Source organism: Achromobacter pestifer (assembly GCF_013267355.1).
Lineage (GTDB): Bacteria > Pseudomonadota > Gammaproteobacteria > Burkholderiales > Burkholderiaceae_B > Achromobacter > Achromobacter pestifer_A.
The window spans coordinates 282,673-513,358 of sequence record NZ_CP053985.1 but is presented as its reverse complement, the minus strand read 5'-3'; the positions used below and the strand labels follow the sequence as shown (position 1 = coordinate 513,358).

Annotated in this window: 189 protein-coding genes, 1 tRNA gene, 3 rRNA genes and 2 pseudogenes (2 of these 195 running past the window's edge); 135 read left to right on the top strand and 60 right to left on the bottom strand. The window is 65.3% G+C overall.

The features are described from left to right. Positions 1-946, top strand: the final stretch of a protein-coding gene (locus FOC84_RS02740; RefSeq protein ID WP_173143080.1) for a potassium transporter Kup. It extends 983 nt beyond the left edge of the window; the window shows 946 of its 1,929 coding nt (coding positions 984-1,929); the start codon falls outside the window, past its left edge; it ends in the stop codon at positions 944-946. A 418-nt stretch (positions 947-1,364) separates the two neighbouring features. On the opposite strand, the gene argG is transcribed toward FOC84_RS02740, so the two are convergent. After that, positions 1,365-2,705: an argininosuccinate synthase gene (gene argG, locus FOC84_RS02735; protein WP_173143079.1), complete on the bottom strand. Its 1,341-nt coding sequence runs from the start codon at positions 2,703-2,705 to the stop codon at positions 1,365-1,367. An 82-nt stretch (positions 2,706-2,787) separates the two neighbouring features. Next, positions 2,788-3,714 carry a LysR family transcriptional regulator gene (locus FOC84_RS02730; RefSeq protein ID WP_173143078.1) on the bottom strand — a complete coding sequence of 309 codons (927 nt, stop codon included), beginning with the start codon at positions 3,712-3,714 and terminating at the stop codon, positions 2,788-2,790. Positions 3,715-3,811: 97 nt separating this feature from the next. Between FOC84_RS02730 and FOC84_RS02725 the strand changes: the two genes are divergently transcribed. The 7 genes from FOC84_RS02725 (at position 3,812) to FOC84_RS02695 (ending at position 9,456) form a co-directional block, all read left to right on the top strand. Further along, positions 3,812-4,678, top strand: a complete 867-nt coding sequence (locus FOC84_RS02725) for an amidohydrolase family protein (RefSeq protein WP_173143077.1) — start codon at positions 3,812-3,814, stop codon at positions 4,676-4,678. Positions 4,679-4,748: 70 nt separating this feature from the next. Continuing rightward, entirely contained in the window at positions 4,749-5,702 is a 954-nt protein-coding gene (locus FOC84_RS02720; protein WP_173143076.1) for a Bug family tripartite tricarboxylate transporter substrate binding protein, read from the top strand. Between the two features lie 2 nt (positions 5,703-5,704). Further along, positions 5,705-6,235 carry a carboxymuconolactone decarboxylase family protein gene (locus FOC84_RS02715; protein ID WP_173143075.1) on the top strand — a complete coding sequence of 177 codons (531 nt, stop codon included), beginning with the start codon at positions 5,705-5,707 and terminating at the stop codon, positions 6,233-6,235. A gap of 13 nt (positions 6,236-6,248) precedes the next feature. Then, on the top strand, positions 6,249-6,812 hold the full coding sequence (locus FOC84_RS02710; protein WP_173143074.1) for a DUF4286 family protein: 564 nt from the start codon (positions 6,249-6,251) through the stop codon (positions 6,810-6,812). Between the two features lie 323 nt (positions 6,813-7,135). Next, a complete protein-coding gene (locus FOC84_RS02705) occupies positions 7,136-7,912 on the top strand; it encodes a basic amino acid ABC transporter substrate-binding protein (RefSeq protein WP_173143073.1) in 777 nt (258 codons plus the stop codon). A 72-nt stretch (positions 7,913-7,984) separates the two neighbouring features. Then, positions 7,985-8,737: an amino acid ABC transporter permease gene (locus tag FOC84_RS02700; protein ID WP_173143072.1), complete on the top strand. Its 753-nt coding sequence runs from the start codon at positions 7,985-7,987 to the stop codon at positions 8,735-8,737. Beyond that, positions 8,734-9,456, top strand: a complete 723-nt coding sequence (locus FOC84_RS02695) for an amino acid ABC transporter ATP-binding protein (protein ID WP_173143071.1) — start codon at positions 8,734-8,736, stop codon at positions 9,454-9,456. The genes FOC84_RS02700 and FOC84_RS02695 overlap by 4 nt, the downstream gene beginning before the upstream one ends. A 133-nt stretch (positions 9,457-9,589) precedes the next feature. Here FOC84_RS02695 and argF read toward each other — a convergent pair whose 3' ends face one another. Continuing rightward, positions 9,590-10,531: an ornithine carbamoyltransferase gene (gene argF / locus FOC84_RS02690; RefSeq protein WP_173149928.1), complete on the bottom strand. Its 942-nt coding sequence runs from the start codon at positions 10,529-10,531 to the stop codon at positions 9,590-9,592. Positions 10,532-10,589: 58 nt separating this feature from the next. After that, the gene (locus FOC84_RS02685; RefSeq protein ID WP_173143070.1) at positions 10,590-11,771 is read right to left on the bottom strand and encodes an aspartate aminotransferase family protein; all 1,182 of its coding nucleotides are present in this window, start codon (positions 11,769-11,771) and stop codon (positions 10,590-10,592) included. A gap of 211 nt (positions 11,772-11,982) precedes the next feature. Here FOC84_RS02685 and FOC84_RS02680 point away from each other — a divergent pair, with 211 nt between their 5' ends. Continuing rightward, positions 11,983-12,273, top strand: coding sequence for a DUF3579 domain-containing protein (locus FOC84_RS02680; RefSeq protein WP_013392635.1), 291 nt, complete (start codon positions 11,983-11,985; stop codon positions 12,271-12,273). A gap of 78 nt (positions 12,274-12,351) precedes the next feature. On the opposite strand, the gene FOC84_RS02675 is transcribed toward FOC84_RS02680, so the two are convergent. After that, positions 12,352-13,071 (bottom strand): GntR family transcriptional regulator, encoded by a 720-nt coding sequence (locus tag FOC84_RS02675; protein WP_173143069.1) that lies wholly within the window; start codon positions 13,069-13,071, stop codon positions 12,352-12,354. A gap of 249 nt (positions 13,072-13,320) precedes the next feature. Between FOC84_RS02675 and FOC84_RS02670 the strand changes: the two genes are divergently transcribed. The 8 genes from FOC84_RS02670 to FOC84_RS02635 all read left to right on the top strand — a co-directional run bounded on the left by FOC84_RS02670 (position 13,321) and on the right by FOC84_RS02635 (position 22,423). Next, entirely contained in the window at positions 13,321-14,076 is a 756-nt protein-coding gene (locus tag FOC84_RS02670; RefSeq protein WP_173143068.1) for an aspartate/glutamate racemase family protein, read from the top strand. Between the two features lie 74 nt (positions 14,077-14,150). Continuing rightward, the gene (locus FOC84_RS02665) at positions 14,151-15,728 is read left to right on the top strand and encodes an ABC transporter substrate-binding protein (RefSeq protein ID WP_173143067.1); all 1,578 of its coding nucleotides are present in this window, start codon (positions 14,151-14,153) and stop codon (positions 15,726-15,728) included. A 62-nt stretch (positions 15,729-15,790) separates the two neighbouring features. Continuing rightward, positions 15,791-16,783, top strand: a complete 993-nt coding sequence (locus FOC84_RS02660; RefSeq protein WP_173143066.1) for an ABC transporter permease — start codon at positions 15,791-15,793, stop codon at positions 16,781-16,783. Next, complete coding sequence (locus tag FOC84_RS02655; protein WP_173143065.1) at positions 16,773-17,714, top strand: ABC transporter permease; 942 nt, start codon at positions 16,773-16,775, stop codon at positions 17,712-17,714. The genes FOC84_RS02660 and FOC84_RS02655 overlap by 11 nt, the downstream gene beginning before the upstream one ends. Positions 17,715-17,738: 24 nt before the next feature. Beyond that, positions 17,739-18,932 carry an amidohydrolase family protein gene (locus FOC84_RS02650; protein WP_173143064.1) on the top strand — a complete coding sequence of 398 codons (1,194 nt, stop codon included), beginning with the start codon at positions 17,739-17,741 and terminating at the stop codon, positions 18,930-18,932. Then, positions 18,932-20,419 carry an amidohydrolase family protein gene (locus tag FOC84_RS02645; RefSeq protein WP_173143063.1) on the top strand — a complete coding sequence of 496 codons (1,488 nt, stop codon included), beginning with the start codon at positions 18,932-18,934 and terminating at the stop codon, positions 20,417-20,419. The genes FOC84_RS02650 and FOC84_RS02645 overlap by 1 nt, the downstream gene beginning before the upstream one ends. Continuing rightward, positions 20,416-21,450, top strand: coding sequence for an ABC transporter ATP-binding protein (locus tag FOC84_RS02640; RefSeq protein WP_173143062.1), 1,035 nt, complete (start codon positions 20,416-20,418; stop codon positions 21,448-21,450). The genes FOC84_RS02645 and FOC84_RS02640 overlap by 4 nt, the downstream gene beginning before the upstream one ends. Next, positions 21,440-22,423 (top strand): ABC transporter ATP-binding protein, encoded by a 984-nt coding sequence (locus FOC84_RS02635; protein WP_173143061.1) that lies wholly within the window; start codon positions 21,440-21,442, stop codon positions 22,421-22,423. The genes FOC84_RS02640 and FOC84_RS02635 overlap by 11 nt, the downstream gene beginning before the upstream one ends. A gap of 896 nt (positions 22,424-23,319) precedes the next feature. Here the strand turns inward: FOC84_RS02635 and FOC84_RS02630 are convergent. The 3 genes from FOC84_RS02630 to FOC84_RS02620 all read right to left on the bottom strand — a co-directional run bounded on the left by FOC84_RS02630 (position 23,320) and on the right by FOC84_RS02620 (position 26,212). After that, positions 23,320-24,597 (bottom strand): TRAP transporter large permease, encoded by a 1,278-nt coding sequence (locus FOC84_RS02630; RefSeq protein WP_173143060.1) that lies wholly within the window; start codon positions 24,595-24,597, stop codon positions 23,320-23,322. 36 nt (positions 24,598-24,633) lie between these two features. Next, entirely contained in the window at positions 24,634-25,134 is a 501-nt protein-coding gene (locus tag FOC84_RS02625) for a TRAP transporter small permease (RefSeq protein ID WP_173143059.1), read from the bottom strand. A gap of 103 nt (positions 25,135-25,237) precedes the next feature. Next, entirely contained in the window at positions 25,238-26,212 is a 975-nt protein-coding gene (locus FOC84_RS02620) for a TRAP transporter substrate-binding protein (protein WP_173143058.1), read from the bottom strand. A 103-nt stretch (positions 26,213-26,315) separates the two neighbouring features. On the opposite strand from FOC84_RS02620, the gene FOC84_RS02615 reads away from it, so the two are divergent. The 9 genes from FOC84_RS02615 to FOC84_RS02575 all read left to right on the top strand — a co-directional run bounded on the left by FOC84_RS02615 (position 26,316) and on the right by FOC84_RS02575 (position 35,187). Next, positions 26,316-28,847 carry an ABC transporter permease gene (locus FOC84_RS02615; protein ID WP_173143057.1) on the top strand — a complete coding sequence of 844 codons (2,532 nt, stop codon included), beginning with the start codon at positions 26,316-26,318 and terminating at the stop codon, positions 28,845-28,847. Further along, positions 28,847-29,269: a group II truncated hemoglobin gene (locus FOC84_RS02610; protein ID WP_173143056.1), complete on the top strand. Its 423-nt coding sequence runs from the start codon at positions 28,847-28,849 to the stop codon at positions 29,267-29,269. The genes FOC84_RS02615 and FOC84_RS02610 overlap by 1 nt, the downstream gene beginning before the upstream one ends. Next, a complete protein-coding gene (locus FOC84_RS02605) occupies positions 29,259-29,996 on the top strand; it encodes a 3-deoxy-D-manno-octulosonic acid kinase (RefSeq protein ID WP_173143055.1) in 738 nt (245 codons plus the stop codon). Before FOC84_RS02610 ends, FOC84_RS02605 begins: the two co-directional genes overlap by 11 nt. A gap of 144 nt (positions 29,997-30,140) precedes the next feature. Further along, entirely contained in the window at positions 30,141-31,244 is a 1,104-nt protein-coding gene (locus FOC84_RS02600) for a polyamine ABC transporter substrate-binding protein (RefSeq protein WP_173143054.1), read from the top strand. Between the two features lie 6 nt (positions 31,245-31,250). Further along, positions 31,251-32,378, top strand: a complete 1,128-nt coding sequence (locus FOC84_RS02595) for an ABC transporter ATP-binding protein (RefSeq protein ID WP_173143053.1) — start codon at positions 31,251-31,253, stop codon at positions 32,376-32,378. Then, a complete protein-coding gene (locus FOC84_RS02590) occupies positions 32,375-33,295 on the top strand; it encodes an ABC transporter permease subunit (RefSeq protein ID WP_173143052.1) in 921 nt (306 codons plus the stop codon). Before FOC84_RS02595 ends, FOC84_RS02590 begins: the two co-directional genes overlap by 4 nt. Further along, positions 33,292-34,101, top strand: a complete 810-nt coding sequence (locus tag FOC84_RS02585) for an ABC transporter permease subunit (protein ID WP_042792726.1) — start codon at positions 33,292-33,294, stop codon at positions 34,099-34,101. The genes FOC84_RS02590 and FOC84_RS02585 overlap by 4 nt, the downstream gene beginning before the upstream one ends. After that, positions 34,098-34,454, top strand: a complete 357-nt coding sequence (locus FOC84_RS02580; RefSeq protein ID WP_173143051.1) for a Spx/MgsR family RNA polymerase-binding regulatory protein — start codon at positions 34,098-34,100, stop codon at positions 34,452-34,454. The genes FOC84_RS02585 and FOC84_RS02580 overlap by 4 nt, the downstream gene beginning before the upstream one ends. 46 nt (positions 34,455-34,500) lie before the next feature. Then, positions 34,501-35,187 (top strand): DNA-3-methyladenine glycosylase, encoded by a 687-nt coding sequence (locus tag FOC84_RS02575; protein WP_254241898.1) that lies wholly within the window; start codon positions 34,501-34,503, stop codon positions 35,185-35,187. A gap of 40 nt (positions 35,188-35,227) precedes the next feature. On the opposite strand, the gene FOC84_RS02570 is transcribed toward FOC84_RS02575, so the two are convergent. After that, positions 35,228-35,926: a PhoP regulatory network YrbL family protein gene (locus FOC84_RS02570; protein ID WP_173143050.1), complete on the bottom strand. Its 699-nt coding sequence runs from the start codon at positions 35,924-35,926 to the stop codon at positions 35,228-35,230. 140 nt (positions 35,927-36,066) lie between these two features. On the opposite strand from FOC84_RS02570, the gene rmuC reads away from it, so the two are divergent. The 5 genes from rmuC (at position 36,067) to phoU (ending at position 42,407) form a co-directional block, all read left to right on the top strand. Beyond that, positions 36,067-37,437, top strand: a complete 1,371-nt coding sequence (gene rmuC, locus FOC84_RS02565) for a DNA recombination protein RmuC (RefSeq protein WP_173143049.1) — start codon at positions 36,067-36,069, stop codon at positions 37,435-37,437. Between the two features lie 106 nt (positions 37,438-37,543). Beyond that, positions 37,544-39,073 (top strand): amidase, encoded by a 1,530-nt coding sequence (locus tag FOC84_RS02560; RefSeq protein ID WP_173143048.1) that lies wholly within the window; start codon positions 37,544-37,546, stop codon positions 39,071-39,073. A 64-nt stretch (positions 39,074-39,137) separates the two neighbouring features. Next, positions 39,138-40,799, top strand: coding sequence for an isovaleryl-CoA dehydrogenase (locus FOC84_RS02555; protein ID WP_173143047.1), 1,662 nt, complete (start codon positions 39,138-39,140; stop codon positions 40,797-40,799). A gap of 37 nt (positions 40,800-40,836) precedes the next feature. Further along, positions 40,837-41,517 carry a ribose-5-phosphate isomerase RpiA gene (rpiA, locus tag FOC84_RS02550; protein WP_173143046.1) on the top strand — a complete coding sequence of 227 codons (681 nt, stop codon included), beginning with the start codon at positions 40,837-40,839 and terminating at the stop codon, positions 41,515-41,517. Between the two features lie 173 nt (positions 41,518-41,690). Next, complete coding sequence (gene phoU / locus FOC84_RS02545) at positions 41,691-42,407, top strand: phosphate signaling complex protein PhoU (RefSeq protein ID WP_173143045.1); 717 nt, start codon at positions 41,691-41,693, stop codon at positions 42,405-42,407. 41 nt (positions 42,408-42,448) lie between these two features. Here the strand turns inward: phoU and FOC84_RS02540 are convergent, their stop codons facing one another. From FOC84_RS02540 to argA, 3 genes are all read right to left on the bottom strand, one after another. After that, positions 42,449-44,401 (bottom strand): phosphocholine-specific phospholipase C, encoded by a 1,953-nt coding sequence (locus FOC84_RS02540; protein WP_173143044.1) that lies wholly within the window; start codon positions 44,399-44,401, stop codon positions 42,449-42,451. A gap of 140 nt (positions 44,402-44,541) precedes the next feature. Continuing rightward, positions 44,542-44,814, bottom strand: a complete 273-nt coding sequence (locus FOC84_RS02535) for an oxidative damage protection protein (RefSeq protein WP_013392664.1) — start codon at positions 44,812-44,814, stop codon at positions 44,542-44,544. 96 nt (positions 44,815-44,910) lie between these two features. Next, the gene (gene argA / locus FOC84_RS02530; RefSeq protein WP_173143043.1) at positions 44,911-46,269 is read right to left on the bottom strand and encodes an amino-acid N-acetyltransferase; all 1,359 of its coding nucleotides are present in this window, start codon (positions 46,267-46,269) and stop codon (positions 44,911-44,913) included. A 217-nt stretch (positions 46,270-46,486) separates the two neighbouring features. Here argA and hrpA point away from each other — a divergent pair, with 217 nt between their 5' ends. Beyond that, positions 46,487-50,413 carry an ATP-dependent RNA helicase HrpA gene (gene hrpA, locus FOC84_RS02525; RefSeq protein ID WP_173143042.1) on the top strand — a complete coding sequence of 1,309 codons (3,927 nt, stop codon included), beginning with the start codon at positions 46,487-46,489 and terminating at the stop codon, positions 50,411-50,413. Positions 50,414-50,839: 426 nt separating this feature from the next. On the opposite strand, the gene lpxO is transcribed toward hrpA, so the two are convergent. Beyond that, complete coding sequence (gene lpxO, locus FOC84_RS02520; protein ID WP_054451172.1) at positions 50,840-51,739, bottom strand: lipid A hydroxylase LpxO; 900 nt, start codon at positions 51,737-51,739, stop codon at positions 50,840-50,842. A gap of 140 nt (positions 51,740-51,879) precedes the next feature. Here lpxO and dnaE point away from each other — a divergent pair, with 140 nt between their 5' ends. The 7 genes from dnaE to FOC84_RS02485 are packed head-to-tail and all read left to right on the top strand — an operon-like array spanning position 51,880 to position 61,044. Then, complete coding sequence (gene dnaE / locus FOC84_RS02515; protein ID WP_173143041.1) at positions 51,880-55,374, top strand: DNA polymerase III subunit alpha; 3,495 nt, start codon at positions 51,880-51,882, stop codon at positions 55,372-55,374. After that, a complete protein-coding gene (locus FOC84_RS02510; RefSeq protein ID WP_173143040.1) occupies positions 55,371-56,471 on the top strand; it encodes a glycosyltransferase family 4 protein in 1,101 nt (366 codons plus the stop codon). Before dnaE ends, FOC84_RS02510 begins: the two co-directional genes overlap by 4 nt. Further along, a complete protein-coding gene (locus FOC84_RS02505) occupies positions 56,468-57,316 on the top strand; it encodes a polysaccharide deacetylase family protein (protein WP_173143039.1) in 849 nt (282 codons plus the stop codon). Before FOC84_RS02510 ends, FOC84_RS02505 begins: the two co-directional genes overlap by 4 nt. Further along, positions 57,313-58,065 carry a glycosyltransferase family 2 protein gene (locus tag FOC84_RS02500; protein ID WP_173143038.1) on the top strand — a complete coding sequence of 251 codons (753 nt, stop codon included), beginning with the start codon at positions 57,313-57,315 and terminating at the stop codon, positions 58,063-58,065. Before FOC84_RS02505 ends, FOC84_RS02500 begins: the two co-directional genes overlap by 4 nt. After that, a complete protein-coding gene (locus FOC84_RS02495; RefSeq protein ID WP_173143037.1) occupies positions 58,062-59,171 on the top strand; it encodes a glycosyltransferase family 4 protein in 1,110 nt (369 codons plus the stop codon). Before FOC84_RS02500 ends, FOC84_RS02495 begins: the two co-directional genes overlap by 4 nt. Positions 59,172-59,195: 24 nt before the next feature. Next, on the top strand, positions 59,196-59,921 hold the full coding sequence (locus FOC84_RS02490; RefSeq protein WP_173143036.1) for a polysaccharide deacetylase family protein: 726 nt from the start codon (positions 59,196-59,198) through the stop codon (positions 59,919-59,921). Further along, positions 59,896-61,044 (top strand): glycosyltransferase family 4 protein, encoded by a 1,149-nt coding sequence (locus FOC84_RS02485; RefSeq protein ID WP_173143035.1) that lies wholly within the window; start codon positions 59,896-59,898, stop codon positions 61,042-61,044. Before FOC84_RS02490 ends, FOC84_RS02485 begins: the two co-directional genes overlap by 26 nt. A gap of 30 nt (positions 61,045-61,074) precedes the next feature. On the opposite strand, the gene FOC84_RS02480 is transcribed toward FOC84_RS02485, so the two are convergent. Genes FOC84_RS02480 through FOC84_RS02470 form a run of 3 tightly spaced genes read right to left on the bottom strand, consistent with a single transcriptional unit; the run spans position 61,075 to position 63,108 of the window. Next, positions 61,075-61,365: a YkgJ family cysteine cluster protein gene (locus FOC84_RS02480; RefSeq protein ID WP_173143034.1), complete on the bottom strand. Its 291-nt coding sequence runs from the start codon at positions 61,363-61,365 to the stop codon at positions 61,075-61,077. After that, entirely contained in the window at positions 61,356-62,120 is a 765-nt protein-coding gene (locus FOC84_RS02475; protein ID WP_173143033.1) for a YdcF family protein, read from the bottom strand. Before FOC84_RS02475 ends, FOC84_RS02480 begins: the two co-directional genes overlap by 10 nt. A gap of 16 nt (positions 62,121-62,136) precedes the next feature. Then, positions 62,137-63,108 carry a glycosyltransferase family 9 protein gene (locus FOC84_RS02470; protein ID WP_173143032.1) on the bottom strand — a complete coding sequence of 324 codons (972 nt, stop codon included), beginning with the start codon at positions 63,106-63,108 and terminating at the stop codon, positions 62,137-62,139. Between the two features lie 107 nt (positions 63,109-63,215). Here FOC84_RS02470 and msbA point away from each other — a divergent pair, with 107 nt between their 5' ends. The 4 genes from msbA to FOC84_RS02450 all read left to right on the top strand — a co-directional run bounded on the left by msbA (position 63,216) and on the right by FOC84_RS02450 (position 68,934). Beyond that, the gene (gene msbA, locus FOC84_RS02465; protein ID WP_173143031.1) at positions 63,216-64,991 is read left to right on the top strand and encodes a lipid A export permease/ATP-binding protein MsbA; all 1,776 of its coding nucleotides are present in this window, start codon (positions 63,216-63,218) and stop codon (positions 64,989-64,991) included. Positions 64,992-65,160: 169 nt separating this feature from the next. Next, positions 65,161-66,966: a monovalent cation:proton antiporter-2 (CPA2) family protein gene (locus FOC84_RS02460; protein WP_173143030.1), complete on the top strand. Its 1,806-nt coding sequence runs from the start codon at positions 65,161-65,163 to the stop codon at positions 66,964-66,966. 122 nt (positions 66,967-67,088) lie between these two features. Beyond that, positions 67,089-67,319, top strand: a complete 231-nt coding sequence (locus FOC84_RS02455; protein ID WP_173143029.1) for a hypothetical protein — start codon at positions 67,089-67,091, stop codon at positions 67,317-67,319. A gap of 142 nt (positions 67,320-67,461) precedes the next feature. Further along, entirely contained in the window at positions 67,462-68,934 is a 1,473-nt protein-coding gene (locus FOC84_RS02450) for a GGDEF domain-containing protein (RefSeq protein ID WP_173143028.1), read from the top strand. A 68-nt stretch (positions 68,935-69,002) separates the two neighbouring features. Here the strand turns inward: FOC84_RS02450 and FOC84_RS02445 are convergent, their stop codons facing one another. Next, positions 69,003-69,704: a DUF3053 domain-containing protein gene (locus FOC84_RS02445; RefSeq protein ID WP_173143027.1), complete on the bottom strand. Its 702-nt coding sequence runs from the start codon at positions 69,702-69,704 to the stop codon at positions 69,003-69,005. Positions 69,705-69,896: 192 nt separating this feature from the next. Continuing rightward, positions 69,897-70,790: a LysR family transcriptional regulator gene (locus tag FOC84_RS02440; protein WP_173143026.1), complete on the bottom strand. Its 894-nt coding sequence runs from the start codon at positions 70,788-70,790 to the stop codon at positions 69,897-69,899. Positions 70,791-71,009: 219 nt separating this feature from the next. Here FOC84_RS02440 and FOC84_RS02435 point away from each other — a divergent pair, with 219 nt between their 5' ends. Continuing rightward, on the top strand, positions 71,010-71,207 hold the full coding sequence (locus FOC84_RS02435) for a hypothetical protein (protein WP_254241897.1): 198 nt from the start codon (positions 71,010-71,012) through the stop codon (positions 71,205-71,207). Here the strand turns inward: FOC84_RS02435 and FOC84_RS02430 are convergent. Continuing rightward, the gene (locus FOC84_RS02430) at positions 71,182-71,709 is read right to left on the bottom strand and encodes a hypothetical protein (protein ID WP_173143025.1); all 528 of its coding nucleotides are present in this window, start codon (positions 71,707-71,709) and stop codon (positions 71,182-71,184) included. The two genes, FOC84_RS02435 and FOC84_RS02430, sit on opposite strands and share 26 nt — an antisense overlap. 43 nt (positions 71,710-71,752) lie before the next feature. Between FOC84_RS02430 and FOC84_RS02425 the strand changes: the two genes are divergently transcribed. Further along, positions 71,753-73,129, top strand: coding sequence for an HK97 family phage prohead protease (locus tag FOC84_RS02425; RefSeq protein WP_173143024.1), 1,377 nt, complete (start codon positions 71,753-71,755; stop codon positions 73,127-73,129). Continuing rightward, positions 73,126-74,232: pseudogene (locus tag FOC84_RS33335) on the top strand (phage portal protein); the annotation flags it as partial. The gene FOC84_RS02425 and the pseudogene FOC84_RS33335, both read left to right, overlap by 4 nt. A gap of 381 nt (positions 74,233-74,613) precedes the next feature. Here the strand turns inward: FOC84_RS33335 and rng are convergent. Next, a complete protein-coding gene (rng, locus tag FOC84_RS02415; protein WP_173149924.1) occupies positions 74,614-76,077 on the bottom strand; it encodes a ribonuclease G in 1,464 nt (487 codons plus the stop codon). Positions 76,078-76,922: 845 nt separating this feature from the next. Between rng and FOC84_RS02410 the strand changes: the two genes are divergently transcribed. The 3 genes from FOC84_RS02410 (at position 76,923) to rrf (ending at position 81,991) form a co-directional block, all read left to right on the top strand. Continuing rightward, a 16S ribosomal RNA gene (locus tag FOC84_RS02410) occupies positions 76,923-78,453 on the top strand. Positions 78,454-78,796: 343 nt separating this feature from the next. Then, positions 78,797-81,680: ribosomal RNA gene (locus FOC84_RS02405) — 23S ribosomal RNA — on the top strand. Positions 81,681-81,878: 198 nt separating this feature from the next. After that, a 5S ribosomal RNA gene (gene rrf / locus FOC84_RS02400) occupies positions 81,879-81,991 on the top strand. Together the 16S, 23S and 5S rRNA genes form the textbook arrangement of a ribosomal RNA operon. Positions 81,992-82,159: 168 nt before the next feature. Here the strand turns inward: rrf and FOC84_RS02395 are convergent. Together FOC84_RS02395 and FOC84_RS02390 are read right to left on the bottom strand one after the other, a co-directional pair. Beyond that, on the bottom strand, positions 82,160-83,569 hold the full coding sequence (locus FOC84_RS02395; protein ID WP_302053188.1) for a sigma-54-dependent transcriptional regulator: 1,410 nt from the start codon (positions 83,567-83,569) through the stop codon (positions 82,160-82,162). Beyond that, positions 83,553-85,526 carry a sensor histidine kinase gene (locus FOC84_RS02390; protein WP_254241895.1) on the bottom strand — a complete coding sequence of 658 codons (1,974 nt, stop codon included), beginning with the start codon at positions 85,524-85,526 and terminating at the stop codon, positions 83,553-83,555. Before FOC84_RS02390 ends, FOC84_RS02395 begins: the two co-directional genes overlap by 17 nt. Before the next feature lie 292 nt (positions 85,527-85,818). Here FOC84_RS02390 and FOC84_RS02385 point away from each other — a divergent pair, with 292 nt between their 5' ends. After that, positions 85,819-87,192, top strand: coding sequence for a dicarboxylate/amino acid:cation symporter (locus FOC84_RS02385; protein ID WP_173143023.1), 1,374 nt, complete (start codon positions 85,819-85,821; stop codon positions 87,190-87,192). Between the two features lie 130 nt (positions 87,193-87,322). On the opposite strand, the gene FOC84_RS02380 is transcribed toward FOC84_RS02385, so the two are convergent. The 7 genes from FOC84_RS02380 to FOC84_RS02350 all read right to left on the bottom strand — a co-directional run bounded on the left by FOC84_RS02380 (position 87,323) and on the right by FOC84_RS02350 (position 92,611). After that, a complete protein-coding gene (locus FOC84_RS02380; protein ID WP_173143022.1) occupies positions 87,323-87,937 on the bottom strand; it encodes a Maf family protein in 615 nt (204 codons plus the stop codon). Positions 87,938-87,971: 34 nt separating this feature from the next. Further along, positions 87,972-88,442 (bottom strand): 23S rRNA (pseudouridine(1915)-N(3))-methyltransferase RlmH, encoded by a 471-nt coding sequence (gene rlmH, locus FOC84_RS02375; protein WP_173143021.1) that lies wholly within the window; start codon positions 88,440-88,442, stop codon positions 87,972-87,974. 7 nt (positions 88,443-88,449) lie between these two features. Further along, positions 88,450-88,851 (bottom strand): ribosome silencing factor, encoded by a 402-nt coding sequence (gene rsfS, locus FOC84_RS02370; protein WP_173143020.1) that lies wholly within the window; start codon positions 88,849-88,851, stop codon positions 88,450-88,452. 75 nt (positions 88,852-88,926) lie between these two features. Then, a complete protein-coding gene (nadD, locus tag FOC84_RS02365) occupies positions 88,927-89,514 on the bottom strand; it encodes a nicotinate (nicotinamide) nucleotide adenylyltransferase (RefSeq protein WP_173143019.1) in 588 nt (195 codons plus the stop codon). Continuing rightward, on the bottom strand, positions 89,511-90,422 hold the full coding sequence (hemF, locus tag FOC84_RS02360; RefSeq protein ID WP_173143018.1) for an oxygen-dependent coproporphyrinogen oxidase: 912 nt from the start codon (positions 90,420-90,422) through the stop codon (positions 89,511-89,513). The genes nadD and hemF overlap by 4 nt, the downstream gene beginning before the upstream one ends. Positions 90,423-90,433: 11 nt before the next feature. Continuing rightward, entirely contained in the window at positions 90,434-91,741 is a 1,308-nt protein-coding gene (gene purD, locus FOC84_RS02355) for a phosphoribosylamine--glycine ligase (RefSeq protein ID WP_173143017.1), read from the bottom strand. A 138-nt stretch (positions 91,742-91,879) separates the two neighbouring features. Next, the gene (locus tag FOC84_RS02350; RefSeq protein ID WP_173143016.1) at positions 91,880-92,611 is read right to left on the bottom strand and encodes a YebC/PmpR family DNA-binding transcriptional regulator; all 732 of its coding nucleotides are present in this window, start codon (positions 92,609-92,611) and stop codon (positions 91,880-91,882) included. Between the two features lie 161 nt (positions 92,612-92,772). Here FOC84_RS02350 and FOC84_RS02345 point away from each other — a divergent pair, with 161 nt between their 5' ends. From FOC84_RS02345 to FOC84_RS02335, 3 genes are all read left to right on the top strand, one after another. Next, positions 92,773-94,299 carry a helicase HerA-like C-terminal domain-containing protein gene (locus FOC84_RS02345; RefSeq protein ID WP_173143015.1) on the top strand — a complete coding sequence of 509 codons (1,527 nt, stop codon included), beginning with the start codon at positions 92,773-92,775 and terminating at the stop codon, positions 94,297-94,299. Between the two features lie 155 nt (positions 94,300-94,454). After that, a complete protein-coding gene (locus FOC84_RS02340) occupies positions 94,455-95,522 on the top strand; it encodes a tartrate dehydrogenase (RefSeq protein WP_054458781.1) in 1,068 nt (355 codons plus the stop codon). Positions 95,523-95,553: 31 nt separating this feature from the next. Then, entirely contained in the window at positions 95,554-96,513 is a 960-nt protein-coding gene (locus tag FOC84_RS02335; RefSeq protein ID WP_173143014.1) for a hypothetical protein, read from the top strand. A gap of 55 nt (positions 96,514-96,568) precedes the next feature. Here FOC84_RS02335 and FOC84_RS02330 read toward each other — a convergent pair whose 3' ends face one another. The 5 genes from FOC84_RS02330 to FOC84_RS02310 all read right to left on the bottom strand — a co-directional run bounded on the left by FOC84_RS02330 (position 96,569) and on the right by FOC84_RS02310 (position 102,331). Continuing rightward, positions 96,569-98,167, bottom strand: coding sequence for a DHA2 family efflux MFS transporter permease subunit (locus FOC84_RS02330; protein WP_173143013.1), 1,599 nt, complete (start codon positions 98,165-98,167; stop codon positions 96,569-96,571). Beyond that, positions 98,164-99,357: an HlyD family secretion protein gene (locus FOC84_RS02325; protein ID WP_173143012.1), complete on the bottom strand. Its 1,194-nt coding sequence runs from the start codon at positions 99,355-99,357 to the stop codon at positions 98,164-98,166. Before FOC84_RS02325 ends, FOC84_RS02330 begins: the two co-directional genes overlap by 4 nt. A 22-nt stretch (positions 99,358-99,379) precedes the next feature. After that, positions 99,380-100,801: an efflux transporter outer membrane subunit gene (locus FOC84_RS02320; protein WP_173143011.1), complete on the bottom strand. Its 1,422-nt coding sequence runs from the start codon at positions 100,799-100,801 to the stop codon at positions 99,380-99,382. 96 nt (positions 100,802-100,897) lie between these two features. Next, positions 100,898-101,404 (bottom strand): MarR family winged helix-turn-helix transcriptional regulator, encoded by a 507-nt coding sequence (locus tag FOC84_RS02315; protein WP_173143010.1) that lies wholly within the window; start codon positions 101,402-101,404, stop codon positions 100,898-100,900. Between the two features lie 33 nt (positions 101,405-101,437). Beyond that, a complete protein-coding gene (locus tag FOC84_RS02310; RefSeq protein WP_173143009.1) occupies positions 101,438-102,331 on the bottom strand; it encodes a DMT family transporter in 894 nt (297 codons plus the stop codon). A 76-nt stretch (positions 102,332-102,407) separates the two neighbouring features. Here FOC84_RS02310 and FOC84_RS02305 point away from each other — a divergent pair, with 76 nt between their 5' ends. From FOC84_RS02305 to FOC84_RS02285, 5 genes are all read left to right on the top strand, one after another. Continuing rightward, positions 102,408-103,385, top strand: coding sequence for a DMT family transporter (locus FOC84_RS02305; RefSeq protein ID WP_173143008.1), 978 nt, complete (start codon positions 102,408-102,410; stop codon positions 103,383-103,385). Between the two features lie 71 nt (positions 103,386-103,456). Continuing rightward, a complete protein-coding gene (locus tag FOC84_RS02300; RefSeq protein WP_173143007.1) occupies positions 103,457-104,446 on the top strand; it encodes a quinone oxidoreductase family protein in 990 nt (329 codons plus the stop codon). A 186-nt stretch (positions 104,447-104,632) separates the two neighbouring features. Then, entirely contained in the window at positions 104,633-104,776 is a 144-nt protein-coding gene (locus tag FOC84_RS02295) for a hypothetical protein (RefSeq protein WP_173143006.1), read from the top strand. Between the two features lie 7 nt (positions 104,777-104,783). Continuing rightward, complete coding sequence (locus FOC84_RS02290; RefSeq protein WP_173143005.1) at positions 104,784-106,040, top strand: CaiB/BaiF CoA transferase family protein; 1,257 nt, start codon at positions 104,784-104,786, stop codon at positions 106,038-106,040. After that, on the top strand, positions 106,037-106,993 hold the full coding sequence (locus FOC84_RS02285) for a Bug family tripartite tricarboxylate transporter substrate binding protein (RefSeq protein WP_173143004.1): 957 nt from the start codon (positions 106,037-106,039) through the stop codon (positions 106,991-106,993). Before FOC84_RS02290 ends, FOC84_RS02285 begins: the two co-directional genes overlap by 4 nt. 31 nt (positions 106,994-107,024) lie before the next feature. Here the strand turns inward: FOC84_RS02285 and FOC84_RS02280 are convergent, their stop codons facing one another. Together FOC84_RS02280 and glnE are read right to left on the bottom strand one after the other, a co-directional pair. After that, on the bottom strand, positions 107,025-107,699 hold the full coding sequence (locus tag FOC84_RS02280) for an epoxyqueuosine reductase QueH (protein WP_088139515.1): 675 nt from the start codon (positions 107,697-107,699) through the stop codon (positions 107,025-107,027). An 85-nt stretch (positions 107,700-107,784) separates the two neighbouring features. Next, on the bottom strand, positions 107,785-110,565 hold the full coding sequence (glnE, locus tag FOC84_RS02275) for a bifunctional [glutamate--ammonia ligase]-adenylyl-L-tyrosine phosphorylase/[glutamate--ammonia-ligase] adenylyltransferase (protein WP_173143003.1): 2,781 nt from the start codon (positions 110,563-110,565) through the stop codon (positions 107,785-107,787). A 100-nt stretch (positions 110,566-110,665) separates the two neighbouring features. On the opposite strand from glnE, the gene FOC84_RS02270 reads away from it, so the two are divergent. After that, the gene (locus tag FOC84_RS02270) at positions 110,666-114,313 is read left to right on the top strand and encodes a YhdP family protein (protein WP_173149918.1); all 3,648 of its coding nucleotides are present in this window, start codon (positions 110,666-110,668) and stop codon (positions 114,311-114,313) included. Positions 114,314-114,425: 112 nt separating this feature from the next. Here FOC84_RS02270 and rho read toward each other — a convergent pair whose 3' ends face one another. Both rho and trxA read right to left on the bottom strand, forming a co-directional pair. Next, positions 114,426-115,685: a transcription termination factor Rho gene (gene rho / locus FOC84_RS02265; protein WP_088139520.1), complete on the bottom strand. Its 1,260-nt coding sequence runs from the start codon at positions 115,683-115,685 to the stop codon at positions 114,426-114,428. A 117-nt stretch (positions 115,686-115,802) separates the two neighbouring features. Next, positions 115,803-116,129 (bottom strand): thioredoxin TrxA, encoded by a 327-nt coding sequence (trxA, locus tag FOC84_RS02260; RefSeq protein ID WP_006218534.1) that lies wholly within the window; start codon positions 116,127-116,129, stop codon positions 115,803-115,805. A gap of 326 nt (positions 116,130-116,455) precedes the next feature. On the opposite strand from trxA, the gene FOC84_RS02255 reads away from it, so the two are divergent. The 5 genes from FOC84_RS02255 (at position 116,456) to FOC84_RS02235 (ending at position 123,328) form a co-directional block, all read left to right on the top strand. Further along, positions 116,456-118,417 (top strand): DNA topoisomerase IV subunit B, encoded by a 1,962-nt coding sequence (locus tag FOC84_RS02255; RefSeq protein ID WP_173143002.1) that lies wholly within the window; start codon positions 116,456-116,458, stop codon positions 118,415-118,417. Further along, positions 118,417-119,022: a YcxB family protein gene (locus FOC84_RS02250; protein ID WP_173143001.1), complete on the top strand. Its 606-nt coding sequence runs from the start codon at positions 118,417-118,419 to the stop codon at positions 119,020-119,022. Before FOC84_RS02255 ends, FOC84_RS02250 begins: the two co-directional genes overlap by 1 nt. A 35-nt stretch (positions 119,023-119,057) precedes the next feature. After that, positions 119,058-121,394, top strand: coding sequence for a DNA topoisomerase IV subunit A (gene parC, locus FOC84_RS02245; protein WP_173143000.1), 2,337 nt, complete (start codon positions 119,058-119,060; stop codon positions 121,392-121,394). Between the two features lie 114 nt (positions 121,395-121,508). After that, on the top strand, positions 121,509-122,132 hold the full coding sequence (locus FOC84_RS02240) for a TetR/AcrR family transcriptional regulator (protein ID WP_173142999.1): 624 nt from the start codon (positions 121,509-121,511) through the stop codon (positions 122,130-122,132). After that, entirely contained in the window at positions 122,129-123,328 is a 1,200-nt protein-coding gene (locus tag FOC84_RS02235; protein ID WP_173142998.1) for a DUF418 domain-containing protein, read from the top strand. The genes FOC84_RS02240 and FOC84_RS02235 overlap by 4 nt, the downstream gene beginning before the upstream one ends. On the opposite strand, the gene FOC84_RS02230 is transcribed toward FOC84_RS02235, so the two are convergent. From FOC84_RS02230 to FOC84_RS02215, 4 genes are all read right to left on the bottom strand, one after another. Next, positions 123,329-125,947: a TRAP transporter permease gene (locus FOC84_RS02230; RefSeq protein ID WP_173142997.1), complete on the bottom strand. Its 2,619-nt coding sequence runs from the start codon at positions 125,945-125,947 to the stop codon at positions 123,329-123,331. A gap of 143 nt (positions 125,948-126,090) precedes the next feature. Then, complete coding sequence (locus FOC84_RS02225) at positions 126,091-127,095, bottom strand: TAXI family TRAP transporter solute-binding subunit (RefSeq protein WP_173142996.1); 1,005 nt, start codon at positions 127,093-127,095, stop codon at positions 126,091-126,093. Positions 127,096-127,251: 156 nt separating this feature from the next. Then, positions 127,252-128,592, bottom strand: a complete 1,341-nt coding sequence (locus tag FOC84_RS02220) for an aspartate aminotransferase family protein (RefSeq protein WP_173142995.1) — start codon at positions 128,590-128,592, stop codon at positions 127,252-127,254. A 48-nt stretch (positions 128,593-128,640) separates the two neighbouring features. Then, entirely contained in the window at positions 128,641-129,573 is a 933-nt protein-coding gene (locus tag FOC84_RS02215) for a MurR/RpiR family transcriptional regulator (RefSeq protein ID WP_173142994.1), read from the bottom strand. Positions 129,574-129,830: 257 nt separating this feature from the next. On the opposite strand from FOC84_RS02215, the gene FOC84_RS02210 reads away from it, so the two are divergent. The 6 genes from FOC84_RS02210 (at position 129,831) to FOC84_RS02185 (ending at position 134,680) form a co-directional block, all read left to right on the top strand. Continuing rightward, positions 129,831-130,379: a MarR family winged helix-turn-helix transcriptional regulator gene (locus tag FOC84_RS02210; protein WP_173142993.1), complete on the top strand. Its 549-nt coding sequence runs from the start codon at positions 129,831-129,833 to the stop codon at positions 130,377-130,379. Continuing rightward, entirely contained in the window at positions 130,376-130,936 is a 561-nt protein-coding gene (gene ectA / locus FOC84_RS02205; RefSeq protein ID WP_088139538.1) for a diaminobutyrate acetyltransferase, read from the top strand. Before FOC84_RS02210 ends, ectA begins: the two co-directional genes overlap by 4 nt. A gap of 123 nt (positions 130,937-131,059) precedes the next feature. After that, positions 131,060-132,367: a diaminobutyrate--2-oxoglutarate transaminase gene (gene ectB / locus FOC84_RS02200; RefSeq protein ID WP_173142992.1), complete on the top strand. Its 1,308-nt coding sequence runs from the start codon at positions 131,060-131,062 to the stop codon at positions 132,365-132,367. After that, positions 132,364-132,768, top strand: a complete 405-nt coding sequence (locus FOC84_RS02195; RefSeq protein WP_006387829.1) for an ectoine synthase — start codon at positions 132,364-132,366, stop codon at positions 132,766-132,768. Before ectB ends, FOC84_RS02195 begins: the two co-directional genes overlap by 4 nt. A 17-nt stretch (positions 132,769-132,785) precedes the next feature. Next, entirely contained in the window at positions 132,786-133,712 is a 927-nt protein-coding gene (gene thpD, locus FOC84_RS02190; RefSeq protein WP_173142991.1) for an ectoine hydroxylase, read from the top strand. A 95-nt stretch (positions 133,713-133,807) separates the two neighbouring features. After that, positions 133,808-134,680: an MOSC domain-containing protein gene (locus tag FOC84_RS02185; RefSeq protein WP_173142990.1), complete on the top strand. Its 873-nt coding sequence runs from the start codon at positions 133,808-133,810 to the stop codon at positions 134,678-134,680. 25 nt (positions 134,681-134,705) lie between these two features. Here the strand turns inward: FOC84_RS02185 and FOC84_RS02180 are convergent, their stop codons facing one another. Further along, the gene (locus FOC84_RS02180) at positions 134,706-135,857 is read right to left on the bottom strand and encodes an acyl-CoA dehydrogenase family protein (protein ID WP_173142989.1); all 1,152 of its coding nucleotides are present in this window, start codon (positions 135,855-135,857) and stop codon (positions 134,706-134,708) included. A 197-nt stretch (positions 135,858-136,054) separates the two neighbouring features. Continuing rightward, the gene (sugE, locus tag FOC84_RS02175) at positions 136,055-136,372 is read right to left on the bottom strand and encodes a quaternary ammonium compound efflux SMR transporter SugE (protein WP_173142988.1); all 318 of its coding nucleotides are present in this window, start codon (positions 136,370-136,372) and stop codon (positions 136,055-136,057) included. Between the two features lie 208 nt (positions 136,373-136,580). On the opposite strand from sugE, the gene panD reads away from it, so the two are divergent. From panD to FOC84_RS02105, 14 genes are all read left to right on the top strand, one after another. Further along, positions 136,581-136,949: an aspartate 1-decarboxylase gene (panD, locus tag FOC84_RS02170; RefSeq protein WP_173142987.1), complete on the top strand. Its 369-nt coding sequence runs from the start codon at positions 136,581-136,583 to the stop codon at positions 136,947-136,949. A 61-nt stretch (positions 136,950-137,010) separates the two neighbouring features. Then, on the top strand, positions 137,011-138,063 hold the full coding sequence (locus FOC84_RS02165; RefSeq protein WP_173142986.1) for a CDP-6-deoxy-delta-3,4-glucoseen reductase: 1,053 nt from the start codon (positions 137,011-137,013) through the stop codon (positions 138,061-138,063). Between the two features lie 181 nt (positions 138,064-138,244). Next, on the top strand, positions 138,245-139,501 hold the full coding sequence (locus tag FOC84_RS02160) for a D-amino acid dehydrogenase (protein WP_088139551.1): 1,257 nt from the start codon (positions 138,245-138,247) through the stop codon (positions 139,499-139,501). A gap of 4 nt (positions 139,502-139,505) precedes the next feature. Next, on the top strand, positions 139,506-140,846 hold the full coding sequence (locus FOC84_RS02155) for an extracellular solute-binding protein (RefSeq protein ID WP_173142985.1): 1,341 nt from the start codon (positions 139,506-139,508) through the stop codon (positions 140,844-140,846). Positions 140,847-141,036: 190 nt separating this feature from the next. Beyond that, the gene (locus FOC84_RS02150) at positions 141,037-141,906 is read left to right on the top strand and encodes a TcpQ domain-containing protein (RefSeq protein ID WP_173142984.1); all 870 of its coding nucleotides are present in this window, start codon (positions 141,037-141,039) and stop codon (positions 141,904-141,906) included. Further along, entirely contained in the window at positions 141,903-143,489 is a 1,587-nt protein-coding gene (locus FOC84_RS02145) for a hypothetical protein (RefSeq protein WP_173142983.1), read from the top strand. Before FOC84_RS02150 ends, FOC84_RS02145 begins: the two co-directional genes overlap by 4 nt. Before the next feature lie 2 nt (positions 143,490-143,491). After that, complete coding sequence (locus tag FOC84_RS02140; RefSeq protein WP_254241894.1) at positions 143,492-144,814, top strand: hypothetical protein; 1,323 nt, start codon at positions 143,492-143,494, stop codon at positions 144,812-144,814. Beyond that, positions 144,801-145,298 (top strand): hypothetical protein, encoded by a 498-nt coding sequence (locus FOC84_RS02135; RefSeq protein ID WP_173142982.1) that lies wholly within the window; start codon positions 144,801-144,803, stop codon positions 145,296-145,298. Before FOC84_RS02140 ends, FOC84_RS02135 begins: the two co-directional genes overlap by 14 nt. Next, on the top strand, positions 145,295-147,046 hold the full coding sequence (locus tag FOC84_RS02130) for an ATPase, T2SS/T4P/T4SS family (protein WP_173142981.1): 1,752 nt from the start codon (positions 145,295-145,297) through the stop codon (positions 147,044-147,046). The genes FOC84_RS02135 and FOC84_RS02130 overlap by 4 nt, the downstream gene beginning before the upstream one ends. Beyond that, positions 147,039-148,175 (top strand): general secretion pathway protein, encoded by a 1,137-nt coding sequence (locus tag FOC84_RS02125; protein ID WP_173142980.1) that lies wholly within the window; start codon positions 147,039-147,041, stop codon positions 148,173-148,175. The genes FOC84_RS02130 and FOC84_RS02125 overlap by 8 nt, the downstream gene beginning before the upstream one ends. A 62-nt stretch (positions 148,176-148,237) precedes the next feature. After that, positions 148,238-148,858 carry a type 4 pilus major pilin gene (locus FOC84_RS02120; protein ID WP_173142979.1) on the top strand — a complete coding sequence of 207 codons (621 nt, stop codon included), beginning with the start codon at positions 148,238-148,240 and terminating at the stop codon, positions 148,856-148,858. 17 nt (positions 148,859-148,875) lie between these two features. Continuing rightward, complete coding sequence (locus FOC84_RS02115) at positions 148,876-149,925, top strand: prepilin (protein ID WP_173142978.1); 1,050 nt, start codon at positions 148,876-148,878, stop codon at positions 149,923-149,925. Between the two features lie 81 nt (positions 149,926-150,006). Further along, a complete protein-coding gene (alaS, locus tag FOC84_RS02110) occupies positions 150,007-152,631 on the top strand; it encodes an alanine--tRNA ligase (protein ID WP_173142977.1) in 2,625 nt (874 codons plus the stop codon). Next, on the top strand, positions 152,631-152,900 hold the full coding sequence (locus FOC84_RS02105) for a sulfurtransferase TusA family protein (RefSeq protein WP_173142976.1): 270 nt from the start codon (positions 152,631-152,633) through the stop codon (positions 152,898-152,900). The genes alaS and FOC84_RS02105 overlap by 1 nt, the downstream gene beginning before the upstream one ends. A gap of 76 nt (positions 152,901-152,976) precedes the next feature. Here FOC84_RS02105 and FOC84_RS02100 read toward each other — a convergent pair whose 3' ends face one another. After that, positions 152,977-153,558 carry a hypothetical protein gene (locus tag FOC84_RS02100; protein ID WP_173142975.1) on the bottom strand — a complete coding sequence of 194 codons (582 nt, stop codon included), beginning with the start codon at positions 153,556-153,558 and terminating at the stop codon, positions 152,977-152,979. 429 nt (positions 153,559-153,987) lie between these two features. Between FOC84_RS02100 and rpsP the strand changes: the two genes are divergently transcribed. The 3 genes from rpsP (at position 153,988) to trmD (ending at position 155,769) form a co-directional block, all read left to right on the top strand. Then, positions 153,988-154,248, top strand: coding sequence for a 30S ribosomal protein S16 (gene rpsP, locus FOC84_RS02095; RefSeq protein WP_173142974.1), 261 nt, complete (start codon positions 153,988-153,990; stop codon positions 154,246-154,248). Positions 154,249-154,327: 79 nt separating this feature from the next. Beyond that, the gene (gene rimM, locus FOC84_RS02090) at positions 154,328-154,945 is read left to right on the top strand and encodes a ribosome maturation factor RimM (protein ID WP_173142973.1); all 618 of its coding nucleotides are present in this window, start codon (positions 154,328-154,330) and stop codon (positions 154,943-154,945) included. Beyond that, complete coding sequence (gene trmD / locus FOC84_RS02085) at positions 154,945-155,769, top strand: tRNA (guanosine(37)-N1)-methyltransferase TrmD (protein ID WP_173142972.1); 825 nt, start codon at positions 154,945-154,947, stop codon at positions 155,767-155,769. Before rimM ends, trmD begins: the two co-directional genes overlap by 1 nt. 120 nt (positions 155,770-155,889) lie before the next feature. On the opposite strand, the gene FOC84_RS02080 is transcribed toward trmD, so the two are convergent. Then, entirely contained in the window at positions 155,890-158,784 is a 2,895-nt protein-coding gene (locus FOC84_RS02080; protein WP_173142971.1) for a valine--tRNA ligase, read from the bottom strand. A 340-nt stretch (positions 158,785-159,124) separates the two neighbouring features. Between FOC84_RS02080 and ndk the strand changes: the two genes are divergently transcribed. The 20 genes from ndk to FOC84_RS01980 all read left to right on the top strand — a co-directional run bounded on the left by ndk (position 159,125) and on the right by FOC84_RS01980 (position 181,146). Further along, positions 159,125-159,550: a nucleoside-diphosphate kinase gene (gene ndk, locus FOC84_RS02075; RefSeq protein WP_088139578.1), complete on the top strand. Its 426-nt coding sequence runs from the start codon at positions 159,125-159,127 to the stop codon at positions 159,548-159,550. A gap of 44 nt (positions 159,551-159,594) precedes the next feature. Next, on the top strand, positions 159,595-160,749 hold the full coding sequence (gene rlmN / locus FOC84_RS02070; RefSeq protein WP_088139580.1) for a 23S rRNA (adenine(2503)-C(2))-methyltransferase RlmN: 1,155 nt from the start codon (positions 159,595-159,597) through the stop codon (positions 160,747-160,749). Then, positions 160,746-161,240 carry a helix-turn-helix domain-containing protein gene (locus tag FOC84_RS02065; RefSeq protein WP_173142970.1) on the top strand — a complete coding sequence of 165 codons (495 nt, stop codon included), beginning with the start codon at positions 160,746-160,748 and terminating at the stop codon, positions 161,238-161,240. Before rlmN ends, FOC84_RS02065 begins: the two co-directional genes overlap by 4 nt. A 16-nt stretch (positions 161,241-161,256) precedes the next feature. Then, entirely contained in the window at positions 161,257-162,543 is a 1,287-nt protein-coding gene (ispG, locus tag FOC84_RS02060) for a flavodoxin-dependent (E)-4-hydroxy-3-methylbut-2-enyl-diphosphate synthase (protein WP_173142969.1), read from the top strand. Between the two features lie 54 nt (positions 162,544-162,597). Further along, positions 162,598-163,884, top strand: coding sequence for a histidine--tRNA ligase (gene hisS / locus FOC84_RS02055; RefSeq protein WP_173142968.1), 1,287 nt, complete (start codon positions 162,598-162,600; stop codon positions 163,882-163,884). Between the two features lie 3 nt (positions 163,885-163,887). After that, positions 163,888-164,526, top strand: a complete 639-nt coding sequence (locus FOC84_RS02050) for a YfgM family protein (protein WP_173142967.1) — start codon at positions 163,888-163,890, stop codon at positions 164,524-164,526. A gap of 5 nt (positions 164,527-164,531) precedes the next feature. Further along, positions 164,532-165,689, top strand: coding sequence for an outer membrane protein assembly factor BamB (gene bamB / locus FOC84_RS02045; RefSeq protein WP_173142966.1), 1,158 nt, complete (start codon positions 164,532-164,534; stop codon positions 165,687-165,689). Between the two features lie 25 nt (positions 165,690-165,714). Continuing rightward, positions 165,715-167,067: a ribosome biogenesis GTPase Der gene (gene der / locus FOC84_RS02040; RefSeq protein ID WP_173142965.1), complete on the top strand. Its 1,353-nt coding sequence runs from the start codon at positions 165,715-165,717 to the stop codon at positions 167,065-167,067. 3 nt (positions 167,068-167,070) lie between these two features. Then, positions 167,071-168,144, top strand: a complete 1,074-nt coding sequence (gene hisC / locus FOC84_RS02035; RefSeq protein ID WP_173142964.1) for a histidinol-phosphate transaminase — start codon at positions 167,071-167,073, stop codon at positions 168,142-168,144. 155 nt (positions 168,145-168,299) lie between these two features. Then, positions 168,300-168,536 carry an RNA chaperone Hfq gene (gene hfq / locus FOC84_RS02030; RefSeq protein WP_006218585.1) on the top strand — a complete coding sequence of 79 codons (237 nt, stop codon included), beginning with the start codon at positions 168,300-168,302 and terminating at the stop codon, positions 168,534-168,536. Between the two features lie 84 nt (positions 168,537-168,620). After that, positions 168,621-169,727: a GTPase HflX gene (gene hflX / locus FOC84_RS02025; RefSeq protein ID WP_173142963.1), complete on the top strand. Its 1,107-nt coding sequence runs from the start codon at positions 168,621-168,623 to the stop codon at positions 169,725-169,727. Continuing rightward, positions 169,693-170,991 (top strand): FtsH protease activity modulator HflK, encoded by a 1,299-nt coding sequence (gene hflK, locus FOC84_RS02020; RefSeq protein WP_173142962.1) that lies wholly within the window; start codon positions 169,693-169,695, stop codon positions 170,989-170,991. The genes hflX and hflK overlap by 35 nt, the downstream gene beginning before the upstream one ends. Before the next feature lie 18 nt (positions 170,992-171,009). Further along, complete coding sequence (gene hflC, locus FOC84_RS02015) at positions 171,010-171,912, top strand: protease modulator HflC (protein WP_173142961.1); 903 nt, start codon at positions 171,010-171,012, stop codon at positions 171,910-171,912. Between the two features lie 265 nt (positions 171,913-172,177). Then, positions 172,178-173,335, top strand: coding sequence for an ATP phosphoribosyltransferase regulatory subunit (locus tag FOC84_RS02010; RefSeq protein ID WP_173142960.1), 1,158 nt, complete (start codon positions 172,178-172,180; stop codon positions 173,333-173,335). 76 nt (positions 173,336-173,411) lie between these two features. Then, positions 173,412-174,707 (top strand): adenylosuccinate synthase, encoded by a 1,296-nt coding sequence (locus tag FOC84_RS02005; protein ID WP_173142959.1) that lies wholly within the window; start codon positions 173,412-173,414, stop codon positions 174,705-174,707. 84 nt (positions 174,708-174,791) lie between these two features. Then, positions 174,792-175,334, top strand: a complete 543-nt coding sequence (locus tag FOC84_RS02000; protein WP_173142958.1) for a phosphoribosyltransferase — start codon at positions 174,792-174,794, stop codon at positions 175,332-175,334. Between the two features lie 386 nt (positions 175,335-175,720). Beyond that, positions 175,721-175,933, top strand: coding sequence for a 30S ribosomal protein S21 (gene rpsU / locus FOC84_RS01995; RefSeq protein ID WP_006218592.1), 213 nt, complete (start codon positions 175,721-175,723; stop codon positions 175,931-175,933). A 19-nt stretch (positions 175,934-175,952) separates the two neighbouring features. Further along, on the top strand, positions 175,953-178,022 hold the full coding sequence (gene dnaG / locus FOC84_RS01990) for a DNA primase (RefSeq protein WP_173142957.1): 2,070 nt from the start codon (positions 175,953-175,955) through the stop codon (positions 178,020-178,022). Between the two features lie 768 nt (positions 178,023-178,790). Beyond that, positions 178,791-181,058, top strand: a complete 2,268-nt coding sequence (gene rpoD, locus FOC84_RS01985) for an RNA polymerase sigma factor RpoD (protein WP_173142956.1) — start codon at positions 178,791-178,793, stop codon at positions 181,056-181,058. A gap of 9 nt (positions 181,059-181,067) precedes the next feature. Then, positions 181,068-181,146, top strand: a tRNA-Ile gene (locus FOC84_RS01980). A 570-nt stretch (positions 181,147-181,716) separates the two neighbouring features. Here the strand turns inward: FOC84_RS01980 and FOC84_RS01975 are convergent. Together FOC84_RS01975 and FOC84_RS01970 are read right to left on the bottom strand one after the other, a co-directional pair. Then, the gene (locus FOC84_RS01975) at positions 181,717-182,796 is read right to left on the bottom strand and encodes an acyltransferase family protein (RefSeq protein WP_173142955.1); all 1,080 of its coding nucleotides are present in this window, start codon (positions 182,794-182,796) and stop codon (positions 181,717-181,719) included. Between the two features lie 304 nt (positions 182,797-183,100). Then, entirely contained in the window at positions 183,101-183,259 is a 159-nt protein-coding gene (locus tag FOC84_RS01970) for a DUF6726 family protein (RefSeq protein ID WP_173142954.1), read from the bottom strand. Positions 183,260-183,584: 325 nt separating this feature from the next. Between FOC84_RS01970 and FOC84_RS01965 the strand changes: the two genes are divergently transcribed. Continuing rightward, complete coding sequence (locus FOC84_RS01965; RefSeq protein ID WP_173142953.1) at positions 183,585-184,178, top strand: BPSL1445 family SYLF domain-containing lipoprotein; 594 nt, start codon at positions 183,585-183,587, stop codon at positions 184,176-184,178. Positions 184,179-184,193: 15 nt separating this feature from the next. Here FOC84_RS01965 and FOC84_RS01960 read toward each other — a convergent pair whose 3' ends face one another. Then, the gene (locus FOC84_RS01960) at positions 184,194-185,126 is read right to left on the bottom strand and encodes a LysR family transcriptional regulator (protein WP_173142952.1); all 933 of its coding nucleotides are present in this window, start codon (positions 185,124-185,126) and stop codon (positions 184,194-184,196) included. Positions 185,127-185,280: 154 nt separating this feature from the next. Between FOC84_RS01960 and FOC84_RS01955 the strand changes: the two genes are divergently transcribed. From FOC84_RS01955 to FOC84_RS33515, 20 genes and pseudogenes are all read left to right on the top strand, one after another. Beyond that, positions 185,281-185,682: a Zn-ribbon domain-containing OB-fold protein gene (locus FOC84_RS01955; RefSeq protein ID WP_173142951.1), complete on the top strand. Its 402-nt coding sequence runs from the start codon at positions 185,281-185,283 to the stop codon at positions 185,680-185,682. Then, positions 185,679-186,851, top strand: a complete 1,173-nt coding sequence (locus FOC84_RS01950; RefSeq protein WP_173142950.1) for an acetyl-CoA acetyltransferase — start codon at positions 185,679-185,681, stop codon at positions 186,849-186,851. Before FOC84_RS01955 ends, FOC84_RS01950 begins: the two co-directional genes overlap by 4 nt. Before the next feature lie 59 nt (positions 186,852-186,910). Continuing rightward, on the top strand, positions 186,911-187,600 hold the full coding sequence (locus FOC84_RS01945; RefSeq protein WP_173142949.1) for a 3-oxoacid CoA-transferase subunit A: 690 nt from the start codon (positions 186,911-186,913) through the stop codon (positions 187,598-187,600). Then, a complete protein-coding gene (locus FOC84_RS01940) occupies positions 187,587-188,255 on the top strand; it encodes a 3-oxoacid CoA-transferase subunit B (RefSeq protein ID WP_173142948.1) in 669 nt (222 codons plus the stop codon). The genes FOC84_RS01945 and FOC84_RS01940 overlap by 14 nt, the downstream gene beginning before the upstream one ends. Positions 188,256-188,287: 32 nt before the next feature. Next, on the top strand, positions 188,288-189,832 hold the full coding sequence (locus tag FOC84_RS01935) for an acyl-CoA carboxylase subunit beta (protein WP_173142947.1): 1,545 nt from the start codon (positions 188,288-188,290) through the stop codon (positions 189,830-189,832). A gap of 10 nt (positions 189,833-189,842) precedes the next feature. Then, positions 189,843-191,210, top strand: coding sequence for a biotin carboxylase N-terminal domain-containing protein (locus tag FOC84_RS01930; protein WP_173142946.1), 1,368 nt, complete (start codon positions 189,843-189,845; stop codon positions 191,208-191,210). Continuing rightward, entirely contained in the window at positions 191,207-191,419 is a 213-nt protein-coding gene (locus tag FOC84_RS01925) for an acetyl-CoA carboxylase biotin carboxyl carrier protein subunit (RefSeq protein WP_173142945.1), read from the top strand. The genes FOC84_RS01930 and FOC84_RS01925 overlap by 4 nt, the downstream gene beginning before the upstream one ends. Positions 191,420-191,460: 41 nt before the next feature. Next, on the top strand, positions 191,461-192,486 hold the full coding sequence (locus tag FOC84_RS01920) for a Bug family tripartite tricarboxylate transporter substrate binding protein (RefSeq protein WP_173142944.1): 1,026 nt from the start codon (positions 191,461-191,463) through the stop codon (positions 192,484-192,486). Between the two features lie 62 nt (positions 192,487-192,548). Then, positions 192,549-193,469, top strand: coding sequence for an SDR family oxidoreductase (locus FOC84_RS01915; RefSeq protein ID WP_173142943.1), 921 nt, complete (start codon positions 192,549-192,551; stop codon positions 193,467-193,469). Between the two features lie 51 nt (positions 193,470-193,520). Further along, entirely contained in the window at positions 193,521-194,369 is an 849-nt protein-coding gene (locus tag FOC84_RS01910; RefSeq protein WP_173142942.1) for a MaoC/PaaZ C-terminal domain-containing protein, read from the top strand. A gap of 367 nt (positions 194,370-194,736) precedes the next feature. Further along, on the top strand, positions 194,737-195,003 hold the full coding sequence (locus FOC84_RS01905; protein ID WP_088155995.1) for a hypothetical protein: 267 nt from the start codon (positions 194,737-194,739) through the stop codon (positions 195,001-195,003). After that, positions 195,000-196,418 carry a pilus assembly protein TadG-related protein gene (locus FOC84_RS01900; RefSeq protein WP_173142941.1) on the top strand — a complete coding sequence of 473 codons (1,419 nt, stop codon included), beginning with the start codon at positions 195,000-195,002 and terminating at the stop codon, positions 196,416-196,418. Before FOC84_RS01905 ends, FOC84_RS01900 begins: the two co-directional genes overlap by 4 nt. Further along, entirely contained in the window at positions 196,415-197,032 is a 618-nt protein-coding gene (locus tag FOC84_RS01895) for a pilus assembly protein (protein ID WP_173142940.1), read from the top strand. The genes FOC84_RS01900 and FOC84_RS01895 overlap by 4 nt, the downstream gene beginning before the upstream one ends. A 71-nt stretch (positions 197,033-197,103) precedes the next feature. Next, positions 197,104-197,823 (top strand): hypothetical protein, encoded by a 720-nt coding sequence (locus FOC84_RS01890; protein ID WP_254241892.1) that lies wholly within the window; start codon positions 197,104-197,106, stop codon positions 197,821-197,823. Continuing rightward, on the top strand, positions 197,820-198,677 hold the full coding sequence (gene cpaB / locus FOC84_RS01885) for a Flp pilus assembly protein CpaB (protein WP_173142938.1): 858 nt from the start codon (positions 197,820-197,822) through the stop codon (positions 198,675-198,677). The genes FOC84_RS01890 and cpaB overlap by 4 nt, the downstream gene beginning before the upstream one ends. Beyond that, positions 198,674-200,044: a type II and III secretion system protein family protein gene (locus tag FOC84_RS01880; RefSeq protein WP_173142937.1), complete on the top strand. Its 1,371-nt coding sequence runs from the start codon at positions 198,674-198,676 to the stop codon at positions 200,042-200,044. The genes cpaB and FOC84_RS01880 overlap by 4 nt, the downstream gene beginning before the upstream one ends. After that, on the top strand, positions 200,041-201,735 hold the full coding sequence (locus FOC84_RS01875) for an ATPase, T2SS/T4P/T4SS family (protein WP_173142936.1): 1,695 nt from the start codon (positions 200,041-200,043) through the stop codon (positions 201,733-201,735). Before FOC84_RS01880 ends, FOC84_RS01875 begins: the two co-directional genes overlap by 4 nt. Further along, a complete protein-coding gene (locus tag FOC84_RS01870) occupies positions 201,732-202,577 on the top strand; it encodes a type II secretion system F family protein (protein WP_173142935.1) in 846 nt (281 codons plus the stop codon). The genes FOC84_RS01875 and FOC84_RS01870 overlap by 4 nt, the downstream gene beginning before the upstream one ends. A gap of 14 nt (positions 202,578-202,591) precedes the next feature. Continuing rightward, the gene (locus FOC84_RS01865; RefSeq protein WP_173142934.1) at positions 202,592-203,464 is read left to right on the top strand and encodes a type II secretion system F family protein; all 873 of its coding nucleotides are present in this window, start codon (positions 202,592-202,594) and stop codon (positions 203,462-203,464) included. Further along, a pseudogene (locus FOC84_RS33515) lies at positions 203,461-203,697 on the top strand (DUF192 domain-containing protein); the annotation flags it as partial. The gene FOC84_RS01865 and the pseudogene FOC84_RS33515, both read left to right, overlap by 4 nt. Positions 203,698-203,703: 6 nt before the next feature. Here the strand turns inward: FOC84_RS33515 and FOC84_RS33325 are convergent. Together FOC84_RS33325 and FOC84_RS01855 are read right to left on the bottom strand one after the other, a co-directional pair. Next, a complete protein-coding gene (locus FOC84_RS33325) occupies positions 203,704-204,507 on the bottom strand; it encodes a BPSS1780 family membrane protein (RefSeq protein ID WP_254241888.1) in 804 nt (267 codons plus the stop codon). A 65-nt stretch (positions 204,508-204,572) separates the two neighbouring features. Then, on the bottom strand, positions 204,573-205,541 hold the full coding sequence (locus FOC84_RS01855) for a homoserine kinase (protein WP_173142932.1): 969 nt from the start codon (positions 205,539-205,541) through the stop codon (positions 204,573-204,575). Between the two features lie 221 nt (positions 205,542-205,762). On the opposite strand from FOC84_RS01855, the gene dusA reads away from it, so the two are divergent. Further along, entirely contained in the window at positions 205,763-206,743 is a 981-nt protein-coding gene (dusA, locus tag FOC84_RS01850) for a tRNA dihydrouridine(20/20a) synthase DusA (protein WP_254242065.1), read from the top strand. Positions 206,744-206,777: 34 nt separating this feature from the next. Here dusA and FOC84_RS01845 read toward each other — a convergent pair whose 3' ends face one another. After that, complete coding sequence (locus tag FOC84_RS01845) at positions 206,778-207,236, bottom strand: CBS domain-containing protein (protein ID WP_054458582.1); 459 nt, start codon at positions 207,234-207,236, stop codon at positions 206,778-206,780. Between the two features lie 38 nt (positions 207,237-207,274). Continuing rightward, a complete protein-coding gene (locus tag FOC84_RS01840) occupies positions 207,275-208,588 on the bottom strand; it encodes a YihY family inner membrane protein (RefSeq protein WP_173142930.1) in 1,314 nt (437 codons plus the stop codon). A gap of 17 nt (positions 208,589-208,605) precedes the next feature. On the opposite strand from FOC84_RS01840, the gene FOC84_RS01835 reads away from it, so the two are divergent. From FOC84_RS01835 to FOC84_RS01825, 3 genes are all read left to right on the top strand, one after another. Continuing rightward, entirely contained in the window at positions 208,606-208,977 is a 372-nt protein-coding gene (locus FOC84_RS01835) for a DUF2069 domain-containing protein (protein ID WP_173142929.1), read from the top strand. Continuing rightward, a complete protein-coding gene (locus FOC84_RS01830) occupies positions 208,974-210,461 on the top strand; it encodes a protein adenylyltransferase SelO (protein ID WP_173142928.1) in 1,488 nt (495 codons plus the stop codon). The genes FOC84_RS01835 and FOC84_RS01830 overlap by 4 nt, the downstream gene beginning before the upstream one ends. Before the next feature lie 214 nt (positions 210,462-210,675). After that, complete coding sequence (locus FOC84_RS01825; RefSeq protein WP_173142927.1) at positions 210,676-211,395, top strand: response regulator transcription factor; 720 nt, start codon at positions 210,676-210,678, stop codon at positions 211,393-211,395. A gap of 15 nt (positions 211,396-211,410) precedes the next feature. On the opposite strand, the gene FOC84_RS01820 is transcribed toward FOC84_RS01825, so the two are convergent. Further along, positions 211,411-212,856, bottom strand: coding sequence for a sensor histidine kinase (locus tag FOC84_RS01820; protein WP_254241886.1), 1,446 nt, complete (start codon positions 212,854-212,856; stop codon positions 211,411-211,413). A gap of 95 nt (positions 212,857-212,951) precedes the next feature. Further along, positions 212,952-214,925 (bottom strand): bifunctional diguanylate cyclase/phosphodiesterase, encoded by a 1,974-nt coding sequence (locus FOC84_RS01815; RefSeq protein WP_173142926.1) that lies wholly within the window; start codon positions 214,923-214,925, stop codon positions 212,952-212,954. Between the two features lie 509 nt (positions 214,926-215,434). On the opposite strand from FOC84_RS01815, the gene FOC84_RS01810 reads away from it, so the two are divergent. Genes FOC84_RS01810 through FOC84_RS01800 form a run of 3 tightly spaced genes read left to right on the top strand, consistent with a single transcriptional unit; the run spans position 215,435 to position 218,801 of the window. Continuing rightward, positions 215,435-216,817, top strand: coding sequence for a putative bifunctional diguanylate cyclase/phosphodiesterase (locus tag FOC84_RS01810; protein WP_254241885.1), 1,383 nt, complete (start codon positions 215,435-215,437; stop codon positions 216,815-216,817). Positions 216,818-216,853: 36 nt separating this feature from the next. Next, positions 216,854-217,924, top strand: a complete 1,071-nt coding sequence (aroC, locus tag FOC84_RS01805; protein WP_173142925.1) for a chorismate synthase — start codon at positions 216,854-216,856, stop codon at positions 217,922-217,924. A 37-nt stretch (positions 217,925-217,961) separates the two neighbouring features. Then, the gene (locus FOC84_RS01800) at positions 217,962-218,801 is read left to right on the top strand and encodes a M48 family metallopeptidase (RefSeq protein ID WP_173142924.1); all 840 of its coding nucleotides are present in this window, start codon (positions 217,962-217,964) and stop codon (positions 218,799-218,801) included. 102 nt (positions 218,802-218,903) lie between these two features. Here the strand turns inward: FOC84_RS01800 and FOC84_RS01795 are convergent, their stop codons facing one another. The 5 genes from FOC84_RS01795 to FOC84_RS01775 all read right to left on the bottom strand — a co-directional run. Then, on the bottom strand, positions 218,904-220,862 hold the full coding sequence (locus FOC84_RS01795; protein ID WP_173142923.1) for a bifunctional diguanylate cyclase/phosphodiesterase: 1,959 nt from the start codon (positions 220,860-220,862) through the stop codon (positions 218,904-218,906). A 17-nt stretch (positions 220,863-220,879) separates the two neighbouring features. Beyond that, positions 220,880-221,563, bottom strand: coding sequence for a transglutaminase-like cysteine peptidase (locus FOC84_RS01790; protein WP_173142922.1), 684 nt, complete (start codon positions 221,561-221,563; stop codon positions 220,880-220,882). 104 nt (positions 221,564-221,667) lie between these two features. Next, positions 221,668-225,513 (bottom strand): retention module-containing protein, encoded by a 3,846-nt coding sequence (locus FOC84_RS01785; RefSeq protein WP_173142921.1) that lies wholly within the window; start codon positions 225,511-225,513, stop codon positions 221,668-221,670. A 162-nt stretch (positions 225,514-225,675) separates the two neighbouring features. Beyond that, positions 225,676-228,915: a retention module-containing protein gene (locus FOC84_RS01780; protein WP_173142920.1), complete on the bottom strand. Its 3,240-nt coding sequence runs from the start codon at positions 228,913-228,915 to the stop codon at positions 225,676-225,678. A 161-nt stretch (positions 228,916-229,076) separates the two neighbouring features. Beyond that, a protein-coding gene (locus FOC84_RS01775; protein ID WP_173142919.1) for a retention module-containing protein crosses the window boundary here: on the bottom strand, positions 229,077-230,686 show its end. 15,223 nt of this gene lie beyond the right edge of the window; only the last 1,610 of its 16,833 coding nucleotides appear in the window; its start codon lies beyond the right edge, outside the window — the gene reads right to left on this strand; it ends in the stop codon at positions 229,077-229,079.

The window sequence follows — 230,686 nt, the reverse complement described above, 5'->3', positions numbered from 1 at the left end:
CACCCGCCAGGCGGTGCAACTGGGCTTCTGGCCGCGCATGCAGATCCTGCATACCTCGGCCGTCGAGAAGGGCCAGATCTATCTGCCGCAGGTCAACGCGCTGCTGCTGTGCGCGGTGCTGATCCTGGTGCTGCTGTTCCGCAATTCGGACAATTTGGCCGCTGCGTATGGCTTCGCGGTTACGGGCACGATGCTCACGACGTCGGTGCTGGCGTTCGCGGTGCTGCCGCGCGGCTCGACCGGGGTGAAGCGTGTCTTGTGGCTGGTGGCGCTGGGCTTGTTGCTGCTGTTCGATGTGCTGCTGTTCTCGGCCAATGTGTTCAAGATCCACGAGGGCGGCTGGTTGCCGCTGCTGGTGGCCATCGTGGTGTTCACGCTGATGATGACCTGGCGCCGCGGCCGCCGGCTGCTGTCCGAGATGCAGCAGCGGGACCGCCAGCCGCTCAAGGAATTCATGTCGCAGCTCGAAGAGTATCCGCCGTCGCGGGTGCCGGGCACCGCCATCTTCATGACGATGAACTCGGGCAATGTGCCGCCGGCGCTGCTGCATAACTTGAAGCACAACAAGGTGCTGCACGATCATGTGCTGTTCCTGACGATCCTGGTGGCGGATGTGCCCTATGTCTCGGAAGAGGAACGCTTCTCCGTGAACAAGCTGTCGGCGTCGAGCTGGCAGGCGACGATCAACTACGGCTTCAAGGAAGATCCGGACGTGCCGGAGGCGCTGCGGCTGGTGGCCGAGGCGTATCCGGAGATCGATCTGGAGCCGATGCGGACTTCCTACTTCCTGTCGCGGCAGACCGTGGTGGCGGCGAAGAAGCCGGCGTTGTTGCGCTGGCGGCGGGCGGTGTTTTCGTTCATGGCTCGGAACTCTACGCGGAGTACGAAGTTCTTCAAGATTCCGGCTAATCGGGTGGTGGAGATGGGGATGCAGGTGGAGCTTTAGGCTCTTGCTTGTCTGTTGGCGGTGTTCAAGTTCTGTTGACGCCTGTGGCGGCGGGGGCCTGCCACGCGCGGGGCAACGATTGCAGTCCGGAGCGTTCGCTCCGGACTTCCCCTTCGTCATCTTCGTCAAGGCCTGCGGCCTTTCCTTCAGATTCCCTCGGGCTTATCGACGCCCCGCGCGTGGCAGGCCCCCGCCGCCACAGGCTGCGTCGGCTGAATGTGTCCGGTCGCAGCGGAGGACGGCGTGCTTGGCGTTCTCACGACGGGTTCGGGTTTTGGCGATGGACCTTGCGGGGCTCGCCCCCGGCCGGCCGCGCGGGCGGCCTTTGGGGGCTTGCGCGGTGTCTTGCGATTGGTGTCTTTAAAGCAAAAAGCCCTTCGGCATGCCGAAGGGCTTTTTGGTTTTTGGCTTCGAAGAATTACTTCTTCTTGCCGTCGTCGCTCAGCTGGGGCAGCGAGCTGCCGGAGGAGGCGAGCAGGCCGGTCTTCACGTAGGTGAAGAGCTTGCTGCGAGTGTCGACGATGTCGAGGTTGCGCATGGTGAGTTGGCCGATGCGGTCCGCGGGGGTGAACGGGGCGTTTTCGACCTTTTCCATGGACAGGCGCTCGGGCGCGTAGGTCAGGTTGGGCGACTCGGTGTTCAGCAGCGAGTAGTCGTTGCCGCGGCGCAGTTCGACGGTGACCTCGCCGGTGATGGCGCGGGCGACCCAGCGTTGGGCGGCTTCGCGCAGCATGATGGCTTGCGGGTCGAACCAGCGGCCCTGGTACAGCAGGCGGCCCAGCTTGCGGCCGCTTTCGCGGTACTGCTCGATGGTGTCTTCGTTGTGGATGCCGGTGACCAGGCGCTCGTAGGCGATGAACAGCAGGGCCAGGCCCGGGGCTTCGTAGATGCCGCGGCTCTTGGCTTCGATGATGCGGTTTTCGATCTGGTCGCTCATGCCCAGGCCGTGGCGGCCGCCGATGCGGTTGGCTTCGAGCATCAGTTCGACGGGGTCGCTGTATTCCACGCCGTTCAGGGCGACCGGATGGCCTTCCTCGAAGCGGACGGTGACTTCCTCGGCCTTGACGGCGACGTCGTCGCGCCAGAACGCGACGCCCATGATGGGCTTGACGATGCGGATGCCGGAGTTCAGGTGCTCCAGGTCCTTGGCTTCGTGGGTGGCGCCCAGCAGGTTGGAGTCGGTGGAGTAGGCCTTTTCAGCCGACATCTTGTAGTCGAAGCCGGCTTGGCGCATGTATTCCGACATTTCGGAACGGCCGCCGAGTTCGTCGATGAAGCGCTGGTCCAGCCAGGGCTTGTAGATCTTCAGGTCCGGGTTGGTCAGCAGACCGTAGCGGTAGAAGCGCTCGATGTCGTTGCCCTTGAAGGTGCTGCCGTCGCCCCAGATGTTGACGTCGTCTTCCTTCATGGCGGCCACCAGCATCGTGCCGGTCACTGCGCGGCCGATGGGGGTGGTGTTGAAGTAGGTGATGCCGGCGGTCGAGATGTGGAACGCGCCGGATTGCAGGGCGGCGATGCCTTCGGCCACCATCTGCGCGCGGCAGTCGATCAGGCGGGCCTTTTCGGCGCCGTAGGCCATGGCCTTGCGCGGGATCTCGTCGTAGTCGGACTCGTCGGGCTGGCCCAGGTTCGCGGTGTAGGCGTAGGGGATGGCGCCGTTGTTGCGCATCCACAGGAGCGCTGCGCTGGTGTCGAGGCCGCCGGAGAAGGCGATGCCGACCTTCTGGCCGGTGGGAAGGTTCGGGAGGATAGTGGTCATTGTTTGAAGTGAGACGCCAACAGGACTTGGACAGCAGACTTTGACAGCTGCTAGCCGCCAAACAAGAAAAACGGACTCTATTTTAACTCTTTTGCCGCGAACGGGCCGCCGGGGCGAACAGGGCCGGCAGCTCCAGCCGGTGGATCAGGAGCGCGGTGGCGGCGGCCAGGCGGGTGGAGGGGCGGTGGCGGGCGCTGGCCAGCACCAGGTCGTTGGTGATGGTCGGGTCGACGATGTCGCACAGCGACAGTTCGTGTTCCGCGGCGGGGCCGCGCGCGGCCGAACGCGGCAGGATGGCGTAGGCGTCGCCCTGGGCGGCCAGTTCGACGATGGTCTGGACGGCGTCCACCTCGACGGCGATGGTCAGGCGCACGCCCTGGGCGCGGCACACGCTTTCGACCAGGGTGCGGATGGCGTTGGGCAGGCTGGGCAGCACCAGCGGGTAGTTGCCCAGTTCCGCCACGGCGATGCGCGGGGGCAGGGCGGGCCGGTGGCCGGGCGCGGCCACCAGCACCAGGTCTTCGCGGAACAGGGATTCGTAGGCCAGTTGGGGCGAAGGCGCGGGGTCGTAGAGCAGGGCGAGGTCGACGCGGCCGGCCAGCAGCCATTCGCGCACTTGGGCGCTGAGGCCTTCGGCCACGGCGATGGAGGCTTCGGGAAAGCTGCGGCGGAAGGCCTGGACCAGCGGCGGCGTCAGGACGCGGGCGATGCGGGGCGGCAGGCCCACCACGACCTTGCCGGTGGGCGTCTCGCGCAGGGTTTGCAGGTCTTCCTTGGCGCGTTCGGCCAAGGTCAGCAGGGCGCGGGCGTGTTCCAGGAAGCGCAGCCCAGCCTCGGTGGGCTCGGCGCCGCGCCCGTTGCGGTAGAGCAGGTGCTGGCCGAGCTCCAGTTCCAGCAGGCGCACCTGGCGGCTGAGCGTGGGCTGCGCCACGTCCAGCATTTCGGCGGCGCGCGAGAAGCTGCGCCTCTCGGCCACCCGCAGGAAGTATTCGATCTGCTTCAGGTCCATCGGATATTTAGAAAATCTATATCTGAAATCAAAGATATAGCATTGTTGGACGGCAGGCAATCCGGGACCATGGCGTTTTCACCGCAGGAACCCGCCCGTGCCCGATTGCCGTCCTCCACTTGCCGCGCCGTCCCGTCCACGCCACGCCTTGCCGCCGGGCGCCTGCGATGCGCATTGCCACGTGTTCGGGCCAGCGGACCTGTTTCCGTATGCCGAAGGCCGCTCGTACACGCCGCCGGACGCGCCCTACCAGGCCATGGCGGCGCTGCACCGCCGCCTGGGCGTGGAGCGCGCGGTGGTGGTGCAGGCCAACTGCCATGGATCCGACCACCGCGCCTTGCTGGATGCGTTGGCCCAAAGCGGCGGCCGCTATCGCGGCGTGGCGCTGCTGGGGGCGGACGCGACCGAGGCCGGCGTCAGGCAATTGCATGAGGGCGGCGTGCGCGCGGCCCGTTTCAACTTCGTGCCGCATCTGGGTGGCGCGCCCGATCCGGCGGTTTTCGACCATGTGGTGGCGTTGATCGCGCCGCTGGGCTGGCATCTGTGCCTGCACCTGGACGGCGCGATGTTGCCTGAACTGCTGCCGCGCCTGGCTGCGCTGCCGCTGCCCTTCGTGGTCGATCACATGGGGCGGCTGAGGGCGTGCGATGGGCTGGAGTCGCCTGCGATGCAGGCGCTGCTGGGCCTGGCGCAGGTGCCGCAAGCCTGGGTCAAGGTGTCGGGCATCGACCGCATCGCGTCCGGCAAGCGTCCATACGCCGAGGGCCTGCCCTTCGTGCGCGCGCTGGCCAAGGCTTTGCCCGACCGCTGCCTGTGGGGCACGGACTGGCCGCATCCGAACGTGGCGGGCGACATGCCGGACGACGGCGAACTGGTTGACCTGTTTTTTGATGCCTGTCCCGATGCCGCCCTGCGCCAGCGCATCCTGGTGGACAACCCGGCGCGGCTGTACGGATTCGAGTAGGCGCGGCAAGCGCGGCCGCCGTCGGGCGGCGTGCGAACGATAAGAAAATTCCATTCAATCAGGAGACATCATGTTCAAGAAAATTCTGTCCGCCGGCTTGCTGAGCCTGGCTACCGTGGGTGCTGCCCATGCCGACGGGCCGGTGCGCCTCATCATCGCCTTCCCGCCGGGCGGACCGGTGGATCTGGTCGGCCGGGTGCTGGCCGAACAGCTGGGCAAGGAGCTCAAGCAGCAGGTCATCGTGGAGAACAAGGCCGGCGCCAACGGCAATATTGCAGCGGCCTACGTGGCCAAGGCGCCCGCCGACGGTTCCGTGCTGTTCCTGACCAGCGTGGGCGCGGTCGCGATCAGCCCGGCGCTGTACAAGGACCTGCCGTATGACCCCGTGCGCGATTTCGCGCCGGTGTCCAAGGTAGTGAACAACGCCACGGTGTTCGTGGTGAATCCGTCCAACCCGGCGGTCGACGCGGCGGACTTCGTCAAGAAGTCGCAAGCCGCCTCGCAATCGGTGGCGATCGGTTCGTCGGGCATAGGCAGCATTCCCCACCTGACCCTGGAAATGTTCGCCGACTCCAGCAAGGCGAACGTGATGCACGTGCCTTACAAGGGCGCGGCTCCGGTCATCAATGACGTGATGGGCAATCAGGTGTCGGGCTTCTTCGGCGACGTACCGGGCTTGATCGGCCATATCCAGGGCGGCAAGTTGAAGCCTCTGGGTATCGCCGCGCCGATCCGCCATCCCTTGCTGCCCGAGGTCAAGACCCTGGCCGAGCAAGGTATTGCCGGCGTGGAGTCCAACAACTGGTATGGCATCGTGGCTCCGGCCGCCACGCCGCCGGCCACTATCGACAAACTCAACCAGGCCGTGCGCGCCGCGCTCAACACGGAGAGCGTGCGCGCCCGCCTGGAGAAGTTCGGCGCCCAGGCGGCGCCGGGCAGTCCGCAGGAGTTGGCTGCCCTGATCGCGTCCGACCGCGAGAAATGGACCGCGCTGATCCAGCGCAAGAACATCCGCCCGGAGTGAAGATGAACGCATGCAGAGTAGGGCTGGTGACACCGGGAGTCCGCCCGGAGCTGGCCGAGACCGAGGCGCGGATAGCGGCTGCGCGGGGGCGCATTTCGCCGCTGTACCAGGTGCTGCTGAACAGCCCCGCCGTGGTCCAGGGCTGGGAAGCCATGCTGACCGCGATCCGTTTGAACACGGCGGTGCCGCCGCGTTTGCGTGAGTTGATCATCCTGCGCGTGGCCACCCTGAACAACGCGCCCTACGAGTTCGAGGCGCATGTGCCGCACGCGCTGGCTGCAGGTATGCCGCAGGCGCTGGTGGACGCGTTGCGCGACGGTCCGGCGCCGTCGGCGCTGCAGGGCCTGGAACCCGGCGAGGCCGAAGTGCTGGCGCTGACGGACGCCATGACGCGCGACATCGAGGTGCCCGACGCCGTGTTCGCGCCGCTGCGTGCGCGCTACGACGACACGCAGCTGGTGGAATTGGCTGCGACCGTGGGCGCGTACAACATGGTGTCGCGCTTTCTGGTGGCCTTGCGCGTCGGACATTGAACAGGAGCCTGGAATGCAGGAAACCGTATTGCTGGTGTCGCTGGGCGAGCGCTTCGACGAGCCCCGCGCGCGCGAACTTGACCGTACCTTGACCCAAGGATTGGAAGGCTTGCGCGCCGCCGCGTATGCGGCCGTGGAAGAGGACGAAACCTACGTCTATCTGCGCGGGCCGGCCGCCGCCTTGCCGGAAGTCCAGGCCCGCCTGGCCGAAAGCTTCCCGGGTGCCCGCAGCCGCGTGCTGCATCTGACGCTGGACCTGGCCGGCGCCTCGGCGGGGCAGGATGCGGCGTGGCATTACATCGTCGAGACCGACGTGCTGCCCGAGGCCGAAGCCGACCTGAACGCTTGGTACGACCAGGAGCACCTGCCCGGCCTGGCCGCGGTGCCCGGCACCGTGCGCGCCATGCGCTATGAATGCCGCGACGAGTCGCCGCGTTATCTGGCCTGCTACGACCTGCACTCGCGCGAAACCTTCGGCAGTCCGCCCTGGCTGGCCGTGCGCGCCAGCGACTGGAGCAGCCGCGTGCGCCCGTCCTTCCGCAATACGCGCCGCACCATGTTCAAACGCATTCTGTAGGATGGGTACAGAGCCGCAGGGCAGACGCTAGAACTCGACTGCCATGCGGGCGTAGCCAGACTGTCGAAACGGTTGTCGAATAGGTGGAAATCTTGTTTGGTAAATCAAATTTTTTCTATAAAAATCAATAATTTATAAGTTGACGTCTAGAGACGAGCGCCGGAACATCCCGAGTTTCGCGCAGCCGGGAATTTTCCGGCAGTTCGTGCAAGTGCGAGTCCCGCAACGAAGCCGGGTCTGAACGCAGCGTAGCCCGTGGGCATTTGCTGGTCGGCCGTCTGGAGCTGGTTGCCGTTCGTCGCCGGCATCCCAGGGAGAAAACCATGTTGTTCAAGCAGTTTGTCATGCTCGCGAGCTGTGCTCTGGCACTGACGCTAAGCGCTACCAGCGTCAGTGCAGCCGATCAGACCTACGTCGTCGGTGCAGGCGGCACCTATCGTCCCTTTGAATTCGAAACGCCGACCAAGGAACTGGTCGGTTTCGACATCGACATCATCAAGGCCATCGCCAACGCTTCCGGCTTCAAGATCAAGCTGGTCAGCACGCCATGGGAGGGCATCTTCGCCACCCTGGGCCAGGGCGACCGCGACATCATCATCTCCGGCATCACCATCACTGAAAAGCGCGCCAAGATGGTCGACTTTTCGCTGCCTTATTTCCCGGCCGAGCAAGTCATCATCGCTGGCGCGGACAATAAGGTTGCCGCGCTGGCGGACCTGAAGACCTTGCAAGTCGGTGTGGTCAATTCAACCGCGGGCGACATCGTCATCTCCGAAGAAATCGGCAAGTCCAGTACGGCCATTCACCGTTTCGACAATACGCCGCTGATGCTGGAAGAGCTGTATCGAGGCGGTATCGATGCCGCGATCGGCGATGTCGGCGTGATCAAGTTCTACATCAAGAGCCATCCTGAGAAGCAATTCAAAGTGGTCAACGATGCCAAGTTCACGCGCCAGTACTTCGGTATCGCCGTCAAGAAGGGCAACAGCGAACTGCAAGGCAAGATCAATGCCGGTTTGAAGAAGATCGTTGCCGACGGCACCTACGCCAAGATCTACCAGGAATGGTTCGACCTCAACGTGCCAGCGCTGCCGCTGTAAGCCACGTAAGGACCTTTTTATGCCCACGTTCTCGTTGCGGACCGTGGGCGAATTTATATCCGGATTCCATTCATGAATTCTCTCTTTCAATGGGAAATCATCGGCGAGTATCTGCCCTTGTTTGTCGAGGGTACGTGGATGACCATCAAGGTCGCGCTCATCTGTGTGATTACGGGAACGTGCTGGGGCCTGGCTTTGGGCGTCGGCCGTCTGGCGCAAGCGCGCCACGGTTTCTGGAAGTACTTCCTGTGCTATATGGTGCAGTGGCCGGTGCGCATCTACGTCAGTTTCGTGCGTGGCACGCCGCTGTTCGTGCAGATTCTGCTGATTCACTTCGCGCTGATGCCGCTGCTGATCAATCCCAGCGACGGTTTGATCCTGAGCGGCGATATCGCGCGTGAAATTCGCTCGCAATACGGCGCGTTCACATCGGCGGTGCTGGCGATCACGCTCAATTCAGGCGCTTATGTATCGGAGATCTTTCGCGCCGGCATCCAGTCGATTGAGCGTGGTCAAAGCGAGGCCTCGCGCTCACTCGGCATGAGCTACATGAAGACGTTGCGCAAGGTGGTGCTGCCGCAGGCGTTCCGCCGCATGTTGCCGCCGCTGGGCAACAACGCCATTGCCATAGTCAAGGATTCCTCATTGGCGTCGGCCATCGGTCTGGCGGAACTGGCGTATGCGGCGCGTACGGTGTCCGGCGCCTATGCCCGCTACTGGGAGCCGTATCTGACGATCTCGCTGATCTACTGGGGTATTACGCTGCTGTTGTCGGCGCTCGTCCGGCATCTTGAAACCCGCTATGGCAAAGGGGATGCACGGTGATACACGTCAGAAAACTGCAAAAGCAGTTTGGCCAGGCGCATATCCTGCGCGGTATCGACTGCGATATCAAAGAGGGTGAAGTGGTCTGTATGATCGGCCCGTCCGGTTCCGGCAAGAGTACGTTTCTGCGGTGCCTCAACGGCCTGGAAGAAGCGAGCGATGGCGAGATTATCGTCGACGGCGTCAAGGTCAATGATCCCAAGGTCGATCTGAACGCGTTGCGTTCCACCATGGGCATGGTGTTTCAGCGCTTCAATCTTTTCCCGCACATGTCGGTGCTGGAAAACCTGATCATGGCACCGATGGAAGTGAAAAAACTGTCGCGCCGAGAAGCCGTTCTGGCGGCCGAAAGGCTGCTTCAGAAAGTCGGTTTGCTGGAAAAGATCGACGCTTTTCCAAATCAGTTGTCGGGGGGGCAGCAGCAACGTGTGGCAATTGCCCGCGCGCTCGCGATGGCGCCGAAAGTCATGTTGTTTGATGAACCGACCTCGGCGCTCGACCCCGAACTGGTCGGTGAGGTTCTGACGGTGATGAAGGCGTTGGCGCAAGAGGGCATGACCATGGTGGTGGTGACGCATGAAATGGGTTTTGCGCAGGAAGTGTCAGATCGAGTGTTGTTCATCGACCAGGGCGTGATCATGGAAGAGGGTCCGCCGCAGCAAGTGCTGGGTGCGCCGCGCCATGAACGTACGCGGGACTTCTTGCGCAAGGTTCTGTAGTTGCCCGGACGCCAATTGTTGCCGCTGTCCCGACGGTGGGGGAGTGCCCCGCTTCCCATCCACCGGGCTACCTCCAATACAAGAAAGGCCTGCGCATCGACAGACGCGCAGGCCTTTTTTGCATGCGGCAGCCTTACTTGATCTGGCCCAGCAGCAGGAACTCCATCAGCGCCTTCTGCACGTGCAGGCGGTTTTCGGCTTCGTCCCAGACCACGCTTTGCGGTCCGTCGATGACTTCGCCCGTGACTTCTTCGCCGCGGTGGGCGGGCAGGCAGTGCATGAACACGGCTTGGGGATCGGCGGCGGCCATCATTTCGGCGTCCACGCACCAGTCGGCGAAGGCGGCGCGGCGCTCTTCGTTTTCGGCTTCATAGCCCATGCTGGTCCACACGTCGGTGGTGACCAGGTGCGCGCCCTGGCAGGCTTCCATGGGGTCCTTGAACTGGCGCAGCACCGTGGCCGGCGGCGTGCCGATGCGCGAGGCCTCGAGCTCGTACCCGGCCGGCGTGGACACATGCAGCGTGAAGCCCAGCATTTCGGCGGCGTGCAGCCAGGTGTAGGCCATGTTGTTGGCGTCGCCCACCCAGGCCACCGTCTTGCCGGCGATGGGGCCGCGGTGTTCGATGTAGGTGAAGATGTCCGCCAGGATCTGGCAGGGGTGGAATTCGTTGGTCAGGCCGTTGATCACGGGCACGCGCGAATGCGAGGCGAAGCGCTCGATGCGGGTTTGCTCGAACGTGCGGATCATGACGATGTCGACCATGCGCGAAATGACGCGCGCGGTGTCTTCGATGGGCTCGGAGCGGCCCAGCTGCGAATCGTTGGAGGTCAGGTTGATGACCGAACCGCCCATCTGGTACATGCCGGCCTCGAACGACACGCGGGTGCGCGTGCTGGCCTTCTCGAACACCATCGCCAGCGTGCGGTCGTGCAGCGGCATGTGGGGTTCATAGCGTTTGAACTTGTCCTTGATCAGGCGCGCGCGGTCCAGCACGTAGGCGATCTCGGCGGACGAAAAGTCCTTGAACTGCAGGAAGTGCCGCAACGGGCCGTTTTGAGTCGTGGGAGGAGTCATGGTGATGTCGCAGGTCATGGGGCCCGGCCAGGCTCATGGCCCGGGCGGGACGTTGATTTTATGGTGTTTCAGCCAGGAATTCCTGGATGAGCGGAACCAGGATGGCGACGATGCGGTCGGCTTCGTCGCGGTTCAGGATCAGCGGCGGCAACATGCGGATCACGCGGTCGCGCGTGACGTTGATGAGCAGTCCGGCTTCCATGGCGCGCAGGGCCAGCACGCCGCAGGGGCGGGCCAGCTCGATGCCCAGCATCAGGCCGCGGCCGCGGATGTCGGTGACGCCCGGGGTGCCGGCCAGCGCATCGGCCAGGGCGCTTTTCAGGTGGTTGCCCACGTCGTGGGCGTTTTCCAGCAGTTTTTCGGATTCCAGGGCGTCCAGCACGGCCAGCCCGGCCGCGCAGACCAGCGGACCGCCGCCGAAGGTGGTGCCATGGCTGCCGGGCGTGAGCACGCCCGCGGCAGGTCCGGCAGCCAGCATGGCGCCGATGGGCACGCCGCCCGCCAGGCCCTTGGCCAGCGTCATGACGTCGGGGACGATATCGGCCCACTGGTGGGCGAACCACTTGCCGGTGCGGCCGATGCCGGACTGGACTTCGTCGATCATCAGCAGCCAGCCGCGCTCGGTGCACAGCCTGCGCACTTCCTGGAGATAGGCAATGTCGGAGGGACGGATGCCGCCTTCGCCTTGCAGGACCTCCAGCAGCACGGCGGCCACGCGCGGTTCGGCGTCGCCGGCGGCGCGCACCGCGTCCACGCTGTTGTACGGCACCTGAATGAAGCCCGAGGGCAGGGGCTCGAAGCCCTTGCGCGCCTTTTCGCTGCCCGTGGCCGCCAGCGTGGCCAGCGTGCGGCCATGCCAGGACGAATCCATGGTGATGATGTGGGCGTGCTTGTTGCCGCGCTGGTAGGCGTAATAGCGCGCCAGCTTGATCGCGGCCTCGTTGGCCTCGGAGCCGCTGTTGTTGAACGCGACTTCCTGCATGCCGGACAGCTGCGTCAGGCGCGTGGCCAGCGCGGTCTGCTGCGGCACTTCGTAGATGTTCGAGGTATGGATGAGGCGGGCGGCCTGCTCGCTGATGGCGGCCACCAGTTTCGGATGGGCGTGGCCCAGGCAGGACACCCCGATGCCTGCCAGCGCGTCCAGGTACTTGCGGCCCTCGGCGTCCCACAGCCAGACGCCCTGGCCGTGCGTGAACGATACCGGCAGCCGGGCGTAGATATTGGCCAGAGGCGAGGTCATCGCGGATCCTCCTGTGGATGAAGCGGATTGCGCCGGGACTCAGCCGGAGTTCCCGTGGGATGCCGCCGGGTTTGGCAGCTCGTTTTCCCAGGCGAATCGCTTTTTGAAAGAGGGCAAAGGATCAATCATATACAATTCGCGGCGCAGGGCGCATGTTTGATCACGCCGAAGATCCGGCTTTCGTGAAGGGCGCGCTGTAGTGAAAGAACTCATGGCAACTCGCGTCAGACAATTCGTAATTCATGGCGTTACCGAAAGCGGTAGCCGCTTTCGCCCCAGCGATTGGGCGGAACGGCTCGCCGGCGTAATGGCACAATTCCGGCCCGCCGGCTGTGCCGGTAACCACCTCACCTATTCGCCCTATGTGCTGCCCGTCGTGATCGACGGCGTGCGCGGGATCGTGGTCGATCTGCGTTTGCGCGATCTGGAACCGCTGGCGTACAAGTTCGTGGTGGATTTCGCTCGCGACAACAACCTCAAGACGGAAGAGCGCGAAATCTAGGCTCCCACACCAAAAAAGCGCCCCGACCGGGCGCTTTTTCGTTGGGGGACGCGGCACGCCCATCGGGCGGGCGCGCCCCTACGTGCCGTAGCGGTCCAGGATCTTGCGGATATCGCGCACGCCCTGGCCGTCCGCGGTCAGCAGCGCGCGCGCGGTCACCGATTCCAGGTGGTGCTCCAGCAGGTGCAGCACGTGCTTCTCGTCGCGCGCGCGCAGGCCCGCCACGATCTCCATGTGTTCGCTGACGGCGCATTCGCTCGAATGTGGCCGGCCATAAAGGGCCAGGATCAGCGAACAGCGCGACACGATCTCGTTCACGTAGCGGGCGTACACCGCATTGCCCGACAGCTCGGCCATCAGGATGTGGAACTCGCCTGACAGCCGGATGGACTCGTTGGCGCTGTTGCGCTTGCGGGCTTCCTCTTCCTGCGCCACGTGCTGTTCCAGCCGCGCGAGCCCGGCCTCGGTGACGTGCTGCAGCAGCCGGCGCGCCACGTCGCGCTCCAGGCAGCGGCGCGCCTCGAAGATGTCGTGCGCTTCTTCCAGGCTGGGGCGGGCCACCGCCGCGCCACGGTTCGGCCGCAAATCCACCAGTCCTTCGCTGAACAGGCGCGTCAGGACGCTGCGGACGATGGTCCGGCTGACGCCGAAACGCTCGCCGATGATGTCCTCGGGCAGCTTGTCACCGGGCAGCAGGGCCTGCTCGATGATGGCTCTGCGCAAATTTTTGTATACGATTTCATTGCGGCTGACGTCTTTCTTGGCGGGCTCGTTGGCCGGCGGCGCGAGGGACTTCATCTTCTTGTTGGCTCCTATGCCTGCGCGCTTTTCAGGGTGTTGGAATGGTCCGGCTGGCGCTGCCGGCGCGCATTTTTCTCAGTGCTGGAAAGCATACTACACCCAGGGCTAAGGGTTAGCGATAGCTTGCCGCCGGGATTCTGCGGAGTACATTGGCGACATAAATCGTATACAAATTTTTATACAAAATATATTGGATTATTCTTTAATGATCTTCTTATTTGTATACAAGTTCACAAAGGCTGATCCATGTCCGCTGTACCCCAGGCCGCCGCAACCGAGCTGTCCCTTTCCTCGCCTTACCGCCTGCTGGTGGTCAACGGCAACACCACCTCCGAGCTGACGACCAGCTTGGCCAGCCAGGCCGAGGCCTTTTACGGGGATACGGTCCGCATCCATGCGGTCACCGCGGGTTTCGGCCCCGCCTACATCGCCAGCCGCGCGGAGGCGGCCATTGCCGCCCATGCCGTGCTGGACATCGTGGAGCGGGTGGCAGGCGGGGCGCCGGACGGCGGGTTCGACGCCTGCCTGCTGGCCTGTTTCGGCGAACCCGGAATCGGCGCGGTGCGCGAACGCCTGGACCTGCCCGTGGTCGGCATGGCGGAGGCTTCCATCCTGAGCGCCATGCAGCGCGGCGACCGCTACGCCATCGTGACGGTGGGGCAGCGCTGGCCCGGCATGCTGCGCGAACAGATCCGCCAACTGGGGCTGGAGTCCCGCTGCGCCGGCATCCTGGCCCTGCCAGGCAATGCACTGGACTACGTGTCACGGTCGGCCGAGTCGGCCTTGCAGGTCAGCCGCGCGCTGGATGCCGCCGTGGCGCAGGGCGCGGACGTGGTCATCGTGGCGGGCGCCGCGCTGGCCGGCTACCTGCCCAGCCTGCCGCGCCTGCCGGCCGTGCCCATCATCGATTCCTACCGCGCTGCCCTGGCCCAGGTGTTGGCGCTGGCGTCCCTGGAGCGCGCGCAGCGGCTGTCGCTCATCCGCTCGGGCGCGCATTCCTAGTTTTTTCGTCTTACCCACCGCGCCGGGCCCGACCCCGGCGAGTTCAGACCGATACACAAGGGAGAGTTGCAGCCATGAAGACTTTGCTCAAGTGGACCGCGGGCGCCGTGATCGCGCTGTCGGCCATCACGGGGGCCAGCGCCGCCAACACGCTGAAGTGGGGCGCGGCCCGGGACCTGGATTCGCTGGATCCGTATTCCTACGGCAGCACCTTCAACCTGGCGTTCCTGAACCATGTGTACGAAGCGCTGATCCGCTATGACGACAAGTTCAACATCACGCCCGCGCTGGCGGAGTCCTGGGAGACGCCTACGCCCACGGTGCTGCGCTTTCATTTGAGAAAAGGAGTGACGTTCCACAACGGCGCGCCGTTCTCGGCGGACGACGTGGTGGCGTCGATGACCCGGGTCTCGGACGAGGCCTCGCCCTTGAAGGGCAACCTGCCGGCCTTCAAGGCGGTGCGCAAGGTGGACGACTACACGGTCGACATCGAAATGACGCATCCGTATCCGCTGATGCTCAACGACCTGACCAACATTTTCATCTTCAACCGCCAGTGGCTGGTGGACAACAACAGCCTGAAGCCGACCGACGCCGCCAAGAAGATCGAAGGCTATGCCACGCATAACGCCAACGGCACCGGCCCCTTCAAACTGGAGTCGTACCGCCCGGACACGCGCACCGTGCTGGTGGTGAATCCCGGCTGGTGGGACAAGCCGCGCCACAACCTGGACCGCATCGAATTCACGCCCATTGCCTCCGCGCCCACGCGGGTGGCGGCGTTGCTGTCGGGCGACATCAATTTCACCGAGAACGCGCCGCTGCAGGACCTGGACCGGCTGCGCGCGGCGTCCAACGTCAAGGTGCTGGCCTCGACCGAGCTGCGCACCCTGTACTTCGGCTTCAACCTGGGCGACAAGCTGGTCGGCTCAAACATCACCGACAAGAATCCGCTGAAGGACCTGAAGGTGCGCCAGGCGCTGTACATGGCGCTGTCACCTGAGTTGATCCAGAAGCGCGTGATGCGCGGCCTGTCGCGCACCACGGGGGCGCTGGTGGCGCCGTCCATCCCAGGCTACGAAACCAAGCAGGAAGAACGCCTGCCGTTCGACGCCGCGCGCGCCAAGAAGCTGCTGGCCGAGGCCGGCTATCCGGACGGCTTCACGGTATCGCTGCTGTGCTCGAACGACATGTTCGTCAACGAGGAGGAAATCTGCCAGGCCGCCGCCTCCATGTGGGCGCGCATCGGGGTCAAGGCCTCGCTGGCCAGCGGTCCGCGTTCCTTGCAGAACCCCAAGCGTTCGCGCGGCGAGTTCGACATCACCATCCATGGCTGGGCCAACGAGCCGCAGATCGACGCGCTGTCCATCCTGTTGCAGGTGATGCACAGCCGCAGCGGCCCGGCCGGCGTCTTCAACTGGGGCCAGTGGGGCGATGCGGCGCTGGACGCCAGGATCGACGCGGCCGCAGCCGAGATGGACCGCCCCAAGCGGGTGCAGATGATGGCCGACGTGCTGCAGACGCTGCATGACGACGTGCGTTTCCTGCCGCTGCACCAGCAGCCGATGGCCTGGGCCGTGGGCAACAAGGTCGGCGAAGTGCTGCAGATGCCGGACAACAAGGCGCGCCTGTGGACGGTGCGCATGCAGTGACGCCGCGGACCGCCGCCCGCCGGCGGTCCTGGGATTGACAGAGGTCTGAAGGGGAGCCGCACATGCTGGCGTTCATAGTAAGAAGGGTCTTCAACGCGGTCGGCGTCATGCTGGCGGTGGCGCTGCTGGCCTTCGTGATTTTCCGGTTCGTCGGCGACCCCGTCGACATGATGCTCAACGAGCAGGCCTCGCAGACGCAGCGCGACGAACTGCGCGAACGCCTGGGGCTGAACGCCTCGGTGGGCATGCAGTTCGTGCACTTCGTGACCAACGCGGCGCAAGGCGAGTTCGGCATTTCCTACCGCAACCAGCAGGACGTGTTCGCGTTGGTGGCCGAACGCTTTCCGGCCACGTTCGAACTGGTCCTGATGGCGACCTTGCTGTCGCTGGTCATTGGCGTGCCGGCGGGCGTGCTGACCGCCATCTACCGCAAGTCGCGCCTGGCGCAGGCGCTGCAGTTCGTTTCCATCCTGGGCATTTCGCTGCCTAGCTTCGTGGTGGGGATCATGCTGATCCTGATTTTCTCGGTGCAGCTGGGCTGGCTGCCCGGCTTCGGGCGCGGCGACACGGTGAAGATCGGCTGGTGGACCACCGGGCTGCTCACCCCTTCGGGGCGCGCCGCGCTGGTGCTGCCGTCGATCACGCTGGCGCTGTTCCAGATCACGCTGATCATGCGCCTGGTGCGGGCCGAGATGCTGGAGACGCTGCGCACCGAGTTCATCAAGTTCGCCCGCGCGCGCGGCCTGCCGGACCGGGTGGTGCATTTCCGGCTGGCGCTGCGCAACTGCCTGATGCCGGTGATTACCGTGACCGGCATGCAGATCGGCAACCTGATCGCCTTCGCGCTGATCACCGAAACGGTCTTCCAGTGGCCCGGCATGGGGCTGCTGTTCATTCAATCGGTCATGTTCGTGGACATCCCCGTCATGGCCGCCTATCTGGTGATCGTGTCCTTCATCTTCGTGGCGCTGAACACCTTGGTGGACATGATGTACGGCGTGGTGGATCCGCGCCTGCGCAGCCAGCACGTCAAGGGGGGCGCCAATGCTCACTAAACCATTTTCGACGACGGGGCAGGGCCGCTTCGCGCGCTTTCTGCGAAGCGACCTGTGGTGGAGCCTGCGGCAGGACTACATGGCCATGGGGGCAGGCATCGTACTGTTGGCCGTGGTGTTGCTGGCGGTGTTCGCGCCCTGGATCGCGCCGCAGAATCCCTACGACCTGGCGCAGCTGGACCTGCTGAACGCCGAGTTGCCGCCGGTCTGGGAGGTCGGCTCGGATCCGCAGTTCCTGCTGGGCACGGACACGCAGGGCCGCGATGTCTGGTCCGCCATCCTGTACGGCTCGCGCATGTCGCTGGTGATCGGGCTGGCCACGGTGGTGCTGTCCCTGGCCATCGGCCTGCTGGTGGGGCTGGCGGCCGGCTACTTCGGAGGCTGGGTCGACAACGCGCTGATGCGCCTGGGCGACACGCTGCTGAGCATCCCGACCATCCTGGTCGCGATCCTGGTGACGGCGGTGTTCCGTCAGCTGCTGCCGCCGGGCTTGCGGGAAACGCTGTCGGCCGTGATTTTGATCCTGGCCATCTCCATGACCAACTGGGTGCAGTACGCCCGCACGGTGCGGGCCTCGGCCCTGGTGGAACGCGGCAAGGAATACGTGCAGGCGGCGCGACTGATACGGGTGAGTTCGCTGCGCATCATGCTGACGCACATCCTGCCCAACACGCTGACGCCGGTCATGGTGACGGCCACCCTGAACCTGGGCCTGGCGATTCTGATCGAGGCCACGCTCAGCTTCCTGGGCGTGGGCATGCCGCCCACCGAGCCCTCGCTGGGCACGTTGATCCGCCTGGGCAACCAGTTCCTGTTTTCGGGGCAGTGGTGGGTGGTGGTGTTTCCCGCGCTGTACCTGAGCCTGATCGTGCTGGTGGTGAACCTGCTGGGCGACTGGCTGCGCGACGCCCTGAATCCCCGTTTGCGCTGAATGCAAACCGACAAGAGTAGAAACATGGAAAACGCAACGCTGTATACCCAAGTCCGTCCCGCAGGCGGCGAGATGACCTCCGTGCTGGTGCGCGATGGCCGCATCCAGGCGCTGGGTGGACCGGCGCCGGCCGGGGTGCAGGTCGTGGACGGGGGCGGGGCGCTGATGCTGCCGGGCCTGATCGACGCCCACGCCCACCTGGATAAAACCATGTACGGCATGCCCTGGTACCGCAACGAAGTCGGGCCGCGCCTGATCGACAAGATCGAGAACGAGCGCACCGAGAAGAAGCGCCTGGGCATCGATCCGTACCGCCAGTCGGCCCGCCAGCTGGTGATGTCGATCGGCGACGGCACCAGCCATATCCGCAGCCATGTGGACGTGGACACGGACATCGGGCTGGGTGCGATCGAAGGCGTGATGCGCGCGCGCGAACAGTACCGCGACCAGATCGACGTGGAGATCGTTGCCTTCCCGCAGAGCGGGCTGCTGATCCGTCCCGGCACGCTGGAACTGATGGACGAGGCCCTGCGCATGGGCGCGGAAGTCGTCGGCGGACTGGACCCGGCCGGCATGGACCGCGATCCCAAGGGGCACCTGGACGCCATCTTCGGCCTGGCTCAGCGGCATGGCAAGCCCATCGATATCCATCTGCACGAGGCCGGCGAACTGGGTGCATTCTCGATGCAGATGACCATAGACCGCGTGCTGGCGCTGGGCATGCAGGGCAAGGTCACCTTGTCGCATTCCTTCTGCCTGGGCATGCCGGACACTTACGCAGTGCAGGCATTGACCGAAGGCTTGCTGAAGGCTGGCGTGCACATCATGACCACGGGCTCGGCCTCGCGGCCGGTGCCCAATGTGGCGAAGCTGCATGCGGCCGGCGTCACGGTCTGCACGGGCAACGATGGCATGCGCGACACCTGGGGTCCCTACGGCAAGCCCGACATGCTGGAGCGGACCATGCTGGTGGGACTGCGCAACAACTTCCGCCGCGACGACGAGCTGGATCTGGCGCTGCACGTGGCCACCTATGGCAATGCGCAGGTCATGGGCGTGTCCGACTACGGCCTGGCGCCAGGCTGCCACGCCGACTTCGTGCTGGTGGACGCGGAGACAGTGGCCGAAGCGATCGTTTCGCGCCCGCCGCGCAAGCTGGTGGTCAAGGGCGGGCGCGTGGTCGCGCGCGACGGCCGCGCGCTGGCGGAGGCGCCGTGATGAGCGCGCCGCAAGGTCCTGTCCTGCTGACCGCCCGCTGGGTGGTGGGCCACGAGAACGGCCGCCATTGCCTGTACGAGAACGGCGAGGTGGTGTTCGAGGGCGATCGCATCGTCTACGTCGGCCACCGCTACCCGGGGCAGGTCGCGCAGCGCCGCGACTATGGCCGGGCGCTGATCGGCCCGGGCTTCGTGGACCTGGACGCGCTGTCCGACCTGGACACGACCATCCTGGGCTTCGACAATTCGCCCGCGTGGAAGAAGGGCCGCATCTGGCCCGAGAGCTATATGAAGCAGGGGCCGTACGAGATGTACACGGCGGCTGAGCTGGCTTTCCAGAAGCGCTACGCCTTTGCGCAGCTGATACGCAACGGCATCACGACGGCGCTGCCGATCGCGTCGCTGTTCTACCGGGTGTGGGGCGAGACCCGCGATGAATTCCTGTCGGCGGCCAACGCGGCCGGCGAACTGGGCCTGCGCGTCTACTTGGGGCCGGCGTACCGCAGTGGCCATACCTATGTGGACGCGAACGGCAAGATCCGCTGCCACTACGAGGAGGCGCGCGGCATGGCGGGGCTGGCCGAGGCCCTGGCTTTCTGCGACGAGATCGAAGGCCGCCACAACGGCCGGGTGCGCGCCATGCTGTCGCCCGACCGCATCGAAACCTGCACGCCGGCGCTGCTGCGCGCCTCCGCGGCCGCGGCGCGCGAACGGGATATTCCCATCCGGCTGCATTGCTGCCAGTCGCGCCTGGAGTACGATCTGGTGCTGGAACAGCACGGCATGAGCCCGCCGGAATGGCTGCAAAGCCTGGATTTCCTGTCCGAGCGCGCCTTGCTGCCGCATGGCACTTATGTGTCGGGTTCGCGCCATATCGACCGGCCCGGCCACGACTTGGAGATCATCCGCGACGCCGGCGCCAGCATCGTGCATTGCCCGCTGGTATCGGGGCGTCACGGCGCGACGCTGGAATCGTTCGCGCGCTATCGCAAGCTGGGCGTGAACATCGGCATGGGCACGGACACCTGGCCGCCGGACATGGTGCTGAACATGCAGGTGGGCATGATGCTGTGCCGCGTGGCCGATGGCTCGACCGAGGCGGTCCGCTCCGAGGACTACTACGACGCCGCCACGGTGGGCGGGGCCGATGCGCTGGGTCGCCCGGACCTGGGCCGATTGGCCGTGGGCGCCAAGGCCGACATCGTGGTGTTCGATTTTTCGCACGACCGCAACGGCCAACTGATCGATCCGATACAGACCTTGATGGTGAGCGGCAGCGGCCGCGACGTGTCGCAAGTCGTGATCGACGGCCGTTTCGTCATGGTGGACGGGCGTATCCCCGGCTTCGACGCGCGCCTGGCGCAAGAGCAGGCGCAGACGCAATTCGACGGCCTGGTGGCGCGCTACCCCGACCGCACCTGGGGCCATCCGCCGGCCGAGCAGATTTTCTCCTCCAGCTATCCGCGTCCCGCAAGGAGCCCGTCATGATGGCCATCGTACCCAACTCCACGCAGCCGCCGGCTGCGGCCAACGTTGCGCCGACCCTGTCCGTGCGCGGCCTGTCGGTCGAATTCCCCACGCGCCAGGGCGTCCTGGTCGCCACGCGCGACATCAGTTTCGACATCCAGCCGGGCGAGATCCTGGGCATGGTCGGCGAATCCGGCGCGGGCAAATCGCTGACCGGCATGGCGGTGATCGGCCTGCTGGAGCCGCCCGGGCGGCTGGGCGGCGGCGAGATCCATTTGGCGGGCAGGCGCATCGACAACCTGCCGCCCAAGGCGCGCCAGCGCCTGCGCGGCAAGGAGATCGGCGCGATCTTCCAGGATCCGCTGACCAGCCTGCATCCGCTGTTCACGGTGGGCGACCAGTTGGTCGAGACGATCCGCCACCACGACAAGGTCTCGGCTCAGGCGGCGCGCCAGCGGGCGCTGGAGTTGCTGCTGGCAGTGGGCATCCCGGCGGCGGACAAGCGTATCGACCACTATCCGCACCAGTTCTCCGGCGGCATGCGCCAGCGCGTGGTGATCGCGTTGGCCCTGGCGGCCCGCCCGGCGCTCATCATCGCCGACGAGCCCACCACGGCGCTGGACGTGTCGGTGCAGGCGCAGATCACGGCGCTTTTGCGCCGGCTTTGCCGCGAGCAGGGCACCTCGGTGCTGCTGGTGACGCACGACATGGGCGTGATCGCGGAAACCGCGGACCGCGTGGCGGTGATGTACGCGGGCCGCATCGTCGAGATTGGACCGGTGCTGGAGGTGCTGCGCCGGCCTGGCCATCCCTACACGCAAGGCCTGATGAACGCCATTCCCGGCCTGCGCCAGCGCGCGGCCCGGCTGAACCAGATCGACGGCGCCATGCCGCGCCTGCACGCCATGCCCGAGGGCTGTGCCTTCCATCCGCGCTGCGCCATGGCGGGACCGCGCTGCGGCCAGCAGCGCCCGCCGCTGGCCGCATCCCCGGCCGGCGCCACCGTCAGCGCCTGCTGGCTGCATCAAGGAGGAGTCGCCCATGCCGCGTAACGATGATGTGCTGTTGCGGGCCGAAGACCTGGCCTGTTGGTTCGATGTGTCGCCGCCCTGGCTGGAACGCACCTTGTCGCGCCAGCCCGAGCAGACGCTGAAGGCGGTGGATGGCGTGTCGCTGTCGGTGCCGCGCGGAACGACCCTGAGCATCGTGGGCGAATCCGGCTGCGGCAAGTCGACGCTGGCCAAGCTGCTGGTGGGCCTGGTGGCGCCGACGCGCGGAACGCTGCGTTATGGGCGCAACCGCAAGGGTGGGGAGCTGCATCCGCAGATGATCTTCCAAGATCCGTACGCCAGCCTGAATCCGCGCTGGCGCGTGGGCAATATCGTGGCCGAGCCGATCACGACGCTGGGCCTGCGCGCCTCGCCGGCGGAAACGCGGCGGCGCGTGGACGAGCTGCTGGAACTGGTGGGCCTGTCCGCGAACGATGCCGGCCGCTTTCCGCATGAGTTCTCGGGCGGGCAACGCCAGCGCATCTCGATCGCGCGGGCGCTGGCGACGGAGGCGGAATTCCTGGTGTGCGACGAACCGACCTCGGCGCTGGATGTGTCGGTGCAGGCGCAGATCCTGAACCTGATGGGGGATCTGCAGAAGGAGTTCGGGCTGACCTATGTCTTCATCAGCCACAACCTGTCGGTGGTGCGGCATGTGTCGGACAGCGTGGCGGTGATGTACCTGGGACGCATCGTGGAGCAGGCGCCCGCCGATCAGTTGTTCGATGCGCCACGGCATCCGTATACGCGGATGCTGCTGGACACGATTCCGGACCTGGACGATCCGCGGCGGGATCGGGAGCCGATGGGGGGAGAGGTGCCGAATCCTATTTCGCCGCCGTCGGGGTGTACGTTTCATCCTCGGTGTTCGATGGCGCGGGAGCAGTGCAAGGTGGAGGCGCCGGTGGTTGCCAGCGTTGGCGGACGTCAACTGCGGTGTCATGCAGTGACTTGGGATGTGGTTCAGGCGGCGTGAATTTTTTCGGCTTGATGGTCTTGGTTCTTAAGGCGCCAGCCGCGCCGTGGGCCTGGGGCGAGCGGGGCAACGATTGCGGCCCGGAGCCTTCGCTCCGGGCTTCCCCGTCGTCATCGTCGTCCTCGCCTTCGGCGACTCCTTCCGATTCCCTCGGGCTTATCGACGCCCCACTCGCCCCAGGCCCACGGCGCGGCTGGCTCCGGCGTTTGAAACTTGACGTCAGCTGGGGCGGGCAGTGTTCTTGGCATTTTTTTCACGATCGGCGTTGTGGAGGCGGGTCTTGCGGGGCCCGCCCCATGCCGGCCGCCCGGGCGGCCTCGTGGGGCTTACGCAGTGTCTTGCGATTTGCGATGACGCTGCGCGCTGTTGGTGGCTGATTTCAAGCGCCAAGACACAGTCAGCGAACATCGTCATTTCAACTCCGCCGTCGGATGGGTGGCGCGCGCGAACGGATCTCGATGCGTAAACGGCTGCTCGCCGCGCGCCACCCATCACCGCCCACACCCCAGATGCCGGTGCCATTAGCAAGCAGCTCGCCGCATTCGCGCGAGCGCAGATAGCCACGACGAACGCCAACACGCATGCAGCTTGCGGCCGCCCGCGCGGCCGCAAGCTGTGGCCGACGCAAGATTTGCCAATAACCACAGGTCCAGCAGCGCAACAGGCCAAAAATTCGGTAGCTCGCCGGCGCGGGCGCCTGAGGGGCGAGCAACCTCGATGCGCCCGAGGGAATCGGAAGGAACCGCCGTAGGCGGTGACGACGATGACGACGGGGCAGTCCGGAGCGAACGCTCCGGACCGCAATCGTGGGCGCTCGCCCCTCAGGCGCCCGCGCCGGCGAGCGGCCTACGAAGAAGCTCTGACGCCCGCCGCTACAACAGAACCTGCAAACAGACTTACTTAGCGTAGACCAGATCCCGCAATCCCAGCGACAACCCAGGCCAATAAGTAATGATCATCAGGCAAACAATCACCACCCCCACAAACGGAATCAACGGCTTGATCAACCTCTCCAACGGCAACTTGGCCACCGCGCAAGCCGCGAAAAGATTCACGCCGAACGGCGGCGTAATCATCCCCAGCGCCAGGTTCACCACCATGATGATCCCGAAGTGCACCGGCTCCACGCCGAACTTCAGCGCCACCGGCAGCAGCAAGGGCGCCAGCACCACGATGGATGCCGAGGTTTCGATGAACATGCCGATGACGAACAGCGCCGCGTTCACGCCCATCAGGAAGCTGAACTTGGTGTCGAAGATCTGCGCCAGCCACAGGCCCAGCGCGTCCGGGATGCCCGCACGGTTGAGCAGGAAGCTGAAGATGCCGGCGTTGGCGATCACGAACATGATCACGGCCGTCGACACCACCGACTTGTGCAGCGTCTCGGACAGCTGCTTGAAGCTCAAGCGGCGGTAGATGAACTTGCCCACCACCACCGCGTACATCACGGCCACCACCGAGGCTTCGGTCGGCGTGAACACGCCGCCATAGATGCCGCCCAGGATGATGACCGGCATCAGCAGCGCCAGCCAGGCGTTCTTGAACGCGGGCCACAGCGGCAGGCGGCCTTCGCCGTCGCGCTTGCCCAGGTTGTTGCGCTTGGCGTAGAGCCAGACGTAGAGCATCAGCGCCACGCCGATCAGGATGCCGGGCATGACACCGGCGATGAACAGCTCGCCGGTCGAGGTGTCGGTGGACACCGCGAACAGGATCATCGGGATGGACGGCGGGATGATCACGCCTAGTTCCGCCGCGCTGGCCTGCAAGGATGCGGCGAAGGGCGCGGGGTAGCCGTGCCGGATCATGGCGGGAATCAGGATCGCGCCCACCGCGAAGGTGGTGGCGACGCTGGAGCCGGCCACGGCGGCGAAGATCATGCAGGTCAGCACGCAGGTGCAGGCCAGGCCGCCCTGGATGCCACCCACCACGCTCTTGGCGAACTCCACCATGCGTTCGGAGATGCCGCCGGCTTCCATCAGGTTGCCGGCCAGGATGAAGAAGGGGATGGCGACCAGCGGGTACTTGTCCAGCGCGGCGAACAGCTGCTGGGCCACTACCACCCAGGGCAGGCCGGCAGCGCCGACTCCCGCCAGGCTGGCCAGGCCGATCGACACGGCGACCGGCACGGACAGCCCGAAGAAGATCAGCATCGAGACAATCATTAATTGGGACATGGCGTTATCTGCTGCTTATGTTCGATGGGGGGCGGCTCAGCCTTGCGCGTCGTTGCGCACAGGCACCTCGTCTTCCTCGCCGGCGCACCAGCGGGCCAGCACGGCGATGGCTGCCAGGGTGGCGCCCACGGGGATGGCCAGGTAGATCCAGGAAATCGAAATGTCCAGGCTGGGCACGTTCTGGAAACGCACGCGATAGGTCATGTTGCCGCCGATCCAGGCCAGAAAGCCCAGGAATCCGGCGCAGACCAGGCCGATGACGGCTTCGAGCACGCGGCGGCGCGTGCCGCCCAGCAGGTTGCGCAGCAGCTCCACGCTGATCATGGCGCCGTGGCGGAAGGCCAGGGCCACGCCCAGCAGCACGGTCCAGATCAGGAGGGCGCGGGTCAGCACCTCGCTCCAGTCGGCCGGGGAGTGCAGCACGAAACGCGCGATGACTTGGTAAAAGGCGGCGGCCGCGGCGGCGACCAGCAGCAATTGGGCAAGGACCGAGACCACTTTGAACAGGGCGCGGTCGAAGGCGCAAAGCAAACGCATGATGAATCCCGTTGGCGATGTACGCAAAGGATGGGAACGAAAGCGGCGGGACCGGGATCCCGCCGCCAGGGGCGATGCGCCCCGGGTCGGGGCGGGGCCCTGTTTACTTGGTGTCGCGGATCGAGTCGATCAGCTTCTTGTCGAACTTCTTGTAGTACTCGGGGTAGGCGGGCTCGACGGCGGCGGCGAAGGCGGCGCGGTCCACTTCGGACACCTGCATGCCTTCCTTCTTCAGCTGTTCGACGCCCGTCTTCTCGATGTTGTCCACGTAGGCGCGCATGGCCTGGGCGGATTCCTTGCCGGCCTTGTCGAAGTTGGCCTTGTCCGCGGCCGACAGGCCGTCGTACACGTTGGCCGACATCAGCACCAGGGCCGGGCCATAGACGTGGCCGGTCAGCGACAGGTACTTCTGCATTTGCGACAGCTTGGCCGAGGTGATCACCGACAGCGGGTTTTCCTGGCCGTCGATGGTGCCTTGCTGCAGGGCGGTGGCGACTTCAGGCCAGGCCATGGGGGTGGGCAGGATGCCGATCTGGCGGAAAGCCGTGATGTGGATCGGGTTTTCCGTGGTGCGGATCTTCAGGCCCTTGGCGTCGGCCGGCGTCTTGACCGGGCGGACGTTGTTGGTCAGGTGGCGGAAGCCCTGTTCGCCCCAGGCCAGGGCGACGATGCCGCGGCTGGGGAACTTTGCCAGCATATCTTGTCCGATCTTGCTGTCCAGCACGTTGCGGGCGTGCGGCAGGTCGCGCAGCAGGAAGGGGATGTCGAAAACGCCGGTCTCGGGCACGAAGTTCAGGGTGGCGCCGGTCGAGACGATGGCCAGATCGATGGTGCCGATCTGCAGGCCTTCGATCACTTCGCGCTCGCCGCCCAGCGCGCTGTTGGCGAATTGCTGTACCTTGTACTTCCCGCCCGAGGAGGCTTCGATGGACTTGGCCAGCGCGTCGGCGCCGGCGCCGTAGTGCGACGAGGTGGACAGCGCGTAGGCCATCTTCAAGGTGTTCTGCGCCGTGGCGGGCAGGGAGGTTGCGGCCGCGCAGGCGGCCAGAATCGTGGCGGCAAGCCAGGATTTACGCATCGTCTTCTCCAGGTTTTGAGTATCTTTATGGGTGGCTCTGCCTCCCGCCCCGGGATGATATCGGGATTCAGCCTTGATTCAGGCCGTTGGTTAACATTGTGGAATGATGGATTTCCCTGATATGTCACGGGCCAGGCGCCCAGGTTTTTGGTCCACCCTGCGCCAAGGCGCCAGGATGATGATGCGTGACGCCCGCGCCGGCGAGCTGCGGCTGCTGGTGCTGGCGCTGGTCGTGGCGGTGGCCGCGGTGACCAGCGTCGGCTTCCTGGCGGACCGGGTCGGCCGCGCGCTGGAGCGCGACGCCGGGCAGATGCTGGGGGCCGATCTGGTCCTGGACGCCGACGAGCCCGTGCCCGCCGCCTTCATGGACCAGGCCCGCGAACGCGGCCTGACCGTGTCCAGCACCTGGCAGTTTCCGTCCATGGTGGGAGCGGGCGACGGCGCGCAACTGGCCGCGCTGAAAGCGGTGGAGCCGGGCTACCCGCTGCGCGGCGCCCTGCGCGTGGCGGGCGCGCCGTTCGAGCCCGACGCCGCGACACGCGATGTACCGCCGGAGGGCGCGGTCTGGGTGGACGCCCAATTGCTGTCCCTGCTGAACCTGAAGGTGGGCGACACGCTGAACGTGGGCGACGCCCACCTGCGCGTGGACCGCGTGATCACCTATGAGCCGGACCGCGGCATGCAGTTCATCAATGTGGCGCCGCGCGTGCTGCTGCGCGCCAGCGACCTGCCCGCCACGGGTCTGATCGCGCCGGGCAGCCGCATCGGCTACGCCATGCTGGTCGCGGGCCAGCCCGACGCCGTGGCCGGGTACTCGGCGTGGCTCAAGCAGAACCTGAAGCGCGGCCAGAAGGTCGCCACGCTGGAATCCGGCCGTCCGGAAGTGCGCCGCACGCTGGACCGGGCGCAGCGCTTCCTGTCGCTGGTGGCGCTGCTGGCGGTGCTGATATCGGCGGTGGCCGTGGCCCTGGCGGCCGGCCGCTACATGACGCGCCACCGCGACGGCATCGCGGTCATGCGCTGCCTGGGGGCGGTGCAGTCGCAGGTGTCGCGCATGCTGACGCTGGAATTCACCCTGGTCGGCCTGTTCTCGTCGGCCGCCGGCTGTCTGCTGGGCTACGCGGTGCATCAGGTGCTGGTCATGCTGCTGGGCTCGCTGATCGACACCACCTTGCCCGCGCCTTCGGCCATACCGGCCTTGCAGGGGCTGCTGACCGGCCTGCTGCTGTTGCTGGGCTTCGCCTTGCCGGCGCTGGCCCAGTTGCGCCACGTGCCGCCGGCCCGGGTGCTGCGGCGCGATGCCGACACGCTGAGCGCGCGCAGCGCCCTGGGTTACACCCTGGGGGCTGTGGGTTTTGCCCTGCTGATCTGGTGGTTTGCCGGCGACGCCAAGCTGGGCGGCGTGGTGGCGGGCGGCTTCCTGGGGGCCTTCGCCGTGTTTGCGCTGGTGGCCTGGTTGTGCATCCTGGGTCTGGCGCGGGTGCGCCGGCTGGCGGCCGGCCTGCCGGCGCTGCGCTTCGCGTTGGCCGGGGTGGTACGCCGGCGTGCCGCCACCATCACCCAGGTCTGCGCCCTGGCGGTGGGCCTGATGGCGCTGCTGTTGCTGACCATGACGCGCACCGACCTGATCCAGGGCTGGCAGCGGACCCTGCCGCCGGACGCGCCCAACCGCTTCCTCATCAATGTGCAGCCGGACCAGCGCCAGGCCGTGACGGACGCGCTCACGCGCGAAGGCCTGGGCCGCATCACGCTGGCGCCGATGGTGCGCGGGCGGCTGATCGCCATCAACGGCAAGCCCGTGGGGCCGGACGACTACGAGGAGCCTCGCGCCAAGCGCTTGGTGGACCGCGAGTTCAACCTGTCCTATGGCGACGAATTGCCGTCCTCCAACCGCATCGAGCAGGGCCGCTGGCTGGAACCGGGTGCGGCCGAGGTGTCGCTGGAGTCGGGCCTGGCCAAGACGCTGGGCCTGGCGCTGGGCGACAAGATGACCTTCGACGTGGCGGGCCAGCAGGCCGAGGTGGCCGTGACCAGCACCCGACGGGTCGATTGGGATACGATGCGCGTCAATTTTTTCGCCATCCTCACGCCTGCCGCGCTGGCCGACATGCCCCAAAGCTGGATCACTTCCTTTTACCTGCCGCCTGAAAAGGCCTCGGTCCTGCCGGCGCTGGTGCGCGAGTTCCCGAACCTGACGGTGTTCGACGTGGGCGCCATCCTGCAGCAGCTGCAATCCGTGCTGAACGAGGTGGGCAAGGCAGTCCAGCTGCTGTTCCTGTTCACCCTGGCCGCCGGCGTGCTGGTGCTGTCCGCAGCGCTGACCGCCACGCGCGACGAGCGCATGCGCGAAGCCGCCGTGCTGCGCGCGCTGGGCGCGACCCGCAGCCAGCTGGCGCGCTCCCAGCGCATCGAACTGTGGGCGGTGGGCGGCCTGGCCGGCCTCCTGGCGGCGGCCGGCGCCACGGCGATCGCTTGGGCTTTGTCAACGCAGGTCTTTGATTTCACTATTACTCTTAGCCTCTGGCCGTGGCTGGCGGGCATCGCCGCGGGCATGCTGGGCGCCTGGGCGGGCGGCGCCCTGGCCCTGCGCGGCGTGTTGCGCACGCCGCCCCTGGTCACCCTACGAGAAACCTGATGACAGCCCGCGTCCATACGATTAGCGAACCCGTGGAAAATTCCAGCAGTATTTTTGATCTACTAGGCGGCGAGCCGGGCGTGCGCGCCCTGGTGGACCGCTTCTATGACCTGATGGACATGGAGCCTGACCTGAAAGAGCTGCGGGCGGCCCATGGCCCCAGCCTGGACCAGGCGCGCGACAAGCTGTTCTGGTTCTTGTGCGGCTACTTCGGCGGCCCGGACCACTATATAGAACGCTTCGGCCATCCGCGGCTGCGCGCCAGGCACCTGCCGTTCGCGATCGGCGAGGTCGAGCGCGACCAGTGGGTCATCTGCATTGGGCGCGCCATGGAAGACCAGGGGATCGAACCGGCCCTGGTCGAGCGGCTGCTGCAGTCCTTCTACGGCGTGGCCGACTGGATGCGCAACCGTGAAGGCTGAAGCCGATTCCCGATCCGGCGAACGGCGCCTGGCCTGGTCCGGCCCCCTGGGCGGAGCCATGTTGAGCGACCCCTCGCGGCTGGCCGAGGCCGGCCCGGACCTGTTCAACCCGGCGCATTACGGCGAGCGGGCGCGGCCGGTGGACGCCGGCGGGCGCCAGGCGGCCTGGTTCGTGCAGGGCGCGGGCTGGCAGGGCGTGTTGCGCCGCTACCGCCGCGGCGGGATGATCGCGCGCATCAGCCGCGACGCCTATCTCTGGAACGGCGAGGCCCGCACCCGCAGCTTCCGTGAATACCGCCTGCTGGCCGCCATGCGCGCCCAGGGCCTGGCGGTGCCGGCGCCGCTGGCCGCGGCCTACTGGCGGCAAGGCCCGATCTACCGCGCGGCCATCGTGGTCGAGCGCATCCCCGGCGTGCGGCCCCTGGCCCAGACGCTGGCCGAGCCGGTCTGGCAGGCGGCGGCCGAGGCCATCGTGCGCATGCACCGCGCCGGCGTCTGGCATGCCGACCTCAACGCCTTCAACATCCTGGTGGGCAGCGACGGCCGCGTCTGGCTGATCGATTTCGACCGCGGCACGCAAGGCTCCCTGTCGGACCGCCAGCGCGAGGCCAACCTGGAACGCCTGCGCCGTTCGCTGCGCAAGGTGGCTGGAGAAGAGGGCGAGCGCTTCTGGCTGCGCCTGCGCGACAGCTACTGGACGGCCTGGGGCGTGGGAATCCAGCCCTGATCCGGGCGGGAACGGCCAAATGCCGCCATCGGGCCCAAATCGCGCCAATCGCCCGGCAAAGTTGGGCAGGTCCTCGCTAAAAAGCTTTATCATTTCGCCTTTTGGTACTCCTGTCACATACGGCATAACGCAAGGGGGCTGGTGATGAAATTAAGGGCGGGCATGCGCTGGGCGCTAGGGGCGATGCTGGTCACGGCGGCCTCCTCGGCGGCGGTGGCGCAGAACAAGGTCGTCAACGTCTACAACTGGGCCGAATACACGGCTCCGGACACGATTCCCGGTTTCGAAAAGGAAACCGGCATCAAGGTCCGCTATGACGTCTACGACAGCAACGACACCCTGCAGGCCAAGCTGTTGGCCGGCAAATCGGGCTATGACGTCGTTGTCCCGTCCACGCATTACGCCTCGCGCCAGATCGAAGCCGGCCTGTTCCAGAAGCTGGACAAGTCCAAGATCCCGAACTGGAAGTATCTGGACCCCGAAGTGATGGCGCTGGTCGCCACCGTCGATCCCGGCAACGAGTACGCCATCCCCTGGGGCTACGGCACCAACGGCCTGGGCTACAACGTCACCAAGGTCAAGCAGATCATGGGCGACGGCGTGGACCTGGCCAGCTGGGACATGATCTTCAAGCCCGAGAACGCCGCCAAGCTGAAGGAATGCGGCATCTCCATGCTGGACGAAGCCGCCCAGGTGTTCCCGGCCGTGCTGAAGTACCTGGGCAAGGATCCCAACAGCACCAACGCGGACGACTACAAGGCCGCGCTGGACGTGCTGATGAAGATCCGGCCGTATATCCGCCAGTTCAGCTCATCGGGCTATATCGACGAGCTGGCCGTGGGCGACCTGTGCATGGTCTACGGCTTCTCCGGCGACGTGATGATCGCCCGCAAGCGCGCCCAGGACGCCAAGAAGTCCTATGAAGTGAACTACTTCATTCCGAAGGGCGGCGCGCCCGCGTGGTTCGACCTGATGGTCATCCCCAAGGATGCCCCGCATCCCGAAGAGGCGCTGGCCTTCATCAACTACATCGAAACGCCCAAGGTGCACGCGGCCATCACCAACACCATGTTCTACCCCAACGCCAACAAAGAGGCGCGGCAGTACGTGGTCAAGGACGTGGCCGACAATCCCATGATCTACCCGCCGGCGGAGGTCTCCAAGACCTTGTACGTGATCAAGGCGCTGCCCTTGAACATCCAACGCCTGCAAAACCGGATGTGGTCCGAGCTGAAGTCTGGAAGATAAGTCATCATGAGCGATAGCCGTTACTCGGCGCAGCATTCGGCCGATCCGGACGAGTTCGTCCGGATCGCCGATGTCGTAAAGATCTTCGGCGATGTGGTCGCCGTCCGTTCCGTCAATCTCTCGGTCAAGCGCAACGAGATCTTCGCCCTGCTCGGCAGTTCGGGCAGCGGCAAGTCCACCTTGCTGCGCATGCTGGCGGGCTTCGAGGAAGCCACCTCGGGTCAGATTTTCCTGGACGGCGAGGACATCACGCGCGTGCCGCCGTACCGCCGGCCCGTGAACATGATGTTCCAGTCCTACGCGCTGTTCCCGCACATGACGGTCGAGGCCAACGTGGCCTTCGGCCTGAAGCAGGAGGGCGTGGACCGGGCCGAGATCCATGACCGCGTGTTCGAAGCCCTGGACCTGGTCCAGATGGCCGGGTATTCGCGGCGCAAGCCCAACCAGTTGTCGGGCGGGCAGCAGCAACGCGTGGCGCTGGCGCGCAGCCTGGTCAAGCGGCCCAAGCTGCTGCTGCTGGACGAGCCCATGTCCGCGCTGGACAAGCAGATCCGCCAGAAGACCCAGATCGAACTGGTGAAGATCCTGGAGCAGGTCGGCGTGACCTGCATCATGGTGACGCACGACCAGGAAGAAGCCATGACCATGGCGCATCGCCTGGCCGTCATGACCGAAGGCCAGATCGTCCAATGCGGCACGCCGCAGGACGTCTACGCCTTCCCGAATTCCCGCTTCGTCGCCAGCTTTATCGGCTCGACCAATATGTTCACCGGCACCATCGTGGTCGATGAGCCCGACCACGTCGCCATCGAGTGCGGCGAGCTGACCCGGCCGCTCTTCGTCAACCACGGCGTGAGCGAGCCGCTGGGCATGGAAGTGCACGTCTCCATCCGCCCCGAAAGGCTGGTGGTGTCGCGCGAGCAGCCCGAAGCCGAATACAACTGGGCCCACGGCATGGTCAGCCACATGGCGTGGATGGGCAGCTACGCGCTGTATCAGATCCGCCTGGATTCCGGCAAGACGGTCGAGGCCAGCGTGCCCAGCCAGCTGCTGGCCCAGATGGACGCGCCCGGCATCGACGAAGAGATCTTCGTCAGCTGGGACGCCGACAGCGCCACGGTGCTGGCGTCATGATCCGCTTTTCGCCCCGCGACTGGTTGCCGTCGGGCCGGGCGCTGGCGGTGGTGCCGCCGTTCGCCTGGCTGGTGCTGTTCCTGCTGGTGCCGTTCCTGCTGGTCCTGAAGATCAGTTTCGCCGAGCTGAAGTTCGGCATTCCACCGTACACCTCGTTGGCGGAATTCAAGGACGAAGCGGTGCAGTTCAGCCTGCACCTGCGCGGCTACATCCTGCTGTTCACGGACAGCCTGTACTTCGCCACCTACCTGAACTCGGTGAAGATCGCCGCCATCACCACGCTTTTCTGCGTGTTGGTCGGCTATCCCATCGCCTACTACATTGCGCGTTCGTCGCCTGCGGTGCGCAACCTGCTGCTGTTGGGCGTGATCCTGCCGTTCTGGACCTCGCTGCTGTTGCGGGTGTACGCCTGGGTCGGCATCCTGCGCAACGACGGCCTGCTCAACAACCTGTTGCAGGGCTTGGGCATCATTTCCAGCCCGCTGGAAATCTACCGCACCGACGTCGCGGTCTATATCGGCATGGTCTATGCCTACCTGCCGTTCTTCATCCTGCCGCTGTACGCCACGCTGGTGAAGATGGACCTGCGCCTGCTGGAAGCCGCCTACGACCTGGGCGCCAAGCCCTGGCAGGCGTTCTGGCAGATCACCGTGCCGCTGTCGCGCCAGGGCGTGATCGCGGGCGCCATGCTGGTGTTCATCCCGGCGGTGGGCGAATACGTGATCCCGGAAATGCTGGGCGGCGCCAACACGCTCATGATGGGCCGTCTCATGTGGAATGAATTCTTCAACAACGCCGACTGGCCCATGGCTTCGGCCGTGACCTGCGTGATGGTGCTGTTGCTGCTGTTGCCGCTGGTGTATTTCCAATACAACCAGGTCAAGCAGCAGGAACAGCCGGGCGGAGGCAGCAAATGAACGGGCCCAACAAGACTTTGCGCGCCGTCGTGCTGGGGCTGGGGTACTTCTTCCTGTACGTGCCCATCATCAGCCTGATGGTGTTCTCGTTCAACGAGTCGCCCACCGTCACGTCCTGGACCGGCTTCTCGTTCCGCTGGTATCACTCGCTGTTCAACGACGACGCGTTGCTGCGCGCGGCCTGGCTGTCGTTCCGAATCGCCGCCATGACCGCCACCGCCGCGGTCATCATCGGCACCTGGGCCGGCTATGTGCTGGGCCGCATGGGGCGCTTTCGTGGCTTCGCGCTGTACGTGGGCATGCTCAGCGCGCCCCTGGTGATTCCAGAAGTGGTGCTGGGCATCTCGCTCTTGCTGATGTTCGTGGAACTGCGCGGCAGCCTGGGCTGGCCCGCTGAAAACGGCATCTTTACGATCTGGGTCGGCCACGTGACCCTGTGCATGGCCTTTGTGGCGGTGGTCATCCAGACGCGCATCCGCGACCTGGACCGTTCGCTGGAAGAGGCCGCGCTGGACCTGGGCGCCACGCCCATGACCGTGTTCTTCAAGATCACGCTGCCGCTGATCGCGCCGGCGCTGGCCTCGGCCTGGCTGCTGTCCTTCACCCTGTCGCTGGACGACGTGGTGCTGGCGTCGTTCCTGTCCGGCCCCAGCTCCAGCACGCTGCCCATGGAAGTATTTTCCCGGGTGCGCCTGGGGCTGAAACCCGAGATCAACGCGCTGGCGACACTATTCATCCTGGCGGTCGGCACCTGCGTGATCCTGGCCAACCGCATGCAATGGCGCAAGGAGTCCGAACCCAAATGAAGCAAACCACCCTGTACGGCCTGACGAAGTGCAGCACCTGCGTCAAGGCGCGCGACTGGCTGACCGCCCACGGCGTAGACCACGCGTTCGTGGATTACCGCGACAATCCGGTGCCCGCCGCCACGCTGAAGTCCTGGTCCGACCTGGTCGGCGGCTGGGAAAAGCTGGTCAACCGCACGTCCATGACCTGGCGCAACCTGCCCGAAGACCGCAAGACGGCGCACACCGATGCCCAGTGGAGCCAGTTGATCGCCGAGTATCCGGCGCTGGTGCGCCGCCCGGTCACGGTCACGCCCGATGGCGAGGTCAGCGTTGGCTTCAGCGAAAAGCGCTACGGCGAACGTTTCGCCTGAGGCGTCGGCCCGGGCCGGCCTGGCGCCAGACGCGCCTGGCCGGGCCTTGCCCGACACCTTCTTCGACCGCGACGCCGCGCAGCTGGCGCGCGAGTTGCCGGGCAAGATCATCCGGCACCGCGTGGGCGGCCTGTGGCTGTCGGCCCGCATCATCGAGACCGAAGCCTATTACCTGGAAGAGAAGGGCAGCCATGCCTCGCTGGGCTACACCCACAAGCGGCGCGCCCTGTTCATGGACGGCGGCACGGTCTACATGTATTACGCCCGTGGCGGCGATTCGCTGAACTTCAGCGCTGGCGGACCGGGCAACGCCGTGCTGATCAAATCCGCCTTTCCGTGGACGGACGCGCTGTCCGGGCCGCAGGCGCTGGCCCGCATGCTGCAGTTGAACCCGGATGCTCAGGGGCGGCCGCGGCCGGTCTCCGGCCTGTGCGCCGGCCAGACCCTGCTGTGCCGGGCGCTGGGCCTGAAAGTGCCGGACTGGGACGCGCGCCGTTTCGATCCGCGGGCGCTGTACGTGGAGGATGTGGGTGAATCGCCCGGGGCCCTGATCTGCACTACGCGCCTGGGCATACCCCTGGGGCGGGACGAACACCTGCACTACCGCTTTGTCGACCCAGCCTATGCGGCTTTCTGCACGCGCAACCCCTTGCGCCGCGGACAGCGCGCCGGCCATGACTATGCATGGGTGGACCGCCAGGGCGTGGTGTTGCCGCAGGCGCCGCAGCCGTAGCGGATCAGCGTGCGTTCTGGCCGTGGCTGGGGCGGGCGCCTCAGAACCCGCCAGTGGCAATGCGTTCGGCCAGGGCCGCGCGCATGCGCATGTACTTGCGCTGGATGCGCCGGCTGTTCAGACGCTTGCTCCAGGCATAGATCGGGATCAGCGGCAGCCCGCCGAAGCCGTCGATCAGGTACAGGCCCTGCTTGCCGTCGGCGTTCAGGCCGCAGGCGATGTTGCTGGCGGAGACGTCATGCAGCACCACATGGGCATCGGCCAGATCCTGGAAGAATTCGTCGAGCTGCGCGCTGAGGGCATCATCCAGCTTGCCTTGCTTGGCCAGGTCCGTCACGTTGGGGGCGATATTGCCGTTGGCGTCGCAGATTTTCTCGACCACCAGGCCCAGGCCCAGGGTGGTTTGGGCAACGCCGAGTATGCGCGCCATGGGCACCTGCCATACGCCCGAGGGGCGGGTGGTGGTGGTGACGTATTCGTAGATTTCGGTCAGGTAGACGCGGTATGCGCTTTCGCGCTGGTACTGCTTGTACCAGCGCTTGAACGGGCGGGTTTCAAGGTAAATCGCGCGGGCGCGCATGTCCATGACCTTGACGAGCAAGGACGGCATGTTGGGGTGCTGGAAGATGTGCCGGTCATGGCCGGAGGCGACCGGCGTGGAGGCGTTCAGGTCCAGCGGTCCGAAGATGGACTGGAAAGTCGCCGCGGGCGTACAGAGGGAGGGATCTGCGGGGTTCAAGGGGAGATCAAGCCTGTTTGGATGCTCCCGAGTTTAATCCTTGAGCCGGAGCATGAGTCCGCCAGATGCCGAATCTCGGCCGGATTTACCGGGGAAGACGTGGCCGGGGTCCTACAATCCCGGCTTTGGAGACGCATCTTTTGAACGACATTCATCTGCTTTGGATCGCCGCGGGCGGCGCCGTTCTGGCCTTTCTGGCGGCCTTGCTGGCATGGCTGCGCCCGCCCGCGCCGGATGCCCGGCTCGACGCGCTGCTGGAAAGCCTGGAACGGACCGAGCGCGCGCTGCGCTCCGACATCGTGGAAGGTCAGCGCGGCCTGCGCAGCGAATTCGCGGACTCCACCCGCGCCCTGCGGGTGGAGCTGTCGCAGTCGCATGGCGATCTGCGCGCCGGGCTGTCGCGCGACGCCCAGGCCGCGCGCGCCGAGTCGGCGGAATCCCTGGCGCGCTTTGCCGCCGGCTTCTCCGAGCAGTTGCAGGGTCTTATCCAGATCAATGAACGGCGCTTGATGGAAGTGCGCGCCACGGTGGACCAGCGCCTGCAATCGTTGCAAACCGACAACAGCGCCAAGCTCGACGAGATGCGCCGCACCGTGGACGAAAAGCTCCACGCCACGCTGGAGCAGCGCCTGGGCGAGTCCTTCAAGCTGGTGTCGGACCGCCTGGAAGCCGTGCACAAGGGGCTGGGCGAAATGCAGGCGCTGGCGGCGGGGGTGGGCGACCTGAAGCGGGTGCTGACCAACGTCAAGTCGCGCGGTACCTGGGGCGAAGTGCAACTGGCCAGGCTGATCGAAGACAACATGACGCCGGACCAGTACGCCAGCAACATCAAGCCCGTGCCGGGCAGCGATGCGGTGGTGGAATTCGCCATCCGCCTGCCGGGGCGCGGCGATGGCGGCGAACCCGTCTGGCTGCCGATCGACGCCAAGTTTCCCAAGGAAGAATACGAGCGTCTCATGGACGCGCAGGAAGCCGCCGACACCGAAGGCGTGAAGAGCGCCGGGGCCGCGCTGGGCCGGGCGGTCGAGCTGCAGGCGCGCCTGATCGCGGGCAAGTACGTGGCGCCGCCGCACACCACCGACTTCGCCATCATGTTCCTGCCCACCGAAAGCCTGTACGCCGAGGTGCTGCGCCGCCCGGGCCTGCTGGACAAACTGCATGACCTGCGCATCAACGTGGCGGGTCCCAGCAACCTGGCGGCGCTGCTCAACAGCCTGCAGATGGGTTTCCGCACGCTGGCGATCGAGCAGCGCTCGTCCGAGGTCTGGCAGGTGCTGCGCGCGGTCAAGACGGAGTTCGGCAAGTTCGGCGAATCGCTGGCCAGCGTCAAGAAGACCCTGGACACCGCCAGCAACAAGATCGGCCAGACGGAAGTGCGCACCCGCGCCATGCTCAAGAACCTGAAAGCCGTCGAGGCGCTGCCCGACGCCGACGCCCGGCTCCTGCTGGGCGCGGCGGATGAGGGCGACATCGGGGACGAGGACGAAGACCAGGCCACAGGCCCGAACTGATCCGGCCGCGGCGGCATCGCAGGGGCGTGAGCTTGTTGCCCGGTGCGACTGCCGATATCCTGGCGCTAGCGGCAATCCGCCGTCAGACACCTGGAGCATTGCAAGCATGAGCACCGCTGAACGCCATGATTCCTCCACCCTGGACGCGACGGCGCTGGGCGCCGATATCGCGCAGGGGGCCGTCACTGCGCTTGTTGCGATGCAGCAGGCGGTGGACCGGGTGGCGGCCCGCAATCCCTCGATCAACGCGGCCTGCGGCCTGCAGGCGGAAATCGGCCTGCGCCTGGCGCAGTCGCTGGACGAGGAACTGGCCGGCCTGTCGCAGGAACAGCGGCTGGCGCAGCTGCGCAAGCGTCCGTTCCTGGGCGTACCCACCTTGCTCAAGGACCTGGGCACCGCGGCGCTGGGCCTGCCCAGCGCCATGGGCTCGGTGCTGTATGGCCAGGTGGAATGGAACGTCGACGCCGAAATCGTCAAGCGCTACCGCCGCGCCGGCCTGATTCCGTTCGGCCGCACGACCAGCGCCGAATTGGGCCTGAGTCCCACTACCGAGTCGCCGGTCTACGGGCCGGCCACCCAGAATCCCTGGAAGGCCGGCCACAGCGCCGGCGGATCCAGCGGCGGCGCGGGCGCTGCGCTGGCCAGCGGCATGGTGCGCATCGCCCATGGCAGCGACGGCGGCGGGTCGATCCGCATTCCCTCGTCCTGCTGCGGCGTGCTCGGCCTGAAGCCCTCGCGCGGCCTGATGCCGCTGGGCCCGCTGAAGGGTGAAGGCTGGGGCGGCCTGGCCACCGAACACATGATGACCTTGTCGGTGCGCGACTGCGCCGCATCGCTGGATATCAGCGCCGGCGCCGACGTGGGCGCGCCTTATGCCGCGCCGACGCAGCCGGCGGATTCCTACCGCGCCGTGGTGGCGCGCGTCGCCGCCGATCCGCAGTCGGCCGCGCGGCGCCGCATCGCCTTCGTCAACACGACCTACGAGGGCGAGGCCATCCATCCCGAAGTGGCGGCCGCCGTGGACGAGGCCGCGCGCCTTTTCGCTTCGCTGGGCCATGAGCTGGTGCCTGCCGCGCCGCCGGTGGGGTCCGAGGAAGTGCTGTCGCCCATGCTGCCGCTGATCGCGAGCGCGGCGGCCAACGCCATCGACGCCTTCGTGGCCGCGCGCGGACGCCGCCTGGCCGCCGATGAACTGCAGCCGACCACGCTGGGCGCGCGCGAATACGCCCGCGCCATCTCCGGCGCGCAGTACGTGGCCTGCGTCGATACCTGCCACGAGATCACGCGCCGGGTCGGCCGTTTCCTGGAACGCGACGGCGCGCATGGCTACGACCTGTTCCTGAGCCCGGTGCTGGCGCAGCCGCCGGCGCCCATCGGCCGCTACGCCATGGACAACGCCGACTACCTGGCCTACCGTCTGGGCAAGAAGGGCGTCATCGGCTATTCGCCTTTTGCGCCCTTGGCCAACCTCACCGGCATGCCCGCCATCTCCATCCCCTTCGGCATGTCATCCGACGGCCTGCCCATCGGCATCCAGCTCATGGGACCGTTGGGCAGCGAGGCGCTGCTGTTGGAACTGGCGGCGCAGGTCGAGGCGCTGCGGCCCTGGGCCCTGGTGGCGCCGATGGCCAGATAGGGCCGAAGGGGCAGACCGCGCCGCGGGCGGGCGGCGCATCAGTGGACCGATCCAGGGAGCAGCCATGTCATCGTTCGCGACGCACACCGTATCCAACCAGGTTCCGCCCCTGGAGGACTACTCCTTGTACGAGACCGACCCGGCCTTGCGCGAGGCGGTGCGGCGCGAAGGCGCGCAAGCCTGGGCGGCTGACCTGGCGGCACATGGCGCCTGGCTGGGCCGGGCGCAGACGCTGGAAGCCGGCGCGCAGGCCAACCGCTGCCCGCCACGCCTGATCAGCTACGACCGCGGCGGCCATCGCATCGACCGCGTCGAATTCCACCCCTCCTGGAATCTGCTGATGGGCGGCATCATGGCGCGCGGCCTGCACAGCCGCGCCTGGGCGCAGCCCGAGCCGGGCGCGCAGGTGGCGCGGGCCGCGGCCTATCTCATGCAGGGCCAGGTCGAGGCGGGCAGCCTGTGTCCCACCACCATGACATTTGCCGCGGTGCCGCTGTTGCAGCGCGAACCGGCAGGCGTCGTGGACTTCGGCGGGCAGTGGCTGAATGCCTTGTATTCACGGGATTTCGACGGCGCCGACGCGCCGCTGGCCGCCAAGCGTTCGGCCCTGATAGGCATGGGCCTGACCGAAAAACAGGGCGGCTCGGACCTGCGCGCCGTCACCACGCGCGCCACGCCCGTGGGCGCGGCTGGCAGGGGACGCGCCTATCTGCTGGTGGGCCACAAATGGTTCTTCTCGGTGCCGCAAGCCGACGCGCACCTGGTGCTGGCCCAGACCGACGAAGGGCTCAGTTGCTTTTTCGTGCCGCGCTGGATACCGGATGGGCCGCGCAATGCCGTGCGCGTGCGCCGGCTGAAGGACAAGCTCGGCAATCGCAGCAATGCCAGCGCCGAGGTCGAGTTCGAGGATGCCTGGGGCGTCATGGTGGGCGAACCGGGCCGCGGCCTGGTGGTGCTGCTGGAGATGGCCGCCACCACCCGGCTGGATTGCGTGCTGGGCAGCGCGGCGCTGCTGCGGCAGGCGCTGGTGCAGTCGGCCCATCATGCGCGCCACCGCCACGCCTTCGGCAAGCCCTTGATCGAACAGCCGCTGATGCGCAACGTGCTGGCCGATCTGGCGCTTGAAAGCGAGGCGGCCATGGCGCTGGGACTGCGGCTGGCGCGCGCCGTGGACGAGCGCGGCGATGCCAGCGCGCGCGCCCTGGTCCGCGTGGGCACGCCGGCCGCCAAGCTCTGGGTCTGCAAGCGCGCCATCGCCGCGGTGGCTGAGTGCATGGAAGTCTGGGGTGGCAACGGCTACGTGGACGACGGCCCGATGCCCAGGCTTTACCGCGAAACCCCGGTCAATTCCATCTGGGAAGGCTCCGGCAATGTGATGGCGCTGGACGTGTTGCGGGCCTTGCAGCGCGAGGCCGAGGCGCTGCCCGCGCTGGAGCGCGAGTTCGCGCAGGCGGCGGGCCGCTACCAGGACTTCGACGACGCGCTGGCGCGTTGGCGGGCCTTGCTGGCCGACGGCGCCCAGGCCGAGTTCCAGGCGCGCCGCATTGCCGCCGGCCTGGCACGGTTGTGGCAGGCCGCCTTGCTGATCCAGCATGCGCCCGTGCCGGTGGCGCAGGCTTTTGTCGCCAGCCGCCTGCACGCGGGCGGCGGCGTATTCGGCGAACTGGCGGCGGGTGTGGATGCGCAGGCCATCCTGGCGCGGGCGTGGCCTGCCGCCGCATGCTAAATTTCCTGGCTCAACCAACCTTCCCGCATTTTCCGCCATGCTTTCCCAGCAAGAACTCAAGCAGCAAGCCGCCGACGCGGCCCTGGAATTCGTTGAACAGGTCGCCGGCCCGGACGCCATCATCGGCGTGGGCACGGGCTCCACGGCGGATCTCTTCATCGACGGCCTGGCCCGTTTCAAGGGCCGGATCGGCGGCACGGTGGCCAGCTCCGAGCGCAGCGCGGCCCGGCTTGCCGGACATGGGCTGAAGGTGCTGGACCTGAACGACATCACGACGATGCCGATCTACGTCGACGGCGCCGACGAGATCGACGCCAACCTGCACATGATCAAGGGCGGCGGCGGCGCGCTGACGCGCGAGAAGATCGTGGCCTCGGTGGCCGAGCGCTTCATCTGCATTGCAGACGAGTCCAAGCTGGTGCAGACCATGGGCAAGTTCCCGCTGCCGGTCGAAGTCATCCCCATGGCGCGCGAGTCCGTGGCGCGCGCCCTGGCGGCGCTGGGCGGCCAGCCCAAGCTGCGCGAGGGATTCGTCACCGATAACGGCAACATCATCCTGGACGTGTCCGGCCTGTCCATCACCGACGCGCTGGGCCTGGAAGCCCAGGTCAACAACCTGGCGGGCGTGGTGACCTGCGGCCTGTTCGCGATCGCGGGCGCCGACGTGGCCCTGCTGGCCACGCAGAACGGCATCCGCCGCCTGGACCGCCGCGCCTGAGTCCGTTTCCGACGATCTCCGGCATTGCCCCGGCCGGCCCGCCTTGTGGCCGCCGGGAGCCGCATTCATAATCCTGTCACACTTGGGTCATAACCTTGCGGGTTGTGCAAGCCCACCCCGTAATATCCTTTTTTCAGGGCAGTGCAATGAGACCAACCTCGCAGGGAGCCCGGATGTCGGAGCATACAAACAAGCAGTTCGATGCGGACCTCGAAAGCGTCCGTTCGCAGTTCCTGCAAATGGGCGGCTTGGTGGAAGCCATGATCCAGGAGGCCATCGACGCGCTCGCCAGCGGCGACATGTCGCTGGTGGAAAAAGTTCGCGAGCGGGAAAAGGAAGTCAACCGCCACGAAGTCGAAATCGACGAAAGCATCAGCCGCATCCTGGCGCGCCACCAGCCCACCGCCATCGACCTGCGCATGCTGATGGCCGTGTCCAAGATGCTGACCGACATGGAGCGTTCCGGCGATGAAGCCGAGAAGGTCGCCACCGTCGCGCGCCGCATCCACGAAGCCGAACTGCGCCACATCCCGGTGATCGAGCTGCGCCACATGGCCGCCAATGTGCGCACCATGCTGCATCAGGCGCTGGACGCGTTCGCCCGCCTCGATCCCATCCAGGCCGCCGCCGTGGTGCGCAGCGACAAGGAAGTGGACAAGGAATGGAAGGGTGCGCTGCGCCACCTGATCACCTACATGATCGAAGACCCGCGCACCATTTCGCGCGCCATCGACATGATCTTCATCGCCCGCGCGCTGGAACGCATCGGCGACCATGCCAAGAACATGTCCGAACGCGTGATCTACATGGTCAAGGGCGCCGACGTGCGCCACACCGGTGTGAAGAACACCGAGCGCCTGGCGCGCGGCGAAGAAGACACGGAAGAGTAACTACCGGCACCGGAGGCCCCTCGGCCCCCGGTCGCCCGGCCTCAGTCCAGGGGCAGCGCCGCCCCTGCTTCCAGCCGCGGGTCCGGCAGGCCGGGTTCCCCGGCGTCGATGCGGCCCGCCAGCCTGCGGCCGAAGGCCGGCATGGCGGGCGCGCTGACCTCCAGGTCGTACCATCCCTGGCAGCCGCCATAGGCAAGTTCCACCGAGCCGTCCGCCTGCACGTGCGCCATGGCGCACCAACCGTCGCCCATGCGCGACTCCACTTTCACCGGCAGCGGCGTTTCGCCGCGATTGACGAGGCGCAGGCTCAGGCCAGTCGCCGCCGGCGCGGCTTGCGCCTCCAGCGTGCCGGCATCGCGCGCATCGCCGCGGAACTGCCGGTGCAGGCCGTCGGGGCCCAGCAGCCACAGGTCATAGGCGCCGCCGGCGTGCAGGCGCCAGCCGTCGTCCAGCCGCGCGCCCGCGCCCACGGTGTAGCGGCGCGGCGCGTGTTCCAGCGCGTGACGGTCGTACACCTGCAGCACCGCGCCCGCGGCGCCGTGGTTGCGCAGGGTCAGCCGATAATGTCCGCCATCGGCAGCCATCCTGCCCTGGACATCCAGCGCATAGGGCAGGGCGCAGGTCTGGCGCCGGCCTTCGGCGTGGGCGCCGCGGTCGGCAGTGAAGTCGAAGGCCGAGGTCAGATCGCCGGCGATCTCGCGCCGCCAGGCGCTGATATTGGGCTCAAGCACGCCGAAGCGCGCCTCCAGGAAGCGGATCACCGACGTGTGGTCGAATACCTGCGAGTTGACCCAACCGCCGCGGCTCCAGGGCGAAACCACCAGCATGGGCACGCGCGGCCCCAGGCCGAATCCGCGGCCGTGCAGGCCCGTGGGGTCGTCCCGCGTGGCGGCGCTGGGACCGTGGCGCGCGTCGTGGTACTCGCCATCCAGCTCGGCCGTGGACAGGCCGCCGGGCTGGCCGTCGGCCGCGCGGGCGGGCGGCGCGGGCGGCGGCATGTGGTCGAAGAAGCAGTCGTTCTCGTCATAGGTGACGAAAAATACGCAGCGGCTCCAGACCTCCGGATTGCGCGTGAGTATCTCCAGCACGCGTTCCGTGTAGGCGCCGCCCCGCGCGGGCGAGGAGACCTCGGGGTGCTCGGAGTCGGCGGTGGGCGCGATGATCCACGACACCTGCGGCAGCGTGCCCTGGGCGACATCGCGGGCCAGCTCGTCCAGCGTGACCGTGGACAGGCCGCGGTCGCGCAAGGGGGCGTCGGCGCCGCCGTCCGCGTGCTGCCGGCGGTACTGCCGGAAGCCGGCCAGCGGGTTGTCGTGATAGTTGTCGGCCATGTCCTGGTAGATGCGCCAGTCCACGCCGGCATCTTGCAGGCGTTCGGGATAGGTGGTCCAGGCGTAGCCTTCGCCGGCGGGACCCAGGCGATCGTAGGTGTTGACCAGGGCCGGGCCGCCGGCCAGACCTTGCGGATCATTGGTGCCGGTCCACAGGAACAGGCGGTTGGGATTGGTGCCGGCATGGATCGAGCAGTGATAGGCGTCGCATAGCGTGAAGGCGTTTGCCAACGCGGTCTGGAACGGTATCTCCGCGCCGCGATAAGCGCCCATGCCCAGGCGGCTCTTGGCGGGCAGCCATTGGTCCATGCGGCCGTCGTTCCAGGCGCGCTGCGCGTCGTCCCAGGTGTGCGGCGTGATGTAGCCCACCTGCGCATCGCTGGCGTACTCCGCCTGCAAGGCATAGGGACGAACCTGTGTTGCGCCGTCCGCCTGCGTCAGCACATTGCCGGCCACTGTGGGCGCGGGGTGCGGATCCGCGAACCCGCGCACGCCGGGCAAGGTACCAAAATAATGGTCGAAGGACCGGTTTTCCTGCATCAGGATCACGACGTGCCGCACGTCCTGCAGCGTGCCCGTGCGGCGGTCGGGCGCGATGGCTAACGCGCGCTCGATGGGCGAGGAGGGGATGGCGGAAGGGGACAGGCTCGATTCTTCTTTCATGACAGCGATGATACGGCCAGGGATGCAGGAATCTTAAGGCTGGCGCGGCGGGCGCCGGAGCCGGAAACGAACAGCCCCTCGCGGGCGAGGGGCTGATTCGGGACGGCGGCCGCCTGTGGGCCGCCGCAAGCGCTGCGGGATCAGGCCGACGGCGGGACGTAGCCCTGCGCTTCGACAGTGCCGTCTTCGAACAGGAAACGCTCCATCTGTTCTTTCAGGTACTTGCGGGCGCGCGCATCCGCCAGGTTCAGGCGGTTTTCGTTGACCAGGCGGGTCTGGATGCCCTTCCATTCTTCCCAAGCTTCCTTGGAAATGCTCTGCCAGATCTTGGTGCCGAGTTCGCCGGGATAGGGCGGAAAATCCAGCCCTTCGGCTTCACGCTTCAATTTCACACAGTTGACGATACGGGCCATGGTTCGCTGCCGGAAGAGATGAGTAATCCCGCATTTTAACGGGCTTGGCGCCGTGGCGGCTCCAAGCCCCTGCGGACCCTGCGGGTAGCCCGGCTGTTACAGCTTCTTGATGAAGACCAGGCTGTTGCGCGAACGGTTGTAGTTGTGCTGTTTTTCACGCGGCAGGTCGGCGATGCCGCCCTGCACGAACCCGCGCTTCATGAACCAGTGCGAGGTCCGCGTGGTCAGCACGAACAGGCGCTTGGCGCCGGTGGCGCGCGCGCGCGATTCCATGTGGCGCAGCAGGATTTCGCCTTCGCCCGAGCCCTGCCATTCCGGATGCACGATCAGGCAGGCCATTTCCGCCATCTGCTCTTCGGCGAAGGTATGCAGGGCCGCGCAGCCGTAGATCACGCCGTCGTGCTCCAGCACGGTGAAGTTTTCCACGTCGCGCTCGACCACGCTGCGCGGGCGCGGCACCAGCGTGCCGTCCGCCTCCAGCGGTTCGATCAGGCTGAGGATGGCGCCCACGTCGTCGATGGTGGCGGCGCGCAGGTCGTCCAGCGTGTCTTCCACCACCATGGTGCCCACGCCGTCGTGGGTGAAGATTTCCAGCAGGACGCTGCCGTCCAGCGCGAACGGCAGCAGGTGGGCGCGGGCCACGCCGCGCTTGACCGCGAGCGAGGCGTACTGCAGGAAGGCGTGGGTTTCTTCGTCGAGCTCGCCGCCGGCCAGCAGCGCATCGGCGTCCACCCGGGCCAGTTCGGTGTCCAGCGTGCCGTCTTCGTTCAGCACGCCGTGCGAGCTGGACAGGAAGATCAGCTTTTCGGCGCGCAGCGCCACCGCGACGCTGGTGGCCAGGTCTTCCATGGCCAGATTGAAGGCGTCGCCGGTGGGGGAGAATCCCAGCGGCGACAGCAGCACCACGGACGAGCCCTTTTCGATGGCGAACTTGAGCGCGTCGATGTCGATCTTGCGCACCTGGCCGGTGTGCTTGTAGTCCACGCCGTCCAGCACGCCGGTGGGGCGGGCGGTGACGAAGTTGCCGGAGATCACGCGGATGTGGGCGTGCGACATGGGCGTGTTCGGCAGCCCCTGGCTGAAGGCGGCCTCGATGTCCAGGCGGATTTCGCCGGCGGCTTCCTTGGCGCATTCCAGCGCGGCGGCGTCGGTGGGCGACAGGCCGCGGTCGAACTGCTGGGTAAAGCCCTTCAGGCGCAGTTGCTCATTGACCTGCGGACGCGAGCCGTGCACCAGCACCAGGCGGATGCCCAGCGAGGACAACAGCGACAGGTCCTGCACCAGCGTGTTCAGCGCGCCGGCCTGCACCAGTTCGCCGCCGAACGCCACCACGAATGTCTTGCCTCGGAACGCATGCACATAGGGCGCCACTTCTCGGAACCATCGGACGAACTGGGCGGGTGCGAATTCTGGGGCTTCGAGGGCGGAGACGGTGTCTGGTTCCAGGTCGGGCATGATGGGTGGAAGGATTCCTGAGAGTAAGCAAAAAACGCGGCGCCGTGCCGCGCCATGGCGCCGTCGGTCGACGGCGTGGCGAAATTATATGACCGTCGCGCCCCGGCGCAGGGGGAAAAGAGTGCCAATTTGGTGTCGGATTTTCCGTTTTGCCCCCGGCGGGCCGGCAGGAGGTCCGCGGAAATTTATAATGCCGGGCTAACCGGACAAATCGTACATGCCTGAATCCTCCAGCCCGCGTGCGCCCAAGAGCGCTGACGCGGCGGCCCCGGCGGCGGTCAACGCGCGCAACGCGCCCCGCGCGCCGCGTCCCGAGCGGCCCATTCCCGTGGTGACCTACCCCGAAGACCTGCCTGTCAGCGCGCGGCGCCAGGAGATCGCGCGCGCCATCGCCAATCACCAGGTGGTGATCGTCAGCGGGGAAACCGGCTCGGGCAAGACCACCCAGCTGCCCAAGATCTGCCTGGAACTGGGCCGCGGCCGCCAGAAGATGATCGGCCACACCCAGCCGCGCCGCCTGGCCGCGACCTCGGTGGCCAAGCGCATCGCCGAAGAGCTGAACACGCCCATAGGCGAGGTGGTCGGCTATCAGGTGCGTTTCAACGACCGCACCGGCCCCAACGCGTCCATCAAGCTGATGACGGACGGCATTCTGCTGGCCGAATCGCAGCGCGATCCGCTGCTGCGCCGCTATGACACCATCATCATCGACGAGGCGCATGAGCGCAGCCTGAACATCGATTTTCTGCTGGGCTACCTGAAGCAGCTGCTGCCGCGCCGCCCGGACCTGAAGATCATCATCACTTCGGCGACCATCGATGCCGAGCGCTTCGCGCGGCACTTCGCGGCGTCCGAGGACAAGCTGGCGCCCGTCATCGAGGTGTCCGGCCGTCTGTATCCCGTCGAGGTCCGCTACCGCCCTGTGCGCGAGGAACTGGCGCAAGACGAGGCCGCGCCGGCCAAGCCGGGCCGCGACCGCGAACGCATGTCGGGCGACGAAGAACGCGACCTGATCGACGCCATCGTGGATGCCGTGGACGAATGCGCGCGCCACGGCCCGGGCGACGTGCTGGTGTTCCTGCCCGGCGAACGCGAGATCCGCGAGTCCGCGGAAGCGCTGCGCAAGCGGCATCCGGCCGGCACCGAAGTCTTGCCGTTGTACGCGCGCCTGTCGCAGGCCGAGCAGGAGCAGATATTCCATCCGCGCACCAACGCGCGGCGCATCGTGCTGGCCACCAACGTGGCCGAAACCTCGCTGACCGTGCCCGGCATCCGCTTCGTGGTCGACAGCGGGCTGGCGCGCATCAAGCGCTATTCCTGGCGCAACAAGGTCGAGCAGCTGCGCATCGAGCCGATCAGCCGCGCCTCGGCCAACCAGCGCGCCGGCCGTTGCGGCCGAGTCGGCCCGGGCGTCTGCATCCGGCTCTACGACGAGCTGGATTTCAACAACCGGGCGCCGTTCACGGATCCGGAAGTGCTGCGCTCGTCGCTGGCCTCGGTCATCCTGCGCATGAAGTCGCTGAAGTTGGACGACATCGAGCAGTTCCCCTTCGTCGAGGCGCCTCCGGGCCGCGCGGTGGCCGACGGCTATCACCTGCTGCAGGAGCTGGGCGCGATCGAGCTGGCGTCCGCCGCGGACGACGATGCCGAGGCGGCCCGCACGGGCTCGTCCTTCGCGTTGACCCAGACCGGCCACGAACTGGCCAAGCTGCCGGTCGACCCGCGCATCGGCCGCATGATCCTGGCGGCGCGCGAACACCAGTGCCTGGCCGAAATGCTGATCATCGCCTCGGCCCTGTCGGTGCAGGACGCGCGCGACCGTCCCATGCAGGAACGAGAGGCGGCGGAGGCGGCGCACGCCAAGTTTGCCGATGACAAGTCCGAGTTCATTTCCTTCCTGAAGCTGTGGCGCTGGTACGGCGAACAGGTGCAGCACAAGGCCTCGCAGCGCAAGCTGGTGGCCTTGCTGCGCCAGAATTTCCTGTCGCCGATCCGGCTGCGCGAATGGCACGACGTGCACACCCAATTGGCCGCATTGGTGGGCGAGCAGGGTTGGCGCCTGAACCAGACCGAGGCCACCTACGAGCAGCTGCACATGGCGCTGCTGTCGGGCCTGTTGGGCAATATCGGCTTCAAGAGCGACGAGGGCGGCCACTATCAGGGCGCGCGCGAGATCCGCTTCCATATCCACCCCGGTTCGCGGCTGGTGAAGAAGGCGGGGCGCTGGATCGTCGCGGCCGAACTGGTCGAGACGACCCGCCTGTATGCGCGCTGCGTGGCGCGGATCGACCCGGTGTGGCTGGAAAAAGTCGGCGCGCACCTGATCCGCAAGAACTGGTCCGACCCGCGCTGGGAAAAGAAGGCGGGGCAGGTGGTGGCCAATGAAAGGGCCACGCTCTATGGTCTGACCATCTACACCGGCCGCCGCATCCACTACGGCCGGGTCAATCCGACCCACGCGCGCGAGCTGTTCATCCGCCAGGCCCTGGTGCCCGGCGAAATCGACACGCGGCTGGCGTTCGTGGCGCACAACCGCAAGCTGATCGCGGGCATCGAAAAGCTGGAACACCAGACCCGCCGCCCGGACATCCTGGTCGACGACGAGCTGATCCACGCCTTCTACGACCGGCAGCTGCCGGTCGACATCTCGCAGACAGCCTCGCTGGAAAAGTGGGTGTCGGGGCTGGACAAGGCCGCTGCCGCCAAGCTCATGCTGACCCGTGACGAGCTGATGCGGCACGAGGCCGCGGGCGTCACGACCGATGTCTTCCCCAAGAAGGTGGAATGGCAGGGCGTGTCGATGGCGCTGGACTACCACTTCGAACCCGGTTCGCCGCGTGACGGCGTGACCCTGTCGGTGCCGCTGTTCGCGCTCAACCAGATCGATCCGGCGCGCTGCGAATGGCTGGTGCCCGGCATGCTCAAGGAAAAGGTGCATCTGCTGCTGAAGTCGCTGCCGCAGAAGCTGCGCCGCCATTGCGTGCCGCTGCCGGACTACGCGGCGGGCTTTTACGAGCGCTGGTTCGAGCGCCAGGCCGATCCTCAGCAGGGCCTGGTGGACGCGATCATCGCCGACATGTGGGACCAGGTGCAGGTCCGGCCGGCGGCGGGCGACTTCAAGCTGGAGACCTTGCCGGCCCACCTGTTCATGAATTTCCGGGTGGTGGACGAGCATGGGCGCATGCTGGCGGCGGGGCGCAACCTGGCGCAGCTGCGGGCCGAGTTCGGCAAGCAGGCGCAGGCCACGTTCCAGCAGCTGGCGGCCAGCGACACCCAGGTCGCCCAGGCGCTGGCGCACGAGAACCTGACTTCCTGGTCCTTCGGCCCCTTGCCGGAGATCATGGAGATCAAGCGGCGCGGGCAGTCGGTGATCGGCTATCCGGCGCTGGTGGACCGCGGCGCGCATTGCGACCTGGACGTGTTCGACGATCCGGACGAAGCTCGCAAGCATCATCGCGCGGGCCTGCTCAAACTGTTCCGGCTGGGCTTGCGCGAGCAGGTGAAGTTCCTGGAAAAGAACCTGGCGGACCTGACCAAGATCAGCATGCTCTACATGACGCTGGGTACGCAGGAAGAGCTGCGCGACCAGATCATCGATTGCGCGCTGGGGCAGGCTTGCCTGGCCGATCCCTGGCCGGTGAACGAGCAGCAGTTCGAGGCTCGGCGGGCCGAGGGCAAGGGCCGGTTGGGCCTTCTGGCGCAGGAAGTGGCGCGGCTGGCGGGGGCGGTGCTGACGGAATGGGCGGCGGTGCAGCGCAAGCTGCCGCAGGCCAAGCCGCATGCGTCGGCCTATGCGGACCTGCAGGCGCAGTTGGGGGCGCTGATGCCCAAGTGGTTCATCCGCGATACGCCGTATGCGCAGCTTGCGCATTTTCCGCGGTATCTGAAGGCGGTTCTGGCGCGCATCGACAAGCTGCGGGCGGATCCGGGCAGGGATGCCAAGCTGGTGGCGGAAATGGCGCCGTTGCTGACCCAGTATCAGCGGGCGCGGTCGGCGTTGAAGGGGGCGCCGGATCCGCGGCTGGATGAATTCCGGTGGCTGCTGGAGGAACTGCGGGTGGCGTTGTTTGCACAGGAGCTGCGGACGCCTATGCCGGTTTCTGTCAAACGGTTGATGAAGAGCTGGGAGTCGCTTAAGCGTTGATTGCTTTTGTGGGTTCTTTTATTTCTTTTGTGGTTTTGTCGCGGGCGGTGGTTGTTTCGTAGGCCGCCCGTCGGCGCGGGCGGCGTGGCGGCTCGCGCCCACGATTGCGGTCCGGAGCGTTCGCTCCGGACTGCCCCTTCGTCATCGTCGTCACCGCCTGCGGCGGTTCCTTCCGATTCCCTCGGGCGCATCGAGGTTGCGAGCCGCCACGCCGCCCGCGCCGACGGGCTACGAGCGTCTTGGGGCGTCGCGATGCTGAAGCCGTGGGTGGGGGAGAGGTTTGCGGGGCTCGCCATTTTCGGCCGCCCGGGCGGCCGAAAATGGCATACGCGGTGTCTTGCGTCGTGGCGGTGGGCGCTGCGCGAAGTGGCGCAGGCGCTGCAAGGGAGCGGGGGGTAGACGCCCGGATGTCCGGGCGCCTTCGCCTTACAAGGCCAGGAAGCCCACGACCACCAGGGCGATCAGGCCGTACTTGGTGGCCTTGTAGACATTGCGGTTCCAGGCCTTGAAGGCCTTGCGCTTCTGGTCGATGACCCAGTGCGCGTGGGTCAGCTTGTTGATGGCGCCGGTCTGGTCGCCGCCGTCGTTGGGCGAGCTGGCGGCGGACATGACGACGCGGCCGAACCAGCGGTTGAAGGCTTCGGCCCAGCGCCACTTCAGCGGACGCTCCACGTCGCAGAACAGGATGATGCGGTTCTGGTCGGTGTGGTTGTAGGCTTCGTGCACGTAGGTTTCGTCGAACACCACGCTTTCGCCGTCGCGCCAGCTGTAGTGTTCGCCGTCGACGATGATGTGGCAGCCGTCGTCGTTCGGGGTGACCAGGCCCAGGTGATAGCGCAAGGACCCGGCGAACGGGTCGCGGTGCGGGTTCAGCTGGCCGCCGGGCGGCAGTTCGGCGAACATCGCGGCCTTGACCTTGGGCAGGGTCTTCAGGATGGCGACGGTCTTGGGGCAGAGCTCCTCGGCCGACGGGTGGCGGGCGTCGTACCACTTCAGGTAGAAGCGCTTCCAGCCGTACTTGAAGAAGGAATTGAAGCCGATGTCGTTATGGGTGTCGGCAGCCTTGATGCGGCGAAGTTCCGCCATCTGCTGGGCTTCTTCGCGGATTGTTTCCCAGTTGTCGTCCAGTACCTTGAGTTCGGCGATTTCGCTCGTGGTCAGGTAGGGCGTGGTCGGGACCCGCGAGGTCAGCACCATGAAGGCGTTGACGGGGGCGAGCAGCACGGAATGGTCCAGCAGTTGCCGGCCCAGCGGCAGCTTGACGCGGCCGCGGAAGTGCGCGAACAGGATGGCGCTGAGCCAGATCCCGGGAATTAGCCATTTCATAGGTGAATCTCGTGCGTAAATCTCGTGTCAACAATGAAGGATGACGGGCAACGTGTATTGTTACACAGGCGCCCGCTTGGTCCATTGCGCAAGCGCAGGGGCCTCGGCTTGGACCGCGTTGACTAGGTACAATTCCCTTTATGTCCGAAGAAGCCGTAACAACCCCGTCCCCATTTGTTCACCTGCGCGTACACTCCGAATTCTCGGTCGTGGACGGCCTTGTGCGCATCCCCGACCTCATCAAGCGCGTGGCCAAGCTGGGCCAGCCCGCAGTCGCCTTGACGGATCTGTCGAACCTGTTCGGCCTGATCAAGTTCTACAAGGGCGCGCGCGGCGCCGGCATCAAGCCCATTGCCGGCTGCGATGTCTGGCTGTCCAACGACGACGATCCCGGCAAGCCTTTCCGCCTGCTGCTGCTGGTGCGCAACCACCAGGGCTATCTCAACCTCTGCGAATTGCTGTCCAAGGCCTTCCTGACGAACCAGGGCAAGGGCCGCGCGGAGATCCGCCGCGAATGGCTGCAGGGGCAGGAAGGCTTGATCGCCCTGTCGGGCGGACGCGGCGGCGACGTGGGCCAGGCGCTGGACGCCGGCAACGCCGTGTCCGCGCTGGCGCTGGCGCGCCAATGGGCGCACCTGTTCCCGGGCGGCTACTACATCGAATTGCAGCGCGCCGGCATGGACGGCGACGAAGCCTACACCCAGGCCGCCATGCGTCTGGCGAGCGAGGCCGGCCTGCCGGTGGTGGCGACGCACCCGGTGCAGTTCCTGGACGAGTTCGAGTTCCAGGCGCACGAGGCCCGCGTCTGCATCGCCGAAGGTGAAATCCTGGCCAACCCGCGCCGCGTGCGCCGGTTCAGCAAGGAGCAATACCTGCTCAGCTCCGAGGAAATGGCGCGGCGCTTTGCCGACGTGCCCTCGGCGCTGGCCAACACGGTGGAAATCGCCAAGCGCTGCAACCTCAGCCTGGTGCTGGGCAAGCCGTGCCTGCCCAACTTCCCCACGCCGGACGGCGTGAGCCTGGACGGCTACCTGGTCCAGCTGTCGGAAGAGGGCCTGGAAAAGCGCATGGAATTCCTGTTCCCGGACGAGGCCGAACGCGCCTCCAAGCGCGAGCAGTACTACGACCGCCTGCGCTGGGAATGCAAGACCATCATCCAGATGGGCTTCCCTGGCTACTTCTTGATCGTGCAAGACTTCATCAACTGGGGCAAGAACAACGGCGTGCCGGTGGGGCCGGGCCGGGGTTCGGGCGCGGGCTCGCTGGTGGCCTATGCCCTGGGCATTACCGACCTGGATCCGATCCGCTACGACTTGCTGTTCGAGCGCTTCCTGAATCCCGAGCGGGTCTCCATGCCCGACTTCGATATCGACTTCTGCCAGGACAACCGCGAACGGGTCATCGACTACGTCAAGGAAAAATACGGCCGCGCCGCCGTGAGCCAGATTGCCACCTTCGGCACGCTCGGCGCCAAGGCCGTGGTGCGCGACGCGGGCCGGGTGCTGGACATGCCCTACATGTTCTGCGACGGCCTGTCCAAGCTGATCCCGTTCAACCCGATGGATCCCTGGACTCTCGAACGCACGCTGAAGGACGAGCCCGCCTTCAAGGACCGCTACGAGCAGGAAGAGGAAGTGCGCGCGCTGGTGGATCTGGCCAAGCCGCTGGAAGGGTTGACCCGCAACATCGGCATGCACGCCGGCGGCGTGCTGATCGCGCCGGGTAAGCTGACGGACTTCTGCCCGCTGTATTGCCAGCCCGGCCAGGAAAACAGCGCGGTCTCGCAGTTCGACAAGGACGACGTCGAGGCCGCCGGCCTGGTGAAGTTCGACTTCCTGGGCCTGCGCAACCTGACCATCCTGGACTGGGCGGTGCGCTACGTGCGCCAGTTCAACGAGGACAAGCGCGACTTCGACGTCATGGCCCTGGCGCTGGACGATGCGGCCGCCTACAAGATCCTGTGCGACGCCAACACCACCGCGGTGTTCCAGCTGGAATCGCGCGGCATGAAGGAGCTGCTGAAGAAGCTGCGGCCCAATACCTTCGAAGACATCATCGCCATGCTGGCCCTGTATCGACCGGGGCCGCTGGAATCGGGCATGGTGGACGACTTCGTCAACCGCAAGCACGGCCGCGCCGCGGTGGATTATTTCCACAACGATCTGGAAAGCACCCTCAAGAGCACCTACGGGGTCATCGTCTACCAAGAACAGGTGATGCTGATCTCGCAGATCATCGGCGGCTATTCGCTGGGCGGCGCCGACCTGCTGCGCCGCGCCATGGGCAAGAAAAAGCCCGAGGAAATGGCCAAGCACCGGGAACTGTTCGAGCAAGGCGCCAAGGAAAAGGGCCACGACCCGGACCTGGCGGTCAAGCTGTTCGACCTGATGGAAAAGTTTGCGGGCTACGGCTTCAACAAGTCGCACTCGGCCGCGTACGCGCTGATTTCGTACCAGACGGCCTGGCTCAAGGCCTACCATCCGACCGAATTCCTGGCCGCGACCATGTCCTCCGACATGGACGACACGGACAAGGTCCAGATCTTCTGCCGCGATGCCCAGGACAACGGCGTCGAGGTGTTGCCGCCGGACGTCAACTTCTCGGGCTACCGCTTCGAGCCGGTCGCCGACAAGCACACCAAGAACGGCAAGCCGCCGCGCACCATGCGCTATGGCCTGGGCGCGGTCAAGGGCACGGGGCAGGGCGCGGTCGAGGATATCCTGCGCGCGCGCAAGGAAGCCGGTCCCTTCCTGAACCTGTTCGACTTCTGCCGCCGCGTCAGCAAGCAGGCGGTCAACCGCCGCACCATCGAAGCCCTGATCAAGGCCGGCGCCTTCGACACCATCGAACCCAACCGGGCGGCGATGCTGGCTTCGGTGCCCACCGCCATGGAAGCCGCCGAGCAGGCGGCCCGCAGCGCCAACCAGGCTTCGCTCTTCGGCGACGATAGCGGCGACGTGGTGGCCGGCGAACTGGCCAAGGTCGCGCCCTGGGACCTGCACAAGAAGCTGACCGAGGAAAAATCCGCGCTGGGCTATTACTACAGCGGCCACCTGTTCGACGCGTGGCGCGACGAAGTGCGCCGCATCGTGCCGATGCAGCTGGTGCGGGTCGAACCGCAGCGCGACCTGCAATGGATGTGCGGCGTGCTCGCCAGCGTGCGCGTCATGATGACCCGGCGCGGCAAGATGGTCTTCGCCGTGCTGGACGACGGCACCGCGCAGGTCGAGATCTCGGTCTTCAACGAGCTCTACGAAAAGCACCGTAACCGCTTGCGCGAGGACCAGCTCGTCATCGTCCAGGGCAAGGTCAGCAATGACGACTACTCGGGCGGCATGCGCATCGTGGCCGAACAGATCTACGACCTGCAGCTGGCGCGCGAAGCCCGCGCCAAGTCCCTGCGCGTCAAGCTCAACGGCAGCGCCGACGCCGCCCGCCTGCGGCAGATGCTGAATCCGTTCCGGGCCGAGCCCGAGAACGGCATTCCCGGCGTGCCGGTCGACATCGTCTATACCAAGAACAATTTCCTGTGCACGGTCCGCCTGGGCGAGGAGTGGCGCGTCCGCATGGCCGACACGCTGCTCGCCAACCTGAACGACTGGACCAAGCCGGATGGCGTGGAGGTCACCTATTGATGCCTATGCGTATCGTTCACTCGGAAGCCGCAACCAGCTTTGGCGGCCAGGAAGGCAGGATCTTCAAGGAGATGACCGCCATGCGCGCGCGCGGCCATCACATGGAAGTGATCTGCCAGCCCAAGGCGCTCCTGGCTGAACGCCTGTCGGACGCCGGCTTCACCGTGCACACCCTGGAAATGGATGGCGCGGTGAATTACCTGAAAGGCATCGCCACCATCCGCGGCATTCTGCGGGAAGGGCGCTTCGACGTGCTCAATACCCACAGCCGGCGCGATACGGTCATCGCGGCTGCTGCCGGCCGGCTGGCGGGGACGCCGCTCATCGTGCGGACCCGCCATCTGTCCAACAAGGTGGGATCGCTGTGGTCCTACACCTGTCTGCCGCACAGGGTCACGACGGTCAGTGACCATGTGCGCCAACACCTCATCGACCGCGGCGTCCCTGCCGGCAAGGTGGCCACCGTCTATTCGCCCATCGTGCTGCCTCCGCCCGTGGAACGCTCCACGCTGCGCGAGGAACTCGGCCTGGCCGACGACGACATCGTGGTCGGCTGCGTGGCCGTCATGCGCGCCACCAAGGGCCACAAGGACCTGATCGACGCGATCGCGCCGCTGATGGCCAGCCGGCCCAAGCTGCACCTGGTGTTCGTCGGCGGCGGTTCGCCGGTGTTCGAGCAGACCCAGGCCTATGTGGCCGAACTGGGGCTGCAGGACCGCATCCATCTGATGGGCATGCGGCGCGACGTGCCCAATCTGCTGGCGGGTTTCGATCTGTTCGCGCTGGCGACGCAACAGGAAGCGTCCGGCACGGTCTATGTCGAGGCGCAGGCCAGCGGCCTGCCCGTGGTCGGCACGGACGTGGGCGGCGTGTCCGAGATGTTCCGCGACGGCGAGACCGGCATCCTGGTGCCGCCCAAGGATCCCGAGGCGCTCACCGCCGCGCTGGTGCGCCTGATCGACGACGCCGATCTGCGGCGGCGCATGGGCGAAGCCGGCCGCAAGATGGTCTGGGATGAGGGCGTGTTCTCGCCCGCCCGCCTGGCGGAAACCACCGAGGCCGTCTATGCCAAATGGCTGGCGGAGCGCGCGGGATGAATGCGCCCAATGTCCCGGTGCTGATGTATCACCACGTCACGCCGGCCGGCGGCATGATCGCCGCGACGCCCGAGGTGTTCGAGGCGCAGATCTCGCGCCTGGCCCGCGCCGGCTACCAGTCCTTGTCCGCCGATCAGTTCGCGGCCTACCTGGCCGGCGGCGCCGCGCCCGAGCGCTCGGTGCTGATCACCTTCGACGACGGCTACCTGAACAACTGGGTGCATGCGCATCCGGTGTTGGCGCGCCATGGCATGCGCGCCGTGCTGTTCACCATCACCGGCTGGATCGGCGACGGGCCGGTCCGCCCGCATGCAGGCCAGGGCGGCTCCTTGCCCGCCACGCCCGACCATGACGCCTGCAAGCAACTGGTGGCGGCGGGCCGGACCGACGAGGCCATGCTGCGCTGGAGCGAGATCGAGGCCATGCAGGCGGCGGGCACCTTCGAATTCCATTCCCACACGCATACCCATACCCGCTGGGACAAGGTCTGCGGCGCCGACGTTGACGCCAAGCGCGGCCATATCGCCCAGGAACTGCAGGATTCACGCGAGACCTTGACGCGCCGCCTCGGGTCCGTCAGCGACCATCTCTGCTGGCCGCAAGGCTATTTCGACGCGGACTACGTGGCCGCGGCGCGGACTGCCGGATTCCGGCACTTGTACACTACCGACCCTTTCGGCCAGAACATCCCCGGCGCGGACCCCGAACACATTTATCGTTTCGCGGTGCGCAACCAGGGCGGCTCCTGGCTGAACCGGCGCATCTGGCTGTCGCGCGATCCCTTCTGGGGGCCCCGCTTTCATGCCTGGAAAGCCTGGAAAAAGCGTCTCAGGAATCGCGGATGAAGCTATCTGTCATCATCATCACCAAGAACGAGGTGGCGAACATCGCCGCCTGCATCAAGTCCGTGGCGTTCGCCGACGAGTTCATCGTGGTGGACTCGGGCAGCACCGACGGCACCGTGGAAGTCGCGCGCGCCATGGGGGCCCGGGTGGAAGTCACCCCGGACTGGCCTGGCTTCGGCCCGCAGAAGAACCGCGCGCTGGATCTGGCGACGGGCGACTGGGTGCTGTCCATCGACGCCGACGAGCGCGTCACGCCGGAACTGGCCCAGGAAATCCAGGAAGCGCTGCGCGCGCCGCGCGCCGACGCCTACGAGATCGCGCGCCTGTCGAATTTCTGCGGCCGCGACATCCGCCACAGCGGCTGGTGGCCCGATTACGTGCTGCGCCTGTTCAAGCGCGGCACGGCGCGGTTCAACGACGTGGCCGTGCATGAGCGCGTGGTGCCGGCCAACGGCAAGCCGCTGCAGATGCGCGGCTACTTCCACCACTATCCCTACGACAACCTGGATGCGCTGATCACCAAGGTCAACCGCTACTCGTCCGACGCCGCCGCCATGATGTACGCTCGGGGCCGGCGCACCTCGGTCTTTGGCGCGCTGGGGCATGGCTTCTGGACCTTTGTGCGGATCTACCTGATCCGGCGCGGCTTCCTGGATGGCAGGCACGGCCTGGTGCTGGCCGTCGTCGCCTCGGCCGGCAGCTTCTTCCGCTATTCGAAGCTGATGTTCCTGGCCGAGAAGAAGAAGTGAAGATCCTCTACACCAACTTCCACGCCGGCAATGGCGGGGGGCACGTCACCTACATCATCAATCTGGCCAAGGCGCTGTCCAAGGACCACCAGATCACGATCGCGGCGCCGGCCACCAGCCGCCTGTACCGCTACGCCAAGGCGATTCCGGGCGTGGCGGTGGAGGACATGCAATACACCACGCGGCCTTCGTCCTGGTTCAAGGACCGCTCGCAGCTGCGCCGGCTGATCAAGGCCGGCGGCTTCGACATCATCCACGCCAACGGCTCGGCCGACCACAAGCAGGTCATGCTGGCCACGCTGGGCATGCGCCGCCGCCCGCGCATCGTCTTCACCAAGCACAACGACCATCCGCTGACGAGCTTCGGCCACAAGCTGCGGGTGGCGCTGGCCACCGATCACGCCATCGCGGTCAGCGACTACGTCCATGGCCTGATGCAGCAGTCGCCCTACGGCAAGCGTCCCATCACCACCATCCGCCACGGCATCGATACCAATTTCTTCGCGCCGCCGCCGCCGGAAAGCCTGGACAAGCTGCGCGCCATCTTCTTCGGGCCCGACTGGCAGGGCAAACTGCTGCTGGGCAGCGCCGGCGGCACCGACTACGACAAGGGCTGGCTGGACCTGGTGGCGGCAGTCGCCGCCTTGCCGCCCGAGGACCGCGCGCGCGTGCTGCTGATGGTGGCGGGCGATCCGCCCAACGAGGCCAAGCTGGCCCGGGTGCGCGAACTGGGCATGATCGACCAGGTCCGCTTCCCCGGGCTGCTCGACGACGTGCGGGCGGCGCTGGCGTCCTGCCATGCCGGCTTCGTGCTGTCCTATCGCGAGGCCCTGTCGTTCGCCTGCCGCGAAATCATGGGGCTGGGGCTGCCCGCCCTGGTCAGCGACGCGGGCGGCCTGCCCGAGAACGTGAGCGACGGCGTCGACGGCTGGATCGTGCCCGCGCGCGACGTGCCGGCCATCACCGCCAAGCTGCGTTTCATGCTGGACCATCCCGACGCCGTGCGCGCCATGGGCGCCCAGGCCCGGGAAACCAGCCTGCGGGATTTCAACCTGGACCGTTTCGCCGCCGCCACACTGGACGTATACCGACGCACGCTGGGATAAGACCGGGCTTTATAATCCGTCCCTATGTCTATCCCCATACTCATGTACCACCAGATCGGCGAGCCCAACCCCAAGGGCACGCCGTTTCGCGGGCTGACGGTGCACCCCGACAGCTTTGCCCGGCAGATGCGCTGGATGCGCCGGCTGGGCTATCGCGGCCTGTCCATGCGCGACGTCATGCCCTATGTGCGTGGCGAACGCCAAGGCAAGGTATTCGGCCTCACGTTCGATGACGGCTACCGCAATGTGCATCACAACGCCATGCCGGTGTTGAGCGAACTGGGATTCACGGCCACCAATTACTTTGTGGCGCACCAGTTCGATGGCGGCAACGTATGGGACCTGGAGAAAGGCATTCCGTTTTCGGCGCTGATGACCGTGAACGAAATGCGGGAATGGGCCCGGGCCGGCAACGAAGTCGGCTCGCACACGCTGGATCACGTGCACTTGCCCCAGATGTCGCCCGACGAGGCCCGCCGCCAGATCGTCCAGTCCAAGGACGAGCTGGAGCAGGCGCTGGGCGCGCCCGTGACCGCCTTCTGCTATCCCTATGGCGACCACGGCCCGGAACACCGGGTCATGGCGCGCGAGGCCGGCTACGACAACGCCACGCTGACCCAGCGCGGCCTGGCGGCGGCTTCGGACGATCCCTACGGACTGCCGCGGGTCACCGTCTCGCGTTCCACCAACATCATCCGTTTCCTGCAGAAATGCCTGACCCGGTATGAAGACTCCCGCCGGCGCGGCTGAGCGGCGGCTGCGCATCGCGCTGCTGGTCGACCGCTTCGGCAATCGCTTTGGCGGCGCGGAAGCCTATGGCGTGGAACTGATGCGGGTGCTGGGCCAGCGCCATGACGTATCCATCGTGGCGCGCGACTTCGATAGCGACCTGCCGTTTCCTTTCCTGCCCGTGCGCTTTCCCGGCTGGCTGCCCAGCTGGATGCGCGTGCTGTGCTTCGCCTGGCGCGCCGATCGCCTGACGCGCGGCCGCTATGACATTGTGCATTCCCACATGAACGGCTGGGCGGGCGAAATCCAGGTCATGCACGTGACGCCGGTGCGCTACAACCGGCTGACCCGCGCCAAGCCGCTGCAGCGCCTGACGGCCTGGCTCAGCCCGCGCCTGGCCACCTATCTGCTGTTGGAAAAGCTGCGCGTGCGTCAGGCGCCGGCGCGGCGCGTGGTGGCGGTGTCGGGACTCATCATGGACCAGCTGCACCGCAGCTACGGTCCGCAGCTGCCGGTGGACATCATCGCGCCCGGGGTCAAGCTGCCGACCGCGGCGCAAATGGAAGGCCGCGAGGCCACGCGCGCCAGCCTGGGCTGGGACGCGGGCACCATCGGCTGTCTGCTGGTCGCCCGCAATCCCTTGCGCAAGGGATTGCCGGCGCTCTTGGACGCGCTGGCGCAACTGCCGCCTCGATACCGGCTGCTGGTCGTGGGCGCGGACGAGCCTACCCGCGAACGCGTGCGCGCGGCCGGCGCCGTCGCCAGCCGTGTCACCCTGATCGACCCCACGCCCGACGTCGCCCGCTACTTCAGCGCCGCCGACATCTATGCGCACCCGACGCTGAACGACAGCTACGGCATGGCGCCGCTGGAAGCCATGTCGCACGGACTGCCGGTGGTGGTGAGCTCGCCGGCTTATTGCGGCTTTGCCCAGTACCTGTCGGCGGGCAAGGATGCGCTCATCCTGCAGGATCCGCGCGACGGCGCCCAACTGGCGCAGGCGCTGGAGCGGCTGGGCTCGGAACCTGGCTTGCGGGCGGCCCTGGCCGAACGCGGTCTTGAGATCGCCCGTGAACAAAGCTGGGAAACGGTAGCGGCGCGCTACGAGGCGCTGTACGACCAGGTGCTGCAAGAACGCAGCTGAGGCGGGTCCAGGCGGTGTTGCGGCCCGGCTTCAATGGCCGGGCGTCGTCGCCTGTTCGAGTTCGCCCAGCCAGTGGATCGCGTGGTCGCGGCCGGTGCCGCACATCTCGGCCTGGGGCTGCAGCCCGCCGCAGAAATCGGGACGCGAGGGCTGGCCGAAAATCGCGCAACGCATGTCCGGCAGCAGCTGGATACAGGGTACGCCGGCGGGTTTGCCCCGCGGCATGCCGGGTATCGGCCTGGTGATCGACGGCGCGATGCAACAGGCGCCGCAGCCGGGCCGGCATTGCAGCGCGGCCACGGGCGTCGAGATCAAACCCATCCGCGCAGCCAATAGACGAACAGGCCGGCGTATTCCTTGATGATGGAGCGGCTCGCGTCGAACGTGCGCTGGTCCGGAAGCCACAATGTCAGCGATCCGTCAGCGGGCGCCACGATTTGCGGCGCCGCCGGGGCGGCGATGGCTTCCACCCCCTGTTTGGAAAAGGCCGCCATCGCGCGCGGCATGTGCAGCGCGGAAGTCACCAGCAGTATTTTGCCGATGCCGCGAGCCTTGAGCTGGTCTTCGGTCAGGGCGGCGTTCTCGTAGGTGGTACGACTGGAGTTTTCCAGGATCAGCGCCGTGTCCGGCACGCCTTGCTGGCGGATGGCATGCGCCATGCCGCGGGCTTCGCTGACGTCGCCTTCCAGCGCGCCGCCCGATAGCAGCACCTTGGGCGCGCGGCCCGCCAGATACAGCTGGGCTGCAGTGTCGACGCGCACCACCGCCGTGTCCTTGTCGTAGGGCAGGAACCAGTTGGCGCGGCCGTTGGCGGTATTGCCGCCAAGCACGACGATGGCATCGGCCGTGGGGGACTCCGCAGGCGCCAGGTGCGGGTAGCGGGATTCCAGCGCGCCGCCCAGCCACAGCGAGGTGGCGGGCAGCGACCAGGCCAGCGCCCACAGCAAGCCCGCGGCAATGATGGCGCCGCCGGTCTTGCGCAGCCGGAACAGGCCCAGCACCAGTCCGATGACGACCAGGGTCACGCACAAGTTGTAAGGAATGATCAGATTCGTGAGATAGCTGGACAAGGTCATTTCGAAACAATCCTGATTACTGCGTCTCGTCCAGCAGGAGGTTGGCCTGCTGCTCGACTTCCTCGACGGACGGCCATGCATGCTCCGAGCCTACGCACACGGCTTGCGGCGACCACGGGCCGGTACGTCCCGGGCGTGTCACGCCGAACAGGGTCAGTTCCCTGGCATTGGCAGCCGCCGCCACGTGCGAGACACCGGAATCGTTACAAATCACCAGCGCCGCCTTGGCGGTCAACGCCGCGAAAGCGCCCAGCGACAGCGGGGGCAGCAGCAGCGCCGTGGGCGCATTGCGCCGCGCTTCGTCGGTTTCGGCCGGAGGGGGGCACATTACCACGGTATGGCCGCGGGCCTGCAAGGCACGGGTAAGTGTATCGAATCCGGGCCAGACCTTGATCTTGCCCTTGTGCAGGCCCGTGGCCGTCGGTGCGATCAGGACGAAACGCTGGCCGGCCAGCCCGGCCGCTTCCAGCGCCAGGTCGGCGGCGCTTTGGTGGGCGGAGGTCAGCGGCAGGTCCAGGGTCGGGCCAGGCTCGGCGGGGCCGCAGGGCAGGCCCCAGCGGGTCAGGGCCTCGCGGGTCAGGTGATGCCAGGACTGCACCGCGTGCAGCGAGTCGCTGGGTTTGGAAAAGGGCCAGCGCAACAGGAAGCTGCGGCCGTCGTCGCGATAACCGGCCGAGGGCAGCCCCGCCAGCCGGAACACCAGCGCGCTGGACAGCGAGTCCGGCAGCAGCAGCCCGCGGGCGCGGCGGCCCTGGGGCCCCAGGCCGCGGCGATGGGCGCTGACCGCCGCCCGGTCCGGCCCGACCTTGCCGCGCATGGGGATGAAATCCTGCTTGGCCACGCCGTCGAGCAGGTCACGAGCCCAGGGCCGGGCGCAGATCACCAGGGGCAGGCCGCTGGCGTGCAAGGCGCGCAGGCTCGGCAGGCTCATGCAAACATCGCCCACCCAATTGGGTAACCGGACGTACAAGCAGCTGATATCGGACATGGAAGGGCGCTGGGCGCGTTGGGGCTGAAGGGGACATGGCCCGGACGGCGACTTGTCGCGCAGCCGGTACAATTCTCGCCACAATTGTATAAAAGCGAGTGATCCCTTTGAATTCTGCCGCACGCAACGCGCCCGCGGGTTCCCAACCCGTCAAAGCTGAACTCTGGAGTCGGATCTACAGCCGCGTGGGCTCCTACTGGAAGGGATTGCTGCTTGCCGTCCTGCTGATGGCTGGCGCGGCCGCCACGCAACCGGTGCTGGCGGTCATCATGAAGCCCCTGCTGGACGGCGGTTTTTCGGGCGCCAAGCCGTACTACGTCTGGGCCTTGCCGCTGGCGGTGGTCGGCCTGATCCTGCTGCGCGGCATCTGCAACTTCTTCAGCGACTACCTGTTGGCCTGGGTGGCCAACAACGTGCTGCTGGGCATGCGCCGCGACATGTTCGAGCGCCTCCTGGGCCTGCCCGACGCCGACTTCAAGCAGGGCGACACCGGGCGCTTGCTCAACCGCTTCACCATCGACGCCGGCAACGTCACGGGCTACGCCACCGACGTCATTACCGTGCTGGTGCGCGAAACGCTGGTCGTCATCGCCCTGATCTGCGTGCTGCTGTACATGTCCTGGGTGCTGACGCTGATCATCCTGATCATGCTGCCGGTGTCGGTGGTGATCTCGCGCTTCTTCATCAAGCGCCTGCGCCGCATCAACCGCGAAACCGTCAACATGAACGCCGAGCTGACCCGCGTGGTCGGCGAAGGCATCGACGGCCAGCGCGTCATCAAGCTGTTCGACGGCTACGAAGTCGAGCGCGGCCGCTTCGATTTCGTCAGCCGCCGCCTGCGCCGCTTCGCCATGCGTACGGCCACGGCCGACGCCGCCCTGACGCCGCTGACCCAGGTCTGCATTTCCATCTCGGTCGGCGCCGTCATCGCCGTGGCGCTCAGCCAGGCCAACCATGGCGCGCTGACCGTGGGCAGCTTCGCCTCCTTCATGGCGGCGCTGGCCCAGATCTTCGACCCGATCAAGCGCCTGACCAACGTCGCCGCCCGCATGCAGAAGATGCTGGTGTCGGCGGAAAGCGTATTCACGCTCATCGACCAGAAGCCCGAAAACGATACCGGCACCAAGGAACTGGCTGAGCCCGTGCGCGGCAAGGTGGAATTCCGCAACGTCAAGCACCGCTTCCCCGACGCGGACCGCGATACGGTCAACGATATTTCCTTCACCGTGGAGCCCGGCCAGACCGTGGCCCTGGTGGGGCGGTCGGGCAGCGGCAAGACCACCCTGGTCAACATGCTGCCGCGCTTCGTGCTGGCCGACAGCGGCTCCATCATGGTGGACGACACGCCGATCGACGAATTGACGCTGCGCAGCCTGCGCTCGCACCTGTCGCTGGTCAGCCAGGACGTGGTGCTGTTCGACGATACCATCGCGGCCAACGTCGGCTACGGCGCGCTCGGCAAGTCCAGCGAACAGAAGGTGCGCGACGCGCTGGCGGCGGCCAATCTGCTGGAATTCGTCGAAGGCCTGCCGCAGGGCCTGAACACCCCGGTGGGCGAAAACGCCGCCCGCCTGTCCGGCGGCCAGCGCCAGCGCCTGGCGATCGCCCGCGCGCTGATCAAGAACGCGCCCATCCTGATCCTGGACGAAGCCACGTCCGCGCTCGACAACGAATCCGAACGCCAGGTCCAGGCCTCGCTGGAGCGCCTGATGAAGGGCCGCACCACGCTGGTCATTGCCCACCGCCTGTCCACGGTGCAGAACGCCGACCGCATCATCGTGCTGGATGCGGGCAAGATCGTCGAACAGGGCCCCCACGCCGAGCTGCTGGCCCTCGACGGCCTGTACGCCTCGCTCTACAAGATGCAATTCCGCGACGATTGATCCGGCCCGCGCGGCCCGGCGCCTGTTTTTTCCTGTCGCATTTCCGGATTGCCAAGCGCCCGGATTGCCGGAAAATGGAGCCGGGCCTGCCGGCAGGCCCGGCCCCCGGCCGCTGCGGGCGGGGCGGCGCCGCAAGGCGCTTTGGTCCGCCGTGCATCAGGAGCGCCCCATGTCCCTGCCTGCCGAAGGCAATCAGCTAGTCAATGTCGTCGTCCTGCTGGGGGCTGCGGTCGTCGCGGTTCCACTGTTCAAGCGGCTGGGGCTGGGATCGGTCCTGGGATACCTGGCCGCCGGCCTGGTGATCGGCCCCTTCGGCCTGGGCTTGTTTTCCGATCCCAAATCCATCCTGCACGTGGCCGAACTGGGCGTGGTGATGTTCCTGTTCATCATCGGCCTGGAGATGCAGCCCTCCCGTTTGTGGAAACTGCGCGGCGAAATCTTCGGCCTGGGCGTCGCCCAGGTGCTGGCCTGCGGGGGATTGCTGACGGTGGTGGGCCTGCTGGCCGGACTGTCGGGCCCGGCGGCTTTCATGGCCGCGATGGGCTTCGTGCTGTCGTCCACCGCCATCGTCATGCAGATCCTGGCCGAGCGCGGCGACACTGCCAGCGCGCAGGGCCAGCGCATCGTTTCCATCCTGCTGCTGGAAGACCTGGCCATCGTGCCCCTGCTGGCGCTGGCAACCCTGCTGGCGCCGGCCGACAACGCCAGCCATGGCGATCCCTGGACGCAGTCGGCCATCGCGGTGGCCTGCATCCTGGCGCTGCTGGCCGCCGGCCGCTGGCTGCTCAACCCGCTGTTCCGCCTGCTGGCCGCCGCGCATGCGCGCGAGGTCATGACGGCGGCCGCCTTGCTGGTGGTGCTGGGGGCGGCGCTGCTGATGGAGCTGGGCGGGCTGTCCATGGCCATGGGCGCCTTCCTGGCGGGCGTGCTGCTGTCCGAGTCCACCTTTCGCCACCAGCTCGAGGCCGAAGTCGAGCCCTTCCGCGGCATACTCCTGGGCCTGTTCTTCCTGGGCGTGGGCATGTCGCTGGACCTGTCGGCGGTGGCGCGCGAATGGCCGCTGATCCTGGCCGCAGTGGTGGTATTCATGCTGGTGAAGTCAGTGGGCGTCTATGTGGTGGCGCGGGTGCTGCACGCGACCCACGCCGAGGCCATGACCCGCGCGGCCTTGCTGGCCCAGGGCGGCGAATTCGCCTTCGTGTTGTACGGCGCGGCGGCCGCTGCCGGCATCTTCGATGCGCATACCGGCGCCGTGCTGACCGCGGTCGTCATCATTTCCATGGCGCTCACGCCGCTGTGCGTGCTGGCGCTGCGCTGGCTCCTGCCCAAGCCCGCGCCTTCGATGGAGGGCGTGGACGTGGCCAAGGATCTGGAGGGCTGCGCGCTGATCGTGGGCTTCGGACGCTTCGGCCAGATCGTGACCCAGGCGATGCTGGCGCGCGGCCTGACGGTCTCCATCCTGGATACCGACACCGACGCCATCCGGGCGGCGGCCAAATGGGGCGTCAAGGTCTATTACGGCGATGGCACCCGCATCGACATGCTGCGCACCGCTGGCGCGGAGAATGCCTGCGTCATCCTGATCTGCATCGACGACGCCAAGGCGGTCAACCACATGGTCAAGATGATCAAGGCCGAATTCCCGCTGGTGCGGGTGGTGGTGCGGGCCTATGACCGCATTCACTCGCTGGCGCTGGCCAAGGAAGGGGTGGATTACCAGGTGCGCGAAACCCTGGAGTCGGCGCTGGCCTTCGGCGAGGCCGCGCTGCGCGTGATCGGCGTGCCGGCCGACGAAGCCGCCGAGGTGGTGCAGGACGTACGCAGGCGCGACACCGAGCGTTTCGACCTGGAGGTGGCGGGCGGGCTGTTCGCCGGCCGCTCGCTTCTTTACGGCAATATGACCAGCGCTCCGGACGGCCGCAACGACCAGCCCGACCGGGAAACCACGGGCGCCGCGGCCAGCCCGACCGCGTAACCGACTATTTCCATATCGTTGCATTACTTTTCGCATCATTTCACGCGCAGGCGCAGATGACTAAGGTAGATTTGTCCGCACTGACTCTTCATCCATGACGAGCATTTGCCAGGGGGACTGCCATGTTGCAATCGGATCGGATTTCCACGACACCGCACGCTGTGGGTGTAGAACTGGCCCGGCGACAGGCCTCGGCCTTGCGCTGCGGATTTTCGGCGGGTTCCATGCGCCAGCTGGTGTCGCACACGGGCGGGGCGGGTCCGGCGTGGTCCATCGCCGCGCACCGCGAAACCGATAAGGCCAGAGGCGCCAAGGCCTTTCCTTTCCGCATCGCGGCGGTCGCGGCGACCTGAGGAAGCTACCAGGCGGGCGGCGCGGGGGGATTTTTTGGGGCCGGATCTTGCGCGGCAGGTTCGGCGGCGGCATCATCAGCGGCAGAAATTTTGGCCGTAGTGATCCGCGTCTCCCCGACGTCCCCTGCGTAGGAGCGCCGTATTGAAGTCTCGCGGGTTTGTGCATCGCGCCCTGTATGCGTTGGCGGTGCTTGTCGCAATCGGCATCTGCGCGGCCGCGGTCGCGCTGCTCTGGATCGACCGCCGCGCCACCTGGGAAGCCGCCCACGCCTCGGCGCGCAACATCACTGGCGTGTTGTCCGCGGACATCAGCCGCACCCTGCATGTCTATGACCTTTCGCTGCAAGGCATGGCCGAACGCTTGCGCGAACCGGGCCTGGACAGGCTCGCGCCCGAAACCCAACACCGCTTCCTGTTCGACCGGCCGTCCACCGCCGAATACCTGGGCGCCGTCGTGGTGCTGGATAAGGACGGCAACATCCGTTACCACTCCGGGGCCCTGGATGCGCCGGACGAGAGTTTCGCCGACCGGGATTTCTTCCAGGTGCATCGCGATGCCGACGACGTCGGCATGTATGTCAGCAAGCCATACCGCAGTCGCCTGCGCGGCGGCGACGAGAGCATCGCCATCAGCCGGCGCCTGTCCAATCCGGACGGCAGCTTCGCCGGCGTGGTGGGCGGCTCGCTGCGCCTGGCGTATTTCCGCGACCGCTTTGCCGCGCTGTCGATCGGCGAGCGCGACGAAATATGCGTTTTCCGCAACGATGGCCTGGTGCTGCTGCGCGCCCCGTATTCCCTGAACGACCTGGGCAGCGACATTGGCATGGCGCTGGAGTTCCAGCAGTTCCTGATCCGCCGCGAAGGTTCGTTTGTCGGCGCGCTGTCTCCAGACGGCGTGAACCGCTATTACACCTTCGCCAGCATCGAGGACACGCCGCTCATCATCGACGTGGCCATGGACGTGGACGAGCTGCTTGAACCCTGGGACCGCCGTGCGCTCTTCATCATCCCGGTGACCACGGCGCTGCTGCTGTCGGTCGTGGCGCTGATCGTGCTGTTCAGGCGCGAGATGGCGTTGAGGAAGGCGGTGGAGACGCAGCTGGCGATACAGGCGCACACGGACGGACTCACCGGCCTGGCCAACCGGCGCGCCTTCGACGAGGCGCTGGAGCGCGAATGGCAGAATGCGCGCCGCGAACGCGTGCCGTTATCGCTGCTGTTCCTGGATGCGGACCATTTCAAACGCTACAACGACCGCTACGGCCATCAGCAGGGCGACCAGTTGCTCGCGGCGCTGGCGCGCACGCTTAAGAAAAAGGCCCGGCGTCCGCGCGATCTGGCGGCGCGCTATGGCGGCGAGGAGTTCGTCGTGCTGCTGCCCAATACCAGCCGCCAACGCGCCACGGAGATTGCCGAAAGCATCCGGCGGGCCGTTGCCGGCCTGAAGGTGCCGCATCAGGACGCGCCCGCCGGGATCGTCACCCTCAGCGTCGGGGTCGCGACCGCGGTGCCGCAGGCCGACGATACGGTAGCCAGCCTGGTGGAGGCGGCCGATGCGGCCGTCTACCAGGCCAAGGAGTCCGGCCGCAACCGCGTGGCGGTGGCCGGGACCTGATCCGGCGCCGCATGAAAAAGCCCCGCCGCGCTCATCGCGCGGCGGGGCTTTTTTCAACGCTGCGTGGTTTAGCGTCCGACCATGACGGCCTGCATGCGCGTCTGCGCCTGCTGTACGTTCTTGGCTTGCGCGTTCAGGTCTTGCAGCAGCGTGTTCAGCTCGGCTTGCACGGCGGGATCCTCGACCTTGACAATGGGGCCGGAAATATCGATCTGCGCGGCGTGCGCGGCAACGTAATCGGCGATCTTCAGGCTGCTGTCGAAGGTCGCGTTCAGTTGCGGCAGCACGTCGCGGAAGGTATCGGCCGGCAGGCTGACGGTCTTCTCGTAGGCCTTGTCGTACACCGCCTTCAGGTCTTCCGGCTGCTTGAGCTGGGCGCGCGCGGCGTCGGCCTTGGCTTGCTGTTCCTTGAGCGCCGCGCCCATTTCATTGAGCGAGGCTTGCACGGTCTTGAGGTCGTCGCGGCGGGTCACGATGTCGTTCAACGAACGCATGGAGCCCTTCTGCATGATGCCGGACAAGGGCTTCACCGAAGCATCCATGCCCGCGTTGAAGTCCGTGATCACCGCATACTGTGCCGCGTAATCGCCGAAGGACTTCTTCTCTTCGTCCGTCAATTGCGGGACGCGCACGCCGGGCTTGTCGACGATGCGGGTCTGCAGGAACTGCGTGAACGCGGCACGCTGTTCGGGTTCCTTGTTGCCGCAAGCGGCCAGCATCAGCGGCAGCGCCGCGGCCAATACCAGGAACGGACGGAATAGGGACTTCATCGCATTGAACTCCTAAAAGCGAAAGTAAGAAATTTTCAGGGTATACCCTGAAGGCGCCCGCAGCTTATCGGGTCGTCTTCCTTGCCGCCATCGCTTTCAGAATTGTTTGCAATCGAATCGTTAAGAAACACAATTCACACATAATGAAGTGAAATCGCGCAAGCTACCTGATACGCGTGCGCGCGCCATTCGCTATTCCTGGGTCGCGATTTCCCGCAGCGCCGCGGCAAGCAGCTCGGCGGAGCGCGACAGCGAACGGCCCGCGCGCCGCAGGATGCCGATGTGGCGGTATAGCGGCGGGTTATTGATCGAAACGCAGCGCAGGCGGTTGGTATCGCCTTCGCGGGCCGCCAATTCAGACAGAACGGCCACCCCAAGCCCCTGTGCCGCCATCGCCAGCACGGTCGAGTTGTAGACCACCTCATATGCCGCCGGCAGCGAGATTTTCAATTTGTCGGCCGCCGCCTCGATATGCGTGCGGATGCTGCTTTCCCGTACCGGCAATATCAGCGGATGCTCGGCCAGTTCCCTGAGCGTTACCGTATCCGGCGTGGCCCAGGGATAGTCATGGGCCATGTAGGCGCAAAAGCGGTCGGTCACCAACTGTTCCCAGACCAGTTCCTGGTCGCGCTTGATCGGGCTGCCGATGCCAAAGTCGACCTCGCCGCCGCGGGTCATATCGTTGACGCGCGAGGCCACCGTGTCCCGTACGCATACGGTAATCCGCGGGTAGTCGCGATTCAGCCGGTGGATCGCCTGCGGCAGCAGGCCGGCGGCCAGGGAGGGCAGGACGGCGACGGTCACGGTTCCCCGCTCCCGATCGCTGGTGTCGCGGGCCTGGGTCACCAAGTCCTCGATTTCAGCCACCAGTTTCTCGATCCGCGGATAAAGCTCCTGGCCGCGCGGCGTCAGGCTAACGCTGCGGTGGTTGCGGTCGAACAGCCGTGTGCGCAGATGGGACTCGAGCTGCTGGATCTGGATGGTCAAAGCCGACTGCGAAATATTCAGTTCATGAGCCGTCCTGGTGAAGTTGCCTAGACGCGCGATCGTGAGGAAGGCGCGCAACTGCTTGAGATCACTCAACATTATCGATACTCCGGTTCAAGGCGCGAGGGCTTGATGATCGATTTTTTTGAAAAGAACGTTCTGTTATTTGAATTTTACGAATCGCATGCCGCTGAGTATATTTCCTATCGAACGCCTGGCTCAAAAAGGCGGCGAATAAATAAATGAGACAAAGAGGGAGGGCTCCGCATGGCCGGGTATTGTGCCTCACATCAGAGGCTTCAAACGCTGCAGCGAATAATGGATTCAATAAATGCTGCGGCTGAAAAGTGCGCCGGACTGTTTCTTATAGGAATGGTCCTGGCTATTTCAATTTCTGTATTTGTACGGCTGCTTTACACCTATACCGGTATTCCGTTTTCCACGCCTTGGGCCGAAGAGTTGGGCCGCTTCATGATGGTCGGCAGCGTCTTCATCGGCGGCGCGGTCGCCACCTAGCCACCCAATCATCAAATTCATTAGCCCCCGCACTTTTAGGCGACGCATTGCACACCGCGTTTCTATCCTTGGGGCCAAGCCTACGTGCAACGTTCTGCAGAGCGTTGGACATGGCGGTGAGTGACCCTGAAGAAGCGATTGCGCGCAGCCGATCGGGGTCGATGCCGGTCAGCGTTACCGCGTCGCTGGCCTGGGGCGCGGCATAGAGATTCGCCGACATGCCGCCGTTGGAATTGTGGACCTCAAGCGCAAGACCAATCTTGGTGGCCCACGTCGTTACCTCCACAGCCCCCATTACGCCAAGTTCAGGATGGTCTACGCGCCGGCCGATTTGATGCGTAGCCAGCAGCCTTTGGATGTCGCCAGCATCACCCATATGAAACGCCACCGCCTCCCCGGCTACAGGGGCGCTTGCCAGGGCGGCGCGGGCTTCGCGTTGCAGGTGGTCGGCGAATTGCTGCGGCGTGGCCGTGCGGTTGTCTGATGTGGTCTGAGTAGTCATGGTGATCCTGTAAATCCCTTGCCTTGCGTCGCCTCGCCCTGCTTTGCCGCGCCCCGCCCTTCCCGGCCGGGCTCTGCCTAGCGTCACCGCCACGCTTCCGGTCATCGACGAGCCCGGCGCGCTGAAGGATCTGGTCGACATGGCGTGGCAGTCAGTGAAGGCCAAGCTTGTCCGCGGCGTCTCCATCGGATTCCGCGCCATCGAATACAGCTTTATCGAAAACGGAGGCGTTCGCTTCTCGGAAACGGAGATCTTCGAGCTGAGCCTCGTGACGATCCCCGCGAATGCTTCCGCCTCCATTCACAGCATCAAAAGTATCGACACCGCTCTGCGCGCCGCGTCTGGCATTGAAGCGCAAGGCGATGAAGAAGCAGGGCGTAAGCCCGAACCTCCCGGCGTCTCGGGAACCAAGAAACAGCCCGCCACTGGCGGGTTTTTTTATGCCCGAACGAAAGGGAAGAACACCATGAACGTGCAAGAACAGATCAAGGCGCTGGAAGACAAGCGCGCCGCGCTCACGAACGAGCGCACCACCATCCAGTCCAAGGCTGTCGACGAAGGTCGAACCAAGGACGCTCAGGAGCAGGAACGCTTCGCCGAGATCACCTCCGAAGTCGATGCTATCGACAAGGAGCTGGTCGACCTGCGTGTGATGGAAAAGGACCTGGCCGCCACGGCTAAGCCGGTCAAGGGCCAAACCGAGAAGGAAGCGTCCGACTCTCGCGGTACTCTGCCGGTCTCCGTCAAGGACACCACGAAGCTCGAAAAGGGCATCGAATTCGCCCGGTTCGCGATGTGCCAACTGGCCGCGAAGGGCAATCCCGAAATGGCCCTGAAGCTGGCCAAGAACCACTACCCGCAAAACGAGCGCGTGGTGAAGGCGCTGGAACTGCAGGCCAACGGCATGAACCTGGGCATGCTGATGAAGGCGACGGTTGAAGCCGGTACGACCCTGGACACGACGTGGGCCGGTCCCCTGGTGGATTACCAGAACTTCGCCGGCGATTTCGTCGAGTTTCTGCGTCCCCGCACCATCATCGGCCAGTTTGGTCAGGGTTCGGTTCCTTCGTTGAACCGCATTCCGTTCAACGTCCGCATCGGCGGCCAAACCACCGGTGGCAACGCTTACTGGGTTGGCGAAGGTGCGCCGAAGCCCCTGACGTCTTTCGACTTCACCGCCACCGAACTGCGCTGGAACAAGGTCGCCGCGATCAGCGTTCTGACGAACGAGCTGATTCGCTTCAGCAACGGGCGCGAACGCTTGATGTCGAAACGCGACGCCAACATCCTGCAGGCGCTTGGACACGGCACCTATATGACTCGCGACTTGGTGGCGGATCAAACTTCGTTTCCCGAGCAGGGCGCCGTAGTCGACAAACCTAAGCGAAAGTACACGCGCAAAGACACGACTAAGGAATGAAATTGGGCGTTCGATCGCTTTTGTCAAAGTGGCTTGCACCGGTGGACGGGCGAGGCAAGGGCGGTTGGTGGCCGTTCGTCCGTGAGCCTTATGGCGGGGCTTGGCAAAAGAATGACGAGTGGGCCGCTGAAGACCTGCTTTGTTCGCCGATTGTTTATGCGTGCGTAACTCTGATCGCAAATGACATCGGGAAGCTGCGTGCGCGACTGGTGGCTCGGGATTCGAACGGCATCTGGTCGGAAGTCGAGAGTAACTCGTCCTTCTGGTCGGTACTTCGCCATCCCAATCGGTATCAGAACCACATCCAGTTCAAGCAGTGGTGGATCATGTCGAAGCTTCGGCATGGGAACGCCTACGTCCTGAAGGAGCGTGACGCTCGAGGTTTGGTAACTCGGCTGTACGTATTGGACCCTTGTAGAGTGACGCCCCTGGTGTCGGATGACGGGTCTGTTTACTACCAGCTGAGCCAAGACAACCTAGCCGGCGTGCCCGAGGTCAGCGCGACAGTACCGGCAAGCGAGGTCATCCACGACCGGATGAATTGCCTGTACCACCCTCTAGTTGGCATTTCTCCCCTGTATGCCGCGGCAATCGCGGCAGGTATTGGCATCAAGATCCAGCGCAACACAGCGACGTTCTTCGGGAACAACGCCAATCCGGGCGGGATCCTCGTCGCTCCCGGCAACATTACTGCAGAAAATGCGGCAGCCATCAAGGCCGCATGGGAGACAGGCTACTCCGGCGCGAACGCTGGGAAGGTGGCGGTGTTGGGCGATGGGATGAAGTTTGAGCCGATGAGCCGAACAGCCACGGATTCCCAACTGATACAGATTCTGAATTGGTCAGACGAGCGGATCTGCTCGGTGTTTCATGTCCCGGGGTACAAGGTCGGCGTGGGCCAAGCCCCCAGCTACAACAACATCGAAGCGCTTGATAGAGGCTACTACTCTGGTTGCCTGCAGTCCCCCATTGAAGAGATGGAGGCGTGCCTTGACGACGGCCTTGGCTTGGACGGTTCCACGGAAGGTGTCGACCTGGATCTGGAAGGGCTCATGCGAATGGACACCAAGACCCAAATGGAAGCGTTGAAGATCGGCGTAGACGCGGCTTTGGTAGCTCCGAACGAAGGAAGGCGGAAAATCAACCTTCCACCGTTGGTTGGTGGAGACACGGTATACATGCAGCAGCAGGATTTCCCATTGGATCAGGTTCGATTGAACCGGATCGTGCCGGAGTCAGTTCCTCAAAGCCCCGAGGCTGGTGGACCTGCAGCGGCTACGAGCGGGTCGATCCAACAAGAAGCGTTGAACGGCGCGCAAGTTACAGCGCTTCAAGGGATTATCTTCGCCGTAGCGTCCGGTACCCACCTAGCTACCCATTTTGTGCGAGATGGGAGGATAGCTCGTGAGAAGCCCAGAAATAAAGCCGCGAGGATTTACGCGGCTTTCCGGGGGATTTTGATAAGTAGTGAGAAGCCGGGAACATCAGACAAGAATTATGTCGTACTGCTCTTGCGAGTACGCGCCTTCCACTTCCAGCGAAATGCGCTTGCCCACGAAGTCACCCAGCATCGCCAGATGCTGGCTTTCTTCTTCGAGGAACAGGTCGACTACCTCTTGCGAGGCGAGGACGCGGAATTCCTTGGGATTGAATTGCCGCGCCTCGCGCAGGATCTCGCGCAGGATTTCATAGCAGACGGTGCGCGGCGTGCGCACATTGCCGCGCGCCGCGCACATGGGGCAGGGCTCGCATAGCTGGTGCGCCAGCGAATCGCGGGTGCGCTTGCGCGTCATCTCCACCAGGCCCAGCTGCGTGAAGCCGTTGACCGTCATGCGGGTGCGGTCGCGCGACAGCGCCTTCTTCAGTTCGGCCAGCACCGTCTCGCGGTGCTCCTGTTCCTCCATGTCGATGAAGTCCAGGATCACGATGCCGCCCAGGTTGCGCAGGCGCAGTTGGCGCGCGATGGCCTGGGCCGCCTCCAGGTTGGTCTTGAAAATGGTGTCGTCGAAATTGCGGCCGCCCACGAAACCGCCGGTATTGACGTCGACCGTGGTCAGCGCCTCGGTTTGGTCGATGATGAGGTAGCCGCCCGATTTCAGATCCACCCGGCGCGACAGGGCCCGTGCAATCTCGTCGTCCACATTGGCGGTGTCGAACAGGGGGCGTTCCCCGCTGTAGTGCTGGATGCGGCCCACGACCGAGGGCGTATAGATGCGCGCCCATTCCAGCATGGCCGCGCTGGTCGTGCGGGAGTCCACGAGGATGGTGCCAGTGCTCGGCCCCACCATGTCGCGCAGCACGCGCTGCGCCAGGGTCAGATCCTGATGCAAGAGGGCGGGGGCGGGCTGGGTGCGGGCCGCCGCCTGGACGCTGGTCCAGAGTTTGCGCAGATACTCCAGGTCGGCCGTCAGCTCCTCGTCATTGGCGCCTTCCGCCTGCGTGCGGACGATGAAGCCGCCTTTTTCCTCAGCGGGCATCAAGGCCTGCAGGCGTTCGCGCAACTGGATGCGCTCGGATTCGTCGTCGATCTTCTGCGAAATGCCGATATGCGGGTCGTGCGGCAGGTAGACCAGCATCCGGCCCGCCATGCTGATCTGGGTCGAAAGTCGCGCACCCTTGGTGCCCAGGGGGTCCTTGACCACCTGGACCATGATGGTCTGTCCCTCGAACAGCAGCTTCTCGATCGGCGTGGGGGTGAGCCCCTGGCTTCTTTCGCCCCGGTTCTCACGCAGATCGGCGATATGGATGAAGGCCGCGCGCTCCAGTCCGATATCGATGAAGGCGCTCTGCATGCCAGGCAACACGCGCACCACCCGCCCCAGATAGATATTGCCGACGTGGCCTCGCTGGATGCTGCGTTCCACGTGCAGTTCCTGTACCGATCCTTGTTCCACCTGCGCAACGCGGGTTTCGAAGGGGGTGACATTGATCAGGATATCTTCGCTCAGGGCGATGGCTGGGGGCATAGCGTGTTCGTCTCCAGTAAGGTACCGCGTACAGGCGAATAGTAAACGTAGGGCAAGGCGGACGAGACAACTATCTATATAGGGCGACTGCGGGACTCACCACTATATGTAGTGGAGGGCCAGGCGTAGCTGCTGCATGGGTCCCCAGAACTGCCGTACCGCAACGCGCTCGGAAATCTGTGCTATAGTCTCGCTCCTTCGCAGTTCAGGCAGTTTCGAACCGCGAAGCCAAGCAAGCACAACAGGTCAGGCAAGAGCATTCGCGCCAGATCTGCCGCAAAGCTTCAGAAATGAACGCCGCGCGGTTATTGCAAGGATTGCAGCAAGTTAGGCAAAAGCCAGTTGCACAATCTGCAAAAATCGTGTTATAGTCTTGGACTTGGCAGTTGCCGAAAACTTAGGGTTAACCCTGATATTTCGATAGCTGCTAAAGAGGGCGGGCCTGAAGAGGTCGCAGGCAAGAAAGCGAAACGAAGATTGTGACGCCGACTTGACAAGCGATAAAAACTTCTTCATAATCTCGTTTCTCTGCTGCAAACAACGCGGCGTCAGCGAAAGCGGCGTAGCGAAGCGAGCAGGCAGTAAGTAGTACAGAATTTAGCAGTACCGCTCTTTAACAATTAAACAACCGATAAGTGTGGGCGCTTGATGCGAGTGCATAGTGACTTCGGTCACAAGCACAATGAAATCAAGTGCTCACTAGAAGTGAAGTACCTTAGACGTCAAGTTTAAGAACATACCTCACTTCCTTTGAGTAGCGACGTATGACCTGGTTTGGATTGGTGTAAATCAACCTGGACCAAGAATACGAAACAAATACAGAGATTAAACTGAAGAGTTTGATCCTGGCTCAGATTGAACGCTAGCGGGATGCCTTACACATGCAAGTCGAACGGCAGCACGGACTTCGGTCTGGTGGCGAGTGGCGAACGGGTGAGTAATGTATCGGAACGTGCCTAGTAGCGGGGGATAACTACGCGAAAGCGTAGCTAATACCGCATACGCCCTACGGGGGAAAGCAGGGGATCGCAAGACCTTGCACTATTAGAGCGGCCGATATCGGATTAGCTAGTTGGTGGGGTAACGGCTCACCAAGGCGACGATCCGTAGCTGGTTTGAGAGGACGACCAGCCACACTGGGACTGAGACACGGCCCAGACTCCTACGGGAGGCAGCAGTGGGGAATTTTGGACAATGGGGGAAACCCTGATCCAGCCATCCCGCGTGTGCGATGAAGGCCTTCGGGTTGTAAAGCACTTTTGGCAGGAAAGAAACGTCATGGGTTAATACCCTGTGAAACTGACGGTACCTGCAGAATAAGCACCGGCTAACTACGTGCCAGCAGCCGCGGTAATACGTAGGGTGCAAGCGTTAATCGGAATTACTGGGCGTAAAGCGTGCGCAGGCGGTTCGGAAAGAAAGATGTGAAATCCCAGAGCTCAACTTTGGAACTGCATTTTTAACTACCGGGCTAGAGTGTGTCAGAGGGAGGTGGAATTCCGCGTGTAGCAGTGAAATGCGTAGATATGCGGAGGAACACCGATGGCGAAGGCAGCCTCCTGGGATAACACTGACGCTCATGCACGAAAGCGTGGGGAGCAAACAGGATTAGATACCCTGGTAGTCCACGCCCTAAACGATGTCAACTAGCTGTTGGGGCCTTCGGGCCTTAGTAGCGCAGCTAACGCGTGAAGTTGACCGCCTGGGGAGTACGGTCGCAAGATTAAAACTCAAAGGAATTGACGGGGACCCGCACAAGCGGTGGATGATGTGGATTAATTCGATGCAACGCGAAAAACCTTACCTACCCTTGACATGTCTGGAATTCCGAAGAGATTTGGAAGTGCTCGCAAGAGAACCGGAACACAGGTGCTGCATGGCTGTCGTCAGCTCGTGTCGTGAGATGTTGGGTTAAGTCCCGCAACGAGCGCAACCCTTGTCATTAGTTGCTACGAAAGGGCACTCTAATGAGACTGCCGGTGACAAACCGGAGGAAGGTGGGGATGACGTCAAGTCCTCATGGCCCTTATGGGTAGGGCTTCACACGTCATACAATGGTCGGGACAGAGGGTCGCCAACCCGCGAGGGGGAGCCAATCCCAGAAACCCGATCGTAGTCCGGATCGCAGTCTGCAACTCGACTGCGTGAAGTCGGAATCGCTAGTAATCGCGGATCAGCATGTCGCGGTGAATACGTTCCCGGGTCTTGTACACACCGCCCGTCACACCATGGGAGTGGGTTTTACCAGAAGTAGTTAGCCTAACCGCAAGGGGGGCGATTACCACGGTAGGATTCATGACTGGGGTGAAGTCGTAACAAGGTAGCCGTATCGGAAGGTGCGGCTGGATCACCTCCTTTCAGAGCTTAAGTGCTCGTGTTAAGCGTCCACACTTATCGGTTGTTTGATGTAGCTGGCGTCAATATTCTTGATGCCGCGTAGAGGCTAACTCATAGCGCTGCTTGCAGTGTTATGAGTTGGGTTTTACTCAACAGCTATATTTGTTCTTTAACAATCTGGAAGAAGCACAACGAAATGTACTTATCAAGTACTCGGCGCAAGCCGATGAAGATAAGTACGGGTTGTGATTGCATTAATTTTGTTCCAAGTTCTCAAGACTGGGGTGAATAACCTCAGACTGCTTTGAAACTTATGAACGGCACAAACGCTAATACTCAGGTCCTATAGCCTACAGCGTTATAGGATCAAGCGACTAAGTGCATATGGTGGATGCCTTGGCGATCACAGGCGATGAAGGACGTAGTAGCCTGCGAAAAGCTACGGGGAGCTGGCAAACAAGCTTTGATCCGTAGATGTCCGAATGGGGAAACCCACTGCAGCAATGCAGTATCCCTGGCTGAATACATAGGCCAGTGGAAGCGAACCGGGTGAACTGAAACATCTCAGTAGCTCGAGGAAAAGAAATCAACCGAGATTCCGAAAGTAGTGGCGAGCGAAATCGGAAGAGCCTTTACGTTTTAGCACGCAAGATAGTCGAACGGAATGGAAAGTCCGGCCGTAGCAGGTGATAGCCCTGTAGGCGAAATCTTGTGTGTGGAACTAAGCGTAAGACAAGTAGGGCGGGACACGTGAAATCCTGTTTGAAGATGGGGGGACCATCCTCCAAGGCTAAATACTCGTGATCGACCGATAGTGAACCAGTACCGTGAGGGAAAGGCGAAAAGAACCCCGGAAGGGGAGTGAAATAGATCCTGAAACCGTATGCATACAAACAGTAGGAGCCTCCTTGTGGGGTGACTGCGTACCTTTTGTATAATGGGTCAGCGACTTACATTCAGTGGCAAGGTTAACCGAATAGGGAAGCCGTAGCGAAAGCGAGTCCGAATAGGGCGATTCAGTCGCTGGGTGTAGACCCGAAACCAGATGATCTATCCATGGCCAGGTTGAAGGCACGGTAACACGTGCTGGAGGACCGAACCCACTAATGTTGAAAAATTAGGGGATGAGCTGTGGATAGGGGTGAAAGGCTAAACAAATCTGGAAATAGCTGGTTCTCTCCGAAAACTATTTAGGTAGTGCCTCAAGTATTACTGCGGGGGTAGAGCACTGTTATAGCTAGGGGGTCATGGCGACTTACCAAACTATGGCAAACTCCGAATACCCGCAAGTACAGCTTGGGAGACAGAGCACCGGGTGCTAACGTCCGGACTCAAGAGGGAAACAACCCAGACCGCCAGCTAAGGTCCCGAATTATCGCTAAGTGGGAAACGAAGTGGGAAGGCATAGACAGTCAGGAGGTTGGCTTAGAAGCAGCCATCCTTTAAAGAAAGCGTAATAGCTCACTGATCGAGTCGTCCTGCGCGGAAGATGTAACGGGGCTAAGCGATAAACCGAAGCTGCGGGTGTGCACTTTTAGTGCACGCGGTAGGAGAGCGTTCTGTAAGCCTGCGAAGGTGGCTTGTAAAGGCTGCTGGAGGTATCAGAAGTGCGAATGCTGACATGAGTAGCGATAAAGGGGGTGAAAAGCCCCCTCGCCGTAAGTCCAAGGTTTCCTGCGCAACGTTCATCGGCGCAGGGTGAGTCGGCCCCTAAGGCGAGGCAGAGATGCGTAGCTGATGGGAAACTGGTTAATATTCCAGTACCGTCGTACAGTGCGATGGGGGGACGGATCGCGGAAGATCATCAGGGTGTTGGATGTCCCTGTTGCTGCATCGAAGATGGCGCTTAGGCAAATCCGGGCGCGTAAATCAAGGGTGTGGCACGAGTGAGCATTGCTCGCGAAGTGATTGGAAGTGGTTCCAAGAAAAGCCTCTAAGCTTCAGCTGTACGAGACCGTACCGCAAACCGACACAGGTGGACGGGATGAATATTCCAAGGCGCTTGAGAGAACTCAGGAGAAGGAACTCGGCAAATTGATACCGTAACTTCGGGAGAAGGTATACCCCGGTAGTGTGAAGCGCCTGCGCGCTTAGCATGATGGGGTCGCAGAGAATCGGTGGCTGCGACTGTTTATTAAAAACACAGCACTCTGCAAAGACGAAAGTCGACGTATAGGGTGTGACGCCTGCCCGGTGCCGGAAGGTTAAGTGATGGGGTGCAAGCTCTTGATCGAAGCCCCGGTAAACGGCGGCCGTAACTATAACGGTCCTAAGGTAGCGAAATTCCTTGTCGGGTAAGTTCCGACCTGCACGAATGGCGTAACGATGGCCACACTGTCTCCTCCTGAGACTCAGCGAAGTTGAAGTGTTTGTGATGATGCAATCTACCCGCGGCTAGACGGAAAGACCCCATGAACCTTTACTGTAGCTTTGCATTGATCTGTGAACCGGCCTGTGTAGGATAGGTGGGAGGCTTTGAAGCGTGGTCGCTAGATCACGTGGAGCCATCCTTGAAATACCACCCTGGTTTGTTTGCGGTTCTAACCTTGGTCCGTTATCCGGATCGGGGACAGTGCATGGTGGGCAGTTTGACTGGGGCGGTCTCCTCCCAAAGTGTAACGGAGGAGTTCGAAGGTACGCTAGGTACGGTCGGAAATCGTGCTGATAGTGCAATGGCATAAGCGTGCTTGACTGTGAGACTGACAAGTCGAACAGGTGCGAAAGCAGGACATAGTGATCCGGTGGTTCTGAATGGAAGGGCCATCGCTCAACGGATAAAAGGTACTCTGGGGATAACAGGCTGATACCGCCCAAGAGTTCATATCGACGGCGGTGTTTGGCACCTCGATGTCGGCTCATCTCATCCTGGGGCTGTAGCCGGTCCCAAGGGTATGGCTGTTCGCCATTTAAAGAGGTACGTGAGCTGGGTTTAAAACGTCGTGAGACAGTTTGGTCCCTATCTGCCGTGGGCGTTGGATACTTGACGGAGCCTGCTCCTAGTACGAGAGGACCGGAGTGGACGTACCTCTGGTGTACCGGTTGTCATGCCAATGGCATTGCCGGGTAGCTAAGTACGGAAGAGATAACCGCTGAAGGCATCTAAGCGGGAAACTCGTCTGAAGATTAGGTATCCCGGGGACTTGATCCCCCTAAAGAGTCGTTCAAGACCAGGACGTTGATAGGTCGGGTGTGGAAGCGCAGTAATGCGTTAAGCTAACCGATACTAATTGCTCGTGAGGCTTGATCCTATAACACTGATGGTTATGACCTGGTGATGTAGCGTTCCAAGTGTCGTTCAATACAAAATCTGGCTGCACCGTCGGCAGCCAGCCAACACCAATTACACCCCCCCGTGCGTGATCATCGAGTCTGACTCTGATCACCACGCGTTGTGTTTCTTCCAAGATTGGAGCCGTTGCCTAACCGCAGCCGCTCAACCAGTTACGCTTGACGACCATAGCGAGTTGGTCCCACTCCTTCCCATCCCGAACAGGACAGTGAAACGACTTTGCGCCGATGATAGTGGACGGACGTCTGTGAAAGTAGGTCATCGTCAAGCTTTTATTCCGCAGAACCCCACAGCTAACCGCTGTGGGGTTTTGTCTTTGTGGCGCCGCGCCGATAATGGTATTTACGCGGTCCGCATACCCCAATGAAAAACCCCTCGCAGGTAGATCCCGCGAGGGGTATTTGCTTTTGCGGGAGTCGTTCCCGCGCTTCCGGCTGCCTATCGCTGCGTGTATTGCTGGCGGTCGATGCCGTGGCGCTGCAGTTTGTCGTAGAAGGTCTTGCGTGGAATGCCTAGAGATTCAAGGGTGGCCTTGATGTCGCCCTGGTGGGTCTGGAGCGCGTCGCGGATCAGCTGGGCTTCGAAGCGTTCCATCCGTTCCGGCAGGCTTGAAACGGCGCCGGAGCTTGAGGCGGGTTCAGGGGCGGGCGTGTTCAGTACGCCAAGCACGACGCGTTCCGCGAAATGCGCAAGTTCACGCACGTTGCCGGGCCAGTCATGCGTCATGACATGCTGCTTGATGGATGCAGGCATCTCGGGAATGTCGCGCTGGAAGCGGCGCGAGGCGTGGCCGAGATAGTGGGCGAACAGCAGCGGGATGTCGTCGCGGCGCTCACGCAGTGGCGGAATCCGGATGGTGACCACATTGAGCCGGTAGAACAGGTCTTCGCGGAATTTGCCGCGTATGGCCGGGCTGCCCAGGTCTTCCTTGGTGGCGGCGACCACCCGCAAGTCCAGATTGCGCACTTCATTGCTGCCCAGGGGCGTGATCTGGCGCGACTCGAGCACGCGCAGCAGCTTGACCTGCACGGCCAGCGGCATGCTTTCGATTTCGTCCAGGAACAGGGTGCCGCCGCTGGCATGCTCGATGCGGCCGATGCGTTTTTTCTGGGCGCCGGTGAATGCGCCAGCTTCGTGGCCAAAGAGTTCGCTTTCGATGACGCTTTCCGGCAAGGCGCCGCAGTTGATCGCTACGAGCGCGCGGTGCCTGCGGCGGCTCAGGCGGTGCAGCGCGGTGGCCACGACCTCCTTGCCGGTGCCGGTTTCGCCTTCGACCAGCACGTCCACATCCGCATCCGCGATGTGGCGCAGCGTCTGCTTGATGCGCTGCATGGCGGGCGTGGTGCCGATGAAAGCAACCTCGTCCGCTTCGACCGCAAAGGCTGCTTCGCGCAGGCGGCGGTTTTCGAGCACCAGATGGCGTTTCTCCGCGGCGTGCATGATGGCGGTGATCAGTCTGTCGGAGGAATAGGGCTTGGCCAGGAAATCGTAGGCGCCATCGCGCATGCATTGCACCGCCGTGGCGATGTCGCCGTGTCCGGTGATGAGAATGACGGGGATGTCGGGATCGATTTCGCGCAGGCGCTGAAAGAGCTGCAAGCCGTCCATGTCGGGCATGCGGATGTCGCTTACCACCACGCCGTCGAAATCGCGGGTGAGTGCCGGCAGGGCCGTGCGCGCGCGGGCATGGGCATCCACCACGATGCCGTGGAGCTTGAGCGTCTGGGCATTGGCGCGCAGCAGTTCTTCGTCGTCGTCGATGAACAGCGCGCGCGGCATGAACGGCTGGCGCGGGCTGTGGTCGATGGAGCTGCTTGTGTTGGATGGGAGTTCAGGTGCGCGGGTCATGATGGAGATTCGTAGCGTTGCCCTGGCCGGGCGCCTTGCGCAAGGTCAGGATGAACATCGCGCCGTTGCCGGGAGCATGCGGAGCGGGAAGGGCGGGATCGGAAGGGCCGGCGGCGATCAGGTCGCCGCCGAATTCGGCGACGATGTCGCGGCATATGACGAGGCCTAGCCCCAGTCCTTCAGGCTTGGTGGTGTGGAACGGCGTGAACAGGTGCGCGCGGGTCTCGGGGGACAGGCCGGGGCCGTTGTCGCTGACGTAGATCCGAACCGTGGCGCCCAGATCCTGCAGGGCGACGATGATGCGGCCATCCGGCAGCCCCTCTAGGGCTTCCATGGCGTTCTGCAGCAGATTCACCAGTACCTGTTCCAGCCGCACGCGGTTGGCCTGCACGTGGTAGTTCTGGTCCTCGGGCGGGCGTTGCAGCACGATGCCCTGGCGCCGCGCGCGCGGCGCGACCAGCAGCAGCGCGCCTTCCAGGCAATCCTGCAGGCCGGTTGGTCCCACCGAGGCGCCGGCCTTGCGGGAAAAGGCGCGCAGTTCTCCGGTGATGTGGCCGATCCTGTCGGTCAAGGCGGCGATGGTGCCCAGGTTTTCCTGCGCCGAGCCGTCATCCCGCCGACGCAGGAACTCGGCCGCGTTGTCGGCGTAGGCGCGTATCGCGGCCACGGGCTGATTGATTTCGTGGGCCACGCCGGCGGCGACCTGGCCGAGCAGGGCGAGCTTGCTGGCCTGGACCAGTTCTTCCTGCATGGTGTGCAGGCGGGCGGCCGTGCGCTGGCGTTCGTCCATTTCATCGACCAGTTGTTCGTTCACCCGCAACAACTGAGCCGTGCGTTCGTCCACCAGCGAGGCCAGCTGTTCATGGATGGCGGCCTGCTGTTCGGCGCGTTCGCGATTGCGGTGGCGGCGAAAGAGCACGAGGCCGGCCAAGGCGGCCAGCGCGCTCTGCGCCAGCAATGCGCCCAGTTGCGCGTTGGCCGTGGCCTGGTTGATCGCCGTCTGCACGGGCGACAGCAGATGCAGGGTCCAGCCGGGCGATTCGACGATGGGCAGCGTGGTGTGCAGCAAAGGGGCGCCGGCGGGGATTTGCGGCAGCGTCGCTTCCGAGCGCACCAGTTGGCCGCTGCTGACAGGCTGCAGTTGGGGCTGGAGCGGCAGGGGCTGGAAGAGCGCATCGCCGAACTGCAGGCTGGTGCGCAGCGTGCGCGCCAGGGTGGGCGCGAGCGGCGCCAGCACGTCGAAGCGCCAGTCGGAGATGCTGCCCAATAACACCACGCCGTGCTCGTCGGTGACGAAGATGGGCGCATTGGACTGGCGCCAGTCGGCCTCCAGGTCACGGAAGTCCACTTTCAGGACCACGACGCCCAGCATGGCGCCGTTGGCGTCGTCCACGCGCCGCGACAGGTATAGCCCGGCTTCATGGCTGATGGTGCCCAGGGCGAAATGCTCTGCCGAGCCGCGGGCGACTGCGCCCTTGAAGTAAGGCCGGAACTGATAATCGACGCCGACGAAGGTAGCGGGTTCACGCCAATTGCTGGCGGCGATCGCCAGGCCTTTCTTGTCCAGCACATAGATTGCGGACGCACCCACGCCGCGGCTGAGCGTGTCGAGCTTTTCGTCCAGGGACTCGATCTGCCGGGCCGAACGGTCCAGCAAGGCGGCCCGCACGTCGACGTCGCGCGTCAGGACGAAGGGCAGCGCACGGAATTTGTCCAGGTTGTTGCGCAGCAGGGCGGCATTGATCTGCGCCGCGCCGCGCGCCTGCGCCGCCGCGTTCTTCAGGGCGCCGTCGCGCGCCCAGAGCGTAGCGGCATGCAGTACGCCGAAGACGACGGCGATGCCCAGCAGTATGGCGGCCGCGCGCCAGGGCCAGGGCCACGCAGGCCGGCGGCGGGCTGGCCGGTGTGTCCGGTCCGGAACGGCGCCAGGGTTACGGGGTGAGGTTCGGGTTGACATGGTTTGTGCGGTTTTTCGCACATTTTATATCGCTTCTGTGTGAAATTTCGCCAGGTTGTTGATCCCTAGGCTCCTTTCCAGAGGAAATAGTTATTTCCAATCAATGACTTGGAAGCGCCGGGCGCAGTCCTTGGCCTTGGCACGGGTCTTGCATAGAGGAATCCAAGCCCCGCTGTATCGAACGCAGGGTGAAATCGGCCCGCGCTGACAGGCACGGGTCAAAAAACAGATAACGCCCCGTCGCCCGCGCTGAATCGCCCGGAGCAAGGGGCCTTGGTGGGGACAAATCCCAATGATCGACGTGGATCAAGTCGCGCCCGCGCGCAAGCTCAAGTTCTATCAAATTCTCTATGTGCAGGTGATTTTCGCCATCGTGGTGGGCGTGCTGCTGGGCGCGTTCAAGCCCGAACTCGGCCAGCAGATGCAGCCGCTGGGCGACGCCTTCATCAAGCTGGTGAAGATGATCATCGCGCCGGTGATTTTCCTGACCGTGGCCACTGGCATCGCCGGGATGAGCGACCTGAAGAAGGTCGGCCGCGTGGCGGGCAAGGCCATGCTGTACTTCCTGGTGTTCTCCACGCTCGCGCTGATCGTGGGCATGATCGTCAGCCATATCGTGCAGCCGGGCGCCGGCATGCACATCGACCCCAAGACCCTGGACGCGAAGGCGGTTTCGGGCTATGTGGCCAAGGCGCATGACTCGACCATCACGGGCTTCCTGATGAACGTGATCCCGACCACGATCTTCAGCCCGTTCGTGGGCGGCGACATCCTTCAGGTGCTGTTCGTGGCGGTGTTGTTCGGCATCTCGCTGGCCATGGTGGGCGAACGCGGCCAGCCGATACTGAACTTCATGACCGCGCTGGCTCAACCCGTTTTCAAGCTGGTCGCCATCCTGATGAAGGCCGCACCCATCGGCGCCTTCGGCGCAATGGCCTTCACCATCGGCAAATACGGCATCAAGTCCGTCATCAATCTGGCGATGCTGGTGGGCACGTTCTACGCGACTTCGGTGCTGTTCGTGGTGGTGGTGCTGGGGCTGGTTGCACGTTACAACGGGTTTTCGATCCTGAAGCTGGTGCGCTACATCCGCGAAGAGCTGCTGCTGGTGCTGGGCACCAGTTCGTCCGAGGCTGCGCTGCCCACGCTGATGCAGAAGATGGAGCGGGCCGGGTGCTCGAAGTCGGTGGTCGGGCTGGTCGTGCCCACGGGCTATTCGTTCAATCTGGACGGCACCAATATCTACATGACGATGGCGGCGCTATTCATTGCGCAGGCTTGCGATATTCCGCTGTCGCTGGGCGACCAGATCCTGTTGCTGCTGGTCGCGATGCTGAGTTCCAAGGGCGCGGCGGGCGTGACCGGCGCGGGCTTCATCACCCTGGCCGCCACCCTGTCGGTGGTGCCTTCCGTGCCGGTTGCCGGCATGGCGCTGATCCTGGGCGTGGACCGCTTCATGTCGGAATGCCGCGCGCTGACCAACCTGGTCGGCAATGCCACCGCCGCCGTGGTCGTGGCGCGCTGGGAAGGAGAGCTGGACCAGGAGCAGCTGCATGCCGCGCTCGAGGGCGAGCTTCAGCCCGCGCCGGTTCCCGCCGCAGTCCCGGTCCAGGAAGCGCCGAGGGTTGGCGCCGTGCCCATGGGCCAGCCGATGCCGCATGGCTGAAACAGCGTAAATCCGAAGTTGCCCGCGCTTTACCGCGGGCAGCCGCCAAAAGCGGGTTTGCCCCGCGGCAAAGAAAATCCCCCGGACCGTGGAGGTCTCGGGGGATTTTTTCAGCCGGACGCCGCGGCTTTCAGGGCACTTGTATACCCGCTGCGCGCAGCAGGTTGGCGGCCTCGAACAGAGGCAGGCCCATCACACCGGTATAGCTGCCGGCGATGTGCGAGATGAACGTGCCCGCCAGGCCCTGGATGCCATAGGCGCCGGCCTTGCCGTAGGGCTCGCCGCTGTCGCAGTAGCGGCCGATTTCCGCATCCGCCAGCTCGCGCATGCGGACCTCGGTAATGGACACGGTTTCCAGCAAGCGGTCGCCGTTCCAGACGGCGACGGCGGTATGCACTTCGTGCGCCGAGCCGGACAGGGAGCGCAGGATCCGGATGGCGTCGTCGCGGTCGGCGGGCTTGCCCAGGACCGCGCCCGCCAGGATGACCGTGGTGTCGGCGGCCAGCAGCGGCAGCCGAGGCAGGTCCTGGCTGAGCATCCAGTCGCGTCCGCGCAAGGCCTTGTCCCGCGCGGTGCGCCGAACGTAGTCGGCGGCGCTTTCGCCGGGATGCTGGGGCTCGTCCTCGCCCGGCGGGGCGGGCACGAGCAGGACTTCGTGGGCCAGGCCGATCTGGGTCAGCAGCTCGCGCCGGCGGGGACTGGCGGAGGCAAGGTAGAGACGCGCGGAGGTTGCGGTGTGAGTCATGCGTCAGCGAGATGGGCGCCGGCCCGGCCAGCGGTCAGGCGCGGTGGTAGGGATGATTGGTCATGATGGCCCAGGCCCGGTAGAGCTGTTCGGCCAGCACCACGCGCACCATGGGGTGCGGCAGCGTCAGCGAGGACAGGCGCAACTGGCCAGCGCAGGAGGCCTTCAGGCCGGGATCCAGCCCGTCCGGGCCGCCGACCAGAAAGGCGACATCCTGGCCGCCGGCGCGCCATTGTTCCAGCTTCTGTGACAAGGCCATGGTGGTGAGGTCGCGCCCGCGCTCGTCCAGCGCCAGGCGCAAGGCGCTGGCGGGCAGGGCGGCTTCGATCCGCTTGGCTTCCGCCGCCATCATCTGGGCGGGCGTCTTGCCGGTGGTGCGGGGTTCAGGCTTGATCTCGCGCAGTTCCAGCGCGCAGTCGGCCGGCAGGCGCTTGGCGTAGTCGTCCCAGGCCGTTTGCACCCAGTCCGGCATCCGCGTGCCCACGGCCACGACGATCAGCTTCACGGCGCGCTCAGTACTCGGCGTCGTGAGCGCCGTCGTTGGCGACCGGAGCGGAGCGGGTGGATTCGGGCAGGAGCTTCACGCGCACCGGCTTGCCGCCCCAGATCTCTTCCAGGTTGTAATACTGGCGGATGGCGGGCTGCATGATGTGCACGACCACGTCGCCCAGGTCGACGACGACCCATTCACCGGTGTCTTCGCCTTCGATGGTGATGCCGGACAGATCGAGCGAGCGGCCGCGGTCCGCCACGCTGGAAGCGAGGGCGCGGGTCTGGCGGTTGGAGGTGGCGCTTGCAATCACGACGCGATCGAACAGGCTGGTCAGATGCGTGGTGTTGTAGACCTTGATGTCTTGCGCCTTGACGTCTTCGAGGGCGTCGATGACGGCGCGTTGGAGTTTTTGTATATCCATAGCTGCAAATATAACCCGCGCGTGGACAGCGGATGCTGGCCCCGTGGCGTTTTCAGACGCCCGGCGGGTGAGGGTTTATCGGTAAAGATGGTGCGCCGCAATATAGGCGGCAACCGGCGCGGCAAGCAGGCCTTCGGTTGATTCGCCTTGCGCCAGCCGCTGGCGGACCTGCGAGGCCGAAACCGGCATGGGAGCGAAAGGCAATTCCTGCAGTTCGCGTCCCTGGCTGCGCAGGTGTTCGGCCAGCGCCGGCGGCGCGCTGAGCGCGGTGCCCGGGCGGGTGGCGACGGCCAGGTCCACCAGGCTGGCGATGTCCTGCCATTCGCGCCAGGTGCAGAAATTGGCCAGTTGGTCGGCGCCCAACAGCCAGACATAGCGCGCGTCCTGGGGCAGGGCGCGCAGCGTGTCCATGGTGTAGGTTGGGCCGCCGCGTTCGATTTCGATGGGGTTGACGGTCAGGCCTGCGTGGCCGGCAATAGCCAGTTGCAGCATGTCGCGACGCTGGCCGGCCGTGGCGTGCAGCGCGGCGCGCTGCCAGGGATTGGCGGCGGGAATGAGCTGCACCTCGGCCAGGCCTAGCGTCTGCAAGGCGTTTTGCGCCAAGGCGATATGTGCGACGTGGACGGGGTCGAAACTGCCGCCCAGGAGACCGATGCGCTTCAAGCCCAGTCCCGCGGTTTCAGGTAGGCCGCCAGTTCGGCCTCGGGCGTGCCGGCTTCGGGTTGCCAGTCGTAGCGCCACTGCGCCAGCGGCGGCATGGACAGCAGGATCGATTCCGTGCGTCCGCCGGACTGCAGGCCGAACAGCGTGCCGCGGTCGAAGACCAGGTTGAATTCGACGTAGCGGCCGCGGCGGTAGGCCTGGAAATCGCGTTCGCGTTCACCGTAGGCCAGGCCGCGGCGGCGTTCCACGATGGGCATGTAGGCCGGCAGGAAGGCATCGCCCACCGAGCGGGTCAGGGCGAACGAGGCCTCGAAGCCGGGCGTATTCAGGTCGTCGTAGAAGATGCCGCCGACGCCGCGCGTTTCATTGCGGTGCTTGAGGAAAAAATACTCGTCGCACCAGCGCTTGTAGCGGGGGTAGTAGTCGGCGCCGTGGCCGGCCAGCGCGTCGCGGCAGGCGGCGTGGAAATGGCGGGCGTCTTCCTCGTAGGGATAGTAGGGCGTGAGGTCGATGCCGCCGCCGAACCAGAAGACGTTGGCTTCGTCGTGGCCCGGCCGGGCGGCCGCCAGGAACATGCGCACGTTCATGTGCGTGGTGGGCACATGGGGATTGCGCGGGTGCAGCACCATGGACACGCCCATGGCTTCCCATGAGCGGCCGGCCAGTTCGGGGCGGTGCGCGCTGGCTGACGGCGGCAGCTTGTTGCCCTGGACGTGGCTGAACAGCACGCCGGCCCGTTCGAACAGCGAGCCGCCTTCCAGCAGGCGCGACAGCCCGCCGCCGCCCTCGGGCCGCACCCATTCGTCGCTGCGGAAGGCCGCGCCCTCGGCGGCTTCCAGGGCGCCGACGATGCGGGCCTGCAGGCCGGTGAGGTAGTCCCGGACGGAGGAGACGGGCAAGGCGTTCATTGCGGTTCCGGCTAGGCGTTGGGCTTGGGCTTCTGCTGCGACGGCTTGAGCGCGCGCCAGCCGATGTCGCTGCGGTACTGACGGCCGTCGAAGTGGATGCCGTCGATCGCTTCGTAGACGCGGTCGCGGGCCATCTTGACGGAGTCGCCCAGCGCCGTGACGCACAGCACGCGCCCGCCGGTGGTCTTGACTTCCTCGCCGTCGAGCTTGGTGGCGGCGTGGAACACCATGCAGTCCTCGGCGTCGGCGGGCAGTCCGCGGATGACGTCGCCGGTGCGCGGCGTGTTGGGGTAGTTGTGCGCGGCCAGCACGGCGCCCAGCGCGGTGCGGCGGTCCCAGACGATGTCGGCCTGGTCGAGCGTGCCGTCGACGGCATGCTCCAGGGCGTCCAGCAGGTCGCTCTTGACGCGCATCATGATGGGCTGCGTTTCGGGGTCGCCCATGCGGCAGTTGAATTCCAGGGTCTTGATCTCGCGGTCGGGATCGTCGCCCGGGGCGATCATCAGGCCGGCGTACAGGAAGCCCGTGTACGGGATGCCGTCGCGCGTCATGCCCTGCACGGTCGGCAGGATGATTTCGCGCATGATGCGGTGGTGCAGTTCCGGGGTGACGATGGGGGCGGGCGAATACGCGCCCATGCCGCCGGTGTTGGGGCCTTGGTCGCCGTCCTGCAGGCGCTTGTGGTCCTGGCTGGTGGCCAGGGCCAGCACATTGCGGCCGTCGCACATGACGATGAAGCTGGCTTCCTCGCCCACCAGGCATTCCTCGATGACGACGCGCGCGCCGGCAGCGCCCATGGAGCCGTCGCCCAGCATGGCGTCCACGGCGGCATGCGCTTCTTCGAGCGTGGCGGCGACCACGACGCCCTTGCCCGCGGCCAGTCCGTCGGCCTTGATCACGATGGGAGCGCCTTCCTGGTCGATGTAGGCGTGGGCCTGGGCCGGATCGGTGAAGGTTGCGTAGCGGGCGGTCGGGATGTTGTGCCGGACCATGAAGGCCTTGGCGTAGTCCTTCGAGCTTTCCAGCTGCGCCGCGTCCTTGGTGGGGCCGAAGATCTTCAGGCCGCGGGCGCGGAATACATCAACGACGCCGGCGGCCAGCGGGGCTTCGGGGCCGACCACGGTCAGGGCGACGCCTTCGCGTTGCACGAAATCAGCCAATTCCTCGGCATTGGTGAACGGGACGTTCTCGATCTGTTCGGCGCGCTGGGTGCCGCCGTTGCCCGGAGCGACATATACCTTGTGGACGCGCGGGGAGCGGGCCAAGCGCCAGGCGAGGGCGTGTTCACGGCCGCCAGAGCCAATTACCAGGAGTTTCATGTTGCGTGGTTCTTAAGGTTGCCAGTCGAGCGCCGCAAGGCGCCAGCCCGTGGAGTAGGCCAGGATCCGGGCGGACCCGGATCCGGTGACAGCGTGGCGCCGGGCAGGCAAGGCCCGCTCGGCGCCGGGGTAATGGGATTACTGCGCTTCGTCGAAAACGACGTTCGTATAGACTTCCTGCACGTCGTCCAGGCCTTCCAGGGCGTCGAGCAGCTTCTGCATCTTGATGGCGTCTTCGCCGGCGAGTTCGGTTTCGTTCAGGGCCTTCATGACGATGCCGTCCACTTCGGCCTTCAGGCCGGCGGCGTCGAAGGCGCTGCGCACGGCGGCGTAGTCGGCCGGCGCGCAGACCACTTCGACCACGCCTTCCTCGTCGGTCGTCACGTCTTCGGCGCCGGCTTCAAGGGCGGTTTCCATGACCTTGTCTTCGGAGGTGCCGGGGGCGAACACGAACTGGCCGCAGTGCTTGAACATGAAGGCGACCGAGCCTTCCTGGCCCAGGTTGCCGCCGTTCTTGGCGAAGGCGTGGCGCACTTCGGCCACGGTGCGGGTGCGGTTGTCGGTCATGCAGTCGACGATCACGGCCGCGCCGCCGATGCCGTAGCCTTCGTAGCGGACTTCCTCGTAGGCGTCGCCGTCGGCGCCACCCGCGCCGCGCTGGATGGCGCGCTGGATGTTGTCCTTGGGCATGTTGGCGTCGGTGGCCTTGTCCCAGGCCATGCGCAAGCGCGGGTTGCTGTCCGGGTCAGGGCCGCCGGCACGCGCCGCCACGGTGATTTCACGAATGATCTTGGTCCACAGCTTTCCGCGCTTGGCGTCTTGGCGCCCTTTGCGGTGCTGAATATTGGCCCATTTGCTGTGTCCGGCCATGGCTTCCCAGGGTAAATTGTCTGCAAAGATGGCATTTTACCGTGCCGGCGCCCGGCGCGCCCGGGGGCGGACCGCATGTGTCCATATTGCCACGCGCACAAGCGGCGCGGCAGGCTCTACACTTGGGCATCCATCTGATTCCCTGGTCCGGAGAGCTGCACATGCCCAACCCCATCGTCGTCGCCAAGAATGCACAGACCGAGTTGGCGTTGCTGCCTGCCCTGGCCAATCGCCACGGCTGCATTACCGGGGCCACGGGTACCGGCAAGACCGTCACCCTGCAGGTCCTGGCTGAATCCTTCTCCCGTATCGGCACGCCGGTGTTCATGGCCGACGTCAAGGGCGACCTTACCGGCATTTCCCAGGCTGGCGCGGCCACGCCCAAGCTGCTGGAACGCCTGAAGAACCTGGGCCTGAGCGAACCGGCCTGGGCGGCCAGCCCCGTCACGCTGTGGGACGTGTTTGCCGAGCAGGGGCTGCCGGTGCGGGCCACCGTGTCGGACATGGGGCCGCTGCTGCTGTCCCGCATCCTGGAATTGAACGACACGCAGGAAGGCGTGCTGACGCTGGTCTTCAAGGTCGCCGACGACGAAGGCCAGCTGCTGCTGGACCTGAAGGACCTGCGCGCCATGCTGCAGAACGTTGCCGACCGCGCCTCGGAACTGAAGACGCGATATGGCAACGTGTCTTCCGCCAGCATCGGCGCCATCCAGCGCGGACTGCTGGCGCTGGAGTCGCAGGGCGCGGAGAAATTCTTCGGCGAACCCATGCTCGACGTGGCCGACCTGATGCGCACGGACGCGCAGGGCCGCGGCATGGTCAACGTGCTGGCCGCCGACAAGCTGATGCAGGCGCCGCGCCTGTATGCCATCTTCCTGTTGTGGCTGCTGGCGGACCTGTACGAGAAGCTGCCCGAAGTCGGCGACATGGACCAGCCCAAGCTGGTGTTTTTCTTCGACGAAGCCCACTTGCTGTTCAATGACGCACCGCCTGCGCTGCTGAACAAGATCGAGCAGGTGGTGCGCCTGGTCCGCTCCAAGGGCGTGGGCGTCTATTTCGTGACCCAGAATCCGCTGGATATTCCCGACACCGTGCTGGGGCAGTTGGGCAACCGCGTCCAGCACGCCTTGCGGGCGTTCACGCCGCGCGACCAGAAGGCCGTGAAGACGGCGGCCCAGACGATGCGTCCCAATCCCGGGCTGGACATCGAGGCCGCCATCACCGAGCTGGGCGTGGGCGAGGCGCTGATTTCCTTGCTGGATGCCAAGGGACGGCCGATGCCGACCGAGCGCGCCTACATCGTGCCGCCGGCCAGCCGGATCGGCCCGGCGACCGATGCCGAGCGGCAAGCGCTGCGCCAGGGCAGTCCGCTGGCGCCGAAGTATGAGAAATCCATCGACCGCGAATCCGCCTATGAAGTGCTGGCCGGGCGCGCGGCCAAGCCTGTGGACCAGGCCGGCGCGGCGAAGAACGGTTCCGCGCAGCCTGAAGGCAAGGGCGCCGCGGAAGAGTCGGGTGGCGGTCTCATGGACAGCCTGAATGAAGTCCTGTTCGGGTCGACGGGCCCGCGCGGCGGCAAGCGCGACGGCGTGGTACAGACCATGGCCAAGAGCACGGTCCGGTCGATCGCGCGCGAATTGACCCGGGGCATCCTGGGATCCCTGCTGGGGTCCAAGGGCAGGCGCTGAGTTTCATGGAGTCCGGCCGCTAGGTGGCGGCTCGTCCTGCTCTTTGGCAACACGAGCAGCGGCGCGTATATTTCTGCAACGATCCAATTACTGCGCCGCGGCATTCCTGCCTGCGATGCCGGGCGGTATATCAAAGCAAAACAGAGGAAGACGTGGTGGCAAAGAAACACAAGATTGCGGTGATTCCTGGAGACGGCATCGGCAAGGAAGTCGTGCCCGAGGGCTTGAAGGTGCTGGACGCGGTCGCAACGCGATTCGGCATCGATTTTCAGTGGGACCATTTCGACTGGAGCTGCGACTATTACGCCAAGCACGGCAAGATGATGCCGGACGACTGGCAGGCGCAGATCGGCCAGCACGAAGCGATTTTCTTCGGTTCCATCGGCTGGCCCGCCACGGTGCCTGACCACGAAGCGCTGTGGGGCTCGCTGTTCAAGTTCCGCCGCGAGTTCGATCAGTACATCAACCTGCGCCCGGTGCGCCTGATGCCTGGCGTGCCTTCCCCGCTGAAGGACCGCCAGCCCGGCGAGATCGACTTCTTCATCGTGCGCGAGAACACCGAAGGCGAATACTCCAATAGCGGCGGCCGCCTGTTCGCGGGCACCGAGCGCGAAGTGGTCATCCAGGAAAGCGTCTTCACGCGCATCGGCGCCGACCGCGTCCTCAAGTTCGCCTTCGAACTGGCGCAGAAGCGCGGCAAGCACCTGACGGCGGCCACCAAGTCCAACGGTATTTCGATTTCGATGCCCTGGTGGGACGAACGCGTGGCCGAGATGGGCGAAAAGTACCCGGACGTGCGCTGGGACAAGTATCACATCGACATCCTGTGCGCCCATTTCGTGCAGCATCCCGACTGGTTCGATGTGGTGGTGGCTTCCAACCTGTTCGGCGATATCCTGTCCGACCTGGGGCCGGCCTGCACCGGCACGATCGGCATCGCGCCTTCGGCCAACCTGAACCCCGAGCGCAAGTTCCCGTCGCTGTTCGAACCGGTGCACGGTTCGGCGCCGGACATCTACGGCAAGGGCATCGCCAACCCGATCGGCCAGATCTGGAGCGGCGCGCTGATGCTGGATTTCCTGGGCTATCCGGACGCTTCGGCGGCGGTCGTCAAGGCCATCGAAACCGTCCTGGCGGAAGGTCCGCGTACCCGGGACATGAAGGGCACCGCCTCCACCGCCGACGTCGGCAGCGCGATAGCCGCGCTGATCGCCGCGGGCTGAGGCCAGTCCTCGCCAGACCTTCGGCTAGTCAATGGACGAATCTGGCTTCTCCTTCCCCGCTGCCCACGTGGGTAGCGGGCGGGCCGACCGATTCGCGCGCAAGCTGTTCCGGGTGCTCCGGTCGCGCACGCAGAGACATAACCAGCACTTGTGGCCTTTCGTCCGGATCCGCAGGGATAGGTCAGGCGCCATCTGCGGCTTTCGCGCCTTTGGTCGGCCGCAGCCAGTCACGCCGCTGGCCCAAGGGTACGATTCTGCCGACCAGGAAGTACATCTGATCCTGAGCGGCCCGTCGGTCGCGCAGATACCTTACGACCGGCTCGACATCCGGGCGGCGATGGGCGTGAATGGCGCCATCATGCTGGCGCGCAAGTTCGACCTGCCGTTCAAGTATTACTGCATCATCGACCAGAACTTCGTGCGCGAGCGTATCGACCTGGTGCGCGAGGTCGTGTCGCGCGACCTGACCCTGTACGTCTTGCCCGAGGTTCTGCGCTACATCATGCAGGGGCTCCCGCAGGAGTCGATCCGCTGCCGCATTTGCGTCATTGAACTGATCTCCGAACGGGCCTACCAGCGCATCTCCGCGCCGGCCGTGCTCCAGCGGATGGCGGCGGCCTCGCCCGACGTGCAACTGCTGGACGCAAAGCAGGCCATGGGATTCAGCTTCAACGTGGCGTTGGGCGTGTTCGACGCCGATACCGTGGCCTATGCCGCCTTGCAGGTGCTGGTGTCCAGCGGCGCCCGCAAGGTCTATGCGCACGGGCTGGACCTGACGCTGCAAAATGGCTTGCGCTTCTACGATGAAGGGACCTCGTCCCAGTCGAGCAGGTTGGCGCGCAAGTTTTCTCAGCTGATCGAACCGTCGTTCCGCTTCGCCGCCGCGCAATGGCGCGCTCGCGGCATCTCTGTGTTCAACCTGTCGCCTGTCAGCGCCTTGCCGGCCGACATCATGGAGCGCGCCGACTGGCAGGTCCTGCTGAAGCAATAAGGCGCTTTGCGGCCCGATCCCGGACGGCTGCGTCCGAGATCGGGCCAGCCGCGCCTCAGTGGGCGCCGGCTGCCGCTTCGGCGGCTCCGCCGCCGCCCGCCTTGGTCGACCGGGGGCGGGCGAACCAGACCAGGCCGGTCAGGGCCAGGAAGATGATGGCGGACGCGTAGAACACGTCCACCGCCGACATGGTGAAGGCTTGCGTATTGATCAGTCCGTCCACCATGGTCAGGGCCTGCTGATGCGTCATGCCCAGCCCGTTCTGCAGCGTCGCCATGGTCTGGTCGAACGCCTGCTGGCCGGGCTTGGCCACTTCGGTCAGCTGCGAGTGGTGCATGGTCGCGCGGTTTTCCCACAGCGTGGTGGCGATGGATGTGCCGAATGCGCCCGCCGTCAGGCGCAGGAAGTTCGACAGGCCAGAGGCCGCGGGAATGCGCCACGGTTCGATGCTGGACAGCGTGATCGAGGTGAGCGGCACGAAGAACGTCGCCATGGCCGCGCCCTGGATGATGGTCGGGACCATCAGCGTGCGCACATCGGTCTGCGTGTTGAAGCCCGAGCGCATGAAGCACACCAGCGCGAAGATCAGGAACGCCACCGTCGCGATCTGACGCGGGTCGCGCGTGGCCAGCATCTTGCCGACGATGGGCGTCAGCAGGATGGCCAGCAGACCCACCGGCGCGGTGACCAGTCCCGCGTAGGTCGCGGTGTAGCCCATATTGCTCTGCAGCCACAGCGGCAGCAGCACCACGTTGCCGAAGAAAACGCCATAGGCCACCGCCAGCGTCAGCGCGCCGACCGTGAAATTGCGGATCTTGAACAGGCGCAGGTCGACCACGGGGTGCGCGTCGGTCAGTTCCCAGATCAGGAAGAAGACGAAGGCCACGAAGGCGGTCGCGGCCAGCGCGATGATGGTGCCGCTGGCGAACCAGTCCAGCTCCTTGCCCTTGTCCAGCATGATCTGCAGCGCGCCTACCCACACCACCAGCAGCGCCAGGCCGACCTTGTCGATCGGCAGCTTGCGCGTGACCGATTCCCGGTCGCCATAGATGCGCCAGCTGATCCACGCGGCCAGCAGGCCCACTGGCACGTTGATGTAGAAGATCCACGGCCAGGTGTAGTTGTCGGAGATCCAGCCGCCCAGCAAGGGCCCGGCGACGGGCGCCACCAGCGTGGTCATGGACCAGACCGCCAGCGCCATGCCCGCCTTGGACTTGGGGAAGCTCGCCAGCATCAGCGCTTGCGACAGCGGGATCATGGGGCCGGCGACCGCGCCTTGCAGCACGCGGAATGCGATTAGCGCTTCGAGCGAGGGCGCAAAGCCGCACAGCCATGAAGCCAGCACGAACAGCAGCGTGGAGATCAGGAACAGCCGCACCTGTCCAAAGCGTTGCGTGAGCCAGCCCGTGAGCGGCACCGTGATCGCGTTGGCCACGGCGAACGAGGTGATGACCCAGGTGCCCTGGCTGGTGCTGACGCCCAGATCGCCCGAAATGGTCGGGATGGACACGTTCGCGATCGACGTGTCCAGCACATTCATGAACACCGCCGTGGACAGCGCGATGGACCCGATGATGCGGGTCGCGCCTTCCAGCGGCGCGTGACCGCCAGGCGGGGGCGCCGGCGGGGCGGCGGGCTGCTTGGCTGCGCTCATGATGCGAGGTTGGCCTCGATGATCTTGCTGATCATGGCGTCGACTTCATCGTGGGCAGGCTCGAAGGCGCGCGTCGACCAGACCGGCTCCTTGCGTTCGGCCTGCGTCAGCGGTTCTCCTTCCTGCTTGCCCACGTCCACTTCCACGTCCATCGACAGGCCCACGCGCAGCGGGTGCTTCTTCAGGTCTTCGGGATCCAGCGTGATGCGCACCGGCACGCGCTGCACCACCTTGATCCAGTTGCCGGTGGCGTTCTGGGCGGGCAGCAGGGCGAAGGCGCTGCCCGTGCCGGCGTCCAGTCCGGCGATGGTGCCGTGGTAGGTGACCGCGCTGCCGTACAGGTCGGCCACCATCTTGGCCGGCTGGCCGATGCGCATCTTGCGCAACTGGCCTTCCTTGAAGTTGGCTTCGATCCACACTTGGTCCAGCGGCACGACCGTCATCAGCGCCGAGCCGGGCGCGACACGCTGGCCGACCTGCACGCTGCGGCGCGCCACCACGCCGCCCACGGGGGCGGGCAGCACGGTGCGCGACTGCGCCAGCCAGGCGTTGCGCAGGCCGGCCGCGGCCTGCTGCACGTCGGGATGGTCGGCGACCGTGGTTCCCTGGGTCAGCGCCTGATTGGTGGCCAGCTTGGCGCGCGAGGCGGCCAGCGCGGCGCGGGCTTGCGCCAGGCCGGACTGGGCGGACTTCAGCGCTGCTTCGGCGTGCAGGATTTCTTCGCCGCTGACGCCGCCGGACTTGGCCAATTGTTGGCGGCGGTTGACGTCGCTTTGCGCGCGGGTCAATTCTGCCTGGGCGCGCAGGATGTCGGCGTTGCGCAGGTCGACGTCGGCAGCCAGGGCGTCGTTCTGAACATAGATGGTGCGCACCTGGCGCACCGTTTGCGCGAGCTTGGCCTGGGCTTGCTGCAAGGCCACGTCGGTGTCGGCCGGATCCAGGCGCACCAGCGGCTGGCCGGCGGCGACGGTTTCCGTGTCGTCGGCCTCGATGGCTACGACCGTGCCAGGCACTTGCGGCGTGATCTGCACCAGGTTGCCGTGCACGTAGGCATCATCCGTGCTTTCGAAGTGGGCGCCGAACAGCGCCCACCAGATGCCGTAGGCGATCGCGATGAGAGTGAAGGCCCCGGTGGCCAGCAGCAGCAGGCGTTTGCGGGCGGGGTTGGCGGCGGGTGTGGCTGCGGTCATGACGTCTGAGTCCGGGGAGCGTTCAATGGGTGGGGTTCGTGGCGGGGGCCGACTCGGCCGCGGGGGCGTAGCCGCCGCCCAGCGCAGTGGCGAGGCTGGCGTCCAACTGATAGGCGCGGATGCGCAGATCGGTGTCCAGCCGTGCCTGGGTCAGCACGCCGGTCTGCGCGATGAGCACGGAGATGTAGTTGCCCATGCCGGCCTTGTAGCGCTTGACCGCCAGGTCATAGGCGGCGTCGATGGCTTCGCGGGCCTGGCGTTGCTGGGCCTTTTCCTGATCCAGCAGGCGCAGTCCGTCGAGCGCGTCGGCCACCTGGTGCACGGCGTCCAGCACGGTCTGGTTGTAGTCCGATACCGCGAGGTCGGCGTCGGCGCGGCGGCCCGCCAGGTTCGCGTTGAGTTCGCCGCCGTGGAAGATCGGCAGCGTGACCGCCGGGCCGAAACCGGCCATGCGGGCATCCGCGCCCAGCAGGTTGCCGGTGCCCATGGCTTGGAAACCGACGAACGCAGCCAGGTTCACGTTGGGGTAGAACTCGGCGCGGGCGCTGTCGATGGCATGGCCGGCAGCCTCGGCGCGCCATTTCGCGGCGGCGACGTCGGGGCGGTGGCCGAGCAGGTCCAGCGGCACGCTGGCGGGCACGCCGCCGGCGGGCGCAGTCAGCGCCACCGGTTGCAGGGGTTGTCCGCGCTGCGGGCCGGCGCCGGCCAGCGCGGCGACCTGATTGCGCAACTGCGCCAGCGTGGTGTCGGTCTGGGTCAGTTCCACCTTGCCGGCGGCGAGCGAAGATTCCGCCTGCTTGACTTCGACCTGCGTGTCCAGCCCAGCCTTATAGCGGCCCTGGGTCAGCGACAGCACATCGGCGCGTTGGGCCAGCACGCGCTCGAGCACGTCGCGCTGGGCAAACGCGTTCTGCAGGTTCAGGTAGGCGCGGACCGTCGCGCTTGCCAGCAGATTGCGCGCCGCCTGCGCGTCGGCCGCGGCGGCGGCCTGTTGCGATACCGCCGCCTGCAGGCGCGAGCGGTTCTTGCCCCAGAAATCCAGCTCATAGCTGAAGTCCAGGGCCAGCCGGTTGTCGCTGACGACCGAGCCGCCCATGGGCGCGGGGTAGATGTAGTCCTTGGACAGGTGCTCGCGGGTCAGCGCGTAGTTCGCGTCCACGCGCGGCAGCAGCGGCGCGCGCGCGATGCCGACGGCGGCGTTGGCCTTGGCGAGGCGGGCCTGCGCGGCGCTCATCGACGGGTTGTTGGCCAGGGCTTCGTCCAGCAAGGCATTGAGCTGCGGGTCGCCATAGCGCAGCCACCATTGAGTTTCAGGCCAGGCCGTGTCCTGATTGGTCAGTCCCAGCTTGGCGCCATCCAGTGCAGCCACGGGCTCGGAGCCGGGTTCCATCAATGCGCAACCGCTCAGGGCCAGCACCAATACGGTAGTGAGAAGGCGTTTCATCCTGACTGTTTGCTGAAAGTAGTTGATTAATCTGTATTTGCCTAGGCAGCTATTATGCCAAATAAAACCCCGAAACCCGGGGTTCGCTGGCGGTCCTTAGCGGTTTTGGGTGGCTGACGAGGCGGAGCCGTTGGCGATCATCCGGCGCAGCAGGTGCTTGAGCTGCGCCACTTCGTCGCTGGAGAATCCGCGCAGGTGGTAATTCAGCACCCGAGCGATATTGGGCGGGATTTCGCGCGCCTTGGCCTCGCCGAGCTCGGTGAGTTCGATCTTGACGACGCGGCGGTCCGCCTGGCATCGGTTGCGGCGCAGCAGGCCCTTGGCTTCCAGCCGGTCCAGCGCGCGGGTCATGGCGCCCGTGTCCATGCCCGTAAGCCTGGCCAGTTCCGCGGGCGTATCGGCGCGGCCCTGGAAAACCAGGGCGATGGGACGCCATTGCATGGCCGTGAGGTCCAGCGGGGCCATTTCCTGGTCTAGCATCCGGTTCAAGGAATTGGAGACCAGTTTGATCAGGAAACCGGCGTTTTCATCCATCACGCAGCTGGCGTCTGCGCGGTAATGGACGGGGCCGTCGGACGGGGAATGGGGAGGCGCGGCAGTCATATGTGCCGAATTTTACTGCCTAGTCAGTTATTGTCAAGGCTGTGATTTCGCCGCCATGTCCGGCTGCGCGGCGGGCGCCTGCTTGCGCAAGCCCGACCAGACGATGGCGGCCACGATCAGGGCGGCGCCCGCCATCATGCGCGGCGTGGGCTCCTGGCTGAACAGCGCCCAGGCGAAAGCGATGGCGTAGACCGGTTCCAGCGCGATGACCAGTCCGGCGCTGCGCGCGTTCAGCTGCGTCAGGCTGGACACGAACAGATAGTGCGACAGGCCCGTGCAGAAGATGCCCAGCAGCGCCAGCCAGAACCAGTCCAGCGCAGGCAGCGCGGGCAGCTGGGACACGGCGAAGGGCAGCATTACCAGCGCCACCACCAGGTTCTGCCAGCAGGCCACCTGCATCGGGTCCATGCCCGAGGCCGAGCGGCGGTTGCTCAGCGCCAGCAGGGCGAAGCTCAGGCCCGACAGCAGGCCCCAGGCCAGGCCGATGGTGCCCTGGTCGGCCAGGTCGAACGCGGGCGTGACCAGCACCAGCCCGGCCGTCACCAAGCCCAGCAGCAGCCATTCGGTCGGACGGATGCGCTCCCGGAAGAGCAGGCCCTCGAACAGGGTGATGAAGGCGGGGAAGCTGGCGAAACCCAGGGTGGCGATGGCGATGCCGCCGACCTTCACGGCAATGAAGAAGGTTACCCAGTGTCCCGCCAGCAGGGCGCCCGACACCACCAGCACGAATAGCTGCGCGGGCGTCAGGGCGCCCAGAAGCGGCTTGCGGCGCATGCGGGCGAACAGCCCCAGCGAGAGCACCGCGAAGACGGCCCGGCCCAGCGTGATCACGGCGGCGCTGGCCTGGATCAGTTCGCCGAATACGCCGGTCAGGCCAAAAAGCACGGCGGCAACGTGGATGTAGGTGAGGGCGCGGTGTCGGGTCATGCGTGAGATAAAAATATGGCCGGGTAAGCGTGGGTAAAGGCGTGCGGTGTTATTGCACTGAACATAAAATCATCGCATGAATCGCCTTGCCAAGTTTTCGCCGTCCTTCCACCCTTCCAGCCGCGCAGCCGGCTTCTTCCTGGCGACCCTGGGCGCAGTCCTGTTCTCGGCCAAGGCCATCGTGGTGAAGTTCACCTATCGCTACGGCATCGACGCAGTTACCCTCATCGCTTTCCGCATGCTGTTCGCCATGCCGTTCTTCGCGGCGGTGGCCTGGCATCAGTCGCGTCGCGCGGCGCGCGGAGAAATCCCCGTCATGACCTGGAAGGAACGCGCGCAGGTCTGCGTGCTGGGCCTGCTGGGCTACTACCTGTCCAGCTTCCTGGACTTTCTGGGACTGCGCTATATCACCGCCAGCCTGGAGCGCCTGATCCTGTTCCTGTCGCCTTCGCTGGTGGTGCTGCTGTCGGCGTTCTGGTTCAAGCGTCCGGTCGAGCGCCGCCAGTGGATGGCCATGGTGCTGTCCTATGCCGGCGTGGTGCTGGTGTTTGCCCACGACCTGTCCTTTGGCGGCGGCGAGGTGCTGTTAGGGTCTTTGTTCGTTTTCGGGTCGGCCGCAAGCTATTCTGTGTACCTGATCTGTTCGGGGGAACTGGTCAAGCGCTTGGGTGCGACCCGCCTGGTGGCGTATGCCATGCTGGTGTCCTGCGTGGCCTGCATCATCCAGTTCTTTGTCGTGCATCCCCCGTCCATGCTGATCCAGCCTGCCGGGGTCTACGGGTATTCGGTGATCCACGCCACGCTGAATACCGTGGTTCCGGTGTTCATGCTGATGTGGGCGGTGGCGTTGATCGGCGCGCCCACCGCATCGCTGCTGGGCATGATCGGGCCGGTGTCGGTGCTGTTTCTGGCGTCGTGGTTCCTGCAGGAGCCCATCACGGTGTGGCAGATGGCGGGAACTGCGTTGGTGCTGGCTGGGGTGTTCGTGCTGATGGGGGGCGGGGCCGGCAGGCTGGCGACCGCCAGGCAGGGCGAGACCCGGCCATCGCGTTGAATCTGGTTTTTCTCGTTCAGGGGCCGCAGACAGGCTCTCGTTAGCATTTTTTCCAATGAAAGGAGGCCAGCATGGCCAGCAATCTCGTCAAGGCAATTCGTATCGAGCAGCACGGTGGTCCTGAAGTCCTGAAGCTGGTCGAGGTGGAAGTGCCTCCGCCCGCCGCCAATGAAGTCACGATCGAGCAGCACGCCGCCGGCCTGAACTTCATCGATATCTATTACCGCACGGGCTTGTATCCCCATGCGCTGCCGCACGGCCTGGGCTTCGAGGGCGCGGGCGTGGTGACCGCCGTCGGCGCCGAGGTCACGCATCTGAAGAAGGGCGACCGCGTCGCCTACGGTCAGAGCCCGATCGGCGCCTACGCCAAGGCGCGCAACGTGCCGGCCGCGCAGGTCGTCAAGGTGCCCAAGGGCATCGGCTTTGACGAGGCCGCGGCCCTGATGCTCAAGGGCCTGACGGTGCAGTACCTGTTCCGCCAGACCTACCGCCTGCAAGGCGGCGAGACCATCCTGTTCCACGCGGCCGCCGGCGGCGTGGGCCTGATCGCCTGCCAATGGGCCAAGGCCCTGGGCGTGAAGCTGATCGGCACCGTTTCCAGCCCCGAGAAGGCCGAGCTGGCCCGCGCCAACGGCGCCTGGGAAACCATCGACTACTCGCGCGAGAACGTGGCCGAGCGCGTGCTCGAGCTGACCGGCGGCAAGAAGGTGCCGGTGGTTTATGACGGCGTGGGCAAGGACACCTGGGAAACCTCGCTGGACTGCATCGAGCCGCGCGGCCTGATGGTCAGCTTCGGCAACGCGTCCGGCCCCGTGTCGGGCGTCAACCTGGCGACGCTGAACCAGAAGGGCTGCCTGTACGTGACGCGCCCGTCGCTGGGCCTGCACGTCAATACGCTGGCCAAGCTGCAAGCCGCCTCCGAAGAGCTGTTCGACCTGGTCCTGAAGAAGAAGATCAAGGTCCGCATCGACCAGCGCTACACGCTGGAGCAGGCTGGCGAAGCCCAGACCGCGCTGGCCGCGCGCAAGACCACTGGCGCCACGGTGCTGATGCTGGACTGATCCCAGGTCGGCGATGCGCGGGGCCCGCAGGGGCGCCGCGCCAGGCCCGGCACCGCGCTGAGCGCGGTGCCGGGTTTTTTTATTGCGCAGGCGAGGTGCTCATTTGGCGGCTTGGTACGCGCACAGGCGGGTTTCTTGCTGGCCCCGCCGGCCGGAACGGCCAGGCCTGCCTTGCGGGGCGATGGCATGTCCAATGTCGCTGCGGAAAACAACGGTGTAGCCATTCAGAACGGCTTGAATACGCGGCGCGTGCCGCAGTACCTGGATTCAGCCGCGGTCAGCGCGCTGGCACATGGTTTGCTTATGACTTTGCATTTCATTGATCAATGAGGTGCAAATGTCAGCCGACACAAACAGGAAGGACGCGGGAGCCGACAAGCGCCCGCTTGCGGGCATACGCGTGCTGGATATGACCCGCGTGTTCTCCGGCCCATGGGGAACACAGATTCTTGGCGACCTGGGCGCGGACGTCATCAAGATCGAACAGCCCGGCAGAGGCGACGATCAGCGGCGCCTGGGTCCTCCTTTTCTCATGGACGGCCAGGGGGCGCCCACCAGCGAGTCCAGCTATTACCTTAGCGTCAATCGCAATAAGCGATCGGTCGCGCTGGACATCAAGACGCCCGAAGGGCAGGCGACTATTCGGCGGCTTGCGCAGAAGTGCGACGTGTTCGTCGAGAACTTCAAGGCGGGAAATCTCGCCAAGTATGGCCTGGACTACGCCAGCATTGCGGCCCTCAATCCTCGCATCATCTACTGCTCGATCAGCGGCTTCGGCCAGACCGGTCCGCGCCGCCATCAGATGGGCTACGACACGGTGATGCAGGCGATGTGCGGCCTAATGAGCGTTACGGGCAGGCCGGACGCCGAACCCGGCGGCGGACCGTTGAAGGTCGGGCTGGTGATGTCCGACATGATGGCCGGGACCTATGCCGCCATGGCGATCCAGGCCGCGCTCTATGCGCGGGATGTTCGCGGCGCGGAAGGCCAGTACATCGACATCTCCATGTTCGATGCGCAGTTGGCTGCCATGTCGCATCAAGCCAGCCACTATCTCGTTTCACAGGAGGTGCCGGAACGCTTCGGCAATGGCGCTCCCTCGGTATCGCCCTCCAATGCGTTCGCCTGCTCGGACGCCCGCATCGTGATCGTGACCGGGAACGACATGCAGTTCCGCCGTCTGTGCGAAGTGCTGGACTTGACGGACCTGGCGGACGACGAGCGCTACCGGAGCAATAGTGCCCGGGTCGTCAATCGCGCCCCGCTGCTGGAGGCGATCGAGACCAGGTTGCGTACCAACACCAAAGCCTATTGGCTGGCGGAGCTGGAACGCGCCGGCCTTGTGGCCGGCCCCATCAACACGCTGGCCGAGGCGCTGGCGGACCCGCAGGCGAGCGCCCGGGAAATCGTGAGGCACGTCAAGCACGTCAGCGGCGGCAGCGTGCCTCTCGTGGCGACGCCGATGCGCATGTCCGCCACGCCGCTCGATCGCTACACCGCGCCTCCCACTTGCGGACAGCACACCGATGAAGTGCTGCGCGAAGTGCTGGGGATGAGCACGGAGGAAATTCACGTCCACAGGAGACAAGCATGAAGATCAGGACCATTCTTGCAACATTGACCGCCGCCATGCTGCCGTTTGCCGCGGGCGCGCAGAACGCTTCGACCCGCATCATCGTGCCGTTCGCGGCGGGAGGGGCGACCGACACCGTCGCGCGCAGCCTGGCTTCCCGGCTCTCCCAGATCTGGAATCAGCCGGTAGTCGTGGAGAACAAGCCGGGCGCGGCGGGCACCATCGGGGCGCGGCAGGTGGCGGCAGCGCCGCCCGATGGCCGCACGCTGCTGATCGTGGCCAGCGGGCATGCGATCAATGAACTGGTGCATGAGAAGCTTCCGTATCGGACGGTCGAGGACTTTACGGCTGTCGCGCAAGTGGTCGACGTGCCGAATGTGCTGTTGGTTCCGAAGAACAGTCCCTACGGGAACGTCATGGAGCTGGTGGCCGCATCGAAAGCCGATCCAAAGCTGTTGTCCTATGGCACCTCCGGCATGGGAACGTCGGTGCATCTGTCGGGCGAACTGTTCAAGTCGATGAGCGGCGCAAACCTGGAGGCTGTTTTCTTCAAGGGGGGTGCGGAGTCTCTCACCAATGTCATCGGCGGGCACGTGCCCCTCAGTTTCAATACGGTTCCTGGCGCGAAGGAGCAGATTGATGGCGGCAATGTCCGGGCTATCGCCGTGACGTCCGGTACGCGAGTGCCTGTGCTGAGTAGCGTGCCGACCATCGCCGAGTCCGGCGTGCCAGGCTATGACGTCAGCACCTGGTTTGGCATTCTGGGCCCCAAAGGCATGGATTCCGCCCAGGTCCGCCAGATCAACGCCGATATCCGCACCGCCATGACCACCCCTGATATCGCCAGGCAGTTAGGCGAGAGGGGAATGATCATCAGGGTTGGAACGCCCTCGGAGTTCGATCAGCTGATCCGTGACGAAATCAGCAAGTGGCGGCCGGTGGTCGAACAACTGGGTTTGCGCGGCAAGAACTGAACCCCGCGCAGGCGGGGAGAGCCCGTCCTGATCAGAGCTGTTCCTCGTTGATCAGGTCTTCCTTGCCGTAGAACTTCACGCCGATGTGGATGCGTTCGCGGCCCTGCGAGCGGCGGTGGCGGTTGGTGTCACGCAGCGAATAGACGCAGCCGCAATATTCCTGCTGGTAGAAGTTTTCGCGCTTGCTGATTTCGATCATGCGGGCCGAGCCGCCGCCTTTGCGCCAGTTGTAGGTCCAGTAGATCAGATCGTCGTAGCGCGCCGCGGCGCGTTCGCCGCAGCCGTTGATCTGGTTCATGTCCTTCCAGCGCGAAATGCCCAGCGAGCTGGTGATAGTGTCGAAACCATGCTCGTGCGCGTAGAGCGCCGTGCGTTCGAAGCGCATGTCGAAGCAGGCCGTGCAGCGTTCGCCGCGCTCGGGGGCGTCTTCCATGCCCTTGACGCGGTCGAACCAGTTGTCCATGTCGTAGTCGGCGTCGATGAACTCGATGCCGTGCTGTTCGGCGAAGCGGATGTTTTCCTGCTTGCGGATTTCGTACTCTTTGACCGGATGGATGTTCGGGTTGTAGAAGTAGATGGCGTAGTCGATGCCCGAGGCGGTCATCGCTTCCATGACTTCGCCGGAACAGGGCGCGCAGCATGAGTGCATCAGCACCTTGCGGCGGCCGGCGGGCAGGTCGAGTTTGGGGCGCACGAGTTCGGACATGGCTTGCAGGCAAAGATAACGGAAAACCCCTTATTTTACGCTGAGTTGCCGCTGAAGGGGGGGCGCCCCGTCCCCCCTGTGCCCTTCAGCCCAGCACGGCGTCCCAGAGTTCGCGCACGGCGGCGCGTTCCTCCTGCAGCTGGTCCTGCGGGACGCGCGCCTTCTCCACGCCCTGCAGGCGCAACTGGTGCTGCGCGCGGCGCAGGGTGCGGTAGGCGTCGCCGGCGCGCGCGGCCAGCTCGGGAGAAATCAGGCCCGCCTCGCCCGACAGGCGCAGCAACGCGATATTGCCCAGGTTGCGCACCAGCACCGGATGCGTGCCCGAGTGGCACAGCACCAGGTACTGCGTGACGAATTCCACGTCGACCATGCCGCCGCGATCGTGCTTCAGGTCGAACAGCGGGCTGCTGTTGGGATGGCCCGCATTGATTTTTTCGCGCATCGCCAGCACTTCCTCGCGCAGCTTGGCGGCGTCGCGGGGCAGCACCAGCATGTCCTCCCGGATCTGCTCGAAGCGGGCGCCGACGCCGGCGTCGCCCGAGGCGTAGCGGGCGCGGGTCAGTGCCTGGTGTTCCCAGGCCCAGGCATGCTTGTGCTGGTATTGCTCGAAAGCTTCCACGGACACCGCCAGCAGGCCGGCGTCGCCGTCCGGCCGCAGGCGCAGGTCCACCTCGTATAGCCGTCCGGAAGACGTCATGGTCGACAGCCACGACGTCATGCGCCGGCCCAGCTTGGCGTAGACCTCGGCGGCGTCGTCGCGCGGATCGTCGAACAGGAACACCAGGTCCAGGTCGGAGGCATAGCCCAGTTCCTTGCCGCCGAGCTTGCCGTAGGCGATGACGGCGAAGCGCGGTTCGGCGCCCTCGGTCTTGTTCACCAGCGGCCAGGTGCGGCGGATGGCCTCGGTCAGCAGCAGGTCGGCCAGCGCGGACAGCTGGTCAGCCAGTTTTTCCACGGTGAGTTCGCCTTCCAGGTCCTGCGCCAGCAATTGGAAACTGGCCTGGCGCTGCATGTCGCGCATCAGGTTCATCTGGCGCTCGATGTCCGGATCGCCGTCGGGCAGCCGGCAGGCGTCCAGGTCCGCGGTCAGCTGGCGCCCGATCTGGGTGAAGTCCAGTGGTTCGAACAGTGTGCGCCAGTCGATCAGGCTGTCCAGCAGCAAGGGGTGCTGGGTCAGGTATTGCGCGGCCCAGGGGCTGGCGGCGACCATGCGCGCCACGCGGGCCAGGGTGTCCGGATACTCGGCCAGCAGGGCCAGGTAGGCGCTGCGCTGGACGATTTTTTCGATCAGGTCGAACAGTCGCACCGTGGCTTGCAGCGGAGCGGGGGTCTGCAAGGCGGCGCGCAGGGCGGCGGGCAGCAGGGCGTCCATGCGCTTGCGGCTGCTCTCGGGCAGGCTGCGCACCCGGTGGCTGCCCAGCAGGGTTTCGGTACGGCGCAGCAGGTCCTGCGCGTCGTCGCCGAAGGCCTGGCGGATCTGCTCGGCCAGTTCGCTGCTGCTGTCGGGCTCGTCCTGGCCGGACCCAGCGTCGGCGGCGCCAGGCGCGGGCGCCGGCACTTCGGCGTCGCCCATGCCCACCAGGCGGAACACGTTACGGAAGGTCTGCGAGACGAATTGGCGGTGCGCGGCCAGCGTACTTTCGAAGTCCGCGGGACTCATGCCCAGCGCTGCGGCCAGCGCGGCGCGCTGTTCAGGGTCGCCCGGCAGCAGATGGGTCTGGGCGTCCTCGCGGTATTGCAGGGCATGCTCGGTGCGGCGCAGGTAGCGGTAGGCCTCTTCCAGCCGGCGCGCGTCTTCCTCGGGCACCAGCCCAGCCGCGCTTTCCGCGTGCAGCGCTTCCAGCAGGCCGCGCTTTTGCAGCGCGGGCATGCGGCCGCCGCGGATCAGTTGGGCAAGCTGCACCACGAATTCGATCTCGCGGATGCCGCCGTCGCCCAGCTTGATATTGTTGGCGCTGTCGATACCGTTGCGCGCGCTGGCGCGCCGCTGCCAGTCCTGGCGGATGCGTTCGCGCAGGGCGCGCAGGGCCGAGAGAGCGTCGAAGTCGAAGTACTTGCGGTAGACGAAGGGTACGCGCAGGCTTTCCAGCTGGCGCGCCTGGGCGGCGCTGTCGCTGCCTTCGAAGGCCTGGGCCGGGATCAGCCGGGCCTTGAGCCAGGCGTAGCGTTCCCATTCGCGGCCCTGGCCGATCAGGTAGTGTTCCAGCGCGTCCAGGCTCCAGGCCAGGGGGCCGGCGTCGCCGTCGGGGCGCAGGCGCAGGTCGGTGCGGAACACCTGGCCGTTGGCGTCGACTTCGGACAGCACCGGCATCATGCGCCGCGTCAGGCGGCCGTAGAACTCATGATGGCTGATGCGGCGCGGGCCATCGGTTTCACCTTCTTCGCCGTACAGCATGATCAGGTCGATGTCGGACGAGACATTCAGCTCGCAGCCGCCCAGCTTGCCCATGCCCACGATCAGCATTTCCTGCGGCTTGCCGGTGGCCGGATCGCGCGGCACGCCATGCACCGCGGCGAGGTCCGCGGCCACGCTGCGATAGGCCGCGGCCACCGCGGTGTCGGCCAGCGTGGTCATGGCGCCGACGACTTCTTCCAGATCGGCCTGGCCAGTCAGGTCGCGCACGATCAGCGCGTTGAAGACCCGTTCGCGCAGCTTGCGCAGCACCATGCGGCAGACATCCACGGGGAGCGTGTCGCCTGCCTGCGGTCCGGCCAGCTCGGCCTGCCAGCGCGCGATCTGCACGGGCGTGACGGGTTGGCGCACGGCATCGTCCAGCCAGGCGGCCAGATCCGGGTGGGCATCCAGTCGGCGGCGCAGATGGCCGGACCAGGCGAGGGCGGGGGCGAGCGTAGAGGGCGTGGACATGGCGAAAGGGGCGGCAGAATAGGCGCGTTTCAGGTATAAGTGGGGACGATACCGCAAGACCTATTTTTCTGCCCACCGATCCGTGTCTGTTTCAAAAAAAGTGCTCTGCTGGGTCTTTTGGGCCGTGCTGACCGTCTATGGCGTCGTGGCCCTCGGACTGCTGGGCGTACGCTATTGGGTCCTGCCCCGCGTGGACCAATGGCGTCCCCAGATCGAAGCCTACGCCAGCAAGGCGCTGGGTTCCCGAGTGACCATCGGCGCCATCCAGGCGAACTGGCAAGGCCTGAACCCCAAGCTCGATCTCACCTCCGTCCAAGTCTACGACGACGAGGTCGACCCCGTGCTGTCCCTGCCTTCCGTTTCGGCGGTGCTGGCCTGGCGCAGCATCCTGGTCTTGTCGCCCAAGCTGTTGCGTCTGCAGCTCGAACGGCCCGAACTCATCTTGCGGCGGGATCCCGCCAATCATTTGTGGGTCGCGGGCCAGGACATCGACCTCAATGGCGGCGACCAGCGTTCCGACCTGGACCATCCGGCCCTGCGCTGGCTGGGCGCGCAGCGCGAGCTGCGCATCCGCGGCGCCACCATACGCTGGCAGGACGAATTGCGCCGCGCGCCCGAGCTGACCCTGACGGGCGTCGACCTGCTGGCGCGCAACGGCAGCCTGTCCCACCGCTTCGTGCTCAAGGCCGCGGCGGGCGACGCGTTGGCGCGCAACGTGGAGCTGCGCGGCGAATTCAACCGCAGCCTGTTCTCGGTGAGCGCGGCCAATCCCGGCAACTGGGGCGGCCAGCTGTATGTGCAGCTGGACGACGCCGAGCCGCTGGCGTGGCGGCCGTGGCTCGAGGTCCCGGCGGTGGCGGGGCGCTTGAGCGGGCGGGCATGGCTGCAGCTGGAACGCGGCAAGTTCACCGATCTGACCGCGGACGCCGCGGCGCGCGGCCTGCAATGGACGCAGACCCCGCAAGGCGCTGACGCTCCCGGCTTCAAGGCTGGCTACGTCCAGGCCCGCATCCATGGCCTGCCGGGCGACTTCATGCAACTGGACAGCGTGCCCCTGGCGCGCAGCCCTGGCGCGCCGGCGGTATCGGTCAACGGCAAGGTCGAACAGCTGGGCCTGAGCTTGCCGGGCGTCTTCGAGCAACCCGACTTGGCGGTGCGCGAAGCGGCGCTGGAGGCCGCCATCAAGGGGCCGGACGCCGATCACTGGTTCGTGGACGTGGGCCAGCTGCAACTGGTCAACGACGATCTCGACGTGCGCCTGCAAGGGCAGTGGCGGCGCGAGGGCAAGACCGCGGCGGGCAGCGTCGACATGCGCGGCGTGATGGCGCGCGGCTCCATGTCCGCCATCCATCGCTACCTGCCCCTGGAGGTCAACGCCGACGCCCGCGAATGGCTGGCCATCGGCTTGCCGGCAGGCGAAATGCAGTCCGCCTCCATCACGCTCAAGGGCGATCTCGACGAGTTTCCGTTTGGCGCGCCGGCGTCCCAGGGCGAATTCGTGATCGCCGGCGGATTCACCGGCGCCAAGGTCGATTACGCGCCGGCCCGCGAGCGCCGCAAGGGCTGGCCGATGCTGGAGAACCTGTCCGGCAATTTCCGCATCGACAAGGTCAGCCTGGCGCTGGACAGCGCGGGCGGCGCGGTCGCTCATACCGGGTCGGGGCATACCGTGACGCTGGGAGCGGTTGCCGCAACCATTCCCAACATGGAAGAGAACTCCGAACTGCTGCTGACCGGCGAGACGTCCGGCACCGTGCCGGCCTATCTGGCGCTGGCGGCCAACTCGCCCTTGGGCGAGTTGCTGGACGGCGCCCTGGACGAGGCGCGCGGCACCGGCGACTGGCGGGTGAGACTCAAGCTCAAGGTGCCCCTGCTGAACACCGATGACACCGAGGTCCAGGGGAATATCCTGTTCGGGGGCAACACCTTCACCTTCATGCCGGAGATGCCGCTGCTCAGCCAGATGCACGGCGACCTGGCATTTTCAGAGAAGGGCGTCGAGGCCAAGGACCTGCGGGCTCAATTCCTGGGCGGCCCGGCGCGGATATACGGACGCCTGGCGCAGAGCACGGACGCGTTGCGCTTCGAGGGCACGCTGGCCGGGCCGGCGCTGAGCCAGTTGAGCAACACGCCGTCCATGTCGCGCTTTTCGGGCAAGGCCGCCTACAAGGGCAGGGTGGGTTATCAGCGCGGCGGCGCGGTGGACATCTCCGTGGAATCCGATCTGGTGGGCATGGCGATCGACATGCCCGCCCCGGTAGGCAAGCCGGCCCAGGCGTCCCAGTTGCTGAAGGTGCAATGGTCGCCGGCCCAGGACCGCGGGGCGCAGAACCGGCGCTGGCTGACCGCCAGCCTGGGGGATGGCGTCAACGCGCTGTTCGAGCGGGCGCCGTCCGAAGGGGCGCCCTCCTATTTCGCGCGCGGCGCGCTGGGCATCAACCGCCCCGCGAGCCTGCCGGAACGCGGTTTCAGCCTGAACGCCAGCCTGCCGGAGCTGGACATGGATGCCTGGGAAAAAGTGTCCGACGGCTTCAGCGCGCCTGCCGGCAAGGGCCGTGCCGCGGCCAAGCCGATGCTGCCCCCGGCCGAACGCATCAGCCTGGCGGCCGGTGTATTGCGGACTGGCGGCTTTACCCTGAACGACCTGACGCTGTACGCAACCCGGCCGGGGCCCGCCCAATGGCGCGTGGACCTGCAATCCAAGCAGGCGACGGGGTCGCTGGAATGGCGCGAGGCCTCGGGCGCCATCGCCGGCCAGATCACCGCGCGCCTGAAGCACCTGTCGCTGGGCGGCGAGGGTGATACGAACAAGGCCGACGAGGCGCTGTCCTCGAGCAACGACCTGTCCGACATCCCGGCGATCGACCTGCAGGCCAAGGAATTCCTGCTGTACGGCAAGAATGTGGGCGAACTCCAGGTGCAGGGCACGAACCTGCAGCGCGGCCGCCAATGGCGCCTGGACAAGCTGTCCATCGTCAACGAGGCGGCCTCGCTCAACGCCACCGGCAACTGGAACCTGGAGGGTCAGAGCCGCGGCCTGACCGTGGATGCCTTGGTCAAGTTCGAAGACGTGGGCAAGTTCCTGGACCGCATCGGCTTCGAGAAGGTGGTCTCGGGCGGCAACGGCACGATGCAAGGCAAGGCCGCCTGGCGCAATCTGCCCTGGACCCACAAGATCGAAGACCTGACGGGCGAGGTCGATGTCAGCCTGGACAAGGGTCGCTTCATGCACGTGAACTCCCGCACCGCGCGGCTGCTGGAGCTGCTGTCCCTGCAATCGCTGCAGCGGCTGGCGCGGCTGGACGTGAATCCCACCAATCTGCTGCGCGATGGCTTCCCCTTCGACACCATCCGCGGCAAGGTCAAGGTAGCCGACGGCACGATCTCGACCGAGGGCTACAAGATCAACGGACCGGTGGCGACGATCGTGCTGGCGGGCGGCGTGAACATCATCCGCGAGCGCTGGGACATGAAGGCGGTGGTGATTCCCAACCTGGACGCCAGCGGCGCGGCCATGGTGACGGCGCTGGCGGTCAATCCGCTGATCGGCCTGGGGGCCTTCGTGACGCAATGGCTGCTGAAGCAGCCGCTGGCGCGGGCCATGACCATGGAATACGCCGTCACCGGTAGCTGGGACGATCCCAAGATCGAGCCGATAGACGCGTCCGGCAAGCCGGTGGGCGACAAGCAGACGCCGCGCCCGGCGCCGCAGCCCGGCACTCTGGAGGAGTTCATGGGGGGGCAGTGAGCCGCGCAGGCGGCCCGTTCGTTCCATGAAAAACGCCCTGGAGCGCGCTTGGCGCCCAGGGCGTTTTTCATGGCCGGGTCCGAGGCGCAGGCGCCGCGGACCGCGACACGGCTTACTTCTTCTTCATCATGTCGAAGAATTCGGCGTTGGTCTTGGTGGCGCGCATCTTGTCCAGGATGAATTCCATGGACTGGACTTCGTCCATGTCGTGGATGAACTTGCGCAGCACCCAGACCTTCTGCAGCAGGTCCGGGGCGATCAGCAGCTCTTCGCGGCGGGTGCCGGACTTGTTCAGGTTGATCGACGGGTAGACGCGCTTTTCAGCCAGGCGACGCTCGAGGTGGACTTCGGAGTTGCCGGTGCCCTTGAATTCTTCATAGATGACTTCATCCATGCGGCTGCCGGTTTCGATCAGCGCCGTGCCCAGGATGGTCAGCGAACCGCCTTCTTCCAGGTTGCGGGCGGCGCCGAAGAAGCGCTTGGGGCGTTGCAGCGCGTTGGCGTCCACGCCGCCGGTCAGCACCTTGCCGGAGGCCGGCACCACGGTGTTGTAGGCGCGGGCCAGACGGGTGATCGAGTCCAGCAGGATCACGACGTCCTTCTTCATTTCGACCAGGCGCTTGGCCTTTTCGATGACCATTTCCGCGACCTGCACGTGGCGGGTGGCGGGTTCGTCGAAGGTCGAGGCCACCACTTCGCCGCGCACCGTGCGCTGCATTTCAGTCACTTCCTCGGGGCGCTCGTCCACCAGCAGGACGATCATGACCGCGTCGGGATAGTTGGTGGTGATGGCGTGCGCGATGTGCTGCATCATCACCGTCTTGCCGGACTTCGGGCTGGCGACGATCAGGCCGCGCTGGCCCATGCCGATGGGGGCGAAGACGTCGAGAATGCGGCCCGTGAGGTTTTCCTCGCTCTTGATGTCGCGTTCCAGGCGCATGTTGCGGTTCGGGTGCAGCGGCGTCAGGTTTTCGAACATGATGCGATGCTTGATCGCTTCCGGCGCCACGCCGTTGACCTTGTCCACCTTCACCAGGGCGAAATAGCGCTCGCCGTCCTTGGGCGTGCGCACTTCGCCTTCGATCGAATCGCCGGTGTGCAGGTTGAAGCGGCGGATCTGCGAGGGCGAGATGTAGATGTCGTCCGTGCTGGCCAGATACGAGGTCTCGGGCGAGCGCAGGAAGCCAAAGCCGTCAGGCAGGACTTCGAGGACGCCGTCGCCGAAGATCTGCTCGCCTTGCTTGGCGCGCCGTTTCATGATGGCGAACATCAGCTCCTGCTTGCGCAGGCGGTTGGCGTTCTCGATTTCCAGGCCGGCGGCCATTTCCAGCAGCTGCGAGACGTGCAGCGCCTTCAGTTCGTTGAGGTGCATCGCGGTGGGATTTTGGGGGAGAGTGAAGGAGAGTTCTGGCGGCGCGCCACGGACGGGCACACGCGGTATTGAATGAGCGCCGCCCCGAGGGCGGCGCCTTCGTTCACGGCACGCGGCTTACAGCGCGCCGTCCAGGAATGCGGTCAGTTGCGACTTCGACAGCGCGCCAACTTTGGTGGCGGCGGCTTGGCCGTCTTTAAAGAGCATAAGGGTGGGAATGCCGCGGATGCCGTACTTGGTGGCGGTGCCCTGGTTTTCGTCGACGTTCAGCTTGGCGATCGTCAGGCGGCCAGCGTACTCCGTGGCGACTTCTTCCAGGATCGGGGCAATCATCTTGCAGGGGCCACACCAGGCAGCCCAGTAGTCCACCAGCACCGGCTGGCCGGATTTCAACACATCGGCATCGAAGCTGGCGTCACTGACGTTCTTGATTTGGTCGCTCATGATGGTGATTCTCGGTTCGGCAGCAAAAGGCGCGTAAAAAGGGACGCGCCTTGCCGTTGTTCTTGTTTGTGGACGGCCTCAAGCATACCACTGTCAATAACACCAGGCATACCACTGTTAATAACAACAGGAGTTGCAGGATTTGTGTAGGATGTTGCGGCGCAGTTGTCGCGATCCGGGCCGTTCCGCCCCGATGCGCTGGCTGTGACTGTCATCATCCTACCGAATTTGGAGCTGCTCAGGTCGTGCTCATCCCACTGGGAGCCGCGCAGAATCTAGGCTTATCCGTAAAATGTCGGTTTTTTTCCACAGATGTTGGGGATAACTTGGCCACTCCACGTTACACCGAGGCGTCCATTCGCGTCCTGAAGGGACTGGAGCCCGTGCGCCAGCGCCCGGGCATGTACACCCGAACCGAAAACCCCCTGCACGTCGTGCAGGAGGTCATTGATAACGCCGCAGACGAGGCCTTGGCCGGTTACTGCAAGCAGATCCAGGTCACGCTGCATATCGACGGCAGCGTTTCCGTCGAGGATGACGGCCGCGGCATTCCCGTCGGCCTGCATCCCGAAGAGCACGCTCCCGTGGTGGAGCTGGTGTTCACCCGCCTGCACGCCGGCGGCAAGTTCGACAAGGCGGGCGGCGGCGCCTACGCCTTCTCCGGCGGCCTGCACGGCGTCGGCGTGTCCGTCACCAACGCCCTGGCCACGCGGCTCGAGGTGGTGGTGTGGCGCGATGGCGCGGTAAACCGTCTGGTTTTCAAGGGCGGCGACGTGGCCGAGCCCCTGGCGCCCTACGATCAGGGCGGCCGCAAGAAGTCCGGCACCCGCGTGCGTGTCTGGCCGGATCCCAAGTATTTCGACAGCCCCAATATTCCGCTGGGCGAGTTGACGCACCTCTTGCGCAGCAAGGCCGTGCTGCTGCCCGGGGCGAAGGTGTCCCTGGTCAATGAAAAAACGGGCGACACCAAGACCTGGCAGTATCAGGACGGCCTGCGCGGCTACCTGTCGGAAGCGCTGTCGGGGGCGGAGCTGATGGTGCCGTTCTTCGAGGGTGCGCAATACGCGGGCGCCGACCACGAGAACTTCGCCGAAGGCGAGGGCGCCCAGTGGGTGGTGGCCTGGACTGAAGACGGCAACGCGATGCGCGAGTCGTACGTAAACCTGATTCCAACGCCTGCTGGCGGCACTCATGAATCCGGCCTGCGCGAAGGCCTGTTCGGCGCGGTCAAGGGCTTCGCCGAGCTGCACAGCCTGCTGCCCAAGGGCGTCAAGCTGCTGCCCGAAGACGTGTTCGCGCGCGCCAGCTTCGTGCTGTCGGCCAAGGTGCTGGACCCGCAATTCCAGGGCCAGATCAAGGAACGGCTCAACAGCCGCGATGCGGTGCGCCTGGTCGGCGGCTTTTCCAAGAGCGCGCTGGACCTGTGGCTGCACAGCAACGTCGAGTACGGCAAGAAGCTGGCCGAACTGGCCATCCGCCAGGCCCAGGCGCGCCAGCGCTCGGCCCAGAAGGTCGAAAAGCGCAAGAGCTCGGGCGTGGCCGTGCTGCCGGGCAAGCTGACCGATTGCGAGTCCAGCGACGCGACCCGCACCGAAGTCTTCCTGGTCGAGGGCGACTCCGCGGGCGGTTCCGCCAAGATGGGCCGCGACAAGGAATTCCAGGCCATCCTGCCGCTGCGCGGCAAGGTGCTCAATTCCTGGGAAGTGGACCGCGACCGGCTCTTCGCCAACAACGAGATCCATGACATTTCCGTCGCCATCGGCGTGGACCCGCACGGCCCCGGCGACACGCCGGACCTGTCGGGCCTGCGCTACGGCCGCATCTGCATCCTGTCCGACGCCGACGTCGACGGCTCGCATATCCAGGTGCTGCTGCTGACGCTGTTCTACAAGCACTTCCCCAAGCTGGTCGAGGCCGGCAACGTGTTCGTGGCCAAGCCGCCGCTGTTTCGCCTGGACGTGCCGGCGCAGGGCAAGCGTCCGGCGCGCAAGATCTACTGCCTGGACGAAGGCGAGCTCGAGGCCGCGCAAGACAAGTTGCGCAAGGAAGGCGCGCGTGAAGGCGCATGGGCCGTCAGCCGCTTCAAGGGCCTGGGTGAAATGAATCCCGAGCAGCTCTGGGAAACCACCATGAACCCGGATACGCGCCGCCTGCTGCCCGTGGGCTACGGCGACCAGACGCCCGAAGACACCACCCGCATGTTCGACATGCTGATGGGCAAGGGCGAGTCCTCGCAGCGCCGCGCCTGGATCGAAGAGAAGGGCAATCTGGCGGAGCTGGACATCTGATGGCCGCGTCCGCGCCCGGCTCGGCCCGCATGGACGTCCAGATGACGGCCGACGACTACGCCGATTTCGCCGCTTATGTGTACAGGCGGCCGGAGCTGCGCCGCCGCCGCTATCGCTCGCATCTGCGTTTCGCGGTCCTGATGATCGTGGCCTTGCTGGCCTACCTGATCTGGCAGACCTGGGACGGCAATATGCCGAACTGGGGGCGGATCCTGCCCGTGTACTTCCAGGGGCTGGCGGTGGGCCTGGGCATCCTGGCGCTGCTGGCGCTGGCCTACGAGTACGTCCTGCCGTCGCTGGTCAGGATGAACACGCGCCGCATGCTGAAAAGGCAGCCCGACGAGTTGTTCCTGGGCCGCCATCAGCTGGATTTCGGCGCTGAGGGCATCACGGATACCACTTCCACCGCCTCCGGACGCATGGACTGGTCCGATGTGCGGCGGGTCGAGGAAACCCCGGAGCATCTCTATGTCATTCTCGGCACCTTGCAAGGCGTGATCATCCCCAAGCGCGGGCAGGATGCCGCCACGCTGGATGCGGTGCGGGCCCAGTTGCGCGCGCATGTCGCGGACACGCAGTTGATGTCGTCCGCGCAGGCGCTTTGACGCCGTTTCGATGAAATTGTCTACCTGAATACATCATGACCGACAGCAATCAACCCGGTTTGTTCGATTCCAACCCGCCTGGCGGCGATGGCGGCGGCGATGGCGACGCCGCCATCACCCTGGCGCGCTACGCGGAGCAGGCCTACCTGGACTACGCGGTTTCCGTGGTGCGCGGCCGCGCCCTGCCGGACGTGGGCGACGGGCAGAAACCCGTGCAGCGCCGCATCCTGTACGCCATGCAGGCGATGGGGCTGGCCGCCGGCGCCAAGCCCGTGAAGTCCGCGCGCGTCGTGGGCGACGTGCTGGGCAAATACCATCCTCATGGCGACCAGGCCGCCTATGACGCGATGGTGCGGATGGCGCAGGACTTCTCCCTGCGCTATCCGCTGATCGACGGCCAGGGCAACTTCGGTTCGCGCGACGGCGACAACGCCGCCGCCATGCGATACACCGAAGCCCGCCTGACGCCCATCGCCAAGCTGCTGCTGGACGAGCTGGACGAGGGCACCGTGGACTTCGTGCCCAACTACGACGGCAGCCAGCAGGAACCGCAGATGCTGCCGGCGCGCTTGCCCGTGATGCTGCTCAACGGCGCCTCGGGCATCGCGGTCGGCATGGCCACCGAGATCCCGCCGCACAACCTGCGCGAAGTGGCGCAGGCCTGCGTGGCGCTGATCAAGCATCCGCAGCTGCCGGACGCCGAGCTGCATGCCCTGATCCCGGGTCCGGACTTCGCGGGCGGCGGGCAGATCATCACGCCGGCCGCGGACATCGCCCAGATCTATGCGGGCGGCCGCGGTTCGCTCAAGGTGCGTGCGCGCTGGCAGTTCGAGGAAATGGCGCGCGGCCAGTGGCAGTTGGTGGTCACCGAGCTGCCGCCCGGCGCCTCGGGCCAGAAGGTGCTGGAAGAGATCGAGGAAATCACCAACCCCAAGGTCAAGACCGGCAAGAAGAGCCTGACGCCCGAGCAGACGCAGGCCAAGGCCGTGATGCTGAACCTGCTGGACGCCGTGCGCGACGAGTCGGGCAAGGACGCCGCCGTGCGCCTGGTCTTCGAACCCAAGACCTCGCGCGTGGACCGCGACGAATTCGTCAACACGCTGCTGGCGCAAACCAGCATGGAAAGCAGCGCGTCCATCAACCTGGTGTGCATAGGCACTGACGGCCGCCCGCGCCAGAAGGGCCTGCGCGACGTCCTGGTCGAATGGGTGGCGTTCCGCACCAACACCGTGGTGCGCCGCACGCGCTTCCGCCTGGACAAGGTCATCGACCGCATCCACGTGCTGGAAGGCCGCATGGTCGTCTACCTGAACGTGGACGAAGTCATCCAGACGATCCGTGAATCCGACGAGCCGCGCGCCGCGCTGATGGAACGCTTCAAGCTGTCCGAACGGCAGGCCGAGGACATCCTGGAAATGCGCCTGCGCCAGCTGGCCCGCCTGGAAGGCTTCAAGATCGAACAGGAACTGGCCGACAAGCGCGAAGACCAGGTGCGCCTGCAGGAACTGCTGGACAATCCCGCCACGCTCAAGCGCCTCTTGATCAAGGAGATCGAGACCGACGCCAAGCAATACGGCGACGACCGCCGCACGCTGATCGAGACCGCCGAGCGCGCCGTGCTCGAAACCAAGGTTCTGGACGAGCCGGTCACCGTGATCGTGTCGCAAAAGGGCTGGCTGCGCGCTCGCCAGGGCCACGGCCACGACGCCGCGCAATTCGGCTTCAAGCAGGGCGACGATATGTACGGCGCCTTCGAGTGCCGCACCACCGATACGCTGATCGCGGTGGGCGACAACGGGCGCGTCTATTCGGTGCCGGTAGCCGGGCTGCCTTCGGCCCGCGGCGACGGCCAGCCGGTCACCACCATGATCGACCTGGGCAGCGGCACGCGCATCGTCCACACGATCGCGGCCGCGGCCGACAGCCGCTGGCTGCTGGCCACGCGCGGCGGCTATGGCTTTGCCGCCAAGCTGTCCGACATGGTCAGCCGCCAGCGCGCCGGCAAGCAGTTCATCACCCTGGAAGAGGGCGACGAACTTCTGCGTCCGGTGCCGCTGTTCGACGGCGCCAAGCAATTGGCGCTGTTGTCGCACAAGGGCAAGTTCCTGGTCTTCGGCCTGGACGAGGTCAAGACGCTGTCCGGCGGTGGCCGCGGCACCATCCTGATGGGGCTGGACGGCACCGACAAGCTGGACCAGACCGTGCCCATTGGCGCGGGCGGCCTGCGCGCCGCGGGCATCTACCGCAACAAGCACACCGAGGACATCCTGGTGGGCGATGCGCTGGCTCCGTATATCGGCAAACGCGCCCGCAAGGGTCGGGCGCTGGACGTGCGGCCCAAGCAGCCGGTGTTGTCGCCCGTGCTGGGCTAGGCATCCAGCGGGTACGCAAGGGAACGGCGGGCTTCGGTCCGCCGTTTTTTTCGCTTCTTGACCGTTCCTGATATCTCGGTATTTAATAGATAGACCAATTGATCTATTAATAAAATGCGCAAGATCGACCCCATCAAGCAGCAGGAACGGCGAAACCAGATATTGGCGGCGGCAGCGGATTGCTTTGCCGAGCAGGGTTTCCATTCGACCTCGACGGCGCAGATCTGCGCTCGTGCCGGCATGAGTCCCGGCAATCTGTTCCATTACTACGGCAGCAAGGCCGAGATCATCGAAGCGCTGATCGCCTCGGACACGGAGTCCGCGAGTGCACTGATGCGGACGGCGTGCGCCGCGCTGGACGCGAGGCGGGCGCTGGCGGATTGGGTCGCCGCGCAGTTGGCACTGCATCAGGACCCGGCCTACGTCAGACTGGGCATGGAAATCCTGGCCGAGGCCGTGCGCAACCCTCGCGTGCATGCGCTGGTGATGGAAAACGAGGCGGCGCGCAAGGCCGGCCTGGTGGGGTTGCTGGAAACGATCTGGGCGCAACGGGCGCCGCCGCAGCCCGCGATTGAGATGGCCGACACGCTGTTGCTGCTGCTGGACGGCGTCTACAGCCGTTCGGTGGTCGACCCCACACGCGGCGCGGCGGCGGGCAGCCGGCTCCTGGAGCAGGCTTTGTTGCGCTGCCTGCCCGGCGATGCGGAGCCGGGCGCAGCCGCAGGGAGGCAGGCATGAGCGCGATGGCAAACCACAAGCGGCTGGAGCAGGTCGACGCGCTGCGCGGCTTCGCGCTGTTCGGCATCCTGGTGGTCAACATCGGCGTGTTCTCCTCGCCGTTCTACGGCGCGGGCATCGCCGACCCGGCCTATTCGCAGCCGCTGGACCTGACCGTGCGCTGGCTGATCGCCTGGTTGTTCGAAACCAAGTTCTACCTGCTGTTCTCGTTCCTGTTCGGCTACAGCTTCACCTTGCAGATGGCCGCGGCCGAACGCAGCCAGGCGGCTTTCGCGCCGCGTTTCCTGCGGCGCCTGACGGGCCTGGCTTTGCTGGGGCTGGCGCACGCCGTGCTGTTCTACCAGGGCGACATACTCCTGACCTACGCGCTGCTGGGGCTGGCACTGCTGCTGTGCCGGCGCATGGAACCGCGGCGGGCGCTGCGCATTTCGCTATGGCTCATCGTGCTGACGGCCTCGTTGTGGGCCATCCTGGGCGCGCTGAGCTATCTGGACCCGGTGCCGCCCGGGTACGAGGCGCAGTACCACGCGGATGCCCTGGCGGCGATCGACGCGTACCGCGGAACCATAGGCACGACCATCGCGCAGCATGTGAAGGAACTCACCGGGGGCGTGTGGTTTACGGTGCTGTTCGTGCAGGGGCCGTTCGTGTTCGCCATGTTCCTGGCGGGCTATGCGCTGGGCCGTCGCGATGCCTTGGCCGATCCCTGGCGCGAGCCGCGGGCGCTGTGGCTGCTGTGCGCGTTGGGCCTGATACCGGGCCTGGCCGGTTCCGCGCTGTATGCCTTCACGTCGCTGCCGTCGGCGGGCGTGGCCTGGGAATTGCCGGGGCTGGCGGCGGACCTGCTGACCGCGCCGCTGCTCAGCATGTCATACGCGGCGGCCTTGCTGCTGGCCATGCGCACGGGGCCCGGCGCACGGCTCGCGGGCTGGCTGGCGCCGGCCGGGCGGATGGCGTTGAGCAACTACCTGATGCAATCGGTCGTCTGCGCCTTCTTGTTCACCGCCTGGGGCCTGCGCCTGTTTGCCTCGGTCTCGCCGCTGGCGGCATTCGGCATCGCCGTGGCGATTTTCGCGGCGCAGTTGCTGCTGTCCGCCTGGTGGCTGCGGCGCCACGCCTACGGTCCGGTGGAGTGGTTTCTGCGCGCGCTCACCATCGGCGCATGGCCGGCCTGGCGGCGCGCGCGGGCGGACTGATCAGACCGGCTTGGCGCGCAGTTGGCCGACGGCGGCGCCGCCGTCGCGCCGGCCCTGGCGCGTCCACATGCCCGCCAGCAACAGCAGCGCCGGCACGTACACCCAGAAGTCGGACCAGCGCCGCGGGTTGGGCGCCTTCACTTCCAGCACGTCCCAGCCTTGTTCCCAGCCCGCGCGCTGGGCGCGGCTGCCGAAGCGCACGCCGCCGATCTGCGTCTGGTCGCCCAGGCTCATCAGCGTCAGTCCGGCCTCGGCCAGGCGTTTGCGGCCCGAGTCCTGCCCGGCAGGGTTGTCGGTCAATTCGGGCAGGGCGACCGCCACGGTCTTGGTCAGCTCGTCGCCTTCCAGGTTGATGCCGCGCAGCACCACGGTGAGCCGCCCGTTGTCGGGGAGCGCTGCCGCGATGGCCTGCATCTCGGACGCCGGGCGGCTTTCATGGCGCGGCGCGAAATGGTCCATGAACCAGTCCGGGCGGAACAGCATGAACGTGACCAGCAGCAGCACGCCGACTTCGGCCAGGGTGCAGCGCAAGCGGAACCAGCGCATGGTGGCGGCGGCGAAGGTCAGCGAGGCCAGCGTGGCGCCGGCCACGACCAGGGCCAGTTCCCAGCCATAGGTGACGTCGATCAGCAGCAGCATGGGATTGAACACGAACATGAACGGCAGGATGGCCGTGCGCGCCGCGTAGGTCACGCCCTGGATGCCGGTCTTGATCGGATCCTCGCCCGAGATGGCCGCGGCCGCGAACGTGGCCAGGCCGACGGGCGGCGTGATGTCGGCCATGATTCCGTAGTAGAAAACGAACATGTGCACCGCGATCAGCGGGATCACCAGGCCGCTCTGCGCGCCCAGCTCCACCACCACGGGCGCCATCAGCGTCGCCATCAGGATGTAGTTGGCCGTGGTCGGCATGCCCAGGCCCAGGATCAGGCACACCACCGCCGTGAAGATCAGCATCAACAGCACGTTGCCCATCGACACCAACTCGACGAAGGCGGTCATGCGCAGGCCCAGGCCGGTGAGGGTGATGGCGCCCACGATCAGTCCCGCAGTGCCGCAGGCGATGGCGATGCCTATCATGTTGCGGGCGCCGTCTTCCAGGCCGCCGATGGCGTCGCGCCAGCCCTGGCGCCAGGCCGCGGGCAGCGGCTGCTTGCGGAACCAGGCGATCAGCGGACGCTGCGTCACCATCTGGAACAGCATCGCCATCGCCGCCCAGAACGCCGACAGCCCGGCCGACAGTTCTTCCACGCTCAGGCACCAGACCAGGATGCCGATGGGAATCAGGAAATAGAGCCCGGCGCGCACCGTGGGCCAGGGCTGCGGGCGCACGGGATGATTGATGTCGATGTCCTGCGGCAGGTCGGGATGGCGCGCCGCCACGCGCAGCAGCCAGAGATAGAGCACGGCCAGCATGGCCAGCAGCACCCAGATGGCCGCGGCGCCGGCCACCGCCTGCACGCCCGTGCCTATCCAGTAGACCGCGCCCATCACCAGCAAGGTGCCGCTGATGCCCATGCCCCAGCCGGCCAGCTTCTGCAGCGGCGTGCGGGCGGGGCCGGAGGCCATCATGGGCTGGATGCCCAGTTTCAGGGCTTCCAGGTGGACGATGTAGAACAGCGCGATGTAGGAGATCGCGGCCGGCAGGATCGCGTGGCGGATGATGTCGGTATAGGGGATGCCGACATACTCGATCATCAGGAAGGCAGCCGCGCCCATCACGGGCGGCATGATCTGGCCGTTGACGGACGATGCGGTTTCGATGGCGCCGGCGCGCACGCCGCCGTATCCGGCCTTCTTCATGAGCGGAATCGTGAAGATGCCGCCCGTCACCACGTTGGCCACGGAAGATGCCGACACCAGGCCATTGACGGCCGAGGACACCACGGCCACCTTGGCCGGCCCGCCGCGCAGGTGCCCCAGCAGCGCGAACGACACCTGCATCATGTAGTTGCCGGCGCCGCACTTGTCCAGCATGGAGCCCAGCAGCACGAAGATGAAGATGTACGACACCGACACGCCCAGCGCCACGCCATAGACGCCTTCCGTCGTCAGCCACATGTGCGACATCAGGCGTTCCAGCGAAGCGCCGCGGTGCGCCAGCACGTCGGGCAGCCAGGGGCCGGCCAGGGCATAGGCGACGAACACCAGGCCCAGTACGGTCATGGGCAGGCCGAGCGCGCGGCGCGTCACTTCCAGCAGCAGCGCCAGGCCAATGACGGCGGTGGCCACGTCCATGGTGGTGGGCTGGCCGGGGCGGCCCGCCAGCTCGTTGTAGAAGAGGCACAGATAACTGCCGCAAAAGCCCGCCATCAGCGCCAGCCCCCAGTCGTACCAGGGCATGCGGTCGCGCGCCGAACGCTTGCTGGCGGGGTAGGCCAGGTAGCCCAGGAACATCGCGATGCCCAGGTGCAGGGCGCGCGCCTCGGTATCGTTGAAGATGCCCCAGTTCAGCGAGAACGGCAGCGGCGATGCGTACCAAAGCTGGAAGACGGACCAGGCCAGCGCGCCCGCGGCCAGCGTGGCGCCCGCCAGGCCGCGCACATTGCGGCCTCCGCGGTCGGCGTCGGCGACCAGTTGTTCCAAGTCCGGGGCCGGCGTGTGCGGCTCTTTATTCATGAAATTCCCCTACGTGTCATGGCGCGCGTCGGCGGCGCGGCGCGCGTTGAGTCCTGGCGCGCGCCTGCGTTGCGCCAGGGACGGCAGCCTGCGGGGCCGCGGCCCCGCAGGCGTGCCGTTTCAGCGGCCCTGGGGCCCGGGCCTCAGAGCAGGCCCTTTTCCTTGAAGTACTTCTCGGCGCCCGGATGCAGCGGCGCCGACAGCCCGTTCTTCACCATGTCCGCCGCCTTCAGGTTGGCGAACGCGGGGTGCAGCTTCTTGAAGTCGTCGAAGTTGTCGAACACTGCCTTGACCACGGTGTAGACCGTGGCATCGGGCACGTCGGCCGAGGTGACGAAGGTGGCGGTCACGCCGTAGGTCTTGGTCTCTGCCGGGTTGTTCGGATACAGCCCGGCCGGAATCGAGGCGTGGGCGTAGTACGGGTACTTTTCGACCAGCTTGTCCACGGCGGGGCCGGTCAGCGACACGAGCTTGGCGCCGCAGCTGGTGGTGGGGTCCTGGATGTTGGCCGAGGGGTGGCCCACGCCGTAGAAGAAGCCGTCGATCTTGCCGTCGCACAACGCCGAGCCGTGCTCGTCGGGGCGCAGCTCGGATGCCAGCGAAAAATCCTTGAGCGTCCAGCCCATGGTGCTCAGCAATTCCTCCATCGAGGATCGCGTGCCCGAGCCGGGATTGCCGACGTTGAAGCGCTTGCCTTTCAGCTCTTCAAAGCTCTTGATGTTGGCTTCCTTGCGCGTCACGACGGTGAAGGGCTCCGGGTGGATGGAGAACACCGAGCGCAGCTTGGTGTACGGCCCGGCTTGTTTGAATGGGCCTTCGCCCTTGTAGGCGTTGAAGCCCACGTCGGATTGCACCACGCCCAGGTCCAACTCGCCGGCCTTGATGGTGTTGGCGTTGAAGACCGAGCCGCCGGTCGATTCGACCGAGCAGCGGATGCCGTGATTGGCGCGATCCTTGTTGACCAGGCGGCAGATGGCGCCGCCGGCGGCATAGTAGACGCCGGTGACGCCGCCCGTGCCGATACTGACGAACTTCTGTTGGGCGGCGGCGGGCGCCGGCGCCGTGGACAGCAAAGCCGTGGCGAGGCCCGCGGCTGCGAGCGTCCAGGCGTTGCGATGGCCCAAGGGGTGTTTGACGGACGTGGTCATGCAAACTCCTTTTGGGGTTTTTCCCCGTGATATAGCCGGTCTTGGCCGGCGGTTGGCGCGCCCCGCGAGCCGCGGAGCACCCTGTGCGTATCATCACGAGCCCGCGCCAGGCGGGCGGCGCGGCGCAATCCCCTGCGCCGCGCTTGCAGGCGGCGGCTAGGCGCGCGCCTGCGCAATCGCGGCGTCGATGGCGCCGGTCAGACGTTCGGTCAGTTGGTCCAGCTCATCGTCGGAGATGATGAAGGGCGGGGCGAGCAGCACGTGGTCGCCTTGGCGGCCGTCGATGGTGCCGCCCATCGGATAGACCATCAGGCCGCGCGCCATGGCCTCGCGCTTGATGCGCGCGTGCAACGACAACGCGGGGTCGAAGGTCTGCTTGCTGGCGCGGTCCTGCACCAGCTCGACGCCCATGAACAGGCCGCGGCCGCGGATGTCGCCGACATGCGGATGCGCGCCCAGCGCGCTGTCCAGCCGCTGGCGCAAGCCTGCGCCCTGCGCTTGCACGCGCGCCAGCAGGCCGTCGCGCCGGATCACGTCCTGCACGGCAAGCGAGGCCGCGCAAGCGATCGCATGGCCCAGGTAGGTGTGGCCGTGCTGGAAGAAGCCACTGCCTTGCTGCATGGCAGCGACGATGCGCTGCTGCACCATCACCGCCCCGATGGGTTGATAGCCGCCGCCCAAGCCCTTGGCGATGGTGATCAGGTCGGGCGTGACGCCTTCCTGCTCCACCGCGTACAGCGTGCCGGTGCGGCCCATGCCGCACATGACTTCGTCGGCGATCAGGAGCACGCCGTGGCGGTCGCAGACTTCGCGGATGCGGCGGAAATAGCCCGGCACCGCCGTGACGGCGCCGGCGGTGGCGCCGACCACGGGTTCGGCCACGAAAGCCATGACCGTACCGGGGCCCAGGCGCTCGAAGGTCTGTTCCAGCTCCTGCGCCAGGCGCTCGCCGTATTGCTCGGCGCTTTCGTCCTCGCGCTGGTCGCGGTAGGCGTAGCAGGGCGAGACGTGCTCGACTTCGATCAGCAGCGGCGCGAATTGCGCGCGGCGCCAGGCGTTGCCGCCCACCGCCAGCGCGCCCAACGTGTTGCCGTGATAGCTCTGGCGCCGCGCCACGATGTGGCGGCGTTCCGGCTGGCCGATTTCCACGAAGTACTGGCGCGCCATTTTCAGCGCGGCTTCGACGGCTTCCGACCCGCCGGAGACGAAGTAGGCGTGGGAAATGCCTGGCGGCGCGTCGGCCACCAGGCGCTCGGCCAACTGTTCCGCGACCTCGGTCGTGAAGAAGCTGGTGTGGGCATAGGCCAGCGCGTCGATCTGCGCGTGCATGGCGGCCTGGACGTCAGGGTGGTTGTGCCCCAGGCAGGAGACCGCCGCGCCGCCCGAACCGTCGAGGTAGGAGCGGCCGGCGCTGTCATAAACCCACACGCCCTGGCCGCGTACCGCGACGGGGGGCGTCTGGCGCAATGAACGATGCATGACGTGGGTGTGGCTCATGGGGCAATTCCGCAATGCAGGAGGTTGAAGGCGACGTCGGGCGGGGTGTCAGGCGGGGCGGCGCGGCGGGGCGCTGCTCCAATAAACGTTGTCGTTGAGCAGGCGTTGTTCCACTTCTGTCAGGCGGTTCAGCACCTCGTCGCCGCCGCGCGCGGTCAAACGCGCGATCAGGTGCTCGGCCAGGCCCAGCAGGCCAGCCGTGGTGTGGAAGAACGAACCGGGTCCCTGGCGCGCCGGGCGGGCCCGCACGCCTTCGCGGTCCGGGGGCGCGAAGCGCAGCACATGGCGGGCGTCGACGGCCAGCGGCGACAAGGGATCATCGGTCAGCGCGATGAGCGCCACGCCGCGCTGCGCGGCCTGGCGGGCCAGCTGCACGGTGGCGGTGGGATAGGGCGCCTGGGAGATAACGATCAGCGCGTCGCCGGTTCCCAGATTGTCGGCCTGCTCGGCGGGCGCGCCGCCCAGGCCATCTATGAGCACGCTGTTGCGCCGCACCAGCTGGTAGGCGTAGCGCATCTGAAAGGCAATGCCGAAGGCCGAGCGCGTACCCAGGAAGCCGACCTGCCGGGCTTGCAGCAGGGTCTGCACGGCGGCATCGAAGGCGGACGGAGGATTCAGCGCGCAGACGGAACTCATGGCCTGTATCTGGTAGTCGGTGAGCACGTCGTGCCCTGGCGCGGCGGGGTCTCCCGCCGCGGCCTGCAGGGCGGCCGCGCGCTCGCGCAGCCCCGGCGTGGCTTGCCCCGCCAAGGCCTGCTGGAACGGCTGGCGGAAATCCTCGTAGCTGGAAAAGCCGACGGCCCGCGCCAGCCGCAACATGGTTGCCGGCGCCACCCCCAGGGTCTGCGCCTGGCGCCGCATGGACCACAGGCCGACTTCGGCGGGATGCGCCACGACCCAGTGCGCCGCCCGTTGCAGTTCCGGCGGCAGCTGTTCCAGTTTTTCCTGGAGGGTTAGAAGAAGGTCGGATGGCAGCGTCATGTACGGCAGCAGGTTCCTGTAAAAAACAGATGATAGATCCGTGATAAATAAAAAAACATCTGTTTTTCTAAGGATTTCCACCTAGTGCAAAGAATAGGGCCGATGAAGTGCCGCGCAGGTAAGTCCTTGAAATTAGCTGTCATCCTCCGCAAATTGGCGCCCATTTACTTACATCGTGCAACGGGATTTTTGTTTGACGGGAATGAGTCGTGCGCATATCATTTGTGTAGAAATGAATTTGACCGAACCTTCTTCCCATGACTGACGCCGCGAAATCCGATCCCTCACAGCAATACGATTTGCGCATCTTGCGGGCGCTGCGCCGCATCACGCGTTCCATCGCCTTGCATTCGCGCCAGTTGTCCGCCGTCAGCCACATCACGGCGCCGCAGCTGATGTGCCTACGCACCGTGATCGCCAATGGCCCGATGACAGCCACCGCCATCAGCCGCGAAATGCACGTCAGTCCCAGCACCGTGGTCGGGATCCTGGATCGCCTGGAGGACAAGGGCTTGATCCGCCGCGAACGCGGCCGCGAAGACCGCCGCATCGTATTCGTCACGGCCACGGACGCGGGCCGCGAGCTGGCGCAAGGCGCGCCGTCGCCGCTGCAAAAGCACCTGGCCGACGCGCTCAACGCCTTGCCCGAACTTGAACAGGCCACCATCACGCTGTCCCTGGAGCGCATCGTGGCGCTCATGGAACAGGACGGCCAGGCCGCCGTCGACACGCATGGCGACGTGTCATCGCCCATTCTTGAAGTGCCCACGGGCGGGGCGCCCCCTGAATCAGGAATCGTTGCATGAGAAAAAACGAACTGGATACCCCAACCCTCTCAAGTGCCGTGGCGCCGGCGGTCAGCGCGCAGACCCATACCATGCGTCTGCCCGACCGCAAAGACGGCGCCGCCATCCACCGCCTCATTTCCGAGTGCCCGCCGCTCGACCTGAATTCCCTCTACGCGTACCTGCTCCTTGCTGAGCACTTCCGCGACACCTGCGTCCTGGCCGAAAGCGCCGGCGGACGCATCGACGGTTTTATCTCCGCATACGTGATCCCGGACCGGCCCGACACCTTGTTTGTCTGGCAGGTCGCGGTGCACACCCGCGCACGCGGCCATCGACTGGGCCGCGCCATGCTTCGCGAGCTCTTGCGCCGCAAGGGTCTCGAGCATGTCCGCTATCTCGAAACCACGGTGGGGCCTGACAACCAGGCATCGCGCCGCAGCTTTGCCGGCCTGGCCGGCGAGCTTGGCGCCCACGTCTCCGAACAGCCGTTCTTCGACCGGCAGCTTTTCGGCGGCGCGGACCATGACGACGAGATGTTGTTGAGGATAGGTCCGTTCGCCTTGCCGGCGCCCTAGGGGCGGCGCAAGCCCAGCGGTCTTATCGAATTACCGGGATGGTTGGCCGATCCGGATGCGCTCGCGCACCCGGAGGGGTTCTGGCCGCCCGTCCACTTATGAGATGAAAAGGGAGGATTAATCATGGACTTGAAGATCTTTGACCGGATGGAGTCGGAGGTACGGGGCTACATCCGGTCGTTCCCCGTGATATTCAGCCAGGCCCGGGGCTCGACCCTGATCGATGAGGACGGCACCGAGTACATCGATTTCTTCAGCGGCGCCGGCACGCTGAACTATGGCCACAACAATCCTGTTCTGAAGGAAAAGCTGCTGGAGTACGTCCAATCGGACGGCGTGGTGCACGGCCTGGACATGGCCACCAGCGCGAAGAAGCGTTTCCTGGAGACGGTGGACCGCGTGCTGCTCAAGCCGCGCAACTGGCAATACACCTTGCAGTTCACCGGCCCGACCGGCACCAATGCAGTGGAAGCGGCGCTGAAGATCGCGCGCCAGGTGAAGGGGCGTCCCAACGTCATCTCTTTCACCCACGGTTTTCACGGCGTGAGCGGCGGCTCGCTGGCGGTGACGGCCAACATGAAGTTCCGCGAGGCGTCCGGCTATGCGCTGGGCAACACCACCTTCATGCCCTACGACGGCTACTTCGGTCCGGACGTGGACACCATGGCCTATCTTGAACGCATGCTGGAAGATCCCAGCAGCGGCATGGACAAGCCTGCCGCCGTCATTGTGGAAACGGTGCAGGGCGAGGGCGGCGTCAACGTGGCGACGCTGCGCTGGCTGAAGGAACTGGACAAGCTATGCAAGCGCCACGACATGCTGCTGATCGTGGACGACATCCAGGTCGGCTGCGGCCGCACCGGCACCTTCTTCAGCTTCGAGGCCGCCGGCATCCGGCCCGACATCATCACCCTGTCGAAATCGCTGTCCGGCTTCGGCCTGCCGATGTCGCTGGTGCTGATGAAGCCCGAGCTGGACATCTGGAAGCCCGGCGCCCACAGCGGCACCTTCCGCGGCAACAACCTGGCTTTCGTCACGGCGACCCAGGCGCTGGAAACCTACTGGGCCAACACCGCCTTCACCACCGAGATCCAGCGCAAGGAGCGCCAGGTGCGCGACTGGCTGGAGAACCTGGTGCACAGCTATCCCAACGCCGGCCTGTCGGTGCGCGGCCGCGGCCTGATCCAGGGGCTGGTGTGCAACGCCACGCCCGCGCTGGCCAACCGCATCGCGCAGAACGCCTTCAAGAAGGGCGTCGTGATCGAAACCTCGGGCGCGCACGATGAAGTGCTGAAGCTGCTGCCCGCCCTGACCATCGAGGAAGAGCTGCTGGGCAAGGGCCTGGATGTGATCGAAGCCAGCGTCGCAGAAGCGCTTGCCGAAGAAGGACAGTCCGCCCGCATCCTGAAATTTGGAGGAAAACGTCAATGATCGTGCGCAATGTCAAAGATGTGATCGGCACCGCCGATGAAGTCCGCACCGATACCTGGGTCAGCCGCCGCGTGCTGCTGAAGAAGGACGGCATGGGCTTCTCCTTTCACGAAACCACCATCTTTCCGGGCGGCCGCACCCACATCCACTACAAGAACCATCTTGAAGCGGTGTGGTGCATCGAAGGCGATGGTTCCATCGAGACCATCGCCGACGGCAAGAAGTACGAACTCGGACCCGGCGTGGTCTATGCCCTGAACGAACACGACGAGCACTGGCTGTGCGGCGGCAAGGAGCCGCTGCGGGTCATCTGCGTCTTCAACCCGCCGCTGACTGGCCAGGAAGTGCACGACAAAGAAGGCGTCTACGCCTTGCCTGAAGCCGAAGCCCAAGCGGCCTGAAATACAAGGAGGTTCGCATGATCTCACCTGCACAGGATCCGTACGCCTCCCGTACGGATCGAAGTTCCGCCATCATCGCCCGCCAGGATCCGGTGGTCTATGAAAACGGCCAGTACGCCGGCGCATTGAACGCCGGCCAGGTCGAGCAGTACGAGCGCGACGGCTTCATCCTGTTGGAAAACCTGTTCTCCGACGATGAAATCCGCGCGCTGTCCACCGAGGTAGAGCGCATGACGCGCGACCCCTCGATCGTCCGCCGCGAAGAGTCCATCACCGAGCCCGGCAGCAATGCGGTGCGCTCGATCTTCATGGTGCACGTGCTCAACCCCATCCTGTCGCGCCTGGTGCGCGATCCGCGGCTGGTCAACGTGGCGCGGCAGATCCTGGGTTCCGAGGTGTACATCCACCAGTCGCGCGCCAACATGAAGCCCGGCTTCAAGGGCAAGGAGTTCTACTGGCACTCCGACTTCGAGACCTGGCACGTCGAAGACGGCATGCCGGCGATGCGCGCGCTCAGCTGCTCGGTGCTGCTGACCGACAACAACGAGTGCAACGGACCCCTGATGCTGGTGCCCGGATCGCATCGCCAGTTCATCTCGTGCGTGGGCGAAACGCCGAATGAACACTACAAGCAGTCGCTGAAGAAGCAGGAATACGGCGTGCCGGATCCGGTCAGCCTGCAGCTGCTGGTGGAGCAGGGCGGCATCCGCTCCATGACGGCCAAGGCCGGCTCGGTGGTGTTCTTCGATTGCAATACGATGCACGGCTCCAACAGCAACATTTCGCCGTGGCCGCGCGCCAATGTGTTCATGGTCTACAACAGCATGGAGAACACCTTGAATCCGCCCAAGTATGGGCTTACGCCGCGTCCCGAGCACATCGCGACGCGCAAGGGATTCAAGGCGGTCACGCCGCTGGATACCTTGAAGCTGGTCGGAGGCTGAGCCTCCTGTGAGAAAGCCCAGGCGCTGCCTGGGCTTTTTTCTTGTGGGCGTCTGCTATTCTCTGCGCACTTCGCCACATTGAGGCTCCGCACGCCATGTCCGCCCGCATACTCAGCCTGCACATCTACCCGGTCAAATCCTGCGCAGGCATCGCGCTGAACGAATCGCCCATCGACCGCGCGGGGCTGGCCCATGACCGCCGCTGGATGCTGATCGGCGCCGACGGCCAATTCATGACGCAGCGGCAGTGGCCGGCGATGGCGCTGATCCGCACGGCGCTGACCGGGCAGGCCTTGCGCCTGACCGCGCCGGGCATGCCCGATCTGGACGTGCCGCTCGATGGCTCGGAACTTTCGCCTGAGGCCGAAAGCGTGACAGTCTGGAAGGACAGCATCGCCGCGCGGCGAGAAAGCGCGGCTGCGGGGCAGTGGCTGTCGGATTTTCTCAAGACGCCGTGCCGGCTGTATAAGGTGGACGCGGCCGCGCGGCGACCGGCCAAACTCGATTGGGTGGGGCGCTGGATCGAGGCGCATCCGGATCTGGCGGACAGCTTTTCGGGCGACCATCATTTCGGCTTCGCCGACGGCTTTCCGCTGTTGGTGGCGAACCAGGCGTCGCTGGACGACCTGAACGCCCGCCTGCGGGCCAAGGGCGTGGCGCCGGTGCCGATGGACCGCTTCCGGCCCAATATCGTGGTCGAGGGCGAATGGGAAGCCTTCGAGGAAGACCACACCGCCATGATCGAGGCCGCGGGCGTGAAGATGGCTTTCGTCAAGCCTTGCACCCGTTGCTCGATTCCCGATATCGACCAGAACACCGCCCAGCAGTATGAAGAGCCTGGCCGCACGCTGGCGGGTTACCGCAACCTGGAAATCGGCGTGGTGTTCGGTCAGAACGCCATCCTGGACGCGCCCGAAGGCGCGCGCCTGAAGGTGGGTGACGGGGTCGGGATCGAACTGGATTTCTGATCCCGGACCCGGCGCGCCGGGGAGGCTACACGCCCATTTGCTTGGCGATGATGCTGCGCATGATCTCGCTCGTGCCGCCGCCTATCGGGCCTACCCGGGCATCGCGGAAGTACATCTGCATTTCGTTCTCCATCATGTAGCCCGCGCCGCCCATGATCTGGATGCCCATGTCGGCGCACTTGCAGTTGTTTTCGGTCGCGACGACCTTGGCGATCGCGGTCTCGGAGGTGGGCTGCAGGCCGGCGTCGAGCATGTCGGCCACCCGGTAGGTCAGCACCCGCGTGGTCTCCGCCATGATCTGCATGTCGGAGAACTTGTGCGCTACCGCCTGGTATTGGCCTATCGGTTTGCCGAATTGCGTCCGGGTGTCCGCGTATTCCTTGGCGGAGTCGATGATGCGCTGGATGTTGCCGCTGGCGGCGGCCGACAGGCAGAGGCGTTCGAGATTCAGCCCGCGCATCAGGCCGTTCCAGCCGCCATTCAGGGTCCCGAGCATGTGCGCGGCGGGCACCCGGACATTGTCGAAAAACACTTCGTTGGTATGGATCATCCGCCGGCCCAGGGCCTTGAGCGGCCGTATCGTCACCCCCGGCGAGTCGGCGTCGACCATGAACAGGGTGATGCCATGGCGTCCCGCATCGCGGTCTGTCTTGGTTGCAACCACCAATTGGTGGGCGACATGCGCGCAGGTGATGAATACCTTCTGGCCGTCGATGACGTAGTCGTCCGCGTCCTGCACCGCTCTCGTGCGGATGGCGCTGACATCGGATCCCGCCTCGGGTTCCGTCAGGCATAGGGCCATGCGCGTCTTGCCGCTGATGATGCGGGGCAGGATCCTGTGCTTTACCGCTTCCGATGCGCCATGGCTGATCTGCATGCCGCCGTAGACCACGGTCGCCAGGTACGCCGACGCCATCTGCGCATTGTGATAGGCGACCGTCTCGATGAAGATCGCCAGATCCTTGAAGGAGCTGCCGCTGCCGCCGAAGTCCGCGCCATAGGGCAGGCCCATCCAGCCGGCCCGCGCCAACGCGTCGTAGGCTTCGAAAGGGAATTCGCTCGCATCGTCGAGTTCGCGGATCTTCTCCCGGGGCAGCGCCTGTTCAAGCAGGGGCAGCACGCTGGCGCGGATCATGCGCTGAAACTCGGTCAGTTGGTAATCGTCGGGCAGGCTCACGTTTCTTACTCCCATTGATGTGGTGCCGGTCTGGTATGCAAGTACCGTGCCACCCGCGCCCTTCCTCCTGGGAAGGGGCGGTTCAACGAGGGGAAGGGGGCGATCCGCGGCGACATGTGCGCCGTGCGCACATTCGTGTCGCCGGGAAGAAACGGGGCTGGCGGGCGGCCGGGATCGCGCAGCCCGCCGCAGGGGTCTTAAGCCGAGGACAGCTTCAGGCCTACCAGGCCGAGCACGATGAGGGCGACGCTGGCGATGCGCATCCAGCTGGTGGACTCGCCGAACAGCACGATGCCGGCCACGAAGGCGCCGATGGTGCCTATGCCCACCCATACCGCATAGGCGGTGCCCAGGGGCAGGGATTTCATCGCCACCGCCAACAGCCAGACGCTGATGGCCATGCCCCCGGCGGTGATGACCGACGGCCAGAGGCGGGTAAATCCGTGGGTGTATTTCAGGCCTACGGCCCAGACGATTTCAAACAGGCCTGCGAGAACCAGGATGATCCAGGTCATTACGACTCCTACGCTTGTGCTGCCGGCGTGCCGCCGGCGCGAGGGGCCGTCCCCAGAATCATACGCACCGGCCGTCCGGCCGCGCGCGGCAACGGGCCGTCCCGCTGCGGCAAAAATTATAGAATACCGGGTTCATACGGCAAAACCGGGTGCCGGGCATCACTCTTGCAACACTTCGCGTTCCGGGCGCGAAACCAGGATATTTATCATGCAACGCATCATGCTGCGGGCAAAACTGCACCGCGCCACGGTCACCGAAGCCGACCTTCACTACGAAGGATCTTGCGGCATCGACGAAGACTTGCTCGACGCCGCCGGCATGCGCGAGTTCGAACGCATCGAGCTCTACAACGTCACCAACGGCGAACGCTTCGACACCTACATCATCAAGGCGGCCCGCGGCAGCGGCGCCATCTCCTTGAACGGCGCCGCCGCGCGCCGCGCCCAGGTCGGCGATCTGCTGATCATCTGCACCTATGGCCCGATGTCCGAAGTCGATTCGGCCACGCACAAGCCGCAGGTGGTCCTGCTGGACGACGCCAACCGCGTCAAGGAAATCCGCAAGTTCCCGGCCTGAGGCCGGGCCGGGCGGAGCGCCCCACGCGCGGCGCTCCGCCAAAACCCTGAACCGTTTCATCATGAGCTTCCAGGTCATCATCCAACCCAGCCAGCACCAATTTCCGGCCGAACCCGGCCAGACCGTGCTCGATGCCGCGCTGGCCGCTGGCATCGTCCTGCCGTATAGCTGCCGCAACGGCGCCTGCTCCACCTGCAAGGGCCGCGTGGTGTCCGGGGAGTTCGATGCCGGGCAGTACCCCGCGCAGATTCTTTCGCCCGAGGAACTGGCCGACGGCTACACGCTGTTCTGCCAGGCTCGGCCTGAATCCGACATGGTGGTCGAATCCACCGAAGTCCGCCTGGCCAGCGACATCCAGATCCGCAAGCTACCTTCGCGCGTACAGGCGCTGGAACGCGTGGCCCCGGATGTCACGGTGATCAAGCTGCAGCTGCCCGCTTCCGAGCAGTTCCGCTACTACGCCGGCCAGTACATCGAAGTCATCCTGAAGGACGGCCTTCGGCGCAGCTATTCGATGGCGGGCGCGCCGCACACCGGCAGCCCGCTGGAGCTGCACGTCCGGCACATGCCGGGCGGCGTGTTCACCGACCACGTGTTCGGTGCCGGGGACACGCAGATGAAAGAGCGCGAAATCCTGCGCCTGGAAGGGCCGTTCGGCTCCTTCTTCCTGCGTGAAGATAGCGACAAGCCCGTCGTGCTCCTGGCCAGCGGCACGGGCTTCGCCCCGGTCAAGGCCATCGTTGAGCACATGATCCACAGCAACATCAAGCGCCCGGTGGCGCTGTATTGGGGTGGCCGCCGTCCGCGCGACCTCTACATGGACGCGCTGGCGCAATCGTGGGCCGGCATGCTGCCCGGCTTCCGCTACGTGCCGGTGGTGTCCAATGCCTTGCAGGAAGACGGCTGGACCGGGCGCACCGGCTTCGTCCACGAAGCCGTCATGCAGGACATCGCCGACCTGTCGGGCCATCAGGTCTACGCCTGCGGCACGCCGCTGATGGTGGATGCGGCAAGGCGCGAATTCAGCGTCCAGAACGGGCTGCCGCCGGAAGAGTTCTACGCCGACGCCTTCACGTCCGAAGCGGACCTGGCCCGGGCCGCGGCCCAGTCTTGAGTAACAGGGCATGAGCGAACAGGGGTGGAGCGAGCGGGCCTGGAAAGGTTTGTGACTTCCGCCCCTTTTTATTCCGTAGGCGCGGGCAAGGCGCCAGGGTAAACTGCCGTGGCAGCAGCTTGCCATGGATCGTGGACATAGGGTCGGCGAACCGAGCTGGCACGCAAGGAGCAATGCGGGCATGAAAGTAGCGGTATTGGGTGGCGGCATCATCGGAATCTCCAGCGCCTGGTGGCTGAACCAGGCCGGCCATGACGTCGTGGTCATAGATCGCTGCACCGGTCCCGCCCAGGAAACCAGCCTGGCCAATGGCGCCCAGATCTCGGTGTCCTACGCCGAGCCCTGGGCCAATCCGCAGGCCCCGCTCAAGCTCCTCAAGTGGATGTTCCAGGATGACGCTCCGCTGCTGTTCCGTCCGCAGCTGGACTGGCGGCAATGGATGTGGGGCCTGGCGTTTCTGCGCGAGTGCCTGCCCGGCCGCCTGGCTCCCAATATCCGCGCCATGGTGCGCATGGCGGAATACAGCCGGGCGACCCTGCGCGGCATGCGCACGGAACTCGGCATCCAGTACGACCACCTGGAACGCGGCATCCTGAATTTCTACCGCGATCCCCACGAATTCGAGAATTCGCAGCGCGCTGCGGGCCTGATGCGCGATTTCGGCGTGGAACGCCGCGTGGTGTCGGCCGATGAGGTCATCGCCATCGAGCCTGCGCTGGCGCCGCACCGCCAGACCATCGTCGGCGGCGATTACACGCCCGAGGACGAAAGCGGCGACGTGCACCTGTTCACCGTGGCCCTGGCCGAGCGTTGCGCCCAGGCCGGCGTCGAGTTCCGCTACAGCACGCGCGCCACGCGCCTGCTGACCGCCGGCGGCACGGTGCAGAGCGTCGAAATCATCGAACCCGACGGCCGCTACGGCGTCTTGTCGGCCGATGCCTACGTCGTGGCGATGGGCAGTTTCAGCCCGTACCTGCTGCGGCCGCTGGGCGTGCCCTGCAATGTCTATCCGGCCAAGGGCTATTCCGCGACTTTCCCGGTGATCAAGCCGGATGCCACGCCCACGGTCAGCCTCACGGACAGCAGCCACAAAGTCGTTTTCTCGCGCCTGGGCGACCGGCTGCGCATGGCTGGAACCGCCGAGCTGTCGGGCTATTCCCGCAGCCTGAACACCGGACGCTGCGAAGCCATGACCCGCCTGGCGCGCGAACTTTTTCCCGATGCGCTCGATTTCGAGCGCGTCAGTTACTGGTCGGGCTTGCGCCCGTCCACTCCCTCGAACGTGCCCATCATCGGCCGCAGCCGTATCCCCAACCTGTACGTCAACACAGGACACGGTACGCTCGGTTGGACGATGGGCGTTGGCTCGGGCCGGGCATTGGCCGATCTGCTCAGCGGAAGGCGGCCGGAACCGGAGTTTCCTTTTCTTGGTCTGTGAACCTATGAAGAATCTGCAATTGGCGGGCGTTGCCCGCGCGATGTTCGCCAGCCGGCGCGCATGGTTGTTCGGCGCCGCCATGGCGATGGCCGGCGCGGCGAATGCTGCCGCGGTCGAGATCCAGGTCTGGCACACGCTGACCGACGCAAACAAGGCCGAGTTCGAAAAGCTCGCCAAGCAATACAACAAAGAGCAGGACCAGGTCCGCGTGACGCTGCGCGGCTTCGCCTCGTCCAGCGCGCTGGAACAGGAAGCCGTCACGGCGGTCAAGGCCAAGAAGGGTCCGAACCTGCTGCAGCTGACCGACAACCACTCGCCTGAAGTCGTTGCCCAGCACAAGGCCGTGCTGCCGCTGTACGAACTGCTGGCCAAGTACCCGATCAAGGACCTGACCTGGTTCGTGCCCGCCACCAGCAGCTTCACGCGCGACAGCAAGGGCCGCCTGCTGGCCTTCCCCTGGATGGCCGAAGTGCCGGTGATGTTCTACAACACCGCCGCCTACAAGAAGGCCGGCCTGGATCCCAACAAGCCCGCGCGTACTTGGACTGGCCTGCAGGCCGAACTGCTGAAGCTGCGCGACGTGGCCGACATCGACTGCCCGTACGCCTCCAGCGACCAGGTCACGGTCCATCTGGAGAACCTGGCGCCGATCAACAACCAGCAGTTCACCAGCAACAACAACGGGCTGGACGCGGTCACCAAGAAGTCGGCCGCGCCGGCCATGCAGTTCGACACGCTCTACATGCGCCACATCTCGCTGATGGTGAGCTGGAAGCGTTCGCTGCTGTTCATGGCGCATTCGGGCGACAACGCCAGCGACAAGCTGTTCGCCAAGGGCGAATGCGCCGTGCTGACGGCGAACACCGGCGCGTTCGGCCAGTTCCTCAGCACCAAGTCGCTGTCCTTCGGCGTGGCGCCGCTGCCTTACTACGACCAGGTCACCAAGGACGGCGGCAAGCCTTTCGTGAGCGGTTCGGCGCTGTGGGCGCTGGAAGGCCATCCCCAAGCCGAGGAAAAGGCCACCGCCCAGTTCCTGGCCTGGCTGTCCAAGCCCGTCATCGCGGCGGAATGGCATCAGCGCACGGGCTACCTGCCGCTGACCGAGGCCGCTTTCCGCGCTTCGGACGTGTCGTTCTATGACCGCATTCCGGGCGTCCAGGCACTGATCGCCTCCATGCGTACCAACCCCACGGCGAACAGCCGCGGCTTCCGCATGGCCAACTACGAGCGCATCGAGCCGGTGTTGAACCAGCAGCTCAACGAGGCCTTCGAAGGCAAGGTGCCGCCGGTCGCGGCGCTGAACAACGCCGCCACGCAGGCGCGCAGCATCGCGGCGCAACGCTGATCCCAGGCGGGCGGCGCAAACGCCGCCACGCCCTGATGCAAACCCGGTCTCTGGACCGGGTTTTTTTTGTCCGGACGCTGCGCGACCAAACCATCCCTGCGTACATGCCAGTCTGGTGACGCGGTGGCCGCTCGTCCACCATGCCTCTCATGCGTATCGATTCCGGTGCGCCTTACGCTCGCGGTGAGGCATGGTTCGTTTCTTCTTTCTGGCGGCAGGGCTGTCCTGCCTGGGGGGCTGCACCGGGGCCGGCAAGAGTCCGGCTGCAGCGTCATGGGAAACCTCGCGGCAGGCTGCCCAAGGCTTCCGCTTCGACTGGCAGTTGTCCGGCGATCCCGCTGTTGCACCGATGCAGGTATTCGACGACGGCAAGGAAACCTGGCTGCAGTTCGCGCCGGGCCAGCCGCTGCCGGCGATTTTCGGCATAGGTAGCGACGGCGAACGCGCCTTGCCTTACTTAAGGCGCGACCCCTATGTCGTGCTGGCCGGAGGGTGGAGCGGCCTGCTGTTTCGCGGCGGGCGGCTGACCGCCCGCGCGCAGCGCCTGCCGGCGGTTGCCGATGCCAGAACGGCGGCCGGGGCAGGGACCCGGCCGCCAGATGAGCCAGCGCCGCTGGCGCCCGTCGCGGCGGCGCAACGCATCGGCCCGGCGAGGCCGGCCGAGTCGGCGCCGCCCGCCATCGGTGCGTTGCAGGCCGCCGGCCCCTTGGCAGGCCCGGCGCCAGCCGTTGGGGGCGCATCGGCGTCGGCAGCCGCGCCGCAGCCGGTCTACCGCGCGGCGCCGCCGGACGCCACGCTGCGGGCCGTTCTCGCGCGCTGGGCAGACCTGGCGGGTTGGACCTTCCAGCCGCAGCACTGGGCCGTTGACGTGGACATTCCCCTGTCGGCCACGGCCGAGTTCTCCGGCGATTTCAAATCGGCCGTGCGCGAACTGCTGGGCGCCACGGAACTCGCTGAAAAGCCGCTGCAGCCATGCTTCTACGGCAATCGGGTGTTGCGCGTGGTGCCGTTGGCGCAGTCCTGCACGCGCATGGCCGCACCAAGAGGAGCCGCGGCATGATGCGCAGACTGTTCTTGTGCGTGGCTGCCTGCGGCGTCTTGGGCGGCTGCGCGGTGTCGCAGCAGGTTGCCGATCAGCGTCGTGCCGCGCACACGCGGCAGGCCAAGGTGGCCGACATTCACCAGACCTTTGCCGAAGGGCTGTCGGACCGCGCCGCGCGCGTCGCGGCCCAGGATGTCGCCGCGCCCTGGCTTGCCGGCAAGCCGCAGCCGCTGGCGCGAGAAGTGGCGCTGCCGCCCGCATTGCGGGAGAACGTAAGAACCACCTTGATACTGGCCGACGACGCCGACCTGCCGATGCTGGCCCAGCGCCTGACCGCGGCCACCGGCATTGCGGTGCGGGTGCGGCCGGACGCCTTGCTGCCGCTGGAAATGTTCTTGCCCCGGCTGGCCGTCAACGGCGCCTTGTCGGTTCCAGCGCCGGCCAGCCTGGAGATCCGCGCTGGCGGGCAGCCGCTGGCCGATTTGCTGGATACGCTGGCTGCGCGTTTCTCGGTGCATTGGCGCTACGAACATAACGCGCTCGAGTTCTACCGCACCGAGACCCGCGTGTTCGATTTGCGCGCCTTGTCGCTGACCAGCAAAGTGGATGTGCGCCTTGGCCGCGAGGGCAGCCCGGAGGGCGAAGGCTTTGAAAGCACCTCCAACACATCCTTGTCGGCGGGACAGCACGACGCGATGGCGGTCCTGCGCGCCAACGTCGCGCCGTTCCTGACGCGTTCCGGCGTGGTCGCGGAAGCGGTGGAGGGCGCCACCTCGATCGTCGTCACGGATACGCCCGAGGCGCTGGAGCGCGTCGCCCGCTACCTCGAACGCGAGAACAAGGCGCTGACCCGCCGGGTGCGGCTGGTGTTCGAGGAAATCACGGTCGTCGCCAACGACGCCGTTTCAGGCGGCATCGACTGGAACATCATCTACGCGGCGGCGGGAGCGGCGGCGCGGCTGGCGCTGCCCGGCGCCGCATCGGGCGGGGGCAGCCTGGACGCTTCCATGGCCAGGGGTCCATTCCAAGGCTCGCAGGCCATCATCTCCGCGCTCAGCACGATGGGCGCCGTCGTGCGGCACAACAAGGTTCCCATCCTGACCTTGAACCGTCGTCCGGTTACTCATGCGGTAAGAACTACGTTCAGCTACATCGACCGGGTGCAGAGCACTGCGGTCCCCGGTACTACGGCGGGGGGCGCAAACGGTTCGCTGCCCGCAGTGTCCATAAGCCAAAAGGAAGAAACGGTAGGTTCGTTCCTGACGCTGTTGCCGGACATCCAGGAGGACGGTCAGATCCTGTTGTCGCTCGCCTATGACAACGCGGTCGCCCAACCCTTGAAGACCATCACGTTCGGCGAACGCGGCAATCAGGTGCAGGTCCAGCAGGTCACGATCGACGGCAACGGCACGGTGCAGCAGGTCGAGCTGCGTCCCGGTCAGCCCATCATCGTTTCCGGTTTCGACCGCAGCCAGGAACAGCATGACCGCCAACGGCTCGCGCCGGGGCTGCCGCTCATCGCGGGCGGCCTGGACAGCGCCGCATCGGAACGCATGACGACCCTGGTGCTGGTGACCGCCCAGGTCGAGGAAGGGTACTAGGCATGGAACGCCTTCCTCCCACCTTGTTGCTTGATGTCCCCGACACCGGCCGCACCTTGGCCTTCGGCCTGCGCTGGTTCGCCCTCATCGGTTCCAATATTCCCGCGCTGGCCCGCTCGCGAGGGCGCCGCTTGCGGGCCAGTCACTATGTCGTGGGCGGGGCGCCGGCCATGGTGGCGGGCTATGGCCGTGTGCGTACGTCGTGGCGCAGCGGCGCGCGGGCGGGGCGGCGCAGACATGGGCACATCCAGGCCGCCGCCCAGTTGTACGCCCTGTTGTACCCGGATGGAGGCCACAGCCTGATCCGCTTGCCCAGTGGCGGCCATTGGCTGGTGGCGGTGCAGCGCGGCACCGTGCTGTCGCTGGCGGACAGGGTGTTCGCCACGCTCGACGAGGCCTTGCGCGAGCAGGCGCTGTTGCGCGCCCAGCGGCCTGCATTGCCGGCGCAGGCCGCCGATGAAGCCTGGGCCTTGCTGATGCAGGCGGCGGACCCGGCTGCCCGCCTGGTCGCGTTGTCCTCGCGCTGGGCCGAACTGCCGCTCGCATTCCGTCTGTTTCTGGCCTGCGCGGGGCTTGCCGCCATTGCTCCGCCGTTATGGGAGCGCGTGATCGCGCCATGGTCGGGCCGCGACTCGTCCAGTCATGCCGGTCCAGAAGATATTCCCTCGCAGCCGGATCCGACTCTGACCCTGCTGCGAAACACGGTGGTCCACGCCCCCGCCGAGGTCACCCGCTTGCTGGACGGCTTGGGCAGGCTGCCCATCCAAGTGCGCGGTTGGGCGCTGAGCCGCGCGCGCTGCCTGGCCGTGGAGCAGGCTTGGAATTGCTCGGCGGTCTATGTCCGTGCCCACCCGCTGGCCGCTAACGACGTTCTGCATGCGCTGCGGCCCGCTGGCTGGCAGGTGACATTCCAGCCGCTGGAAGAAGCCACGCTGTCATGGCGCATGGGGTCCTCGCCGGTGACGCTGGCGGACCTGGTCCTGCCCACTGCGCTGCAGGTCGATACCGGGCTGATCGCCGCGTTGCAGCGCATGCGGGCGGCTTTTACTTCCGTGATCCTTGCGTCGGCGTTGCCGCTGTCCTTGCCGCCACAGCCCCAGCCCGCCGCTGGTCAGGCCGGCGCCATGATTGCGGCGCGGCCCGCCATTCGCAGCCGCGCCATCACGTTGCGGGGGCCGTTGCGTTCCTTCGTGTTGCTGGATGGCGCCGTCGCGGCGGCCAGATGGTCCCGCCTGTCGCTGGACCTCCAGGCGCAACCCAGGCCCACGCTGGTTTCCAGCACGCTGGTCGCCGAACTACAGGGAGAACTTTATGAACAGGAATAGGGGCGCCGTTGCGCATCCGAATGCCGCGGCAGGATTCATCGGACGTTTGCTCTTGTCGGCCGCCTTGGTGCCGGCCGCTCATGGCCAACCATCACAGCAAGGCGCCGAGGAGCCGCGGCCCTGGCCAGAGACGGAAACCGTGCGCGCCTTGCTGCGCGCGGACGCCGCGGCCGCCTTGGCGGACTGCCGGGTCCCCGGCCTGTGCCATCCGGGACCCGAGCCCGCGACACAGGCGGCGCCGCCCGCCAGGGCATCCGACAACATCCGGGTGATGGCCATCTTCGGCCTCGCGCGGCGCTTGAGCGCCGATATTGCCGTCAATGGCGCCGTGCTGCGCTATCAGGCGGGCAGGGGAGAACCCGTCGCGGGAGGCGCCGACGCCCGCGCCTACCAGTTGCTGGCCATCGACGACAGCTGCGTGAGGCTGCGTCGCGGCGATACCGAACGCACCGCCTGCGTTGATGCGGGCAGGGGCCAGCCATGACGGTGCATGCTTTGCAATCCGTCGCGGTCCAGCCCGTCGTGGCGTATCCCACCGCGGCAACTTGGGAACCGCCCCAGCTTCAGACACCCGCAGACATCGCCCGCCTGCAACCCGCATTGGTGCGGCCGCTTGGTCGCGATTTCGACCTCGCGGCGCTCGCCGGCAGGTTGTGCCCCGTGCTGCTCGAAAGCGGCGAGGTCGCGGTGTTCGCGGTAAAGGACTACACGCTGGGCGACCAGATCGACGAAGTCGAGCGCATGGTGCAGGCGCAGGGTTACCGGCTGGCGCAAGTGCCGCGCTACCAATTGCCCGCGCCGCTGCTGCTGATGATCGCCCGCGGGCAGTTGGCGGCGCCTGGGCTGGCTGGCCGCGGCAAGGATCGGCGGGAGGAGCGGGTCTCGGCCCTGGCCGCGCTGTTCCTGGACATCGTGCGCTGGGGCGTGGGCCAGGGGGCGAGCGACGTGCACATCAACGTCAACCGTCGGCGTGAATCCTGCGAGATCCGCTACACCATCGGCGGGGAATACGTCGCCACGGAACGCTTTGCAGGCTTGTCCAACGCGACGCTGCTGGAGGTCCTGGCGGTGGCCTGGATGGATGTCAGGGGAGGCAACGGCGCGGTGTTCGACCCGGCGCTGGAGCAGCAAGGACGCATCGGGCTGGACATCGATGGCGTATCCATCGTGCTGCGCTGGGCTTCGCTGGCCACCGATGCCGGGCCTTCGGTCTGCCTGCGCATCTTGCGGCTGGACGCGACCGCCAACGCCGACCTGCTCGCGCTGGGCTATCTGCCCGCACAGGTCGAAATCCTTGCCCGGGCGCGCGAGCGCGAAGGTGGGGCCATCGTGTTGGCGGGCGTGGTCGGTTCCGGCAAATCGACCACCATCGCGACGCTGATGCGTGGCATCGCTGCCACCCGCAAGGCCATCACCCTGGAAGATCCGGTCGAGTACATCATCGACAATGCCTTGCAGAACACACTGAGCGGCGCTCTGGCCGAATCGGCCTGGCCGGCGTTCGATGCCAAGCTCAAGACCATCAAGCGCTCGGCGATGAACGATCTGCTCATCGGCGAGATCCGGGACATCGATACCGGCCGCGCGTTCATGGACCTGGCAGGTTCTGGCGTCAGCCTGTACACCACCACCCACGCCGCTGGCGCCGTGCTGATACCCGAACGCCTGGCGTCGGACGCGATCGGCGTGTCGCGCGATTTTCTGGCCACGCCCGGCATTCTCAAGCTCTTGGTCTACCAGACCTTGCTGCCGCGCCTGTGCAGCCATTGCTCGCTGCCCGTGGACAGTCTTTGGTCGAGATCCGCCGGGGGTGGCAAGCGCCCCGATTGGCGGGCATGGTTGAAACGGATGCAGCAGGAGTTCCTGCTGGATTCCACCACGCTCAGGGTCAGGAATGCGGCGGGTTGCAGCGCTTGCAGACGGGCGCAATTGCCTGAATTGAACGGCATCGCGGGCCGCAGCGTGGCGGCTGAAATGCTCGAACCCGAGCGCATCGAGGGCTTTCTCGAGCGCGTGCGTGCGCGCGACAACGTGGGGCTCAAGCGCCAGGCCGAGGCCGCCGGGCCCGTTGCCTGGCGCAGCGATGCCACGCGCGGCGCGCTGGCGCGGGACTGCGCCCTGTACAAGGTCAGCCGCGGAGAAGTCGATCCCCGGGCTCTGTTGCGCCGCTTCGATGTTCCCGCGGCCTTGCCCGTGCCGGGCGCCGGATCCGGCGGGGGCAGCCATGGCTAGACCGCTGTCGCTGCGTACTTTCTGGAGCGAGTCGTCTGGCCGATCCCTGTGGCTGCGCCTGGACGCATTGCGCTTTCGGGCAGGACGCGCAGACTACTACGAGTATCTGGCGGACCTGGTCGAAGGAACCCAAGGCCGCAAGAACCTGCGCGACGTCTTCGAGGATGACGCGCGCCGTCATGGCGAGGATACCGTGCGCGGCCGGCTGTCGAGGCATTGGGCGGCCATGTACCTGGAGGCCGGCGGCGATCTGGGCGCAGCCTGGACGGACACGCTGCCATCCAGCGAATGCCTGTTGCTTAGCTGCGTGCAGGAAGAGGGCGGCGATCTGTCCGCCGCGTTGCGCGATGTGGCGCGGGCCGCTCGTCTGGCCGCGGATGCGTGGCTGGCGCTGGTTTCGGCGGCGGCCGCCGGCGTCGCGGCCGCCGCCGTCGCAATCGCCTTGCTATGCGCCATCCCTTTTTTCAGCGCCCCTCGTTTGCAGCAGGTGTTCCAGGCCGTTCCGGTGGAAGACTACGGCCGCCTGACCCGCGCGCTGTTTGCGCTGGCCCAGGGCCTGAGGCAATGGCTGGCCCTGTGGCTGGTATTGCTGCTGGGTCTGGCCTTGTTGAGCTTGTGGTCGCTGCCCCGCTATATCGGAGCCCTGCGGCCGCGGCTGGACCGCTGGCTGTTGTGGCGGCTCTACCGGGATTTCCACGCCATCCGCTTTCTTGCACTGCTGGCCGTGCTGGTCAGGCAGCATGGCGCGGCCGACACCCGCCTGCGGCGCGCGCTGGCCGTGCAGGCCCGGGATGCCGCGCCCTGGATGCATGCGCATCTGCAGGACATGCTGGGACGGATAGACGGCGGCCAGACCGGTCCGGAGATCTTCGGCACAGGCCTGCTCGATGCGGACACCTGGTGGTACATGGCCGACATGATGGATGCCCTGGGCATGGAGGCCGGGCTTGCGCAGGTGCGGCTGCGCATCGAGTCGCGCCTGCTGGCGCGGGTGCGTCGGCAGGCATCGGCGTTGCGCTGGTCGCTGCTGCTCTCATCCCTGGCCGCCGTGCTCGGCATCACGCTCTGGCATTACGGCGTGATCGACGAACTGCGCCATGCGCTGACCAATTTTTATGCCAGCCAATAGTGGCTACGTCAGGCAAGCGGCGCTTGGCAGCCCGCTCGCCTTATCTCACGAGGAAAGCAACCATGCACCATGTTCATGCAGTCCAATTCCGAGCAAGCCGGCAGCTCGGCTTTTCGTTGATGGAAGTGTCCATTGTCACCGCCATCGTTCTGTTGATCGCGATCGTCGGCATTCCGGCCATCGGCGCCTACGTGATTGAGAACAAGGTTCCCAAGGTAGGCGAGGAATTGCAGCGTTTCATCGCCAGCATGAAGACCAATGCGCAAGGCGGCGGGGTCACGCCCTACGCGGGCCTGGACACAGGCGCCATGGCCAATGCCCTGCGGGAATCCAGCGTCCTGGCCGTCGACGGGACTGGGGGCGCGGCGCGCATCGCCCATGGCCTGGGCGGCAGCGGCGTCGGAGGCAACGGGGTGGTCGAGGTCGCGGCCGCCTCGTTCGGCAGCGCGGGGCAGGGTTCAGCATTCTCCATCAAGCTGAGCAATGTCAGCCAGGCCGCATGTCCGTCGCTGGCCTCGGTGCTGCAGCGGATGTCGGAGACCATCTCGATCGGTGGCGGGGGAGGCGGCCTCAGGATCGTGAAGGATGCGTTCGCAACGCCCAGCGTGCCTTACCGCGCGGCCTTGGCTCAGGCCCAGTGCAGTCCGGGCGACGTCAATACCTTTGTGTTCGTCGCAAAATGAGGGGGCTCGCGCGTGTCATGACTGCTCGGTCGCGTGCCGCCGCGGCGCGGCTGCCTCAGCTCGGATTCTCTTTGCCGGGTCTGGTGGTGGCGCTGGCCTTGAGCGCCATGGCGGCCATCTGGGCGTCTGGCCAGGTGGTGCAGCGGATCGAGGACGCCGCAGCCCGCGCCACCGGCGCATGGATGACGCAGATCCGCCTGGCGGTAGTCGAGTTGCTGGCGCGGCATGCCGCAGTCCTCGCCAAGGGGGAGGCACCTCGCAGCGAAAAGGGGGACCCGCTGTTCGCGGACCCGCTCGCGCCCACCGTGGGCGAACTGCGCGGCGTGGGGCTGTTGCCTGCCGATTTTCCCGACCGTTCCGCCATGGGCTTCGCCGCGCAAATCAGGATTGTCAGGCCGCAGGCGTGCCCCGGTGAACGCTGCCGGGTGGATGGGCTGCTCTATAGCGACACGCCGTTGGTGAAAACGGGGACGCAATCGCCGGATCTGACCGGCATCGCCGCCGTGATCGAGGCCGCCGGTGGTTATGGCGGGGCGGTGTGGCCGGCGTCGCCGGGCCTGGTGCGCGGCGCGGCCTTCAGTTTCGCCAATCCCCTGGCGTCTGGCGGGCCGGCCTACGCGCCGGGTACGCTCGCCCTGTGGGCGGGAGCCGGGGCTGGCGGGCTGGATCCGGACCGCTACGTCAGGATCCGGGATACGCGCGATCCGCAGCTGCAGGGGGATCTGAGCGTTGCATCCTCGGCGCAGGTGGGTTCCTACCTCAAGGTCGGCGCGCGTGCTAGCGCGGGGCAGCAATGCGGCTTTGCGAACGGCACCATGGCCACCTCGGAGCAGGGAGAGCTGCTGACGTGCCAATCCCAGATGTGGGGACCGGCAAGCGGTGGTTTCGGCGGGGCTTACAGCGTCAACTACCCGCTGGGTTGCTACCATTTCAGCGGCACCTCCACTGCGAATCCTCGGACTGGCGCGTGCTCGTGTCCTGCCGGCTACCAGGCCGTGATTGTTTCCGCCGGCGGCAAATGGACCGAGATGGAAGGCTGGACCACGGGCTACGTCTGCGTGCGCTGAGGCTGCCGCGAGGCCTCTTTTCCTGGGATGCCCGCCAACCCTCTATAATCAAAGATTCGCCTAAATTCTGCTTCGCCCACGATGAAATCCTCCGAGATTCGCCAGCAGTTTCTGCAATTCTTCAAGTCCAAGGGACACACCATTGTTCCCTCGTCGTCGCTCGTCCCGGGCAACGACCCGACCTTGCTCTTCACCAATTCGGGCATGGTCCAGTTCAAGGACGTCTTCACGGGCAAGGAATCGCGGTCCTATACGCGTGCCACCTCGTCGCAGCGCAGCGTGCGCGCCGGCGGCAAGCACAACGACCTGGAGAACGTGGGCTATACGGCCCGCCACCATACGTTCTTCGAAATGCTGGGCAATTTCAGCTTCGGCGACTATTTCAAGCGCGACGCCATCCAGTACGCCTGGGAGCTGCTGACGCAGGTCTACAAGCTGCCCGCCGAGAAGCTCTGGGTCACGGTCTACCAGGAAGACGACGAAGCCTACGACATCTGGGCCAAGGAAGTCGGCGTGCCGGCCGAGCGCATCATCCGCATCGGTGACAACAAGGGCGCGCGCTACGCGTCGGACAACTTCTGGCAGATGGCCGACACCGGTCCTTGCGGCCCGTGCTCGGAAATCTTCTATGACCACGGTCCCGAGATCTGGGGCGGCCCCCCGGGATCGCCCGAGGAAGACGGCGACCGCTACATCGAGATCTGGAACCTGGTGTTCATGCAGTTCGAACGCGATGCCGCCGGCAACATGCCGCGCCTGCCGCGTCCCTGTGTCGATACCGGCATGGGCCTGGAGCGCATCGCAGCCGTGCTGCAAGACGTGCATTCCAACTACGAAATCGATCTGTTCCAGCACCTGATCGCCGCCGCCGCGCGCGAAACCGGCATCAAGAACCTGGAAGACAACTCGCTCAAGGTCATCGCCGACCATATCCGCGCCTGCTCGTTCCTGATCGTCGACGGCGTGATCCCCAGCAACGAAGGCCGCGGCTACGTGCTGCGCCGCATCGTCCGCCGCGCGCTGCGCCACGGCTACAAGCTGGGCCAGACCAAGCCGTTCTTCCACCGCCTGGTGCCGGACCTGGTCGCCGAAATGGGCGAGGCCTATCCGGAACTGGCCGCCACGGCCGACCGCGTCGCCCAGGTGCTCAAGCAGGAAGAAGAGCGCTTTGGCGAAACGCTGGAACACGGCATGCGCATTCTGGATTCCGCCCTGGCCAACGTGCCCAAGGGCGGCCAACTGGACGGCACGACCCTGTTCACGCTGTACGACACCTACGGGTTCCCGGTGGACCTGACGGCCGACATTTGCCGCGAACGCGAACTGGACGTGGACATGGCCGGCTTCGAGGTCGCCATGGAACGCCAGCGCGACCAGGCTCGCGCCGCCGGCAAGTTCAAGATGGCCGAAGGCCTGAGCTATGAAGGCGCGGACACGCGCTTCGAAGGCTACGAAAAACTGGAGCTGGCTGGCGTCAAGGTCACGGCCCTGTACGTGGACGGCACGCAGGTCCAGCAGGTCAAGGCAGGCCAGAGCGCGGTCGTCGTGCTGGACGCCACTCCGTTCTACGCCGAGTCGGGCGGCCAGGTCGGCGATACCGGTCTGCTGGAAGCCGACGGCGTGCGTTTCGCCGTGGCCGATACCCTGAAGATCCAGGCCGGCGTCTTCGGCCACCACGGCGAGCTGGAGTCCGGCACGCTGTCCGTGGGCGACACGCTGCTTGCGCGCGTGGACGCGGTCCGCCGCGCCCGCACGGTGCGCAACCACTCGGCTACCCACCTGATGCACAAGGCGCTGCGCCAGGTGCTGGGCGCGCACGTGCAGCAGCGCGGCTCGCTGGTGGATCCCGACAAGACCCGCTTCGATTTCGCCCAGGATGCGCCGCTGACGGCAGAGCAGATCGTTCGCGTCGAAGCCATCGTCAACGCCGAGATCCTGGCCAACCAGCCCACCGTGGCCCAGGTCATGGCCTACGACGACGCCGTCAAGGGCGGCGCCATGGCGCTGTTCGGCGAAAAATACGGCGATACCGTCCGCGTGCTCGACATCGGTTTCTCGCGCGAACTCTGCGGCGGCACGCACGTCAGCCGCACGGGCGACATCGGCCTGTTCAAGATCGTGTCCGAAGGCGGCGTGGCCGCGGGCGTGCGCCGCATCGAAGCCATCACCGGCGACAACGCGCTGGTCTGGGTGCAGAACCAGAACGCCTTGCTGACCCAGGTTGCGGGCATGCTGCGCAGCACGCCGGCGGATCTGCCGGCGCGCATCGCGCAGGTGCAGGAACAGGTCAAGAGCCTCGAAAAGGATCTGGAACAGTCGCGCAACAAGCTTGCCGCCAGCGCCGGCAACGACCTGGCGACCAGCGCCGCGGTTGAGGTCAAGGGCATCAAGGTCCTGGCCGCCAGCATCGGCGACGTGGATCCCAAGGCCTTGCGCGGCATGGTCGACAATCTGAAGGACCGTCTGAAGCCCGCAGTCGTGCTGCTGGCCACGGGTTCGGCCGACGGCAAGATCAGCGTGGTGGGCGGTGTCACCGCCGACCTGACCAACCGCGTCAAGGCAGGCGACCTGGTCGGCTTCGTCGCGGCCCAGGTGGGCGGCAAGGGCGGCGGCCGTCCCGACATGGCCATGGGCGGCGGCACGGACCTGGCAGCCTTGCCCGCGGCGATCGCCAGCGTGCAGAAATGGGTGGACGAGCGTCTGTGATGAGCGGGGGGGATACCGGTCTTGATGGCGGCGCGCAGGCGCCGTCCTTCGAGCAGGAAGTCGATGCCAGCGGCCTGACCTGCCCTTTGCCTATCCTGCGCGCCAAGAAGGCGCTGGCGCAGATGGCCAGCGGCGAGGTGCTGCGCGTCATCACCACGGACCGCAACGCGATCCGTGACTTCCAGGCGTTCGCCCGCCAGACCGGCAATGTGCTGGTCGCGCAACAAGAGATTGACGGCCGCGGCGTGCATTTCCTGCGGCGGCGCTGACCGGCCTGCCGGCCGTGCACGGAATGCAGAAGGGCCCGCCACAAGGCGGGCCCTTCTGTTTGTATGGTGCTGTCCGTTATTTGCGGATGGCTGCGGCGACCGCCCGGGTGATAGTGAAATCCACGAGATCGCCTTCCTTCAATTGCTGCAGGCGCGCTTGCAGGGCGGGATCCTGCACCTGGATGGTGCGCTTGCCGCCTTGCGGACCTTTCAAGGTAACCAGATTGGCGCTCTTGTTGATGTGCCAAATCTCGGCAGTGATGGTGGTCTGGCGTCCGACCGCGCCGGCTGGCATGGCTCCCTTGGCGCTGCGGGTGGTTGCGGTTTCGGTCTTGACCTCAGGAATGCCGGACCCGGCCGGGCGCACGTCCACCGCCACCGACTCGTAGTAGTCGAGCGTCAGCGTGTCGCCGGGCTTGATCTGCTGGAAGTTGCGGATGTTGGGGCCGGCCTGGATGTCCACGTTATTGCCGTTTTCGCCCTGCAGCGTGATGGTTCGGGTGGCGGGGTCCACCGCAGTGACCTTGCCGGTGGCGGTCGTCAGGGCGGCGCCGACGACACGGGCCGAGGCCGCGAGCGGCATGGCCAGCGTACCCGCCAGCAAGCCCGCCAGGGCCAGGCGCGCAACAGGGGTGAAGACTGATTTCTGGTTCTTCATGGTGGTGCACCCTCCGGTTAGAGGAAGTTGGGGGAAAATCGTTGAAAAAAGCAGAGTCGGGCGGCGGTCGGGCCGCCGTCAGGAGGATGGCTTGAAGCAGGTGCGGTGGCGGCGCCGTGGACAGGCGGCAGGGAGGATCGAAGCGCGGGGCCTTGCGTAGGTCGACATAAAACCGATCTCCTCAATCGGGTTATTTCTTCACACGCACTGAGTTCTTACGCACTAAGACAGGCACGGGAGGGGGAGGGCGGCTACACTTCGAACTGCGGCGCGGGCCCCGGCCCGTATTTGGTGTTTGTAGAATACCCGGATGTGGTGTTTTAGGATACAAATCGCGCCGTTACGCACAATTCAGCACGGCCATTTGCCAGCAGGCTTGTTTAAGTGCTAGAATTTCCCGTTTTTCACAACTAATTCAAGGGATTACCTATGGTGGTGATTCGCCTGGCCCGCGGTGGGTCCAAGAAGCGTCCGTTTTACAACCTGGTGGCCACCGATTCGCGTAACCGTCGCGACGGCCGTTTCATCGAGCGCGTGGGTTTCTACAACCCCGTAGCCAGCGAAGGCTCGGAAAACCTGCGCATTGCGCTGGACCGCGTGCAGCACTGGACCGGCAACGGCGCCCAACTGTCGCCCGCTGTCGAGCGCCTGGTCAAAGAGTACTCGGCCAAGGTTTCCGCCGCGGCTTAATTGCCTGCGTCGCATACCTGGCTCTACGCTTTAACAGCTGCCATTCATAGCTGCTTCATAGTTACCAAGAGCACGATACATGCCTGATGCCGCAACCTCCAACGCGGCGCCGACGGATTTGATCGAGCTGGGCCGCATCAGTGCGGCCTACGGTGTGAAAGGCTGGGTCAAGGTGCAGCCACATTCGGCCAATGCCGAAGTGCTGCTCTCAGCATCTCAATGGTGGTTGACTCGCCCTGTGCCTGAATTGGCGCGGGGCGTTGTCGCGTCTGCGCCTGTCGCATACAAGGTCGTGCAAGCCCGTTCGCAAGGGGCCACCGTGGTGGCTCAGCTGGCGGGCATTGCGGATCGCGATCAGGCCGAAGCCCTGCGCGGTTGTTCCGTGCAGGCGCCGCGGGGATCCTTCCCCGCGCCCGAGGAAGACGAATACTACTGGGTCGATCTCATTGGTTGCGCGCTGTACACCAGCGCCAACGGTGAGCCAGCGCTGCTGGGCGTGGTCGACGAGGTCCTCGATAACGGCGCCCATGCCGTTCTGAGGGTCTTGTGCCAAAAGGCTGGGGCTGAAGGCCCCGAGCCCGTCCTGAACGCCAAGGGCCGGCCCGCCGAAATGCTTGTTCCGTTCGTGCGCGCGCACATACACGCCGTCGATCTGGCCGCTCGTCGCATAGACAGCGACTGGCCGGCGGATATTTGATGCGTATAGACGTCGTTACGCTCTTTCCCGAAATGTTCGGGGTGGTGCGGGACCTGGGTGTCACCGGCCGGGCGCATGCCCAGGGCCGGTGGTCCCTGCATGCCTGGAATCCCCGCGATTTCACGCACGACGTGCACCGTACCGTGGACGATCGCCCCTACGGCGGCGGCCCCGGCATGGTGATGATGGCGGGCCCTCTGGAAGCCGCCGTCAATGCCGCCCAGGAAGCGCGCGCCGCGCTGGGCCTGGGCCGCGCCCCTGTCGCGCTGCTGGCTCCGGTCGGCCGGCGCTACGATCAGGCGGGCGCCGAATCCCTGGCTGCAAGCGAGGGTCTGATCCTCATTTGCGGCCGCTACGAAGGCGTGGACCAGCGTTTCATTGCGCGCTGCGTCACGCAGGAAATCTCGCTGGGCGATTTCGTGCTGTCGGGCGGCGAGATCGCCGCGCTCGCCGTGATCGACGCCGCCGTGCGGCTGTTGCCCGGCGTGCTCAACGATGGCGAATCCGCGCTGCAGGACTCATTCAACGACGCGTTGTCGGGCCTGCTGGACAGTCCGCACTACACGCGGCCCGAGGTCTATGAGGGCGAGTCTGTGCCAGCGCCCCTGCTTAGCGGGCATCACGCGAACATCTCCCGCTGGCGGCGTGAGCGTTCGCTCGAGCTGACTGTTACCCGGCGTCCCGAGCTGATCGAGGCTGCCCGCGAAAAAGGGGTGTTGACCCTGGCCGATGAGCGCTATCTGGCCGAGCTGGCGGGTACTCCTTTGCCCGAGCCGGCCAAGCGGCGCCGGCCGTCCCGGCCCAAGCCGCCCAAGGCTTCCTGAAACTTCTTTGACCGCATGTTTGCCGGCGATCCCTGCGCCGGGCATGTCTTGCCGTGACAGGCAAACAAAAACCCCGGAACAGCGTCCGGGGTTTTTTTGCTTTCAGCTCAGCGATTGGGTTCAGTTGCCCAGTTTGGTGCGCTGTTCGCGTACCTTTTCCAGCGTCTCGCCGAATTGCGCCATGCGCGCCTTTTCCTGTTCGACCACGGCGGCCGGCGCGCGTTCGACGAAGCTGGCGTTCGACAGCTTGCCGTTGGCCTTGGCGATCTCGCCTTCCAGGCGCGCGATTTCCTTGTCCAGGCGCACGCGTTCCGCCGCCACGTCGACTTCGACGTGCAGCATCAGGCGGCTTGCGCCCACGACCTGGACCGGCGCGCCGGCGTCGGGCAGGGCGTCGAGCACGTCGACCTGGCTCAGCTTGGCCAGGGCGGCCAGGTATGGCGCGTTGCGGGTCAGGGTGGGCGCATCGCCCTGGGCGCACAGCGGGACCTTCTGGGCGGGCGACAGGTTCATCTCGCCGCGTAGTGCGCGCACGGCTTCGACCTGGGCTTTCAGTTCGGCGACGTCGGCTTCGGCGGCAGTGTCGACCGCGGCGGGGTTGGCCTGCGGGTAGGGCTGGACGCTGACGCTGTCAGCGACGCCTTCCTTGCGCTTGCCGGCCACCAGCGACACCTTTTGCCACAGCTCTTCCGTGATGAACGGAATGATCGGGTGCGCCAGGCGCAGCACGCCTTCCAGCACGCGGATCAGCGTGCGGCGCGTGCCCAGCTGCTGGGCCGGCGTGCCGGTCTGGATCTGGACCTTGGCCAGTTCCAGATACCAGTCGCAGTACTCGTCCCACACGTAGCGGTAGAGCGAATTGGCGACATTATCGAAGCGGTAGTCGGCAAAGCCGCGCGCCACGTCGGCCTCCAGCGCCTGCAGCTGGCTGACGATCCAGCGGTCCACGAAGGATGTTTCGCCAGTTTCCGGGCCGGTCAGGTCGTGGCCTTCGGTGTTCATCAGCACGAAGCGCGTGGCGTTCCACAGCTTGTTGCAGAAGTTGCGGTAGCCCTCGCAGCGTTTCAGGTCGAAGTTGATGTTGCGGCCCAGCGTGGCGTAGGCGGCCATGGTGAAGCGCAGCGCGTCGGTGCCGAAGGCCGGGATGCCGTCCGGGTACTGGCGGCGCGTGGCTTTCTCGATGGCGCCGGCCTGCTTGGGATTCATCAGGCCGTAGGTGCGCTTGACCACCAGTCCGTCCAGGTCGATGCCGTCGATCAGGTCGACCGGATCCAGCGTATTGCCCTTGGACTTGCTCATCTTCTGGCCGTCCGCGTCGCGGATCAGGCCGTGCACGTAGACGTGCTTGAACGGGATCTGGCCGGTCAGGTGGGTGGTCAGCATGACCATGCGGGCCACCCAGAAGAAAATGATGTCAAAGCCCGTGACCAGCACGCTGGACGGCAGGTAGCGCTGCAAGTCCGGCGTGTTTTCCGGCCAGCCCAGCGTGGTGAAGGGCACCAGGCCCGACGAGAACCAGGTGTCCAGCACGTCCGGGTCGCGCTTGAGTTCGCCGGTCACGCCGGCCGCGCGGGCCTGGGCCGTGGCGTCGGCTTCGTCGTGCGCCACGAAGATCTGGCCGTCCTCGGAGTACCAAGCGGGAATCTGATGGCCCCACCAGAGCTGGCGCGAAATGCACCAGTCCTGGATGTTGTTGAGCCACTGGTTGTAGATGGTGGTCCAGTTGTCCGGGTAGAACTGGATGCGGCCGTCGGCCACCACTTCCAGTGCGACCTCGGTAATGCTCTTGCCCGGGTTCAGCGTGCCTTCGGGTGCGGGCTTGCTCATCGCCACGAACCACTGGTCCGTCAGCATCGGCTCCAGCACGACGCCGGTGCGGTCGCCCTTGGGCTGCATCATCTTGTGCGGCTCGACCTTGACCAGATAGCCCTCGGCTTCCAGCTGCGCCACCACGGCCTTGCGGGCCTGGTAGCGTTCCATGCCCTGGAACTGCTTGGGGCCGTTCTCGTTGATGTGGGCGTCCAGCGTGAAGATCACGATCAGGGGCAGATCGTGGCGCATCGCGCAGGCATAGTCGTTGAAGTCGTGGGCGCCGGTGATCTTCACGCAGCCCGTGCCGAAGTCCGGGTCGACGAAATCATCCGCGATGATGGGGATGTTGCGGTCGCACAGCGGCAGCTCCACTTCCTTGCCGACCAGGTGCTTGTAGCGCGGGTCCTCGGGGTGCACGCACAGCGCGCCGTCGGCCAGCATGGTTTCCGGGCGGGTGGTGGCGATGGTCAGGCCGCGCAGCGTGACCGTCTGGCCGTCCTTGTCGACGATGGTTTGCGGGCCGTCGACGAAGGGGTAGAGGATGTGCCACATGTGGCCGTCGGTTTCCTCGGACTGGACTTCCAGGTCGGATACGGCGGTCAGCAGCTTCGGGTCCCAGTTGACCAGGCGCTTGCCGCGGTAGATCAGTCCCTGTTTATGCAGGCGCACGAAGGTTTCCACCACGCCGCGCGACATGCGGTCGTCCATGGTGAAATATTCGCGCGGCCAGTCGGCCGAGGCGCCCAGGCGGCGGACCTGGCCGGTAATGGCGTTGCCGGACTTTTCCTTCCATTCCCACACCTTTTCCACGAATTTTTCGCGGCCCAGGTCGTGGCGGGAAACCTTCTCGGCGTCCAGTTGTCTTTCAACCACGATCTGCGTGGCGATGCCGGCGTGGTCGGTGCCCGGGATGAATACGGTGTCGTCGCCCAGCATCCGGTGGTAGCGCACCAGGCCGTCCATGATGGTCTGGTTGAAGGCGTGGCCCATGTGCAGGGTGCCCGTCACGTTGGGAGGCGGGAGCTGGATGACGTAGGGCTGGCTTTCGGTCCCCGTTTTTACATGCTGGCCCGCCTGGAAGTACCCGCGCTTGTCCCACTCGGCGTACCAGCGGGATTCCAGTTCGGAGGGTTCGAAGCTCTTGGAGAGTTCCTGGGTGTCGCTCGCGGCATTCGCGGCGTTCGGGGGAGCAGCTTGAGTCATTGCAGGGTTCCGGCAAACAGGGGCGCCCGGGCTAGGGGTGCGGGCGGCAAACCGCACATTTTAAGATGTATTGCGGTCTTCTCAGCGTGTTAGAATACCGGGTTACTGTAAACCTTTTAGAAGTCCCTGAATTCATTGAGGATTCCGGGTGAGTCCGACAGGTAGGCAGTGTCGAATCCCTGCCTTGGTCCAGTGGTTCGGGACGGCCCGAAACATGCATTCGTTTCGGACCGCCCGTGCGCCAACGGCGCGATGACGCTTCAAGGGTGATACCGACAAGCGCAGAGCCACGCCAGGCAATTCATCAGAAACCAGTCAGAAATCAGTTTTCGGAGTTCTTATGTCCATTCAACGCACCCTCTCGATCATCAAGCCCGACGCCGTCGCCAAGAACGTCATCGGCCAGATCGTCGGCCGTTTCGAGCAAGCCGGCCTGAAGGTCATCGCCGCCCGTCTGGTCCAGCTGTCGCGCGCCGACGCCGAGCGTTTCTACGCCGTGCACAAGGAACGCCCCTTCTTCAAGGACCTGGTCGACTTCATGATCTCGGGCCCGGTGTTCGTGCAAGCGCTGGAAGGCGAAGACGCCATCCTGAAGAACCGCGACCTGATGGGCGCCACGGACCCCAAGAAGGCGGCTCCCGGCACCATCCGCGCTGACTTCGCCGACAGCATCGACGCCAACGCCGTGCACGGCTCGGACGCTCCGGAAACGGCCGCTGTCGAAATCGCCTTCTTCTTCCCCGAAATCAACATCCACAGCCGTTGATTTTCGCGGAACATCTGTTCTAGCTTTTGAGTTTTACCCAGGTCATGGAATCCGTCGAACGAATCAATCTACTGGGGCTTGACGGCTCCGCCCTGTCCGAACTGGTCGGAAAGTGGGGCGGCAAGCCGTTTCGGGCTCGCCAGTTGCAGCGCTGGATGCACCAGCGCGGCGCCGATTCGTTCGACGCCATGACCGACCTGGCCCGCGATTTCCGCGGCCAGCTTGCGCAGCATTGCCGCATCGAGGCACTGCCCGTCAACATCGAGCAGCGCTCGACCGACGGCACCCGCAAGTGGCTGTTCGACGTCGGGCAGGGCAATGCCATCGAGACCGTCTTCATCCCCGAGGACGACCGCGGCACGCTGTGCATTTCCAGCCAGGCCGGATGCGTGGTGAACTGCCGCTTCTGCTCGACCGGACACCAAGGCTTCAACCGCAATCTGAAGACCAGCGAAATCATCGGCCAGCTGTGGTGGGCCAAGCGCGTGCTGGAGGCCGACATCGGCACCGCCCGCCTGGAAAGCGCCCGCGCCACCGAAGATACCCGCGTCATCAGCAACGTGGTCATGATGGGCATGGGCGAACCCCTGCTCAACTACGACCAGGTTCTGCCCGCCTTGCGCCTGATGCTGGACGACAACGCCTATGGCCTGTCGCGCCGTCGCGTCACTGTCTCCACCTCCGGCGTGGTTCCCATGATGGACCGGCTGTCGCAGGACTGTCCCGTGGCGCTGGCTGTTTCGCTGCACGCACCCAACGATGCGCTGCGCGACGAGCTGGTGCCGCTGAACAAGAAGTACCCGTTGAAGGAGCTGCTGGCTGCTTGCGAACGCTATCTGGCGTTCGCCCCGCGCGACTTCATCACTTTTGAATACTGCATGCTGGACGGTATCAACGACACCGACCAGCACGCCAAGGAACTGATCCAAATTGCACGCCAGCTGCGCTGCAAGCTCAATCTGATTCCGTTCAACCCCTTTCCCGAGTCCGGCCTGAAGCGCTCGAACTCGGCGCGGGTGAAGGTGTTTGCCCAGCGTCTGATGGACGCCGGCATCATCACCACCGTGCGCAAGACCCGGGGCGACGATATCGATGCGGCCTGTGGCCAACTGGCCGGAGAAGTGCGCGACCGTACCCGGATCACCGAACGGAACGCCGCACAGCGCCAGACCATACCAATTAAACAGGTGCACGCATGACGCAGGATTTCGCTTCTGCAGTTTCAGAAACGCCCGCTGGCGCTGTGGGCGGCATCGGCTCGGCATTGCGCGCGCTGCGCCAGTCCAAGGGCTGGTCGCTCGACGAAGTGTCTAGCCGCATCAAGTTTTCCACGAAGCAGATCGAAGCCCTGGAAAACGAGCAGTGGGCCAACCTGCCCACCGGCGTTTCGCTGCGCGGCCTGGTGCGCAACTATGCGCGTCTGCTGGGCGCGGACTCGCAGGCCATCGTCGATTCGCTCGATCCCAAGGCGCGCGTCACCGGCCCGGTGAAGCTCAGCCCGGGCGCCCTGCATTCGGCGCATTCCATTCCCCAGTCCGGCGCCGACGACGACCGCTCGTCCTCGACCTCCTGGGGCTGGCTCATTGCCATCGTGCTGGTGCTGGTCGCCGGCGTGGCGTATGCCTTCTGGCAAGGCTGGTTGCCGCAGCACTGGCTGCCGTCGGACTGGCTGCCGAAGTCGGCCAAGTAACAACCCGGTTCCACCGATGCAAGAATCTTCTCTGCCTTGCCAGGACGCTCCGCCTCCCTCCGTGGGGGCGGCCGAGCGCCGTGCCACGCGTTCGGTGACGGTGAAGTGGGACGACCGTGTCGTGAAGATCGGCGGCGACGCCCCGGTCGTGGTCCAGTCCATGACCAACACCGACACGGCGGACGCCATTGCCACCGCGATCCAGGTCAAGGAGCTGGCCCAGGCCGGCTCCGAGCTGGTGCGGATCACGGTGAACACCCCCGAAGCCGCGCGCGAGGTCATCGCCATCCGCGAACAGCTCGATCGCATGGGCGTAAATGTGCCGCTGGTCGGCGATTTCCACTACAACGGCCATAAGCTGCTGACCCAGTTTCCGGACTGCGCGCAAGCGCTGTCCAAGTACCGCATCAACCCCGGCAACATGGGCGGGGGCAAGCGGCGCGATGACAACTTCGCGCAGATGATCGAAGTGGCCTGCCGCTACGACAAGCCGGTGCGCATCGGCGTGAATTGGGGCAGCCTGGATCACGAGCTGATGGCGCGCAAAATGGACGAAAACAACCAGCGCGCCCAGCCCTGGGAAGCGCAGGCCGTGATGCGCGACGCGCTGGTCGTGTCCGCCATCAGCAATGCGCAGCGCGCCGAAGAACTCGGCCTGCGGCGCGACGCCATCATCCTGTCCTGCAAGGTCAGCCACGTGCAGGACCTGATCGCGGTCTATCGCGACCTGTCCGCGCGTTGCGACTACCCGCTGCATCTGGGCCTCACCGAAGCCGGCATGGGCAGCAAGGGCATCGTGGCCTCCACCGCCGCGCTGGCCGTGCTGCTGCAGCAAGGCATCGGCGACACCATCCGCATTTCGCTCACGCCCGAACCCGGCGGCGACCGCAGCCGCGAAGCGATCGTGGCGCAGGAAATCCTGCAGACCATGGGCCTGCGTGCGTTCACGCCCATGGTCGTTGCCTGCCCCGGCTGCGGCCGCACCAGCAGCACGTTCTTCCAGGAACTGGCCGACAGCATCCAGACCTACCTGCGGCGTCAGATGCCGCTCTGGCGCGCTCAGTACCCCGGTGTCGAAAGCATGAACGTCGCGGTCATGGGCTGTGTCGTCAACGGGCCGGGCGAAAGCCGCCATGCCGATATCGGCATCAGCCTGCCGGGCACCGGCGAAGTGCCGGCGGCGCCGGTTTTCGTCGACGGCGAACGCACGGTCACGCTCAAGGGCGACCATATTGCCGAAGAGTTCCAGGCCATTGTCGAAGACTACGTTGCGCGCCGCTATGGCGCGCCCGCCTCTCATTAAAGTAAGGGTGTGGCCGCTAGCGCGCTTGCCGGCGCGCGATGCGGCATGATCAAGATGACTCAAGCTTTCCAGAAAGTCGCCGCCATACGCGGCATGAATGATCTGTTGCCAGGGGCCAGCGCCCGCTGGGAACAATTCGAGGAAATCGTGCGCGGCTGGCTGCGCGGCTACGGCTATCGCAATGCGCGCACGCCCGTGCTTGAGCATACGCGCCTGTTCGCGCGCGGCATCGGCGAAGTGACCGACATCGTCGAAAAAGAGATGTACACCTTCACCGATGCGCTCAACGGCGAATCGCTGACCATGCGTCCGGAAATGACCGCCGGCATCGTGCGCGCGTCCATCGAGCACAACCTGCTCTATGACCGCCCGCAGCGCGTCTATTCCATTGGCCCCGTGTTCCGCCACGAGCGCCCGCAGCGCGGCCGCTACCGCCAGTTCCACCAGATCGACGTCGAGGCCCTGGGCTTTGCCGGTCCCGACGTGGACGCCGAACTCATCGTCATGCTGGCGCGCCTCTGGAAGCTCTTGGGCCTGACCGACGTGCGCCTGGAGCTGAATTCGCTGGGCCAGCCGGCCGAGCGCGCCGCCCACCGCGCCGCCCTGATCGAGCACCTGGAAAAGCACCGCGAGATCCTGGACGAAGACGGCCAGCGCCGCCTGTACAGCAACCCGCTGCGCGTCCTGGACACCAAGAATCCCGCCATGCAGGAAATGGCCGACAGCGCGCCGCGCCTGTTCGACTTCCTCGGCGAGGAGTCGCGCGCGCACTTCGACGGCGTGTGCCAGCGCCTGGCCGACGCCGGCATCGAGTACCGCCTGAATCCGCGCCTGGTGCGCGGGCTGGACTACTACAACCTCACGGTGTTCGAGTGGGTCACCGACCGCCTCGGCTCCCAGGGCACCGTGTGCGGCGGCGGCCGCTACGACGGCCTGATCGAGCTGCTGGGCGGCAAGCCCGCGCCCGCCGTGGGCTTTGCGATCGGCATGGAGCGCCTGCTGGACCTCTGGGAGCAGAGCGTGCAGGTCGACCCGCCAGCCGAGTGCGACGTCTACGTCGTGCACCAGGGCGAAGACGCGCAGCGCCTCGCCGCCCGGGTCGGTGAAGACCTGCGCGATGCCGGCCTGTCGGTCATCGTGCACGCGGGTTCCGCAGGCTTCAAGTCGCAATTCAAGCGCGCCGACGCCAGCGGCGCCCGGGTTGCGGTTATTCTTGGCGCCGACGAAGTGGCCGCGCAGACCGCCAGCGTCAAGTTCCTGCGCGCCGATGCGCAGGGCGAAGCGGCCCAGCAGCAAGTCCCGTTGGCGGGATTGGCCGACGTATTGAATAACAAGGGTTAATGCATGGCATACGATCTCGAAGAACAGGAAAAACTCGACGCAATCAAGGCGTGGTGGGCGCGCTACGGCACCCTGATGGTCACGCTGGTGGCGGCGGTTGCGCTGGCCTGGGGCGGCTGGTGGGGCTGGAAGGCCTATCAATCGCACCGCGCCAACCAGGCCATGGGTTACTTCGAAGCGCTGGAAGACGCGGCCCGCCTGGGCGGCGCCGACTCGTCGGTGCGCATCAAGACCGCCGCGGCCACGCTGCGCGAGCAATATCCGTCCACCGGCTACGCTGCGCGGGGTGCGCTGGTGGCGGCCCAGGCGCTGCAGGCCCAGAAGGACGACGCCGGCGCCCGCGAGCAGCTGGAATGGCTGGCCGCCCAGGGCAAGAACCCGTCCATGCAGGCCGTCGCGCGCCTGCGCCTGGCCGGCATGTTGCTGGACCAGAAGCAATACGATCCGGCCTTGGCACAACTGAACAATCCGCCGGCAGCCTTCGCTGCCTTGTTCGCGGATCGCCGCGGCGATATCCTCGCCGCGCAAGGCAAGCGCGAGGAAGCGCGCGCCGCATGGCAAAGCGCCATTGATGGCCTGGGTACGGCAAATCCCCTGACCCAGGTTGTGCAACTGAAACTGGATGCCCTGAGCGGAGCGTGACTGTAATGCGTAAATTTGCACCTGGTCGTACGTGGCGTGGCGCCGTTTGCCTGGCGGGCTTGCTCGCCCTGGGCGGATGCGGCATGTTTTCCAATGATGACGGCCGCTACGATCCCGCGCCTCTGACCGAATACAAGGCCGGCATGTCCGTGCGCCAGGTCTGGAGCGTCTCGGTCGGCAGCGGTTCGGGACTGGGCTTCGCGCCCACCGTGCTGGGCGACGCCGTCTACGCCGCCACGCCCGACGGCTCGCTCGGCAAGTTCGACCTGCAGAGCGGCCGCGCCATCTGGAAGGCCAAGGTCGACGGCAAGTTGTCTGCCGGCGCCGGCAGCGACGGCACCACCACCGCCGTGGCCGCGCCGAACGGCGATGTCATCGCCTTCGACGACACCGGCAAGGTGAAGTGGAAGGTCCGGGCCACCAGCGACGTGACCATTCCGCCCGTCGTGGGCTATGGCATCGTCGTGGTCCGCAGCGGCGACTACCGCATCCAGGCCTTCGACGCCAACAGCGGCGAGCGCGTCTGGAACGTGCAGCGTCCCGGCCCCTCGCTGGCCCTGCGCAGCGTGTCGCAGATGGTCCTGGCCGAAGGCCTGGTCATTACCGGCCTGCCGGGCGGCAAGCTGATGGCCATCGCGTCCAATAGTGGTAACGTGCAATGGGAAGGCACTGTCGCGACGCCGCGCGGCGCCAGCGACCTGGAGCGCCTGACCGACGTGGTCGGCGCGCCCCGTATCGCGGGCAATCTGCTTTGCGGCGTGGCCTACCAGGGACGTATCGTCTGCTTTGACGTCACGGCCGGCGGCCGCCCGTTGTGGGCCAAGGACTACTCCAGCGTCAGCGGCCTGTCGCTGGACGAGCGCTTCGCCTATGCGGCGGACCAGAACAGCGTGGTCAACGCATTTGCGTTGGATAATGGCGGGAATGTATGGAAACAGGCAGCATTGAAGAACCGCCAGGTCACCGCGCCCGCCCTGTTGGGCGGTGCGTTGGCAGTCGGCGACCTGGACGGCTACGTGCATTTCCTGTCGCGCAGCGACGGCAGCCTGATGGCGCGCCTGTCGGTGGGCGGTGGTCCCGTGGTTTCGCCGCCGCAGACGACTTCCCAGGGAGTGCTGGTTCAGACGGGTAATGGCAACCTCGTCCTGATCGGCGCCAACTAAAACCTATAGAACAAAGCCTTACACCGTGTCTTTCAAGCCTGTCGTCGCCCTGGTCGGCCGTCCCAACGTGGGAAAGTCGACCCTATTCAACCGCCTGACGCGATCGCGCGCCGCGCTGGTGGCCGATTATTCCGGCCTGACCCGCGATCGCCATTACGGCGAGGGCAGGGTAGGCGAGATCCCCTTCATCGCCATCGATACCGGTGGTTTCGAACCCGTCGCCAAGGACGGCATCCTGCTGGAGATGGCCCGCCAGACCCGGCAGGCCATTGCCGAGGCCGACGTCGTGGTGTTCCTGGTGGATGCCCGCGCGGGCATCAATGCCCATGACCACGAAATCGCCCAGCTGCTGCGAAAATCCGGCCAGCAGCGCGTGCTGCTGGCGGTGAACAAGGCGGAAGGCATGGGCGCCGGTTCGGCCATCTCCGAATTCCATGAACTCGGACTGGGGCAGCCCTATCCGATTTCGGCGGCGCACGGCGACGGCATCGTCGACCTGATCGAGCTGGCCCTCCAGGACTTGGCCGAACCGCCGGCCGAAGAGGGCGCGCCCGAAGAGGGCGAGCACGATCACCGTATCAAGCTGGCCATCGTCGGCCGTCCCAACGTCGGCAAGTCCACGCTCATCAATACCCTGATGGGCGAAGAGCGCGTGATCGCGTTCGACATGCCGGGCACGACCCGCGACGCCATCGAGATCGACTTCGAACGCGACGGCCGCCGCTACACGCTGATCGACACCGCGGGCCTGCGCAAGCGCGGCAAGGTGTTCGAGGCGGTCGAAAAGTTCTCCGTCATCAAGACGCTGCAGGCCATCGAGGCCAGCAACGTGGTGCTGCTGATGCTGGACGCGCAAACCGAAATTTCGGAGCAGGACGCCCATATCGCCGGCTTCGTGCTGGAAACGGGGCGCGCCGTGGTCGTGGCCATCAACAAGTGGGACGGCCTGGACGGTGAAGCCAAGGAGCGTATCGAACGCGAGTTCGAGCGCAAGCTGCGCTTCCTGTCGTTCGCGCGCATGCACACCATTTCGGCTTTGCGGGGGCAGGGCGTGAAGCCTCTGCTCAAGTCCATCAACGCGGCGCATGCCGCGGCCTTCGCCAAGCTGTCCACCCCCAAGCTGACGCGCGAGCTGCAGACCGCCGTCGAGCAGCAGCCGCCGCCCCGCAAGGGCATCTTCCGGCCGAAGATGCGCTATGCGCACCAGGGCGGACAGAACCCCCCGCTGGTCGTCATTCACGGCAACGCGCTGGACGCCATTCCGGATTCCTACCGCCGCTACCTGGAAACGCGCTTCCGTAACGCGTTCGATCTGGCCGGCACGCCGCTGCGCATCGAATTCAAGTCTTCGCACAACCCCTACGCGCAGGAAAGCTGATCCATGAGCCGCTTCTGGAGTCCCGTGGTCGGGACGCTCAGTCCGTATGTCCCGGGCGAGCAGCCCAAGCTTCAGAACCTGGTCAAGTTGAACACCAACGAGCATCCCTACGGCCCGTCGCCCAGGGTGCTCGACGCGATCCGCTCGGCCTGCGACGACACGCTCAAGCTCTATCCGGACCCTTCGTCCGACCGCCTGCGGCAGGCCATCGCCGGCACGGTCGGCGTGCAACCGGGCCAGGTCTTCGTGGGCAACGGTTCCGACGAGGTACTGGCGCACGTGTTCCTGGCGCTGTTGAAGCATGAGCGGCCGCTGCGTTTCCCGGACATCACCTACAGCTTCTATCCGGTCTATTGCGGCCTGTACGGCATCCAGTACGAAACGGTACCGCTGACGTCCGATTTCCGTATCGACGTCGACGATTATCTGCCCGGCAGCAAGGGGCAGGCAGGCGCCATCATCTTCCCGAATCCCAATGCGCCCACCGGCCGCGCGCTCAGCGCGGCGGAGGTCGAGCGCATCGTGGCCGGCAACCCCGACGCGGTCGTCGTGGTGGATGAAGCCTATGTGGATTTTGGCGGAGAGTCCGTCATTCCTTTGGTCGACAGCTACGACAACCTGCTGGTTGTGCAGACGCTGTCCAAGTCGCGTTCGCTGGCGGGGCTGCGCGTCGGTTTCGCCGTGGGCAGCGCCGAGCTTATCGACGGGCTGGAGCGTGTAAAGAACAGTTTCAACTCCTATCCCATCGATCGTCTGGCATCCGCCGGCGCGGTAGCGGCCCTGGAAGATGCGGAGTACTTTGAACGGACTCGCCAGGCTGTGATCGAAACCCGGTCGCGGATGACGGCGGGCCTGGAGTCCCTGGGTTTCGAGGTGCTGCCGTCGGCTGCGAATTTCGTGTTCGCGCGGCACCCCTCCAGGGATGCTGCGGGCCTGGCTGCCTCCTTGCGAGAACGCAGCATCATCGTGCGCCATTTCCGCCATGAACGCATCGACCAGTTTCTGCGCATTACCGTGGGCACCGACGAGCAGTGCGAGCTGCTTCTGAAGGCGCTTGCGGAGGTTCTGCAGGCGTGAGCGGCCGGGGCTTTCCCGTTGGAAAACTCTGGTGTCACTTTTGCATTCCGGCCAAGTAGCACGGGCCGGGAAAACCCTGTAGAGTACAAGTTTCGGCGTACGCCACCAGTACAGAAGTACGCCACCACTCAATAACAAACAATGGAGCCTGGCCAATGAGCAATAAAGGGCAAACTCTGCAAGATCCGTTCCTGAACACGCTGCGCAAGGACCATGTGCCCGTGTCGATCTACCTGGTGAACGGTATCAAGCTTCAAGGGCAAATCGAATCCTTCGACCAGTACGTGGTGCTGCTGCGCAATACGGTCACGCAAATGGTCTACAAGCACGCCATTTCGACCGTCGTTCCCGCGCGCGCCGTGAATTTTCAGGTGGAAGTCCCTGCTGAGTAATCTCGCTCCAGCTTTACCTTTTATTGCCCGCCGGACGGTCCTCGTCGGCGGGCATTTTCGCTTTGGCTCCAATATGGTGCATGTATGCGCGCTTTGATTATCAGCGTGGATCTGGGAGATCCGGACTTCGCGGCCCATGCCGAGGAATTCACCATGCTGGCCAAGGGCGCTGGCGCGGAAGTCGTCGGCACCTTGACGGCTCGGCGCGACCGGCCCGACGCCAAATTCTTCATCGGTTCAGGCAAGGCCGATGAAGGCGTGGCGATGGCCCAGGCGCTGCTGGCGGATATCGTCCTGTTCGACCAGCCGCTGTCCCCCGCCCAGCAACGCAACCTGGAGCGCGCCTTCAACTTGCGCGTGGTGGATCGCGTCGCGCTTATCCTCGACATCTTCGCCCTGCGGGCGAAAAGCCATGAAGGCAAGCTGCAGGTCGAACTGGCGCAGCTGCAGCATCTGGCCACGCGCCTGACCCGCATGTGGAGCCACTTGGAGCGTCAACGCGGCGGCATCGGCATGCGCGGGCCGGGCGAATCCCAGCTCGAAATGGACCGCCGCATGATCGGCGCCAAGGTCAAGCTGCTGCGCGAGCGGCTGGACAGGGTAGAGCGCCAGCGCGTGACCCAGCGCCGGGCGCGCGCCCGCGGCGGCGTGCTGTCGGTGTCGCTGGTCGGCTATACCAACGCCGGCAAGTCCACCTTGTTCAACGCCCTGACGCGCGCCGACGCCTATGCCGCCGACCAGTTGTTCGCCACCCTGGACACGACCACGCGCCGCATCTGGATCGAAGGGGCTGGCTCGGTGGTGGTGTCCGACACGGTCGGCTTCATCCGCGACCTGCCTCACGGCCTGATTGCGGCGTTCCGCGCCACCCTGGAAGAAACCGTGCACGCCGACCTGCTGCTGCACGTGGTCGATGCCGCCAGCCCGCAGCGCGACGAACAGATCTTCGAGGTCAACAAGGTTCTGGCAGAGATCGGCGCGGCCGCCATTCCCACCATTCTCGTATACAACAAGATAGATCTGGCCGGATTGGAACCGCGGGTGGAACGCGACGCACATGGTACGATTGCGCGAGTATTTGTAAGCGCCACCGAGCGCGCCGGTTTGGATGCGTTGCGCGGGGCAATTGCGGAAACCGGACAGATTGTGGGAAACAATGCCGCGAATTATCAAACTCTTCAATCTGAATGACCCCGGCTGGGGTCGTGGGAACAACAATGGCTCCGAGCCGCCGCCCAAGCGGCCTCAAGGCAACGGAGACGGCCCACCCGACCTGGACGAGGTCTGGCGCGATTTCAACAATCGCATCGGATCCCTGTTCGGGCGCAAGGGCGGGGGCGGCAATAACCGCCCGGGCAACCGCGGCGGCATGAAGCCGCCGTCGCCGCGCGGTGCGCGCATCGGCCTGGGCGTCATCGCCCTGGTCGCGGCCGGCATCTGGCTGGCCAGCGGTTTCTACATCGTGCAGGAAGGCCAGGTCGCGGTCGTGACACAGTTCGGCAAGTACAAGTCGACGTCGCAAGCCGGTTTCCAATGGCGCATGCCGTATCCCATCCAGAGCCACGAAATGGTCAACGTGTCGCAGCTGCGCACGTTTGAGGTCGGTTTCCGTGGCGGCGCGCGCAACAAGGTCTTGCCTGAAGCGCTGATGCTCACGACGGACGAGAACATCGTCGACATGCAGTTCGTCGTCCAGTATCGCCTGCGTGCCGACGGTGCGCCCGATTACCTCTTCATGACGCGTGATCCCGATGAATCCGTCCGCCAGGCGTCGGAGACGGCCATGCGCGAAGTCGTGGGCAAGCAGTCGATGGACTTCGTGCTCTACGAAGGCCGCACCACGGTGGCCACGCAAGTGCAGACCCTGATGCAGCAGATCCTGGACCGCTACCAGACCGGCGTGCAGGTCAGCACTGTCGCCATCCAGAACGTGCAGCCGCCGGAACAGGTGCAGGCCGCGTTCGATGACGCCGTCAAGGCAGGCCAGGACCGCGAGCGCCAGATCAACGAAGGGCAGGCCTACGCCAACCAGGTCGTGCCGCTGGCCAGCGGCCAGGCGTCGCGCATGACCGAACAGGCCGAAGGCTACAAGGCCAAGGTCGTCGGCGATGCGCAGGGTAATTCCTCGCGCTTCACCAGCGTCCTCGGCGAATACGAGAAGTCGCCGCAAGTCATGCGCCAGCGCATGTACCTGGAAAGCATGCAGGAGATCTTCACGCGCGCCAGCAAGGTCATGGTCGACACCAAGAGCAACAACAATATGTTGTACCTGCCCTTGGACAAGATCATGCATCTGGCCGCTCAGGACGCCAGCAAGTCCGGTGTCGCCGGTTCGGGTTCGCCCACACTGGCTCCGCCCGCGCAGTCGCCGGCTCGCGGCAGCGCCGCGCCGGCGCCTCAGCCTTCCGGCAGCAGCAATAGCAACACGCTGCCCCGCGACCGTACGTCGCGCTAACCCGGAGGAGTCCTGATCATGCAACGTCTCATGCCCATCCTGGTCGGCCTGCTCATCGTGCTGGCCGCCCTTTCTTCCTGCGTCTTCGTCGTGCGCGAGCGCGACTACGCCCTGGTGTTCTCGCTGGGTGAAGTTCGCAGGACCATCAACGAACCCGGCCTTTACTTCAAGGCGCCGCCTCCGTTCCAGAATGTCGTGACGCTCGACAAGCGCATTCTGACCATCGAAACCAACGAAGCCGAACGCATCCAGACTTCCGAAAAGAAGAACCTGCTGATCGACTCGTACGTCAAGTGGCGCATCCTGGATCCGCGTCAGTACTACGTTTCCACCGGCGGCAACGAGCGCGTGGCGCAGGAGCGCCTGCAGGCGCTGATCCGCGACGCTCTGAACGCCTCGGTCAACGTGCGCACGGTGCGCGACGTGGTTTCGACCGAACGCGACAAGATCATGGCCGAAATCCTGACCAACGTCGCCAAGCGCGCCGAGCCTTTGGGCGTGCAGATCGTCGACGTGCGTCTGCGCCGCATCGAGTTCGCGCCGGAAATTTCGGAATCGGTGTATCGCCGCATGGAAGCGGAGCGTACGCGCGTCGCCAACGAGCTGCGCTCCATCGGCGCCGCCGAGGGCGAAAAGATCCGCGCCGAAGCCGACCGCCAACGCGAAGTCATCGTGGCCCAGGCCTACGCCAAGGCCCAGGGCATCATGGGTGAGGGCGATGCCGCGGCCGCCGCGATCTATTCGCAGGCCTACGGCAAGAACCCGCAGTTCTACACGTACTACAAGAGCCTGGAAGCCTATCGCGCTTCGTTCTCGAAGCCGGGCGACGTGCTGGTTGTCGACCCCAGCTCCAGCTTCTTCCAGTTCATGAAGGACCCCGCCGGCGACGCCCTGGCGCCGGTCACCGTGCCGGCCAAGTGATGCGGCGGCGGTGATGCGGAACAAAAAGCCCCTTGGAAATCCAAGGGGCTTTTTGCTTGCCGGGGCGGCGGCATCCTGAAATCTGCGCAATAGGGGACAGTTTCGCGCCCGCGGCAGCCCCGGCTGGCGTTGGCCGCCGAACCATGTACAATACCCCGTAAGCTAGAAAACATTCCGCAGCGGCTGAGCGGGCTTACGCCCCCTCAGCCGCTTTTTCGTTTGGGCGACGCCCACGCATCACTTGGCGTTCTTCAGGTAAACATTCATGGGTAACTGGTTGCTGCCCGAGAGCCTTGCCGACGTACTTCCGGCAGAGGCCCGGCGCATCGAGGAATTGCGCCGCGAACTTCTCGATCTGTATCGCACTTACGGTTTCGAGCTGGTCGCGCCGCCCCTGGTCGAATACATTGATTCATTGCTGTCCGGCACCGGCAGCGATCTGGATCTGCGTACCTGCAAGCTGGTTGACCAACTGTCCGGCCGCACCTTGGGCGTGCGCGCGGACATGACGCCTCAGGTCACGCGCATTGACGCACACTTGTTGAACCGTGCTGGCGTTACCCGCCTGTGCTATTGCGGCAACGTGCTGCACGCCCGCCCGGCGGACCTGCTGTCCAGCCGCGAGCTGTTGCAGATCGGCGCCGAGATCTACGGCCATGCCGGCTTCGAGGCCGACCTGGAGATCATCCAGCTGGTGCTGGAAACGGTGGCGATCGCCGGCGTGCGCAACCCGAGGTTGGATCTGTGCCATCCGGGCGTGCTGCGCGCCCTCCTGGAATCCGATCCGGGAGCAGCGGCGCTGTCGCAGGACGTCATCCTGCTGATGCGCGAGAAGGACGTTCCGGGGCTGGGCGAATTGGCAGAACGGGCTTCTGGTTTGCGTGCTGAGACCCTGAAGGCCCTGCAATTGCTGCCCAAGCTGTACGGCGGACCGGAAGTGCTGAAGGAAGCGCGCCGTGAATTGCCTCTGCTGCCGGGTGTCGTGGCCGCATTGGACGCGCTGCAGTTGGTGGTCGACGCCATGCCTGATGTGGCGTTCGGCGTGGATCTGGCCGACGTGGGCGGCTATGGCTACCATTCCGGCGTGAAGTTCGCGCTGTACGCCGAGGGCTGGCGCGATGCGCTGGTCAGCGGTGGCCGTTATGACGATGTCAGCCGTGCGTTTGGCCGGGCCCGCCCCGCCACCGGCTTCAGTCTTGATTTACGCAAGCTGGCGGCGGGTTTGCCGCCGGCGGAAAGGGCGCGTGCGGTACGTGCGCCCTGGGGGCAAGCCCCCGCCCTGACCGAGGCGGTGCGCCGCCTGCGCCGGTCGGGGGAAATTGTCGTTCAGGTATTGCCCGGTCACGAGCAGGATCAGGACGAATTCGTTTGCGATCGCGAGCTGGCGCTGCAGGATGGCGCCTGGACGGTCAGAACGCTGTGACTAACTCCCTCTCGGTAACGAGAGGGCCGCGGGGAGATTTCCGGATTTCCCGAGAAACTCGATATTGATTCGTAACATGAGCAAGAACGTAGTCGTAATCGGCACCCAGTGGGGTGACGAGGGCAAGGGCAAGATCGTCGACTGGCTGGCGGAATCCGTCCAGGGCGTGGTCCGCTTCCAAGGCGGTCACAATGCCGGCCATACGCTGTGGATCAACGGCAAGAAGACGATTCTCCGCCTGATCCCGTCGGGCATCATGCATCCCGGCGTCACCTGCTTCATCGGCAACGGCGTCGTGCTGTCCCCCGAAGCCCTGCTCAAGGAAATCGAAGAGCTTGAGGCCGCCGGTCTGGACGTGCGCTCGCGCCTGCAGATTTCCGAAATCTGCCCGCTGATCCTGCCGTACCACGTTGCCATCGACAAGGCGCGCGAAGCGCGCAAGGGCGACGGCAAGATCGGTACGACCGGTCGCGGCATCGGCCCCGCGTACGAAGACAAGGTTGCCCGCCGCGCGCTGCGCGTGCAGGACCTGTTCAATCCCGCGCTGTTCGACGAAAAGCTCGCCGAAGTGCTGGATTACCACAACTTCGTGCTGACCAAGTACCTGGGCGCCGAGGCGGTTTCCGCCAATGAAGTGCGCGACCAGGCCATGGCGCTGGCTCCGGCCATCGCCCCGATGGTCAAGGACGTGTCGAGCAACCTGTACGCCATGCAACAGGAAGGCAAGCGCCTGCTGTTCGAAGGCGCGCAGGGCGCCTTGCTGGATGTCGACCACGGCACCTATCCCTTCGTCACCAGCAGCAACTGCGTTGCTGGCGCGGCCTCGGCCGGCGCAGGTGTCGGTCCGCAGCAGCTGGACTACGTCCTGGGCATCACCAAGGCCTACACGACCCGTGTCGGGTCGGGCCCGTTCCCCACGGAGCTGGTCGACGAAATTGGCACCCGCCTGGCCACGATCGGCAAGGAATTCGGTTCCGTCACGGGCCGTCCGCGCCGCTGCGGCTGGTTCGACGGCGCCGCGCTCAAGCGCTCGGTCCGCCTGAACGGCATCTCCGGCCTGTGCATCACCAAGCTGGACGTGCTGGACGGCCTGGAAACCATCCAGCTGGGCGTCGGCTACCGTGTCAACGGCGAGTTCCGCGACGTGCTGCCCTATGGCGCGCATGCCGTGGCGCAGGCGCAACCGGTGCTGGAAGAGCTGCCCGGCTGGAGCGAGTCCACCGTCGGCATCACCGAGTACGACAAGCTGCCCCAGGCCGCCCGTCGCTACCTGGAGCGCGTGGCCGAAGTCTGCGGCGTGCCCATCGACCTGGTGTCGACCGGCCCCGACCGCAATGAAACCATTGTGCTGCGTCATCCCCTGAAGGGCTGACATCGGGTTATTATTCGCAAGGCCGCCGCCGGTCTCATACCGGCGGCGGCCTTTTCGTATTTATTAAGCAGGAGATGCTTGCCTATGAGCACGCCGACCAATGATGACAGCCATCTGTGGGTGACGTGGGACGACTACAACCGCCTGATCGAGCGCCTTACCTTGCAGGTGCATCAATCGGGTTGGAAGTTCGACAAGATTCTTTGCCTGGCGCGCGGCGGTATGCGCGTCGGTGATGTTATGTCCCGTATTTTTGATGTGCCGCTGGGCATTCTGGCCACGAGCAGCTATCGCGAAGCGGCCGGCACCAAGCAGGGCGACATGGATATCGCCCAGTTCATCACCATTACGCGCGGCACCTTGTCCGGGCGGGTGTTGCTGGTGGACGACATGGTCGATACCGGTAAGACCTTCAGCAAGGTCTACGATCACCTGAAGAGCCAATTTGCCGACATCACCGAGCTGCGCAGCGCGGTGCTGTGGTGGAAGGGGCATTCCCTGGCGACGCCGGACTACTATGTCGACAAGCTGCCGACGAATCCCTGGATCCACCAGCCGTTCGAAGACTACGACAGCTTGCGTCCGCATCAGCTCGAGGCCTGGATCCGCAAGGGCTCCAAGAGCTGAGCATGGCGGTTCGGCAGGAGAGGGCATTCTGGCCGCCCAGGGCGCCAGACTGTCCCTCTAGTAGTCAAAACAGCCATGACCATGCTAGAATCGCTGGTTATCGCTAAACCGAACTTGGCTTGTTACTCTTTGGGTAGTCTTTGGGTAACGGAAACAGCCAGCGGAAATCCGGGATGGGTCTGTGGTTCAGTGCTGCTAGCACTGCAATCGGAGTCCGGGGCGCTGGATTGCGCTTTCAAGGTTCCCCGTTCGCGGTATCTGCCTCTGTTGGTATGATTTGGTATCGACGAGGCCGTTTACGCGTACCTGGACCCGCGCAGCGTTGCTGGTAAGCAAGCCAGGTTTGTCATCAACTTTTGTTACCCTACAAGCAGGCCAATCACTTTATGCCTATCGTTCGACTGAAGGAAAACGAACCGTTTGAAGCCGCTCTGCGCCGCTTCAAGCGCACCATCGAAAAGACCGGTTTGCTCACCGAGCTGCGTTCGCGCGAGTTCTATGAGAAGCCCACGGCTGAGCGCAAGCGCAAGCACGCCGCCGCTGTGAAGCGCCACTACAAGCGCATCCGTAGCCAACAACTGCCCCCGCGCCTGTATTGATTTTTGATTCCCGAATCTATTGATTCCAGAATCATTCATCCAGGATTTGCTCGCCCGAGTCGACGTCGTCGACGTAGTCGGGCGATACGTGCAGTTGAGAAAGGGCGGGGCCAACTTGCTTGGCCTGTGCCCTTTTCATAACGAAAAAAGTCCCTCGTTCACTGTCAGCCCCACCAAGCAGTTCTATCACTGCTTCGGTTGTGGAGCGCATGGCAGCGCCATCACCTTTCTGATGGAACACACGGGCGCCAGTTTCCCCGATGCCGTGCGCACGCTCGCGGCATCGGCGGGAATGACGGTCCCCGAAGAAAATCGCAGTCCACGCCAGCAGCAGGAATCCGCGCGCCGCAAGGCCGAGGAATCCCGCCACACGCAGGTGCTGGATGCCGCTCAGGCGCATTACCTCAAGCAGTTGCGGGCATCGCCCGCAGCGATCCGTTATTTGAAGCAGCGCGGCCTGACGGGTGAAATCGCGGCGCATTTCGGCCTGGGTTGGTCGGGCACCGACCGCCACGGCCTGTCGCAAGTCTTCCCGAACTACGAGGACCCCGTCCTGGTCGAGTCCGGGCTGGTCATCGAATCCGAGGACGGACGCCGCTACGACCGCTTCCGGGAACGGGTGATGTTCCCGATCCGCAATGCGCGGGGCAGTCTCATCGGCTTCGGCGGCCGCATCATCGGCAAGGGCGAACCCAAGTACCTGAATTCGCCCGAAACCCCGCTGTTCTCCAAGGGGCATGAACTCTACGGATTGTGGGAGGCGCGCCTGGCCATACGCCAGGAAGGCCAGGTCATCGTGGTCGAAGGCTACATGGACGTGGTCGGCCTGGCGCAGCAAGGCATCGCCAATGCGGTCGCGACGCTGGGCACGGCCACCACGCCGGACCATGTCAAGAAACTGCTGCGCACCAGCGACAAGGTCATCTTCAGCTTCGATGGCGATGGGGCGGGCCGGCGCGCCGCGTGGCGCGCATTGCAGGCCTGTCTGCCGGTGCTGCGCGACGATATCGCGATCCGCTTCCTGTTCCTGCCCTCGGAACACGATCCCGACTCGTATGTGCGCGAACTGGGCGCCGAAGCCTTCCGGGCATGCCTGGGTGAGGCCGTGGCGCTGTCCCGCTTCCTGCTGGATGAGCTGGCTTCGCGGCACAACATGGAGGAAGCCGAAGGGCGGGCCAGTTGCCTGCACGAGGCCAAGCCCTTGCTGGCCGCCATTCCCGAATGCGCGCTGCGCGTGCAGATCGAGCGGGAAATGGCCAAGCTGGTGCAGCTGACGCCGGAAGAAATGGCTCAGGTGCTGGCTCAGCAACCCACCAAGCCCTTCGCGCCCGCGCCCAAGTCCGGCGCGGTAGGCGGGGATGCGGGCGCGACCGCGGCGCCGGCGCGGGAGCATGATCCGGGCTATCCGGACACGGGCTATGACTTCGCCGGGCATGACTTTCAAGACATCCCGGTCGATGAGTCCGACTACGCGGACCAAGTCCATCTACCGTCCCAAGGTTCCGATTTTGGTGGCGGTGGCGGTGGCGGCGGTCAGCGCAGCGGCGCCAAGCAGGAATGGAAGGGTAAAGGCGACTGGAAAGGCAAGGGCGACTGGAAGGGCGGCAAAGGCAACTGGAAAGGCAAGCGCGACAACGACGTCGGCGGGTTTGAAGGCCGCCGCACCATGCCGTCGTTGGCCAAGCGCCTGCTGGGCCTGTTGCTTGCGCACCCTGAACTGGTTGACTCCATGGGTGACCAGCAGCTTGAAGTCATCGACCACGGCCCCCATCTAGGTCTTGTAAGAGATTTGATCATGCTGGCGCAATCTAGCGGCGCGCGCCATGTCGGCGCCCTGTTGGAGGCGGCGGAACCTGATTCGGATCTGGCCACGGTACTGAAAGGGCTGCGGGCCGACCTCCTGTCCAAGGAAGACCTGCCGGACCCGCAAACCGAATGGGACGATGCCTTGAGGCGCATCGAATTCGATTCGGCCAAACTGGAGATTGCCAAGCTCGCCGCGGCGGGTCTGGTCACGGAAGAAGCGCGCAAGCGCTATCTGGAGCTTTCCAGCCGCATGGCTGTGCTGAAAGGTGCTGGCGTGCGCTAAATGCGCTAAAATCAAAGGTTGTCCGCCGGCGGAAGCTGTTTTGGGCCGGCGAGGCAGGACGGGCGGAGGCGGTTTTGTGGTGTCGTTGTACACGAAGCCAGCAAAACCAGCCTAGTGACCTGTCTGGTGTACACGGATTGTGGTGTTTGCGGTTGATTTCTACTCGATTCTTGCTGAATTTGGCGGAAATCCTCGTGCCACGGTGCGTGGGCGACAAGAAATGCATTCGGCGGGTGGAATCTATTCCGGCTGCCGGAATCTAATGGATGTATGGGTTTGACGCGGGACCTGCGATCCGGACGCGGCGGACGGTTTCCAGAAAATGGAACGTCGGGCGCGCAACGGCAGAAATAAAAGCGGATGCGCGCGTCAAATTTGTTACATAGTTAATTAATATAGCTGAGCGGTGAATCAAGCAGTTCGGCGGCGGTCATTTCCGCGTAGCGTTAGTGGTTTGGGTGCTGTGTCTACTCAGCTGCTTGGGGCAAATGCCCGATAAGCAAGCAAAGCCTATTTATAGGCAGGCAGCCCCCCCGACGTCCGGAAGCCCCCGCAGGATGAGGCCATGCACGCAAGACGCAAGTCCGGTATTGCACCGGAACGGCGCCAAGCGGGCTCGCAAGAGCCGGCGCTGCGAACAACGCAGCCGTGTGGCCTCCGCTGATTCACCAGATTTACCCGTATACACCGCCGCGTTGGGCTGCCGTCCAAAGCGGCTTCATGCGGTGCAACATGCCCGAACGGGTTGCGACGACCACGGAAGCGACTATGACCAAATCCACCGGCAAATCCTCCTCTGCAATTGATGCGGCCGAAACCAAGGCCACCACGGCCAAGCGCGTCGTAAGCATGGCAGCGGAAAAGGCGCCCGCCAAGACGGCGGTGAAGGTCGCCAAGCCCGCAGCCAAAACGGCCGCCAAGAAGGCGACCAAGGCTGCCGCAGGTGACAAGCCCGAGAAGGTGACGAAGGCTCGCGCCAAGAAGGCCGAAGACAAACTCGCCGACTTGGTCGGGAGCGCGCGCCCCGTCGTGCCCAGCGGTCGCCGCCCGGGACGCCCCGCCAAGAACGCGAACAATGATTCCGACGGCTTCGACGACACGATGGACGGCGAGGGCGAAGTCCTGCCCGATCTGAAGCCGCCGAAGCGCGGCGGCAAGCGCGGCAAGGCCGATCCCAAGGATCTGATCGCCCGCGGTCCCGTGACGCCCGAAGAATACGAAGCGCGCCGCAACCGCCTGAAGCAGCTGATCAAGCTGGGCAAGGACCGCGGCTACCTGACCTACGGCGAAATCAACGACCATCTGCCTGACGACCTGGTCGACGCCGAAGCGATCGACGGCATCATCAGCACGTTCAGCGACATGGGCATTGCGGTCTACGACCAGGCGCCCGATGCCGAAACGCTGCTGATGAGCGAAAACGCGCCGGTGGCCTCCAACGACGACGACGTCGAAGACGAAGCCGAAGCCGCGCTGACCACGGTGGATTCCGACTTCGGCCGCACCACGGACCCCGTGCGCATGTACATGCGCGAAATGGGCTCGGTGGAACTGCTGACGCGCGAAGGCGAAATCGAAATCGCCAAGCGCATCGAAGACGGCCTGAAGCACATGGTCATGGCCATCTCGGCCTGCCCGACCACGATCAACGAGATCCTGGCCCACATTCTGCGCGTGCGTGAAGGCCAGGCCCAGATCGACGAAGTGGTCGACGGTCTGGTCGATCCGGAAGACGGCGAGGAATACGCCGGCGCCGGCGTCACCGCCGAGGAAGACGAAGGCGATGACGGCCCCGCCGGCGGCATGTCCAGCAAGCAGCTGGAAGACCTGCGCGTGAAGGCTCTGGCCAAGTTCGACGAAGTCGGCAAGCAGTTCGAAAAGATGCGCCACTCGTACGAGAAGGACGGCTACAAGTCGGACATCTACGTGCGCGCCCAGGAATCCATCCAGAACGAACTGATGGGCATCCGCTTCACGGCCAAGATGGTCGAGAAGCTGGCGGACACCCTGCGCCAGCAGGTCGAGGAAGTGCGCCAGCTCGAGCGCGCTGTCCTGCACACGTGTGTGGACCGTGCCGGCATGCCGCGCACGCACTTCATCAAGGTGTTCCCGGGCAACGAAACCAACATGCAGTGGGTCGTCGATGAAGTGGCTGCCGGCCACCCGTACGCCGAAACGCTGGAGCGCCAGATTCCCGCCGTGCAGGAACTGCAGCAAAAGCTCATCGACCTGCAAACGCGCGTCGTGCTGCCGCTGAAGGACCTGAAGGACGTCAACAAGCGCATGGCCACCGGCGAAGCCAAGGCCCGCAAGGCCAAGCGCGAAATGACCGAGGCCAACCTGCGCCTGGTGATCTCGATCGCCAAGAAGTACACGAACCGCGGCTTGCAGTTCCTGGACCTGATCCAGGAAGGCAACATCGGCCTGATGAAGGCCGTGGACAAGTTCGAGTATCGCCGCGGCTACAAGTTCTCGACCTACGCGACTTGGTGGATCCGTCAGGCCATCACGCGTTCCATCGCCGACCAGGCGCGCACCATCCGTATTCCGGTTCACATGATCGAAACGATCAACAAGATGAACCGGATCAGCCGCCAGATCCTGCAGGAAACCGGCGCCGAGCCGGATCCCGCGACCCTGGCGCAGAAGATGGACATGCCCGAGGACAAGATCCGCAAGATCCTGAAGATCGCCAAGGAACCGATCTCCATGGAAACGCCCATCGGTGACGACGACGATTCGCACCTGGGCGATTTCATCGAAGACACGTCCACGCTGGCGCCTTCCGATGCGGCTTTGCATGGCTCCATGCGCGATGTGGTCAAGGAAGTGCTAGACTCTCTCACCCCGCGTGAAGCCAAGGTCCTGCGCATGCGTTTCGGCATAGAAATGAGCACCGACCAGACCCTGGAAGAAGTGGGCAAGCAGTTCGACGTCACGCGCGAGCGCATCCGTCAAATAGAGGCGAAAGCGCTGCGCAAGCTGCGTCACCCCAGCCGGGCCGATAAGCTGAAGAGCTTCCTGGAAGGGCAGTAATCGTTTTTAGGGCCTCTAGCTCATGCCTGGTTAGAGCAGCGGACTCATAATCCGTTGGTGCCGAGTTCGACTCTCGGGGGGCCTACCAGTAGATATGCGGGTCTTGGAGCAATCCAAGGCCCGCTTTCTTTTCCGCAATCCTTGGCCTTTTCCGCAATTTGGCTTATTGCGTGGGCGCCGCCTTGTCGCCTTTGGGTACTGGGCATCCTTCTCGGTGGTCGTCGCCGAACCATGGCAGAGTTGCCCTGGTGCCTGGCAGATGTCGCCGGCAGCCTCCGTCCTGTCGATTCCCGGCCTTGCCGGTCGCGTCGACCGCCCGAACGACCTTCGCCTACTGTTCTTGCAGTTTGGCCGGCAGGTGGCCTCCTCGCAAGTGACGAAGGGTTCCTGTTGCCTGTGTCGGGCTCTAAATCCAGCGAGTCGCTTCAGGATGGAGACTCTGCGACGCCGGGCGCTCGACGAGCTCATGATCGAGCTGTTCTCTCGCAATCCTTAATCGAGTGCGGAAAGGTGGTTACGGCGGAGTTAGCTGAAGTGCTGCAGAGTAGCCCCTAGTTTGGAGCAATCTCCGCGGGTACACCAGCGCAGGCAAGAGATGCCTAAGCAGCCATCGCCGGATTAAGGCCGATGGCTGCTGCGTGGGCAAAATCCATTGCTCCTACGTCGTGGCCGGTACAACATCTGCCTGGGCGACCATTTTCCTTCTGGTGCCCAGTTTGCGCAGGATTCTACGAGAAGGCCGCTCGATCAGATAGTAGGAAATCGTTGCCGTGCAAATCGCCAAGGATATCTTATCGGCCAGGCGCAATCCTGCGATTTCGATCGACAGCACCACGTTGAGCAGGAAGTGCGTCAGATAAAGGGAGTAGGAAATCTCCCCCAGGAACACTGAGACTCGGTTTCCGAAAAGCAGGCGCCCCAGCCCTTTGTCGCACAGTAGGCCGGCGATCAGCAGCAGTGCACCGCAGGTCATGATCCAGGAGTGGAAGGGGGTGGCGCATGCATAGGCGAATACGGCAATACCTGCGATGATCAGCCCATCAGAAACTGCCGCGGGGAGCTTGTCGATACCTTCGACGACTCGATAAAGAGCTACCCCAGCAACAAAAACAGATGAGAACTGAATCAGGAAATTCCCGTGAGCGAGTACGATGCCGTTAACGTCTATCCCGGCCGATTGAAGCAGTCTGACGTGCGGCATTTCGATGAGAATCCAGACCACTCCAGCCATCACCGCGGCCGCAAAAAACCTTGGAAGCTTGAACATCACAAGAGCGGTGAATGGGAACCAGATATAGGCGAACATCTCGACGCTAATGGTCCATGACAGCGCATTCCATGAAAACTGGTTCACGAATCCCCAGGCTTGTATCAAGAGCAAATTGAGACCAAACGTGTATGCCGTTTCATTGGGAGTCTCGATCGGGTAGCCAGCTTTCATCAGTGCTAGAAACGCGAATAACGTTACCAAGTGCATAGGGTAAATGCGGGCTATGCGTTTGTAGAAGTAGGCTCGGTATGGAGCTGGATTCACCGATTTTCTAAATTCTGGATAGACGTGGGCCATTACGAACCCGCTCAGGACCAGGAAAACAATGACCCCAGAAAATCCATACAACAAGATGTGCATGAAAAGCCCATCGCCTTTTATGCCCGCTCCCCACGTATAGTGCATCAACACCACCCAAAGCGCAGCATACCCGCGCACGCCGGTGAGGGCGGGGATGTTCCGGATCATTTTCTTGTCTCTATTATTTAATTATTATTTAAATTGTACATTGTTGGTCGCGCCATCTGGCACTCATATCTAAAACGTCATATTGCTAGGGTGTTTCAAATGGTCCAGAGCGTTCATTTCGCGGATTCATAAGCGCGTTCTTCGCGCTTGGCGGTGGATGACTTGGCTCCTTTTTGCTTATCCAACCAGCCTTCCTGGCGTCAACCTTCGCCTGCCACACCGAGGGTGATTTGGCTGTGTGATAGGCCTGCACACAAAAATCCTCACGCTCCCGATTTTTCTGATCCGCCGTGTCGTCGCTGCATCAGTCGATGACTTCCGCGCAAGCATCCGTCGGCGCCGCAGCGACATCGCCGACGATCGGCACGATCTTGATGGCGGCAGATGCAATACGGCAAGGGGCGGCAACGACACCGCAACCGGACGCGAATAGGCATAGTGTTGAAATCAAAATCCACTTCATTGGTCGTGCTCGAAAATGATTGATCAAGGTTCAGCCTGATCAAGGGCTGGCGGTGTCCCGCGGCGTCGATGTCGATTATGTTCAGACGCGGATTTCCATCTGAAGAAAATGTGCGCGATGCATGGCGAAGGCGGCATTCTGCTGTGCGTCTCCATGCCAATAAGTGGGGAAATGTTGGTCAAGTGTAATGACACTTGCTCGTCTTGGAACAGGACGTAACGCAGACCTGGTTGCATGGCGCCAGGGCCGGAAAATCCCAGGTAGGATGGTGACGTTCCTGCCGGGAGCACCCGACGGAGCATCCAACAACAAGAAGGAGCGCTAGATGCTTGATACTTTCCCCAAGGCAGGCCGGGCCGGCGTGATCGCCGCGATGCTCGGTGTGGCCAGCCTGGTGTTCACCGGTTGCACCACGACCACCGCCCAATCCTCGGCCACGGCCGCGGAAAAGCGGCAGGAACTCGATACCGCAGCCGACGCGACGCTGACCAAGCTCTATCAGTCCTCGTCCCAGGCCAAGCAACTGGTGGAACGCGCACGCGGCGTGCTGGTGTTTCCGGGCGTGTTGAGCGCGAGCTTCATCGTGGGAGCCCAGCATGGAAGCGGCGTGTTGCGCGTGGGCGGCTCGGATACCGGCTACTACAGCATCACGGGCGGCTCCATCGGTCTGCAGGCTGGCGCGCAGTCCAAGGCGATGGTGGTGCTGTTCATGACGGACGGCGCCCTGGCCAAGTTCCGCGCCAGCAGCGGCTGGACGATGGGGGCGGACGCGACGGTTGCGGTGGCCAATGTGGGCGTCAACGGCAGCATCGATACCTACACCGCGCAGCAGCCCATCGTCGGCTTCGTGTTGAACAACGGCGGCCTCATGGCCGGGGTGTCGGTCGACGGCAGCAAGATTTCACCACTGCTGCTGTAAGCGGCGCGCGCATCCTTACAGCCCCATCGCCTTTTCCCAAGGCAATTGGGGCGGCAGCGCCTCTGTCATCGCATCCACGAAGGCCCGGATGCGCGGCGACAGGTGCCGGTTCGGCAGATAGACCAGCTGGACCGGCGCGCCAGGCGCGATCCAGTCGGTCAGGATCAGTTTCAGGCGTCCGTCCAGCACGGCAGACTCCGCGATGAAGCTGGCCATGCGGGCGATGCCCGCGCCGGCCACCACGGCGTCCAGGATGGCTTCCGGATGGTTCACATTCAGGTTGCCGCCGGGCGTGATCGTGTAGCGCTCATCGCCTTTCTGGAAATCCCATTCGTGATATCGGCCGGTCTGCCATTGGACGTAGGCCAGGCAGTTGTGCCGTTCCAGCTCGTTGGGCGTGGCGGGCGTGCCATGCGCGGCCAGATAGGCGGGGCTGGCGCAGGTGACGTAGCGCAGCCGGGACAGGGTCTTGGCGATGACACGCGAATCCGCCGTGACGCCGATCCGTATGGTGGCGTCCAGCCCTTCTTCGGCCAGATTGGGCATGCGGTCGCTGAAATCCGCGTTGATCGAGAGTTCCGGATAGCGCGCGGTCAGCGACAGCAGCGCGGGCATGATGACCTTTCTGCCCAAGCCTACCGGCGCATGCACGCGCAGCTTGCCGCGCGGAATCAGGCTGGCTCCGGTTACCTCGGCCTCGGCGGCTTCGACTTCCAGCAGGATGTGGCGGCAACGCTGCAGCAGCAATTCGCCATCGTCGGTCAGCGACAGGTTGCGCGTGGTGCGGTTGAGCAGCTTCACGCCCAGCTTGGCTTCAAGCAGCGACACGCTCTTGCTTACCGATGCGGTTGAAATGTCGAGCCGGTGCGCCGCGGCCGTGAAGCTGCCGCTGTCCGCGACGCGCACGAAATTCAGAACATGCTTGAGATGGTCTATCAGGATGTACATGGCGGTCGAGCTGATGGGTGCACGCCATCTTAGCCATTCCCGCGCGCAAAGTTAAAGGTGATTTGCCCTCGGACCCGTTTATCCGCCGCATGCCTGTCCCTACACTGAGCCGCAACGTTGGCAGGTTCAGAAGACGACACGACAGGAGGCATGGGTGGAGATCCAGAGCAGTGCGAAGGCAGCGGGCGGACCCGAGCAGATTTATCTGGATGGCCTGGCGGCGGGCCGGTTTCAGATCCAACGCTGCGCCGATTGCAGCCAGGCGGTGTTTTATCCGCGCTGCGTATGTCCCCATTGCGGCGGCGCGGCATTGGATTGGTTCAGCCCCACGGGCGAGGGCGTGGTGTACGCCAGCACCACCGTGTATCGCAACGCGGAGCAGGGCGGCGATTACAACGTCTGTCTCGTGGACCTGCAGGAAGGCGCGCGGATGATGAGTCGCGTCGCGCAGATCGCGCCGGCGCAGGTGCGGATCGGCATGCGCGTCAGCGCCAGGATCGTCGGCGACGGCGAGGCCGCGCAAGTGGTCTTCGTGCCTTCGGGAGCTGGGCTATGACGCTGCGCGACTTGAGAGGCAAGACTGCCGTGGTCGGCGTGGGGCAGGCCGGGCTGGGACAGGCGCGCGGCTTTAGCGAGCAGGAAGTGCTGGCGCAGGCCGCGATGGCCGCGATCGCGGACGCCGGCCTGAGCCTCAAGGACATAGACGGCATCACGACCTGCAGTTCCCTGTCACCCATGTGGGCGATGTCGGTCGTCGAGTATCTAGGCATACGCCCAACCTTTCTGGACAGCACCATGATAGGCGGCTCCAGTTACGTGGCGCATCTGCTGCCGGCGATGCACGCGCTGTCGTCCGGGCAATGCAATGCGGTCCTGGTCTGCTACGGCAGCACCCAGCGCACCGCCAAATTCAACCGCGCCGATCTGACGCGCGTGCGGAAATCGATCGACCCGCAGCCCTACGAAACACCTTATGACCCGCCCTTGCCGGCGGCGGCCTACGCCTTGGCCGCGAGCCGCCACATGCATCAGTACGGCACCACGCGCAAGCAATTGTCGGAAGTGGCCGTGGCCGCGCGGAAATGGGCGCAATTGAATCCGGAAGCCACCATGCGCGAACCGCTGTCGCTGGCGGACGTCGAGGCGGCGCGTCCGGTCTGCGAGCCCTTTACGGTGCGCGACTGCTGCATGGTCAGCGACGGCGCCGGCGCCTTCGTGCTGACGCGCGCGGACCGGGCCCGCGATTGCGCCAAGCCGCCGGTGTACGTCCTGGGCAACGCGACCGCGGTGTGGAACCGGCAGGTTTCGTCCATGCACGACCTGACGGTGACCGCGGCGCTTGAATCGGGCAAGCGCTGCTACGAGATGGCCGGCGTATCCGCGAAGGACATGGATCTGGCCATGCTGTACGACGCCTTCACCATCAACACCATCCTGTTTCTGGAAGACCTGGGCTTCTGCCGGAAGGGCGAGGGCGGCGCGTTCGTGGACGACGGCGCGATCGCGCCGGGCGGGCGGCTGGCGGTCAATACCAATGGCGGCGGCCTGTCCTGCGTGCATCCGGGCATGTACGGCGTGTTCCTCATGGTGGAGGCCGTCAGGCAGTTGCGCGGCGAGTGCGGCGCGCGTCAGTTGAAGGATCCGAATCTGGCCCTGGTGCACGGCAACGGCGGCACCTTGTCCAGCCAGTCGACCGCGATCCTCAGCGCGCAGCCGGTGCTCTAACCGTCCAACAAGACTGCGGTGCAGGCGCGACAACCGCGTCCACCGCCATGGGGTATGCAATGTTGAACAAGATCGTGCCTTCCCTGGAGGAGGCCGTGGCCGGCGTGGCGGATGGCGCTACGTTGATGATAGGCGGGTTCGGCGCGTCCGGGGTACCGACGGAATTGCTGCAGGCCTTGCTGGAGACGGGGGCGCGGGAACTGACCGTCGTCAACAACAATGCGGGCAATGGCGAGCCGGGTCTGAGCCAGCTGATCCGCGCGGGCAGGGTGCGCAAAGTGATTTGCTCCTTCGCACGCTCCTCGAATCCCAAGAAGCCCAATGCCGCCGCGTTCGGCGAATGGTATGCGGCGGGCAGGATAGAACTGGAGGTCGTGCCGCAAGGCACGCTGGCAGAACGCCTGCGCGCCGCCGGCGCGGGCATGGGGCCGTTCTTTACGCCCACGGCCTATGGAACGCGGTTGGCGCAAGGCAAGGAAACACGCTCCATCAATGGCCGAGGTTATGTGCTGGAAGAGCCGCTGCCAGGCGATGTGGCTTTCGTGAAGGCCCGGTACGGAGATAGCGTGGGAAACCTGACCTATCGCTACGCCAGCCGCAATTTCGGACCCGTGATGTGCATGGCCGCGCGATTGACGGTGGCTCAGGTCGACCAGGTGGTGCCTCTGGGGGCGTTGGCGCCGGAGCAGGTCATGACGCCCGGAATCTTCGTTCAACGCATCGTCGAGTGCCCCAATGAGCATCAATAGCCTGTCCCGCGCGCGCATGGCGCAGCTCGTCGCAGACGACATTCCGCCCGCCTCCTACGTCAATCTGGGCATAGGCATGCCCACCTCGGTGGCCGACTATCTGAAGCCCGAGCGCGGCGTGGTGCTGCACAGCGAAAACGGCATCCTGGGCATGAAGGGCCTGCCGCCGGGCGCCGCGGTCGACAGGGATCTGCTCAATGCCAGCAAGGAGCCCGTCGCGCTGGACATCGGGGCCTCGATCACCGACCACGTAGTGTCCTTTTCGATGATGCGCGGCGGCCATATCGACCTCACCGTGCTGGGCGCCTTCCAGGTATCGGCCGAGGGCGATCTGGCCAATTGGGACACGGGGCGCGCAGACTCGATCCCGGCCGTGGGCGGGGCCATGGACTTGGTGGCGGGCGCGAAGCGCATCTTCGTGATGATGCAGCACGTGGACCGCGACGGCCGGCCGAAGATCGTGCCTGAATGCTCCTATCCCCTTACCGGCAAGGCCGTGGTCGATCGCATCTATAGCGACCTGGCAATCATGGACATCACACCGGACGGAATGCAGGTGCGGGCGATGGTGCGGGGTCTGGATTTCGCGGCGCTGCAGGCGCGGACCGCAGTGGACTTGAAACTGGACGATGCGTGGATCGAACTGGCGCCCTGAATTTCAGGTCGGCGCCGTCAAGGGAGGAAGTAATGAGCTGGACGCAGGAGTTGGACGAACTGGCACGCCGCAAGGAATTTTCCCTGCGCATGGGGGGCGTGGAGAAGGTGAAGCGTCAGCATGACGCGGGCAAGCTGGACATCCGCCAGCGGATCGAACGGCTGGTCGATGGCGGTTCGTTCGTCGAGGTGGGAGGGCTGGCCGGCAGCGGCGAGTATGACGAACAGGGCCGCCTGGTCCATGTGATGCCCTCGAACGTGATCATGGGGCGCGCGGCGCTGGACAGCAAACCCGTCGTGGTCGTGGGCGACGACTTCACCGTGCGCGGCGGCGCCAACGATGGCGCCGTGGGCGACAAGATGATTTACGCTGAACAGATGGCGTTCGACCTGCGCCTTCCGCTGGTGCGCCTGATCGACGGCACGGGCGGAGGGGGCTCGGTCAAGAACATCGAAAAGATGGGCCATGCGCTGCTGCCGAAGATGAAGATCTGGGCCTATGTGGCGCGCAATCTGGCCCAGGTGCCTGTGGTGTCGCTGGCCCTCGGATCGGTGGCGGGCCAAGGAGCGGCGCGCGTGGCGGGTAGCCACTACTGCGTCATGGTCAAGAACACGTCGCAGCTGTTCATCGCGGGGCCCCCGGTGGTGGCCAAGATAGGCCAGAATCTGAGCAAGAACGAGCTCGGCGGCAGTGCCATCCACACGCGCAATGGCGTGGTGGACGACGAGGTGGATTCCGAGGACGAGGCCTTCGCCGCGGTCAGGCGCTTCCTGTCGTATCTGCCTGCGTCCGTGCACGAGCTTGCGCCCAGGGGCGAGGTTCCGGCCGCGGCGGCTGATCAGGATTGGCTGCGCACGGCCATTCCGAAGGACACGCGCAAGGTCTACAAGATCCGGCCGATACTGGACACCTTGTTCGATCCGGGCAGCGTGTTCGAAATCGGCCGGCATTGGGGCAAGGCGATCGTGGGCGGACTGGCCCGGGTGGATGGCTGGCCCGTGCTGTTCGTCGCCAGCAATCCCTACCACTATGGCGGCGGCTGGGACCGGCACACCGCCGAGAAATTCACCCGCCTGGTCGACCTGGCCGAAACCTTCCACCTGCCAGTGGTGAACTTGGTCGACATCGCGGGTTTCCAGATCGGCCTGGAAGCCGAGAAGGACGGCGTGATGCGCGCCGGCGTGAGGGCGCTGACGGCGGTCGCGCAGTCGACGGTGCCGTGGTTCTCGCTGATCATGCGGCGGGCTTTCGGCGTGGCCGCGGGCGGCCATCAGAATTCCAGCCGTTTCAATTTCCGCTATGCCTGGCCATCGGCGCAATGGGGCTCGCTGCCGATCGAGGGCGGTCTGGAGGTGGCGTACCGGTCCGAGATCGAGGCGGCCTCCGACCCCGAAGCCAAGCGCGCGGAGATCGAGGAAAGAGTGCGCGCCCTGACGTCCCCTTTCCGCAGCGCGGAGGCCTTCGTTATCGAGGACATCATCGATCCGGCCTGCACGCGTGCGCGCTTGGTCGAGTTCGCCAATCTGGCCGCGCCGCTGCGCCAGCCCGGCGTGGTGGCCACCGGTTACCGGCCCTGAGGGGATGCAGATGAAGAAGATCCTGATTGCCAACCGGGGCGCCGCCGCCGCGCGTATCCTGCGCGCCGCGCAGGCGCTGGGCCTGCGGTCCGTGGCGGTGTACTCCGAGGCCGATGCCGACCTGCCGTACGTGGGCCAGGCCGATGAGAGTTTCTGCATCGGGCCGGCGCCGGCGCGGGCCAGCTATCTCAACCAGGACCTGTTGCTCGAGGTCATGGCGCGTTGCGGCGCCGACGCGCTGCATCCGGGTTACGGATTCCTGTCCGAGAACGCGCAGTTCGCGCGCAGAGTCGAAGAGGCGGGGCATTGCTTCATCGGACCTTCGTCCAAATGGATCGACGTGCTGGGCAACAAGGCCAGCGCGCGCGAGTTGATGCAACGGCATGGCCTGCAGGCAGGCGGCAGCACGGGCATCCTGCCCCGGGATGACATGGCGACGGTACGCCAGGCGGCCCAGGCGCTCGGGTATCCGGTGTTGATCAAGCCTGCGGGCGGCGGCGGGGGCATAGGCATGATCCCCGTCCATGATCCCCAATCGCTGTCCGGTTGCTGGGAACGCGCCAGCGGCATGGCCGAAAAGGCGTTTGCCAATCCCGCCCTGTACCTGGAGCGATTCGTGCCGTCGCCACGGCATATCGAATTCCAGTTCCTGGCGGACAGGTTTGGCAATGTCCTGTCCCTGTTCGAACGGGATTGCTCCACCCAGCGCAGATACCAGAAGGTGATCGAGGAAGCGCCGGCGCCGGCCATCGACCGCCAGGCGGTGGCCGGCATGGCCGAGCGGCTGTCGGCGATCCTGGGAGAGATCGGCTACGACGTCATCGGCACGGTCGAGATGCTGTACACGCCGGACAGCGGCTTTTCGTTCCTCGAGGTCAACACGCGCCTGCAGGTCGAGCACGCCATCTCGGAAGCGGTCACCGGCGTGGACATCGTGCAGGCGCAGATCCGCCTGGCCGCGGGCGAAAAGCTGTCCTCGGTGATCAGCGGGCAGCCCGCCGTGGCGGGGCATGCGATCGAGGCGCGCGTGTATGCCGAGGATCCCGTGCGCTTCCTGCCTTCGCCGGGTGTGCTGAAGACGTTCGAGCTGCCGCAGCCGCGTCCCGGCCTGCGGATAGAGACGGGCTACGCTCAGGGCAACCGAATTTCCAGCCACTACGACCCCATGGTGGCGAAGGTCATCGCGCATGCGGCCGATCGTGCTGCCGCGATCCGCGAGTTGAGCGGCGCGCTGGGTGGCATGCGGATAGAGGGCATCAAGAGCAACATTCCGATGATTCTTCAGGTGCTCGCGTCGGAGCGGTTCCAGGCCGGCGTGATGACCGTCGACGGCTTGCAGGAAGTGATTTCAACAGAGTCGGTAAAGGAGCTGGCATGAAAAAAATCGTCTCCAACGTGGCGGGCCGAGTGGTCGCGTGTTGCGTGGAAGAGGGTGCACGGATTCAGGCGGGCGACGAGGCGTTCAAGGTCGAGTCCATGAAGATGGAGATCCCCGTTGAAAGCGAGGCAGCAGGCCGTATCGCCAAGGTGCTGGTGGCGGTCGGTGATGAAGTGGAGGAAGGGCAGGATCTTGCTGTGCTGGATTGAGGCGCACCGCCTCTGAACCTGGATAAAAAAGCGAGGAGACTATGTTCAAGACAATCAAAAAAGACGCGCCCGCAGCTTCTGCGCGCAAGCGTCCCCTGAAGGTCCTGGCATTGCTGGGATGGGCAGTCCTGCTGGGCGCAGGCGCGGCGGGCGCGCAGACGGCGCAGGGCTTTCCCAACAAGCCGGTGACGATAAACGTGCCGTTCTCGGCGGGCGGCACCACCGACATCCTGGCGCGCGTGATAGGCCAACGCCTGAGCGAGCGCTGGGGCGTGTCCGTGGTGGTCGAGAACAAGCCCGGCGCGGGCGGCAACATCGGCACCGCGCAGGTGGCTCGCGCCGCGCCGGATGGCTACACGCTGGTGATGGGCACGATAGGCACGCACGCCATCAATCCCAGCTTGTACAAATCCATGCCCTACGACGCGATCAAGGACTTCGCGCCGATCACGCGTACCGCCATGGTGCCCAACGCCCTGGTGGTGCCCAAGAACGCGCCATACGACACCGTGAAGGAGCTGATCGCCTATGGCAAGGCTCATCCGGGGAAACTCACCTTCGGCTCTTCCGGACATGGCAGCACGCTGCACATGTCCGGCGAGACGTTCAAGATGATGACCGGGGTCGACATGGTGCATGTGCCCTACAAGGGCAGCACGCCGGCGGTGACGGACCTGCTGGGCGGCCAGATCTCGATGATTTTCGACAACCTGCCCTCGGCGCTGCCGCACATCAAGGCGGGCCGGCTGAAGGTGCTGGCGGTGACTTCGGCCCAGCGCAGCGACCAACTGCCCGACGTGCCCACCGTGGCGGAAGCCGGCGTGCCCGGCTACGAGGTCGTGTCGTGGTTCGGCCTGTGGGCTCCCGCCAGGACGCCAGAAAACATCGTGGCGGAGATCAACAAGCAGGTGGTCGCCATCATTCAGACGCCCGACATGCAAAAACAGATCCGGGACCAGGGAGCGGTGCCCAATCCCGACACGCCCGCGGAGTTCGCCGCCTTCATCGGCAGCGAAGGCAGGAAGTGGGCCGAGGTGGTGCGCCGCGCCAACGTGACGACCGAGTAGGCAATCGACAGCACCGGGCCCGTCGGACGAAGCCGGCCGGCCCGTTTTGAGGAGACACAGGCATGGAACGCATGATGGAAGGCAAGGTGGTTGTGGTGACCGGGGCGGGCGGCGGCATCGGTCGCGAGGTGGCGTTGCAGTTGGCGGCCGAGGGCGCCAAGGTCGTGGTCAACGACATCGGGGTTGCGCTCAATGGCGACGATCTGTCCACCGCAGTGGCGCCCGCGGACGCCGTCGTGGCCGAGATCCGCGCCGCGGGTGGCGTGGCCGTCGCCAATTTCGATTCGGTTGCGACGCACGCGTCCGCCAACGCCATCGTCCAGTGCGCCATGGACCAGTTCGGACGCATCGATGGCGTGGTCAACAACGCGGGCAACCTGCGCGACCGCTCGTTCCACAAGATGAGCGAGGAAGAATGGCGCGCGGTCATCGCGGTGCATCTGGATGGCACCTTCTTCGTCAGCCGGGCCGCGGCCACGCACTTCCGCGAACAGGAGGGCGGCGCGATGGTGCACATGACCTCGACCTCCGGGCTGATCGGCAACTATGGCCAGGCCAATTACGGGGCGGCCAAGCTGGGCATCGTGGCCTTGTCCAAGATGATCGCGCTGGACATGGGGCGGTATGGGGTGCGCTCCAACTGCATCGCTCCGTCGGCCTGGAGCCGCATGACCAGCTCCATCCCCACCGATACGCCGCAGCAGCGCGACCGCGTGGAAAAGCTCAAGAAGATGGAGGCGGGCAAGATAGCGCCGATGGCCGTGTATTTGCTCAGCGATGCCGCGCGCGAAGTCAGCGGCCAGATATTCGCGGTGCGTGCCAATGAAATCATGCTGATGAGCCAGCCGCGTCCCTTGCGCTCCGTCCATTTCAGCGAAGGCTGGACACCGCAGCGCATCGCCGAGGTCGCCATTCCGGCGATGCGGAAGCACTTCTATCCCCTGGAGCGCTCGCCCGACGTGATGAGCTGGGATCCGATCTGACCCGCGGGCCCGGGTCATGGATGTGTCGTCGAGGCAAAGCGGAGGAGCGCCATGCGCTTGAGCTATGAGCAACTGTTGAACTATGAATTGCCTGAGATCAGGCAACGCTGTACGGCGCGAGACGCCATGTTGTACGCGCTATCGGTGGGCCTGGGACAGGATCCCCTCGACGCGTCCGACCTGGCCTACGTGGGCAGGCAGCACGATCCGCTTGTGCTGCCCTACATGGCCGTGGTCCTGGGCTATCCGGGCTTCTGGCTGAACGCGCCCGATATCGGGGCCGATACGGTGCGGCTGCTGCATGGCGAACAGGGGATGGAACTCTTCCACCCCATTCCTACCGCGGGCGAACTGATAGGCAAGACCCGCGTCGTCGAGGCGGTGGACAAGGGCGAAAAGGGACTGTTGCTGTATTCCGAGAAAACGTTGATGGATGCCGCCACGGGACGGCTCATCGCGCGGACTTCCGCGACCCATGTGCTCAGGGGCGATGGCGGCATGGCGAATGCCGGCAAGCAGGCGCGCCCGGCGCACGCCATGCCGGACAGCCCGCCGGACTGGACCGTGTTGGCGCGCACCCGGCGGGAGCAGGCGTTGGTGTATCGGCTCAATGGCGACTACAACCCGCTGCACAGCGATCCCGAGGTTGCCCAGGCCGCGGGATTTCCTCGGCCCATACTGCATGGCCTGTGCACGTTCGGCATGGTGTCGCACGCCGTCGCCCGATGCTTGCAGCCTGCGGCGCAGGGGACGGTGCGTGCCGTGTCGCTGCGTTTTTCGGGGCCGATGTATCCCGGCGAGACGCTGAGTGTGGACATCTGGCGGGACGGGTCCTTCCGGGCGAAGGCCGTGGAACGCGACGCGGCCGTCATCGACAACGGGATGCTGCGGGTCGCTTAGGGCGGGGATGGCTGCGGGGCATGGCGGGCCGGGCCGCATCCTTGAGGGCGGCGCGCATTTGCGCGTTGCAAAATGGAAGAGCGCCCCAGCTCAAGGTGAGTCTGAGGCGCTCCTGCCCGGCTTCGCACGCGATGGGTGTCAGACAGCCCGGCAACTCAAATCTACTGCTGAGTCATACGCCCGGCAATAGGGAAAACCCTTGAATATTAAAGGGTTACAAGATTCGTGCCGCTTGCGCGGCGGCCGCTGCAGTCCGTGAGCTGTCAACGGACCCGTGACCACTTTAGCCGCCTCGGCATCCGCGAATGGCGACGCCGGGGCCGGACGCCGACACTGACGCCTGTCTTCACAGTGCCGGAGAACGGATATGTCAGGGTTACGGAAGCGTCAGTTGGGACAGGGCATGACCGAATACATCGTGGTCGTGGCCTTGGTCGCGGTGGCCGCCATTGCGGTGTATCAGTACTTCGGCCAGGTGGTGCGGTCGCAGACCGCCGCCATGGCGCGCGAACTCGCCGGCGAGGACGGCGGCGCACAGAGCCGCGCGGCGCAACAGGCAGCGCAGAAAGCGGCGGCCCAGACCAAGGCTCGTACGCTCAAATCCTTCACCGGCAACGCCACGGACGCGAAGTGACTACGCGTGTTTGCGCATCGCTGGTCCAACAGCGGGGCCAGGCGCTGGTCCTGGGTCTGCTGATGGCGGCGGCGGGGGGCATCTCCCTGGTCTTCCTGTACAACCTGGGGCAGACCGTGGGTGCGCGCCAACGGCTGACGCATGCCGCGGACGCGGCGGCGTATAGCGGAGCGCTGGAACAAGCCCGCGCGCTCAATGCCCTGGCCTACATCAACCGGACACAGATCGCGCATCAGGTCGCCATGGCGCATCTGGTCACGCTGGCTGCGTCCGCGCAGTATGCCCGCGCCATGCAGGCACAGCGCAACCGTGGCAATCCGCCCGCCGGCCTGATCGCCATGCTGTTTGGCCCTGATGTGGGGGCCGCCTATCAAACGGCGCGGGCCGTGCCCGATGCCGAACAGAGGCTCGCATCGGCGTTTGGCGAGCACGACCGAGTGGTCCACCAGGTCCTGGAAGCAAGCGCGGCGTCCGCTGTCGCCGGTCTGGCGGCCTCGCGCGAGCGCATCATGAACAAGGTGTTGTCCGCCAATCTGTCGGACGGCGCCCCTGCGTCCGGCGCCGATGCCGCGCCTGGCCGCGGCGCGAGCCTGCGGCTGCTGACCGATGGCTGGCCGGGCTACGTGGGGCGCCAGCTGGCCACGCGGCAGGCCGGCCTGCGGCCCGCGGTCGAGCAGGCGGCGCAACGCTATGGTTTTCTCAACCGCCGCAACGCCACGCGCCGCAATCCTTGGATGGTCCACCCGTTATGCCCCTTGCATCGCCATGAGCTGCGGCGCCGCGGCTACACGTGGTTGGGGCCGGACGGACGCTGGGGCGCACTCGATACCCAGTCATATCATGCGCTGCGCTTCAACCGCTGGCGGGGCTGCTACTTTCGCGAATACGCCATGGGCTGGGGCACGGCGCAGGGCCAGAAGATCAAGGCTCCCGAAGGTCTTGAGTACGTCGATGAGCCGCCTCTCGATTTTTCCGACCAGGATTTCTGGCGCTGGGTGGAGCTGTCGACGAATTGGGATCTGCTCAAGGACATCAGCAATCCCATGGCCAATTCGTACGCCATGGCTGCCGCCCAGCGCTGGCCGGGCCGGGGCCTGCCGGCCTATCGCGACATCGCCTTGCCGCGCAGCGGCGAGCCCCTGCGCTTCGCGGTGGCCGTCCGGCTTGCCGGTTCTTCCTTGAAAACCACGGATGCGGACAGCGCGGTCCGGGCGCCCGTGGGGCGATTCCGCTATGCCGCCCTGGGTCCGGAGGATGCTGTCACGGTGACCTCGGCGGCAGAGACCTACTTTGCTCGGCCGGAACGCCGTGCCGATGGCCGGGATGAGCTTGCCACGCTGTTCCGTCCTTACTGGCAAGCGCGCTTGTCCGCCATTACGGCCGGCGAGGCCGCGCAGGCAAGGCGGGCGCCATGAACCGGATACGCACCTGGCAGCGAGGGCAGGCCCTGATCGAAGCGTTGCTGATGCTGCCGCTGCTCGCCCTGCTGCTTTGGGCGGGGTCCTGGATAGGCGGATTGCAGTTCACGGCGCTGGAAATGGCACAGGCCAGCCGCAAAGCCGCCATGGCTGGCGCGTTGGGGCAACCCATGCAGAACCAGCACGCGCCTCGGGGCATGGCGCTGTCGGGCAAGACCGCGCCGCTGCCCGGTATCGCGCCGGCGCGGGTCTCTGCCTTGCAGGACGAATGGTTCGGCGTGGACCTGAGGCTGCTGTCAGCGACCGCAAGCACCGTCCGCCATGACCGGGACAATGCGGCTTGGCTGCACATCACCCGCCGAACGCAGGTGGCAAGCGGCGCCGGATATGCGCACGGCGATGCCGATACGCAGCGCCGCATCGCCCGGGCGCCTACGTCCTGGCGCAAGGCGGAAAGCGCCTCGCTGGCTGAGGCTCGGCGCTTGAAGCCTGTCATCGATCGCCTGGACGGGCCATGGCGCAGGCCTGGCCTGTCGCTGGACTGGCTGTCCGAATGGGCGGATGTGGTACCCGCGGACCGGCTCGCCAGCCGCAAGGGAGCGGGAAAATGACCGGACTGTGCTTGTCGGCAACTTCTGCCGGTCTGGCTGCGCCGTGGGGGCGCGGTTGGCGGACGCTCGCCATGGCACGGACCCTGCGCCTCTTGCTGGCTGGCGCTCTGGCTGTGGCGGCCGTGGGCTGGCGCAACGTCGCCGCCGGACAGGATCTCGCGACCGAGGGCGGGAAAGCGGGGACAACCGGCAGGACCACGCCCGGCGTCACCGCGCTGGAGGCCTTGCGTTTTCCTGCAGGTTCGCAGCGCGGCCTGCTGGCGGAGAGCATCTGGCTGCATGGAATCCCGGCGCGGGTGCTGATATTTGACACGCCGCTCACCACGCCCGAACTGATCCGCCATCTGTCCGCCCAGCAGCCTGCGCTGGCCGACCTCAATGTGTTGTCCGGCCAGGCCATTCTGTCCGGCCAGGTGGGGCAGGAGCGATGGGTCGTCCAAATGGAAGGACTGGGCGCACGCCGAACCGCTGGCAGCGTTTCGGCGGTCAGCCTCCTGGCTGCGCCGGACAGCCCGTCGCCTGCCTGGCTCCCGCTCGGCGCGCGTCTGAGGCTGGACATAGCGGTGATGGAGGACGGCGTGCGGGTTTCCGAGAGCATCTGGCAATACGCTTTGCCGCCCGGGCAGTTGGCTCCGCTGTTGGAGGAGCGTTTGTCCCAGCATGGCTGGCGCCGCATGCCGGCATCCGAGGAATCGGCACCTTGGTGGGTCCGCCCGGGCGCGCGCATGCGGTTGTCGCTGGTGCCGCTGGAAGGCGGCAGCGGGCTTCTGGTCAGCGGCAGAACGCCATGATGAACTGGCTTACCCATGTCTTGCAGCGCCTGCGCAGAACGGGCGTGTATGCCATCGCGCTGATTGCGGGCCTTGTGTCCGCGTGGGCGGTGCGAGAGCATGTGCAGCAGCGGGTCCAGGCGCTGGAGGCCGAGGCGCGAACGCCCATGGTCAGCCGGCTGGTCGCGGCGTATGACCTGCCTGCCGGCACGCAGCTCGAAGAGGTGCATCTCGCCGTGCGCGAGATCCCGCAGCCATGGGCTTCGCGGGCCAGCATCGACCCCCTGGATCTTTCCAGCCTGCTAGGCGCCACCTTGCTGGCCGATGTCGCCAATGGTGAACCTTTGCTTCGGGGGCATCTGACGTTCACTGCGCCGGTTCCGGCCTTGGCGTCCCGCCTGCATAGGGGGCAACGCGCGTTGACGGTGGCGGCGGCGGACCTGGGCGGCCTGGCGGATGTGCTGCGCGTGGGCGATGCCATTGATATCTACGTGAGTTTTGCCCATCGCCAGCGAGAACTGACGGTACCTCTTCTGCAAGGCATGCGCGTGCTGATGGTAGGGGGCGAAGCCGACGGCGTAGGCAAGGGTGGCAACATCACCTTGGCTGCCACGCCCGATGAGGCGATGCGATTCGTGGCGGCGCGGCAGAGCGGGGCGCTGACCGCCATGCTGCGTCATCGCGACGATGCCGCAGTCGTCAGCGGCGCAGCCCAAGGCGACCTTGCTTCGTTGATAGGGTTGGACTCGGGGCCGTCAACCGCGTCCGGCGTGACCATCCTGTACGGCGATCGGCTGGAGTCCAGGATGGGCGAGGGCGCGCCGGATCTGGCAGCGGCAGTCCGGGAGACCGAATTCAAGAAGGAACGGCCATGAAGCATGCCGTCGTCAGCCTGTTTGCCCTGGCGCTCTGCCTGTTCAGCCCGGCAGCGAGGCCGCAGGACGAAGTGATCGAACTTCAGGTGGGCGAAACGCGGATCCTGTCGCACCCTGGAGTCAAGCGCGTGGCGATAGGCAATGGCCAGGTAATCGGCGCCATCGAGACCGAAGGGCGCGAGGTCGTGGTGTTCGCCCGCGCCGAGGGCGTGTCGTCCATGCATGTCTGGGCGAATGGCGGCCGTGCCAAGGCCTATGAACTGAGGGTCGTGCCGGCCGGGGCGCCGCGCCTGCGGGCGGAAGTCGAGGCCTTGCTTGCCCGCATCCCCGGTGCGCGCAGTACGGAGGTGGGCGGCCGCATCCTGATCGAGGGCGACGACCTTTCCGACGATGACCGTTTGCGCATCACCGCGCTGGCGGACCGCTATCCCGCCGTGCTGGACTTTACCGGGCAAGTGGGCTGGGACCGCATGGTGCAGCTGGACGTGCAGGTCGTGGAGATCCCCACCTCAAGGCTGAGAGATCTGGGCGTGCGCTGGGACGGGCTGTCCCAGGGGGGCATCAATGCTGGTCTGGCCTGGGACGCAGGGTCACGGGGGCGCATGAGCCGCCCGGGAGAAGGGATCATAGAAACGGTGGGCCCGGCCTCATCGGCGGCCGGCTACTTCGGCGTCAACGCCCTGTTGTCGTCCCGCATCGCGATGCTGGCTCAAAGCGGCGAGGCCGTCATGCTGGCCCAACCGCAATTGCTTGCGCGCAGCGGCGCCAGCGCCACCTTCCTGGCCGGTGGAGAGGTCCCTTACTCATCGACCGATACGCGCGGCAATTCGACCACCTTGTTCAAGCCCTACGGCGTCATGCTCAGGATTACCCCTCGCATCGACCGCAACGGAGTCATCCGATCCCTGATCGAGGTAGAGGCGAGTTCGGTGGACAACGCGCTGAGCGTGCCCGGCGGGCCGGCGTTGCGCACGCGCCGCGCATCCACCGAGTTCAACGTGCGGTCCGGCGATACGCTGGTCATCGGTGGCTTCCTGTCGCGCGAGCGGGACGAAGAAACCGATGGCCTGCCATGGCTGAAGGACATTCCGGTTCTGGGCGCCTTGTTTTCTTCGCGGCGCTATCAGTTGCGGGAAACCGAACTCGCCATATTCGTGACGCCCAAGCTCATTACGCAGGCCGAGCCTGCCATGGCGGACCGTGTGCGGCGGGGGCGGGGCGTGCTGGAGGCGGCTTTTCCCGTGCCGCCGCGCCTTGGAACCGCCGTGCCTGCCGCGGCAGGATGGGATGCCTACTCGGGCGCGGGTTCGCAGTGGGGGGCGCCACAAGGCGATGCCCCGATTTTTCTACCGGAAGCGAGGCCATGATCGACATAGAAATGATGTTCGAGGACGCCACCGTGCACCGATCGACGATAGCCCCTCCCGTACTCATCGGGCGCGGGGCCCATTGCGGGCTGCGCATCGTGAATTGGCGGGTGGGGCGTCAGCATGCGCGGCTGTCGCGGGAGGAATCAGGGATCGTTCTCGAAGACCTGGGCACGCTGGGGGGAACCCTGGTGAACGGCGAGAGGATCGTGCGCCACGCGCCAGTACTGCCTGACGACGAAATACTGATCGGGCCTTGTCGACTGCGGGTGTCGCTGGCGTTCATTCCCGAGCAGGCCGGACGATCGGACGACCGGGCGTCTGACGGCGTTGCCAGCGATAGCGCAGCAGCGCAGGAACCGCCGATGCTACCCGCGCCGCCGACGCCGTTACCGTTACGCTCGCCGCAACATCAGTTGCAGGACCGCCGGCGCCTGCATGCAGCGCTGCTGGCGGCGCTGGATCTGCGCCGCCGTGACGTGGCGGGCATGAGCGACGTCATGCTGCGAGCCGAGGCCGAGCGGCTGCTGACGCACATCGTCGCTACCGACGCCGACTTGCCTCCGGGCGCTGATCGGGCCGCGCTTTGCCGCGAGGTGCTGGACGAAGCGGTTGGCCTGGGACCTCTGGAACCCTTGCTCGCCGCCGCGGACATCACGGAGATCATGGTCAACCGCCATGACGAGATCTACGTCGAGCGTGCCGGCCGCTTGTCGCGCCATCAGGCGGCCTTCACCAGCGAGCAATCGCTGCGCTGGGCCATCGAGCGCATCGTCACGCCTTTGGGGCGGCGCATTGACGAAAGCTCCCCAATGGTGGATGCCCGCCTGGCTGACGGATCCCGGGTGCACGCCATCATTCCACCGGTGGCCCTGAGGGGGGCGAGCCTGACCATACGCAAGTTTCCGCTGCGTCGGCCCGGAATGTCCGATCTGATCGCGGCCGGTTCGCTGAGCGGCGCCATGGCGCAATTCCTGGCGCTCTGCGTGAGGGTGCGCAGGAACCTGGTGGTATCCGGAGGCACCGGGGCCGGCAAGACGACGTTGCTCAACATCCTGTCCAACGAGATTCCCGATGGCGAACGCGTGGTCACCATCGAAGACGCGGCGGAACTGCGCCTGAACCACGATCATCTGGTGGCGCTGGAGGCGCGGCCCGCCAACCAGGAGGGGCGCGGGCGCATCGACATCCGCGAACTCGTGCGCAACGCGCTGCGCATGCGGCCAGACCGGATCGTGGTGGGCGAGTGCCGTGGGCCGGAGGCGTTCGACATGCTGACCGCCATGAACACCGGCCACGAGGGATCCCTGACGACACTGCACGCCAACTCGCCTCGCGATGCATTGGGGCGCCTGGAATCGATGATCCTGATGGCTGGCCTCGACCTTCCTCTGGCGGCCGTGCGCGAACACATCGCGGCCAGCGTGGACATCGTGGTGCAGCAAGCCAGGCTGGCTGACGGGCGGCGCGTGGTGACATCGATCGCGGAGATCGCAGGCATGGAAAGCGGGCGCATACAGCTCCAGGATCTTTTCCGATACGACCGCGTCCGGGGCTTTACGGGCTGTGGCGCCTTGCCCGGCTTCGCGCGCGAGGGGTCACAGGCCGGGGAGGCCATCGATCCCGCCTGGTTCTCCAACACAGAGAAGGCGGGACCGGGAATTGCCGTTTTTTCGCAAGGAACGCCATGATCTGGCTGGCGGCGGGGGCCGCCATGATCTCCGTGCTGCTGCTGGCGTGGCGCGCCCAGAGCTGGTTTGCGCCGGCGCTGCGCCGCTACCGCGAGGTCTACACCCAGGAGGCGGGCCTGCGCCTGAGCGAGGTGTTCCTGTTCATAGACCCGGCCCAGTTGTGGGCAGGCGCCGTGGCTTGCGCCTCGATGGCGGCAGGACTGGCTTTTGCCGCAACGGGCAGCGGCCTCGTCGCCGCCTTGGCTGCGGCGTTCGCTTCGCGCTTGCCTCGGGCGCTTGTGAACGCGCTGCGGCGCCGACGCGCCAGGCGGTTTGAGCAGCAATTGCCGATGGCGCTGTTGATGCTTGCCTCCGCCCTGCGAGCGGGCGTGGCATTGACGACCGGCCTGCGCCATGTTGTCGAGCAGAGCGGCGCGCCCTTGGCCCAGGAGTTCGGCTTGATGCTGCGCGAGCAGCGCATGGGAGTGCCCTGGGATGCCGCGCTTGAGAACCTGCGCGACCGCATGCCGGCCGATTCGACCGCGCTCGTCGTGGCGGCCATGCGTATCGCGGCGCAGACGGGCGGCAATCTGGCAGAGGCGCTGGAGAGCATCGCACAAACCCTGCGCGCCCGGCTGCAGTTGCAGGCGAAGCTGCTGGCGCTGACCTCACAGGGGCGATTGCAGGCATGGATCGTAGGGGCATTGCCTCTCCTGCTGCTTGCCGTGCTGGATCGCCTGGAGCCGGACATCATGGGGTTGTTGTGGCATACGCCCGTGGGTTGGGGCGTGCTGGCCATCGTGGCGGTACTGGAAACCGTGGGCATGCTGCTGATCCGGCGCATCATCCGGATCGATATCTGAGGGGAGCGGGCGCGATGTGGCTGTACTTGAGTCTGTCGATGGCTGCACTGGCCGCGGGGTGGCTGGCGTGGGTGGTCTTGAAGCCCTTGCTGCTGGACCGTCAGGGCGCGTCGTCCGCCTTGCCGTGGTGGTGGCGGGCGGCCTGGCCCTGGATTTCGGCGGTGGCGCCCTTGGCGGGACCATTGTGTACCTGGCGTTGGCGCATCCGGCTGACTCGCGCGATCGAGCGGGCGGCACTTCCTGCGGGCATCAGCTACGCGCATGTGGCGGCGCTGTGCTGGAGCGCGGCGGTGGCCGCCGGCGGGCTGACGGCGACGGCGGCCATCGTGCTGGCGCAGGCGCAGCCCTGGGGATGGATCCCTTGGACGCTAGGGTCTGCCCTGACGGCCGGCGTCGCGCCAGGACTCTGGCTGCGCAGTTTGAGCACCAAGCGGCGGCGCAGCATCGAACGCGACCTGCCCTTCGTGTTCGACATGATGACCTTATGCGTGGAGGCGGGGCTGAGCGTGCACGGGGCCTTGCAGATGGCGGCGCAAAGCGGGCCGCCCGGCGTGTTGCGCGACGCGCTCGCCGATGCATTGGCGGAGATGCGCGCGGGCGTCTCGAGGACCGCGGCGATCAAGGCCCTGGCGGAGCGCAGCAACAGTCCGCTTGCGCGCAACTGGGCCGCAGCCTTGGCGCAGGCCGAGGCGCTCGGGATCAGCCTGGGGCCCGTGCTGCGCGCGCAGGCCGCGCAAAGCCGCAGCGATCGCCACTTGCGGGCGGAACAACAGGCAATGCAGGCTCCCGTGAAGATGCTGCTGCCGCTGATCGGCTGCATCTTTCCCTGCACGTTCATCGTGCTGGCCTTTCCGGTGATGGTGCAATTGCTGCAGAGCGTGCAATGAAGAGCGGCCAGCCAGCGCCGCCGCAGGACAGGATCAGGCTACTCAAGGTCGCCAGCCTCTGCGGCCGCGCGCGGGGCTTGCTGGGACGCAAGCCGCCCGGACCGCGGTCCGGCATCCTGTTGATGCCTTGTGCCGCGGTGCATACCTTTGGGATGCGTTATGCCATCGACGTGGCGTTCATATCGCGGCGGGGGCGGGTGATCGCGGTGCGCAGGGCGCTGGCGCCCTGCCGCGTGGCGCTATGCCTGGGCGCCGTTGCCGTCGTCGAGATGCGCGCCGGCGTTCTCGATACCGAACACGGAGGTATAGGCAGGATAGAAGCTGCAGTACAGCACGCCGCCCGCGGCGATATTGAAGGGAATCTGCAGTGTGCCGGCGAGCTGCGGCGACAGGCCGATGGCGACCAGGAGGCCGGCGCAGAGATCGATGAAGAGAAACACCAGGATCCAGGTGGCGCCGTAGACCAGGAAAGGCAGCTTGTTGCGCCAGCAGGCGATGCCGGAGAAAAACAGCGCCTGGACCAGCCGCAGCCCATGCCAGGCGACCAGCACGGGGGCGTGCCAGAACAGCGCCGCGATCACGACGTACACGATCGCGAACAAGGTCAGCGGAACGGCCATGGCGGACAGGATGGGCTCCATGGATTTTTCCACGGAGGCGATGCGCATGCCTTCGACCATTGCGTCGGTGAATGGCAGGAAGATGATCAGGCCGCAAGCGATGCACAGCGCGGCGTACAGCAGCCCCATCAGGAACAGCTTCCTGAACACGCCGGGCTGCTTGAGCGGCTTGGCCCACATCGAGGGCAGCATGACGCGGTCGGCTTCGACATGCTTGCACGCCGATAGTGTCATCAGCGTGATGATGGGCATCAGCGCCACCACCAGTATGGGTCCGACCGGTGGCGTCGCGGTGGCGAAGATGACCAGGAGGCTGATGGCCATGGCCCAGGTGAACATGGCCAGTGGTTGCTTGCGGAACAGACGGAAGCCGTCTCGGACCCATTGCCAGCCGGATGACGCGGGTAGGAATGCTGCTTGCATGGCTATTTAAAGGGGGTGATCTCTCAAAAGGGGACGCGCTATCCCCATTATGGGGGGAGCAACGGTTACGGCAATATTGGCAGGCCCGGGCGGTGGCGCGCTTGCAACACTCTTTCGAAATGCCGGGGGTCGTGCGGTTTGAGGGTTTGCGCCGGCCGGGGCAGGAAAAAGTCGTACAGGCGCGATATCCAGAAGCGCAGCGCGGCGGCGCGCAACATCTGCGGCCAGACCTCGCGTTCGGCGTCAGTGAAGGGGCGCACGGCCGCGTAGGCAGCCAGCCAGGAATCGACCAGTTCAGGCACGAACTCGCCCGTCTCACGCTCGATGCACCAGTCATTGACGCTTACCGCCACGTCGAACAGCCAGGTGTCGCAGCCGGCGAAGTAGAAGTCGATGATGCCGCCCATGAGCGGATCCTCGAAGGTGCCGGCGAACAGGACGTTGTCCCGGAACAGGTCGCAGTGGGCCGGGCCGGCCTGCAGCGCCAGCCAGGCCGGTGTCGCGGCGGCAGCCTGTTGGTCGGCCAGTTCCGACGACAGCAGCTGGGCCTGGGCCGGCTCCAGGAAGGGCATGACCTTGGGAGCCGTTTCCAGCCACCAGGACAGCCCGCGCAGATTGGGCTGGTGCAGCGGGAAGTCGTGCGCCGCCAAGTGGGCGCGGGCCAGAGTGGCGCCGGCCAGGGCGCAATGCGCCACGCCCGGTGCGGGTTCGTAACCTCCGGGCAGGCGCGAAACGATGGCGCAGGGCTTGCCGTGCAGGGTAGTCAGGCGGGTGCCGTCACGCAGGGTCTGGGGCCGGGGCACGGGAATGCCGCGCTCGGCCAGGTGGTACATCAGCTCGATATAGAACGGCAACTGGGCCTGCGTCAGCACCTCGAACAGCGTCAGCACGTATTCGTCGCGGGTCGTGTACAGGAAGTAGTTGGTATTCTCGATACCCGCCGTAATCCCCCGAAGCGAGACAAACTCGCCCAGATCGAAATGCGCCAATAGGGCGCGAGCGTCGTCTTCGGAGACAGGGGTGAATACGGCCATTGATGTGCGGAATCTAGGGGTTGACGGGCGCGCGGGCATGCCTGTTTCGGCTGCGGCGGCGCAATTTTAGACCACATGGCGGGCAGACCTGGCCGCCGTTCGGTACAGCGGCCGGAGCGGGCGGGCGGACACAAAGCCGCCAAGCACCGTAAAATACCGCATCCCCTTGTTTTGTAGAGTGATTCTTGGACTCCCCCGACTGGCGGCTGTGCGTCGCCCCGATGATAGATGTGACCGACCGCCATTGCCGCTTTTTCCATCGGCTGCTGGCGCCGCGCGCACGCTTGTACACGGAAATGATCACCACCGGCGCGTTGCTGCACGGCAGTGTCGAGCGCCACCTGGACTTTGACGAAGCCGAGCATCCCGTGGCCCTGCAGCTTGGCGGCAGCGAGCCCGACGCGCTGGCGCATTCGGCCCGCCTGGGCAAAAAGTGGGGTTACGACGAGATCAACCTGAATTGCGGTTGCCCGTCGGAGCGGGTGCAGAAGGGCGCGTTCGGCGCTTGCCTGATGGCGGAGCCGGCCCTGGTGGCCGATTGCATGAAGGCCATGCAGGACGCCGTGGACATCCCGGTGACCGTCAAGCACCGGCTAGGCCTGGATTACGACGAATCCTATGAGTTTGTCCGTGACTTCGTCGGCAAGATCTACGACACGGGCTGCCGGGTGTTCATCGCCCATGCCCGCAACGCGGTGCTCAAGGGCCTGACGCCCAAGGACAACCGCGAGATTCCGCCCCTGCGCTATGACGTGGTGCGGCAATTGAAGCGCGACTTCCCGGATTGCACCTTCGTGCTCAATGGCGGTCTGGCGGACGCCGAGCAGTCCGTGTGCGCCGCGGGCGATTTCGATGGCGTCATGCTGGGCCGGGCCGCCTGGCACACGCCGCGGGTGCTGTCCGAAGTTTCCCTCCAACTGTGGCCGTCGCTGCGGCTGCCCAGCGATGCGCAGGTGGTGGACGCCATGATGGAATATGCGGGGCGGCAGGTCGCGCGAGGGGTGCCCTTGCGAGTGATGACACGGCCCATGTTGGGGCTGGTGAATGGCCAGTCCGGTGCGCGCCGCTGGCGCCGCATGCTGTCCGATCCGGCCCTGCTGGCCGCGAACAACCCTGAACTGATCTACGACGCCTGGCGCAGCCAGCGGCATGCGCCGGAAATGCGCGGCGCCGCGATCGAAGCGGCGCCGGCTGGGGTGTGAGGTGTGGCGAGGCCAGCCGAGGCTGGCCGTGGACTCAGGACTTGGCCGGTTCGGCGCTTTCCGTGGGCCAGTCGCGGATGTAGGCCTTCAGCATGTTGTTTTCGAACTGCTGGGCCGCCACGATGGCCTGGGCCATGTCGTAGAACGAAATGACGCCCATCAGGGTGGGGCCGTCCATGACCGGGATGTAGCGCGCGTGCTTTTCGAGCATCAGGCGTTGCACTTCGTCGGCGCTGGTGTTGGGCGACACGCTGACCGGGGCGTCGTCCATGATCGAGCGGATGGTGGTGTCGCCGGCGCCGCCATGCGCATGCATGTGGCGGATGATCTCGCGGAACGTGAGCATGCCGGTCAGCGTCCCGAACTCCATGATCACCAGCGAGCCTATGTCCTGCTCGCTCATTGTTTGGACGGCCTGGGACACAGGCATATCAGGCGACGCCGTATAGAGCGTATCGCCCTTGACGCGCAAAATCTCGCTGACCTTCAACATCGGTTCCTCCTGGGCGGAATACGCCCTAATGCTATTTGCTAATTCTTTTTCGCTTCCAGCTGCAGTACGGGAGCGATTCCATTTTCAGTATTTTGCGCTTCTCCGCAGACTTCTTCCAGCGTGGGCGCATTTTGCTGGGAAATCACGGCCGAGGCGACTCGCAATATTTCCGGGTCATTGCGGACCCTGGGCTGGCCGCGATCCAGCAGAAAATGGTCCACCACCGGCGCCATCGAGGTTTTGCGGGCGTCGCAGGTCAGAACCCAAAGGCCTTCGGGGCTGCGCGTCGCCAGCCCCATTTCAGCCAGCGTTTCCAGGACTCCGTTCAGTTCGTCCTGGTGCAGCCGCAATTGCGCGGCCAGGAGATTGGCGGGCAGTCCCGGCGGATTGGCCGTCTGCGCCTGGCGCAGCGCGCGCAGCGCGTCCACCGCGTCCACGAAGGGCGCGCCCGGATAGCGGTTGATTTCCCAGCGGCCCAGGCGGATCAGCGGCGCGCTGGATGCCAGGATGGCTCCCAGCAGCACGGCCAGCCACGACAGGTAGATCCAGAGCAGGAAGATCGGCAGGGTGGCGAATGCGCCGTAGATGACGGTGTAGGTGGGAAAACGCGTCAGGTAGTAGGCGAACGCCGACTTCATGATTTCCAGCACGATGGCCGTCACGCAGCCGCCAACCAGGGCATCGCGCCAGAGGACCTCGCGGTTGGGGACCATGACGAACAGCGCGGCGAAACCGAGAGCGGTCAGTACCAGCGGGATGAACGACACCGCGATGCTGACGGCCTCCGGCACGTCCCGCACCAGGCCCAGCGATTCGCGCGCCACGAACGAGGTCGCCCAAAGGCTGGCGCCGGCCACGACCGGTCCCAGCGTGATGATGGCCCAGTACACCAGCGCGCGCTGCCGCAGCGGGCGCTGGCGCGTCACGTGCCAGATGTCGTTGAACGCCTTGTCGATCGTCATGATCAGCAACAACGAGGTGATCAGCAGGAACACGCCGCCGATGGCGGTCAGGCGCGAAGCCTGGCGCGCGAACTGGTTCAGGTAGTCCATGATGTTGTCCGACACGGACGGCGGCATCAGGCTGTTGGTGAGGAAATCCTCGAGCGCGACGCGGAATTCCTGGAACACCGGAAAAGCGGTGAACAGCGACAGGACCACGGCCAGCATGGGTACGATGGCCAGGACGGTCGTGAAGGTGAGGCTGGATGCGACTTGCAGCAGTTTTTCTTCGCCGGCGCGTTCGGCGCTGAAGCGCATGACGCGTCCGGTCCTCGCGATCCATGAAGAGCGCGGGGTCGAATGCTCGGTGGCCGCCGGCGTGGTGGCGGCAGGCTCGGCGGGGCGATTCATCAGGCGATAATAGCAGCATGAACCCTGAACTCAACCCCCGTTTGCGCCTGTTGGCCTCGGTTTCGCTGTTCGCCCTGATCGTGCTTTGCGTCACCTGGGAAACCGTGGTGGCGCCGGTGCGGCCGGGCGGTTCCTGGATGCTGCTCAAGGCCCTGCCGCTGGCGTTTCCCCTGCGCGGCATCCTGCGCGGCAATCTCTATACCTACCAGTGGGCCTCGATGCTGTCGCTGCTCTACCTGATGGAGGGCGTGGTGCGGGCCATGTCGGATCCTGCGCCGCTGTCCGTGCTGATGGCCTGGGGCGAGATCCTGCTGTCGACCATTTTCTTCCTTAGCGCCATTTTCTACGTGCGGCCCGCCAAGCGGGCGGCCAGGAGGCAACGCGCATGAGCGCCCATACGCTACGCGATCTGCGCGTCGTCAATTCCTTTGCCGCCTTGCCGGGGGCGTTCTACACCCGGCTTGCGCCCCAGGCTTTGAATAATCCGCGTCTGCTGCATGGCAATGCGGAGGCGGCCGAACTGATCGGCCTGGACCCATCCGTCATGTCCACGCCCGAATTCCTGAGCGTGTTTTCCGGCGCCCAGCCGCTGCCGGGCGGCGACACGCTGGCGGCGGTCTACAGCGGCCATCAGTTCGGCGTCTGGGCCGGCCAGTTGGGCGACGGCCGCGCCCATCTATTGGGCGAGGTCGAGGGGCCGCGGGGCAATTGGGAACTGCAGCTCAAGGGCTCGGGCATGACGCCGTACTCGCGCATGGGCGACGGCCGCGCGGTGCTGCGCTCGTCGGTGCGCGAGTACCTGGCCAGCGAGGCCATGCACGGGCTGGGCGTGCCCACGACACGCGCGCTGGCGCTGGTGGTTTCCGACGATCCTGTCATGAGGGAAACCGTGGAGACTGCGGCCATCGTGACACGCATGTCCCCCAGTTTCGTGCGTTTCGGCTCTTTCGAGCATTGGTCGTCGCGCCGCCAGCCCGATATGCTGAAGACGCTGGCAGACTACGTCATAGACCGTTTTTACCCGGAATGCCGGGAGGCGGGGACGGGAGATCCCTCGAACGAGATGGCGCCCTATATCAACCTGTTGCGTGCCGTCACGCGGCGCACCGCGCTGCTGATGGCGGACTGGCAGGCGGTGGGTTTCTGCCACGGCGTGATGAATACCGACAATATGTCCATATTGGGGCTGACGCTGGACTATGGCCCCTACGGTTTCATGGATGGTTTCCGCCTGGGCCATATCTGTAATCACTCTGACTCGGAAGGGCGCTATTCCTGGAACCGCCAGCCGTCCGTGGCCCTCTGGAACCTTTATCGCCTGGGCGGCAGCCTGCACGCGCTGGTGCAGGACGTGGAAGGCCTGCGGGCCGTTCTGGACGAATTCGAGCCGGTTTTCACGCGGGCTTTCCATGACCGCATGGGCGCCAAACTGGGTTTGGCCGCATGGCGGCCGGCCGACGAAGCGCTGCTGGACGACCTGCTCAAGCTGATGGACGCCAATCAGGCTGACTTTACCCTGACCTGGCGGCGCCTTGCCGACGCCTTGTCGGGCCAGCGCAGCGCGTTCGAAGACCTGTTCATCGACCGGCCGGCGGCGGGGGCCTGGCTGGATCGGCTGGTGGAGCGGCATGCGCAGGACGGACGGCCGGTGCAGGATGTCACCGCGGGCATGAATCGCGTCAATCCGCTCTATGTGCTGCGCAATCACCTGGCGGAAGAGGCGATCCGGGCGGCCAAAACGGGCGATGTCGGCGAGATCGACACCTTGATGAAGCTGTTGCGCAATCCCTACGAGGCCCAGCCGGGGCACGAGCGCCATGCGGCATTGCCGCCGGATTGGGCGGGCAGCCTGGAAGTCAGTTGCTCGTCTTGATATTGGCCGCCAGCCGTACAAACCGGAGAGAGGCGAAAGTGATTTTCCCGGGATTTACGGGAAAATAACCATTTGGACAAGGAATATCGCAGTTTTTTTCACTGCAATCATTCGTTTCCATTGTAAAAGACGTAAGATTGTCGCCAACGGAATACCCGGGACCCTGCGTCCGCGGGGCATTTGTCGATAATCTTCAAAATAAAGCACTCTAAATATGGCTGGCGCAGATGGTTTGCTGTGTATCGGTCTGCTTGAGGATGACGCCGATTTCCGGGAGGAGTTGGCGTTAGGCTTGGGTGGCTATGGTTTCCGGGTGGCGTTTGCCTGTGATAATGCCGCGGCGTTTTATCGCCGGTTGCAGGAGCAACCCTGCGATATCGTCATTCTTGACGCCCACCTGCCCGGAGAAGACGGTTTCTCCGTGGCGACCCGCCTGCGCGCCCTCAGTCCGGTCGGTATCGTCATGCTGACTGGCCGCAGCGCGCTGGAAGACCGGGTGCGTGGCCTGGAGGGCGGCGCCGATGTCTATATGACCAAGCCCGTGGATCTGCTGGAACTAAGTTCCGTCATCCGCAGCCTGGCTCGCCGGATGCGTCTGGCCAAGGCGCCGCGTCCCGTGGATGCGGAAACGCGCGCCGCCGCGGATACGTCTTGGTCCCTGCAGGACGGCGGGTGGATTCTAGTTGCGCCCGACGGCGCTTCGCTGCACCTCAGCGCCCAGGAGCGCACCTTTCTGGTCGCCCTGATGGATGCCGCTGGCAGCGCGGTCAGCCGCCAGGTCCTGGCGGAGTTATTCCTGCCGGACAGCCCGGGCGGTTTTGAATTGCGCCGTATCGATGTGCTGGTCAGCCGTTTGCGCGCCAAGGCGCAAAGCGCGGGCCTGAAGCTGCCCGTGCTGTCGGTGCGCGGCCAGGGTTACGTGTTCGCGGCCTGAACACGCCCGCGGCGGTCAAGCCGCCGGAGCGCTTGCCGGTAGGGTGACGACGAAGCGCGTGCCTACGCCCACTTCGCTTTCCATGGTCAGTGAGCCGCCCTGGTTCTGGCAGATGCGCCGGGCCAGATAGAGGCCGATGCCCATGCCTTGCGTCTCCCGGTGCGCCGAGCGCCGGAAATGCGGTTCGAAGATTCTGGTTTGCTCCTCCACGCCGATGCCCGGACCGCGGTCGGTGACCGCCACCCAAGCCATCGGAATGGCCCCCACTCGGGTTTCGCCGGTCTCTATGCGGACAGGCTCATTCGCCGGTGAATATTTGATGGCGTTGTGGATCAGGTTGCGCACCACCACGCTGGTCAGGGGGCGGTCGCAATAGACCGGCAGGGATGCGCCGGCTTGCAGCATCAGCGCATGCGCCGTATCGGGCTGCATCGCCGTGACCACATCGCGCACCAGGTCCGCCATGTCGGTTTGTTCGCCGCGAGGCGTCCATGCCTGCTCGCCCAGCCTGTCCTGACTCAGCAGCTGATCCATGAGTTCGGTCATCCGGGTGACCGAGCGATGAATGCGCGCCAGGCGGTTGTCCACGGCCTCGCCGCTCTCGGCAAGTATCATGTCCAAGGACTGGGCTGCCGCGCTGACGGTGGCTAGCGGCGCGCGCAATTCGTGCGAGATCAGCGCATTCATCTGGCGCTGCGTGTCGAGCGCGCCGGCCAGTTCCGCTAGCCTCAGCTCGCCTTGGGCAAGGTGTTCCGCATCGGTGTGCTCGTGGCCTGCGCTTTTCGATCCCTGCTGCGGGCGGCCGTGTTGATCGGTTGCAAGCAAGGTCAAGGCGCTCGACACCAGCAGCAGTCGCGCCAGCTCGACGATCGCGCCGGCTCCGCTCTGGGGTAACCAGGCGTCGTGCCCAAGCAACCAGGCCGAGACGCTGTATGCGCCAGCCAAGGCCAGCGAGGCCGCGCGTGCCGGTGTCCTGCCTGCGGCGCGGATCAGGAACCAGATGGCCAGCGGCAGGCTGGCGATGGCGCAGGCGCCGGCGATCGTGGCGGACGCGATGCCGTTGCCTGGGTCGTAGGCGATGATCAGCGCCAGTATCGACACTATCGCCAACGCCGCGCTGGCCCAGCGGCAGGCCGTCGCCAGCTTGGTGGCGCACGCTGCCGCAAGAATGGGCGTGGTGAGCGCCAGCAAGGCCGCATAGGAACCGGCTTGCAGCGATGCGGGGGGTAGCAGTGTGGGCATGGAGCGGAACACGCCTTCGAGCAGCATGAAAGCCAGACCCGCGCCGTAAATGGCATTGCGGGTGGCCGCCCACGCGACGGCACAGGCCACGCCGCAGGCGGTGGCGACACCGGCTGTCAGGCCCAGATGCAGGTCTTCATAGGAAGCGCCCGGGCTGTACGCCAGGGCGGCGCCGGGACCGAGCAGGGCGCACAACAACAGCCCCAGGCGGGGCAGCATGGTTTGCCGAACCGCGGAGGCGTCACCAGTGCGGCGCGGGTGCAAAGGCCTGCGGACGCGCAAAAGCCAACAGATGCGAAGCAGCATGCCTTCCGTCAACTGGAAACCCATGGATGATCAGGAGCGAGGTCGTGCGTCTGGGCGGAGTTTACGACAGGCCCGCGCATGGCGTGGACGCCGAGGCCCGCCAGGACGTTCTGCGTGGCGATGTCAGGCACGTCTTCGGCATAGACCGCGATATCCAGCGCCGAGGCTGTGGCCACCGCTGTGGCCGCGAGGTGCTGGCTGCCCGGGCTGTGGAGCAGCCCGGTGATGAAGCCGCCACAGAGCTTCAGGTACGACAAGGGGAACTCGTGCAGATGCTCGATGGCGCCGAACTGGTACGACAGCCGGCTCACGCCGACTCGGGCGCCGGCGGCCACGATGATATCGCAAAGCGGGTGCAGGTCCGCCCCTTGCACGGCCAGGGCCGCCGCGTCGATTTCCACGATCAGGCGCGCGCTCAGGGCGGGGCGGTCGGCCAGCATGCGTTGCAGCCTGGACTGGAACGAAGGCTGGGCGATCGATGCCAGTGAAATCGCCACCGCCAGCGCGCCGGGGCGCGCGAACAGCCAGTCCAGCCCCAGGCGGATGGCTTGTATGTCGCATTCGGCGGAGAGGCCGAGACGGACGGCGGGGGGCATGAAGATCGAGGCCGGCACGGGGTCGGCGCCGCTGGTGTCATGCAGGGTCAGGCTGGCTTCCTGGTGCAGCAGGGCGCCGGAAAGGTCGTGCAGGGGCTGCACGGACAAGGAGAACCTATGCTGTTCGAGCGCCGTAACCAGCGCGTCGTGCCAGCTGTACTCGCCGATGCGCGTGCTGTCCGGCGCGCGGCTGGCCGGCGCGATCTGGTCGTCGTCGGCGCTTTCGGCGCACATCAGGGCGTGGTCCAGCCGCGCCAGCGTATCGCTCATGCCATCTCCTGGCGCGTAGGAGGCCAGCGCCAGGGCCCAGCGGCAGGACTCGTGCTTGTCCATGGGTACCCGCAGCGAGCGCAGTTCGCGCCGCACCCGCTCGGCCAGCAGGCTGGCTTGCGGCGCCGAGGTGCGTGGCAGCAGCAGCGCAAAGTCCGAACCGCTGATGCGCGCGAGCATGGCTGCCGGGCCGCCGAATTCAGCCACCAGCTTGCGCAGCCGGTCGGAGGATGAGCGCAGCCACTGGTCCGTGAAGGCGCGCGAGAGGTGCCGGTTGATTTGCGCCAGATCGCGTTGGCGGAACATCAGCAGATGGCCGCCTGCTTCGGGATCCTTGTCCGCCAGCGCCTGCCTGAACTGATCGACAAAGTACTTGCGGTTGTGCAGTCGGGTAATGGGATCCTTGTAGATCTCGCTCTGAAGCGATTCGATCCGGGCATTCTGTTCCTGCACGGTGGCGGCGACCATGCGTTGCGCATCCACCAGCGCCTGATCGACGCCCGCCAGTTCGCACGTGCCGTTCAATGTCTTGCGGTTGCCCGGGGCCAGCGCACGCACGCGTTCGCAGATGTCGCGCGAGGTGCGCGCTTCTATCCGCCGCGCCAGGTTCAGGGAGAACAGGATCCACAGCAGACCTGCGGCCAGCACCAGCCCCAGAACTCGCACGCCGCCTTGCCACAGGGTGTCGCGGGCAGTCCGCGAATCCGCCTGCACGGTAACGGCGCCTCGCGAGCTGCCGTCCGGAGCCGTGTAAGGCCGCGACACGGCGGGCGCTTCCATGTTCAGCCAGGTGTCGCGCCAATCGTGTTCACGGGGCTGAAGGTCAGTGTGCTGCGTTCGGCGCTCGATGGCGGGGATGCCGTTTTCGGTGGTGATGCGCACCAGCGCGTAACCGCCTTGCGCGTACAGTTCATCCGCCAGCGCGGCCAGCTCGCTGGGGCCGCCGGCGGCATGCGACAGCGCCCAGGCGAGCGCGTTGGCGCCGTCGTCGCTTCGTTGCGCCAACTGCGAGGTCAGATAGCGGTGCGCGGCCAGCATTCCCACGGCCTGCGCGCCCAGCAGAACGAGGCCGATCAGGAGAGCGGTGAAGAAAAGTAGCCGGCGGAATGTGGACATGTATTTGGAGGTTCCCTTCCTGGCCGCTGCGCGGCCTGAACTGAGGACTGCCAGGTGTCCGGTTGGAGTGGCGTCGGATCTCGATCAGCGCTGGAAGGCCTGGATAAGGGTGTGATACGAATCACTAATACATCAGTGGTACAGCAATTCTACATGTCACAGAACGTGCCGAATATTACTAAATTCATGCCATACGGGGTCAAGCTGTGCAATTATTTCGATGCTGTCCGATTTTGAATGACAACTATCGAGACACGGTGTATTAATTTTTCGGGTGTAGCTGTCGTAAGTAGTAGGGCGAGCATGGCGCAAAGGGTCGGCTCTAGCCTTTCGTGGCCATCCAGCCCCTCCGCGAGCAACCAGAGTAATCGTAGGAATACAGGGAAAAGAGGTGCGTTGCCTCTGAAGTGTGGCGTTTTTTGCGAAAATAATGCATATCTTAAAAAATGTTACAGTCCTTGGGTTCCCCGTCGAACCGCAACGCCAGGGGCTTATGGATAGGGGGCTTCGTGCGTGAGAGTTATCTGCTCGCACTGTGCCTGACGCTAGCGGGCGCACTTGTAGCGATGTGCTGGGTCTTCGTGCGCAGGGAACGCCTGTTGCGTCAACGCCTGACGCGCGATGAACTGACCGGTGTCCTGAGCCAACAGGAATTGCACCGGCGCGTCCGTGCCTGGCTCAACCAGGCCGAGGGCCATTCGCGCCGCGGCGCTTTTTTCCTGGTGAGCTTCGAGCAATATGCCGAGATCAGCGCCATGTTGCGCGCGGGCGAAGACCAAGCCCTGCTGGTACAGGTGGCCAACCGCCTGGGCCTGATCTGCCGGTCCATGGGCGGCATGGTGGCGCGCACCGGGGCGGATGCGTTCACGGTCTGCGCACCCGATGTGGACGAAGCGGGGGCGGCGCAAGTGTCGGCCAAGCTGCTGGAAGCCCTGAGCGCACCTTACGAGTTGGGGGGGCGTCCGCTGATGGCCATGTTCCGCGTCGGCGCGGCCTTGTATCCCGAGCATGGCCGCAGCGTGGAAGAGCTGCAGCGCTGTGTGCAAGTGGCTCTGCTGCCGCTGAAGGAGCGCGGCGGGCCGGGCTGGAATCTGTTCGATTTCCGCATGCTGGCGCGCCAGCGCGACCAGCAGGGCCTGGAAAACGACCTGCGGCTGGCGTTGACCACGCCGGCCATGGAGCAGTTCGAACTGTATTACCAGCCGGTCTGCGACAGCGGCACGGGCATGGTGCAGGGATGCGAGGCGCTGCTGCGCTGGCATCATCCCGTGCTCGGCAGCGTATCGCCGGCCGTGACTATCGAACTGGCTGAGCGCAGCGGCCTGATCGTGCCGCTGGGAGCCTGGATCCTCGAGCGGGCATGTACGCAGGCGGCGCTGTGGCCGGCGACTTGGCGCGTGCATGTGAACCTCTCGGTCAAGCAGATGAACGAGGACGGCCTGGTCGAACTCGTGTCGAATGCGTTGGCGGTCGCGAATCTGGCGCCACGCAAGCTGGTGCTGGAGATCACGGAATCCCTCTTCATCCTGCACTATGAACGGCATGTGAAGATCCTGAACACGCTGCGGGCGATGGGCATCGGCGTGGCGTTGGACGATTTCGGCTGCGGCTATTCCAGCCTGAACCACCTGCGCTGCCTGCCCATCGACTGGGTCAAGATCGACCGCAGCTTCATCTCCGCGCTGGAATCCGACGCCGGCAGCCGCGAGGTGGTCTCGGCGCTGTTCGGCCTGTGCCAGGCGATGCATCTGCCGGTGGTGGCTGAAGGCGTCGAAACCGAAGGCCAGCGCGAGATCCTGAAGTCCCTGGGATGCCGGGTGATGCAGGGTTTCCTGTTGGGACGGCCTGCGCCGGCGTCCGAAATCCAGGCTTTGGCTTCGGCGGTGTCATAATCGGGGTTGCTTGCAAACCCGACCTGTTGACTCCCTATGCCCGGCAATACCCTAGGTACCCTCTTTACCGTCACCAATTTCGGCGAATCCCACGGGCCGGCCATCGGTTGCATCGTGGATGGCTGTCCTCCGGGGCTGCCACTGGATGTCTCCGACATCCAGCTCGAACTGGACCGTCGCCGCCCTGGCACATCCCGCCACGTCACGCAGCGCCAGGAAGCCGATCAGGTGGAAATCCTGTCGGGCGTATACGAGGGAGTGACGACGGGCACGCCTATCGGCCTGCTCATTCGCAACACCGATGCGCGCAGCAAGGACTACTCCAATATTGCGGACACCTTCCGTCCGGGCCATGCCGACTACGCGTACTGGCGCAAGTTCGGCGTGCGCGACCCGCGCGGGGGCGGCCGTTCCTCGGCGCGTCTGACGGCGCCGACCGTCGCGGCGGGCGCCATCGCCAAGAAATGGCTGGCCGAGCAGTACGGCGTCAAGGTGCGCGGCTACATGAGCCAGCTTGGCCCCGTCGCCATCCCCTTCGTTTCCTGGGACGACGTTCCCAATAATCCGTTCTACGCGCCCAACGCAGCGGTCGTGCCGGAACTGGAAGCCTACATGGACCAGTTGCGCCGCGACGGCGACTCCGTGGGCGCCCGTATCGAGGTCGTGGCCGAGAACCTGCCTGCGGGCTGGGGCGAACCGATCTACGATCGCCTGGACGCCGACATCGCACACGTGATGATGGGCCTGAATGCCGTGAAGGGCGTTTCGATCGGCGCGGGCTTCGACAGCATCGCGCAGCGCGGCTCGGAGCACGGCGATGAAATCACGCCGGATGGTTTCCTGACCAATAACGCAGGCGGGGTATTGGGCGGCATTTCCACCGGCCAACCGGTCACCGTGTCGCTGGCCATCAAGCCGACCTCCAGCATCCGGGTCGAGCGCCGCTCCGTGAACCGCGCCAACGACCCGGTCATGGTGCAGACCCTGGGCCGCCATGATCCTTGCGTCGGCATCCGCGCCACGCCCATCGCCGAAGCGATGCTGGCGCTGGTCTTGATCGACCATGCCCTGCGCCACCGCGGCCAGTGTGGCGATCCGGCAGTCTGATACGCTGCCGTTCTTCGATTTACCTGAGAGGCCCGCCATGAACCGGAAACGTCATCTGCTGCGCAATGCGGGCGCGGCGCTCGCGCTGGCCGCCCTGGCGGGCTGCACCGGCATGAACACCACGCAATCCGGCGCCATCGGCGTCAACCGGACCCAGTACATGTCCAGCATGGTGCCTTCGCAGGCGCTGGAACAGGAAGCGACCCAGCAGTACGCCGACATACTCAAGCAGGCGCAGGCCAAGGGCCTGTTGGACCGCGATGCCCAGCAGGTGGCGCGGGTCCGCGCCATTTCCCAGCGCTTGATCGCTCAGGCGGGCGTCTTCCGCCCTGACGCCGCCAGCTGGAAATGGGAAGTGCATGTGCTGTCCAGCAACGAGATCAACGCCTGGTGCATGCCGGGCGGCAAGATAGCCGTCTACACGGGGCTGCTCGCCAAGATCAAGCCCTCGGATGATGAGCTGGCGGCGGTGCTGGGGCACGAGATTTCACATGCCTTGCGGGAACATGCGCGCGAGCGTGTATCCCAGCAGATGGCCACCAACCTGGGATTGTCCGTGCTGGCGATCGCCACGGGGTCGTCAGCTGCGTCCGATCTGGGCGAACAGTTCACCAGCGTCATGTTCACGCTGCCCAATAGCCGTACGCACGAAACCGAAGCCGATCGCATGGGCGTGGAGCTGGCGGCCAGGGCGGGCTACGACCCGCGCGCCGCCGTGACGCTGTGGCAGAAGATGGGCGCGGCCGACCAGGGCAGCGCCCCACCCGAAATCCTGTCGACCCACCCGTCGGCCGCATCGCGCATCAGCGATCTGCAGGCCGCTGCGCAGCAGGTGCTGCCGCTGTACGAACAGTCCAAGGGCAAAGCCTCCCGCTGAGGCCGCCGTGGCGGCTGCAGCGGACACGGCCACCTCGATTGTGGGCCACTTTGACCGGCCGCCCTGGTCGGTCAAGAAGGCCGGTCGCCTTGACCGGCCGCCTTATGCCGCGGCCGTCCTGACGCCGGGACCGCGCATGATGCCGATGCCCAGCTTGGCCAAGATGCGCTGCGTTTCGGCGTCCGGCACGTCTTCGGCATAGACCGCTATCTTCAGGCCGCGTGCGGTTTCCAACACCGAAGCCGTCAACTGCTGGCTGCCGGGGCTTTGGGACATGCCGCCGACGAAGCCGCCGCCCAATTTCACGTACGACAAGGGCAGGGTGTGCAGTTGCGCAATCGCGCCGAATTGCTGCGCCAGGCGGCGCACGCCGATATGCGCGCCAAACTCCGAGGCAACACGGGCCAGCGTGGCGATCTGTTCGTGGCACTCCACCAGGCCGTGCGCGTCGATTTCGAGGTACAAGCGGCGTGCCAAAGGCCGGTGCTCGGTCAGCAACAGGGCCAACTGTCGGAAGAACTTCTGGCCTCGCAACGAGGGCAAGGCCACCCGCACGGCGAGTTCACCGGGGTTGGCTGCCAGCCAATCCAGCCCCAGGCTCACGGCTTCCAGGTCGCAATCGGCCACCAGGTCCAGACGCACGGCAGGCGGAATGAACAGCGTGGCGGGGATCGGCACCTGGTCGGCGGCGGTGCGCAGCATCAGCATCGCCTCGGTACGGACGGTGCTGCCGTCGGTGGCTTGCAGGTTTTCCGTGGCCAATTCGAAGCGATGTTCTTCCAGGGCGGATTGAATTGCGTCCTTCCAGGCGCGTTCACCCGATTCCGAAGGCGACTGCATGTCGGTCGCGCCCGCGATCACGACCTGATCGTTGCCGGCGCTTTCCGCCCGCATCAGGCCGAAGTCCAGGCGCGCGAGCACCGGGCCGGCCTGGCTGCCGTGGCCGTAGTCGGTCATGGCCTGCGCCCAGCGGCACAAATGCCCTTCACCCACGGGAATGCGGGACGCGTGCAGGTCGGCGCGCACCTGCTCGGCGACCATCATGGCCTGGGGCGCCGCGCAGCCCGGCAGCAGCAAGGCGAAATCCGAGCCATTCAGGCGGGCCAGCAGCGGCGACGCCACATGCATGCTCTTGAGCGTGCCGCGGATGCGTTCGCAGACAGTGCGCAGCCATTGGTCGATAAACTCGCGCGGCATGTGGCGGTTCAGGTCGGCCAGGTCGCGCTGGCGGAATACCAGGACGTGGCCGCCGTCGATGCCGCGTCCGGTCGTGACGGTGGGGGTCTCCAGCGCGCGGCGGAATTCGTTGACGAAGTACTTGCGGTTCGGCAGGCCGGTGACCGGATCCTGGTTCAGTTCCAGCTCCAGCGATTCGATCTTGGCGTTCTGTTCCTCGACGCTGGCATGGATGCGCTCGCGGGTCTGGTTCAGGGCCTGCACTACGCCAGACAATTCAGGCACGCGTGCTTCGACCTGGGCCGTCGGGGATTCCTGGCCGATGCTGCGCACGTGGTCGCTGATTTCGCGCAGCAGGCGGTTCTTGATCCAGCCTACCAGCATGAAGGCGAACACCGCCCACAGAATGCCGGCGCCCACCACCAGGGCGATCATCTTGAGGCTGCTGCGCCACAGGGCTTCCCAGGCATAGGCGTCGTTGGCGATCAGCGTGACTTCGCCGATCTGGCGCCAGCCGTCGCTGACAGCGTGGCTGGCCGATTGCGTTGTCAGGGGCGCCAGCGCCTGGAACCAGGCGGGAACCGACGCCGCAGTGGCCGTGGATTTCCGTTCGATCAGAACCTTGCCTTCCGGATCGCTCAAGCGCACCAGCGAGAAGTGCCCGCCGTCGTACAGCGCCGATACCAGCAACTCCTGCACGACCGGGTCATTGTTCGCCGGCTGCGAGAGCGACAGCGCCAGCGATACGGCGGCATCGGTGCTCTGCACCTGTAGTTGGCCGGACAGGTACTCTCTGGCTGTATTCACGCTGAGCGCGAGCGTGCCCAGCAGGATGACGCCGATGGCGAGGGTAACGCTGAGCAACAACTGTCGAAGTATGGACATAGTCTTATTTCCGGACATCAGGGGCGCACGCCTTCCCGTTCCATGCGTTGAAGTAGATCACGCCAGCGGCTGAGACGGTCAACCGGCGCGGCGGGTTTGCCGTCCACATAAACGCCGTCGGCATTGAAACTGAATACCGGCGTCAGGTCGCGGCGCTGCGTGGCGGGCAAAATGGTCGAGATCAGGTTGTCCAGCACCAGCGGCACGGCATTGGGGGTTTCGTAGTAGCCCAGCACCATGTGGGCGATCTGGGTACTGCTGGCCGCTCCGCCGATGCGCGCGCGGACATAGATGAAGCGCAGCTTGTTGGCCGGCACGCCCAGCGCCAGCAGCGTGAAGTATTTGCCGATGACGTAGTCTTCACAATCGCCCGCGCCTCTGCCCAGCGATTCTAACGGCGTGGCCCAATAATCCGCCTGCTTCCAGATGGTGATGTCCTCGCCGGACATCAGGGAGCGATTCCAGAAGTCATTGGCCTGCGTCAGCGCGCCTCTTTCCTGGGCTGGGGCGGGGTTGCGCATCAATTGCAGCCATTCCGACACCGCCTTGGAGCCTTTTGCGCCATAGCGGCTGGCCGACAGGCTTTGCAGCCGGTCGGCATTGACTTCCAGGGCGGAACTTCCGCCCCAGCCGCAAGCCAGGCATAGCAAAGCCAATCGGCACAGATTCAGCGTGCGGCGGAAACGGCGGGACGATGGCATGAAACGGATTTTCACATTTTTCCGGGCATCTTAGATGCGCCTTGGGAAAAATGTCTCATCCGGAGGCGGGAAGACCCGTTGCGGATCTTCCCAGGAGCTATTGCTCAGGCATGATCGACGGTCAGCTTCCCTTTCTGCAGCAGGTCATTGATGATGGCCTGGTTGCTCAGGGATTGGCCGTAGGCATCGTGCGTGAGGTCCACGTTTTCCAGCACGATTTGCTGGTCCGCGCCCTGGGTGCCCAGCTTGCCCTGGGTGTTCACGTCGATGACCGTATGGTTGCCGTCCTTGCTGAACGCGAGGTAGTCGGTCAGGGTGCCGTCGTTCTCGCCGACCAGCAGTTCCTGCAGATCCAGGATATCGCCGCCGTCGGCCGGTCTCTGAATCGAGAAATCCATGACCCTATCCACTGCTGGGGCGTCTGTGGTGCCTTGGTCGTTGAGCGTCCATTTGAACGTGTCGCTGTTGTTGTCGTACCGGATGCCATTGCCGTCGCCATGCAGCAAGTCATTGCCCATGCCGCCGATCAGGACATCACTGCCAGCGTCGCCTTCCAGACAGTCATTACCTGTGCCGCCCGACAGGATGTCGTTGCCATAGCCGCCTTGCAGCTCGTCGTTGCCGCCTTGGCCGTAGAGGATGTCGTTGCCATTGCCGCCGTACATCGTGTCGAAGCGACCGCGCGTATCGCCATGTACCTCGAGGACCTCATGGTTTTCCGAGACGAACTTGTACAGATCTGCATCCGTCGGTGGCACGCCGTTCTTCAGAAACAAGAACTGCGTAAGCGCCCGCAGGCCGGACCCGTCGTGCAGACCTTCAGGTCTGGCGGGATTGCCGTTGATGCCCCAGGGCAGCTGATCTGTGTTGATCGCATCGCCAAACAGGATGTCCGAACCGTCGCCGCCGTAGAGCCTGTCGGTGTCCGGCGTAGCCAGTACATGGTCTGATCGGTCGCCGGCTTCAGCTTCCCGGTCCCGAGAGAGTTCCCAGTTAGCAGGTTTTGGGGGAGGAGGGGGGAGGCTCAGCACGCCTCCGTGGTCGCCCAGTATGACGTCATTGCCGTCGCCACCGTTCCAATCGTCCATGAGCCTGGACCGGTCGCCAGTGTCGTCGTCACCGACGATGAACTGATCTACATTCATTTTGAATGTTTGCTGATGGGAAATATCCAGGCCACCGTGGGAAACGCCGCCGCTATCTCTGATGCGAAATTCGAAGGACGACGAAGTATCGTTGTCGCCGGAGTTCACCGCACCGGGTTGGAACACCAATTTGCCGTTGGCCAGATCCTCTACGCTGATTTCTTGTCCTTGCACAATCGCTTTGCCATTCAGGAGCAGCGTACCGTGTTGAGGCAGAGAGTCGATGATCAATGACTTCATCGAATGGCCTTCCTCTGGATCAGAGAATGGGAAGTCATTCAGACTGAACGTATAACGGCCGCCAGCCATGACGTTGCCGGAGGCGTCTTGCGATATCGGGGCGTCGTTGACCGACAGAACTCCAATGTCCAAGGTGGACGAGGTCGTGACCGTGCCGTCCGTCACGGTATATGTGATCTGGGGTAGGTTTCCGTTCCAGTTTGCGTCCGGTGTGAACACATAGTTGCCGTCGGCTTTGACGAGAATTGAACCTACGCCTTCCATGTACGCAGTGATGCCGGCCGCGTATGTTGTGCCGTTGAGGGTGACGGTTGTGACAGTCAGCGCGTCGTTGTCGACATCGACCGCTCCGATGAGCACGTTGCCAGATGCCACATGGTCCTCCAACACCTGATTGCCGTGTGCCTGGAGGATAGGTGCGTCGTTGGCGCCCGTGATTTCGACTGTCAGGACAGCCGTGCTAGTACCACCCTCACCGTCGGAGACGGTGTACGTGATCGAACTGTAGATTTTTTCGCCGGCGCCGAGGTGTTGAAAGGCGGAGCCTGGGTCGAAACTGTAGGAACCATCGGCGTTCAGCGCGAACGTGCCGCCATGGGAGCCCCCGATGGCGGCGCCCACATTGGTTGCGTTGCCGTTGACTTGCGAGACAGTAAGCGCATCGCCGTCTGGATCCCTGTCGTTTGCCAATACGCCGTCCTGGGCACTGATGTCGAGGGTCGAGTCTTCGATGGCAGCGCCCGAGTCGCCAACCGCGACGGGCGCGGGATTGGCGATGGCCCAGTCGAACTTCTGCGAAGTTGTTGCGCCAGAGGGATCCGTGGCGGTGATGGTGATGTTGTAGACGCCGACACTGCCGCCTTGCGACGCCGAGGGATCGATGTCGCCGGTAATGATGCCGGTGTGCGGATCGATGCTCAGGCCGGGCGGCAAGCCGGTTGCGGTGTAGGTGAGCGTATCGCCCGCGTCCGGATCCGAGAAGTGGCCAGAGATGTCATAGCTCACATGGGTCTGGGCATCGAGGCTGGAGGTGCCAGAAATGGCGGTGGAGACCGGGCCGTCGTTGGCGCCGGTGATTTCTACCGTAAGGGTGGCCGTGCTTGTACCGCCCTCGCCGTCGGAGACGGTGTAAGTGATCGAGCTGTAGATTTTTTCGCCGGCGCCGAGGCGCTGGAATGCAGAGCCTGGGTCGAAGCTGTAGGAGCCATCGGCGTTCAGCGTGAACGTGCCTCCATGGGAGCCCGCGATGGCGGCGCCTACGTTGGCTGCGTTACCGTTGACTTGCGAGACGGTAAGCGCATCGCCGTCTGGATCCCTGTCGTTTGCCAGCACGCCGTTCTGAGCGCTGACGTCGAGGGGCGAGTCCTCGCTGGCAGCGCCCGAGTCGCCAACTGCGACGGGCGCGGGATTGGCGATGGCCCAGTCGAACTTCTGTGAAGTTGTCGCGCCAGAGGGATCCGTGGCGGTAATGGTGATGTTGTAGACGCCGAGACTGCCGCCTTGCGAGGCCGAGGGATCGATGTCGCCGGTGATGATGCCGGTGTGCGGATCGATGCTCAGGCCGGGCGGCAAGCCGGTCGCGGTGTAGGTGAGCGTGTCGCCCGCGTCCGGATCCGAGAAGTGGCCAGAGATGTCATAGCTCACATGGGTCTGGGCATCCAGGCTGGAGGTGTCGGAAATGGCGGTGGAGACCGGGCCGTCATTGGTGCCGGTGATCGTCACGACAGCGGTTGCCGTGGAGGTGGCGCCGCTGGGATCCGTGATGGTGTACGAAATGGTGCTGGTAGCGGTTTCGCCCGCCGCCAGGCGCGCAAACGCGTTTCCTGGCGTGAAGACATAGCTGCCGTCAGGCAGGACGGTGAACGTGCCGCCATTGCTGCCCGCGACCGCAATGCCACCCGAGGTCATGGGCCGGCTACCTACCGACGCTATCGTCAGGGGATCGCCGTCCGGGTCCATGTCGTTCGCGAGCAGGTTGCCGCGCACCTGGCCGTTTTGATTGCCTTGTCCTGCATCGTCCCGTGCAGCGGGCGCGTGGTTGACGCTGACTGCCGTGGGTACTTCGTCGTCGTCGGAGGCGGGGCCAATGCCGGACATGCGTGGCAAGACTGCGTCACCGCGAGCGGGATTCGAGTAGGCCAGGTCAAGCGGGCTGGTGGTTTCAAGAAGGCGGGTCAGGCGGACAAAGCTGCTGCCGCCACCGCCGCCACCGCCAGCCAGGACGGCGGCGGTGGGATCGAGTTCGTCGAACAGGTCGCGGCCGTCGCGCAGGGCGGCCAACAATCGGTCGGAGTCGGTGCCTGTGGGCGGCGCTACCGCTGCTTCGGACGCATCATCCAGCATGCCGGTCATTTCGCTGGTCAGCGCAACTTGGCGGCCCTCGCCGATGATAATGGGCGTGCCGTTTTCAACCTGAAGAGAAACCGTGGCGCCCGAGGCCGTGACGACATCGCTACCGGCGGGGACCTTGCTGCCCACGTGCAGTTCGGTCAGGGAGCCGTCGGTATGGCGCAGCCACGCGCGACCGGAGATTTCGTTGACGATTGCGGCAGAAGTGTTGGCCATGTCGGTCTCGTTTCAGAGTGTTGTCCAAGATGGCTTGATGCTAGATGGCGCTGCTGCCGCTCGATACTGGCAATACTGATAGTGCTAAGCATTTAGGTAGCGCAATGACGGAAAGTGCATCACGCCAAGAAGGCCATTGCGGACCCTGCTTGGGCTTACTGCTTAGCTGTGGTCAACGTTCAGCTTTCCCTTCTGCAGCAGGTCGTTGATGATGGCCTGGTTGTTCATGAACTGGCCGTAGGCATCGTGGGTGAGGTCGACGTTTTCTAGCACGATCTTCTGATCCGCGCCCTGGGTGCCAAGCTTGCCCTGGGTATTCACGTCGATGACCGTGTTATAGCCTTCCTTGCGGAAGTCCAGGTACTTGGTCAGTGTGCTGTCGCTTTCGCCGACCAGCAATTCCTGCAGATCCAGGATGTCGCCATCTTCGACAGGTTTCAGGATCGAGAAGTCCCGGATTGTATCCACTGCCGGGGCGGTGATTGTGCCCTGATCGTTGAATTCCCACTTGAACGTGTCGCTGTCGACGCTATACCCGCTGCCGTCCCGTCTATAGAAGTCAAAGCCATCACCGATCACGATGTCATTGCCCATGCCGCCAATCAGGACATCGCTTCCTCCGTTGCCTTCCAGAATGTCGTTGCCAGTGCCGCCCGACAGGATGTCTTGGCCACGGCCGCCTGAGAGCTCGTCGTTGCCGCCTTGGCCGTAGAGGATGTCATCGCCTTCATTGCCAGCAAGGAAGTCCTGTCCACCACGTGTATCGCCGTGCACGTCGAGCATGTCGTGGTTGTTCGAGATGAACCGGTAAAGATCGGCATCTGTAGGTGGCACGCCATTCTTGAGAAGCAAGAATTCCTTGAGCGCCCACAGACCAGATCCATCCAGCAGGCCCTCAGGCCTGGCCGGGTTGCCATCAACGCCCCAGGGCAGGAAGTCCGTGTTGATGGCGTCGCCGAAAAGAATGTCTGAACCGCCCCTGCCGAAGAGCTCGTCGTTGCTCAGCGGAGCCAGCACATGGTCCAAGCTGCTCTTTGCGTGGACCTCCAACTCGGAAGGGTCCGGCAAAAACAATCCGCTGAGAGAATGTGGTTCGGGAGGAGGAATTCCCAGTACGCCGCCTTTGTCGCCCAGTATTACGTCATTACCGTTGCCGCCCATCCAATAGTAGATGTTGTTATCCGGAGTGCTGTTGTCGCCGAAGTAGTTGTTGCCGGCGATAAGCTCGCCAGTACTCAGCTTGAACGTCTGCTGATGTGAGGTGTCCTGGCCGCCGTTGGCGGTGCCGCCGGTATCCTTGACACGGAATTCGAAGGACGAACCGTCGCTGCGGCGGAAGTTTTGGCCGTCGGGTTGAAACGTCAGTTTGCCGTTGGCCAGGTCTTCCAGGCTGATTTCACGTCCTGGCGCGATCGCTTCGCCGTTCAGGAGCAGCGTACCGAGTGAGGGGAGAGAATCTATGATCACCGACTTTAGCGAATGGCCCTCCTGCGGATCGGAGAACGGGAAGTCATTCAGGCCAAATACGTAGCGGTCGCCGGCTACCGCATTGTCGGGGTTGTCCCGCGACAGCGGCGCCTCGTTGACGGACAGGACGCCAATGTCCAAGGTGGATGACGTCGTGACAGAGCCATCCGTCACGGTATAGGTGACCTGCGGCACTGCGCCGTTCCAATCCGCGTCCGGCGTGAATGTATAGCTGCCGTCGGCATTGATGAGGATCGAGCCCACGCCCGCTATGTATGCCGTGTTGCCCGCGAGGTACTTCGCGCCGTCGACGGTGTATGTGACAACGCTCAGCGCATCGTTGTCGGCATCGGCCGCGCCGCTGAGCACGTTGCCAGAGGCCGAGTGGTCTTCCAGGACCTGGTCGGCATGGGGCAGGATTACCGGCGTCTGGTTGGTACCGGTAATTTCGACCGTGAGGGTCGCCGTGCTTGTACCTCCCTCGCCGTCGGAGACGGTGTAAGTGATCGAACTGTAGATTTTTTCGCCGGCGCCGAGGTATTGAAAGGCGGAGCCTGGGTCGAAACTGTAGGAGCCGTCCGCGTTCAGCGTGAACGTGCCGCCATGGGAGCCCGCGATGGCGGCGCCCACATTGGCTGCGTTGCCGTTGACTTGCGAGACGGTAAGCCCGTCGCCGTCTGGATCCCTGTCGTTTGCCAGCACGCCGTCTTGGGCGCTGACGTCAAGGGCTGAGTCGTCGCTGGCAGCACCCGAGTCGCCAACCGCGATGGGTGCGGGATTGGCGATGGCCCAGTCGAACTTCTGTGAAGTTGTCGCGCCAGAGGGATCCGTGGCGGTAATGGTGATGTTGTAGACGCCGAGACTGCCGCCTTGCGAGGCCGAGGGATCGATGTCGCCGGTAATGATGCCGGTGTGCGGATCGATGCTCAGGCCAGGCGGCAAGCCGGTTGCGGTGTAGATGAGCTTGTCGCTCGCGTCGGGGTCCGAGAAGCGGCCAGAGATGTCATAGCTCACATGGGTCTGGGCATCCAGGCTGGAGGTGTCTGAAATGGCGATGGAGACCGGGCCGTCGTTGGTGCCGGTGATCGTCACGACGGCGGTAGCCGTGGAGGTGGCGCCGCTGGGATCCATGATGGTGTACGAAATGGTGCTGACAGCGGTTTCGCCCGCGGCCAGGCGCTCAAAGGCGTTTCCCGGCGTGAAGACATAGCTGCCGTCCGGCAGGACAGTGAACGTGCCGCCATTGCTGCCCGCAACCGTAACGCCGTCCGAGGTCATGGCCCGGCCACCGACCGACGTTATCGCCAGTGGGTCGCCGTCTGGGTCCGCGTCGTTCGCGAGCAGGTTGCCCCGTACCAGGCTGTTTTGATCGCCGTGGCCCGCATCGTCCCGCGCGCCGGGCGCGTTGTTGACGCTGAGCGGTGTGGGCGCTTCTTCGTCGTCGCTGACGGAGCCAGTACTGGACATGCGAGGCAAGTCATCGTCGCCACGGTTGGGATTTGAGTAGCTCAGGTCAAGCGGGTTGGTGGTTTCCAGCAGGCGGGCCAGGCGGACGAAACTGCTGCCGCCAGCCCCACCGCCGCCGGCCATGGCAGCTGCGGTGGGGTCGAGCTCGTCGGACAAGTCGTGGCCGTCGCGCAGGACTGCCAACAAGCGTTCGGAATCGGTGCCCATGGGCGGAGCTACCGCGGCTTCGGATGAGTCGTCCAGAGTGCCGGTCATTTCGGCGGTCAGCGCGACCTCGCGGCTCTCGCCGATGATGATCGGCATGCCGTTTTCAATCTGAAGGGAAACCGTGCTGCCCGAGGCTGTGACGACGTCGCTGCCGACGGGTATCTTGCTGCCCTGATGGAGTTCGGTCAGGGACCCGTCGCCATGGCGCAGCCACGCGCGGCCGGAGATTTCGTTGACGATTGCGGGAGACGTATTGGCCATGTCGGTTCCCTTTTCAGGGCGTTATCCAAGGTGGCCAGATACTAGATGGCGTTGCCGGCGTTCGATACTGGCAACATTGATAGCGTCAAGCAGCAATGCAGATGCTTGATGAAGAGTGCACCGCCGGGAAGGCCGTTGCCGGCCTTCCCGGGGCTTGCTGCTTAGCTGTGGTCGACGTTCAGCTTACCCTTCTGCAGCAGGTCGTTGATGATGGCCTGATTGTCCATCTGACCATTGTGCGTCAGGTCGACGTTTTCCAGCACGATCTTCTGATCCGCGCCCTGGGTGCCAAGCTTGCCCTGGGTGTTGATCTCGACAAGCGTGTTGTTGGCGTTGGCCGGATCCTCCGTGAAGTTCAGGTACTGCGACAGGTTGCCGTCCTTCTCGCCCACGAGCAGGTCCTTCAGGTCCAGGATGTCACCGCCGTCGGCCGGCTTGTCCATGGAGAAGTCCGTGATCCGGTCAACCGCCGGATTCGCGATCGTGCCCTGATCGTTGAGCTCCCAGCGGAAGGTATCCGAGCCCTCGCCGCCGGTCAGGACGTCGTGGCCCTTGCCGCCGATGAGTACGTCATTGCCCTTGCCGCCGTCCAGCGTGTCGTTGCCGTTGCCCGCCAACAGAATTTCACTGTCGTTGGTACCAGCCAGGTGGTTGCCCGACTGGTAGCTCACCGAGACGTTGGCAGTGTCGCTGTGGCCGTCGGCTGTCTGGATGGTGTACGAGCTGTTGGCGGTAGCGACGTCCAGAGTGACGTTGCTGTAGTCGACCTTCATTGTGAGCGTGTAGTTCTCCTCCGCAGTGGAGCCAGTGCCGTTTCCATTGTCGGGAATGTTGACGATGTGGATCTCGTAGTTGCCTGACTGTGTCACCGGGATCGTGCCGCCGTCGGCAACGACGGTGTATGGTCCAGTCGAGCCGGCCAGGCGGTACTCCATCCTGATCCAGTTGGGGTTGGTGAAGTTGTGATCCAAGGTCAACACTTCACCGGCGATCAGCGCAATGAACAGCGTGTCTTGATCGTTGCCATTATTAGCGCCAACTTTGTCCAGATAGCCCTTCACCACCAATTGGGCCTTGTCCGTACCCGCGCCGGTTTTCGTGAATTCACTGCGCGCGATTGACAGTTCCTTAGTGTTCTTGCCGGTGATTTCATAGGTCTTCAATGTACTACGCGTGAAGTCTTTACCCTGATCCCAACCGGTATTCACCGTCAGCGGCCCCATCGTCAGCGCACCCGTGCCCCGAACGTCGTTGGCCAGCAACGATCCGGACTGCACCGTGAGCTGCGTGCCCATGATGTTGGTGATGATCTTGTCATTCACCGCGTCCGGAGCCTGGTACACCGGCGCCGTCACGTTGACCGTGATGCTGGAGCTTGCCGTGTCGCCGTCGCCGTCCTGCACCGTGAACTGGATGGTGTCGGTGCCAGCCGTCTTCGGCACGTAGCGGTAGTCGCCCAGGTTGTCACCGGCCAGATCCAGCGTGAACTTGCCGTGCGCGGTGGTCACGGTCAGTTCGGACGTGGCGGCGTCGAAGCTGTATGTAGCGCCCGAGGTGGCGGTCACCTTGTTGGTTGCCACGTTGTAGCTGTACGTCTTGCCTTCGATGACCAGTTGCGTGATGCGCGCGCCGCTCAAATCGGCGCCCAATGTGCCGCCCGCGGCGATATCACCGATGATCGGGGGAGCAATGGTGCCTTCAATCGCTGTGTCGAGACCATTAAGGTCCTTCACGAGGATCGTGTTGCTGTCTGCGGGCCGGTCAGGGTTAT

What these genes read in the sequence shown, in the direction of transcription:
- FOC84_RS02715 (WP_173143075.1), top strand. Translation starts at nt 5,705, where the DNA reads ATGAACGCATGCAGAGTAGGGCTGGTGACACCGGGAGTCCGCCCGGAG.
- alaS (WP_173142977.1), top strand. Translation starts at nt 150,007, where the DNA reads ATGAAATCCTCCGAGATTCGCCAGCAGTTTCTGCAATTCTTCAAGTCC.
- FOC84_RS02120 (WP_173142979.1), top strand. Translation starts at nt 148,238, where the DNA reads ATGCACCATGTTCATGCAGTCCAATTCCGAGCAAGCCGGCAGCTCGGC.
- FOC84_RS02380 (WP_173143022.1), bottom strand. Translation starts at nt 87,937, where the DNA reads ATGACTCACACCGCAACCTCCGCGCGTCTCTACCTTGCCTCCGCCAGT.
- dnaE (WP_173143041.1), top strand. Translation starts at nt 51,880, where the DNA reads ATGTCCGAAGAAGCCGTAACAACCCCGTCCCCATTTGTTCACCTGCGC.
- FOC84_RS01865 (WP_173142934.1), top strand. Translation starts at nt 202,592, where the DNA reads ATGTGGCTGTACTTGAGTCTGTCGATGGCTGCACTGGCCGCGGGGTGG.
- FOC84_RS02490 (WP_173143036.1), top strand. Translation starts at nt 59,196, where the DNA reads ATGTCTATCCCCATACTCATGTACCACCAGATCGGCGAGCCCAACCCC.
- FOC84_RS02215 (WP_173142994.1), bottom strand. Translation starts at nt 129,573, where the DNA reads ATGACGCTGCCATCCGACCTTCTTCTAACCCTCCAGGAAAAACTGGAA.
- FOC84_RS01790 (WP_173142922.1), bottom strand. Translation starts at nt 221,563, where the DNA reads ATGCCATCGTCCCGCCGTTTCCGCCGCACGCTGAATCTGTGCCGATTG.
- FOC84_RS02285 (WP_173143004.1), top strand. Translation starts at nt 106,037, where the DNA reads ATGAAGATCAGGACCATTCTTGCAACATTGACCGCCGCCATGCTGCCG.
- FOC84_RS02125 (WP_173142980.1), top strand. Translation starts at nt 147,039, where the DNA reads ATGGCTAGACCGCTGTCGCTGCGTACTTTCTGGAGCGAGTCGTCTGGC.
- panD (WP_173142987.1), top strand. Translation starts at nt 136,581, where the DNA reads ATGCAACGCATCATGCTGCGGGCAAAACTGCACCGCGCCACGGTCACC.
- FOC84_RS02210 (WP_173142993.1), top strand. Translation starts at nt 129,831, where the DNA reads ATGACTGACGCCGCGAAATCCGATCCCTCACAGCAATACGATTTGCGC.
- FOC84_RS01795 (WP_173142923.1), bottom strand. Translation starts at nt 220,862, where the DNA reads ATGTCCATACTTCGACAGTTGTTGCTCAGCGTTACCCTCGCCATCGGC.
- FOC84_RS01945 (WP_173142949.1), top strand. Translation starts at nt 186,911, where the DNA reads ATGTTGAACAAGATCGTGCCTTCCCTGGAGGAGGCCGTGGCCGGCGTG.
- aroC (WP_173142925.1), top strand. Translation starts at nt 216,854, where the DNA reads ATGCCCGGCAATACCCTAGGTACCCTCTTTACCGTCACCAATTTCGGC.
- FOC84_RS02385 (WP_173143023.1), top strand. Translation starts at nt 85,819, where the DNA reads ATGATCGACGTGGATCAAGTCGCGCCCGCGCGCAAGCTCAAGTTCTAT.
- trxA (WP_006218534.1), bottom strand. Translation starts at nt 116,129, where the DNA reads ATGAGCGACCAAATCAAGAACGTCAGTGACGCCAGCTTCGATGCCGAT.
- FOC84_RS02585 (WP_042792726.1), top strand. Translation starts at nt 33,292, where the DNA reads ATGAACGGGCCCAACAAGACTTTGCGCGCCGTCGTGCTGGGGCTGGGG.
- FOC84_RS02080 (WP_173142971.1), bottom strand. Translation starts at nt 158,784, where the DNA reads ATGACTCAAGCTGCTCCCCCGAACGCCGCGAATGCCGCGAGCGACACC.
- trmD (WP_173142972.1), top strand. Translation starts at nt 154,945, where the DNA reads ATGCGTATAGACGTCGTTACGCTCTTTCCCGAAATGTTCGGGGTGGTG.
- dusA (WP_254242065.1), top strand. Translation starts at nt 205,763, where the DNA reads ATGATAGATGTGACCGACCGCCATTGCCGCTTTTTCCATCGGCTGCTG.
- FOC84_RS02650 (WP_173143064.1), top strand. Translation starts at nt 17,739, where the DNA reads ATGGAAAACGCAACGCTGTATACCCAAGTCCGTCCCGCAGGCGGCGAG.
- FOC84_RS02195 (WP_006387829.1), top strand. Translation starts at nt 132,364, where the DNA reads ATGATCGTGCGCAATGTCAAAGATGTGATCGGCACCGCCGATGAAGTC.
- FOC84_RS02700 (WP_173143072.1), top strand. Translation starts at nt 7,985, where the DNA reads ATGAATTCTCTCTTTCAATGGGAAATCATCGGCGAGTATCTGCCCTTG.
- FOC84_RS02140 (WP_254241894.1), top strand. Translation starts at nt 143,492, where the DNA reads ATGGAACGCCTTCCTCCCACCTTGTTGCTTGATGTCCCCGACACCGGC.
- FOC84_RS02500 (WP_173143038.1), top strand. Translation starts at nt 57,313, where the DNA reads ATGAAGCTATCTGTCATCATCATCACCAAGAACGAGGTGGCGAACATC.
- FOC84_RS02435 (WP_254241897.1), top strand. Translation starts at nt 71,010, where the DNA reads ATGGATTCAATAAATGCTGCGGCTGAAAAGTGCGCCGGACTGTTTCTT.
- argG (WP_173143079.1), bottom strand. Translation starts at nt 2,705, where the DNA reads ATGACCACTATCCTCCCGAACCTTCCCACCGGCCAGAAGGTCGGCATC.
- FOC84_RS02595 (WP_173143053.1), top strand. Translation starts at nt 31,251, where the DNA reads ATGAGCGATAGCCGTTACTCGGCGCAGCATTCGGCCGATCCGGACGAG.
- FOC84_RS02555 (WP_173143047.1), top strand. Translation starts at nt 39,138, where the DNA reads ATGTCATCGTTCGCGACGCACACCGTATCCAACCAGGTTCCGCCCCTG.
- FOC84_RS01840 (WP_173142930.1), bottom strand. Translation starts at nt 208,588, where the DNA reads ATGAATCGCCCCGCCGAGCCTGCCGCCACCACGCCGGCGGCCACCGAG.
- FOC84_RS02710 (WP_173143074.1), top strand. Translation starts at nt 6,249, where the DNA reads ATGCAGGAAACCGTATTGCTGGTGTCGCTGGGCGAGCGCTTCGACGAG.
- hfq (WP_006218585.1), top strand. Translation starts at nt 168,300, where the DNA reads ATGAGCAATAAAGGGCAAACTCTGCAAGATCCGTTCCTGAACACGCTG.
- FOC84_RS01785 (WP_173142921.1), bottom strand. Translation starts at nt 225,513, where the DNA reads ATGGCCAACACTTCTGCCGCAATCGTCAACGAAATCTCCGGTCGCGCG.
- FOC84_RS02485 (WP_173143035.1), top strand. Translation starts at nt 59,896, where the DNA reads ATGAAGACTCCCGCCGGCGCGGCTGAGCGGCGGCTGCGCATCGCGCTG.
- FOC84_RS02615 (WP_173143057.1), top strand. Translation starts at nt 26,316, where the DNA reads ATGATGGATTTCCCTGATATGTCACGGGCCAGGCGCCCAGGTTTTTGG.
- FOC84_RS02540 (WP_173143044.1), bottom strand. Translation starts at nt 44,401, where the DNA reads ATGAAAGAAGAATCGAGCCTGTCCCCTTCCGCCATCCCCTCCTCGCCC.
- hisS (WP_173142968.1), top strand. Translation starts at nt 162,598, where the DNA reads ATGACTCAAGCTTTCCAGAAAGTCGCCGCCATACGCGGCATGAATGAT.
- FOC84_RS02655 (WP_173143065.1), top strand. Translation starts at nt 16,773, where the DNA reads ATGCTCACTAAACCATTTTCGACGACGGGGCAGGGCCGCTTCGCGCGC.
- FOC84_RS01905 (WP_088155995.1), top strand. Translation starts at nt 194,737, where the DNA reads ATGTCAGGGTTACGGAAGCGTCAGTTGGGACAGGGCATGACCGAATAC.
- FOC84_RS01835 (WP_173142929.1), top strand. Translation starts at nt 208,606, where the DNA reads ATGAACCCTGAACTCAACCCCCGTTTGCGCCTGTTGGCCTCGGTTTCG.
- FOC84_RS02535 (WP_013392664.1), bottom strand. Translation starts at nt 44,814, where the DNA reads ATGGCCCGTATCGTCAACTGTGTGAAATTGAAGCGTGAAGCCGAAGGG.
- rpsP (WP_173142974.1), top strand. Translation starts at nt 153,988, where the DNA reads ATGGTGGTGATTCGCCTGGCCCGCGGTGGGTCCAAGAAGCGTCCGTTT.
- FOC84_RS02660 (WP_173143066.1), top strand. Translation starts at nt 15,791, where the DNA reads ATGCTGGCGTTCATAGTAAGAAGGGTCTTCAACGCGGTCGGCGTCATG.
- FOC84_RS02235 (WP_173142998.1), top strand. Translation starts at nt 122,129, where the DNA reads ATGAGCGCGATGGCAAACCACAAGCGGCTGGAGCAGGTCGACGCGCTG.
- FOC84_RS02325 (WP_173143012.1), bottom strand. Translation starts at nt 99,357, where the DNA reads ATGACCGCAGCCACACCCGCCGCCAACCCCGCCCGCAAACGCCTGCTG.
- FOC84_RS01880 (WP_173142937.1), top strand. Translation starts at nt 198,674, where the DNA reads ATGAAGCATGCCGTCGTCAGCCTGTTTGCCCTGGCGCTCTGCCTGTTC.
- FOC84_RS02680 (WP_013392635.1), top strand. Translation starts at nt 11,983, where the DNA reads ATGGCAACTCGCGTCAGACAATTCGTAATTCATGGCGTTACCGAAAGC.
- ispG (WP_173142969.1), top strand. Translation starts at nt 161,257, where the DNA reads ATGCAAGAATCTTCTCTGCCTTGCCAGGACGCTCCGCCTCCCTCCGTG.
- FOC84_RS02000 (WP_173142958.1), top strand. Translation starts at nt 174,792, where the DNA reads ATGAGCACGCCGACCAATGATGACAGCCATCTGTGGGTGACGTGGGAC.
- FOC84_RS02240 (WP_173142999.1), top strand. Translation starts at nt 121,509, where the DNA reads ATGCGCAAGATCGACCCCATCAAGCAGCAGGAACGGCGAAACCAGATA.
- FOC84_RS02440 (WP_173143026.1), bottom strand. Translation starts at nt 70,790, where the DNA reads ATGTTGAGTGATCTCAAGCAGTTGCGCGCCTTCCTCACGATCGCGCGT.
- rsfS (WP_173143020.1), bottom strand. Translation starts at nt 88,851, where the DNA reads ATGGATATACAAAAACTCCAACGCGCCGTCATCGACGCCCTCGAAGAC.
- FOC84_RS01890 (WP_254241892.1), top strand. Translation starts at nt 197,104, where the DNA reads ATGGCACGGACCCTGCGCCTCTTGCTGGCTGGCGCTCTGGCTGTGGCG.
- FOC84_RS02330 (WP_173143013.1), bottom strand. Translation starts at nt 98,167, where the DNA reads ATGAGCGCAGCCAAGCAGCCCGCCGCCCCGCCGGCGCCCCCGCCTGGC.
- FOC84_RS02115 (WP_173142978.1), top strand. Translation starts at nt 148,876, where the DNA reads ATGACTGCTCGGTCGCGTGCCGCCGCGGCGCGGCTGCCTCAGCTCGGA.
- ndk (WP_088139578.1), top strand. Translation starts at nt 159,125, where the DNA reads ATGTCCATTCAACGCACCCTCTCGATCATCAAGCCCGACGCCGTCGCC.
- FOC84_RS01800 (WP_173142924.1), top strand. Translation starts at nt 217,962, where the DNA reads ATGAACCGGAAACGTCATCTGCTGCGCAATGCGGGCGCGGCGCTCGCG.
- FOC84_RS01950 (WP_173142950.1), top strand. Translation starts at nt 185,679, where the DNA reads ATGACGCTGCGCGACTTGAGAGGCAAGACTGCCGTGGTCGGCGTGGGG.
- FOC84_RS01975 (WP_173142955.1), bottom strand. Translation starts at nt 182,796, where the DNA reads ATGATCCGGAACATCCCCGCCCTCACCGGCGTGCGCGGGTATGCTGCG.
- hemF (WP_173143018.1), bottom strand. Translation starts at nt 90,422, where the DNA reads ATGAACGCCTTGCCCGTCTCCTCCGTCCGGGACTACCTCACCGGCCTG.
- FOC84_RS02720 (WP_173143076.1), top strand. Translation starts at nt 4,749, where the DNA reads ATGTTCAAGAAAATTCTGTCCGCCGGCTTGCTGAGCCTGGCTACCGTG.
- FOC84_RS02145 (WP_173142983.1), top strand. Translation starts at nt 141,903, where the DNA reads ATGATGCGCAGACTGTTCTTGTGCGTGGCTGCCTGCGGCGTCTTGGGC.
- FOC84_RS02670 (WP_173143068.1), top strand. Translation starts at nt 13,321, where the DNA reads ATGTCCGCTGTACCCCAGGCCGCCGCAACCGAGCTGTCCCTTTCCTCG.
- FOC84_RS01870 (WP_173142935.1), top strand. Translation starts at nt 201,732, where the DNA reads ATGATCTGGCTGGCGGCGGGGGCCGCCATGATCTCCGTGCTGCTGCTG.
- ectB (WP_173142992.1), top strand. Translation starts at nt 131,060, where the DNA reads ATGGACTTGAAGATCTTTGACCGGATGGAGTCGGAGGTACGGGGCTAC.
- FOC84_RS02630 (WP_173143060.1), bottom strand. Translation starts at nt 24,597, where the DNA reads ATGTCCCAATTAATGATTGTCTCGATGCTGATCTTCTTCGGGCTGTCC.
- FOC84_RS02220 (WP_173142995.1), bottom strand. Translation starts at nt 128,592, where the DNA reads ATGAGCCACACCCACGTCATGCATCGTTCATTGCGCCAGACGCCCCCC.
- FOC84_RS02150 (WP_173142984.1), top strand. Translation starts at nt 141,037, where the DNA reads ATGGTTCGTTTCTTCTTTCTGGCGGCAGGGCTGTCCTGCCTGGGGGGC.
- FOC84_RS02395 (WP_302053188.1), bottom strand. Translation starts at nt 83,569, where the DNA reads ATGACCCGCGCACCTGAACTCCCATCCAACACAAGCAGCTCCATCGAC.
- FOC84_RS02430 (WP_173143025.1), bottom strand. Translation starts at nt 71,709, where the DNA reads ATGACTACTCAGACCACATCAGACAACCGCACGGCCACGCCGCAGCAA.
- FOC84_RS02625 (WP_173143059.1), bottom strand. Translation starts at nt 25,134, where the DNA reads ATGCGTTTGCTTTGCGCCTTCGACCGCGCCCTGTTCAAAGTGGTCTCG.
- ectA (WP_088139538.1), top strand. Translation starts at nt 130,376, where the DNA reads ATGAGAAAAAACGAACTGGATACCCCAACCCTCTCAAGTGCCGTGGCG.
- FOC84_RS01780 (WP_173142920.1), bottom strand. Translation starts at nt 228,915, where the DNA reads ATGGCCAATACGTCTCCCGCAATCGTCAACGAAATCTCCGGCCGCGCG.
- FOC84_RS02315 (WP_173143010.1), bottom strand. Translation starts at nt 101,404, where the DNA reads ATGACTGCCGCGCCTCCCCATTCCCCGTCCGACGGCCCCGTCCATTAC.
- FOC84_RS01940 (WP_173142948.1), top strand. Translation starts at nt 187,587, where the DNA reads ATGAGCATCAATAGCCTGTCCCGCGCGCGCATGGCGCAGCTCGTCGCA.
- hflK (WP_173142962.1), top strand. Translation starts at nt 169,693, where the DNA reads ATGCCGCGAATTATCAAACTCTTCAATCTGAATGACCCCGGCTGGGGT.
- FOC84_RS02050 (WP_173142967.1), top strand. Translation starts at nt 163,888, where the DNA reads ATGGCATACGATCTCGAAGAACAGGAAAAACTCGACGCAATCAAGGCG.
- FOC84_RS02305 (WP_173143008.1), top strand. Translation starts at nt 102,408, where the DNA reads ATGAATCGCCTTGCCAAGTTTTCGCCGTCCTTCCACCCTTCCAGCCGC.
- FOC84_RS02065 (WP_173142970.1), top strand. Translation starts at nt 160,746, where the DNA reads ATGACGCAGGATTTCGCTTCTGCAGTTTCAGAAACGCCCGCTGGCGCT.
- FOC84_RS02345 (WP_173143015.1), top strand. Translation starts at nt 92,773, where the DNA reads ATGCCCAACCCCATCGTCGTCGCCAAGAATGCACAGACCGAGTTGGCG.
- FOC84_RS02620 (WP_173143058.1), bottom strand. Translation starts at nt 26,212, where the DNA reads ATGCGTAAATCCTGGCTTGCCGCCACGATTCTGGCCGCCTGCGCGGCC.
- FOC84_RS01915 (WP_173142943.1), top strand. Translation starts at nt 192,549, where the DNA reads ATGGAACGCATGATGGAAGGCAAGGTGGTTGTGGTGACCGGGGCGGGC.
- FOC84_RS02600 (WP_173143054.1), top strand. Translation starts at nt 30,141, where the DNA reads ATGAAATTAAGGGCGGGCATGCGCTGGGCGCTAGGGGCGATGCTGGTC.
- FOC84_RS02645 (WP_173143063.1), top strand. Translation starts at nt 18,932, where the DNA reads ATGAGCGCGCCGCAAGGTCCTGTCCTGCTGACCGCCCGCTGGGTGGTG.
- FOC84_RS02005 (WP_173142959.1), top strand. Translation starts at nt 173,412, where the DNA reads ATGAGCAAGAACGTAGTCGTAATCGGCACCCAGTGGGGTGACGAGGGC.
- FOC84_RS01820 (WP_254241886.1), bottom strand. Translation starts at nt 212,856, where the DNA reads ATGCTGCCCCGCCTGGGGCTGTTGTTGTGCGCCCTGCTCGGTCCCGGC.
- FOC84_RS01930 (WP_173142946.1), top strand. Translation starts at nt 189,843, where the DNA reads ATGAAGAAGATCCTGATTGCCAACCGGGGCGCCGCCGCCGCGCGTATC.
- argF (WP_173149928.1), bottom strand. Translation starts at nt 10,531, where the DNA reads ATGACTCCTCCCACGACTCAAAACGGCCCGTTGCGGCACTTCCTGCAG.
- rpiA (WP_173143046.1), top strand. Translation starts at nt 40,837, where the DNA reads ATGCTTTCCCAGCAAGAACTCAAGCAGCAAGCCGCCGACGCGGCCCTG.
- rpsU (WP_006218592.1), top strand. Translation starts at nt 175,721, where the DNA reads ATGCCTATCGTTCGACTGAAGGAAAACGAACCGTTTGAAGCCGCTCTG.
- FOC84_RS01830 (WP_173142928.1), top strand. Translation starts at nt 208,974, where the DNA reads ATGAGCGCCCATACGCTACGCGATCTGCGCGTCGTCAATTCCTTTGCC.
- FOC84_RS02350 (WP_173143016.1), bottom strand. Translation starts at nt 92,611, where the DNA reads ATGGCCGGACACAGCAAATGGGCCAATATTCAGCACCGCAAAGGGCGC.
- FOC84_RS02730 (WP_173143078.1), bottom strand. Translation starts at nt 3,714, where the DNA reads ATGGACCTGAAGCAGATCGAATACTTCCTGCGGGTGGCCGAGAGGCGC.
- hflX (WP_173142963.1), top strand. Translation starts at nt 168,621, where the DNA reads ATGCGCGCTTTGATTATCAGCGTGGATCTGGGAGATCCGGACTTCGCG.
- FOC84_RS02230 (WP_173142997.1), bottom strand. Translation starts at nt 125,947, where the DNA reads ATGAATAAAGAGCCGCACACGCCGGCCCCGGACTTGGAACAACTGGTC.
- hrpA (WP_173143042.1), top strand. Translation starts at nt 46,487, where the DNA reads ATGCCTGAATCCTCCAGCCCGCGTGCGCCCAAGAGCGCTGACGCGGCG.
- FOC84_RS02295 (WP_173143006.1), top strand. Translation starts at nt 104,633, where the DNA reads ATGTCCAATGTCGCTGCGGAAAACAACGGTGTAGCCATTCAGAACGGC.
- FOC84_RS01855 (WP_173142932.1), bottom strand. Translation starts at nt 205,541, where the DNA reads ATGGCCGTATTCACCCCTGTCTCCGAAGACGACGCTCGCGCCCTATTG.
- FOC84_RS02290 (WP_173143005.1), top strand. Translation starts at nt 104,784, where the DNA reads ATGTCAGCCGACACAAACAGGAAGGACGCGGGAGCCGACAAGCGCCCG.
- FOC84_RS02460 (WP_173143030.1), top strand. Translation starts at nt 65,161, where the DNA reads ATGTCCCTGCCTGCCGAAGGCAATCAGCTAGTCAATGTCGTCGTCCTG.
- FOC84_RS02300 (WP_173143007.1), top strand. Translation starts at nt 103,457, where the DNA reads ATGGCCAGCAATCTCGTCAAGGCAATTCGTATCGAGCAGCACGGTGGT.
- FOC84_RS02010 (WP_173142960.1), top strand. Translation starts at nt 172,178, where the DNA reads ATGGGTAACTGGTTGCTGCCCGAGAGCCTTGCCGACGTACTTCCGGCA.
- FOC84_RS02160 (WP_088139551.1), top strand. Translation starts at nt 138,245, where the DNA reads ATGAAAGTAGCGGTATTGGGTGGCGGCATCATCGGAATCTCCAGCGCC.
- rimM (WP_173142973.1), top strand. Translation starts at nt 154,328, where the DNA reads ATGCCTGATGCCGCAACCTCCAACGCGGCGCCGACGGATTTGATCGAG.
- FOC84_RS02335 (WP_173143014.1), top strand. Translation starts at nt 95,554, where the DNA reads ATGGACGAATCTGGCTTCTCCTTCCCCGCTGCCCACGTGGGTAGCGGG.
- FOC84_RS02665 (WP_173143067.1), top strand. Translation starts at nt 14,151, where the DNA reads ATGAAGACTTTGCTCAAGTGGACCGCGGGCGCCGTGATCGCGCTGTCG.
- FOC84_RS01935 (WP_173142947.1), top strand. Translation starts at nt 188,288, where the DNA reads ATGAGCTGGACGCAGGAGTTGGACGAACTGGCACGCCGCAAGGAATTT.
- FOC84_RS02250 (WP_173143001.1), top strand. Translation starts at nt 118,417, where the DNA reads ATGGCCGCGTCCGCGCCCGGCTCGGCCCGCATGGACGTCCAGATGACG.
- FOC84_RS02685 (WP_173143070.1), bottom strand. Translation starts at nt 11,771, where the DNA reads ATGACCTCGCCTCTGGCCAATATCTACGCCCGGCTGCCGGTATCGTTC.
- lpxO (WP_054451172.1), bottom strand. Translation starts at nt 51,739, where the DNA reads ATGAAATGGCTAATTCCCGGGATCTGGCTCAGCGCCATCCTGTTCGCG.
- FOC84_RS02105 (WP_173142976.1), top strand. Translation starts at nt 152,631, where the DNA reads ATGAGCGGGGGGGATACCGGTCTTGATGGCGGCGCGCAGGCGCCGTCC.
- FOC84_RS02455 (WP_173143029.1), top strand. Translation starts at nt 67,089, where the DNA reads ATGTTGCAATCGGATCGGATTTCCACGACACCGCACGCTGTGGGTGTA.
- FOC84_RS33325 (WP_254241888.1), bottom strand. Translation starts at nt 204,507, where the DNA reads ATGCAAGCAGCATTCCTACCCGCGTCATCCGGCTGGCAATGGGTCCGA.
- FOC84_RS01825 (WP_173142927.1), top strand. Translation starts at nt 210,676, where the DNA reads ATGGCTGGCGCAGATGGTTTGCTGTGTATCGGTCTGCTTGAGGATGAC.
- FOC84_RS02445 (WP_173143027.1), bottom strand. Translation starts at nt 69,704, where the DNA reads ATGAAGTCCCTATTCCGTCCGTTCCTGGTATTGGCCGCGGCGCTGCCG.
- FOC84_RS01925 (WP_173142945.1), top strand. Translation starts at nt 191,207, where the DNA reads ATGAAAAAAATCGTCTCCAACGTGGCGGGCCGAGTGGTCGCGTGTTGC.
- FOC84_RS02165 (WP_173142986.1), top strand. Translation starts at nt 137,011, where the DNA reads ATGAGCTTCCAGGTCATCATCCAACCCAGCCAGCACCAATTTCCGGCC.
- FOC84_RS02590 (WP_173143052.1), top strand. Translation starts at nt 32,375, where the DNA reads ATGATCCGCTTTTCGCCCCGCGACTGGTTGCCGTCGGGCCGGGCGCTG.
- FOC84_RS02480 (WP_173143034.1), bottom strand. Translation starts at nt 61,365, where the DNA reads ATGGGTTTGATCTCGACGCCCGTGGCCGCGCTGCAATGCCGGCCCGGC.
- FOC84_RS02580 (WP_173143051.1), top strand. Translation starts at nt 34,098, where the DNA reads ATGAAGCAAACCACCCTGTACGGCCTGACGAAGTGCAGCACCTGCGTC.
- phoU (WP_173143045.1), top strand. Translation starts at nt 41,691, where the DNA reads ATGTCGGAGCATACAAACAAGCAGTTCGATGCGGACCTCGAAAGCGTC.
- FOC84_RS01910 (WP_173142942.1), top strand. Translation starts at nt 193,521, where the DNA reads ATGCGCTTGAGCTATGAGCAACTGTTGAACTATGAATTGCCTGAGATC.
- FOC84_RS02635 (WP_173143061.1), top strand. Translation starts at nt 21,440, where the DNA reads ATGCCGCGTAACGATGATGTGCTGTTGCGGGCCGAAGACCTGGCCTGT.
- FOC84_RS02675 (WP_173143069.1), bottom strand. Translation starts at nt 13,071, where the DNA reads ATGAAGTCCCTCGCGCCGCCGGCCAACGAGCCCGCCAAGAAAGACGTC.
- hisC (WP_173142964.1), top strand. Translation starts at nt 167,071, where the DNA reads ATGAGCCGCTTCTGGAGTCCCGTGGTCGGGACGCTCAGTCCGTATGTC.
- FOC84_RS01875 (WP_173142936.1), top strand. Translation starts at nt 200,041, where the DNA reads ATGATCGACATAGAAATGATGTTCGAGGACGCCACCGTGCACCGATCG.
- rho (WP_088139520.1), bottom strand. Translation starts at nt 115,685, where the DNA reads ATGCACCTCAACGAACTGAAGGCGCTGCACGTCTCGCAGCTGCTGGAA.
- FOC84_RS02610 (WP_173143056.1), top strand. Translation starts at nt 28,847, where the DNA reads ATGACAGCCCGCGTCCATACGATTAGCGAACCCGTGGAAAATTCCAGC.
- FOC84_RS02280 (WP_088139515.1), bottom strand. Translation starts at nt 107,699, where the DNA reads ATGTCCGAACTCGTGCGCCCCAAACTCGACCTGCCCGCCGGCCGCCGC.
- FOC84_RS02155 (WP_173142985.1), top strand. Translation starts at nt 139,506, where the DNA reads ATGAAGAATCTGCAATTGGCGGGCGTTGCCCGCGCGATGTTCGCCAGC.
- FOC84_RS02100 (WP_173142975.1), bottom strand. Translation starts at nt 153,558, where the DNA reads ATGAAGAACCAGAAATCAGTCTTCACCCCTGTTGCGCGCCTGGCCCTG.
- FOC84_RS02320 (WP_173143011.1), bottom strand. Translation starts at nt 100,801, where the DNA reads ATGAAACGCCTTCTCACTACCGTATTGGTGCTGGCCCTGAGCGGTTGC.
- FOC84_RS02705 (WP_173143073.1), top strand. Translation starts at nt 7,136, where the DNA reads ATGTTGTTCAAGCAGTTTGTCATGCTCGCGAGCTGTGCTCTGGCACTG.
- FOC84_RS01970 (WP_173142954.1), bottom strand. Translation starts at nt 183,259, where the DNA reads ATGAAGTGGATTTTGATTTCAACACTATGCCTATTCGCGTCCGGTTGC.
- FOC84_RS01895 (WP_173142940.1), top strand. Translation starts at nt 196,415, where the DNA reads ATGAACCGGATACGCACCTGGCAGCGAGGGCAGGCCCTGATCGAAGCG.
- FOC84_RS01965 (WP_173142953.1), top strand. Translation starts at nt 183,585, where the DNA reads ATGCTTGATACTTTCCCCAAGGCAGGCCGGGCCGGCGTGATCGCCGCG.
- argA (WP_173143043.1), bottom strand. Translation starts at nt 46,269, where the DNA reads ATGCCCGACCTGGAACCAGACACCGTCTCCGCCCTCGAAGCCCCAGAA.
- FOC84_RS01815 (WP_173142926.1), bottom strand. Translation starts at nt 214,925, where the DNA reads ATGTCCACATTCCGCCGGCTACTTTTCTTCACCGCTCTCCTGATCGGC.
- sugE (WP_173142988.1), bottom strand. Translation starts at nt 136,372, where the DNA reads ATGACCTGGATCATCCTGGTTCTCGCAGGCCTGTTTGAAATCGTCTGG.
- FOC84_RS02470 (WP_173143032.1), bottom strand. Translation starts at nt 63,108, where the DNA reads ATGTCCGATATCAGCTGCTTGTACGTCCGGTTACCCAATTGGGTGGGC.
- FOC84_RS01920 (WP_173142944.1), top strand. Translation starts at nt 191,461, where the DNA reads ATGTTCAAGACAATCAAAAAAGACGCGCCCGCAGCTTCTGCGCGCAAG.
- FOC84_RS02475 (WP_173143033.1), bottom strand. Translation starts at nt 62,120, where the DNA reads ATGACCTTGTCCAGCTATCTCACGAATCTGATCATTCCTTACAACTTG.
- FOC84_RS02130 (WP_173142981.1), top strand. Translation starts at nt 145,295, where the DNA reads ATGACGGTGCATGCTTTGCAATCCGTCGCGGTCCAGCCCGTCGTGGCG.
- FOC84_RS02310 (WP_173143009.1), bottom strand. Translation starts at nt 102,331, where the DNA reads ATGACCCGACACCGCGCCCTCACCTACATCCACGTTGCCGCCGTGCTT.
- bamB (WP_173142966.1), top strand. Translation starts at nt 164,532, where the DNA reads ATGCGTAAATTTGCACCTGGTCGTACGTGGCGTGGCGCCGTTTGCCTG.
- FOC84_RS01960 (WP_173142952.1), bottom strand. Translation starts at nt 185,126, where the DNA reads ATGTACATCCTGATAGACCATCTCAAGCATGTTCTGAATTTCGTGCGC.
- FOC84_RS02640 (WP_173143062.1), top strand. Translation starts at nt 20,416, where the DNA reads ATGATGGCCATCGTACCCAACTCCACGCAGCCGCCGGCTGCGGCCAAC.
- FOC84_RS01845 (WP_054458582.1), bottom strand. Translation starts at nt 207,236, where the DNA reads ATGTTGAAGGTCAGCGAGATTTTGCGCGTCAAGGGCGATACGCTCTAT.
- cpaB (WP_173142938.1), top strand. Translation starts at nt 197,820, where the DNA reads ATGATGAACTGGCTTACCCATGTCTTGCAGCGCCTGCGCAGAACGGGC.
- rlmN (WP_088139580.1), top strand. Translation starts at nt 159,595, where the DNA reads ATGGAATCCGTCGAACGAATCAATCTACTGGGGCTTGACGGCTCCGCC.
- parC (WP_173143000.1), top strand. Translation starts at nt 119,058, where the DNA reads ATGACCGACAGCAATCAACCCGGTTTGTTCGATTCCAACCCGCCTGGC.
- FOC84_RS02560 (WP_173143048.1), top strand. Translation starts at nt 37,544, where the DNA reads ATGAGCACCGCTGAACGCCATGATTCCTCCACCCTGGACGCGACGGCG.
- thpD (WP_173142991.1), top strand. Translation starts at nt 132,786, where the DNA reads ATGATCTCACCTGCACAGGATCCGTACGCCTCCCGTACGGATCGAAGT.
- hflC (WP_173142961.1), top strand. Translation starts at nt 171,010, where the DNA reads ATGCAACGTCTCATGCCCATCCTGGTCGGCCTGCTCATCGTGCTGGCC.
- rpoD (WP_173142956.1), top strand. Translation starts at nt 178,791, where the DNA reads ATGACCAAATCCACCGGCAAATCCTCCTCTGCAATTGATGCGGCCGAA.
- FOC84_RS02225 (WP_173142996.1), bottom strand. Translation starts at nt 127,095, where the DNA reads ATGACCACGTCCGTCAAACACCCCTTGGGCCATCGCAACGCCTGGACG.
- FOC84_RS02185 (WP_173142990.1), top strand. Translation starts at nt 133,808, where the DNA reads ATGTCCGCCCGCATACTCAGCCTGCACATCTACCCGGTCAAATCCTGC.
- purD (WP_173143017.1), bottom strand. Translation starts at nt 91,741, where the DNA reads ATGAAACTCCTGGTAATTGGCTCTGGCGGCCGTGAACACGCCCTCGCC.
- FOC84_RS02505 (WP_173143039.1), top strand. Translation starts at nt 56,468, where the DNA reads ATGAATGCGCCCAATGTCCCGGTGCTGATGTATCACCACGTCACGCCG.
- FOC84_RS02135 (WP_173142982.1), top strand. Translation starts at nt 144,801, where the DNA reads ATGAACAGGAATAGGGGCGCCGTTGCGCATCCGAATGCCGCGGCAGGA.
- glnE (WP_173143003.1), bottom strand. Translation starts at nt 110,565, where the DNA reads ATGTCCACGCCCTCTACGCTCGCCCCCGCCCTCGCCTGGTCCGGCCAT.
- FOC84_RS02390 (WP_254241895.1), bottom strand. Translation starts at nt 85,526, where the DNA reads ATGTCAACCCGAACCTCACCCCGTAACCCTGGCGCCGTTCCGGACCGG.